Raw genomic sequence first — 226,664 nt, forward strand, 5'->3', positions numbered from 1 at the left:
CTGCTGGATACGATTTTCTCCGCCACCGACGAAGGCGTCTTGTCGCTTGCGGCGATCCGCGATGCGCGCGGCGAGCCATCCGACTTCCAGATCGTGCATCTCAACCAGGGTGCCGCGAGGCTCTTGATGCAGCCCGCGACCGATTTGCTGTGGCGTCGGCTCGACGCCGGCGGCAACCTGCTTGCCGCGCCCGAGGTGACCGGCCGGCTGCGCGAGTTCGTCAGACGAGGCGGCGGCGGGCAATTCGAAATCGACAGCGGTGATCGCTGGCTTCGGCTCGGCGTCACGGCCTTCGGCGACATGCTGTCGCTGACGGTCTCCGACGTCACGGCGATGAAGCGGCGCGAGGATTCATTCCGCCTGCTGTTCGAGAACAACCCGATGCCGATGTGGGTGTTCGATGCCGGCACGATGGAATTCCTGAGCGTCAACGACGCCGCGATTCAGCACTATGGGTATGCCCGCGAAGAATTCCTCGGCATGACGCTGCGCGAGATCTGGCCGCAGGACGAATGGGCCATGCACGGCGAGGCGTTGCGCGAGCTGGGCGACGTTTATCAATCCAGTCGCGACTGGCGGCACGTCAAGGCCGATGGCAGCGAGATCCATGTGCTGACATTCGGGCGCAAGGTGGCGTTCGATGGCCGTGACGGCTACCTGGTCGCCGTGGTCGACATCACGGAGCGCCGTGCCGCCGAAGCGCGGATCGCCCACATGGCGCACCATGACGGGCTCACCAACCTGCCGAACCGCGACTTCTACCAGCAGCGCCTGCGCGAGGCGCTGGAACGCAGCCGGTCCGGCAACAAGCGCGTCGCGGTGATGTGCGTCGACCTCGACCTGTTCAAGAACGTCAACGATTCCTTCGGTCATCCGATGGGCGACCGGCTGCTCAAGCTGGTGGCGGAGCGGCTGGGATCGGCTGCAGGCGGCGACAATCTGGCGGCTCGCCTCGGTGGCGACGAGTTCGCGATCGTGCTGGCCGCCGACGTTTCGCCGAACGAAGCGAGCGCCTTTGCCGAGCAGCTTATCGCTGTCCTGAGCGCGCCGTATGACATCGACGGGCTCGAAGTCGTGGTCGGCGCCAGCGTCGGCATCGCGCTGTCGCCGAGTGACGGCACGACGACGGAGGAATTGATGCGCAACGCCGACATGGCGCTGTACCGCGCCAAGTCCGAGGGCGGCGGCGTGCATCATTTCTTCGAACCCGAGATGGATCAGCAGGCGCAGAAGCGCCGCGACATGGAGCGCGACTTGCGTGCAGCGTTCGCCAATGGCGAGTTCGAACTGTACTACCAGCCGCTGGTCGATATCGCGGCGGATCGCATCAGCGGCTTCGAGTCGCTGCTGCGATGGCACCATCCGCAGAAGGGCATGGTCTCGCCCGCGGAGTTCATTCCGGTTGCCGAAGACATCGGCTTGATCGTCGCGCTCGGCGAATGGGTGTTGCGCGAAGCCTGTTCGGAAGCGGTGAAATGGCCCGCGAATGTCAAGGTCGCCGTCAATCTGTCGCCGGTGCAGTTCCGCAGCCGCAACCTGGTGCAGGCCGTGATCTTGGCGCTGGCGCATTCCGGCCTGTCGCCGCGACGGCTCGAACTCGAGATCACCGAGTCGGTGTTCCTGGCGGAGACCGAGGCCAACCTCGCGATCCTGCATCAGCTGCGCGAGCTTGGCGTCAGCATCTCGATGGACGATTTCGGCACCGGCTATTCCAGCCTGAGCTACCTGCGCAGCTTCCCATTCGACAAGATCAAGATCGACCGGTCCTTCGTCAAGGACCTGGCGCGGCGCTCCGATTGCCTTGCGATCGTGCGCGCGATCTCCGGCCTTGGCCGCAGCCTCAACATCACCACGACGGCGGAAGGGGTCGAAACCGTCGACCAGCTCGATTGGCTGCGCGCCGAAGGCTGCAACGAGGTGCAAGGCTTCCTGTTCAGCGCTGCCAGGCCCGCGCGCGAGATCGAAGCGCTGCTGGCGGGATTTGCCGATCGGGCGTCGAGGGCGGCGTAGCCGTCCCTGTGCTCGTCATGCCCGGGCTCGACCCGGGCATCCATCGCTCTTCGAGAAGCGCTTTGGTTGATGGATTGCCGAGTCAAGCCCGGCAACGACAAATCTCAGAACCGCGTCACGATATCCGACAGGGACGGGCGCGGACGATCCTCGCTCGGCTTGGTCGGCGTGCCGACATGGATCAGGCCGACGAGCTTTTCGTCCGCCTTCAGGCCGAGACCGTCGAGCACATCGCGGTCGGAGACGTACCAGCCGGTGAGCCAGCAGGCGCCGTAGCCGAGCGCGGTTGCCGCGGTCACGAGGTTCATCGCGCTTGCGCCTGCGGACAGCTCCTGCTCCCAGGGCGGCACTTTCGGATGCGGCTTGGTGAAGCTGACCAGGCCGATCACCAGCGGCGCATCGGTGAGACGCTTCTTCTCGACCTCGATGTCGGATGCCGACGCGCCAGGGTTCTTCCTGGCGAAGACCTTCGCGATCACGTCGCCGGCGCGGGCACGGGCATCGCCTTCGAACACGATGAAACGCCAGGGGGCGAGCTTGCCGTGGTCGGGCACACGCGCGCCGATGGTGAGGATGGTTTCGAGCTCGGTGGGCGAGGGGCCGGGCCCGGTCATCTCGCGCGGTTTCATCGAGCGGCGGGTCTTCAGAAGTTCAATCGCATCGGGCACGGAAATGTCCTTGGAGGTGATAGCCGTGCCCCCGAGATAGGGACACGGCCGGGCCTGCGAAAGCCTGTTTAGACCGATTGTGAAGATCAGGCCACCGCGCGTGCCCGCTTCACATCCGGCGGGGTCGCTTCATCGACCAGGGCTGCGATGGCCTCATCGGTCGGCATGACGGTCTGCCGTTCGCTGCCGAGGCGGCGGACCGACACGGAATGCGTCTCGGCCTCCTTCTTGCCGACGACGAGCAGCGCCGGAATCTTGGCCAGCGAATGCTCGCGGACCTTGTAGTTGATCTTCTCGTTGCGCAGGTCGATCTCGACGCGCAGGCCGGCGCGGCGTGCCGCTGCCGCCACCACCTTGGCGTATTCGTCGCCCTCGGAAGTGATGGTGGTGACCACGAGCTGCGTCGGCGCGAGCCAGAGCGGGAAGTTGCCGGCGTAATGCTCGATCAGGATGCCGATGAAGCGCTCCATCGAGCCGCAGATCGCGCGATGCACCATGACGGGCACCTTCTTGCCGCCGTCGTGATCGATATAGAACGCGCCGAATCGTTCGGGCAGGTTGAAGTCGACCTGGGTCGTGCCGCATTGCCAGTCGCGGCCGATGGCGTCGCGCAGCACATATTCGAACTTCGGCCCGTAGAACGCTCCTTCGCCCGGATTGATCTCGGTCTTGATGCGATTGCTGCCCTTGGCCTTGATCTCCGAGAGCACGGTCGCCATCACGCGCTCGGCGTGATCCCACATCTCGTCGGTGCCGACGCGTTTTTCAGGGCGGGTCGAGAGCTTGACCGTGAGCTCGCCATCGAAGCCGAAATCCGCGTAGGTCGACAGGATCAGGTCGTTGATCTTCAGGCACTCGTCGGCGAGTTGCGCTTCGGTGCAGAACACATGCGCGTCGTCCTGGGTAAAGCCGCGCACACGCATCAGCCCGTGCATCGCGCCCGACGGCTCGTAGCGGTGCACGACGCCGAATTCGGCGAGCCGCAACGGCAGGTCACGGTAGCTCTTCAGGCCGTGCTTGAAGATCTGCACGTGTCCCGGGCAGTTCATTGGCTTCAGCGCAAACCAGCGCTTGTCCTCGGCCTCGTCGCCGGCCGACTGCGCCGCGAACATGTTCTCGCGATACCAGTCCCAGTGCCCCGAGGTCTCCCACAACGACTTGTCGAGGATCTGCGGCGCGTTGACCTCGTTGTAGTCCTCGGCCAGCCGACGCCGCATATAGGCGATCAGCTGCTGGAAGATGGTCCAGCCCTTCGGGTGCCAGAACACCACGCCCGGGCCTTCCTCCTGGAAGTGGAACAGGTCGAGCTCGCGGCCGAGCTTGCGGTGGTCGCGCTTCTCGGCCTCCTCGATCTGTTTCAGATAAGCATCGAGGTCTTCCTGCTTGGCGAAGGCCGTGCCGTAAATGCGGGTCAGCATCGGATTGTTGGAATCGCCACGCCAGTAGGCGCCCGCGACCTTCATTAGTTTGAAGGCGTTGCCGATCTTGCCGGTCGAGGTCATGTGCGGGCCGCGGCACAGATCGAACCAGTCGCCCTGGAAATAGATCTTGATCGGCTCGTTGCCGGGAATGGCGTCGACCAGCTCGACCTTGAAGGCCTCGCCCTTGTCGCGGAACACCTGTTTGGTCTTTTCGCGATCCCAGACTTCCCTGGTGAACGGCTTGTCGCGCGCAATGATCTCGCGCATCCGCTTCTCGATCGCGGCGAAATCTTCCGGCGTGAACGGCTCGTTGCGGAAGAAGTCGTAATAGAAACCGTTCTCGATTACCGGGCCGATCGTGACCTGGGTGCCCGGCCACAGCGACTGCACGGCTTCGGCCAGCACATGTGCGGCATCGTGCCGGATCAGCTCCAGCGCGCGGGCATCGTCGCGCGCGACGAAGTCGATCCGCGCATCCGCTTCGATCGGGTCGTTGAGATCGCTGAGTGAGCCGTTGAGTGCCATCGCCACGGTGCGCTTGGCGAGCGAAGGCGAGATGCCCTTCGCGATATCGAGGCCGGTGGTGCCTTTGGGAAATTCTCGCTTCGCCCCATCGGGGAAGGTGATCGCGATCTTGTGCAGGGGTTCGGCCGGTCTGAGGTTTGAGAGGCTGTACTGGAATCCGGATTCGGATTTGGGCGTGTCCGTCATTGGTGTCTCCTATGGCTCACTCCTGCGAACGAGCGCAGGTAAGCGGAAGCAGCGGTATAGCAGGGGATTCGGGCAGAACAAGCTGGCAATATCAAGAAAACCGGCGCCGGGAGTTGCGGAACGACCGCTGCCCCGGTACGCCACCGAACGTTGCGACCCCGCGGGTCATCGTCTAACGTCGGAGGACATTTTCCGCATCTCGTGGTCCCGTCATTTCATGCTTGCCCGCATCTTGTTTCTCGTGGCTTCGCTGTCGATCCCGGGCGCATTGTGCGCCGAAGAAACGCCGGTCGAGAAAGCCGGATTTGCGCCGAGGCTGACGATCTATCTCGCCAAGGGAGCACCGGATTCCTGCGGGCCTGGTTGCGATCGCTGGATCGCCATCGAAGGCGAGATTGACCGGGATGCGGCGGCCCGCATCCGCCGCTTCCTCACCGGCGTCAAGGACACGCAGCGGCCGATCTACCTTCATTCGCCCGGCGGCAATGTGGAGCAGTCCTTCGCCATCGGGCGGTTGCTGCGCAGTCGCAAGGCGATTGCCCGGATCGGCCGGACGACCGCGACGGCGTGCGCCGCGGGCACGCAGGTCGACGCCGCGTGCCTGAAGGTCAAGAACGCAACCGGCGAGGTCGAGGCCGATCTCACCACCCGCAACGCGATGTGCAATTCGGCGTGCGGCTACCTGTTTCTCGGGGCGGCGTCACGCGAGGTGGCGCCCGACGCGGCGATGGCGGTGCATAACTCGAAGCTGACATTCGTGGTCCACGGACATCCGCCGCCGCAGGCGGTCGCAGACTACAGGCGGCGCGAAATGGTGACAGCGGATCGGGACCGCGTGGCCTTCGTTGCGGCGATGGGGATCAGCCGCGAGCTCAACGATCTGATCCGGACGGTGAAGTTCGAAAGCCATCACGTGCTGACGCGATCCGAGCTCTATCGTTTCGGGATCGATACGCGGCCGTTGCCCGAAACGGCGTGGACGCTGGAGAAGGAGGAGCGGCCCATTATCCGCAAGATCGCGCTGGAGAAGCGGGACAACGACGCTTCGTTCCGGACGTTGGAATGGCGTCTGTTCTGCGAGAACAAGGATCGCGCGCGGCTGATGTTCGTCCGGGAACTCGACGAGGGCAGCGCCGGCGAGAGGACGGTCGTGATGATGGCCGGCGCCGACAAGTCGGTGGCGTTCGGGAGATTTCCGGTGCGGATCGGGAAATACCAGGTCTGGAGCGATGTGGTGATGCCGGACACCTTCAAGGCGATGTTGGCGGCCCGGCATCTGCAGGTGGGCGAAACCGCGTCGACGTCCGACGACAAGGCCGGACCCACGACATTCGACATCGCTACGGCCGGCCTTGAGCCGGCGTGGACGCAACTTCTGGCGTCGTGCCCGGCGCCCACGCCCGTCGCGAAGCCCGTGGGCCCGTTGCCGGCTGCCGCGTTGCCAAGCGTAAGCGCCGCGCCCGCGCGCTGAGCGCAACCGCCGACGCGGCCGCGTCGAACTACGCGCGCTATCACAGCCGAGTGACTCAGTCAGTGATCCGCGTCAGGATTGCCTTGAAGTTCACGCCGGGCAGTTGCAGCGCCTCGCCCTCGAAGTCGACCATGTCGCCGTTCGCCGCGAAGCCTGCCATTGATCGCGTAGAGAACACCGGTACCGGTGCCATGGACCGTGTGATATTTGAGCTTGTACAGACCTTCCTGCAATTTCCCCACCCTGTGCGGCACAAATCTCGCGCCCATCAACACCACAATTCGATGGGAACCAAGATCCGGAATTTGACGGGGGCGCGCCCGGTCAGTGGCTCGTTTGAGCTGAAACGCTTGCCACACGCAGCGACGGCGTCGCCGCCATCTTGGTCAGCACTTCCTTGATCGGATATTCAGTCCAGGCCTGCGTCACATAGCTGCGATGGGTGATGCCGTCGCGCGTCTGCACGAACGCTACGCTACCGGGACGCAGCGGCCCGTCCATGCTCTCGCTCACGGAGATACCCTTGCCGCGAAGCATCGACATCAACTCGCGGTCGCGTGGCCGGGTGTAGTGGGTGTAGGAGCTGACGAAGAAACCGGTGCGGTTGTTCTCGATCCACGACGCGAACTTGTCGAGTTCGCCATAGACGGCGTCGAGCAGCAGCACGCCGCGGACGCGACCGGTGGCACCGCCGACGTCGAGGCTCCAGGCAGTCGGCAGGAAGCCGCCGCTGTAACCAACGATCACGACCGGCATGTTGGCAAACGTTTGCGCCGATTTCGGATCGCCATAGAGACGGGCGAGATGGCTCGCGGACTCATCGAGGAAGCGCTTGAAGCCGCCCGGTTGCCAGAACTTGCCGGCGCTGGAGTCGGCCGCATCGACGGCGAGTTGAGGGGCAAGGAGCACGGCGTTGGCGCCGGAATCGGTGATCTGCTGTGGGACCAACTGGCGGTCGCGCACGTCGCGTTCCAGCGTCGCGCCGTTGCCGTGGAAGAACACCACGATCACACCGGGCTTACTGGCATCGAAGGTCTCGGGCACGTGCACCAGCACGCGGCTGTCATTGTAGGTTTCGTTCTGCCAGAAGATCCGGCCGCCATAGCTGCGGTGGCCGCGGCGGTCGCCGCTGCCGACATTGAGGAAGGGGGCGTCGGTGCGCGGGTTGTTGCCGAAATACGGGAAGGCGGAGGATTTCATGCTGACCAGCGTGGTCAGGCCCTCGCGTTCGGTCGTCTGCGGCAGCGTCAAGGTCGGCGAGATCGAGGCGACGCGGACCGGTGAGGGTGCTGCTTTCGGCGGCGCCGGAGCTGGTGCTGCGGCCGCGGTCCGCTGGTACGGAGCAAGGCTCTCTTTCTCGGTCGGGAAGCGATCCTTGAATTGCGGTGCCGGAAAACGATCCTCGAACGTATCGCCGCCGGTCGCCTGGGAGTTGGCCGCCAGCATGCCGGCGTTCGGCGCCCTGCCGCATTGGGCGAGCGGCAGCGCCAGCGGGATCAGGATACAGGCGGCTACAATCCAGTGGCCGCGCCGGCGAGACGACCGCGCATGCCGCGTCGCGCAGGGTGGCATCACCCCGCCCACACGATCATCACTGTCGAAAATCGGCTGTGCCCCGACCATCCACCCTTTGCCCCACACCCACCGGCAAACGACGTATCTTGGCTTGTCGGTGTTTAGGTCACGTTAAGCTCCCGGAGCGTTTCCCCACATCCGGAAGGCATTATGAGACCACTCAATCGTGTCTTGATTGTGGGAGGGGCGCCCCCATTCTGGTAGGCCGGTCGCACCCCAGACAACCGCGACGCTGACAGAGGTATTATATAACCTTTTATCGTGCCAGTTTAAACCATTGTTAACGCTGCTTGAATTGCACGGCGCGAGCCTGCACCATGGTGGTGCTCCGGCGTGCGGCGGCTGAAGGTACGGTCGAAATGGCGGCATCACCTACGGGAAGCGCGGCGTTGCGCGGCCCGCTCCCCGGCACTGGCTCGACCGTTTCGGTCCTGACGGCGACCGCGATCGTTGTGGCCGACATGGTCGGCGTCGGCGTCTTCACCAGCCTCGGCTTCCAGGTCAAGGACATCCCTTCCGGCTTCTCCATCCTCCTGTTGTGGACCGTCGGCGGTATCGTCGCGCTGTGCGGGGTGTTCTCCTATGGCGAACTCGGCGCCATGTTCCCGCGCTCGAGCGGCGAGTACAATTTCCTCGGCCAGACCTATCATCCGGCCTTCGGGTTTCTGGCCGGCTGGGTGTCGGCGACCGTCGGCTTCGCCGCACCGGTTGCGCTCGCGGCAATGGCGTTCGGCGAGTACGGCCGAGCGATCCTGCCCGGCGCGCCGCCGCTCGCGCTTGCCATCGGCGTGGTGTGGCTGGTGTCGATCGTGCAACTCACCGGGGTCAGGCATTCCTCGACGTTCCAGCTGATCGCGACCATCCTGAAGGTGGTGTTGATCGTTGCCTTCCTGGTGATGGGCTTCGTGATCGCGACCCCGCAGCCGGTGTCGTTTGCGCCGTCGTCGTCCGATCTCGCCCAAGTGCTCAGCGCGCCGTTCGCCATCAGCCTGGTGTTCGTGATGTATTCGTTCTCGGGCTGGAACGCTGCGACCTATATCATCGGCGAGATGCGGCTGCCGGAGCGCAACCTGCCGCGCGCGATGCTGTCGGGCACGCTGATCGTGCTGGTGCTTTATGTCGCGCTCAATGCGGTGTTCCTGCACTCCGCGCCGATCGACAGGCTTGCCGGCCAACTCGACGTCGCCCGCGTTTCCGGTAGCTATATCTTCGGCGAGTTCGGCGGCCGCATCGTCGGCGCGATGATCTGCGTCGGGCTGATCTCCTCGATCAGCGCGATGATGTGGATCGGCCCGCGCGTGATGATGACAATGGGTGAGGACATTCCGGCGCTGAAGCTGTTCGCGCGGCGATGGACCAGCGGCGCGCCGGCCTATGCGATCCTGTTCCAGCTCGCGGTCGCAAGCCTCATGTTGTTCACCCGCAGCTTCGAGGCGGTGCTCGATTTCATCCAGTTCGCGCTGTTGTTCTGCTCGTTCTTCGCCGTGGCTGGTGTGATCAAGCTGCGCATCACCCATCCCGACTTGCCGCGGCCCTATCGTGCCTGGGGATACCCGATCACGCCGGTGGTTTTCCTGCTCGTGACCGGCTTCATGATGTACTATCTCTTGACGCAGCGTCCGCTGCAGTCTGCGTTTGGTATTTTGATCATGATCTCGGGCCTTGTGATCTACGCGATCTTCCGCAAGCGGCCCGATCATCCCGCGACCGAACGCCCGGGTTACGAATGAAGATGGTCTGGTCCGTGAGAGCGTTGGCGCTGACGGCGGCGATGCTGGTGGCGGCGGTCATGCCGGTGCGCGCCGCCGACGTGACGCCCAACGACACCGCGCGTTTCCTTGCCGGCATGCAGCCGTCGGCCGATTCGCCGCTGCTGCCGCTGACCAGGGATCCCGCCTGGCAACGGCATGCGAAATTCTTCGACGGAGCCTTCGCCCGGCTCGAAGCGCGCCAATTGTCGAAGATCCGCGCCTGGGCCGACACCAATCTTGCCGCGCCCAAGCCGACCATGTTCTACATGTTCTCAGGGCCGGATTTCCTCTACGCCAACGCGTTCTACGGCAAGGCGACGACCTATGTGCTGAGCGCGCTGGAGCCGCCCGGCGCTGTGCCCGATCTCACCAGGCTGCCGCGCGGCGGCGTCGGTGCCGCGCTCTACAACGTCGAACGCTCGCTCGGATCGGTCCTGAGCTTCTCCTTCTTCATCACCAAGCAGATGAAGGTCGACCTGCACGCCGGCGAGGTCAGCGGCACCTTGCCGATCCTCTATGTATTCCTCGCACGCTCGGGCAAGACGGTCCGCGACGTCAAGCCGGTTACACTCGACGCGAACGGGGCGCTCACCGTCGGCGCAGAGGAAGCAGCGCGCAACGCGGTGCACGGTGTGCGGATCACGTTTGCAGGCTCGGATGGCGTCGAGAAGACGCTGTATTACTTCTCGACCGATCTCTCCAACTCCGGTGTGAAGGCGAGCGGCTTCCTGAAGTTCTGCGCGACGCTTGCGCCCGGCAACAGCCTGATCAAGAGCGCGTCCTACCTCCTGTACGCCGGCAACTTCTCAACCGTGCGCAGCTTCATCCTCGCCAACAGCGCCACCGTCATCCAGGACGATTCCGGAATCCCGCTTGGCTACTACAGTGCGAAGAAGTGGCGCTTCTTCCCGTTCGGCCATTATCTCGGTCCGATCGACAAGTTTCCTAGTCGCTATCAGGAGGCCTATGCCGAATTGTTCCGTCGCGCCCAGCCGATCGATTTCGGCATCGGCTATCGCTGGCGCACCCACGAGTCCAATGTGCTGCTGTCGGTGCGGCTGCCCGATGACGGCACGGGCACGGCGGAGACAACGTCGTCAGCCGAAGAGCCGCCGTCACCGCCGCCGCCAAGGCCGCGACCACGCAGGCCGCGTCCACCGCCGCCACCACCGCCAGGCAGCTTCTGGTTCTGGCGCTAATCCGCGAGCAACGCTCGGCGCGTCACCAGTGCACGTTCTGGCTCGGTACGATGAACGCCGTGGTGCTTGGCGTCTCGGGACGGTGGGCGAAGTAGCCGTAGGCGGCAACGATCAGAATGAGCAAGGCAACCACGGCCAGCAGATCGATCTGCCGGGGATCGTGCTCATGGTGGCTGATTTTCCAGCGCATTGTTGTTTCCTCCCAACCGGGGCCAACAAACAATGCGGCAGATCAGCCACAGTTCCGCGCATCGGCAAATTCCTCAATTCGCGTTGACGCCGCGCCAGCGGCCGTATCGCCACGGCAAGTACCAGCGCGCGCCCGGCGGTTTAACCGGCGGCACGTTGTCGATGCCGGATGTTCCCCAGGGCTGGCAGCGCAGGAGCCGCGCCAGCGTCATCCATCCGCCGGCCCACAGCCCGAAGCGCTCGATCGCCTCATCGCCGTAGAGCGAACAGGTCGGCAGATGCCGGCAGTTGTAGCCGACGAGTGGTGACAGCGTGTGCCGGTAGATCCAGATCAGGCCACGGCCAAGATTACGCGGCAGGCGGCGCGTGATGCTGGCACACTCCATGCATCTGTGCGTGCATCTCTGTGACGATGAATGATCTGTCGGCGGCATATTGCAACTATGTACGTAGTCTTGCGGGGGTTCCAAGCCAAGGAACTGTGCTGCTGCAGATATTTACGCCACAGTTCGCAATTAACGCGCTGCGTGAGCGGCGCTGCAGCAGGCTCCTATGGACGGGTCGGGTCAGCACGGTTACCGTTTCGACGACGGCGCAATGACAGAATCACGGCGCGTAGACATGGGGCCGCCGCTCGCACTAGGGGCTGAGGGGAAGGAGCCAAATTGAGGCTTGTGAAGTCGCTTTCATTGCGCGGCTGGGCGTTTCTCGGCGCCGTCAGCCTTTGCATCGCAATTCCCGGCACCGTGACGACGCTGGGCACTTCGGCGCATGCAAGCTCGACCCTCGAAGAACGCAAGCTGCCGATGAGGTTCAGCTGGATCACGTGCCAGCCGAATTGCCGGGGCTGGGTGTCCGCGGTCGGCATCATCACCGCCGATAGCCCAAAGGATTTCGACGATTTCGCACGCGGCCGTCAGCTCAACGGCGCCACCATCGTGCTCGACTCCAGCGGTGGCTCGGTCAATGACGCGATCACGCTTGGCCGCCGCTTCCGCGGTCTTGGCGCGCTGACGACCGTCGGCACCAGCATCGTCAGCCAGATGCCGCAGGGCGAGCGCGCGAGCGTCGTACCGGATGCTTATTGCGAGTCGATGTGCGTGTTCCTGCTGCTGTCGGGCCAAACACGCTACGTCCCGCAAGCCGCCCATGTCCGCGTTCACCAGATCTGGATGGGCGACCGTGCCGATGATGCCAAGGCCGCAAGCTACAACGCGCAGGATCTGATGATCGTCGAGCGCGACATCGGCCGTCTCGCCAAATACACCTTCGAGATGGGCGGTGCCGGCGACTTGCTGTCGTTGGCGCTCAGTGTGCCGCCGTGGGAAGAGCTGCACGAATTGTCGCCCGCCGAATTGCGGCTGACCAATCTGGTCACCACCGACGCCGTCGCCGACGTGCTGCCGCGGCAGGACAATGCCATCCCGGTCGCGGAAGCGAAGTCCAGGGATCGCTTCGTCAGCAGCGCGATGGACGGCGAAGCCCAACGGCTGACCGCGAAGGCGACCAAGACTGCCGAAGCTCTGGCTCCGACCGGTGGCGCAGCGGTGTCGGCTCAGCCCGCGCAGTGAGGCTCAACTAAATTCTTAAGCGGGCTGTTTAGCCTTGGCTTCGATCTGGCCGATTGCATCGACCACGGCGTCGAAGGTCAGCATGGTCGAGGCATGGCGCGCCTTGTAATCGCGGACCGGCTCGAGCAGCGCGATATCGGCCCATTTGCCGCCCTTGGGGGGGGGCTGGCCGTTTTCCTTCAGCATCTTGCGGACGGTCTCGCGCAATTCGCGCAGCTCGTCGGTGGTCGAGCCCACGACGTGGCTCGCCATGATCGAGGAGGAGGCCTGGCCAAGCGCGCAGGCCTTCACGTCGTGGGCGAAGTCCGTCACCACGGGCCCGTCCATCTTGAGATCGATCTTGACGGTCGAGCCGCACAGTTTGGAGTGGGCGGTAGCGCTGGCATCGGGATCGGCAAGTCTGCCGAGGCGCGGAATATTGCCAGCCAACTCGATGATCCGCTTGTTGTAAATGTCGTTCAGCATGGGCGCAGATGCCTGGTTCCGGCGACGCCAGCCGCTATTGGCGGCTGGATTTCACCGTCCTATATATGGACGGCATGGGCGCAGAAATATAGTGCGGCCATGCAGCCGCTGCGGCCCACCTTTGCTGCTGCGGTGCTACGATGATGGGACTCAGGCGCCCGGCGGTTTGAAGTTCGCCCCGTCTGCCCGGTGACACCTCCGGCCCGTGGCCGGTCGAACGGAGAAGACATGGACGCCTTGATCAAGACGATTCGCCCCAACAAGCCATCCGATGCGAAGGCCGCCGAGCTCGACCCCGCCGAGTTCATGGGCGCAGCCGTGCGTGCTGACCAGCCGCGTCCCTCGCGGGCCGAGGCGGAGCAGGCGGTGACGACCCTGCTCAGCTATATCGGCGAGAATCCGGGCCGCGAAGGATTGCTCGATACGCCGCGCCGCGTCGTCGAGGCCTATGACGAGCTTTATCAGGGCTACCATCAGGCTCCGGCTGAGGTGCTGAACCGCACCTTCGGCGAAACCGCTGGCTATGACGATTTCGTGCTGATCCGCGACATCGAATTCACCTCGCAATGCGAGCATCACATGATGCCGTTCTACGGCAAGGCGCACATCGCCTATACGCCGGTGGAGCGGGTCGTCGGCCTGTCCAAGCTTGCGCGGCTCACCGACATCTTCGCTCGCCGCCTGCAGACGCAGGAGCATCTCACTGCCCAGATCGCCGCCGCGATCGACGAGATCCTGAAGCCGCGCGGCGTTGCGGTGCTGATCGAGGCGGAGCATACCTGCATGTCGGTGCGCGGCGTCGCCAAGCATGGTGCGACGACCTTCACCAGCCGCTTCACCGGCATGTTCCGCGACAATCCGGCGGAGCAGCAGCGTTTCCTGTCCCTGGTGCGAGGACCGAACCGGTAACCTCGCGTTTCCTGAGCGAGGTTTGCCGTGTCCACATCGACCCACGATCACGATCGCGAAGAAGGGCTGGCGTTCCAGCCCAAATTCGACGCGGCAGGTCTCGTGACCTGCGTCGCGACCGATGTCGCGACCGGCGATGTGCTGATGGTCGCGCACATGAACGACGAGGCGCTACGCAAGACCATCTCCACCGGCGAGGCCTGGTACTTCAGCCGCTCGCGCAACGCGCTCTGGCGCAAGGGTGAAAGCTCCGGCCAGACCCAGCGCGTGGTCGAGATGCGGATGGATTGCGACCAGGATGCGGTGTGGCTTCGCGTCGAGCAGACCGGTGCCGCCTGCCACACCGGGCGGCGCTCGTGCTTCTATCGCGCGGTCAAGGAGGAGGGCGGCGGCGTCGGTCTGTCTTTCGTCGATGCCGAGCGATTGTTCGATCCGGCACAGGTCTATCGCAAATAGAGACGTGCCGTTCGGCTTCCCACCGGCCGTGCAGCGTTAACGTCTTATTAACCGTAATTGCGGCAAGCTGACAGGACTTGGGTGCCGATTGCCGGCGCCCGGCAAGGCATCGGGCGGATGGCGGTCGACACAATCAATGCCTCGGCTGCGGCAGGTGTCGATCCCTCACGTCTGCAGATCGCGAATTCGATCAAGCAGGCGGCCTCGACCACCGGCACGAGCTTCGAGTACTTGCTCACGACCGCCAAGATGGAATCCGATTTCAATCCGAAGGCCGGCGCCTCGACGTCGTCGGCGCACGGACTTTATCAATTCATCGACCAGACCTGGCTCGGCACCGTCAAGGAAGCCGGAAGCCAGCTCGGCTACGGCAGATATGCCGACGCCATCACCAGGAATTCCGACGGCAGCTATTCGGTCAGCGATCCCACCGCGCGCAGCGCGATCATGAAGCTGCGCGACAATTCCGATGCCGCGTCGTCGATGGCGGCGGCGCTGACGCAATCCAACAGCTTCGAGCTCACCGGCCAGATCGGCCGCCGTCCGACCGATTCCGAGCTCTATATGGCCCACTTCATGGGCGTCGGCGGTGCCGCCCAGCTGATCTCGAGCGCCGAGGATAGTCCGAGCGCCAGTGCCGCCGCGATGTTTCCCAAAGCCGCTGCCGCCAACCACTCGATCTTCTATGACTCGTCGGGCAGCGCGCGCAGCGTTTCGCAAGTCTATTCGGTCCTGACCACGCGCTATGCGGCGGCCGCAAATTCGAAGGACACGCGGACTGCCTTCGCTGCGGCAGGCGGTGGCGAGACGACTACTCCCTATGCGGTCGCAGGCGCCACGCCGACGCCTGCGCTGACCATGGACACCGCGTCCTATCTCTCGACCTTCCCGGCGGTCACGCCGGTCAGTGCGACCTCGCAGGCAACCGCGTCCGCGCAGCAGGTGCCGGCCTTCCGCTCTTTGTATCAAGTCGGCGACCGTTCAGAGCCGATTTCGCCTGTGGTGCAGGAGCTGTGGGGCAGTCCGTCGTCAACGACCGCATCGGCGGCGACGACGGGCCGCACCACCGGGCGGCTCGATCTGTTCAGCGATCCCGCCGGCACCTACAGCAGCGGCTAGCGGCCTTGTGGTGCGCGCGCCCTTCGCGGCCCGGCCATCTTAACGAAACGTCAATAATCCCAAACGTTTATGGTGAACCCTTTGTTAAGCGTCATGGTTTATTTTTCCTTGCAGTGGCATTGCATCCGATGCCGTTTCGTTGCGTAAGCCGGCAGGACCATGATCGTTCGGCAGTTCATTAGTTGGATTAGGACCGCTACGGCGGGCGAGCGCGCAGAAGCAACGCGGGCCTTGGCGCGGGCCTGGCTCATTTCAGATCTCACCGACGACGATCGGATCGCAGCCGAAGGCGCGCTGCTGATGCTGCTCGACGATCCGTCGCCGCTGGTGCGCCAGGCGATGGCCGAGGTGTTCGCGCGCAGCGCCGATGCGCCCGCGGCGATCGTGCAGGCTCTGTCGGTCGACCAGCCCTCGATCGCGCTGCCGGTGCTGGAACATTCCCCACTTCTGATCGATGCCGACCTCGTCGATCTCGTCGCGACCGGCAATGATGAGACGCAATGCGCGATCGCGCGCCGGAACAGTTTGCCGGCCTCCGTCTCCGCCGCGATCGCCGAAGTCGGTTCGCCGGCGGCTGCGCTCGAGCTGATCGAAAATCCATATGCCGGCCTCCCGCCGTTCTCCTGGGACCGCATCGCCGAGCGCCACGGCCATCTCGCGGCGATCAGGGAATCGATGCTGCAGCTCGAGGACCTGCCGTCGGCGACGCGCATGGTGCTGGTCGCCAAGCTGTCCGACACGCTGGCGCAATTCGCGGTGGCACGGAACTGGCTCGGCGCCGACCGGGCGGAACGAATTGCGGGTGAGGCGCGCGAACGCTCGACGGTGAACATCGCGGCACAATCGTTCGGCGAGGACATGCGCGGCCTGATCACCCATCTGCGCGCGACGGGCCAGCTTACCGCCGGACTGATCCTGCGCGCGCTGTTGTCGGGCAATCTCGACCTGTTCGCCGCGGCGCTCGCAGAACTGTCGGGACTGCCGCATGCCCGCGTCTCCGCGCTGCTCAACGATCGCGGCGGCAACGGCCTGCGGGCGCTGCTGGTCCGCGCCGGCCTGCCGGAATCCACCTTCGCGGCATTTCGTGTTGCGCTCGAGGCCACCCATGAGATGGGCTATGTCGACACCGGTGACGGTGCGGCGCGGCTGCATCGCCGCATGGTGGAGCGCGTGCTGACCCATTGCGAGACCGACCATTCCGCCGCCGAACCCTTGCTGATCCTGCTGCGCCGCTTCGCGACGGAATCGGCGCGGGAGGATGCGCGGATGTTCTGCGAAGAGCTCGCCGCCGAAGATGCGATCGCGGCCCAGCCTTACGACGACTTGATTGCGGCCTAGGGCCGCTTCCCGGTAGCAGATAGCGATCGAGGCGACCGCCGCAACGGCGGCGCGCGGCTATTCGCCCGGCACGATGCTCGGCGCCAGGATGGCCTCGAGATGCTCGGGCCGGTCGCGGTTGGCGTAGGTGAGGAACTCGTCGGTGATGCCGCGAAGCTGCTTGCTCAGCACGCCGGACACGACGACGGTGTCGAGCCTGGTGCGCTCGCGCACGATTGCCTGCACGGCGTTGATGTGGTGCGTGATCAGCGCGGCCGGCACCGCGTTGAGATCCGGTGCGTGCTCGATGATGCGGCACAGGCTTTCCGCCGCCGCCGCCGCCGCCGGATAGCCGAACGTCGCAGCGTCGCCCTTGATATCATGGGCGGCGCGGAACAGCTCGTCGCGCGTTTCCTTGTTGAAACCTCTGCGCAGCACCTCGGCATGGGCGGCGGAGAGGCGGTCGGCCTCGACCGTCATCCAGTCCTTGAATTCGCCGGACAGCCCGGCCAGCGCCTTTTCCGCGCGCCCGACCGGATCGTCGAGATCGCTCTCCGGCACGCGCAGCAACATCTTGCGCAGCGGATTGGGCTGCGTGATCACGTGGTGCGTGTCGAAGCTCTTGACCTCGATCGTCCCGGGTTTGTCCTTGGCCATGACGGCTCCTAGATGCTCGTGCGGGCCTTATCGAGCAGCGACGGTTGCTGCAACACCTCGACCTCGCCGTTGCCACGGCGCTCGGGGCCGATATAGGCGTTGTTGGTGTTGCGGCGGCGGTCGGGGCCGAAATAGGTCTTGGTCTTGATGAACGGCCGCGGATTGGCGACCACGTTGAGGATGCGCTGGTAGAGCCCCTTGGCCGAGATCGGCTTGGCCAGGAATTCGGTGACGCCGGCGTCGCGCGCCACCGTTACGCGGCGCTTCTCGGAATGCCCGGTCAGCATGATGATCGGCGCGTAGGGGTTGCCTTTGGATTCCGGCTGCCGGATCATCTGCGCGAGCTCAAGCCCGTCGAAGATCGGCATCGACCAGTCGGTGATGACGATGTCGGGCACGTAATGGGTGTACATTTCGAGCGCGGTGGCGCCGTCCTCGGACTCATAGACCTCGCGCGCGCCGAACGAATGCAGCAGCGTCCGCAGGATGCGGCGCATGTGGGGATTGTCGTCGCAAATCAGAAATCGCAGCTTGTTGAAGTCGATGCGATACATGGTCCGGTCCTGAACGGGCATAGCGGGCCAACGCGGTATTACCCGAAATTAACCATATCCTCGCCGCGGTTAACGAATGGTTGCCGGGAGGGGCGTAGCCTTCAATGGCCGAACTGCTCGCGCAGAATGCGCTCCTCGAGCGAATGGCCGGGGTCGAACAGCATCCGCATCGCAATCGTCTTGTCGGACAGCACCTCGACGCGGCAGACGTCGCGAACCTCGTCATGGTCGGCGACCGCGGCGACCGGGCGCTTTTCGCCCTCGATCACCTCGATCACCACGAAAGCGGAATTCGGCAACAGCGCGCCGCGCCAGCGCCGCGGCCGGAACGCACTGATCGGGGTCAGCGCCAGCAGCGCCGCGTTCAGCGGCAGGATCGGCCCCTGGGCGGAGAGGTTGTAGGCGGTCGATCCGGCCGGCGTCGCCACCAGAATGCCGTCGGCCATCAGCTCCGCCATCTGCTCGTGCTCGTCGATCAGGATGCGCAGTTTTGCCACCTGATAGGTCTGGCGAAACAGCGCGACCTCGTTGATCGCGTGATGCAGGTGCACGGCCCCATGGATGTCGGTGGCGCGCATCAAGAGCGGATTGATCAGCGACTCCCGGGCTGCCTGCAGCCGCGTGCGCAAATCGTGCGTCGAGTACTCGTTCATCAGGAAGCCGACCGTGCCGCGATGCATGCCGTAGATCGGCTTGGTGCTGCGCATCTGGGTGTGCAGCGTCTGCAGCATCAATCCGTCGCCGCCGAGTGCGACCACGACATCGGCGTCGTCGACCGGGTGGTTGCCATATGTGGTCGAGAGTTGCTCGAGCGCCGCTTGCGCTTCCGCGCTCGGGCTGGCGACGAAGGCGATCTTGTCATAGCGCTTGGAGCCAGCCATCGCTCACGAACTCGTTTGCCACGGGATACGCCGCGCTCGTCTATACATCCCCGGCGGCCTTGTCGAGATGGTCCCGAGATCGTCTTGCCGATGTCGCCAAGGTATCGCAGTTTGCGGATGGAATCCGTAAATATGGGTCCAGGGAGTGCACGGCATGGCTAACAGTTTTGCGACACGGCTCGCGGCGGCACTGCTGGTCGCTTGCGTTGCGACCGCGGCGCGGGCCGACGACGAGACCCCGCAGCCGCAGCCGTCGCCGAGCGCGCAGGTCCCAAGCGGCCAGAAGGGGCGGCCGGGGCACGGCGATGCCGGTCCCAACGGCAACGCCAGCTCCACGGCCAACGCGTCCGCCGAACAGCATCGCCTGCCGCCGGATTCCACGACCAAACAGTCGCTGGCGCTGCCGGGCCGCACGCTCGCCTTCACCGCCACGGCCGGTTCGATCCGCGTGTTCGATGGCAAGGGCGAGCCGCTGGCCGACATCGCCTACACGTCCTACCAGCTCGACGGCGCCGACAAGGCCAGCCGTCCCGTGACATTCCTGTTCAACGGCGGTCCCGGTGCGTCGTCGGCCTGGCTGCAGTTCGGCAGTGTCGGGCCGTGGCGGCTCTCGTTCGACGGCGACGGCGCGATATCCTCCGCCTCGCCAGACCTGTCGCCGAACGCCGACACCTGGCTCGACTTCACCGATCTCGTCTTCATCGATCCGGTCGGCACCGGTTACAGCCGCTTCATCACGACGTCTGAAGACGCCCGCAAGCGCTTCTTCAGCGTCGATGGCGACGTCAATTCGGTCGCGCTGGTGATCCGCCGCTGGCTGGAGAAATACGACCGGCTGCTGTCGCCGAAATATGTCGCCGGCGAAAGCTATGGCGGCATTCGCGGGCCGAAGGTCGTGCACAATCTGCAGGTAGAGCAGGGCGTCGGCCCGCGCGGCCTGATCCTGATTTCGCCGGTGCTCGACTTCCGTGAATATTCCGGCTCCAGCATCCTGCAATTTGTCGCAAGCCTGCCGACCATGGCGGCGGTCGCGCGACAGGCCAAGGGGCCGGTTACCCGGCAGGATCTGGCCGACGTCGAACGCTATGCGCAGAGTGATTTTCTGCTCGATCTCGTCAAGGGCCAGGCCGACACGGATGCCACGACGCGCCTCTCCGACAAGGTCGCGAGCCTCACCGGCATCGATCAGGCGGTGAGCCGCAGGCTCGCCGGCCGCTTCGACATCGGCGAATTCCGCCGTGAGTTCGACCGCAAGAGCGGCAAGGTGACCGGCCGCTACGACGCCTCCGTCGAAGGCTTCGATCCCTATCCCGACTCCAGCTACTACCATTTCGGCGACCCCTCCGGCGATCCCCTGATGGCGCCGCTGACCAGCGCCGCCGTCGATCTCACCACGCGCAAGCTGAACTGGCGGCCGGACGGTTCCTATCAATTGCTCAGCGAGAGCGTGAACAAGGCCTGGGAGTTCGGCCACGGCACCACGCCGGCGGAGTCGGTGACGCAGCTTCGCCAGGCGCTCGCGCTCGATCCGAAACTGAAACTCCTGATCGGCCACGGCCTGTTCGATCTTGCCACGCCATACTTCGCCTCGAAGATCATCCTCGACCAGCTGCCGGCCTTCGCAGGGAGGGACCGCACCAAGCTCGTGGTCTATCCCGGCGGCCACATGTTCTATTCCCGCGACGGCTCGCGCCAGGCGTTCCGGAAAGAGGTTGAGACGCTGATGAAGTGAGGAATGCTTGTTCGGTGTCATCGCCCGCGCATGCGGGCGATCCAGTATTCCAGAGACAGTTGTGATTGAGCTGATAGGCCGCGGCGTACTGGGTCGCCCGGTCGAGCCGGGCGATGACGGCGGTGGGTGTGGCTGCGCGCTCTCGCGACATGATTTGTCCGAGCTTTGCATTTCGTTTGCCCTCTCATTGTGCAGAGGGCACAGGGAAAGCCGGGTGCCGATTGCACCCATGGGCCCGGTGCAACAAAAAGCACCGGGGTAGGACCACAGGTGTAACCGGAAACAACCCGGCTTTCCCTGCGCGATGGGTTACGGCTTATACGTGCTCTCCCCGGTGAGACTGGGCTCTTTTGTCACCGTCATCAGCGGGAGGACTTGCCTCTTGCTGATGAGACACCTGCCACTAGGGCGTCAGGCCTGCACGACTTCGCCGTCCGCCTCATGCGCACTCGTCTGTTGCGCAATCCGCGTCCACCGCATCCCACCGCGCGTTCGTGATGATCGCGAGCGCCCCTCAGTCGGGTGAGACGGGCAAATCTATAGCACTGAGTTGCGCTTCCGAAAATCAGAATATTTTTGTCACGAGGGCTTGCGCCGTCGGGCAAATCAGTGCTTGGCGCGATTGATCACGACCCGGTTACTTCTGGGGTGAGCGCAGGCGATTGCAGCGCAAGATGTATTGTGCTAAAGTGCAATAACAGGTTGCGCCAGTCTGCCGTTTAGAACTTCATCTATGCTTGAAGGTCGACAAACCAGTGGAGGCGAACATGTCTAAAGCGACAGTTAGTATTTCAGAAGAAACGCACGCGATTAATATCGTGGTGCCGCCCGGAACCAAATGGACCGAGGTCGGCAAGATCGTTGAACTTTGCACGAACACAATGTTGCGACCCCCGCGTCTGTGTAACACGTGCATTTCCGGCCGCGTGTTGCAGATCACAGAAGAACTTCCGCAAGTTACGCAGGTCGATATCGACTGAAAAATTTGCTTTCCTCCCACGAGGCGGCGTGGCCGCAAGGAGGCGAAGCTATGCGCGAGTCCGCGTCAGCGCTGGGCATCGGTATTCTGCATAATCCGGTCGTCCCGGACTTGCTCAAATCGGATCCGGGCATGGTGGATTACGTCTCCATCATGCCCGATCTGTTCTGGAGCGACGGCGGACCGGGCGCCAATCCGCGCTTCGCCGAGTCGGAGCCATGGATGGAGTTTATCGACTGGGCGTGCGGTCGATATCCGCTCATTGCGCACAGCGTCGGACTTTCGCTCGGCAGTGCGGTATTTTCCGACGATGCCTATGTCGAGCAACTTGCCGATTGGCATCGGCGCTATCGCTTCCTCTGGCACAGCGATCATTTGTCCTTCGCGCAGGTACGGTCGGCCTCCGGCGAGGAGCAGAATGCCGGCATGGCAGTGGCCTTGCCGCTCGATTTCGAAGTGCTGCAACTGCTGACTGCGAGAATTCAAGCGCTGCGCCCGCGCTTGCCCTCGCCATTTCTGGTTGAGAACGCCGTCGCTTATGTCACCTTCACCGATGAGGAGATGAGCGAACCGGCGTTCCTCAATTCGCTGGTCCGCGACAGCGGCTGTGGGTTGCTGCTTGACCTGCACAATCTCTACACCAGCGCGCGCAACCATAAGTTCGATGCCTCTGCCTTCCTGCGACAACTCGATCTGGACGCGGTGGTCGAAGTGCATGTCGCGGGGGGAACCGAAGAGGACGGCATCTACACCGATGCCCATTCGGGCCCCTGTCCCGAGGCGGTCTGGTCGCTGCTCGAAGAAATCATGCCGCATACGCCGAATCTGAAGGGAGTTACCTTCGAGTTTCATGACTCTTATTTTTCGATCTTCGGCGCCCAGGACGTCCGAGCCCAGCTGGACCGTGCGCGCGCCATTTGGCATCGGCATCGGCCGCGATGAGCGTGGCGTCTTTTCAGCAGGCGCTTTGCGATTTGATCGCATCCCCTGGTCTCTGTCGTGCACTCCGCGCCGGCCACGAAGAGGTACTGGCGAACTATGAGCTCTCCGCGCGAGAACGAGCGCGGTTGTGCGACGTGGTCTGGCAGCGCGGCATGTCGACGAATTGCTCGCTGTATCGCGCGAACCGCGTCACGCCGCTCTACATGATCCTCACTTACACGCTCCGCTCTCTGGGCGATCAGCTTCGGTCCCTGCTCGATGAGTTCTGGGACGCGAAGATTTATCGGGACGGTCAATTTTCGAGCGAGGTGGAGCGATTTGCCGCTTTCCTCTGCAAGCGCATTGCCGACGGTATCGTGTCTAGTCCATTTACGGCCGAACTGCTGGAGTTCGAGCTCAAGCTCAACGCCCTCAAATGCGCCCCGCGCAAGCAGTTGCTGCGCGAAGTCGAAGCCTTGCCCGCTCCCGGTCCGGATACACCGTGCCGGATTCATCCGCTGGCTCGCCTGGTTCGGTTCCACCACGATCCGGCCGCGCTCCTCGATGCCGCCGCGCGCGAGGTCATTGCTTCTGCGAAAATCCCGCGCCAGGAAACACTGCTGGTGCTGAGTCTGGCGGGCGGCGGCGTCAGCGTTATCCAGCTTCCTGACGACATCCGCAGCGCGCTCGACGACGACGGACAATTCCTCGAATCGTTGACGCCGCGGCTGGCGCCCGCGTTGGCCGATGCTGGACTTCTTGTAGACCGGCGAGCGCAGGATCACGCGCTCGGAAAAGCACCCGCACCCGCCGAGTAAGCGTGGTTCACCCCAGGGTAAGCGTCTGGGGATTACAAATCGTCAACAGTCGAATGGCTCTGGGGGAGAACCCTAATCAGTACCTGGCGACCCCGGCACAACAGCTTTCGTATTGCGGTCGGAGAAAACTGCCGGCACGTCGAACTTGCCAGTTTGCAGGTCATATCTGCAGCGCCAGTCGCGCACGACGCCGGTTTGCATGGGCTTGCGGCCCTTTACGTCGGCATCCCCCGACAGAGCGATCAGAAGATAACGGTTCGCCGGCCAATCGACGCCGAGCCAGCGATAGTTGTCGTCAAGCCCTTTCAGGAGGTTCGCCGTCTCGTGATACTCGGGCGCCTTCGCGATTTTTCGCCACTCGGGACGCGTCTTCAGGTAGGCCCACGCCAGGTCGCCGAGCGGCTTCTTGCTCGCGGGAACGTAGCCCTGCGGAGCGAGGCGGTACAGATAGAGCGTCGACTCGCCCGAGCCAGTTTTTTGAAAACGAACGATCCATTTCAGATCGTTCGCGAAGCGAAATCCCGCGGGATAGTCGGCCGGCTCCGGATCGAGCAGCGTCAATGCATCCTGCCGGCGCACCCAGAACTGCCATTTCCAGTCGTCCGTATCCTTGTTCAGGTATTGCTCGACCGCTATCGCACCGTCCGGCGATTTCTCGGTGTATTTCTCTTCGATCTTATAGCCTGCGGGTGGTTCCGCCGGCTGCGCGGCGGCTGTGCCGATGCCCGAGACGCCGATAGCGCAAACAACGAGCAGTCCGATCGAGGATATTCGAACCTTCATTATCCAGCTCCTCCGACCCAGTCACGGCATTAGTCGCGCATGTTCTGATCCTGTTCATTAAGGCGCTACCGGCCTGCGATTTTTGGGAAATTGACTGACGGCCGATCGCGGGCGACCCGCCAGTCGGGCCGGGGGCTGGTTTGCGTGCTCAGGGGCATCTTTCGTCAAGTTCAGGTCAATCCGCATCTCTTGCGTGCGGCTTCGTTCAGCCCTCGCGTCGGAACTGGCCGAGCTCATGCAACAATGCAGCGCCCGTCCGTACGCCGCTATGGAAGCAGTCCAGCGTCATGTTCTCGTTCGGCGCATGGTTGGCTTCGTCCGGATTGGCATAGGGCGTGACGAAGGCGGGGATGCCGAGGAGCTTGGTGAAGACGTAGTTGGGCAGGCTTCCGAAGCCGGCGGGTACCAGCAGCGGCTCCTCGCCATGGGCAGCAACGAAGGCGCGGCGCAGCGGCGCGGTGTAGGGCGAGGCGATCGGCGTCTTCGAGGGCTGCATTCCCATTTCTTCGGCGACGAACTCGACCTCGGGCGCATGTTTCGCCACATGGGCCCGGACCTTGCGCAGGATGTCCTCGGTGTCCTGGGCCTCGACGAGACGGATGTCGCATTTCACCAAGGCCTCGTTCGGCAGCACGGTCTTGGTGCCGGGGCCGCCATAGCCGCCGTGGAAACCGTTGATGGTCAGCGTCGGCTGGAAGCAGAGACGGTCGTAGAAGGGGCGGTCGGCAGGCGCGTCGAGGCGCTTCAGTGCAAGACTGTTCTTGACTGCCTCGATATCGAGCGGCAAGCGCTCGATCGCCGCCAGTTCCTCAGGCGATGGCGGCTCGACGGCGTCATGCAGCCCCTCGATGGTGATCTCCCCGGCCGCGTTCTTCATCGTGCCGAGCAAGTGGACCAGCGTCCAGACCGGGTTCGGCACGACGCCGCCGAAATTGCCGGAATGGACGTCGCGGCTGGCATGGCGGCAGCGCAGCTCGAAGGAGACGACGCCGCGCGAGCCGAACTTGATCGTCGGCGCGCCGCTGGCGTGGCGGGGGCCGTCGGCGGTGACGGCGAGATCGGCCTTCAAGAGATGCGCGTTGGCGCGCACGAAACCGGCGATATGCGGGCTACCGATCTCCTCCTCGCCCTCCAGCAGCAGGATCAAATTGCACGGCAGTTCGCCGTGAACCTTGAGATGGGATTCGATCGCCAGGATCTGGGCGAAATGCTGGCCCTTGTTGTCGCCGACGCCGCGTGCATAGAGCCTGCCGTCCCGAATGGTCGGCTCGAACGGCGGCGATATCCATTTCTCGAGCGGGTCGGCCGGCTGCACGTCGTAGTGTCCGTAGAGCAGTACGGTCGGCTTGCCAGGTGCTTTCTCCCAGCGCGCCATCACCATCGGATGGCCCTCTGTCGGGACAAGTCCGGCTTCGAGACCGATCCCTGTGAGCATCTCGACAAGGAGCGAGCCGACCTCGGCGATGCCGATGTTCTCGGCGCTGATGCTCGGATGGCGCAGATAGGCGATCAGGCGCTGCAGGAAGCTGTCGCGGTGGGATTCGATATGAGTGAAGACGGCAGCCAATGCGTCGGAAGAGGCCATGATGAGCACCGGACACTGGAGTGAGCGCCCACCGGGATAGGACGGCGCGACAGGCGTCGGATTGCGACCGCGCTTTACGTCCTTCCAGGGAGACAATCAACGGGTGCGACGTCGATCGCCATCGTTCAGGCCTGACCGGATGTGTCGCAGCACCTTCCGGCGGCCTGGACCGGAGGGCACGGCACCGACCCGTAGGAGCAGAACACGCAGCAATCGCCGGCCTTGGGCTTGAGACGGATGCCGCAGCCCTTGCAGTCGTAGAAGAACTGGCAGGCGTCGGTCGGCATGGTCTCGGTGGCGGCGAATCCGCAATCCGGGCAAATCAGCGTCGAGACGAGTTGCATGCGGGGTCCGTTGGGTCACCGCTGATATCGTGCGGTGATCGCGGACATCAAGTATCCATTTAGGTATCCTTGCATCTGGCGAGATCGTGATCTCAACCGGATTTGCAGGTCGTGCGCGAACATGCGACAAACGGGCATGCATGTGAGGCGCCTCGCCAATCTCTGGCTGATGCCGGGTGACGCAGCGATGCAGATGGCGTCCGGCGAGATTCAGGCCAAGATGGATGCGATGTCGGACGACATGCCGTGCTGTCCGGACCAGACCAAGAGCAAGACCTGCGACGGCTGCCCGTTCGCCGCGCTTTGCATGTTGAGCGTTCCGCTGCCGGCTCCGGCCGGGGCGATGTCGCTCGTCGAGCGTCATCCGTTGCGAAGCCAATTCGCTGCGCATGACGATCGCCTGGTCGACGGCCTCGGCACAAAGCCTCCCGATCATCCACCTCGAACCCACGTCTGACGGGCGCGCAAGCGCCTGATCGCTGACGCGTGCGCCCGATGGCGCGCGCCGTTGCATGCCGCTTGCGCGGCCAATCAGACCACTCGAGGACAACAACCATGACTACTTCCACCCTGGCGCGCGCCGCTGCGGCCGCGCTGATCGGCGCTGCCGTGGCGGGCACGACGCTGCCCGCCTATGCCGACACCAGGAACTTCGAATTCCAGCTCACGCAGCCATCCGTCGAGGTCGGCGCCGATCGCATCGTCACTGTGCGGCTGGTCGACAAGACGACTGGAAAGTCCGTCCCGGACGCCGTCATCTTCAGGGCGCAGCTCGACATGGCGCCCGAAGGCATGCAGGAGATGGTCACCAAGGTGACGCCGATGCCCGGGACCGAGCCCGGCACCTACCGGTTCAAGGCAACTTTCGGCATGGCCGGGCGCTGGCAGTTATCGCTCGGCGCGAAAGTGCAGGGCGAGACCGGTTCGGTCGAAAACAAGCTCGTCGTGACGGCCGGGAAATGATCCGCCTCGCTTTGGCCGGCGCTGCCGCTGCGATCGCCGCAGCGGCAGGCGCAGCACTGATCGGTCACGGCCTGCCACCGCGACCGGCGACAACAGCCATCGTACCGGCCGCGCATGCCGGGGAGGTGGGCGCACCGATCTATTTTCCGCGATCCGGACGGCAAGCCGCTTTACTCAGCGACGCCGAAGAAGACGCCTGACGGGCGCGATTATCTGGCCGTGCCTGCGGATGCCGATGTCAGTCCCGGAGAACCCGAGCGGGCTGCGGACATGAATGCCGCCGGCGCAAACAGCGCGCGCAAGGTCAAATATTATCGCAATCCGATGGGGCTTGCCGACACCTCGCCGGTGCCGAAGAAGGATTCCATGGGGATGGCCTACATCGCCGTCTACGAAGGCGACGACAGCGACGACGGCTCGGTCACGTTGTCATCGGGCAAGATCCAGCGCACCGGTGTCCAGTCCGAACCAGCCGGGATGCGCCGCATTCGGACGCTGGTCCGCGCACCCGGCACGATCCAGCTCGACGAACGGCGCGTGTCCGTGATCGCGATGCGGGCCGAAAGCTATGTACAGAAGGTTGCCGACATCACGACCGGAAGCCGCGTCGCGAAAGGCCAGCCGCTGATGGAGATCTACAGTCCTGCGGTTTCGTCCGCCGCGGCGGAATACCTCGCGACGATCACCTCAAAGGCCACGGCAGGCGTCACGTTCTACGGCCGCGGCTCGCGGCAGCGCCTGGTGAATCTCGATGTTCCCGAGGCCGCCATCGCCGAGATGGAAAAGAGCCAGACCGTCCCGATCACCCTCCAGTGGTCCGCGCCGCGTGATGGAATTGTGCTCCAGCGCAACGCCGTCGAGGGCATGCGCGCGCAGCCCGGCGACGTGCTGTTTCGCATCGCCGATGTTTCCGTCGTGTGGGCGTTGGTCGATGTCGCCGAACGCGATCTCGGGAGCGTCGCGGTCGGACAACCGGTCACGGTGCGCGCGCGCAGCTATCCCGGCCGCCGGTTCGACGGCCGGATCAGCGTGATCTACCCGCAGGTGAACAAGGAGACGCGCACCGCGCGGGTCAGAATCGAGCTGGAGAATGCCGATCTCGCACTGCTTCCCGACATGTATGTCGATGCCGAGATCGACACCGGCAGTCAGGCACCAATACAACGTCATCCTCGATCCGCAGCGGATGCGCGACCGCGGCATCACGATGCAGAAGATGCGTGACGCGATCCGTGCTGGCAACGCCGACGTCGGCGGCCGCACCGTCGAACTCTCCGAGTTCGAGTATGTGATCCGCGGCAAAGGCTATCTCAAGAGCATCAACGATCTCGGCAACATCGTGCTCAAGACCGACAACGGGACGCCGGTGCTGCTGCGCGACGTTGCGCGGGTAGAAATCGGGCCGGATGAGCGGCGCGGCATCGCGGAACTGAATGGCGAGGGCGAGGTGGCAAGCGGCATCGTGCTGCAACGCTTCGGCATGAATGCCCTCGACGTGATCGACAACGTCAAGAAGCGATTCAAGGAGATCGCGACCAGCCTGCCGAAGTCGGTCGAGATCGTTCCGGTCTACGACCGTTCGAACCTGATCCATGCGGCGATCGATACGCTGAAGCGCACCCTGATGGAGGAGAGCTTCGTCGTCGCGCTGGTGTGCGTCGTATTCCTGCTGCATGTCCGCAGCGCCCTGGTCGCGATCCTGATGCTGCCGGTCGGCGTGCTGATGGCCTTCGGCGCTATGAAGTTGCTCGGGATCGGCTCCAACATCATGAGCCTGGGAGGGATTGCGATAGCGATCGGCGCGATGATCGACGCGGCGATCGTGATGATCGAGAATGCGCACAAGCATCTGGAGCGCGCCGAGCCGGGCCGGCCGCGTATCGCGATCCTGATCGACGCCGCCGCGGAGGTCGGGCCGGCGCTGTTCTTCAGCCTGTTGATCATCACCGTGTCGTTCACGCCGATCTTCACGCTGGAGTCCCAGGAGGGGCGGCTGTTCAGTCCGCTCGCCTTCACCAAGACGTTTGCGATGGCGGCGGCGGCGCTGCTGTCGGTAACGCTGGTTCCGGCGCTGATGGTGATCTTCGTCCGCGGCAGGATCGTCCCCGAGCACAAAAATCCGATCAACCGATTCCTGATCTGGGCCTACCGTCCGGTGATCAAGGGCGTGTTACGCGCCAAGACACCGGTGATTGTGTTGGCGCTCGGCGTGCTCGCGGTCTCGATCTGGCCGGCGCGCCAGCTCGGCACCGAGTTCATGCCCAATCTCAACGAGGGCACGCTGCTCTTCATGCCGACGACGCTGCCGGGCATTTCAGTGACCAAAGCAGCCGAATTGATGCAGATGCAGGACCGGATCATCAAAAGCTTCCCGGAAGTCGCCTCGGTGTTCGGCAAAGCGGGCCGCGCATCGACGGCGACCGACCCCGCGCCGTCGGAAATGTTCGAAACGATCGTCAACCTCAAGCCGAAGGAGCAATGGCGGGCCGGTGTGACCATCGACGGCCTGATCGCCGAAATGGACAAGGCGCTGCAGTTTCCCGGCGTGTCCAACGCCTGGACGATGCCGATCAAGGCGCGCATCGACATGTTGTCGACCGGCATCCGCACTCCCGTTGGCGTCAAGGTCATCGGCCCCGACCTTGCCGGCATCGACAAGCTCGCCAGGCAGATCGAGCAGGTCCTGAAGGCCGTTCCCGGCACCTCGTCGGCCTATGCCGAACGCGGCCTCGGCGGCTACTACCTCGATATCACGCCGAACCGCGACGCGCTGGCGCGCTACGGCATCGCCGTGCAGGACGTGCAGGACACGATCGCAACCGCGCTCGGCGGCCAGACCGTGACCACGACGGTAGAAGGGCGGCAGCGCTTCACGGTCAACATGCGCTATCCGCGCGATCTACGCGACAATCCGACGGCGATCGCGAGCGACATCCTGGTGCCGATGCCGGCAGGCGGCGCGGTTCCGCTCGGCGAGGTCGCCGATGTCGCGCCGGCGCGCGGGCCGACCTCGATCCGGACCGAGAACGAGCAACTCGCCGCTTACATCTATGTCGACATCCGCGATCGCGATCTGGGCGGCTACGTCGCGGACGCACAGCGCGCGGTGCAGGCCAGCATCACGTTCCCGCCCGGCAGTTACGTGGTCTGGAGCGGGAGTTACGAATATCTCGAACGCGCCACCGCGCGGCTCAAGATCGTCGTGCCCGTGACGCTGTCGATCATCTTCCTGCTGCTCTATCTCAACTTCCGCTCGGTCACTGAAACCAGGTTGCGGTCGCGGTCGGCTTCATTGCGCTCGCCGGTGTCGCCGCCGAGACCGGCGTGGTGATGCTGATCTATCTCAATCAGGCGCTCGCGGAGATCGGAAGGCGCCGCGCCGCCGAAGGCGAAGCCGTGAGCCGGACCGACCTCCATAATGCGATCATGGAGGGGGCTGTCGAGCGCGTCCGGCCGAAGATGATGACCGTGGTCGCCATCATGGCGGGACTGCTGCCGATCATGTGGAGCACGGGCACGGGCTCCGAGATCATGCAGCGGATCGCGGTCCCGATGATCGGCGGCATGATCTCCTCGACCTTGCTGACGCTGATCGTGATCCCGGCGATCTTCGGGCTGGTCAAAGGCTTCGGTCTGCCTCCGGGCAAAGCGCGACCTCCGGCGAAGACGAAAGCGGCAACCAGATTGCGGGTCCCCGAACCTGCCGAATGAGGCGAGCTAACATGAACGAAAGGATGTCAGGAACGATTGAGGCTCGGTTGGGTGCGGGCTGATTTATCGCTCGACACCCCGGAACGCGGATGGCGTTGGTGCGTTGCAGTGCATTCCATGCGCAGAAAGACCTCTCCATGAAACTCAACGTGGCAATGCTGATGGCGGCGCTGGTGCTTTCAGGAACCGCGTTGGTGCAGAGTTCCGGCCCGTCGGCCGGTGGGCAGGCGAAAAACGGGCAGGGCGCAACTACGACAGGTCTGGCGCTGAACAACGACAGGTCCGGCAACAGCGGACCGCCGGTTGAGCAGGTGGCCAAGCCGGGCACCGGCGCGGTGGGCAACACGATCGACGTGAACCGCGCGCCGAAGGGCGACCGCCGCGGCGAGCATTTTCCGTAAGCTGCGCCACATCTCGGCAACGGCGCCGTCGCCGCGTGGCCGGAGTGCCCGCCACCGAAATCACCTCGTAGAAATCCACCCATCCTACATCGGCGAAAAAAAGCCGGCGCCGTCGTGGTGACGGCGCCGGCTCGATGCGTTGATGGTCGCCTGACTCAGTAGACGAGGCCGGTGCCCGGGGGCTTCTCGAGCGCTGCGGCAAGCGAGCGGTATTCCGCGCTGCCGGTGCCGGCGAACTGGGCGATCTTGTTCAGATGATACTCCGCCTGATCGCGGTTGCCCTGTTCGAGCTGCCAGAGGCCGTAATACTGCCAGGTGCGCACATGGTTGGGATCGGCCTTGAGCGCGCGCTCGTACCAGACCTGCGAGACCTTGTAGTCGCCGAGCTTGCGGTAGGAATAGCCGATCAGATTGGCGACGTCGGCGCGGTCGTCCTGGCCCAGCGCCTTCAACTGCTCGATCGCGCCGGCGTAGTCGTGGCGATCGTAGATCGTGGTGTAGGCCACATGATAGCCGGCCAGGAACTTCTGGTCGTCGATCGCGGAACTCTTATCCTTCTTGCCTTTCTTGGGCGCCTTGCCCTTGCCGCTGTCGGATGCAGGCGGGGACGGCTCATCGCTGCCCGAGGCATAGGCTGAGATGACGGGGCCGCCGGCAAGTGCCATCGAGAGCACCGCGAGGGTCAAAAACCGTGTCGTCTTGCTCATTCGTCGTCGCTCCTGATCGTTTCTGATCGTGCTCGGTAATTCTACACCGAAGCCTGACGACTTGAACCCCCGCGGTCTCAAAACATTCCCGGCCGGACCACGCTTTCCCGTGATCGGCGATGTTCCCGGGCCGGGCCGCCGACATGACAAAGATGTCATTCACATGAATGAACACCGTCAGTGCGCTTCAGAACCGGTTCAGCACGCCGCCCCTAAGGTCGCGTCATTGATCGGCGAGGCCGACCATCCGGCCGGAAACCTTAGCGATCTCGTGGAAGAGGAGACCACCATGTTGAAGACGATTTCCGCAGCGCTGATTGCCATGTCCGTCATCGCTGCTCCGGCGCTCGCCGCCGAACAGGGCAAGACCGTCGCTCCGGCGCCCGTGACCAAGACCGCCCCCGTCATCAAGAGCGAGCAGATCCCATCCAAGGTTCTGAACGCCAACGCGAAGATGGGCCGGCATACCCACAAGTCCTACCGTCATCACCGTCACCACAAGCACATGGGCCTCCTGAAGGTGAAGGCGCCGAAGCACGCGTCCAACCACGTCAAGCACATCAAGGCGAAGGTCGCCGTCAAGCACGTCGCGCCGGTCAAGCGCGGCTGAACCTGATCCGCAGGCGCGGTTCGATCCACATTGCCCCGGCTCGCGCCCACGGATATCAGACCCGGCCCGCCCGCCATTGCTTCCCCAATGGCGGCGGGCCGGAGCGCGTCTGCGTGGTGGAGCGTCATCAGCGACGATGCGATCAAGGCCCGGCGAGCCCCGCATTGCCGCGATAGCCGCGTTATCGCCGTCATAACCGAGTTGCGAATTCCCTTCCGGCGCCGGGCGGTCTATGAGACGCGGCCAGGGTATTAGGGGACGCTTGCTCTTGGGGATTCCAGTGAAACTGGCGGTGATGCTGCTGCTGTCGATCGGGCTGGCCGGCTGCGCCGGTGGTGACGACAATGGCAGACCGATCACCTTCACCAGCGATCGCGGCAACACCGAACAGCCGTTTCCGACCACCTACCGCGCCGAGATCCTGGCCTTCATGAAGACCTACCTGAACAATCCGGTCGGCGTCCACAACGCTGCGATCGCCGAGCCGGTGGAGCGCACGGTCGGCGGCCGGCTGCGCTACGTGGTCTGCCTGCGCTACAGCCCGAAGGACATGGACGGCACCTACCGGCCGGCCCGTGAGCGCAGCGTGCTGTTTGTCGATGGCCGGCTCGACCGCGTCATCGAGAACGCCGCCGAGCCCTGCGCCGGCGTGACCTATGCGCCGTTCCCCGATTTGGAAAAGATGTCGCCCTGAAGCGCGATCTGGACAAAACGTCGCAGCCAAGGCGGCGGCCCGGCTGCGAGCACAATCCGATCACTTTTCGCGGAGCGCTGAACCTTCCTTTAGGCATTTGCGACTTCCATTGAGCCGAAATGCGGCTGCTTAACGGGCGAAAAAACCTTCTGTGGCAAGGAACAAACGGGCGTTGTTGCGGTCCCGTCACAGTTCAGAAACTTCACAGGTGCGGCATTGCCCCAAAGCAACCCAATTGAGGTCACGTTGTTTGGTTTGGTAGCGCAACGTTAGTAACGGGGATCACTATGAAGAAGTTTTTGCTCGGCACCGTCGCCACTCAAGCGCTAGTCATTGCCGCTCTTGCGAGCCCGGCGCTTGCGGCTGACATGCCGGCCCGCACCTATACCAAGGCACCGCCCTATACCGCGCCGGCGCTCGTCTACAACTGGACCGGTTTCTATATCGGCGGCCATGTCGGCGGTGCGTTCACGGATGGCAACAACCTGACGGGCAGCGATGCGCGCTTCATGGGTGGCGTGCAGGGCGGTTTCGACTACCAGTTCGCCCCCAACTGGGTGGCGGGTATCGAGGCGCAGTACTCCTGGCTCCCCAGCTCGTCCAACACTGGCGTGCTGTTCCCGGCCGGTACGCTGGTGAGCGGCAATACCGACCAGATCGGTTCGGTCACCGGCCGCCTGGGCTACACGTGGGGTCCAACGCTGCTCTACGCCAAGGGCGGTTATGCCTGGCGCGACGGCAACAACCTCAACGCCTCGGTCGCCGGCGTGCCGGTGGGCTTCACCACCAACGGCAACCGTCAGGACGGCTACACGGTCGGCGCGGGTCTCGAATACATGTTCGCCCCGAACTGGTCGGCCAAGGCCGAATATCAGTACTACAATTTCGGCAAGACGACCTTCACGAGCGGTCCGGCCGACATCGTCGGCGCGAGCTTCCGGAACGACGAACACACCGTCAAGGTCGGTATCAACTACCGCTTCGGTTGGGGCGGCCCGGTTGCTTCCAAATACTGATCCAGACATCGTCAGTTTGTTTGATCGACGCGAAAAGGCCGGCTTCTGCCGGCCTTTTTCTTTGGGTTGATCCCCGCCAAGGCGCCCGCCGGCTGCACAAGTGCAATGCAAAAATTAATTCCTGCATTGCGCGGAACTTTCATCGTGATGCGTTATTATGCGTTCGCCGGGGCTGGTGGACAAACGAACATGCGTGGTTTTGCGTTAGGGCTGATCATATCTGCGGTCTCCATGCCGTGCCTTGCCCAGACGGTCCTGAAATCCGAACCCCTGATCCTTGCTCCCTATGAGGCTGTCCTCGTGCAGGATGCGTCCTGCCCGGAAGGCAAGGTGCTCAAGGTGACCGGCGCGATCCGGGGCCTGCATCGGCGGAAAGCCTGTATCTCGCTGGCATCCGAACAAGCTTCGCTGGTGACGGCGACGCCGTAAGGCCCAAGCCTCGCTGATGCGCGCCGGGGCCATCGACGTCACGACCTGACGCCACGCCTTCAAGGTCCGACTTCAACCTCACGAATTGAGTTTGGGCTCCAATCGCGCTTCGCGATCGGCATCGGCCTTGTTCTTGGCCGGGTCCTCGTTCGGATCGAGCTGGCAGGAGCGGATCTCGTAATCATTGTCGAGCACCGGGCGCGGCGAGGCTTGTTCCTCTTCCGAGACAGCGTCGATCACCAGGCCGGATTTCCTGGCCAGCTTCCAGACGTCGGCCTCGGTCGGGTAGGCCTTGCTCAGCTTGGCGTCCTGGTAGAACAGCGCGTACGGCATTCATCGTCTCCCCCCAACGACCGACAACGCCGGTACGGCTCAAGAGGTTTCAGCCTAATCGGGTGGCGTTCCTGTCACGGAACCGTGAGCAAATGACTAAAAATATGAATCATTTCGGTCCTTTCGAAGGAGTTCCTGAGTCCCTAACGAGAGGTAAATTCCAGGAAAAAGAATCCCCGGGACTCGTCAGGTAGAATCGCTGGATGCTCGGCGCCATGAGAGAGATTCAGACCCCTCATGAACGTATCCATGCCGCGCTAACGGTCGCGCTGCTGGCGGCCTGCGCGGCCAATCTGGCGCTGGTTTGGGCCTGGCTTTAGCCAAGCCTTCAGTGAGGCTTCGCCCGAAAACGCGGTGGCCGCCCGGCATCAGCGCCGATTGACGACCGGGGTATTCCCTCCATCATTGCCGACATAACAAGCGCCTGCCGCGACCAGTGGACAGGCCATCGCCGGGTGGAGCAAACATGATCGAAGCGCTGAAAGAGCGGGTCAACGCCGATGCCGGGCTGGTGCGGCGTGGACGGTATCTGTCGACCACGTTCCTGCTTGAGATCGGCAAGGTGGCCTGGCTGATCGCGATCCATGAGGGCCGGGTCACGGCGGTCACGAAGGGGTCGTTCGTGATGCCGTCGTGGTGTTTTGCGCTGCGCACAACGGATGAGGAATGGGACAGGTTCTGCGCGCGGCGGCCACCGCCCGGCTCGAACGATGTGATGGCGCTGATCAAGCGGCGCGCGCTGAAAGCCGAGGGCGATCTGCAGGTCTTGATGGCCAACCTGCGCTACTTCAAGGACGCACTCGCCAAGCTGCGCGCAGGCGAAGAGGTTGCGGCATGAGCGCGAGGTTCGAACCGATCGTCGGCCGTTACATGCATCTCGATCTGTTTGGCCGACCGCACCGCATCTATGTCGAGCAAGCCGGCGAGGGGACGCCGCTGCTCTGCCTGCACACGGCGGGCGCCGACGGCCGGCAATACCGCGGCCTGATGAACGATCCGCGCGTCACGCGCCATCATCGCGTCATCGCCTTCGATATGCCCTGGCACGGCAAGTCGTCGCCGCCGGCGGGCTGGCACGACGAGGAGTATCAACTGACCTCGGCGCACTACACCAGGATGATCCTCGACGTGATCGATGCGCTCGAACTCGACCGGCCGATCCTGATCGGCTGCTCGATCGGCGGCCGCATTGCGCTGCATCTGGCGCTCGAACATCCCGAACGCTTCCGCGCCATCATCGGCCTGCAGGCCGGCGCGCATGTCGATCCCTATTACGATTTGAATTTCCTGCACCGGCCCGACGTGCATGGCGGCGAAGTCGCAGCCGCCATCGTCTCGGGCCTCGTCGGCCCCGATGCGCCGGAGCGGGAGAAATGGGAGACGCTGTGGCACTACATGCAGAGCGGCCCCGGCGTGTTCAAAGGCGATTTGTATTTCTACAAGATCGACGGCGATATCCGCGCGCGCGTCGCCGAGATCGACACCAAACGCTGCCCGCTGTTCCTGTTGTCCGGCGAGTACGACTATTCCTGCACGCCAGAGGAGACGCTGGCCGTGGCGAAAAGCATTCCCGGCAGTGAGGCCACCATCATGACAGGCCTCGGCCATTTCCCGATGAGCGAGAATCCGGGGGAGTTCTTAAAGCACCTGCTGCCGGTGCTGGAGAAGATCGGCGGGCGGTGACAGCCTCATGCAACGCTGCGGTCCTCTCCTGCTTGCGGGGAGGTGAAGGCAAAATGACTACTTGCCTGAGCGCGGCAGCTCGCCATTGTCGCGGATCGCGGCGCGCACCTTGTCCATGGTGGAGCTGCAATACTCTTCGCGCTCGCGCAGGAAGCGTTGCTGGTTGGCACGGAAATTCGCAACCCGCGCCCGCACTTCCGAACTGAAGTCGCCACGGATGTCGAGCTTGGCGAAATGCGGCAATGGCGGGACCTCGACAACCATCACCGCGGCGGCTGGAGCCGGCGCTGCGGCGGGAGGGACCTCGATCACGGTGGGCACAGGCATCGGTGGCGCGGCGGTAGCCGGCGTCACCGCCTGCGAGACCACCGGTGGCGCAGCCATCAGCGCCTCGGCGTCGGGCCGTTTGCCCGTCACTGACTGCACGAAAGCCATTGTCTGCGCGATCAGGAGATCGCGTTCCTTCATCCACTTCATGGCACACCTTGAGCGGGCTGGAGTGCAGCAAAGCAGCTCTGCGGAATCAAGCGTTTATCATGATGATGGTTGACGAAGACGCTGGTTTTGCCGGTAGGGTGACAAAACGGTTACACCACCTGAGCGGGTGAGCCTGGCGGATGAGGGCTGGTGATGGAGCGGAGTACCGCTGCCGCTGCGCCACTTTGGATAGCCGGGGGCCCGGCCCTGATTCGACCTCGAACCGCGGCCTAGTGGGCCAGGGTTTCGACCTTCTCGGCCGTGCGGGCCTCGATCAGGTCGGCATAGCGGCCGTACTCCTCGGCCATTTCGAGCAGCTTCTCGCGCACCACCGTATCGGTGACCTGGCGGGCCAGCCGTTTGGCCTGATCGGATTGGAAGCGGTAATGTGCTGTGTCGGACATAGTGCACCTCACAAATAGGTAAGGGCCACTCCGCAAAGGTTCATTGACGGGCGCGTGAGCTGCGCGGCCCGCTGCCGAAAATCTCATCGGGCGGGTTGCGGCTGCTTCAATGCCTGGAGCGTCGTCTGCATGTCCTGCACCCCGTCGTAGATCTCCCTTATCCTCTTGTTGGCATCGGCGGATGAGAGCGTCTGTATCTCGACCCTGTTGAGCCTGGCCGTGATCTCAGCGAGTTGCGCCGAGGTCCTTTTCAGGAGGTCTTCCTGCTGCTCGCTCCATTGGCCTGCCTCGGTGCGGAAGTCGATTTGAGACGCCTGTGAACGTTCAATCAGCGCACGCCGTTGAATCTCCGACATGCCTATGGCGACCGCATTGAGGATGACCAGTGCGATCAGGATGATTCGAGTGTCGAGCCGCATGTCTGATATCCCCCGCGAGTTTGCCAGCATGCCGAATCCATCCTTCGGCGAAGGTCCAGCCGATTATACAACTCGGGGGATTAATACGCAGCCTTGGCGGCCGTTCGGCATCAGGGATGGCTGTGCGACGTCATTGTGCGCTGGCGGGAGCCCCGGCCGTTTTGGAGATGTGGTGCCAGTTCTGAGGGCTTTACTGCAGGCTTTGCGAGCCTGGCCCGGTCAAGGGGGAGCCGAGGCCCTGGTCCTCACGGACCTCGACATCGAACCAGCCCATCTCCTTCAGCTCGCGTGCCTTTTTCTCGGCAGCGTCCTCGCTGTCGCGCTTCAGAACGATCTGGCTGGTGCCGTCCCGCGCAAGGATGAAATAGGTCATGGCTTCAAGTCCACCCGCAGCCAGCGTACACGGCTTTTGGCGGCGAGAACAAGAAACATTGCGAAATTGCGGGATCTTACGGGGAGGCTCCCACGAATCCTGCCAACGCGTGGCGCGGATTGCTCCACGGCCTCAAGCCGCGCTCCCTTCGACGGAAGGCAGGTTGACATTCCGCTGCGATCATTGCCCGCTACAACTCGCTCCCAGCCGGGATGAAAACATGAGTGCAAGTGCACGAGAGTTCGTCGATTTCTGGATCGAGAACAGCGTCCACGCCGCCGAGCAATATCGCGCACCGGGCGCATCGCAGGACGTGGCCGAGCTGACGCGAAGGTGCATCGAAATGGCCAGAGGCCAGGGCATCACCGAGCAGGCGATCCGCGACGAGGTCGGCGACCTCGGCCAATATATCCGGAGCAGGTTGAACGCGGCGAACAAGGCCGAGTCCGGTCGCAGCAAGTAGCTGTTGACTCATTGTTCATGATTTGTTCTTATGTTGCTCGTCCAGCAAGGAGAGCACCATGGACAACCGCATCAACGAACTCGGCAAGCAAATCAGAGCACTAAGGGTGAGCATGATGGAGGCCGAGGCCATCATGCGCGAGCAGGTCAACCGGGACGAGGATTGCTCCTTCGTGGCCGGAGACATGCTCAAAATGCGCACGGTGATGAGCCGCCTTGTCGAGGAACGCGCCGTGCTCGGCGACCGTGAGCCGATCCTGGTCAACGGCGGCTTCGTTTCGCGGCGTCCGAAAGCGGACAGGTCCGTTGTCGTCCCGCCGTTCAAGCGCCGCCTGATGCCCGCTGTGCAACTTGCCCGCTGAAGAGCTGGAAATCCTGAAGCTTGCGGGCGCGACGGCGTGAATTTGGTTCGACCGCGAAGGCGCTCAGGCAATCGGGGCTCTGGGTCGTTGAGTGGTGCCGGCTGAGGGGATTGAACCCCCGACCTTCAGTTTACAAAACTGCTGCTCTACCGCTGAGCTAAGCCGGCGAATGGTTGGGATTTGCTGGCTCGCATAGCAGACTTGCCGGGCGAGGGCCAGAACCAGAAGTGAGGCCGGGGAGGTGGCGTGGCCCCCGGGCCGGGCAAGAAAAAAGGCGGCACTCGGGGCCGCCTTTCCGTTGCAACATTGTTGGTCGGGTTACTGGCAGGGATGCTGCAGGCCGTCGTCGCCGCGGAGCCAGGTGCCGGGGGTGCAGACGAAGCCGTTCAGCCGGGCGTAGTCGGCGCTGCCGCGTGCATAATAGCCGCCGGGCGCATAGTCCGGGCCGCCGAAGGGAGCGGTAGCGATCGCGGTGGCCGTTCCGACGGCGCCGCCGACCACACCGCCGACAACATCCGCCGCGACGTCGGCAGGACCGGGATCGTAGCGGTTATAGCTGTCTTGCCAGGTCTGATCTTGCCAGGTCTGATCTTGCCAGCTCTGATCCTGCCAGGTCTGATCTTGCCAGTTGGGATCCTGCCGATAGGCGCGGCGGTGATAGCGGGCGTCTGGGCCATAGCCGGGCCGCATCGTCTCGCAATTCCCGTAAGCATCGACGCTCGAACAGCGGGCCGGGCCGTTGATCACCTGTTGCGCCATCGCGGGGGTTGCGAGCGCCGAGGCAAGCAGGGCGGCGGCGCCAATAACCTTGAACTGCGTCACGTGAAATCTCCTCTGTCGTCATGTGCTGAGCTAATCTCGCGGTCCGACGCCCGTTCCTGTTCCGCCTTGTCTTGCGTTCAAACCGATGTGAAGTTCCACCCGTTCCGCTTGATGAGAATTTGCATGAGGACGCGCGACATCGACTACCACTGCGGCGACACCCACCTGCGCGGCTATCTCGCCTTCAAGGACGCAAGCGGAAAGCGCCCCGGCCTGCTGGTGTTCCACGAGGGGCTCGGGCTCGGAGATTTCGCGATGGAGCGCGCGCGCAGGCTGGCCGAACACGGCTATGTCGCGCTCGCCGCCGACATGTTCGGCGAGCGGCGGCAGGCGGCCAATCTGGAACAGGCGACAAGGCTGATCGGTGCGCTTCGCACCGAACCGGCGACGCTGCGCGCCCGTGGCCGCGCCGCGCTTGCAACGCTGGCGGCGCTGCCCGAGGTCGATGCCGGGAAATGCGCTGCGATCGGATTTTGCTTCGGCGGGACTGTCGTGCTCGAACTCGCGCGCGACGGCGCTGACCTCAGGGCCGTCGTCAGCTTCCACGGCGTGCTCGCGACCAAGCTGCCGGCGGCAGCGGGCGCGGTGAAGCCGAGCGTGCTGGTCTTGAGCGGCGCCGAAGATCCGCTGGCGCCGCCCGATCAGGTCGCGGCTTTCGAGGACGAGATGCGCGCGGCCAACGTCGCCGACTGGCAGGTGATCAGCTACGGCAACACGCTGCACGGCTTCGCCAACCCGGCCGCCGACGGCTCGATTATGCGCTCGGCACTCTACAACGCGCAGGCCGACCGCCGCTCCTGGGCGGCGATGCATGGCCTGCTTGACGAAGTGCTGGCCTGACAGGATCGACGGTCTGGTGAACGGTTCCTGATCCTGCTCCCCTGCAATTGACCGAACGTTGATGCTTACGCGTTAGGCTTACCGGCAGTTCGACGCGCGGCCTTAACCCTTGCGCCGACGCCTTGGACTAGGCTGTGACGTGAACAATCGGGACGTTGGGTGACATGCGCTTTGGCGTCGCACTGGCCGTACTGGCTGCCATGAGTTCGACGGCCATGACTTCTACAGGATGGGCCGGCGGCGGCTTCGACATCGTCGTGCCCAGTCGACCGGGTGTGCCCATCATCATCAACGGTGTCGATGCCTCCTACGCCGTGGTCGAAGGCGAAACCGGCCTTAGCCTCAGCGAGCCGATGCAGCCGACCGTCTATGGCGGCCGCGCCATCGATGCGGAGCCGAATGTCGGCCATTATTATCCGAGCATGGGCCACATGCCCGGCTACGGCCGCCTTGAGATCGAGCCGCCGGCGAACCGCCGCTTGCCGCAGCCGGCCGAGAGCTATCACCAGTCATGGTCGGCGCAGTCGGCGCCGCTGCCGGCGCAGTCCAACGTTCCCGTCGATCCGCCGCCGGTGATCTACGCACCGCAGTTCAACGGTCGGCAGCAGCAGCCGGGTTCTAATCCAGGCCAGCGGCCGCCGCGCCCCAGGATTCCCCAATAAACGTCGAGAAGCCCAAGAAGCCTGAAGCCAACGAAAACAACACCTACAGGAGAGAGTAATGCGTCGAATGATCACTGGACTGATTGCGGCCGTGGCCGTGATGGTCGCCGCGCCCGCGATGGCGTGCGGCTTCAATCCCTGCGGCGTGCCGGTCTATTCCGCGCCCGTCGTGAATTACGGCTACGGCTACGGTTACGGCTATTCCGGCTGCAACCCCTGCGGCGGTGGCGTGGCCGAGCGCCTGCCCGATCCGGACGCGGCTTACCCGGATCAGGGGCAGCAGTATTATTATATCAACCAGGGCCCGACCTACACCGGTCCGGGCAATTGGGCGCCGCGTCCGTACTATCGTGAGGGCTATGGCCGCCCGTATTCCGGCTATCGCCACTACGGCTATGGCTATCGCCACTACGGCTATCGCCACTACGGCTACGGCGCGTACCATCACTATCGTCCGCACTACGGCTACCGTTACGGCTATGCGCCGCATCACGCCTACGCGCCGTATCACTACGGCCATCCCGTGCTGCGCCGCTACTACTGAAGTCCGGCGATCGGCTGAGGAGATCAGCGCCCGTTCGCATCACGCGAGCGGGCGCTTTCTCGCAGGGGTGCACTGCAAAATACCGAAAACAACCCCATGCAAAGTAGCCGGCGAGCTGTCGGCGGCCGGCGTCGACATGATAATTTGACACGTCGGGCAAATCAGCGGCATTATTCCATTATTCCGAAATCGCGCAGGCGCCCTGCGCCAGCTGCGATTGTCCTGCGCAAGCGGGAGAGGTGGACCGAGTTCGCGACGCTGCTACGTCATCAGCCCCAGCCGGCTTGCGCCGATATAGAGCGCAAGCACCGCTGCGTTCGAGACGTTGAGGCTCTTGATCTCGCCGGGCATGTCGAGGCGGGCGACGACGCGGCAGGTCTCGCGGGTCAATTGCCGCAAGCCCTTGCCTTCGGCGCCGAGCACCAGCGCGAGCGGCTGCTGCAACTCCACCTTGCCGAGATCCTCCGTACCCTCGCTGTCGAGGCCGACGGTCATGAAGCCGCGGTCGTTCAGCTCGTTCAGCGCCCGCGCCAGATTCTGCACCGTGACAACAGGCACCAGCTCGAGCGCGCCGGAGGCGGACTTTGCCAGCACGCCGGTCGCCTCCGGGCTGTGCCGCGCGGTGGTGACGATCGCCTTCACCGCAAAGGCCGCGGCCGAGCGCAGGATGGCGCCGACATTGTGCGGGTCCGTGATCTGGTCGAGCACCAGCACGATGCCCTCCAGCGCCAGCGTGTCGATGTCGGGCGAGGGCAGCGGATCCGCCTCCGCCAGCAGGCCCTGATGCACGGCATCCGGGCCGAGCCGCTGGTCGATTGCGCTGGGCCGGACGATCTCCGGTTCGACCCTTGTATCGAGGTTCTCGTCCGCGAGCCGCCTGGCGGCGTTCTCGGTGAGGTAAAGCTTGCGGATCTGGCGTTCCGGGTTAGCGAGGGCTGCCGCCACCGTGTGCCAGCCATAGAGAATCACCGACCCGTCGGAACCGGATTCACGCTCCCGCTGGGACGGCGGGCGGGCGAATTTCCGCCCTTTTTCGAATGGTTTAGCCCCGCCGCGGCGGAAATTGGGCTTGCGGTCGCGATCGCTCATCTGAGGCTTGTCTCATGGCTCCCGGATATTGGCAATTTAACCGGCAAAATAGGCGGCCCGCTTGGTTGACTTTGGCCGGTCCCTTCGACCATAAACGGCCCCGACCGCGCACCCGTCACTGGGCCTGCGCGGTTATCAGCGTCATCTCGATGACCCGGTCCGCCGCCACTCGTGCGGCTGGGATCTGGCGCTGTTGGACGGGGGAGTGTCCCGAGTGGCAAAGGGAGCTGACTGTAAATCAGCCGTCTTATGACTTCGAAGGTTCGAGTCCTTCTTCCCCCACCAGCCTTCGCTCGCTTCGCGAGCTTCGGCTAGGCACGCCCGGAAAACTCTATCGTAGCGACATGCAGCGGGACGGTCTTCCTTGGCTGAATCGTCGTCGATGCGTTCGTCGTTGCAGAGATTACGCGGTGGACGTCTTCGAAGAACCTCTCCCGCTCGCCCACCTGTTCCGCACACTGCCTAATGTACCGGCGACACCGCACATCGGCTATGTCGCCGAGGACTTGTACGGCGACAGTGCCCGCGCGATCGCCGGGTGGCTCGGCCAGACCTGACGGCCATGGAAAGATGATCCCGCTATCGAACGCTCGTCGCGAGCAACCCCTCCGCCATCATGCGGAACGCGGCGATCGCCTTCGGTAATCTTGCCCGTGGCTCGGGTCCGGCGGCGACCCACAGCGCTGCATTGAAGGCAGCGCCGCTCAACAATCGCGTGGCGGCGTCGGCGTCGACGGTCCTGACGACCCCGTCCGCGATCAGCGCAGAAAGCCGTGCCCTTATGGAGGCGAGGCAGGCGCTGGTGCTTGGCCATTCCGATGGGTCGCCCAGATAGGCCGGGCCGTCGAGCAGGATGATCCGCTGGATCTCCGGCTCGAGCGCCATCTCGATATGCGCGCTGGCCTCCGCCAGCAGGCTCTCCCAAAGGTCGGGCGCCTTTGCGGCCGCCTGTCTGGCGCGTGCGGCCATCTCGCCGTCGACTTCGGCGACCACCGCGCCAAGCAACCCGAGCTTGTCGCCGAACGCATGGTAGAGCGCACCCCTGGTCAACCCAGCGGCCGCGGTCAGGTCGTCCATCGAAGCCGCGGCGTAGCCGCTGGCCGCGAACGCCGCGCGCGCGGCTCCCACCAGCTTGACGCGGTTCTCTTCCATCGTCTCGGCGCGACTTCGCCTCACCACAGCGTGTACTCCAACATTCGCATACGAGCCGTATTTGAGTTGACAAGATCGAGTGAGGCGCTCACATACGTAGCGTATTTAAATGTGGTCGGGCTGACACAATATCCAGCCCGCGAGCCGTTAAAGCGGCGCTTCCTCAACTCCGAGCTGAGGAAGCGACCACGGTGGAGAAGCAGATGTTATCGCAAAGGACCGTCCTCGTGACCGGCGCCAACGGTTACATCGGCAACGCGGTGGCCAAGGCGTTCGCCCGGGCCGGCTGGCGGACCTACGGGCTGGTGCGCAGGGAGGACGCGACCGGCGATCTCGCACGTAGTGAGATACAACCAGCCGTCGGCACCGCCGGTGTGGCCGCCCTCGACGGTATCGGCGACGTCACCTTTGACGTGGTGGTCTCCAACACCGAGGATCGGACCGATCCTTCCGGCCATCTGGCGGCCGTGCGGGTGATGTTGGACGAGGCCGTCGTCCGCAGCGAGGCGGCAGGGCGTCGCCCGCTGATCATGTTTTCGAGCGGCTGCAAGGACTATGGTGCGATGGCGCGCAAGCACGGTGATCCCGCACTTGCCCCGCATACCGAGGAGAGCCCGCTCGCTCCTCGCAACTTCCTGATCCCACGCTGCACTTTCGGTGCCCGGCTTCTCGACAAGGCTGAGTCGTCGTTCGATGCCATCGTGCTGCGGCCGACGATCGTCTACGGTCTTTCGTCGAGCTACTACGGCGCCTTGTTCCACCTCGCGGCTAAGAGCCGCGATGTGCTCACGATCGTCGGTGATCCCGATGCGGTGATGCACTCCTGCCACGTCGACGACTGTGCGGACGCTTATGTATTGCTCGCCGAGCATCCGGACCGGAATGCGATTGCGAACCAAGCCTACAACATTTCGAACCGCCATTATGAGACTGCGCGCGAGATCGGAGAGGCGCTGGCCCGCTCCTACGGATTGAATCTGACCTTCGAGGCGCCGGATCACGACGGGGCGGCCGGCGACGCCGCTCGGCTCTTCAACTTCTGGCAGTGGGTCGGGTCCGACAAAATCAGGTCGGCGACGGAATGGCATGAGAAGCGCGCGTCCTTCGCCGACGGCATCGATCAATATCGCGCCGCCTTTGAGGCCAACCTGCCGACAGCACGCCTCAAGACGAATGCACGTGATGCAAGGAGCAGACCATGAAAGCTGATCGTGAAGCCATATTCCCGGAAGGTGGACGGGCCCTCTACGACAAGCACCGCTATTCGGCTGCCATCCGCTCGGGCGACATGCTGTTCGTGTCCGGACAGGTCGGCGCTCGCGAGTACGGCTCTCCGGAGCCCGACTTTAAGAAGCAGGTCGAGTTGGCGCTTGAGCGGCTGCAAGCCGTGCTCGATGCGGCCGGCAGCAGCTTCGGTGACGTGCTGGACGTGACCATGTTCTTCACGAACCCGGAGGCGCAGGCGGAGACGGTCATTACCGCCTACCAGAAGGCGTTCGACCAGACGCCGTACCCCGCCGTGACTGCGGTCGGCGTGACCTACCTTTCGGGGTTCGACTTCGAGATCAAGGTCATCGCGCGCTCACCCCGCGGAACCGAGTGACCGGACATCGCAGCGGGCCGGGAGTCCGTCCAGGCGGCCGCGTGCCTCACGTCTGGACGCCTCGACCATGACCATCGCGAAGATGCTCCGATCGCTCCCACTGATACTCGTCGCGGGCGCAACGATCGCCGCCGACCCTAAACCGGAGAGAAAGATGTCATCCGAATCGCCGAAAGCCGCCGCCGCACAGGTAGCCCATCACAATCCCTCCTTCCTCTGGGACATGTCCGCGGGGGGGGTCGCACAGATCAGCGTGGCAGAATCCGGCCGGTTGGCCTTCCTGTCGGGCCAAGTCGCAGGAGCGCCCGATGGCGCACCAATGCTGCCGGACCTCACCGCCCAGGCCCATATCGTTGCCGCCAACCTCAAGAAGGCGCTGATCGAGTTGGGCGCTTCTCCAGACGATGTCGTCATGGTCCGGCTCTACGTAGTGAACGCGACGACCGACCGTTTCCAACAAGCCCTCACGGCTCTTCGGGATACGTTCAACGGCGGCAAGCCGAGCGTCACCACGATCGGCGTGCAGGCGCTGTACACGCCGGACTACCAGCTCGAAGTCGAGATGGTCGTCCGAGTGCCTTGATTATTAGCCCCGCGTTCACCGGTAGATCGAGCCTGACCGAAATCCCCGCCGGGGCCGCTTCTACTCAAGCAGGTATCGATATGGCTGAGACTCGCCTTGAACATGTGAGCCGCGTGGGTTTGCGGTTGGCTATGGTGGTGAAGCTATTTGGCAAGGGCGATTGAAACTAGAGCCGACCGGCGCGAACCGGCGGGCGGCTGGTCGACCGCGATCGCAGCTGGGCAGTGTCCTTGAACACGGCTCGGGCCAGCTCGATCGTGCGTCGATCCTCGTCGGCGAACTGACGCTCCACGTCATCGTCCTGCCACTCAGTAAGCAAGGCGGCCTTGGCCTGCAGCGCCGCGGCGGTCGTCGCGGGCGCCGCGACCATCTTAGCGAACGCCGCGTCGATGAGCTCTTGGTGCTGCTCCTGGGCCACCGCGATGCTGTCACAGCGCCGCTTGATGTCGTCGGGCGCGAAGTCGTTGCGGGTAAGGTGCGGGCACTGCTCTAAATTGCCCTTAAAGCTCAATGCAGGATTTAATCCCGCACCGGCGCGTAATCCATTGGGAGTTATGCGCAATACGACATCTTCTTCCCCCACCAGCCTTCGCTCGCTTCGCGAGCTTCGGCTAGGCACGCCCGGAAAACTCTATCGTAGCGAAGTGAGCGAAGGCTGCCGCGCCGAAGCCCAAAGGGCGCAGGCGGGCTGTATCGGCAAGCTTGGTCGTGCGTCAGCGAGCTTCGGCTAGGCACCTAAGACTACATGGCAGACGGGCGACAGGTCGCTATCGCTTGCCGCGCTTGGTCTTTTGCTGGGGTGGCGGGGCGGCCTGGGGCGCGGCGCTCTCCGCATTCGCCGAAGCGAGCGCGTCAACCCGCGCACTGAGTGCGCCCAGCTGGTCGGACTGCAACTTTTGGTCGCCTCGTTGAGCAGAGACATTTTGCTGCACGCCATTGATCTGGTCAGCAAGTTTCTGCTGGTCAGACTGAATTCCCTGCACGGCCTGCTGCAGCGATGCCAGGGTTTGCTTGATTTGCTCGATCGCCGGGTCCGGAGGAGGAGGCGACAACTCGGCTTTTTGTTGGGGGGTTGCCGACTTGGTTCCGGCATCATGGGAAACCCAAAGGAAGCCGCCGGCGACGAGGACGGCTACGAGTGCGACGACCAGCCATGGTGCTGACGATCGCCGTTGACGCGTGTCGGCGTGCGTTGAAGGGTCGGTCATGGTGATTGCTTCCCCGATTGCGGTGCAATCAAGCCTAACGAACCAATGTGGGGTTCGTTCCGCACGGCCGGTCCCACTCGCCAGCTAACTGTCCGTCGGGAGTGGCTTCGGAAAAGCCTAGGCTGCGCCCCGTGCAACGAGGCGCAGCCTCCGAAGGCGTTGGCGATGGGACGCGAGCGATCAGTGCGCGTTGTCGCCGCGGCCGTCGTCGTCATCGAAGAAATCGTGGTCGCCGCCCGGCTTGAACTGCGGATCGACGCAGGCAAAGTTGTTCGCGTCATTGGTCATGCCGCTGCCCTTGTAGGCCGGAATCTGCGGGTAAGGGCATAGCGGCCGGGTGCCTCCGGTCGGGAAGTAGATCGCGACCCGTGAGTCGAATGGCGGCCCGGCCGGGTAGGGCGAGGCCGTGTTGGTGTTCGCCGCCACGATGCGCTCCGGAGCGATGCCCTTCTCGACCCAGTTCGTGATCGCGTCGAGCTCGTTTCCAGCGAAGTCGGTGGTAGCAGCGCCGCCACCGCAATGGGCCATGTTCGGCACCATGAACAGCCGCGCAAACTCCGGGGCCCGGCCGCTCATCTGCTGGTTCATCCTGCGGTACCAGCGGGCGATCGACGCGCCGGAGAAGATGCCGTCATTGACCGACGAGGAGACGATCAGCTTGCCGCCGCGCTGCCTGAACGGCCGCAGGTCGGTCGCAACAGCCGCCATGAAGTCCATCGAGCTTTCAGGATAGGCCTCGGTCCTGCTGAAAATCTTCGGCGCGTCGGTATCGAAGCTGAAGTGGAACACGAAAGCCTCCTGGCCGGTCGGCCCGTTGACCGGCGTGACGACGGGAGGGGTCTGGAAGACCATCGGGAGCGCACCAGCGCCGAGCGTCAGGTTGATCGCGGTGTTGACGCTTGGCACCGGCGCGGTGACGACGTTCCAGAAGCCCCAGCCGGCGCCGGGCGCGGTCGGCGGCGTCCAGATGCCCGCATCCCAGAACCAGTTCGAATAGAGCCGCTGGCCTTTTGAGTTGACCGGCCCGGTGTAGATCTTCTTCAGCGTATCGACTTGCGTGCTGGTCAGGCAGGTGCCGCCATGCGGCGTGCTGCCGTGCGAGCCGCTGCCGCAGGTGTAGCTGGCGAGCGCCGGGTACACCTTCCTGGCCGTGCAGGCGTGATAGTTGTCGATGATGCCGTCGACCAGCCCGTCGAGCGCATCGCAGACGCTGAGGATTGCGGCCGAGGCCACCTCCAGGTCCTGGGAGGGAAAAGTACTCGGAATGAACGGCTGCCCGTTGATGTCCGTAGAGGTGGCGAGCTTGCCAAGCGCTTGCTCGTTCCAGGCCTCCGCAAGTCCGGCCTGCGGCAGGTTGAAGCCGGGATTTTGCGAAATCACGCCGTCGAACAGCGAGGGAAATCTCTGCGAGGCGACCATCGCGTCGCGGCCGCCGTTCGAGCATCCCATGATGTAGGAATAGACGGTGTCGAGACTGTAATAATAGGAGATGATCTGCTTTGCGACCGTCGCCGTCTTCTCGATGCCGTTGTAGCCGTAGTCGCGGCGCGCCTGGGCGTCGATGGCGAAATGCTGCGAGCCGCCGGCATTCGCATCATCGTCCTGATAACCCCCGACCGCGTTGCTGGTGCTGTCCTCATGGCCGCCGTCGTCGGCCGCGACCGCCCAGCCTTGTCCGAGCTCGACGCCGGCCGAGCCTTGCGGGTCGCTTTGCAGGCTGCCGTCGGTGCCGCCGCCGCCCATCATCTCGAAGCGGCCGTGCCAGGTGTTCGGCAGGTTGAGGGCGAAGCCGATGGCGTAGGTGAAATGATCCGGATCCTGCGTGCTGGTGCGCTTGTTGATGACGCCGATCACGTTGCAATAGCCCGACTTCTGCACAGCGCTCAGGATCTGGGTGTTGGCGATGTTGAGGCCGGTGAGGCCGGTGCAAGACGAACGCGGGGCGACACCGCCCGGCGGCAGTCCTTCCGATGCTTGTGCGACGACTGCCCAGCCTGCAACGATCGTCGACACCAACAATAGTCGTTTCATGTCAGTCCCTCCCTGGTGATGAAAATTGATTGCCGGACCAGCGGCTATCCGTGCTCGTGACGGTGCACGAGATCATCTTGCCGCAGCGCATCACGACGCGCTCATCGGCGTCCACCTTTGATGGAAACACGGATGTTACCTCCCTTGGAGTCTTCCTTGGACCGGCTCGTGATGCGGCAGGTTTTCGCAATCCTTGCGCGGCGATGTTGTCTTGTCAACATGGATTCGAAGCCGGTGGCGTCATGCAACCTCTCGTGGCATTTGCATCCAGCAAGGCTGGCGCCGCTCCGTGATGCGGGGGGCGGGATAGACTCACGCCCTCGAATCCCCGATCCTCGGATCGCGGGCTTGGGACACAGGCTTGGGAAAAATTGATGTCGATGGAGCCGGAGAAGACAGCCGTCAGGAAGCGGACCGCCAAGCGACCGCGCCGCGCTGCACGCGTGGCGAAGTCGTCACGTCCGCCGCCGCGCGCGACGCATGCGGAAAAGCCGGCGCGGACAAAACCGCCGGCCTTACCGCTGGCCTTGGGTGACCTGTCGCATTTGCTCGGCTATCGCCTCCGCCGGGCCCAGCTTTGGGTGTTCAAGGATTTCGGCCGGCAATTGTCGGCCTTTGAGATCAGCCCGGCCCAGTTCTCCGTGCTCTGCGTGATCGAAGCCAATCCCGGCGTCAACCAGCTTGCGATTGCGCAACTGCTGTCGATCGAGCGGGCCGGGCTGGGCAGGCTGGTGGATCATCTGGAGGCGCGCGACCTGGTGCGGCGCACCGCATCGACGATCAACCGGCGTTACTACGTGCTCTTTCTGACCGACCAAGGTGCGGCGCTGCTGGGCCGGATCAGGCCGGCGGTCGCCGAAAACGACAGAAGGCTCGCCGCCAAGATCGGACCGCGTGCCTACCGGGAATTGCTGCGGGCGTTGTCGATCTTCCTGCAGGAGGCCTGAGGGCCGGACCCTAAATGAGAAAGTTCATTCTACTCGTCGTCTACCTCCTCATGATCGCGGCAGGTTCCTGGGCGATGTACGATTGGCTCGTCCTGGGCGGCAGAGGCCGCCTCGTGAAGGGCATGAGCTTACTAGCAGGGCTTGGCCTCTATCTTGTGTGGATGGACTTTCTGTCTCCCAATCGGGAGCAGTTATGAAGGCAAAAGCGGAATTCGCTCGATCGGCGTGTGCCTGAGAATGCGAGTTCGCCACGCCCGTCAGGGCGAGACCCATGAAAGCGCCAGCAGCGAGAGCAGCAGCGTGGGCGGCATCACCACGATACCGAGCCGCAGGAAGCGGAGCGCGCCGACATGCTCGCCTTCACGGCGCAGTGCGATCAGCCACAGGATCGTCGCCAGCGAGCCGGTCACCGAAAGGTTCGGACCGAGGTCGACGCCGATCAGGATCGCGCCGGTGATCTGATGCGAGGTCTGTGCGGCCTGCGTGGTGGTCGCAGCGATCAGTCCCATCGGCAAATTGTTGATCAGGTTCGAGGCTGTTGCTGCGATGATGCCGGCGCTCCAGGATGTCGCCTGCGGCGAGCTGGCCGCCGCCTGCTTCAGCATATCCGCGAGCGCGGGCAGCACGCCGGTATGGTTGAGGCCTTCGACGAGAATGAAGAGGCCCGCGACCAGCGGCAGCACCGACCACGACACATCGCGCAACACCGACAGTGGCGACTTTCGCCTGAGCAGCAACACGATCGCGGTGACGATGGCGCCGCAGGCGAAGGTCGGCAGCCCGAGATCGCGACCGAGCGCAGACGCTGCGAGCAGAACGATCGCGGTGGCTGCAATGCCGACGGCGACGATCGCGGCACCCCGTGTCAGGGCAACCGGGGTCTCGTCGCTATCGACACGTCCCGCGAGGCTGTTGCGCTGGCTGAAACGGAGCAGAACGAAGGTGGCGACGATCGCAACCACTGAGGGTAGCGCGAAGTAATGCAGCCATTCCAGCAGCGTCGGCATCCGCGGGCCGAACACGACGAGGTTGGCCGGGTTGGAGATCGGCAGCACGAAACTCGCCGCGTTGGCAATGAACGCGCAGACGAACAGATAGGGCAGCGGCTCGACCTTCGCGGCGCGGGTCGCGGCATAAACGGCGGGCGTCAGCACAACAGCGGTGGCGTCATTCGACAGGAAGATCGTCACCAAGGTGCCGACGGCGTAGACGATCGCAAACAGCCGTGACGCCGAGTGGCGCGACCGCCGCACGGCCTGGACGGCGAGCCAGTCGAACAGCGCTTCCTTGCGGGCCACCTCGGCGAGCAGCATCATGCCGATCAGGAAGAAATAGACGTCGATGCCCTTGCCAGCGGCTGCGACCGCGTCTCGCCACGGCAGCAGGTCGAAAGCGACCAGCAGCACCGCGCCGGTCACCGCCCAGATGTACTCGGGCAAATTCCAGGGCCGGGCGACGACGCCGAGCGTGGCGAGGCCCGCAATGCCCCAGGTCGCAGTGGTCGATCCCAACATCAGGCTGCTCCGGCGCCGGCAACGGCGGCAGCGCGTTGTGGCCGTCCGGATGCGCCTGCGCAAGCCGGCTTGAGCAGTGGGCTGAACATGACCCACAGGGAGACCGACACGGCGGCGAAGGCGCCGAGAATGACGAACATCGGGCCGTAGCCGAGCTCCTGCGCGATCCAGCCGCCGATCGCCGGGCTGAGCGAGGCGCCGATGCCCTGAACCGTCATGACGGCGCCCTGGCCGGCGTTGACGCGGCCGGTGCCATTGAGGATTCGCGCCACGAGACCAGGCACCGCGACGCTCTGCAGGCCCGCGCCGACGCCATCAAGGATCTGCACCGGATAGACGCCCGATTTGTTCAGCAGCCACGCAGCGATCACGCCGCGGATCGGAAGTGCGGCGAACGATACCAGCAGTACGAGCCAATAGCCTTGCTTCTCGGCCATCCGCATCGCGACAAGTGAGGTCAGGATCATCGTGCCCTGGGCGATCACGATGGTCGTCGCGACGAAACTCGCGGGGTCGGCATGCTTGTCGGCGACCACGGCGAGGCCATACAGCGGCAGCATCGCCGCGTTGCCGAGATGGAAGAACAGCAGCGCGGCGGCGAGGATGAGCAGCGGCTTCGATTGCACCAGCACCTGAAGCCCGCTGACCTTGTCGTGCGCCTTGTCCTGCCGATCCAGTCCACGCGCCGCGTCGTCGTCGATGGCGTCACTTGGGATCAGCAGCACCGAGATGATGGAGAGCAGGCCGAAGGCGGCCGCGAGCCAGAACACGGCCGTAAAGCCGTACAACCAGCCAAGCAGGCCGGACAATCCGGCGCCGACCATGTTGCCGGCGTGATTGAACGCCTGATTTCTGCCGTTCTGGCGATTGAATCCGGCCTGACGGACGATGCCGAGGGTGATGCCGGCGACCGCCGGCCCGATCGCGGCACCCGCGATCGCGGTCGCGACCTGCGAGGCCGCAACCAGCCAGAATTGCTGCGACAGCAGCACGATGCCCGATGCAATGACGGTGCAAATGCCGGGGGCGATCACGAACAGCTTCTTGCTGCGTGTGGCATCGATCAGGGCGCCTGCCGGGGTCGTCATCAACATGCCGGCGACGCCGCCTGCGGTCATCACGGTGCCGATCCAGCCGCTCTGCCAGCCATGCGCGAGCAGGAACACGCCGAGGAAAGGGCCGATGCCCGCCTGCATGTCCGCCATGAAGAAGTTCAACGCCAGCAGCGGCGCGAGCGCTTTGTGCTGTCGCGACGCATCGGCCGTCATGCGGATGCTCCCCGCGCCAGGTTCAGGCACAGCGCAAGCCGATCGAGGATAGAGCGGGGAGAAAGCAGAGCGCGCGCCTGGCCTTGATGGAGGTGTGGCTAAAACGCCCCCGGTTCCCTATGGTTCCCGGCATCAAATGCTCGCCCTGCCGCGCAACAGGAAGTGTCGCGGGTGCGGCCGTTTGAAACGGGGGAACGGTCGGCCACCCTCGGATAGGATGGCGCGCCGTTCATGATCGGGTCATGTGCCGTCGGTCATCGTTGGTACCTTGCCGAGAGGCATGGGAGCAACAATGCGGAGGAGTTTTCGGATGACCAGGGGCAGGCAGCTTGCGGCGTTGGCTCTCGCGACAACCGTGCTCGTTGCGGCGCTGGGTGCACAGGCGAATGCCGCGCAGTGCGGCAACGGCCCGGGCGGCTTCGAGAACTGGAAGCGGGAGTTTTCCGAGGAGGCGAGGGCCAAGGGCATCGGCGCCACCGCGATCGGCGCGTTGATGGGGGCAAACTACGCCAGCGCAACCATTGCTGCGGACCGCAGCCAGCATAGTTTCAGCCTGTCGCTCGACGCCTTCATGGCCAAGCGCGGTGCTGCGACCATTGTGTCGCGCGGCCGCTCGCTCAAGCAGTCGCAGGCGGCGCTGTTCGCCTCGATCCAGCAGCGCTATGGCGTGCCGCCGGGACCGCTGATCGCGATCTGGGGCATGGAGACCGGATTCGGCAGCCAGCGCGGCAATCAGAACATGCTGTCGTCGATCGCAACCCTTGCCTATGACTGCCGCCGTCCGGAATTCTTCACCGACCAGCTCGATGCGGCGCTGAAATTGATCGATCGCGGCTCGCTCTCGGGAAGCACGCGAGGCTCCATGCATGGCGAGGTCGGCCAGACCCAGTTCATGCCGAAGAACATCCTGGCCTACGGCACCGGCAATCTCGACGTCGCCGCCAACGCGTTGAGCTCGACGGCGAATTTCCTGCGCGCCCATGGCTGGCGCGCCGGTGCAGGCTATCAGCCGGGGGAAGCCAACTTCGCCGCGATCGAGGCGTGGAACGCCGCGCAGGTCTACCAGAAGGCCATCGCCATCATGGGGCGCCAGATCGACGGCCAGTGAAGGTCGTGCGGTTGGGCGGTTTACCTCTTGTTAACCGAGCGGTGCGCAGATCACAGGGGCGAGACGCGTGGGAGCAGAGATGGACTCCATGCTGAAAGATGGCACCTACGCCGCCTGGTTCCGGACACCGCTTGGCGAGGGCACCGGCACCGTTCACGTTGCCGACGGCAAGTTGTGGGGTCATGACAGCATCATGCTCTATGACGGCACCTACACGATCGAGGGCAATCGCTTCTCCGCCGTCCTCTCCACGAGACGGCACACCGAGGGCCACGCCACGGTGTTTGGCATCGACGATCTCGTGGTGCGGCTTGAGGGCACCTCGAGCGGAGCGATCTTCACCTGCACGGGAAAGGCCGACGAGTTGCCCGGGCTCGCATTCGAGGCGACGCTGATTCCCAGTCTGCCTGCGGAGCCGGAAGCGAACCGGCCGGCGCCGAAGTTCGACGCCAGCAAGCTGCCGAAGCTGCCGAGACTGCCCGGCGACCGCTGATCGGCCCAACGCCGATCAGGCGTCGCTCGCGCCCGCGGTCTCCGGAAAGGGCGCGCCCGGCAAATAGAGCTTGATTGCGCGGATCTCGTAGACTGCCCCTGGATTGACGCGGCGCAGCTTGCGCGCGGCTTCGATGGCGGCGTCCTGATCGGCGCAGTCGATCACATACAATCCGAGCAACTGCTCCTTGGTCTCCGCAAACGGGCCATCGATTACCGTGCCATGGCCGGGACCGCGCAGGGTGCTGGCGTTGCGGGTCTCGCCGAGCCGTGCGGCCGGACCGAGCTGGCCCTTGAGCCGCTCATGGACCTCGCGCAGGCCGGCCATGACGGATGCATCTTCTTCTGATGACCACGACCTGACTTCGGCTTCGACGTGGTAGGCGAGAATGGCATAAAGCATCGATCGCTCTCCTTGTATTGCTCGTGACTGGCCAAAGGACGTTCCGGCAAAGCCCCAGCCGACAATTCCTTTTGTCGCGCCGGTCCTGATTTGCAACGCGGCCGGGTCCGCGAAACGGTCCCGGGACACGGATCGCCTGCTACCGCGCAGCAAAAAGCGCGGCGGGATCACTCCCGCCGCGCCCCGGTTCTGTTGTCTCGCTGGTCCAGGGCTGAGAGCGCCCCGATGCCAGGCTCATTGATCAAAGCCTAACGGGCGATCCCAGCGAGGTGACAGCGCTTGAGACAAGACACTGGATCACCTCCTTTCGTTGGGTTGATGGAGACCTCAATATAGACAGCGAATCTGCCGTTGTTAAGCCCACAGGCGGTGGACCGGGCGCGGGAACAGGGGCGGATTGCGCGGAAAAGAGGCCGGTTCGCCGGGGAATATCGACGCAGCCAGGGCAGTTGAGACCGCCGCCCGGCCGTGTTAGGTGATCGCCGACGCGGGTGTAGCTCAATGGTAGAGCAGCAGCCTTCCAAGCTGAATACGAGGGTTCGATTCCCTTCACCCGCTCCAATGATTTCAGGCACTTATTGGATTCGTTAACTTCCATTCCGACAAGTCCGGCTGAATCATTCCGACAAACGTTCACTTTTTTGGCCGCCGCTTGCGCCGCTTGATGCGCTTTATCTGCGCATCCTGTTTGGCCTCGTGGTCATGGTGCAGATGGCGCGCCATCGCTTTAATCGATGACCATTGGCCCTTCTTCATCAACTGCGTTTCGGTTTAGCCCGGACGTGCTCGCTCCGGTTGTCCCGCCATGCCGGCCGAGCGAAGTGAACGTCAGCTCAGGCCGCAGTCCCGCTGCAACGATGATCTTCTTCGAAAGGTGGCGGCGCTGCGGCAAGCCGAACATTGGTCGTGATAGACCGTCGTCAAGCGAGCTACCATGAGAGGACCGTTCTGCGGAAGCGCGATGGGATACGAGCGTGCGTTTCTCGCCAACAATTGTCGTTGGTTCCGCTGCATGTGAATCAGCCGCTGCAACTGCGTTGCAGCACGGCGTCTTTTTGATTGACGAGTTTCGCTTTCGGGAAGAATGTTGACAGACAGCGGGAAAAAATCCCGTGGAAAGTTCGTTGGGAGGAAGGCATGAAAGGGATAGCGCTGGCCGCTGGCCTGGCGGTTCTGGCGCCGTTTGGCGCGAGTGCTCAAACGGCCGATCAATTGGTCAAGGGTGCGGCCGACACGTCGAACGTTCTTAATTACGGCATGGGCTATAACCTGCAGCGGTTCAGCCCGCTGACCCAGATCAACCAGGAAACCGTCAAGAACCTTACTCCGGTCTGGAGCTACAGTCTTGCCGACGACCGCAGCGAGGAGTCGCAGCCGCTCGTCTACCAGGGCGTCATCTATGTCACCAGTAACAGCGCGACGATGGCGGTTGACGTCAAGACTGGCAAGCAGATCTGGAAGACGAAGGTCGAGTATCCGCCGGAGACCCCGCGTATCGTTTGCTGCGGTATCATCAATCGCGGCGTCGCGATCTTGGACGGCAGGCTGTTCCGTACCACGCTCGACGCCAATGTCATCGCGCTGGATGCCAAGACCGGAAAGGAATTGTGGCGCGAGAAGGCCGCCGACATCAAGGAAGGCTACTCGATGACGATGGCGCCGCTTGTCGCCGACGGTGTCGTTCTGACCGGCGTCTCCGGCGCCGAGTTCGGTACTCGCGATTTCATCGACGGATGGGATCCGGAATCGGGCAAACATCTGTGGCGCACCTACACAGTCCCGAGCCCGGATGAACCGAACGGCGACACCTGGAAGGGCGACACCTGGAAATTCGGCGGTGGATCGACTTGGATCACCGGTTCTTACGACCCCGAATTGCACACGGTCTATTGGGGCGTCGGCAACCCCGGGCCGTTCAACGCCGCGGGACGTCCAGGTGACAATCTCTACACCTGCTCGGTACTAGCGCTCGATGCGAAGACCGGCAAGATCAAGTGGCACTATCAATTCTCTCCGAACAATCCGTTCGACTATGATGCCGTCGCCGAGATGGTGCTCGCCGACATCAAGATCGACGGCAAGCCGACCAAGGTACTGATGGACGCCAATCGCAACGGCTTCTTCTATGTCCTCGATCGGACCAACGGCAAGCTGCTTGCCGCTAATCCGTATGTGAAGGTGAACTGGGCCAGCAGCATTGACATGAAGACGGGACGCCCGGTCGAAACCGATGTCACAAAGGACGCGCGCGAGGGCAAGAAGGTTGTCGTGTATCCTTCGATTCTCGGTGGCAAGAACTGGGAGCCTATGTCCTACGATCCGCAGACCGGCTTGGCTTACGCCAATACGCTTGCGTTCGGCGGCCACTACAAGACTGAACCGGCAACGTATAAGGCCGGGGAGTGGTACGTCGGCATGGATCTCACGGACCTCTGGGATTGGGGTACCGGGCCGCGCGGTCATCTCAAGGCGATCGATCCTTTGACCGGCAAAGCCAAGTGGGAAGTGCCAAGCGATATCCCGCGCTTCTCGGGCGTACTGTCGACCGCGGGTGGCGTCGTGTTCTCGGGTCAGCTAACCGGCGAGTTCGAGGCGTTCGACGCGAACGATGGAAAGAAGCTTTGGCAATTCCAGACTGGCTCCGGCATCGAAGGGCAGCCGGTGACGTGGGAACAGGATGGCATCCAATACGTTGCTGTGACCAGCGGCTATGGCGGCGTCTACTCACTGTTCTCGGGTGACGAGCGCCTCGCCCAGGTGCCGACTGGCGGATCGTTGTGGGTCTTCGCCGTGAAGAAACCGCAAAAGGTAGCGCGCGAGTGATCATGCGACCTTTCAGTTGGGCGGCGGCGTGTTTCGCCGCCGTCGCAACGATGGCGACGGCAAGTGCGCAGACTGCAACACAAATCACCGCGACTCGGCCGCAAAATGATGCGGGCGATCAGGCACAGATCGACCATGGAAAAATGACCTATGCCGGGAAGTGCTCGCATTGCCACGGCCCCGGTATGATGAACGCCGGTACGATCACGCCAGATCTGCGTAGATTTCCTGATGACAAGACGCGTTTCTTCACCACGGTGAAGAATGGCAAGAATGGCAGGATGCCGCCTTGGGGCGACCTCCTGAATGACGATCAGATCGGCGCGTTATGGGCCTACGTTTCGAGCCAAAGAAAGCCATGAGAATCTGGTTGTATGCAGCAGGTATCGCATTGATGGCGATCGCGGCGATGCCCGCGGTTGCCGCCGCCGACGTGCTGCGGGTCTGTCTGGACGAAGATCTGCCGCCACTGTCGGCGCATCATCGGGGCAAGCCAGCCAGCGGCTTCGACGTCGCATTGGCGCAGGCGGTAGCGCAGCGGCTTGGCCGGTCGCTGGAAATCCAATGGTTCGAAAGCAAGCTCGATGAGGATTCGTCGCCAGCGCTGGAAACCAACGCGTTGCTCTCGGACGGCCGCTGCTCTCTGGTCGGCGGTTATGCCCTGACCACCAACTCGTTGGTCGTGCCGGGCCTCAAGACCGCGAAGCTGCCTGATTTTGAAGGCGCCACCGGCCCAGACCATAGGCGGCGAGTGCCGCTCGGCGTCCTCACTCCGACCGATCCGTATATCTATTCGGCGCTGACTGTTGTGCTCGGACCCAAGGCGGCGAAGCAGCAGATCACCGGTATCGGTGATCTCGCGGGGCTACGGATCGGCGTTGAAAGCGGGACATTGGCTGACGCGCTCCTGATGACTTTCGATAACGGCAAGCTGATCGATGACATCACGCATCTGGTTCCAACCCGGGTCGATCTGTTGGGCTCGCTCGAACGAGGTGACCTCGACGCGACGCTGCTCGATCTGCGCAGGTTCGACGCCTATCGCGCTACCCACACGGATACCAAATTGACGGCTTCTCGATATTTTTATCCAATCGGCGTCAATCGCGGCTATGTCGGTCTGGCTGGCAACACGGCTCTGCTGGCCGACGTCAACAAGGCGTTGTCCGCGTTGCAGTCCGACGGAACGGTGGCCAAGCTTGCCGAAGCGGCTGGTGTCAGTTTCTTGCCGCCGCGTGAGCCGGTTGTCCTGGGCGACGCCATGATGAAGGCGTTGCATCAGAAGTAAGTCGAGGGAGGCGCGCCGTGAGCCTTTCGATGCGTGATTTGAGTTTCTGCGCTGTGCTCATGGTGACTGCGTGCTGGGTGCAGCCTTCCCGCGCGTTGGACCCGCGCTACCCAGACTGGCCATGCCAGCAGTTGAAAGTACCCGGAATTTCGATCGCAAGCGTGTGGAATGGCCCTTCGGTCGAGGGCATCGACGCCAAGCCGGCCGATGCCAAGGAAGCCGATCTGGTGACGAGGCTGGCTGCCCGCCGCACTCCGATCGAGGACGCCAAGAAGCTGATTGCGGATTATCTAGCCGGAACCGACGCTGAAAAACTGGAAAAGGCAAAGATGCTTTTCGCCGCCTTATATTCGACGCTCAATGCGCAGCGCGACGAGGTCATGAACGGCATCGAACGCTTTTCCCGTAAGCAGAAGTCCGCTGCCGACGACATCCGCGCAGAAGCACAGAAGTTGCGGGACATACAGGACAAGCCGGACGCCAGCCAGGCCGAGACCGAGGACCTCGCCAGCCGGCTGGCATGGCAGACGCGCATTTTCGAGGATCGGCGGAAATCGACATCCTATGTTTGCGACGTGCCGGTCCAGATCGAAAAGCGCTTGTTCGATTTGGGAGGCGCGATCCAGAACGTTTTGAATGCCGATCCGGCCAGGAAATAGGAATTCAGGCGCATCGCTTCAGCCGCCGCCAGTCTGGCCTATTGGTCCGGCCGCGGCTCCGGTATGGCTTCTTCCAGTGGAAGACCGGCGGCAAGCCAGCCGTCGGTCCCTTCGCGATACCACGCCACGTTCGAATAGCCGATCTCTCGCGCGCGCTTGGCGGCGTTCCACGACATCCAGCAATCGGCCAAGCAATAGAGCACAAGAAGCCTGGCGGGATCGCCATGGGTCGCTTTCTTCAGGCCCTTGACGAAATAGTCGGCCATGCTGGGCGCGAGCTCGCCATAGCCGGTGTCGGGCAGCCAGATACTGCCCGGAATATCCGAGCGCGGCTTGTCCCGCCACAGCGTACCTGCCGGCAAATTGCGCGGGCGAGGCGGTCTTGGCAGCACATCGACGAAGGATGCCATATGGTTGCGCCACACCTTTTCTGCTTCTTCCGTTCCGATTACCTTGGCGCCACGCAGCGTGGTGGGCGTCGGCGCGCGATAATCCTCAGAGCGATAGGTCTCCGGCTCGGTTACATCCGCTGCCCGAGTGTCTGCGGCGGCCAGGATCGTCGCTACCAGCGCGAAGCTGACGGCGGCCCTCGTCATGGCCTCTTGGATAGCGTGTCGGAGGTGATCGGTGCGTTGGAGTCGTCGAGGATCGGAATGTTGTAGCTGATCAAGAGCTTGTTGATCTCGGTCTGGTTCTCTGTAATCAGCTTATTGAGCGTCCGTTTCCATTCCTGGTCCGCCGCACGCACGGCCATGCCGATGCGATAGGTCATTTGCGGTCCCATCGTCTCTTTGACGAGCGGCACGACGACCAGAGGCGGGTTGGCCTTTGCCGCGAAATAGCCGGCCATCGGGCCCCACAATATGCCGCAATCGATCTTGTCCTGGTTGAGATCGTCGATCATGGCTTGTGCCGAGGAATCCGCACGGGTATCGATAAAGAGCGGATAGGATTTGGCTTTGGCCAACAAGCCATTGACAGCCATATTGGTGCTGGGCGGCGTCTTCGCGACAACGCCGATCCGTTTGTCTTTAAGCCGAGGATCATTGATTGCGGTGACATCCTCAAGACCGCTGCCGCGTTTGGTGATCAGCGCGTAGGTCGTCCGGTAATAGGGGATTGTGGCCTGCGCCTGGTCGTCGCCTTGCGGGAATCCCATGATGACGTCGCAGCGGTAGGAGCCCAGCGTCATTCGCACGAAGCCGGTAGCTTGCGGAAAATAAGTGTAGCTGAGTTTCTTGCCGAGCTTAGCCGCGAACAATTCGGCGAGCTTGTTCTCAAATCCCTCGCTCCTGTCGTTGGAGAACGGCAGATTGCGGGGATCGCCGCAGGCGCGAAATACGTTGGGATCGACAAGCTCCAGCGAGCCGGATTCGTTGCCTTGTGTTGGTATTTGAGCGGGCGCTTGCGCTAAGGCCTCGACCGGCCGCAAAGCTGCCAGCCCGCAGGTCAGCACTCCGAGGAGTGATGCAATTACTATCGTCGACCGCGTTGATGAACGACGCGAGGGCCGCGCCGGGTTTTCGATATGCTGTGCGCTCATTAGTCCCCGTACAACTTCTTCTGTCTGCTTCGTGGTTTCGGACCGGTAGCCTGCCATCCGCAATGGCACCGTTGGCGTCATTAACGTTGTGGCCGCCACTGGCGACGACCACTAGTGAGCCGGGCAAAAAGCAAAAAAAGACTAGGTAACTCTCCAGCCATAGGCAAGTTGTGATTTGGTACAGGTCGAATGCCTCTTGCGGTGCAGTGCGGACGGGAACCTGAAGGTCGGTGACGACGCACTGAACAGTAAATGCTGGCTGGCTTCGATCGTGGCGAAGATCGCGCGCCGCTCCTTGTGGCCCATTATGAGAGGACCTGACATGGACGGTGAACCAGCGACCAGCCGACATGATTTAGTTTGCGTTGCTGTTCGCGATTTCCGTTTTCATCGATGCAGCGCGAGAATTTTTCGGTTGGTGGGCAGTATTCTCACCGGGATTTGTGCTTTTGCTCTTGTTTCCCGCGATTGCAGTGCACAACAGAAAAGTCAGCCGACGCCGCTGCCGATCTCCGAGGTCGCACCCGGTGTCTACGTTCACGTTGGCAAGATCGATATGATGACCGAGGCCAACCAGGGCGATGCCGCCAATGTCGGCTTCATCGTCGGCGACGACGCGGTGGCCGTGATCGATACTGGCGGCAGCGCGCGCGAAGGTGCGCGCCTCCTTGCAGCCATCCGCGCAGTGACGCAGAAGCCGGTTCGCTATGTCGTCAACACCCATGTTCATCCAGATCACATTTTCGGCAATGCGGCGTTTGCCCGAGAGGGAAGCATCTTTGTCGGGCACAAGAACTTGCCGCGCGCGCTGACGGCCCGGGGTGAATATTATCTCAAGTCATTTCGCGGCGTGCTCGGCGATCCCCTGATTGACGACGTGAAGATTGTGCCGCCGACGCTGCTGGTCGACGGTGAAACGCAGATCGACCTCGGCAAGCGCGTCCTGACGCTGAAGGCATGGCCGCCCGCGCATACCGATAACGACCTGACGGTGTTCGACGATGCCACGTCCACGCTGTTTGCGGGCGATCTGCTATTCGTCGAGCATGTGCCGGTCATCGACGGCAGTATCCGTGGTTTTCTGACCGACCTGCCGGAGCTGTTGCGCGTTCCCGCCGAACGGGTCGTTCCCGGACATGGACCCGTCGTTTCCAATTGGCGCGGCGCCATTGCCGACGAGCAACGCTATTTAGAGAGTCTTGCCAAAGAAGTAAGAGTTCTGATCGCCAAAGGGATACCGCTTACTCAGGCGGCACAAACGGCCGGACGCGGCCAGCAATCGAAATGGAAACTGTTCGACGAGTACAATTCGCGTAATGTCATTGCAGCATTCGGCGAACTCGAGTGGGAATGACCGCGCCTTGCCGGATAGGGCGTTTTCGGATAGCTTCCCAGCTGCTTCATTTTGGAAATGGAGTTCGGCCATGTTGGTTTTCTCCAGGATGATCGTCCCGGCCTTGATGGCAGCGCTGTGTCTGGCGGGACCGCTGAATTTGGCTGGCTCGTTGCGGGCGAACGCTCAGACCGCCGCCAGCCAGGAGCAGCCTTCGGAAGAGACCTGGAACAGCATCAAGGGTGACATCTTCAAGGACCGTCCAGTTCTTGACGGGAGCGGCCTTGTGATTCTTGATGCGCCGCGCCGTGCGGAGGATGCTGCCGTCGTTCCGATCGGCATGCGCGTTGACTTCTCCCCGGACGATAAGCGTACGCTGCAATCGTTAACGCTCGTCATTGACGAAAATCCCGCACCGGTCGCCGGGACTTTCACAATCGCGCCTCGTTCCGGCGTGACGTCGATTTCGGCGCGTATCCGGGTCAACACCTACTCCTACGTTCGGCTCGTCGCCGAACTCAGCGACGGCAAGCTTTATGGTGTCAAAACGTTCGTGAAAGCATCGGGTGGCTGCTCGGCCCCGGCGGCGTCGAATGCCGACGCCACCAAATCGATGCTCGGGCAGATGAAATTCCGGACGTTCCGGTCTGAGGCCAGTACGATGCCGGAGGCCCAGATCATGCTGCGTCACCCGCAGAATTCCGGTTTGCAGATGGATCAGCTGACCCGCCTGTACATCCCGCCATTCTTTATCGAGAACCTCAAGATCTGGCAGGGCGACGAGCTCATGGTAACGATGGATGGCGGCATCGCGATCTCGGAAGACCCGAATATCCGCTTCAACTACAAGCCCAATGGTGCCGCGGATTTCCGTGTCGAAGCCGTCGATACGGATAAACATGTGTTCAGGGGCGAGTGGCCGATTATGAAGCCGATGCTGTAGCCGGCATTTCTTTACTTGGGGCAAGCTGCGGCGATCTTGTCCGGTTCAGAAGCAGCGAATTTCCGCTTCCGCCTGTGCCCGACGGAACTCCTGCAGTGCCAGCCTGGCTGGCTCGGTCGACCGGAATTCAGAACCGACGGGCCCGGTGACCTGCGACATCGAAAGAATTGTTTCGGCGCTCACGTAGCGATCATATGGAATGATCGAGGCGATCACGTCGATCGAGCAGGAACATTTCTGCAAAAGCTCCTGCGTTTCTCCGTTGGCCTTCATGCATCCGAAGACATAGTCCGCGCGCGCCGATGTCGGATAGTCGTTGAGGTCCTCAGCCTTTGCGCTTGCGACCGCAGCGGCGATCAGGATCCCCACCAGAACACACCATCGGAACGGGCCGTGCATGCGAGCCATCGTTAGCGCCTTTCGTCGCCCGGTACGCCGACGCAGTGAACTGTTGCGCTCGCCGGTCAGGGAGTTCCGATCACGACTTCTTGCCGTCAGCTCCGAATTGCTTGAGATAGGCGATGACATTGTTGATGTCGTCATCCTTCGTCAAGCCGGGGAAGATCATCTTTGTTCCGGGGACTTTGGCGCGAGGGTCTTTCAGATATTCCTTCAGGGTCGCCTCATCCCAGGTGATGCCCGAATTCTTGTTGGCTTCGCTGTAAGAGTAGTCCGGATAGGTGCCGGCCTTGCGGCCCACCACGCCATTCAACACCGGGCCGACCGCATTCTTTGCGCCCTCGCCAATTTGATGGCATATCTTGCATTTGAGAAAGACCTTCTCCCCAAGTGCGGCCTCCTGAGCGTTTGCGGCGCCCATCGAACCCGATAGTGCCAAGCCGGATATGGACCAAGCAGCGAAGAGGTAAACCCGAAGATTTGCCACCGATCCCTTCCTCGGTTTTGTGTTCGGACGAATTTTCACAACAGACGTCAAATAATTTGTCAGGATCAACAATGGGGGTCAAGGTCGGGCGCCACAAGTCATCGGTAGATTACGCTAGCTTTTCGTATAGTTGAAGGCACGACGTCCAAATGCTTACAGATCTTGCTGCCGGCAACGCACTGGGTTAAACGGCCAGCCGCGAACCCTCGGGAGTTCGAGCGTCAAAGATTGGCATGATGCGATGCAGCGACAATCGGCAACGAGGAAACGATATGTCGTGCCGCCGGTGTCGCTGATGGCGTCGCGGATTTGGGAATGGTCATGACACCATTCGATCTCAATCAGAATCTGGCGCTTGATGTCCATCGCGTCAGCCATCGTTATGGCGCGCGGGTCGCGCTGAACGATGTCACTCTAACGGTGCGGCCATCGTCGTTTACAGTCCTGTTAGGATTGAACGGCGCCGGAAAGTCGACGTTGTTTTCGTTGATTACACGGCTCTATGCAATTCGATCGGGGCAGATCCGAATTTTCGGTCATGATGTTGCGGGCGAACCGGGTGCGGCCCTGAGCAAGCTCGGCGTCGTCTTTCAGTCCCGGGCCCTCGATATCGATATTTCGGTCCGCCAGAACCTGATGTATCACGCCGCACTGCATGGAATCGCCAGCAAACGGGCTAACGAGCTTCTCGCCCAGGTGCTTGATCGCGTAGCTATGGCCGATCGCAGTGCCGACCGGGTCGGAAATCTTTCGATTGGTCAGATGCGGCGGATCGAGATTGCCCGCGCGTTGCTGCATCAGCCTCGGCTGCTTCTGCTCGACGAGCCAACAGTTGGTCTGGATATCAAGGCGCGCGCCGACATCCTCGATCATGTGCGCCGGCTATCGATGGACGACGGCATCGGCGTGCTCTGGGCAACGCATCTCATAGACGAAGCGCGGACAGGCGATGACGTGGTCATCCTTCACAAGGGTCGCGTGCTCGCGCACGGATTGGTCGGCGATGTCGTCGGCCGATCCGGCGGCGCCGATCTCCGCGAGGCATTCAACCGGCTGACCGGTGGCGCTGATCAGGGCGAACTGGAGATGGCCAAATGACGGCTATCGCTCAGACGACGGATAGGCGGGTCGCCGACAGACACAGTTTCTCGCTGGCGCAGTACTTCATCTGCCTCAAGGGCATCGTCCGGCGCGAAGCCTTGCGTTTCATCCACCAGCGCGAACGCTTTGTCTCGGCGCTGGTGCGCCCGCTGGTCTGGCTCTTCATTTTTGCCGCCGGGTTTCGTCAGGTGCTCGGCGTCTCGATCATTCCACCGTACGAGACCTACGTCCTTTACGAGGTGTATATCGCTCCCGGATTGATCGCGATGATCCAGCTTTTCAACGGTATGCAATCGTCGCTGACAATGGTCTATGACCGGGAAACCGGTGGAATGCGGACGCTGCTGGTCAGCCCATTCCCGCGCTGGTGGCTGCTAACGTCGAAACTTCTGGCAGGCACGCTGGTCTCGGTGCTGCAGGCCTATGCCTTCTTGCTGATTGCGTGGTTCTGGGAAATCGAACCGCCTCATCTGGGTTATCTCACTCTGTTGCCGGCATTGCTCCTCAGCGGCTTCATGCTGGGTGCGCTGGGAATGCTGATCTCGTCGCTGATCAAGCAGCTGGAGAATTTTGCGGGCGTCATGAATTTCGTGATTTTTCCGATGTTTTTTGCCTCGTCGGCGCTCTACCCGCTGTGGCGAGTTAAGGAATCCAGCCCGCTGCTGTATTATATCTGCGAGCTCAATCCCTTCACTCACGCCACCGAGCTCATTCGCTTCGCGCTTTACGAGCAGGTCGCCTGGATTTCGCTGGCGGTCGTCGTCGGTTGTACTGTCGTATTTCTGTTCGGTGCGATCCTGGCATACGATCCAGCCCGTGGCTTCCTGGCCCGCCGTGGCGGCCCCGCGGGTTGATGCCGGTATTCCAGAGGCTTCAGAACGTGATCTTTATGCCGGTATAGAAGGCGCGCGGCTGCGCCGGACTGAGCGAACGCGGGTCGGTGAACGGTGCGCCGCCATTGGCAAAGTTGGGAAGGGCGCCGGTATCGAAGAATGTTCCATAGCTTGCGTACAGATTGTTGAAGATGTTGTTTGCACGCGCATAGATCTGAACGTTCTTGGTGAGCTGATAGGAGGCATGGAGGTTGGCGACGGCGTAGGACGGCAACCGCATGAACTGGTTGGATTCATCACCAACGAAATATTGACTGCTGACGTAAAGCACATCGCCGCCGACCTTGAGCTCGTCGGTAACGGCATAGTCGATACCCGCTTTCAGCCGGTTGCGTGGGATAGCCGGAATCCGGTTGCCGGGCATGACTTGGATGTTGCCATTAGTATCGGCAAAGGGGCTGTTTGAGCCGAGTTGCAGCGCATCCAGAAAACGCGCGTCCACGAGAGTGTAGCTGGCGTTCACCTGCAGCTTGTTCGACTTCAAGGTGACCTCGGCCTCGATACCCTGACGGCGGGTCGAGCCAACATTTTGGAAATAGCCGAAGCCTTGCAGGACCGTACTGGGAATGTTGAGGATGTCATCGGAATTGTCCGCGCGAAACGCTCCCACTTTCCATCCGACCGTGCCGATGCTGATCTCGCTCGTGCCGCGGAAGCCGGCCTCTACGGTGCGCGATACGACCTGTTTCAATGGTGGGTCGGAAACCAGGAATGATGCGATGATGCAGGGATGCGCGGGATCGGCGCATCCGAGTTCGAGCGGGGTCGGCGCACGGTTCGCCTCGGAGTAGCCGGCATAGGCCGTCAATCCGGATGTTATCTTGTAAGTGCCTCCAATAATCGGATTGAAACGGGTGTATGTGCTATTGCCATTTAGCGCAGTGCCAATCTGGTCTTGCAGCTTGATGTTGGCAACATTGAAACGACCGCCGGCCGTGATCGAGAACCTGTTGGTGACGTCGAAGGTATCGAGCGCGTAGAGCCCGGTATATTGATTGGTCGTGCGAAGATCGACCGGGCCGTCTGAAACCGGGTTACCGGAATCGCCGAGGAAGATTCCGGAACCACTGAGGACGTAGTTGGGTCCGAACGTTCCTAACTCCGCGCTACCGAGAAAATGGGTGGAGCTGTAGTCGTAGCTGGCGCCGACCACAAAGTGGTTGTTGTGTCCAAACAATTGCTCGGTGTTGGTCGCCTGCAATGAAATTCCCGTTGTCGTCGTATAGGTTGACGTTCGATCGTTTTCCCCCAGCACGGCACTTGGGTCGAAGGGATTCGCGAGTTGCGCTCCATGCAAGCCGTTGGCCTGGGTGCTACCGTCGCCAAAGCACAGCAACGCCGCACTGGCGTCGCAGGGCTGGGTTCCCGTCGGATTGGCGTCCTGCGTTTTCCGGTCAAAGATCCGGACATGCGCGACGCCGTCGATGGTCCAGGTCGGCGAGACCTCGACCTTTCCCGTCAAATTGACGTAGGCGACCTTGTTGGTCGACGTTTGTGGCGTGGTGTAGGTCGCGCCCCAATATTGCTGGAGCAGTTCGGCCGGCACGGTCGCGGCGGCGCCGAAATCGTTATCGGCCACACCCATATTGATATGAATCTCGGCCTGGTCGTTTCTGGTGCCGATGTCGCCGTAGAAACGCCGGACGTTCGAGGCCGAGAAATTACGAAATCCGTCGTCGTGCAATCCTTCGAGCGCGCCGTATACAGCGAAATCACCGAACTGCCGGCCCCATTGCACCGAACTCTGCAGGCGTCCGAATGAGCCGCCCATAATGTCGATTTCGGTGCCATGATAGTTGAAGCCGTCCTTCATCTTCACGTCGATCGCCCCACCCAGGGCGTTCAAGCCGAACGCAGGATTGTTGGTTACCAGATTGACCGATTGAATGGCGGCGGTCGGGATCAGATCCCAGTTGACGGTGTCGCCGAAAGCCTCGTTGATGCGCACGCCGTTCTGATACACCGCCAATCCCTGCGGCGTGCCGGACACCGGAGAAGCGACAAAGCCGCGAAATTGCACGTTGTGCTGGAAGGGATTGCCAGCCACTTCATTGACAGTGATTCCGGGCACGTATTTTACCAACGAATCGGAGATGTTAAGCGATCCGGTCTGTTTGATTTGGTCGGCGTTGACGGCATTGACGCTGGCCGGAGTCTTGTCGGCTTCGATGTCGCCGCCGGCGAGCGGCGTGGACGGATAGGCGGGGACGGTGGGCCTCGCGCGAACCCTCCGCGCCGCAGTCTGCTCCCTTCCACGCTTAGCGCTGGGCCTTGTCCCGGTTACCGTGACTGGTGGCAAAGTCTGTACGGCGCCAGGTGCGTCTTGGGCGAATGCACCTTCGCTATTCCCCGGAAGCAGGCATACCGATATCGAGGCGATCAATGCGTAGCGGGCACTCATCTCTCACTCCCATGCCCACCGGCTGTTTCCGCCGGTTGGGTGCGGGATATTATCGCCATATGGATCGGGATCGGATAGCTACAAAACGTCCCAGCTTGATTGCTGATACTCCCGAAACGATTCGGGAAAATTTCCCGATATGGTTTGCCGGCCAGGCACGCGCCTTCAACTTTCTGACTATCGTAGGAGTCGCAACAGGGCCTTGCCCGCCGGGCTGTTCAATTCCTTGGCGTCCAGTGTCCCATCATGATCGGGATCGGCGGCATTGAAGCGCTGTTCAACGAGGGCCAGATACTCGTCCTTTGTGAGCGTGCCATCGTGGTCGGGATCGGCTGCGGCCAACTCTTTGACCGACAATCTCCTGGTCAATTCGTGCTTGTCCAGCGTGCTATCCTTGTCCCGCTCAAGCCTATCAAACAGTGCAGAAGCCGCAGCCTTCGCTTCCGCAAGATCGACGGTCCCGTCGTTGTCGGTGTCGAGCATCCGCATCAGGTTCGCATGCCCGGATTTCGCCATGACCGGCAATACGGTGACGAGCAACGTCCCGACCGCCAACGAACCAACGATTGTGCGTCGCGTTATCATGATGTGTGACCTCCTGAGTGCGATGACAGACATTCCCGCCAAGGCTGGCGACGAATTTATCCTGCCAAATCAGGCTAATATTCCTGTTTCTCCCGGTCAATGCGGAGCAGGCGTGCGTCAAAGGGGGGCGGGGAACTGCTGCGTTCCGGTCGGCACCAAGGCTTCGACGGTCACGCCCTGATTAGTCGATACCACGGTCATCGTGCCGCCCAGGGCCAGTACCCGCTCTCGCATCCCGATCAGGCCGAAACCCTGTTTATGATCGGGAGCCAGGCCAGAACCGTTGTCGCGAACGCTCACCATGATCGCCTCGCTGCCAAGCGGCGTTGTGCCCGGGTGGCCAGATGGCGTCGGCTCGACAATGATCTCGACCCGTGTTGCGCCGGCATGTCGGAAGACGTTGGTCAGGGCCTCCTGGATGATGCGATAAATAGTCAATTCCGCCGTCTCGCCGGTCTCGCCGAGTGATCGCGAAATCGCTGTTTCGATGTCCACTTCCGGATGAGACGTACTCCACAGGCGCAGCAAGGCGCCGATCGCTTCCGAAAGGCCGAGTTCCGCCAGTCCAACCGGCCGCAGCCTTTCAAGCACCCGCCGGTTAAACTGCTGCAAGGCGTTTATCTGCTCGAGGAGGACATTGCCTTGATCTCGCAACGCGTCCCTGTTCAGCTCGCGTGCGTCCGCGATCCGCATCAGCGAGCTGGCATGCGCGCGCAGTGCGAACAGATAGGGTCCAAATTCGTCGTGCAGCTCGCGGGCAATCTCCTTGCGCTCGGCGTCCTGCAGCGAGACCGCACGTTCAGCCAGCCGCCGTTTCTCATCGACAGCTTCTCCCAACGTTACTGTAAGATGATTCAGCTTGGAGCAGATCGCCGCAAGTTCGGGTGAGCCTCCGGGTCTGACGCGGGTGGTATAATACCCGGCCTCGATCTTCGTCATGGCCTCGGAAAGCGACTGAATTGGCGCAAGCGCGTGGCTGACCACCACCATCGTGACCAGGAAGAGGGCTATTGCGATCGCCGAACCAACGAGGAGCTGGGTGACGATCCCGTCCCAGATCTCGTTCATCTCATCGTCCGGATGCGATGTGATGACGAGCGATCCAGGCCTGCCATGAATCGAGATTGGAACATTTACGGCGGTCTTTTCCGGATGGACAAGCGCGACGAACCAGGCGGGAACCGGAGACGGTTCTTGATCATCGTCGAGAGCGTCTGCCGCGGAAGGCTTGACCTCCGCCGCTTCCCCCTGGCGCGTAATACTGACGTGGCGCAGCCGGTTGAGGTCCCGGATGACCTTGGTCAACCGGGCGTCAGGGTCCGGGGTGTCATTCAAACTCACGACCAACGTCTCAATAAATTCCCTTGCCAGTCGTATGACGCTTTGATCTTCAGCCTGAACACGAGGTCCGGCCTCGAGCGCAAGCCGGGTAATATTTATGGTCAGGCCCAGTAGAAGAATGAGCGCCAGCAGCGTATTGAGCCGGGCGCGTAAAGATAGCTTTTGCCACATTGTATTCGTCCAGGATCGTACCGCGCTGGCTCCTCGAAAGTAGGAGCGTTGACAGAGAAAAGGCGTGGCTATCTAATCGAACGGTACAACAATTGCGCCCGAGATGCGCAATGCGGTTAGGATGTCAGGCGGGATAGGAAGTATCTCTCGTTTCGTCTGATGCAATGCAACAAGGGCGAGAGGGGTTTGGACCAGCGCCAATGCGTGTTCTGATCGTCGACGATCATCCTATCGTGGCTTCGGGCTGCCGTGCGTTGTTCGCCGGCGACGATGATATCGTGATTCTGGAGGCCTTTGACGCGGAGAGCGGCGAGCGCGCGGTTACGGCTGAACGGCCCGATATCTGCGTGCTCGATATCAATCTGCCGACGGTCTCGGGATTTGAGCTGGCGCGGCGAATTCTCGCGCTCAAGAGGTCAGCGCGCATCATTATGTTCAGTATGAATGACGATCCGGTATTCGCCGCGCGCGCGATCGAAATCGGTGCCAAGGGCTATGTGTCGAAGTCCGGAGACCCCTGCGATCTCGTCGAGGCAATCAGAGAAGTGGGAAACGGCGGGGTCTATCTGCCTGCGGCGATCGCACGCCGGCTTGCGTTTGCGGGGCCCACGGTCGCTCAGAATCCGCTGTCGAAATTGACGCCCCGCGAGATCGAGATATTGCGACTGCTCAGCGTTGGCAAAAGCCTTTCCGAGATCGCTTGGCTAGTCCATTCGTCCTACAAGACGGTTGCTAATACCTCTTCGATCATTCGTCAGAAGCTTGGCCTACGCTCAGCTTCCGAACTGGTGCGTTTTGCGATCGAGAGCCAGCTGGTTTGAGTTTGAGCGCCAGCTTTGTCAGGTGCCTGTCGCGGCCTGGCGCCTAGGGATTTGATGCTGCGCGACGGGGGTAAACCGGGGGTTACCAGCGCCCACGCGTGTTCTGATCGTCGACGATTATCCTATTGTGGTTTCGGGCTGTCGAGCGTTGTTCGCGGCCGAATCTGATGTCGCGATCCTCGAAGCCTGTGACGCTGAAAGCGGTGAGCGGGCGTTTGTTGCCGAACGGCCGGACGTTTGCGTCCTCGACGTTGAGCTGCCGGCGATCTCGGGATTTGAACTGGCGCGGCGCTTGAAAGACAATACCTCGTCCATCATTCGCCGGAAGCTTTGGCCTGCGCTCGGTGCTGTTGTCTGCTTCGCAATCAGGAGCCCACGGGATTGACGTCAGCTTTGCCCGTTGCCGGTCGCTGCCTGCACGACCAATGCCCGCACTGCCTCGCTGATCTCCGTGACGACATCCTTGCTGCGCGTGCCCCGTGGCGGCGGTAACGTTTGCTCGAAAATAATGTGCGCCGGGCGATCCGACAAAAGAAACAGACGATCCGCCAGTTGCACGGCTTCTACCAGATCATGGGTCACTAACAGCGTCGTTACCCTCGTTCCACTTGTAAGCGCCACGAGTTCGTTGCGTAGCCGGACGGCGACCGCTTCATCGAGCGATACAAACGGCTCATCAAGCAGCAGGAAATCCGGCCGGATCGCAAAGGCGCGGGCGATTGCCGTGCGGCGCGCAAGTCCGAGCGACAATTCACCCGGGTATCGCGCCAGATGCGAAACGAGGCCGAGAGTCTCGAAGAGGTCGGTGAGATCGTCGTCTGTCTGATGCGGGGGAAGCGCCAGGCGGACGTTGTCCTCGACCGTGCGCCAAGGCAGCAGACGGGGTTCCTGAAAGACCATCCCGAGACGCCCGGTGCCGGGCGGACGGATGTATCCCCGAAAATCAGTATCCAGGCCGGCCGCGATTTTGAGGATTGTCGTCTTGCCGCAACCGGAAGGCCCGATCAACGCGCCGAACGATCCAGCCTCGAGCTTAAGCTCGAAATTGCGAACGACGTCGACCGGCGTGCCATCTGTCGACACATAGCGCTTCGCATCAATGCGAAGCTCAAGCGGGGCGGCGTCTCCAGCGGTTTGCACGTCGTTCAAGCGGCTGTACCAAAAAGCTTTCGATCACGAGCATAAGTACGATGAAGCAGAGCGCATAGCTCAGTATCCTGGCCATGTCGAACAGCGAGAATGCCGACCCTAGAACGAACCCTACGCCGTTCGGGCGCCCGATCAACTCGACCACCAGCACAATCTTCCAGACGATCGACAGGCCGGAACGCGAACTGGCCGCCAGATAGGGCGCGAGTTGCGGCATCACGACATGTCGAATTCTCTTGAATGCCGTGAATTGGAAAGCCTTCGCCATCTCGTCGATTTCCGGATCGAGCGCCCGGGCGCCTTCGCGCACAACGACGACTACGTTCGGCAGCTTGTTGACGGCGACAGCCAGAATCGCCGCGGTTTCGTTGAGGCCGATCCAGATATAGGCAAAAATGATGATGACCAGCGCCGGCATGTTGATCAGCGCGATCAGCCACGAATCGGCAAACCTGTCGACGGCATTCGACCGGCCCATCGCATAGCCCGTGATCGTGCCAAGCGCCATCGCGATCGCAAAAGAACCGATCACGCGTCCGAGTGTGCAGGCCATCTGGAACGGCAGTTCACCGGAACGGATCTCAGCGAGTGTCGCCCGACCGACCGTCAGCGGGCCGGGGAGCAGGCGCGACTGAGCCAGCGCGGCGACAATGGCCCAAACCGCAATCAGGGCGGCCAACGAGAATATTCTCGGCAACAACGCTCAATCTCCGCGCTGGTCCGGTTGATAGTAAAGGCCCGGATCGAGTTGTTGCGAGGGACCTACGAGTTCCGCCCCGCCGGTGCTCGCGAGTGCCTTGAACAGCGCGCGCGCGTCGGCTTCTTCCGCAGCGATCGACCGCTGCGGCATGCCCTCTCGGGTGCGGTGGCGATAGGCCTTAAATGTGCTGTCATCCTTGGCATTCATCAGCGGCCGTAGAGCGTCCCATTCTTGGTCGGATCCCCGCATGATGTCGTCAGCCTTGTGCGAAATCGCGATGAAGCGGTCGATCGTGTTTCGGTGCTCGGCTGCGAATTGCTCGGAAAACGCGTAGCCGATTAGTGCGACCGGTTCGGTCAACCCGAGTATGGCTTCGGCGTCGCGTACCTCGAAGATGCGGCGATAGCCCTGCGTTTCCAGGCTGGCGCAGAAATTCCAGAAATTGAGGCTGGCGTCAGCCTCGCCCTGCTGCAGCTTTTGAGACATCAGTGGTGGTGCGCCGTACGCAAGGGTCGCATCACGCTTGAGATTGATACCTTGACGCGTCGCGGCGGCCTGTACGATCAGCCAGCTTTTGTCGAGCGGGCCGCCCGCTACGGCAAGAACGTGGCCCCTGAGATCTTCAATTCCGCGCAACGGTGAGTCGCTCTTCACCATGATGGCGCCGACGGCGCTCGAATAGGGATAAAACAACAGCTTGGCGCCAAGGGCACGCGCCCGCGCAACCCAAAGCCAATCGACGATAGCGAGATCGACCGAGCCGCTATTGAGGGCAAGCTTGCCGGCATCTGGCGAGGCGAATTCACTGATTTTCAGATCCAGCCCGGCGCTCTCGGCAAGGCCGTGGCGACGGATCACGTCCAGTTGCCAGGCAAAGGTGCCGGTGCTTTGCAGACCTATCCGCAAGGTCTCGGCGGCCGGCGCTGGAGCAACTCCAACAACGAGCCACAGCGCCACGAGAATTCCGGATATTGTGCTTGCGACCGCAGTCATCGGGAGATTATCCACGCTGTCGGTCCGCCAACGCAACAGCCGATTGGTTATTAAGTCCCAAGGCCTTTCGGGACGAAATGGCAATGCCGTTGTAGAATGGTAAGATTATCCGGGATCGGTTGTTCCGATACTCACCTTGGAAAGTCGTGGAACCGGTTTAGAATGCAGTGCGGCAAAGGTTGCGGGATGTTTCGATGGAAGCTCCGAAGGCATCGGAACGGCTTGTTTCGGCAGTGCAGCGGTGCCGTACGGCGCGATCTTGGCTGTTAGTTACGCTCTCACTCATTCCGGGCGGTGCCTACGCCGAACCAATCGAGACCGAGCATCTGTTTGGCTTCACCATTGGAAGCGACGTGGGCGACGTTGGAGAAAGAGAATTGGAGGGGTCGGTAGCCGGACGATTTTCGAAGCGGACCGGGACATATGACGCAGGTTCCAGCACGGTGTCCGTGGAAATCGTGCCGATGCCGAACCTGCGAGCTGAGCTTACCGGCATGGTCAATTCCTATGACATTACAGGCGTAACCGGGTTCGCCGATCAGCGCTATACCGGGTTCGGCGGGTTATCCGCCGACATCCGCTATCGGTTCGTTGATCGCGCATCGGCGCCATTCGGCTTTGCGGTTGGCGCCGAGCCGCATTGGGGGCGCGCCAACGACGTCACCGGCGAGCCGGTCAGCCTATATGGAGTCGATTTCGTCGCCGCTGCCGACTGGGAGGTCGTTCCCGACCAGGTCGTCGCAGCCTTCAACATCCTGTATCAACCCGACATCATGCGCACAAAGCTGACAGGAACCTGGTCGCAGGAATCTACGGTAGGCATTGCAGTTGCTGTGATGGCGCAGGTTCACTCGGGAATTTTCGTCGGCAGCGAAGCCCGCTATTTGCGTCAGTATGACGGGGGCGGGCTCAATACCCTGGCTGGACAAGCCTTCTTTGTTGGTCCGACGGCCTACTTCAAATTGTCGGAGCGCGCGTGGTTGACCGTGGCCTGGAGTGCGCAGGTTGCCGGCCACGCAACCGCCGTCGCGGGTTCGCTCGATTTGAGCAATTTCGAACGCCAGCAGGCGCGCCTCCTATTCGGCATCAATTTTTGAACGCCGCGACCGCCGTTCAAAGTGCTGCGGAATTGATCGCGCCTATTTGGTGCAGCTCTTCAGCTGTTTCTCCTCGATCGAGAAGATCGCACCGGTCTTGACCTGAACGTTCGGAACGACGCAGGTTCGCCCGTTCTTGTCGATAAATCTGACGTCGTAAATTCCGGCCTCCGTGTCGGTAATTTTTAGGCGCTCGTCATGATCGACGGTGTGATCGCGATCATTATCGGCCTGGTTGTTACCCCACGCGTTCTTGCCGGGCGGCGAAAGCTGCAGTGACGTAATCGTATTGGCAGTCAGGTTCCAGAATTGGGTGTCTTTTGCCGAAGCACCCCCAGGAACAGATGCAAGAGTCAATGCAAGGACGAATGGCGTCAGAAGAACCGCCTTGGCCATGTTGCGTCGCTCCCTATAACGTTGTCATGTGAGGAATGCGGCCGATGCCACAGCTTAACGCCCGCGTTAATATCAATCGGCGACGCCAGCCGCAATTGCAAGAGGAAGAGAGACGATGATGCGCATCGAAGCTCCGTGGCGGATTTCCGCTATTGTTCTCTCAATCCTGGGTTGGACAGGCGGCGCTGTCGCGGCGCCAACCGCGGCCATTTTTCCGTTTGAGATCTACGACACCAGCGGTGAGCCCCCGCAACCTGATCTGACCGAACGGCTTGCGATGGCGACGCGAGTTCTATCGGAGGCCCTGGAAAAAACCGGACGTTATGCGCCTGTCGATCTCGGGTCATTCGGCGCCGACATAGCGGGGACATCGCCGCGCTATCGATGCGGGGATTGCTTTCTGCCGATCGCGCGCCAGGCCGACGCGGCCTACGCCGTTGTATCCGTGATTCACAAGGTCTCGTCGCTGATTTCGTCCATGGACATCTGGATCGTTGACAGTTCCAGCGGGGCGATCAAGGCTCATCTTGGCGGTCAAATCCGCGGCGACACTGCGGAAGCTTACGAGCACGGGGTGCGCTTCCTGGTGCGGAACCGTCTGCCGGAAGACGCGACGTCGGGCACCGGCGCGCAGGATAGGTAGTCACCGTCATCCATTCAATCGCCTGGCGTGCGAGCAGAGGGCCTGTGTCCGGCGGAATCGAACCACAGGCCGCCCCGAAGCACGAAATTCATTGTCGAAATTCGAGACGCGAAGGCGAGTTCAGCGTAACATTTTTGAGTTTCATCTCGGATAGAGGCACAGGGAATGATCGAAATCATCCTGACAGTCTGCGCCATCGCCAATCCGGCCAATTGCGAGGAGAAATATATTCAGTTCGCCTGGGATGGCTCGCTTCGTCAGTGCATGATGGCCGCGCAGCCCTACATCGCCAAGTGGATCGGCGATCATCCCCAGTGGACCGCAAGGAAATGGACTTGCGAGTATCCTGGACACGAGAGGCGAAAGATTTGATTCGGGCCTCTCCGGTACGCGGCGAAACATAGTCGCCGTTATTTTCAATTCGGTCCGAACGCGACACCCCAAGGCAATTCGCCAACCTGAATCGATTTGATGACCTTTTGGGCTGCGACGTCGATCACCGAGACGTCGTTCGAAACGCCGTTGGCTACCAGCAGGTATTTTTCGTCGGGCGTGAACGCGCCATGCCAAACGCGCTGTCCGACCAGCAGGTACTTCAACACAGCGTGGCTGACGCCATCAACCACGGCGACCCGATTGGCCGGCCCCAGATCGATGAAGCCGAGTTTACCGTCCTTGGTGATATTTATGCCGACTGGCTGGATCGCCTCGGATCGCAGACCCGGGATTTCAAATGTTACGGTTTGCTTGAGCTGTCGCGTCGCCGGATCGATGATAGCAAGACCGCCGCCGATTTCTGAGGTGACCCATAATTCCGATCCGTCGGACTTGAAAGCGGAGAAGCGTGGGCGGGAACCGACAAGCAGGTTACCGACGACTTCGCGGCTCGCGGTGTCGATGAAATGAGCCATGCTTGTCGTCTCAGACGTGCATATCAGCATTTTGGAATCTGGGCTGACCGCCATGCCCTCGGGCTCCGTGCCGACCGATACCTGACCAATGGCGGCGCGTTTTTCCATGTCGATAATGGTCACCATTGCGTCGTTTTCGTTCGCGACGTAGAGGAGCTTTCCGGCCGGATCGAGCGCAAACTGTTCGGGATCCGGACCTGACGGCAATTCGCCGGCATCCTCGCGGCTCTTGGTGTCGAACATCTCGATCTTGTCGTCGTCACCGAGAGCGACGAAGACAAATTTACCGTCGCGGGTGACTTCGATGCCGCGCGGCCGTTGCCCTGTCTTGATGGTGGCTACCGTCTCCATTTTGTCGGTGTCGACCACCGAGATAGAGTTGCCCTTCTCATTGGAGACGTAGGCGAGGAAGGCGAAGGCAGGATTGAACGAGAACAGAAGAACGAACAGGGAAAGCATTGTTGCCGCGGGCCGGTGCAAATCCAACATGTGGCTTCTCCAACCTGTCAGGTCCCGTTCGTGTCGATCGAACCCGAGCGCTTTTATTCTATGTTCTGTTTGACGCCATTGCGCGCAATAGACAACCGTAGCAGTAGTTCTAAATCCGTCGACCGATCCTCGCCTTCCTTGCGTCTAACGATAAATAGAGTAGCCTGAGAGCTCAAACATGACGAAATGACCGGCGATGCTGCAGCGCAATCGGGGCATTGTAAAACGTCCGAGGTTGGCATTGGAGGCTTGACTTGCTTCGGCTTCTGATTGGTGTCGTTGCACTAGCCGCTTTATGTGGAACCGGGCTGTGCGATCAACCACTGGAAATCAAGATCGGTTACCTTCATCAGGCGCCGTCACGGATCCGGATATCGCTAATCGACGTGCCGGCCGCAAATGATGGGCTTGCCGGCGCGCAGCTGGCGATTGAGGACGACGACACTACTGGCCGTTTCCTCAATCAGCGGTACACGCTAATCGAGAAATTGGTTGACGAGAAAGAGGACCCGATCGCGGCCATGAACGCGCTCGCCGACCAGGGAGCGTCCTTTATCGTCACGAGCCTCGATGCGGACCGCCTCCTGAAGACGGCGGATGCCGGCAAAGCGCGCGGCGAGACCTTGATCAACGCGTTCGCATTGGATGAGCGCCTGCGCGAACAGGATTGCCGCGCCAACATCATTCATGTCGCGCCCACGCGTTCCATGCTGGCCGACGCACTGGCACAATATCTGGTCTGGAAAAAGTGGCGCAAATGGATGCTGATGACGGGCTCGCACGAAAACGACAAATTGTTCGCCGACGCGTTGCGCCATGCGGCGATGCGTTTCGGTGCCAAAATCGTTGAGGAGCGGGTGTTCAAGGATAGCGGAGGCGCGCGCCGGACCGACAGTGGCGTCGCTGAGATCCAGCAGCAGATGCCGATGGTGACACAAGGCGCGCCCGACCATGATGTGCTGGTCGCAGCGGACGAAAGCGAGGTCTTTGCCGGCTATCTGCCGTACCGGACCTGGGATCCGCGTCCGGTCGCAGGTTCTGCCGGACTGGTTCCCACCACATGGGATGCGGCGTTCGATCAATGGGGTGCCGTGCAGTTGCAGAACCGCTTCACAAAGGCTTTCCAGCGTTCAATGACGGCGCACGACATGCAGGTGTGGACCGCGGTTCGCATGATCGGCGAGGCCGCGAGCCGGACTGGATCTGGCGATGCGGCCAAGATGCTCGCCTACATCAAAAGTCCCGAATTCTCGGTCGCGGCGTTCAAAGGGCAAAAACTTACGATTCGCGACTGGAACTTGCAGCTGCGGCAGCCGATCCTGTTGTTCGACGGCAGGAACACCGTATCGGTATCCCCTCAGGAAGGCTTCCTTCACCAAGTATCGACGCTCGATACCCTCGGTCTTGATCGTCCTGAAACCAAGTGTTCGCTCAAATAGTTTGCGCGTTCGAGTAACACTTTTGGCCGCCGTCTCCGAGTGACTGAGGGCTTTCTGCGCGGCTTTTGTCTCCAGGAGCCTGACGTCGAGGCCGTTTCCATGTTCGATCGCATCAAGACTTGGGCGGCAGATTGAAACGAGACGCTTACGCGGTCTATCTGGCTGCTCGTAGTCCCAGTACGCCCTGGTATGTGAAAGTTATTGCGGTCGTTGTCGCGGCATATGCCCTCTCACCTATCGATCTCATTCCGGATTTCATTCCGATACTCGGATATTTGGATGATTTGATTCTGGTGCCGCTCGGCATCTGGCTTGTCGTGTCGTTGATCCCGGAGCAGGCAATGGCCGAGTATCGTGCCAAAGCCAGCGAAGTCATGCACCGCCGGCAGGACAGCAAGATCGCAGCTACGGCGATCATTGCGATTTGGATGTCGAGCGCCGCTCTGCTGCTGTGGTTCGGGTTTTCGCGTTGGGGTCGATAAGAGGCTATTGGATTTTCGTCTGGATTCACCGGACCCATCACCTCCCAAACGCCTTATCCGGGAGGGAAGCGGCCTTGTCCACGAGCGAAATATTGCATGCAGGGCGCAGCCCCCAGGCGTTCGACCTTCGATCTTGAGCACTTGCGCGATGTCGGGCGTGCTCCTAGGCTCGGCTGCGGCGCGACGCTCGCGCCAAAACGACTTCGGAGGGCGGAATGACCTGGAAGACTCCTAAAATTGTCGAAGTGCCGGTGGGCATGGAAATCAACATGTACGCCTGCGCAGCGCGCAAATAAACGGCCTCGAAACGATCTGCCCGGCTCGATCGGCATTCTTTGCATCGAGCCGGGCAGTGGCCTCCCTGCCTGTGATCTCAATACATCGGACTTTAAGACATCAGGCCGACCTCAAACAGACTTAGAGGCCGGACAACAAGAGTTAACAAGCGCGCCAGGAAAAATACCTGCTCGTCGCGCCGAACCCGATGTTTTATTCGCAGGGACCGTCTGGGGATGGGCCACCGTGCTGCGCTTTGTGAATCGCAGATGGAACAACTCCAAAATACTCCCGGAACACGCGGCTGAAGTGCGATGAACTCGAAAAGCCCCACGAGAATGCGACGTCCGTGACGGATTTCCCGGCCTGGGTCTCCAGCTCCTGGCGGCAGTTCTGCAACCTGGCGTGCCGTATGTAGTCGCTGATGGTGGTGCCACGTTCGCTGAACAGCATGTGCAGATAGCGCTTGGTGCAGCCCAGTACCGCCGAGATCTGATCGATGGAAAGATTCGGGTCGCGCAGATGTTCGCGGACGAAAAACTGCGCCCGGACATACATCGCCTCGGGCCCGACACGATCGAACATCGCGTCGGCTTCGCGGAGCGGCAACAGCAGGAGGTCGATCAGCGAATCCGCCACCCCGATCGCGTTGTTCGGCGATAGCTTGGTCGCCTCGTCGAACGCCGCATGGACAAAATTGTAGGCGATCCGGCCGGTGCCGGTGCGCGCCGAGAGTTTGCATGCTGACATTTTCTCCGACCGGAAGCCGCGTTCTTGCAGCAGTTCCTTCGGGACGATGACAACCTCGTGTCGCGTCAGTGTCGGGCTGACGATCGTGTGCGGACAGGATACATCGTAGACGAGACAGTCGCCGGGCATCAGGTCAATGTGGCGACCACTCTGTTCGAAATGCGAAATGCCATAAGTCTGAAACAGTATCTTGACGAACGGATGGCCGCCCAGTTCTGCGCGCGAGGCGGTATGCGCCAGCCGATGCTGGCTCGCCTCGATCTGGCAAAGCTTTAGTTTCGAAACCATCGTGTAGTTGATCTGGCCTTCGAATGACGAAGCCTTGAGCGGATCGATGTCGAAATGCCCGCAGAGATCGGTCAGGGTATCTGACCAAACTTGAATCTGCTTCTTCGGCGTAAGTCCGGAAGTGTTATGTGAGCGGACCGTGTCGGACATCATCCAGCCACCGATTCGAGATCAAACATGACCGCTTGTCGCGCGAGGCATCGAGTCACCATGAAGTGGCTTTACCTCAATTTAAGGCGGTCATTGGGCTTTGACCAGCACGCCTGCTGACATCCCCTTGATAACCCTCCGACTTAGTTTCAGCGCCGTCAAGTGGAACCTCAACCTATGATGCTGCGCAGCATAAACGCTCGCGGCCAGCGAAAGTCGCGAGCGCCGGCTAGAAAGTTCGGTGTGTTTCGCTTGCGCGCAAACGCACTTCTCTCTTGGGCAAGTTTTCCAATTCAAAACCGGGTAAAAATCCGAACGAGCAATTCCGAAAAGTGGACCGTTTTTACGGAAACCCTTCGCTCGCAACTGGGAGGAACTACTATGCGCAAGGTGCTACTTGCTACCGGTCTTGGCGTCGTGTCGGCGCTCGCCGCAGGTGCTGCCTATGCCGACGAGGCGTTGGACAAGCTTGCCAAGGACCCCAAGCAATGGGTGATGCAACAGGGCGATGACGCGAACACGCGTTATTCCAAGCTCAGTCAGATCAACGCATCCAACGTCAAGAAGCTGCAGGTCGCCTGGACCTTCTCGACCGGGGTGCTGCGCGGTCACGAAGGTGGCCCGCTGGTGGTTGGTGACGTGATGTATGTGCATACGCCGTTCCCGAACACGGTCTATGCGCTCGATCTCAACCATGAGGGCAAGATCCTCTGGAAATACGAGCCGCGCCAGGATCCAAACGTGATCCCGATCATGTGCTGCGATACGGTCAATCGCGGTGTCGCCTACGCCGACGGCAAGATATTCCTGCATCAGGCCGATACGACTTTGGTCGCGCTCGATGCCAAGACCGGCGCAAAAGTCTGGTCGGTGATGGACGGAGAAGCCGGCAAGGGCCAATCCGGCACCGACGCGCCGTTCGTGTTCAAGGACAAGGTTCTCGTCGGTGTTTCCGGAGGTGAATTCGGCGTTCGCGGCTGGATCAGCGCCTACGACATCAAGGATGGCAAGCTGGCTTGGCGTGGTTATTCGGAAGGACCAGATGCCGACACGCTGATTGATCCGGACAAGACGACGTCGCTTGGCAAGCCGGTCGGACCTGACTCGTCGACCTCGACCTGGCAGGGCGATCAATGGAAGATCGGCGGTGGTGCGACATGGGGTTGGTATTCCTACGATCCCAAGCTGAATCTGGTCTATTACGGCTCGGGCAATCCCTCGACCTGGAATCCGGTGCAACGTCCCGGTGACAACAGGTGGTCGATGTCGATCTGGGCGCGCGATCTCGACACCGGCAAGGTCAAATGGATCTACCAGATGACGCCGCACGACGAATGGGATTTTGACGGTGTCAACGAGATGATCCTGACCGATCAGACCATGGATGGCAAAATGCGCAGCGTGCTGACGCATTTCGATCGTAACGGTTTCGGCTACACGCTCGATCGGGCCACCGGCGAATTGCTGGTCGCAGAAAAGTTCGATCCGGTGGTGAATTGGGCCACCAAGGTCGACATGGACAAATCGTCCAAAACCTATGGTCGTCCGCTGGTGGTCGACGCCTATTCGACCCAGCACAATGGTGAAGACACCAACTCGAAGGGCATCTGTCCGGCAGCGCTTGGCACCAAGGACGAGCAACCGGCGGCCTATAGCCCGGAGACGCAATTGTTCTACGTCCCGACCAACCACGTCTGCATGGACTATGAGCCTTACAAGGTGGCTTACACCGCTGGTCAGGCCTACGTCGGTGCGGCCGTCGCGATGTATCCACCCAAGGGTGACACCAACATGGGCAACTTCATCGCCTGGGACGGCAAGACCGGCAAGATCGTCTGGTCCAACAAGGAGCAGTTCTCAGCTTGGGGCGGCGCCTTGGCAACGGCCGGCAATGTGGTGTTCTACGGTACGCTCGAAGGCTATCTGAAGGCGGTCGATGCCAAGACCGGCAAGGAGCTGTACAAGTTCAAGACCCCGTCCGGCATCATCGGCAACGTCATGACCTATGAGCATGGCGGCAAGCAATATGTTGCCGTGCTCTCCGGTGTTGGCGGTTGGGCGGGCATCGGCCTTGCGGCCGGTCTGCTGCAGCCGGAAAACGCCGCGGCATGGCATGGCGCGGTCGATCAGGGCAAGCTGCCGACCAAGGAAAAGACCGTCGATACGGCGGGCCTTGGCGCCGTCGGTGGTTATGCGGGTCTGGCGTCCTACACCTCACTGGGCGGAACGTTGACCGTGTTCGCGTTGCCGTCCGAGTAACGGCACGGTGAAGTGACAATCGATCGGCGCGCCGCAGTTCCGCTGCGCGCCGATTCTGTCTCAATGTTCCACGAGGAAAGCTTACGTGAATATCAAGTGCTGGAAATTTGTACTCGTAGTTGCGGCGAGTGTGTTGGCTGGTGGTGTTGCTCATGCAGACGGATCGGGTGATCCTGCGGTGGCTTCATCCGACAATGGCAAGTACACGGACAAAGACGGCAATCCGACCTACAAGATCAGCTCGGATGGGATGGTCGACTGGTACACTTTCTCCGGCTTCCGCCGCTATCACTCGGATTGCCACGTATGCCATGGCCCCAATGGCGAGGGGTCGACCTACGCTCCGGCGTTGGCCAATTCGCTGAAGACGTTGAGCTACACCGACTTCGCCGATGTCGTTACCAATGGCCGCAAGAATGTTGACGCCGCCAACGACAAGGTGATGCCCTCGTTTGCGAGCAACGTAAATGTCATGTGCTACCTCGACGATATCTACGTGTATCTGCGCGCGCGCGCCAACGATGCCATTCCGGGTGGCCGGCCACCCACCCACGAAGACAAACCTGAAACTGCCAAGCAGGCCGAAGCCAGTTGCACAGGTATCAAATGAGCGCATTTGCGGTGCTAAAGTACGCAACGGGAGCAGGACATGAAGACACGCGCCGCTGTCGCGTTTGAGGCAAAGAAACCGCTGGAGATCGTCGAGCTTGATCTGGAAGGACCCAAGGCCGGCGAGGTCCTGGTCGAGATCAAGGCAACGGGCATTTGTCATACCGACGCCTACACGCTCGACGGCTTCGATAGCGAAGGCATCTTCCCGTCCATCCTCGGCCATGAGGGCGCGGGCATCGTGCGCGAAGTCGGTGCCGGCGTGACGTCGGTCAAGCCGGGCGATCACGTGATCCCGCTCTACACGCCCGAATGCCGCCAGTGCAAAAGCTGCCTGAGCCAGAAGACCAATCTCTGCACCGCGATCCGCGCCACGCAGGGCAAGGGCGTGATGCCCGACGGCACCTCGCGCTTCAAATACAAGGGCGAGACGGTCTTCCACTACATGGGCTGCTCGACATTCTCGAATTTCACCGTGCTGCCCGAGATCGCAGTGGCGAAGATCCGCGAGGACGCGCCGTTCGACAAGAGCTGCTACATCGGTTGCGGCGTCACCACCGGCGTCGGCGCGGTCGTCAACACTGCCAAGGTGACGCCGGGCTCCAACGTCGTCGTGTTCGGCCTCGGCGGCATCGGCCTCAACGTCATCCAGGGCGCCAGGATGGTGGGTGCCGACAAGATCATCGGCGTCGACGTCAATGATTCCAAGGACGCCTGGGGCCGCCAGTTCGGCATGACGCATTTCGTCAATCCGACCAAGATCGGCGGCGACATCGTCCAGCATCTGGTTGGCCTGACCGACGGCGGCGCCGATTTCACCTTCGATTGCACCGGCAACACCAACGTGATGCGGCAGGCGCTGGAAGCCTGCCACCGCGGCTGGGGCGTCTCGGTGGTGATCGGCGTCGCGGAAAGTGGCAAGGAGATCGCGACGCGACCGTTCCAGCTCGTCACCGGCCGGGTCTGGAAGGGCACTGCGTTCGGCGGCGCGCGCGGCCGCACCGATGTGCCGAAGATTGTCGACTGGTACATGACCGGAAAGATCCAGATCGATCCGATGATCACCCACGTGCTGAAGCTCGAGGAGATCAACAAGGGCTTCGACCTGATGCACGAGGGCAAGTCGATCCGTTCGGTCGTCGTATTCTGAAATCAAAACAGCAAGCAGCAGGAGGATAGCCAATGACTGTTCATATCCACCCATCGATCGACAACGGCGTCAAACCGGGCTCGGGCCACTTCGCCGGCGGAACCCTGGTCTGTAAATGCGCAGACAAGCAGGTGAAGGTCGGGGTCAAGGGCGATGTCGCCCACAATCACGCCTGTGGTTGCACCAAGTGCTGGAAGCCCGAAGGCGCGACCTTCGCGGTCATCGCGGTGGTCCCGCGCGAGAACGTCAGCGTGCTGGAGAACGGCGACAAGTTGCATGTCGTCGACGCTGCGGCGACGATCCAGCGCCACGCCTGCAAGGGATGCGGCACCCACATGTATGGCCGGATCGAGAACAAGGGCCACCCGTTCTATGGCCTCGACTTCATCCATCCCGAGCTGTTCCGGGAAACCGGCTCGGCGGCTGCCGGATTTGCTGCGTTCGTGTCGTCTGTGATCGAGTCCGGCGTCAAACCGGCCGAGATGACTGGGATCAGATCGCGGCTGAAGGAGCTCGGGCTCGAGCCCTATGATTGCTTGTCGCCGGCCTTGATGGATGTGCTGGCTACCCATGAGGCGAAATCCAAAGCAAGCTGACGGCGGCGCTCCGTGACATGCTGTCGGCGGAAACTACCGCCGACGGCTTCATAATTGTCGCTCGATCTTGTGCCAGCGCTCTGGAGAATGGTCGCGTGGCATTTGAACGGTCGGTGAAAAGGTGCTCCTGGCCCGTCGGTAATGTCCGACTTCGCCCTTCATGTCGCTCTTGGCGTCTTCATTGCGGAAGCGGCGCTCGTGGCGCAGCGGTACGATCGGTACACTGGCGTTGAGCGAAATGCCGCTGCCGATCCTCGAGCGCAGAAGTCCGCTCCCATGGGGAGCGGGCTTGCTCGGCGACCTTACTTGGCGTGCGCAACCTCGCGGACTTTTGCCAGCTGCTTCTTGCGGCTGATCTTGCGCACGACGGTGTAGAAGGCCGGAGTGAACAGCAGGCCGAACGCGGTCACGCCCAGCATGCCGGAGAACACCGCGGTGCCGAGCGATTGCCGCATCTCCGAGCCTGCGCCGGTGGCGACCACGAGCGGGAAGACGCCGAAGATGAAGGCGAGCGACGTCATCAGGATCGGCCGCAGCCGGGTGCGCGCCGCGGTGACGGCGGCTTCGGCGGGGCTGGCGCCGCTTTCCTCGGTCTGCCGCGCGAACTCCACGATCAGGATGGCGTTCTTGGCAGCTAACCCGACCAGCACGACGAAGCCGATCTGCGCCAGCACGTCGATCGGCATGCCGCGTATCAACAGGCCGGTCACCGAGGCGAGCAGGCACATCGGTACGATCATCACCACCGCGAGCGGCAGATTCCAGCTCTCATATTGCGCGGCCAGCACCAGGAACACGAACAGTGCGGCCGCACCGAACACGAGCAGCGATGAGGTGCCCGGCAGCTGCTGCTGGAAGGCGAGTTCGGTCCATTCGAAGCCGATGCCGGGCGGCAGCACCTCGTGGGCGAGTTCCTCCATCCGGTGCAGCGCACTACCGGTGGCGATGCCGGGGGCCGCGACGCCCATCACTTCGGCGGCGGGAAACAGATCGTAGCGCGGCACGCGATAGGGCGCGTTCTCAGGTCGCATCCGCGCCACGGTGCCGACCGGCACCATCTCGCCGAACGTGTTGCGTGCCTTCAGCCGCGCGATGTCCTGCGGGTCCTGGCGGAAATTGCCGTCAGCCTGCGCGATCACCTGGTAGGTGCGGCCGAGATAGTTGAAGTCGTTGACGTACTGCGAGCCGAGATAGACCTGCAGCGTGGCGAACACGTCGGTCGGCGTCAGCCCGACCTTCTCGGCTTTCTCGCGGTCGATGTCGGCATAGACCGACGGCGAGCGGGTGCCGAACAGCGTGAAGACGCCGGCAAAGCTCGGATCCTTGTTGGCTGCGGCGACCAGCGTCTGTGCCGCTTTCGAGAGCGCTTCCGATCCGAGACCGGCGCGGTCCTGCAGCATCATCTTGAAGCCGCCGGCATTGCCGATGCCCTGCACGGGCGGCGGCGGGATCGTCAGCACATAGGCTTCCTGGATCACCGACAGGCGCTTGCGCAGGTCGGCGAGCACGGTGGCCGAGGTCACGCCCTTGAGCTCGTGATTGTACAACGAGGGCAGGCCGGAGAAGATCGTGCCGGCGTTGGAAGCGATGGTGAAGGTGGTCGCATCCAGCCCCGCGAACGGCGCGACATGTTCGACGCCGGGCGTCGACATGATGATCTCGATTGCCTTCTTGACCACAGCTTCAGTGCGGTCGAGCGTCGCGCCGGGCGGCAACTGTACCACGGTGATGAGATAACCCTGGTCCTGCTCGGGAATGAACCCTGTCGGCGCGCGGGCAAACTGGAAGCCGGTGAGGCCGATCAACGCCGCATAGACCAGCAGCACGACGCCGGCGATCTGCACCAGCCGCCGCGTCAGTTTTCCATAGCTCGTCGACAGCCACTCGAATCCGACATTGAACCGGTCGAATCCCGCTTGCACCAGCCGCGCGATCCACGAACGGCGCCGCGCATGGCCTGGCTCATGGGCCTTGAACAGCACCGCGCAAAGCGCCGGGCTCAGGGTCAGCGAGACGAAGCAGGAAATGAGGGTCGAGGCAGCGATCGTGATGGCAAATTGCCGGAAGAATTGCCCGGTGATGCCGGAGAGGAACGCCGACGGCACGAACACCGCGCACAGTGTCAGCGCGATCGAGATCAGCGCGCCGCCGACCTCGTTCATGGTGACGTGGGCGGCCTCGGCCGGCTGCATGCCGCGCTCGAGGTTGCGCTCGACATTCTCCACCACGACGATGGCGTCGTCGACGACGATGCCGACTGCCAGCACAAGGCCGAACAGCGACAAGTTGTTTAGCGAAATGCCGAGCGCATAGAGGAAGGTGAAGGTGCCGACGAGCGAGACCGGGATCGCGATCACGGGAATGATCGCGGCGCGCCAGCTTTGCAGGAACAGGAACACGACGCCGACCACCAGCAGGATTGCGATGAAGATCGTCCTGATCACCTCGTCGACCGATTTGCCGACGAAGATGGTAGGATCGTAGATGACCTTGTATTCGAGGCCGGACGGGAAGTCCTTGCTCAGCTTTTCCATCGCCTCGAGCGTTTCGCGGTCGACGGCAAGGGAATTGGCGCCCGGCTGGGCGAAGATCAGCAGCGGCAGACCAGGCTGCCGGTCCATGAAGGCGGTCGAACCGTAATCGGACGCGCCGATCTCGACGCGGCCGACATCGCGCAAGCGCGTCACGCGGCCCTCGCCGTCCGATTTCAGCACGACGGAGCCGAATTGCTCGGGCGTGGAGAGCCGGCCGAGCGTCTGCACGTTGAGCTGATAGGCTTGCTTCGACGCGACCGGCGGCTGGTTCAGGACACCCGCCGAGACCTGGATGTTCTGGGCACGCAGCGCGGCGAGGACCTCGCCCGCGTTCAGATTATGCGCGGCAACCTTGTCGGGATCGAGCCAGATCCGCATGGCATATTCGCGGCCGCCCTGCATCGTCACATCACCGACGCCCGGCAGTCGCGCCAGCACGTCCTTCACATGCAACGTGGCGTAGTTCGAGATGTAGAGCAGGTCGCGAGAGCTGTCCGGCGAATAGAGATGGACGGCGAGCAGAATGTTGGGCGTCGCCTTTCGCACCTGGACGCCGAGCCGCTGCACGTCATCGGGCAGGCGGGGCAGGGCATCCTGCACGCGGTTCTGCGTCAGCATCTGCGCCACGTTGAGGTCGGTTCCGATCCGGAACGTCACCGTGATGGTGAGCTTGCCGTCGCCGGTCGACTGGCTGTTCATGTAGATCATGTTCTCGACGCCGTTGATCTCCTGCTCAAGCGGCGTGGCAACGGTCCGCGACACCACGTCGGCGGACGCACCTGGATAGCTCGTGGTGATCTGGACCGTGGGCGGCACGATCTCCGGATATTGCGCGATGGGCAGGATCGCGAGCGCGCCGAGCCCGATCAGCGTCACGAAGACGCTGAGCACGGTGGCGAAGATCGGCCTGTCGATGAAGCTGTGGGTCACGGAAGGCTCCTGCCTCGGTCCAGATGTATCGTTCGCTCAGCCTTGGCTTGTCAGCCCTGGCCGTCGGCGGTTGCGTCGTAATGGATGGTGCCGTCGTGCGGCGCGACCTTGGTGCCGGGAATGGCGCGCACCAGGCCATCGATGATGACGCGGTCAGTCGGCTCCAGGCCGGACTGGATCACCCGCAACCCGCCGCGAAGGTCGCCCGTCGTCACGATCTTGGGCTTCACGGTCGCGTCAGTGCCGACCGTCATCACCAGGCGTTGCGACTGGTCGAGCACGACCGCTGCGTCCGGCAGCAAATAGACCGGCGTGGGCGGAGCGATCGCGACGCGGAGACGCGCGAACTGACCCGGTGCCAGGAACAGATCCGGGTTCGGCACCGTGGCGCGCGCGTGGATGGTGCCGCTCGAGCGATCGAGCGCATTGTCGATGAAGTCGAGCGTTCCCTCGCGGGCAAATTTGGTCTCGTCGCTGAGGCCGATCATCACCTTGTTGGCAAGCGGACCGCCGAGGCGGGCGCGTTCGCGGGAGAAGGTCAGGAAATCGGATTCGCTCATGTCGAAGTCGAGATAGAGCGGATCGAGTGAAACCAGCGTGGTCAGCAGCGTGGTCGGGCTGGTGGCGGCGCGGCTGCCCGCCACCAGGCTTCCGATCGACACCTGGCGCGCGCCGATACGGCCGCTGAACGGCGCCAGCACGCGGCAATATTCGAGGTCGAGTTCGGCGTCGCGGATGCGCGCCTTGGCGTCCTCGACCGAAGCCTGCGATGAATCCTGGTCTGAAGTGCGCTGGTCGACCGTTTCCTGGGTCGCGAATTCGCTGCGGCGGAGCGATTGCGCGCGCGTCAGCTGGGCATTGGCGAACTCGACACGGGCTTTCGCGGTCTGCAGCGCCGCCTTCGCCTGTTCCAGCCTGATCTCGTAAGGGCGCGGATCGATCACGAAGAGCAGGTCACCCTTGTGAACGATCTGGCCGTCCTTGAAGTGGATTTCGGTGAGCGTTCCGCCGACCTGGGCCCGTAGTTCGACCCGGTCGATCGCCGAGAACTGGCCGAGGAAGCCGGCCCTGGTATCGACCTCACGCTGCAACGGCTGACTGACCGTCACCACCGGGGCAGGGGTTTGCAGCGCCACCGCCTGGCTTCCCTTGTGAGGCCCAAAGGCGAAATAGGCGGCGCCAAGCGCGACCACCGCCGCGGCGCCGACCACAGCCGTTCGCCACGTCCGCCGGCGCGGCCGTGCGGGCTCATCAAGCGGCTCTCTCTCGATTGTCGAGCGATCTGTGATCTGATCCATTGGGCTGCCCATCAGTCCTTGCATGCGGTTTGGAAGTCGACGCGCGCGTCGAATCGCAGGCGCTGGCCGCTGCAAGGTGTCGGAATCGGGATGCCAGGCGCTGTCATTCGGAAGCGGAAAAGTCTCAATTGGGGTTGATATTTGGAGCAGACACTCCAATATCGTGGTGGCGATATAAACCCGGGGAGGCGCTGTTCAAGGATTTTTGGAGCGATGACCTCAAAAATAATCGAGGGACGAGACATCAAGGAAAGCAAGCGCGGCCGCGGCCGGCCGGCGGTGTTCGATCGCCAGCATGCGCTGTGGGCGGCGATGACGCTGTTTTGGGAGCGGGGCTATGAAGGGACGTCGTTCGACGACCTGATCGCCGCGATGGGGATCAGTGCGTCCAGCTTCTACAATTCGTTCGGCAGTAAGGAAGCGCTCTATTGCGAGGCCACCAAGTCCTATCTGGACTGGTCGGGCCACTGGTTCTTCGCCATTCTCAACGATCCGGGGATCGACACCAGGACGGCCTTCGCACGGCTGTTCGAATCGACCGCGGAGGAGTTCACCCGCGGCGATCATCCGCTCGGCTGCATGATCTCGCTCGCGGGCACGCATTGTGCGCCGGGAATGACGAACATTCGTGACATGATGGCCGAGCACCGTGCCTTCTCGGAAGGCGCGATGGCGGAGCGTATTCGCAAGGGTATCGAAGCCGGCGACGTCGCCAACGACACCGACTGTGACATGCTGGCGGCTTATTACAGCGCCGTGGCGCGCGGACTGGCAGTGCAGGCCCGCGATGGCGCATCACGCGGGAAGCTGGCTGAGATCGGCCGGCTCGCGATGCGCGCCTGGCCGACGAGCGATGCGGGGAGATAGGTCAAGCCCGGCCGTAGTCGCGCTGACTGAGCAGCCATTTCGCTTCCGTCTCGCCCGTCAAATCACCATTCGTGCGACTCGACGAATTTCACGGATCCTCCAAGCAGGCAGCCGATCGGTCTGTCGCCGGCAAAGCCGAGCCGGATGCCGATTTCGGACAATGAATTCATGGCACGGCCTTGCATGATCGTGATGCGCTCACTGTCGGCCTTGACGAGGCCATTCTTGAGCAATCCGAACGACAGCGCCGCAGCGGCAATTCCGGTCGCTGCGTCCTCGGGATAGCCCGACGACTTCGGGAACTGTCTGGCTTCGAAACGACGATCGCTTTGATCGTTGATCGCATAGGGGTAGAGCCCGGTCGATCCAATGGTTTCGCAACACTGCTCGGTCGTTGCCATGGTCGAGGTCAGGTTGTTCAGGAGATCGACGCTTTTCATGGGAATCAGCGTCTTTACGCGCGACGTGATGGCGTTTTGAATCGGCAGGTCGAGCAGGTCGGCGCGCGCGATGCGAAGCGCGGCCAGCACCGTCTCTTCTTCTTCGCGCGACAGAGCGACCACCTTGCCGACCGGCTGCGTAATCTCGACATAGGGATCGTCGGGGCCTGTCATATCGACGAAGCCGGTCACCGGTCCGCTGCGGGTGTCGATGCGCACCTGCTCGCCTCGCAGATGCCCTGCCGTCGCCAGGGCCCAAAGCGCGCCGATCGTGGCGTGGCCGCACATCTCCATCTCATGGCGGGGAACCCAGAAGCGGAAGATGTAATCGGCGTCGTCGTTGGCGGCCGGCAGGACGAACCCGGACTCGTGCCCGAAATGCTTGGCGATATCCTGCATATCCTCGCTCGGAAGCGCCGAGGCGTTGGCAACGATCGGACAAGGATTTCCGCCGGCGCCCATATGCGTGAAGACATTGACGAGCTTGATCTCGGTCATCCCGTATCCAGGTTCGGCTCACCGAAGAGACGGCGGCAATCTTGGAAAAGTCCGCGATCGTAAGGTCACCGATATCAGCTCGGCCGGTTCACGGAATTGTAGTTCCTCAGCATGCCATTCTCGTCGGTCCCCGGATAGTCGCGATCTCTCCTTTCCTGATTGCGATGGACAGGCGTTCAAAACCTCGCGCAGCGCAGCGCAGCCGCCGCGCGACGACGGCCAGGGGACGACCTCGGACGGAGCGGGCCAAGCCGGAGTGACGCCTTGGCCCGATCGCACCTCTAGATTCTTGTTTTGACGCGTTTTCTTCACGCGAACCGGTATCCACTTCGCTCGAAAACGCTCTAGTGATCCCACCCCACGCGCCTGTCGTCGCCGTCAAGTCTGACGCAAGTGAAGCTCGATGCACTATTGGCGTTGCCTCCGGTGTACTTCGCCCATTGCGGGAACGGGCAGAGCGGCCGCGTGAAGGTCACGGCGCCTGCCGGGTTGACCTTCGAAGCGATCAGGTTCTTCGGCGGAATGCCACTTTCGACCCAATTGGAGATCGGCGTCAGCAGATCGATGCTGTCGGCGCCGGGGCCTCCGCCGCAATGGTTGACGCCAGGAAGGGTGTACAGGCGCACATTATCCCGGCTTCGGTCATCAACGACTTCCCGAAGGCGTTCGACGAATCGAACCGAGCCGGCGGTCGGAACGAGCGGATCCTCGCCGCCGCTCCAGACGATCAGCTTGCCGCCATTGATGACGTATTTGGCGACGCCGAACAACGAACCCGACATGTCGTCAACCCTGCCGAACTGGTTCGAGATGAAGGAGAAGTCTCTCGGTAGGTTGAAGCTCGAAATGGCGAAGGCCGGGTTGTTGTAAGCCATGGCCAGAAAGCCTTGGCCGAGCCCCTGGCCGCCTCCGAGCACCGCGCTTAACCCGCTCACGAGATTGCCGACGCCGTAAGGCGGGCCGATCACCTCATGATTGAGCAAGAGATCGCTCTGGAGGGTCTTGACCGCCGTGAGCTCCGTTGGTGTCAGGCATGCCGGCGTATCGACGTTCGCCGGGCATGCCAGCACCGCCGGGTCGAAGCTGCACTTGCCGGGATTGGAAATGATGCCGTCGGCAATCCCGTCGAGAGCATCGCACTTTGCGACCTCCGCGTTGTAGAGCGCCGTCAGCTTCGCCGGGAAGGTCGCGAGATTGAACGTGCCCGTGACGTTGACGACACGCGCCCAGACGGCAGTCAGGCCGGCCATGTCGCCGCCGCCCACACGCTCGTCGGCATGGCCCCAGACGCCGTCACCGCCGATCACGCCGTCGTAATCCTGTCGGAATTTCGAGGCGGCGACGGAAGCGTTCTTGCCGCCGTTCGAGCAACCGTCGAAATACCGATAACTCGCCGGCCTGCCGTAATAGGCCTGGATCAGGCCGCGGGCGACCGTATCCGTGTCGCCGATCGCAGTGTAGGCGTATCCGAGAACGAGTTGCTGGTTGCCGGCGAAGGTCGGGCCGGGATACTGCGCCCCCCGGTGTCCGCCGTTCGAGGCGCCGATCGCGTATCCGGCGGCAAGCAGATTCAAATCATACGACGCGGGCGCAGTGTGCGGGATCGTGCCGTCGAATCCGGCTCCGCCGAGATGCAGATAGCGGCCCTGCCATTTCGCCGGCAGCTGCAGCTGTATATCGGTCTCCGGGGCGACGGTGGCGAGCACATTGCAGTAGGCGGGCGTCGAGCCGGTCGCGGCCACCGCCGAGGCGCTGGTAATTGTCGTGTTTGGGATCTTTAGGGACGCGAGACTGGCACAAGGCGTCGTCGCGAAGGCCTGGCTGGCGCCCAGAACGGTCGTGGTCAGCAGCGTTCCCGCCAATGCCAATCTGGTCGGCGCAAAGTGAGCTGCGTGCGCGCGCAGTCCTTGTCTGCTCATTGGTACCTCCCTGTGTGAATTTGGCCCCCCAGCCGGAAGACCGCTTGTACCGCTAAGATTGACCGTCCGGTCGGTCAATGCAAGGAGTTTTTGCTCAATGCTGTGGAGAGGCCGCGAACCGTTGCGCGAAAAGATAAAACGCAACTGCCCATGGCATGCCTGCGACGAAGGTTCAAAAATATATTTGACACTTAAAAGTTTTATATCTAAAATAATTTCCATCGAGGGGGCGATGGCACGAGGAAGTGCCCGGTCCCACCCGATGGCGAAAACGGTGTGAAGACCACACTCAAATGGTTCATAGGAGGGATAAAATGTCAGTTGCAGCGAATGAGGCCAAGGGTACCGACAAGGCGATCGTTCTCGTCCATGGCGGATTCGTCGATGGGTCGGGCTGGGAAGGCGTCTACAGGATTCTCAGGGCGCGCGGATACGACGTCACCATCGTACAGAATCCGACGACCTCTCTGCGAGCGGATGTCGCGGCGACCAAGGCTGCGATCAGCGCCCAGGCAAAGCCGGTCATCCTCGTCGGTCACTCCTATGGTGGCGTTGTGATCACGGAATCCGGCACCGACCCGAAGGTCGCTGGCCTCGTGTACATCACGGCCTTTGCACCCGATAAGGGCGAGTCGGTGTCGTCGCTGATTGCCAATCCTCCTCCGGGCGCCCCGGTGCCGCCGATCCTTCCCCCGCAGGACGGCTTCCTGTTCCTCGACAGGGCGAAATTCGCCGAATCCTTTGCGGCCGACGTCAAGCCCGAGCTCGCGTCCTTCATGGCCGACTCCCAGGTTCCCTGGGACTCGACGCCCTTGGCGGTGCAGTCGCCGAGCCCGCCTGGAAGACCAAGCCGAGCTGGTACCTGGTGGCGACCAACGACAAGATGATCCCGGTCGGCGCGCAGCGCATGATGGCCGAGCGCGCCGGCGCCAAGAGCGTCGACCAGGCCGGCAGCCATGCCGTGTATGTTTCGCAGCCTGCGGCAGTCGCGAAGCTCATTGAAACAGCCGCAGCAGAGGCCTGATAGGGCGGCAAGCAGAGCTTGCGTTGGCGCCCGTATTGTCGAGGTCAATCATCCTCGGCATCGTGCGCCGACGCGAAGCGCTGATGGGCAGCGTGATCGGCCCTCCCGGCCGTCAATTTTCCGCCTGATATCGACCGAATAGTCGGTCAAAGGCTTATGTCCAACCGTTCGGGGTTTGCGGACCTACCCGCCTGTGATTTGTAAAACCGGCCTTATTGATCTAGATCAGAGAACAAGGCCGGTTTGGCAGAGAACGGAAAAGGATAGATGGCCCGCTCCCGCGCGAAGGATTACGACGACAAGCGTCGTCTTATCCTGCATCGTTCGGCCCAGTTGTTCGCGGAATCGGGCTACGTCGGAACGTCGATGAACACGATCGCGGATGCCTGCCGCGTTTCGAAGGCGCTCCTCTATCACTATTATCCGGACAAAGAGGCGATTCTTTTCAACGTCCTTGCCGCCCATCTCGAAAAGCTGGTCGCGGCCGTCGAGAAGGCCGACGAGCAGACGGCCAGTCCCCAAACGCGGTTGAAGACGATCATCGCGACGCTGCTCGAGCAGTATCGTCACGCCGACGCCGAGCATCAGGTCCAGATCGCCAGCCTTAAGCTGCTGCCGAAGGAAAAGCAGCTCCCCTTGTTGGCGAAGGAGAGGGTTCTCGTCGACATCCTGGCCGCCGCGCTAGCCGCCGCGCGACCAAGCGTGAGCCACAAGCGGGTTCTGAAGCCGCTGACGATGACGGTCTTCGGGATGCTGAACTGGCACTATCTTTGGTTCCGCGAAGGCGGTCCGATGACGCGGGCGGAATATGCCGATTTCGTCACGCGCCTCGTGCTGGCCGGCGCCGCCGACGCTGCTGCAGCGGTCTCGCGATCGAACGGCAAGCCCAAGTCGACGAGCAAAAGTCAGCAGAAAGAACTGCTTTAGCCGCTTTCTCGCACACAGCCCCGCTGCCGACCGTGCTAGGTCCGCATCGCATTCATCGTCAGGAGTTCGTAGGTAGCGGCGGTTTCGCCTGTCCCCGTCGTGATCTCGACGTCCCAGCGGACCTCGCCATATTGCTTGTTGCGCGGAGTCTTTTCCTTCGCGGTCAACCTGACCTTGATGGCCTCGCCGGGCTGCACCGGCTTGAGGAAGCGCAAGGAGTCCAGGCCATAATTGGCCAGCACCGGTCCGTATTCGGGATCGACGAACAGACCGGCTGCGAACGACAGCAACAGATATCCATGCGCGACGCGGCCCGGAAAGAAGGGATGTCCCTTGGTCGCTTCCTCGTCCATGTGCGCGTAGAAGGTATCGCCGGTGAAGTGGGCGAAGTGTTCGATGTCGTCCAGCGTGATCGTCCGTTCCTTCGAGATGAAGCTGCGGCCGATCTCGAGATCCTCGAAGTGATAGCGGAACGGATGCAGGTCGCCTTCGAGGACGGGGGCGCCCTTGGACCAGCGTCCGGTGATGCCGGCAAGCATGGTGGGAGACCCCTGCAACCCGGTGCGCTGCATGTAGTGCTGCAGGCTGCGGATGCCGCCGAGCTCCTCGCCGCCGCCGGCTCGGCCGGGGCCGCCGTGAACCATTTGGGGCAGTGGGGACCCATGGCCGGTCTGCTCCTGGGCACAGTCGCGATCGATAAAGACCATGCGGCCGTGGAAGCTGCCGATGCCGAATGTGAGTTCGGCGGCCGTCGCGGCGTCGTGTGTGTAGACCGAGGCGACCAGACTGCCGCCGCCGCGGTTGGCAAGGGCGACGGCGTCGTCCAGGCCGTCGTAGCCCATGACGGTGCAGATCGGGCCGAAGGCTTCGATCTCGTGAACGGCGGTCGCGCCTTGCGGATTGGAGCAATGAAGAAGGATCGGGGGCAGGAAGGCGCCTCGCGAGGCGTCGGCATCGATCGGACGGAGATGATCGATATCGCCGGCGACGAGCTCGGCTTCCGTGCGCAGCTTCGCCAGGTTTGCCAGCACGTCGTGTCGTTGTGTAAGGCCCACCAGCGGTCCCATTCGAACGGAGGCGAGTTCGGGATTGCCGACGGTCACCTTCGACAGGCGCTCGCGCAGCGCCAACACGACGGCATCGACGTATGTAGCGGGAGCGAGTACGCGTCGGATGGCCGTGCATTTCTGCCCGGTCTTCACGGTCATTTCCTTCGCCACTTCCTTGACGAACAGATCGAACTCGGGGGTTCCGGGCGCCGCATCCGGCGCGAGAATGGCGGCGTTGAGCGAATCTCGCTCCGCAATGAACCGGACGGCTTCGCGGGCGATGACGGGGTGCCGTTGCAGCTTCTCGGAGGTATCGGCCGAACCGGTGAAGGAAACCACGTCCTGGCAGGTGAGGTGATCGAACAGGTCTCCGGTCGAGCCGACGACGAACTGCAGCGCGCCCTCGGGGAGGATGCCGGATGCGATGATCGTCCGCATCAGTTCATGCGCGACATAGGACGTGACGGTCGCCGGCTTGGTGACGACCGGAACGCCGGCGAGCAGGGCAGGAGCGAGCTTTTCGAGCAGGCCCCAGCAGGGAAAGTTGAACGCGTTGATGTGGACGGCTATGCCGCGGAGCGGCATCACCACGTGCTCACCGGCGAAGTTGCCTCCCTTGGACAGCACCTCGATGTTGCCGTCGATCAGGAATTTCGAATTTGGGAGCTCGCGGCGGCCTTTGCCGGCATACGCGAACAATGTGCCGATACCGCCGTCGACATCGATCATGGCGTCGGTCCGGGTGGCGCCGGTCTGGAACGACAGCTTGTAGAGCGCTTCCTTGTGTCCGCTCAGATGCTCGGCAAGCGCCTTCAGCATGGCCGCGCGCTGATGGAAGGTCAGCTTTCGCAGATTGCGGCCGCCGGTCGTGCGCCCATAGGCCAGGATCTCGCGCATGTCGAAGCCGCCGCCGGTTGCGAGCGCGACCACGTCGCCGGTGACGGCGCTGAGCACCTCGGTGTGCTCCTGACCGGTCGACCATTTTCCGCGGACGAAGCTGTCGAGCTTCAACACCTCCCGCGTCGATTGGCCCACCTGCGCGCTGTTCGCTTGAGGCTGTGTCATCGCAGTCTATCCTTTGGTCTGTATGAGCGCGGAGACACTTATAGCCGTCCCGCGAACTTCGGAGAACGCTTCTCTAGGAACGCGCTGACGCCTTCCGCGTAGTCGGCGGTCCGGCCGGCCCGGCCCTGAAGATCGCGTTCGAGATCCAGTTGCTGATCGAGGCTGTTGGTCTCGGCGGCGTCGAATGCCTGTTTGATCAACGCCAGTCCGTCGGTAGGTTGACCAGCGAAATAGGTGCCCAGCCGATGGGCCTCCGTCATCAGCTCGGCGTCGTCGACCATCTTCCAGATCATGCCCCAGGCCTCGGCCTTTTCTGCTGGAATGGTCTCGGCGAGAAGCGCCAGCCCGCGCGCCCGCGCACCGCCGACGAGGCGCGGCAGAAACCAGGTGCCGCCCGAGTCGGGGACGAGGCCGAGCTTCGCGAAGGCCTGACTGAATTTGGCCGAGCGCGCGGCGATGACGATGTCGCACGCGAAGGCGACATTCGCGCCGGCGCCCGCGGCGATGCCGTTGACCGCGCAGACGACCGGCATCGGCAGATTGCGCAACTTGCGCACAAGCGGGTTGTAGTATTTCGCAATCGTAACCGAAAGGTCGGGCGTCTCGCCCGGCGTGAATACGCCGTCGGAAAGGTCCTGGCCGGCGCAGAAGCCGCGGCCGGCACCGGTCAGGATCAAGGCGCGGCAGGCCTTGTCATGCTCCGCGTCGGACAGTGCGACAAAAAGCGCGGTGTGTAATTCGGAGGTGAAGGAATTGAGTCGATCCGGCCGGTTGAGCGTAAGCACGCGGTATCTGTCCCGGATGTCGGTCAATACGAGGTCTTTTTGCACGTTCTGCACATTCGCCTCCCGCTGCGGCTTCTGACGGCCGCGATCGATGATCTACGACTGAATTACTATTGACCATCCGGTCGGTCAATTATAATCATCCCATCAACAAATATGTGAGGCGCGCGATCGGGCGGCCTTCGACAAGGGAGGGATTCGCAGGATGCGGTATCTGGATCAACTGAGCCGGCGTGCGGTCGGCTGCCTGCTGGGTGTCTCGGCCCTTGCGATCGCCATCGCTCCGGCGCGCGCGGCCGATACGGTCAAGGTCGGCGCGGTGCTTTCGATTTCGGGGCCGGCGTCCTTCCTCGGGGATCCCGAGGACAAGACCCTGAAAATGTACGTCGACAAGATCAACGCCGCGGGCGGTGTCGCCGGCAAGAAGATCGAATTGATCGTGTATGATGACGGCGGCGACGCCAACAAGGCACGCACATTCGCGACGCGCCTGGTCGAGGACGACAAGGTGTCGGCCATGGTTGGTGGGTCGACCACCGGCACGACGATGGCCATGATCCCCGTCTTCGAGGAGGCCAAGGTGCCCTTCATCTCGCTTGCGGGCGCCATTGAGGTCGTCGATCCGGTTCGGAAATACGTCTTCAAGACGCCCCATACCGACAAGATGGCCTGCGAGAAGATCTTCGAGAACCTCAAGCAGCGCAGTCTCCTGAAGATCGCGATGATCTCCGGCACTGATGGCTTTGGCGCATCGATGCGGGCGCAGTGCCTCAAGGTCGCGGGGAATTACGGTGTCCAGGTCGTGGCGGACGAGACCTACGGTCCGCGCGACACCGACATGACGGCGCAGTTGACGAAGATCAAGAACGCCGCCGGCGTTCAGGCCGTCGTCAATCCCGGCTTTGGGCAGGGCCCGGCGATCGTCACCCGCAACTATGCCCAGTTGGGGATGTCGGGAACGCCGCTCTACGAGAGCCACGGCGTCGCCTCGAAGAGCTTCATCGAACTCGCCGGCCCGGCGGCCGACGGTGTCCGGCTTCCGGCAGCGGCGCTTCTGGTCGGCGACAAGTTGCCCGACAGCGATCCGCAGAAGAAGATCGTTGTGGACTACAAGCAGACCTACGAGGCGTCGACCAAGCAGCCGGTGTCGACGTTTGGCGGCCATGCCTATGACGGGCTCTTCATCCTGGTCGACGCGATGAAGCGGGCGAACTCGACCGATTCAGACAAGGTGCGTGACGAGATCGAGAAGACGAAGGGCTTCGTCGGAACGGGAGGAATCGTGACGATGTCGCCGACCGACCATCTCGGTCTCGACCTTACGGCGTTCCGGATGCTCGAGATCAGGGGCGGGGACTGGACGTTGATCCAGCCCGGAAGCTGACCCGGCCCTGGTGCGGCGCCCGGAAGGCACGCAACGGGTTTTGCAACATCGGTGAATGCGTCGTTGGCGTCGCGAATTGTCGCGGCGCCGCGTCGGCAGAGAGGGTCATTATTCGAGCATGTCCGAATTTCTTCAGTTCTTCTTTTCGGGACTTACGGTTGGCGCCGTTTACGCGCTGGTCGCGCTCGGATTCACCCTGATCTACAACGCCTCCGACGTTGTCAACTTCGCGCAGGGCGAATTCGTGATGCTCGGCGGAATGGTGACGGTGTTCGCTTCGGCCGCGGGCGTCCCGTTGCCGATTGCGGCGCTGATCGCCGTAGGCGTTGCGGTCGGCGTTGGATTGTTGCTCTATTGGCTCGCGATAGCCCCGGCGCGAGGCGCCTCGGCGGTCTCTCTCATCATCATCACGATCGGCGCTTCGATCTTCCTGAAGGGTGTTGCCCAGGTCGCATTCGACAAGCAATTCCACAAGCTGCCGGCGTTCTCCGGTGACGCCCCGATCGATGTGCTCGGCGCTGCCGTCCTGCCGCAGAGCATTTGGGTACTGGGGGGCACGGCGGTGACCGTTCTCCTTCTCTATGTGTTCTTTGAACGGACGCTGATCGGCAAGGCGGTGTTGGCGACCTCCGCCAGCCGGCTCGCTGCGCGACTGGTGGGCATCAACACGGCGACGATCATGGCGCTGGCGTTCGGGGGCTCGGCCGCGATCGGCGCGATCGCGGGCATCCTGGTGACGCCGATCACGCTGACGAGCTACGACGTCGGAACGATGATGGCCCTGAAGGGGTTTGCCGCGGCGATGCTGGGCGGAATGGGCAATCCGCTCGGTGCCGTGGTCGGCGGCCTGCTGCTCGGTCTGCTCGAGACGCTGGGCGCCGGCTATGTCAGCTCGACCTACAAGGACGGGTTCGCATTCGTGATGATCCTGCTGGTCCTGTTTGCGATGCCGCAGGGACTGCTCGGGCGCCGCACCGTGGACCGGGTCTAGAGCATGATCCGGAAAAGTGTGAAGCGGTTTTTCGAAAAGATCATGCTCAAACAAGGAGCTAAAGCGCGATGACGATTCAACCCAATCTCATCGCGCTTTAAACGGTGATGGCTGTGCCGAACAATCGATATGCGATCGTGGTAGCGCTCGCGATCATCGTCGCGATCCTCCCGTTCACCTTTCCGTCGGGCTACTACCTTCGGGTCGCCTCGCTCGTATGGGTGTCCGCGTTCGCGGCGATCGGGTTGAACGTGCTGATGGGCAAGGCTGGCCAGGTTAGTCTCGGCCACGCCGCCTTCTTCGGCATCGGAGCCTATGCGTCGGCGATTGGACCCACCCATTTCGGTCTGCCGTCGTGGGCGGCGCTGGCGATCGGCGCCTGCATTTCGGCGGCACTTGCCTATCTGGTCGGAAGGCCGATCCTTCGCTTGAAAGGACACTATCTCGCGATTGGGACGCTGGGTTTCGGCGTGCTGGTCGCGCTCGTCATTACGACGGAAAGCCGCTGGACCGGTGGGCCGGACGGCATGCCGGTTGCCAAATTGACCGTGTTCGGGTGGCGCGTCGGGACGGCCTACGCTTGGTACTGGTTGTCTGCCGCGGTCCTCCTGGTGGGAACGTGGATCGCGCTCAATCTCGATGATACGCCGACGGGCAGGGCCTTTCTCGCGCTGCATGACAGCGAGGTCGCGGCGCGAGTCGTCGGCATCGATGTCTCCAGGCTGAAGCTGCGGGCATTCGTCATCGCCGCGGTCTACGCCTCGATCGCGGGCTCGCTGCTCGCCATGATGAACGGTTTCGTCAATCCCGATCTGGCCGGCTTCCAGCATTCGGTCGAACTGGTGACGATGGTGGTCCTCGGCGGGCTCGGTTCTGTCGTCGGCAGCATCGTCGGCGCGGCCGTCCTCGTCGTGTTGCCGCAGGCGCTCACCGTGTTTCAGGAGTACGAGAACCTGATGCTGGGCTTCATCATCATCGCCTCGATGGTCTTCATGCGGGACGGTATCGTTCCCATGGCGCGGAAGCTCGCCGCGAGGGCCCGGTAATGCTTGTCGTCAAGGACATCGGCATATCGTTCGGAGCGCTCAAGGCGATCGACGGCGTCAGCTTCTCAGCCAACGCCGGGCAGATACTGACGGTGATCGGCCCGAACGGAGCGGGCAAGACGACGCTCTTCAACGTGATATCGGGCGTCTATGTCGCCAGCCGCGGATCTATCGAATTGTGCGGAGAGGACGTCACGAGCCTGGCGCCGGAGGCGCTCGCCGCCCGCGGCATGTCGCGCACCTTCCAGAACCTGCAGCTGTTCCAGCGCATGACCGTGGCCCAAAACGTCATGGTCGGCCGTCACCTCAAGGAGCGCAGCAATCTGTTCGCCGACCTGCTGCGGCTGCCATCGGTCGGCCGGCAGAATCATCAGACGCGGGAGGCCGCGCTGCAATTATTGGAAGAGGTCGGTCTTCGCGACAAGGCGGATGTCCTCGCCGGTGACCTTTCCTACGGCGGATGCAAGCGGCTCGAGATCGCACGCGCGCTGGCCGCCGGCCCCCGCGTCCTGCTGCTGGACGAGCCGGCGGCCGGATGCAACGCGGTCGAGACCGAGGAGATCGACCGGCTGATCTGCCGCGTCGCCGAGAAGGGGATCGCGGTCGTGCTGGTCGAGCACGACATGAAGCTCGTCATGAAGATCTCGCATCGCATCCTTGTGCTGGACCGCGGGCGATTCCTTGCCGAAGGGACGCCGGCCGAAGTGCGCGAGAACCCGGTCGTCCATCAAGCCTATCTCGGCAACCGCGGCGCGCGGGAGGTGCAGGGTGCTTGAGATCGATGGCCTGCACAGCGCCTATGGGCGCATCGAAGTGCTCAAGGGCGTGAACCTCACGGTTGCGGCCGGGGAGGTCGTAGCCCTCATCGGATCCAGCGGCGCCGGCAAGACGACGCTGATGCGGGCTTTGTCCGGGGTGCAGCCGATCACCGCCGGCTCTATCACATTTCTTGGCGAACGCATCGAGCGATTGCCGGCGCACACTCGCGTCAAGCGCGGCGTGGTGCAATCGCCGGAAGGCCGCCACGTCTTCGGTCCATTGAGCGTCGAGGACAATCTCAGCCTCGGCGGCTATGTGCGGCGCGACAAGGAGATCGAAACGGATCGCGAACGGGTCTACGCGATGTTTCCGGTTCTTCACGAGAAGCGGCATCTGCTCGCCGGCGGGCTATCCGGTGGACAGCAGCAGATGCTGGCGATCGGGCGTGCGCTGATGGGCAAACCGAAGCTGCTCCTGCTGGACGAGCCGTCCCTCGGCCTTTCCCCCTTGCTGGTGGATCAGATCCTCGCCGCGATCGTGGCGCTGCGCGCCGATGGCGTCACGATCCTGCTGGTCGAACAGAACGCGGCGGCGGCCCTGGAGATCTCCGATCGTGGCTATGTGATCGAGACCGGCCGGATCGCTTTTTCCGACAAGGCTGCGGCGCTGCTGTCCGATGCCAAGGTCAAGAATGCCTATTTGGGATTCGAGTAGGCGGAAACTGGCGTCGACCGCCAGCTTCACGCCTGCCCGGATGCCGCGGGGTCCGTCCAGAACCGGCTCGGTGCCGGATGGCCAGGCAGAAGCTCCGCTTCTGCCGCATCGTAGGGCGTTTCCTCCCCCCAAAACTGGGTCGCAATTTTGCGATCGTACCCGCTGCCTTCGGGCAGCAGCGGGCTTCTTTGTCTTTTCCAATTGCCACCTCCGGTTTTGTGCCACGCGGCAGATCCGGGCTGCTGAGCAACACAAATACTTACGGGTGCCGGCGACCGATTTGCCGTTCAAACCTCTGGTTGCATTCCCGTGAGTGGCGTGCAATGATCCGGGCATTGATCGCATTTGAAGATTTTTAGTTATTTGGTTTTTGCCGACGCGTTTTTGACCGTTGATCCGCCATTCATTTCAGGAGCGGAGGCCGAGCATGGCAGGGCATTCCAACGTCGCCGACTACATTGCGGTGCCTGATCCTGCGCAGGACCAGGTTTTCGAACCCTATGACACCGCCGAGGTCACTTTCTGAACCGCCGGAGCGAGCCCGGCGCTTGACGGGCTCTGCCGCCGCGCGGGTGTAGGGAGATGTCGATGCGCTGTAGACAGATAATTCCTGTTGCTCTTGCGACTGCCGCTTGCCTCATTGCCAATCCGCCCACGTCGCCGGCGCAAACGACGGCACCGGCAAAGGCCGCCGGGCAATCGCAGACCCCGGCTGTACCAGCCACGGCGGGTGCCGGCGCGCTCGGCCGCGCGTGCGACACGCTGGGCGACCTGCTGCCCCCCGATCCCAATCATCCAGTGCCGCGGCGACGCCTGCCGATCGATGACAGCACCAAGTCACAAATTCTTCACTCGGGCCTGCCCTGTGCGGAGTCCGTCGACACCAACGGGCCTGACCCGACCGGTCTGCGGAATCTGCAGCATGGGTTCGACTTTGTCTCCTGGCGAACCTTCATCGCGCTGAATTCGCCCGCCGACGGGACAAACCTCGACATCGAGCATTCCCAGTCGGACACCCCGACGCAGTGGGAGGACATGAAGAACTTCAAGCAGCTGCTCGACGTGATGCTGCCGCCGGGACAGACGCCGAAGTGGCCGGATAACGAACAGGCGAGGGAAGACGAAAAGGTGAGGCTGATGCCCGCCGCCTGCGTGCCGCAATACAAGACCGGCATGATGGTCATCAAGATGATCGAGGAGACCTTCAATCAGCCGTTCAAGACCGGCCCGCTGATCGACCAGGACGGGCACTACGCGCTGTTCGACATCCTGATGAACAAGGCGATGTTCCATTACATCGAAAGGCATCAGCTCTTCAGCAAGGCCGGCCAGCGCGAGCAGATCAGGGCCGGGCTCGCGATTGATTTCCCATCGGGCCAGAATCCGAACCCCGCCAAGCAGGTCGTGGGCGACGCCGGCGCCATCATGATCAAGGTGTCGTGGAAGATCCTCAATCCAGACGAGATCCGGTCGCGCAAATTCCACATGGTGTATGCGCTGGTCCAGTTGCCGCAGCCATCTGATCCGAACGTGCAGCCGCCGTGCCTGCCGGAAACGCTCGGCCTCGTCGGATTTCATGTGGTTCACAAGACGCTCGGCCGGCCGCAATGGATCTGGACGTCGTTCGAGCATGTCGACAACGTGCCCGAGCAGCGGGAGGTCGATGCCGGCCCGCTTCCACGCCGCTATAGTTTCTTCGACCATTCCTGTAGTGCGGACAAGTGTTCCCCCAACCAGGTCCCGCCGTGGCCCTGGGAGCCGGATCCTGCCGGCGAGCTCAAGTTTCACGGTTCCTTCAACAGCCAGATCACCCGCGTGACGGCGCTGATGGATGCGACCGTCGAGATCAACACCGCATTCCAGAAGTTGCTGAACCATACGGTCTGGCAGAATTACATGCTGATCAACACGCAATGGCCGAGCAACTTTGGCTGCACGAATCTTCCCGCGAAGAATGTAGACCCGAAGATGCTGTTCCCCAACACCGACTTCCAGAAGCTGCCGGACATGACGTGCGCGCCGGCGCCGACATTCCTGGCCAACTCCACGCTCGAAACCTATAGCCAGGGCGATGTGCCGCAGGCGTCGTCGAGCTGTATGGCCTGTCACGGCAACGCGACCGATTTCCAGAATGCGCCCGCGGACCCCAATGCCGCTCACTTCAACCAGTCCGACTTCACATTCATGCTGGAGAAGGCGCAATGAGCGATCCACATACCGGGAGCGGCGCATTTCCGCTGAGCGCGCTGGATGACAGGGACGTTCGGCTGACGCGCCGGACCATGATCGCTGGCGCGATCGCTACCACTGCGGCTGTGGCTTCCGCTGCAATCGATACGCCGGCGAATGCCGGCAGCGTCAGTCCGGACCAGCCGCAGGATATGGTGGCCTTCCTGCTGCTCTCTGCGGCGCTCACCGGCGTGAGTCCTGCGACTCTGGAGCCGGACTTTGGGCCGGCCAAGCCCGGCGTCGACATGCTGACATCCGTTCCAGGTCCCGATCCCTTCGACGTCGAGCGCGATTATCTCAAACTGCTCTACAGCAAGGATGCAAAGACCTTCGAGGCCATGCTGCAGATCGCGAAGGATCACCGCGAATCCGCGCCGGACATCATCGCTGCCGTCAACACGGACGAAGCGACGATGTATTTGGGCCGTAGCCTCGTGCTGCTCTGGTACCTCGGCGCCTGGTACGATCCGGCGAACCTCAAGGACGCGCACGAGAAAGCGAACCCGAACGCAACAGACCAGCCGCATAAAAAGCCCGAGCAGTCGTTTGTTCAGTTCGCGGTCGCATCCGCGAAGGCCTATACGCGGGGGGTGCTCTGGAGAATCGCGGAGGCTCATCCGATGGGCTACAGCGAGCTGCAGTTCGGTTACTGGTCCCGTCCGCCGGCTGATCCGAATGATCCGCACGGCCCGATCGACTTCATAACCGCCGATTTCCGGAGCAAATGACGATGGCCGACAGCTGCATCGAATGCGACGTGGCGATCGTGGGCTCGGGCTTCGCGGGGGGGTTGGTCGCCAACGAACTCAGTAAAACACGACGGCTCAAGGTCGTCGTGCTCGAAGCCGGCCCCGGCGTGCCTCCCAACATCAACGACTACATGCGGAGATTCTACAAGGCTGCCGCCAAGGTGCCGGAAAGCCCATATCCGCCGGAGCTGTTCGGCACCGACGGAAAATTACGCGATCCGGCAAAGATGCCCGTGGGTCGGCCGACCGTGATTGCCCTCCAGGCATCGAACTGGCAGGATCCAGCGCAGAGCTATCTCATCCAGCAGGGGCCACGTCCCTTTGCCAGCACCTATGAGCGGATTGCCGGGGGGACCTCGCACTGGCTCGGCACCAGCCTCAGATTCGCCCCGGCTGATTTCCGGATGAAGTCGACTTACGGCAAGAACGCACCCGGATTTCCATGTCCGGACTGGCCGGACGACATCACCTACGACAAGATGGCCTCGTTCTACGAGCGAGCTGAGGCAGAACTCGGCGTCTCGGCCGATACGAAGGAACAGACCTTCGCCGGCATCACGTTCCGCGACGATCATCCATACCCGATGCCGAGAATTCCTGGTTCGGTACTCGACCAGAGGATCGGTACGGCACTCCGCCACCTCACCGACGATGAGACGCGATTTCTCGGCATGCCGACGCCAGTCAACGAGATCAAGGTGCGGAGCCTGCCGGCGGCGCGCAACTCCCAGCCCTATCGTAACAGGCGCGCCTGTGCGGGCAACACCAACTGCATCCCGATCTGCCCGATCCAGGCCAAATACGACCCGACGATCTCGCTGAACGATGCCACCAGCCGCAACGACGCCGGCAACAATTTCTACACGCACATCATGCCGCACACCGTTGCGAGCGAGATCATCGTCGAAAATCACCAGGTCGACCGGATCGACTTCATCCGCTACGAGGGCGATGCTGGAGCGCGGGTCAAGGGCTGCATCAAGGCCAAGGTCTATGTCATTGCCGGCAACGCGATCGAGACGCCGCGGCTGTTGTTGATGTCGAAGGGCGCCGGTGTCAACGGCGTCGCCAACAGCAGCGGCCAGGTCGGCCGCAACTTGATGGACCATCCCTATTACGTGGCTTGGGGTCTGCTGCCGCTAACCGCTGACCCGGTCTATCCCTATCGCGGCCCGCTGATCACGTCCGGCATCGGTGATCTCTGCGACGGCCCGTTCCGCACTGACCGTGCCGCATTCCGTGTCGACATCGGCAATGAGGGCTGGAATTTCGTCGTCGCCGGCGCAGAATTCGGTACCGATCCCAACGTCACGGCGCTCGATTTCGTCAACGGCACGAATGCCAGCGGACTCAATCAGGCCAACCACAGCGGGCTTCCCGGGGACAACCAGGTCCTGTGCGGAGTGGATCTCGCCAAGAAGCTCAACAGCCTGATCGTCAGGCAATTCCGCATCGGCTTCCTGGTCGAACAGAACCCCGATCCGGACAATCGCGTGACGCTGTCGCCCGAGCACAAGGACGGGCTCGGACTGCCGCGTCCGCAAATTTCCTACAACATCTCGGACTATACGCGCAGCGGCATCGTCGCGGCGTATCGGATGACGAAGCTCATTTTCGGGAAGCTGGGAGCGACTGATTTCACCGCGCCCGCGGCTGGTGACCCGGGCCGCTTCGACGAGATGATCGACGGCAAGCCGACCCATCTCACCTATACCGGTGCGGGCCACATCATGGGCACCTGCCGGATGGGGGACAATGCCAGGACATCCGTGGTTGACGCGAACCAATGCTCGCACGATCATCGCAATCTCTTCCTGGTTGGAAGCAGCACTTTCCCCACGGGCGCCACCGCCAATCCGACGCTCACGCTTGCGGCTCTGTCCATGAAGACAGCGGACGCGATCATCGGAAGATTCCCATGAGGAACTGGATAAAGGGCATTTTCCGCAACGCGGGCCGGACCCTGCTGCGGCGCTCGCGATGCGCCGTCACTGTGCTCTTCGCGGCGGGCGCGCTGGCACAATCTGCACTGCCGGGACACGCGGCCGCCGATTGCCCGGCTCTCCCGCAAAACCACGTTCCCAAGGTGCCGGACGAGGAACTCAACATCGACAAGATCAAGCAGCTGCTGCTCGACTATCATCAACGCTACTACGACATCGATGTCGCAGCGGTGTTCGACACGGCGCGTGCCTTCATCGAGCAGAACGCCACGCGATGGAACAAGCCCGCGCTGGTTCTTGACATCGATGAGACATCACTCACCAACTGGCCCAACCTGCTCGCGGATAATTTCGGCTTTATCGACGCTGGCGCCTGCGACGCGCTGCCGAACGGCCCGTGCGGATTCACCCAGTGGGTCATGAAGGGCTCCGCCCGGCCCATCGAGCCGGCGCTCAAGCTGTTCGAAGCCGCGAAGGCGAAGAATGTCGCCGTGATCTTCATTACCGGCCGCAAGGACAGCGTTCGCGACGCGACGATTCTCAATCTCGACCATGCCGGCTTCGAAGGCTGGAGCGAGCTCCGCACGCGGCCCAACCGCGACGATGTGGACACGGTGGAGGCCTACAAGTCCGCGGAGCGGACCAAGGTCGAGGCAAAGGGGTATACCATCATCGCCAATGTCGGCGATCAGCTCAGCGATGTCAGGGGCGAACCGACCGGCAAATGCGTGTTCAAGGTCCCCAATCCGTTCTACTTCATCAAATGATCACATCACACCCGGAGGGCGTTCCATGCGCTTCGCTGCATCGATCGTGCTGTCTGGCCTCCTTTCCATGTTGTCTCAGGCCCCGGCCTTTGCCTGGTGGGACGAAGGGCATATGCAGATCGCCTATCTCGCCTACAGGCGTCTCGACCCCGCCGTGAAGGACAGGGCCGACGCGCTGCTGCGGCTCAACCCGGATTATGCCAGCTGGACGTGCGGTGCGCCGGATCCGGAGAAGGCAAAGCTCTACGCCTTTGTCCATGCCGCAACATGGGCCGACGACATCAAGACGAAGACCGACTACACCGACAAGCACGACGACATCGACAAGCTGACCGCCAGTCAGAACATCGGCTATTCCGACAAGCTCCGGCACCAGTACTGGCATTTCAAGGACACACAGTATTCGCCTGATGGCGCCACGCTGCCGCCGCCCGATCCGGTCGATGCGGTGACGCAGCTCACACTGATGATCGCCGCTTTGCCGGCGTCCTCCGGCGCGTCCGACGACCTGCGCTCCTACGATCTCGTCTGGACGCTGCATCTCGTCGGCGACCTGCATCAGCCGCTGCATGCGATCGCGCGCTATACGTTGGCGCTGATGAACGACCGCGGCGGCAACGCCGAAACCGTGATCCCCGCGACCGGCGAGTCCCTTCCGCTGCATTTCTACTGGGACCGCATGTTCGGCGGCTTTGCCTCGGTGCCCGGGGCGATCTTCGATGCCGACGAGAAAGGCGGCCTTGCCGAGGTCACCCCGAACGAAAAGGCTGCGAAGGTCATCGATCCGGCAGTTTGGGCGAAGGAAAGCTACGAACTCGCCAAGACCTATAGCTACGCCGATCCCGTCGGCAACGGGCAGGCGGCTGCCGCGCTTACCCGAGCCTACGAAACCACCGCGCGCACGGTGGCCCGGAGCCAGGCGGCGCTCGCCGCCGCGCGGCTCGCGAACCTGCTTAATACGGTGCTGAAATAGCGCCCTGTGGCCAGTGACCGGCGTGAGCTTTCGCAGCGGCACGGATCATTCTTGGAGTGACGAAGGCAGCGGGATGCATTAAGCGTTCGGTCCAGCTTATCGTGCCTGAAAAATATCCAATGACCACGTCTCCAATCGCGATCCGGCGCCTGACTGCCGCCGACGCAGCGCTGTATCGCGAGATCCGTCTCGAGGCGCTGCGATCGAACCCTGAGGCATTCGGCAGTGCGTTTGAGACCGAAAGCATCCGGCCGGTCGGCTGGTTCGCCGAACGGCTCGAAGGCGGCGCGGTGATGCTCGGGGCGTTCCAGGCGCACGAGCTCGTCGGGACCATTGGATTTATGGTGGCCGACGGACCGAAGCGCCAGCACAAGGGCGCGTTCGTTGGAATGTATGTGCGCCAGGCGGCACGGCGCGCCGGCGTTGGCCGCCGGCTGCTCGACGCCGCGCTCGAGCTCGCGGCGCAGTCCGTCGAGCTGGTCCAACTCATCGTGGTGAAAGGGAATGAACCGGCGCTACGGCTCTACCAGAGCGCAGGCTTTCTGGAGTATGGCCTGGAGCGACACGCCCTGAAGATCGACGGCCGTTACTATGACGACATCCTGATGGCAAAGGATCTGGCCGGCCGTCACGGATCGGTGACGCCATGATGCGGCGGTGGCATGCACGCTGAAGCGGGCGTTGCGGATGTGTCGGCGAACCACCAATTGTCCGGTGTGCTAATTTTCGGACGTTTCTGATGGCGGAATGGTACTTCATCTGGGTCGAAGGCCTGCGCGGACCTGAACCGCAGAAATGGTCGTCAGACGCGCTGTGGGGGCAGCTCGCCCGGCAGGACGTCATTGTCCGATTTCCGCTCACGGACCGGGAAGCCGAGCTGTCGATCGACCAACTGGCAAGGCTGCACCCGGTCCCTTATTGATCGTTCATGCGCGAAGGCTGGCACGACCCTGTGTCAACCGAAATCGGGCGCGCAGCGCTCGCGCGAAGCCAAAGCTGTTCACCTGGACCGACGGCCTGATCCTGGAGTTCATCCTCGGCGTTTATCTCGGCCTGATCTATCGGAGCGGCTTTCGCGTCGGGTGGATCGCCGCGTCAGTCCCTGTGCTCGCCGGCCTGGCACTCGGCTATCCCGAGTTCAACTGGCCCGCGGTGTTCTCGGCCGGGCTGCCCGCGATGCTGATCGTCGGCGGTCTCGTGCTGTGTCCACCGTTGAAGGACTCCGGCGCAACGTTCGGGCTGACGATCCTGGGCGACGCGTCCTACGGCATCTATCTCAGCCACACGATCGTGCTGCGTCCGTTCCGCGACGTCTGGGCACGGCTGGTCGACGGCGCCTGGTCGCCGTTACTGTTCTTTATCGGTGGTACCGTCGTCGCCATCGTGGTGGGCTGCGCCATCCACTACGCCATCGAGCGGCCGACGCTGCGGCTCCTGAGCCGGCGGCTGCGCGCCTCGCTTGGCGTGCGGTCCTCGCGGGCGCCGCTGGTGGCCGCAGAGTTGAAGGCCTAACAGCCGCGGCAGATGCTTTTCAGCTTGCTGTTGAGCAGGCGGTCTTCCTCCTCGGAGGCCGCCTTGGTGTAGGGATCGTCGGCATGGCGCTTGTCGGCCGCAAATGCGCCGGCGCCGCCCGCGCCACCGCCGTGCATGTGAAAGCCGCCATGCCCGCCATGACCCCCGCGAGCGCCCGCTGCCGACATGGTGGCCGCCAGCATGGTCAGAATCAGCCCCATTGTCGTGATCGTCCGCATGTCCTGCCTCCTCGTTACGCGCGATACCGTCGGCATCGGGCAATTCGATGTCGGCAATTTCACAAATCATGTCGACGGCGGTCGCCCCGATTCGGGGCTGGGCCCGCTCGGCCGGTTCCGGCAAAAATGCCGATCATGTGCCGCACATAGGCCGCAGGCGGATGGCTTCATGCCGACAACGCAGTGCTCGCCCCGCCAAAATGGTGTATCGGCAAGCTCTGCCGCGCGCAGGCACCGTCCCGCGCCACACGATCAAGATATTGCAGGATATTGGAGGAAGCTTTCATGTCGGCTCTGCCACTCTCGGGCATCAAGATTCTCGACCTGACGCGGGTGCTCGCGGGCCCGTTGTCGGCCCAGATGCTGGCGGATCTCGGCGCCGAGGTGATCAAGATCGAGCGCCCGGGCGGCGGCGACGATGCCCGCGCCTTCGGGCCTCCCTACCTGACGGACCCGGACGGCAAGCAGAACAACAACAACTCGTTCTACCTGTGCGCCAACCGCAACAAGAAGTCGGTCACCGTCAACATCGCCAAGCCGGAAGGGCAGGCGATCATCCGCGAACTCGCCAAGTCCGTCGACGTGATGATGGAGAACTACAAGGTCGGCGATCTCAAGCACTACGGGCTCGATTATGAGACGATCAAGGCGCTCAACCCCGGCATCATCTATTGCTCGGTGACCGGCTTCGGGCAGACCGGCCCCTATGCGGCGCGCGCCGGCTATGACGCGATCCTGCAGGCAATGGGCGGCCTGATGAGCGTCACCGGCCATATCGACGGCGAGCCTGGCGAGGGCCCGATGAAGGTCGGCCCCTCGATCGTCGATTACATGACCGGCATGAACACCTCGATCGGGATTCTCTCGGCGCTCTATCATCGCGACGCCAATAATGGAGAAGGGCAGCAGGTCGACGTCTGCCTGTTCGATACGGTGATCGCCTCGCTGTCGCATTGGCTCCAGATCTACCTCGTCAACGGCAAGACCCCGCCGCGCCGCGGCACCTGGGGCAATGGCGGCATGCCCGCCGGCGTATTCCGCTGCACCGACGGCGAGCTGATGCTGGTGGTCGGCAATGACGGCCAGTTCCAGCGCACCTGCGCCGTGCTCGGCGAGCCGGAGCTCGCCAACGACAAGCGCTTCATCAAGAACAACGACCGCGTCGTGCACGGCAAGGAGATCATGGCGATCTTCGCCGGGCTGTTCCTCAAGCAACCCGTCGCCACCTGGCTGGACAAGCTGGAGGAGGCCGGCGTGCCGTCGGGTCCGATCAACAATTTCGAGCAGGTGTTCAACGACCCGCACGTCCAGTCGCGCGGCATGCGGGTCAAGGTTGAGCATCCGTTCGAGCCACAGCTCTCGCTGATCCGTAATGCGCTGACCTTCTCCGGCACGCCGATCACCGACTACCGCGCCCCGCCGCTGCTCGGCGCCGACACCAAGGAGGTGCTGGCGACGATTGGTTACGACGAGGCCAAGGTCGACGGGCTGAAGGCGCAGGGGATCGTTTAGCGCGATGTATTGAGGCCGCGCCACTCGCGTTTCCCGTCATCCTGAGGCGCTCGCGAAGCGAGCCTCGAAGGATGCACGGCCCGGCTGGTGGCCGTCGATCCTTCGAGAAACCGCTTCGCGGCTCCTCAGGATGACGGGCACAGGCTGTGGCTTGCGGCTATAATACTTCGACCCGCATCGAAGCATGATTGACCTGGCCGTGCTAGCCTGCCGCCATCGATCCTCTATCGAAGGTGGCACCCATGAAACGAGAAGTCGTCCGCGTTGAACCGATCTCGAGCTGGCTGGAGCGCTGGAAGGCGCCGGCCTCGGCGGTGACGCGGGCCGGGAACATGATCTTCGTCTCCGGCCTGCCGCCGTTCGATCCCGCAACCGGCGAGATCGCCGCCGGCGCGTCGATCGAGCGGCAGAGCGAATTGGTGATGGAGCAGCTCAAGCAATGCCTGGAGGCCGCCGGCGCCTCGTTCGACAATGTGATGAAGTGCAATATCTTCTGCACCTCGGCAAAGCACTTCGCGACCTTCAACGCTATCTACAGGACATACTTCCCGCATGATCTGCCGGCGCGGATCTTCGTCTGCATCCCGGAATGGACCGGGCCGTTCGACATCGAGATCGACTGCATCGCGATGGTGTGATCAGGACGATTTTGCGATCGCAGACCCCGCATGTCGCTTGCGCTCATGCGGGCTACGCATCTACAGATCCTGCCGCGTCAGCCGACCCTGCACGACCGCGGGCCGTACGGGCGGCTTGCTTTGGGCCTCGCCCATCGTCAGCGCCATGACCGACACCGCGACCACGCGGTTGATGATCCCGGCGACGTCGTCGAGGTCGCATTTGCCTTCCGAGAGCCGGATCAGCCGTTCCTTCTCGCGGATGGTGTGGTGCGCCATCGCGAGCGCGAAGTTGAGGCCCCAATAGAGCTCGGTGTCGTCGCGGCCAGGCATGGCGCGGCGCATCGCGGCGGCGAATTTGCGCAAATGATCGACTTCGCGGTTCTTGATGCGGCGGATCGGCGGCACCGATTCGATCGAGGCGCGGATCATGAAACGCGCGGCGGTGGAGCCCTCGCGGTCGGGGCCGAGGCAGCCGCGCAAGGTCGGACCGACGAGGGCGCGCATGATGTGCTCGATGGAGGCGCGACCGCCGCCTTTTTCCTCCGCCGCTTTCAATTCATTGAGACGCTCGCGGTTGGTCTGGATGCTGCGGGTGACGAACAGCTCTGCGATCAGCTCGTCCTTGGAGCCGAAATGGTAGTTGACGGCCGCAAGGTTGACGTTCGCTTCCGCGACGATGTCGCGCAGCGTGACGTCGCCGAAGCCGCGGTCGGCATAGAGACGTTCGGCGGCGCCCAAGATGGCGGATCGGGTCTGATCGCTCGGCATGGGTTACCCCCGATGCTGCGGTTGCATTTCAAACATATGTATGAAACTATCGTTTGAAGAGCCGGAAATGTCAATCCGCATCTCGCGGGGGGCGTTCCGGCAAGCCACATTCGCTGACGCCTGCGAACGGCCCTTGCGGCGCGCGGGCGCGAGGTGGACAGTGCGGCCCAAAGTCTAGGAAACGAGGAGCGTCCCATGGATTTCAATTTGTCGGCCCGGCAGAAAGAATGGCTCGAGCGCGTTCAGGCGTTCATGAAGACGCATGTCCGCCCGGCGGTGCCGATCTACGACAAGCAGGATGCCGAAGGCCCGCGCTGGAAGGTGATCCCGATCCTCGAGGACCTGAAGAAGAAGGCGAAGGCCGAAGGCCTCTGGAACATGTTCATGCCGCCGTCCTCGCATGAGGACGATGAATTCCACGGCGCGGGATTGAGCAACCTCGAATACGCGCTGCTGTCCGAAGAGATGGGCCACATCTCCTGGGCCTCCGAAGTCTTCAATTGCTCGGCACCCGATACCGGCAACATGGAAGTGTTTATCCGCTACGGCACCAAGGAGCAGAAGCGCAAATGGCTGCGCCCGCTGATGGACGGCGAGATTCGCTCGGCCTTCCTGATGACCGAGCCGGCGGTGGCCTCGTCCGATGCCACCAACATCGAGACCCGGATCGAGAAGGACGGCGATCACTACGTCATCAACGGCCGCAAATGGTGGTCGTCGGGCGTCGGCGATCCCCGCTGCAAGGTCGCGATCCTGATGGGCAAGACCGATTTCAACGCGGCCAAGCATCAGCAGCAGTCGCAGATCCTGGTGCCGCTCGATACGCCCGGCATCAAGGTCGAGAAGATGCTGCCGGTGTTCGGCTTCGACGACGCGCCGCACGGCCACGCCCAGGTGCTGCTCGAGAACGTGCGCGTGCCGAAGGAGAACATCCTGCTCGGCGAGGGCCGCGGCTTCGAGATCGCGCAGGGCCGGCTTGGTCCGGGCCGCATCCATCACTGCATGCGTACCATCGGCAAGGCCGAGGAGGCGCTGGAGAAGATGGTGAAGCGGCTGGCCTCGCGTACCGCGTTCGGCAAGAAGATCATCGAGCATTCGGTGTGGGAGCAGCGGATCGGCGAAGCCCGCACCGACATCGAGATGAACCGCCTGCTGTGCCTCAAGGCCGCCGACATGATGGACAAGGTCGGCAACAAGACCGCGCAGGCCGAGATCGCGATGATCAAGGTTGCGGCGCCCAACATGGCGCTCAAGATCATCGACAACGCGATCCAGGCCTATGGCGGCGGTGGCGTCTCCGACGAGGCCGGGCTCGCCAAGGACTATGCCCATATCCGCACGCTTCGCCTGGCCGACGGTCCGGACGAGGTGCACAATCGCGCCATTGCCAGACTTGAACTTCGGAAGTATGCAAACACGTCGCACTGAGCATGATCCGAAAAGCGTAGCGTTCGCGCGGACATCATGCTCAAAACGAGAAGAAAAATCAGGCCGGCGCGCCGGCCTGATTTAGGGAACGCCTGATGGCGCTCCCCAAGAACCAGTAGGGAGCGTCATCGTGGCGGACGGCGTCAGGAAAGACGAGGAATTTTCCGGGACAAGGGAAGTCGAGGAGCGCCATCGCATCAACGAGGCGCATCTCGATGCCTGGATGAAGGAACACGTTGAGGGCTATCAGGGCCCACTCAAGGTTCTGCAGTTCAAGGGCGGTCAGTCCAACCCGACCTACAAGATCGAGACATCCGGCCGCAATTACGTGATGCGCCGCCGTCCGTTCGGTAAATTGTTGCCGTCGGCGCACGCGGTCGATCGCGAGTTCCGCGTCATCGCAGCGCTCGGCAAGCAAGGCTTTCCGGTCGCGAAAGCCTACGCGCTATGCACCGACGACGCCGTCGTCGGTTCCGCCTTCTACATCATGTCGATGGAGGAGGGGCGGGTGTTCTGGGATCCGACGCTGCCGAGCCAGGAGCCGGAGGCGCGCCGGAAAATCTTCACCAGCAAGATCGAGACGCTGGCGCACCTGCACATCCTAGATCCCGAAAAGATCGGGCTTTCCGATTTCGGCAAGCCCGGCAATTATTTCGCGCGCCAGGTCGATCGCTGGACCAAGCAGTACCGCGCCTCCGAGACGCAGCACATTCCTGAATTCGAGAAACTCGCCGAATGGCTGCCGAAGACCGTGCCGCAGCAGGAACGCATCTCGGTCGTGCACGGCGATTACCGCCTCGACAACATGATCTTCCACTCAACCGAGCCGCGGGTGCAGGCGGTGCTGGATTGGGAATTGTCGACGCTCGGCGATCCCATGGCCGACTTCACCTATCTGTTGATGCAGTGGACCATGCCGGGCCTTGCGGGCGCCGACCTCAAGGCGCTGAACATTCCGAGCCAGGACGAAGCCGCGCAGATCTACTGCAACGTCACCGGCGTGGCTGTGCCTGACCTGAACTGGTACTTCTCCTACAATCTGTTCCGCCTCGCGGGCATCACCCAGGGTATTGCGGGGCGGGTCCGGGACGGTACCGCCGCGAACGCCAAGGCTATTGAATCGGCCAAGCGCACCGTGCCGCTGTCGCAGGCGTCATGGGCATACGCGCAGAAAGCCGGCGCGGTCTGACCTCGTTTCAATGACAAAGGACCCGGTGTGAACGCGGTAGTTCGCGTTCCGCCGGGGCCTTTGCTTTGTTCGCGTCAATGCGTGCCGGACGACGGTTTCGGGTCCTTGTCGAGACCGCCGTTCTTCGGTTTCAGCAGTGTCGTCGTGGCTGATACGGACGGCACAGGCTTGCGCGACGCCGTCTTGGCGTCGTCGCCGGCTCTCGCGGCAGCGTGATCCTTCTCCTCGTGATAGCGGCCGTCCAGGCTGCTGTTGATCACATCCCAGATCTGCCGCAGCCGCCGGACGTGGAGATCGTCTCTGACATAGCCGATGACTGCGCTTAGCACGTCCTTTGGATCGAGCTTGCGTTCGCTTCCCTTGGCGCCACTCTGCGAGACCGGAGCCGTCTCTGCGGCAAAGCCGGAGATGTCGAGGCCCAACAGGATGAAAGCGACGCGCTCCTTCAGCAACGGATTGTCCAGGCAGCGTTCGAGATCGAAGATCGTCCGGACGTGGATGTCGCGCAGCGCAATCGTCCGCGCAGGTCCGACGGCCAGGATGAGTTGCGCCTGCGCCACCCAGTCAATCACCTCATAGAGCCCATAGGGCGTCTCCACGAAGATCTGGATCGGATTCATCGTCGCGAGGTTCTGCACGTCCTCGATCTCGAACTCGCCGAGGCGAAGCTTCATGAACGGGTCGATCCCCAGGATCATGTCGAGCGGCAGTTCCTCCTGGAGTGCTTTGCTGGCGGGTGAGACGCGCCGCAGCCGGATCCAGGGAAACTTCGCGATCAGCGCGCTGATGAACAGGTCGGGGACGAAGCCGATGACGAACGCGGCTGCAATCTTCGGCTTGTCGCCCAGCATGTCGAAAATGCCGCTCTGAGCTACTGCTGCGCTGACGAATATCGCCAGCGTGATGTGCAGGAAGGACGTGAAGAACGAGATCGGCGACAGGTCGAAATTCGCGATCCGCCGCACCAGATATTGCAGCGTCCAGACGTAGCTGCTCAGGAATGTATAGGTGACCATCCCCTCCCAGCCTTTCGGCTGCGCATAGAAATTGTTGCCGGCGGCATCACGGGGCGTGAACGCGAACTCGAAGCAGAGGAACGCGAGCAGGACATAGATCGCGACCGGAAAGATGTAGTAGCGGATCGAATTGGCGTTGGACGATCCGGCGCGCTCGGGGTTGGACTCCGGATCGTACTTGTATTTGACCAGTTCGAAGGACGGCAGAATGATCGGACGGCCGTCGGATTGGGCGAACTGGAATAGCCGTTCGAGGTCGAGGACGATCTCACGGCGAGAGGCCCGCACGTTCATGCGGCCGACATAGACACCGAGCGGGACCAGCTTGCTGAAGGTGGCGATCGCCACCGCGCGAAGGACGCTGTCACTGAGAATTTGAACACTGAAAAAATGGGACATGAGTATCCGCCTTTGGCTTGCGGGACGTCGTCGACGTCCTCGGCCCTTGCGACGCTCAAGCAGGCGTTCGGCGGCGTGCGATCTGTTGACGCGCATCAATCATGCGTTGAGGATCGAACACGCGATTAATGCCCGCTCGCCGAAACGACACCTCTTTTGCGTCGAGGGCGCTCCAAAAATTCCCGGCAATGGACTTTTCGTTCAATTTCAAACGTTGAATATGCAGGTATTCAACCACGGATAGAATGCTCTCGCAAGCGTACGGTCACGCCTCACGCGAGGCCTCGATCCCGAAACCGGACACCAAGGGCGCCGCGCAGCGACAAAATGCGGCACGCGGCTTGAGTTTGCGGCGCTGCTTTGGCAAGGGAATTGGTCAGATAACCTGCCCTTTGTCCTGATCGGACGTCCCATCTTGAAACTATCTGCGAATATCCGCGGCAGCCTGTTCATGGCTGCGGCCATGGCCAGCTTCACGCTGAACGACGCCATCACCAAGGCGGTGTCGACGGAGCTGAATATCGGGGAGATCCTTCTCGTCCGTGGTCTGTTTGCGATCCCGCTGGTCGCGGTGCTCGCCCATCATCGCAAGGCGTTGCGGACGTTCCGCGCGCTGTTGATCGGTCCCGTGGCCCTGCGCATTGTTGGCGAGATCGGCGGCACGTTGACCTATATGGCCGCGCTCGCGCAGATTCCGTTGGCGAACGCGTCGGCGATCTTCCAGGCGCTGCCGCTGGTCATCACATCAGGCGCCGCCCTGGTGTTCGGCGAGCCGGTCGGCTGGCGGCGCTGGCTTGCGATCGTGGCCGGCTTCATCGGCGTGCTCGTCATCGTCCGGCCAGGCGCCGAAGGCTTTAGCCAGGCTGCGTTGCTGGCGCTGGCGTCGGTCGGCTTCTGCGCGGTGCGCGATCTCGCGACGCGCAGCATCCCGAAAGAATTGCCGACCTTGTTCATCACGCTGCTGACGACCGTGACGGTGACGACCTCAGGTGCCGTCACCCTGGTTCCGCTCGGCGGCTGGCAAGCGCCGTCCGGCCATGCGCTTGGCCTTCTCGCGCTCGCCGCGGTCCTGGTCCTGATCGGCTATCAGTGCATCATCGTGGCGCTGCGCACCGGCGATATCTCGGCGGTGGCGCCGTTCCGCTATTCCGCACTGCTGTGGGCGATGCTGCTCGGCTATCTCGTCTTCGGCCATAGCCCCGACGGTCCGATGCTCACCGGTGCCGGGATCATCGTAGCCTCCGGCCTCTACGCTTTCTACCGTGAGCGCAAGCGCGACAAGCTCCGCCCGGCCGCGACCGGTCCCGGCCTGCCGCCCGATGGGTTGTGACGGAGACCCTGATCATCATCGGATGATCGTGAACAGGCGGCTCCAGCGCAGCGACGACGGCCAGCGCCACACCTGCCAGGCCGACGCGTCATCGCCGATCGAGAAGAAGATGATCTTGGCTTGCCCGATGAGGTTCTCGAACGGCACGTAGCCGACCCCGCCGCGGGCGGGCGGGACCCGGCTGTCGAGCGAATTGTCGCGGTTATCGCCCATCGCGAAGAAGTGCCCGGGTGGCACCGTGTAGACCCCCGTGTTGTCGTATTCGGAGCCTTCGATGCGATCGAGCGTGTCATAGCTGACGCCATTCGGCAGGGTCTCGTGCCAGCGCTTGACGCGGATCGGGCGCGGACCCGCGTCGCGATCGATGTAGTCTTCGGCGCGCTCGCGCTTCACGGCTGCGCCGTCGATGTAGAGTTGCCCGTCGATCATCTGGATCCGGTCGCCGGGCAGGCCGATCACGCGCTTGATGTAGTCGATCGAATCGTCGCTGGGCAGCCGGAACACTACGACGTCGCCGGGCTTGGGTTCCGAGCCGAAAATGCGGCCCGAGAACAGCGGCGGCGAGAAGGGCAGCGAGTAGTGGGTGTAGCCGTAGCTGTATTTCGAGAGGAACAGATAGTCGCCGACCAGCAATGTCGCTTCCATCGACCCTGACGGGATGTTGAAGGACTGGAACAGGAAGGTGCGAATGACCAGCGCGATGATCAGCGCCTGCCCGGTCACGCGGAGCGTTTCCGCCCATCCGCCTTGCTGACGTTTTTGCTCGCTCGAGGCGCTCATGGGCTTCCGTTCCATCGGCCGCAAGCGCCAATCCCGATGCAGGATCCCAGCAGCCCTTGCTCGCTCAGGCGCATCAGCAGGGGATAAAGCGTGGATGTAGACTTTCTGTCAAGCGGCCGGGGGCGAGCGCCTCAGGGTTGTCGCCGGATGGATTGTCGTTCGTGGCCCAAGTGGGCGAAGCGATACCGCGGACGGATGTCCCGGCATTCGCTTCGCCCATCACAAGTTCATGGCCGGATGCCCGGGCATGACGAGGGCAGCCGTCCGTCAGTGAACCCCGCCGGTCACGTGCAATGTCTCACCAGTGATGTAGGAGGCATCGTTCGAGGCGAAGAAGGCCACCGCCGCGCCGATCTCCTCGACCTTGCCGATCCGCGCCAGCGGCGTGATGGATTCGATCCACTTGCGCATGTCGCCCTCGGCAAGGCCGGCGGACACCACGCCTTCGGTCGCGATCATGCCGGGGTTGACCGTATTGACGCGAATCTTGCGCGGCGCCAATTCCTTTGACAGCACTGAGGAGATCGCGTCCACCGAGGCCTTGGTCGCGGTATAGACGGCGGAGTTTGGCGGCGCCATCGTCGACACGCCGGAGCTGATATTGATGATGCTGCCACCCGCCGCATTGAAGTGCCGCGCCGCTTCCTGCGAAACCAGCAGCAGGCCGAGCACATTGAGATCGAAGTGCTTGTGGAAATGCTCGGCGGTAATGCCGTCCAGCGGCGCGAACTCGTAGAGGCCGGCGTTGTTGACCAGGATATCGATCGGGCCAAACGCCTTCACGGTCTGTGCCACCATCGACTTCACATGGCTGGCGTCGGTGAGATTGCCGTGGACAGCGATGGCTTTGCCGCCCTTGCCGGTGATCGCGGCCACCACGCGCTCAGCTGCCTGTTTGCTGGCGCTGTAGTTGACCGCAACCGCGGCGCCCTCCGCGGCGAGGCGGATCGCGATCTCGGCGCCGATACCCTTTGACGCGCCGGTTACCAGCGCCACTTTGCCTTCAAGTCTCTTGTTCATCTTGCTCTCCATTCCTGCGCGGACGCGCTTATGCTTCATTAGTTCAGTAATAACGAACTATTGCGCTTGTTCAAGGGCAGCGATATGTATTTCGGCATGGTGCAATTCGTTCACCCCTCGCGCGAGGACATCACATTGGCGGGAGTGCTGGCAGCGCTCGCGGACCCGATGCGGCTGCGGATCGTCAGAAGCCTGCTCGAGCAGAACGATTGCATGTCATGCACGGCGGCAGCGCCGTGCCCCGATATGGCCAAATCGACCCTGTCGAACCATTTCCGCGTCCTGCGCGAAGCCGGTTTGATTCACACCTCGAAAAAAGGCGTCGAGCATCGCAATGTGGTGCGCGAGGCCGATATCAATGCGCGCTTTCCCAAATTGCTGAAGACGATCCTGGGGTATCCGGAACAGAACAGCGCGTAGGGCGGATCAAGGAAGCGTAATCCGCCAGGTTACGCGGACGTTGGCACGGCAGGGCGTAGTCCGGGTGAACAACTTGTCCACCGTAGCTCGAAGAGCGAAGGCGGAAGCGATACCCGGGGAGGCGTTCCCGCATGTCGCTGAGCCTGTCATCGGGCGCGCATTCGCGCGACCCGTTGGCTCATGCGGACTACGGAGCCGCGCTAACCTTTCGCGCAATGCGCGATCAGCCGCGCGACGAAATCCCCGCAGCTCGTCAGTTGCGAAATCTCGACGAACTCATCCGGCGTATGCGCCTGCGCGATCGCGCCGGGGCCGACCACCACCGACGGGACATTGGCCATGCTGACGAACAGGCTGGCCTCGGTGCCGAAGGCGACCTTGGCGTGGTCGTTGCGGCCGGCGAGCTGCTTGGCGAGCGTGACGATGGCATCGCCCGCCGGCGTGTCGAGCGCGGGATAATCGAGGATCTCCTCGAAATCGATGCCGCACGCCGAGTGGCGTTTGCGCATGGCGGGCTCGATCTCGGCCTTGGCCCAGGCGATGATCGCATCCGTCACCTGCCGGGACTCGGTGATGCCGATACCGCGGCACTCGAATTCCACGGTGCAATGGTCAGGCACGATGTTCAGCGCCGCGCCGCCATGCACGATGCTGGTGAGCAGCGTGGAGTGCGGAACGTCGTAGAGGCTGTTCTGTTCGGCATCAGCGGCAAGCAGCACGGCGCGGCGCCGGATCTCCGTGATCAGATCGGCCGCATATTCGATCGCGTTGACGCCGTCGGGCGCGATCGAGGAGTGCCGCGCCAGCCCGCGGAACGTCGCGCGGACGCCGTGCTTGCCCTTGTGTCCGATGATCACCTGCATCTGCGTCGGCTCGCCGACGAAGCAGCCGAGCGGCTTGATCGGCTTGCGATCGACCTCGCGCAGCATCGGGCGCACGCCGACGCAGCCGATCTCCTCGTCATAGGAAATCGCAAGATTGATCGGGGCCTTCAAATCGGCCTCGCGCATCTCCGGCACCATGGCGAGGCAGACGGCGACAAAGCCCTTCATGTCGGTCGTGCCGCGGCCGTAATACCGTCCATCGCGCTCGACGAGTTCGAACGGGTTGTGGGTCCATTGCTGTCCGGCGACCGGCACGACGTCGGTATGCCCTGACAGCACCAGGCCGGGCTTGTCGTCGGGGCCGATCGTGACCCACAGCGAGGCCTTCTGCCCGGTGTCGTCCACGATCCGCTGCCCACTGACGCCGAGCGAGGCAAGGTAGCTCTCGATATAGGTGATCAAGGGAAGGTTCGAGCGATCGCTGATCGTGTCGAAGGCGACGAGGTCGGCGAGGATCTTGCGGATACGTTCGGGTCTTTGGCTTTGCATGGTCTGGTTCGGTTGTGGGAGAGAGCGTTCGGTCGGCGAAGCATAACACCTTATTTGCTCGATGAGACCGCCGTAAATCTGCAAGCGGTGTCCGGGGCAGTGAACTACCCGGGCAGGCCGATCGGATCCGGCGAAATGCTCAAATGATTTAGGCGGACTTCGGAATTGAGATGATGAGGGCGTGTCGCCACGCCTTCATCGTCAAATCGTCAATCACTGATTTGCCCACCATGGCAAGCCCCCGCGCGAAAAATATTTCGTTTTATCAGAAGTATAAATTGGTGTATGAATCTCTCGTCCCACCCGATTGAGGGGCGAGCGCACGTCACGAACGCGCGGTGGGATGCGGTGGACGCCGAGGTGCACGAGACGAACGCACCAACAGCGGACGGTGAAGTCGTGTGGGCCTGACGCCCCAGTGGCTGGCGTCGAGTTCTTGAGAAGCTAAGGCTCTCAGGGATGACGGTGACAAAAAAGCCCGGTCTCGCCGAGGTGAGCACGAAGTAAGCCGTAACCCATCGCGCAGGGAAAGCCGGGTTGTTTCCGGTTACACCTGTGGTCCTACCCCCGTGCTTTTTGTTGCACGGGGCCCATGGGTGCAATCGGCACCCGGCTTTCCCTGCGCCCTCTTTGAGGAGAGGGCGAAACGAGAAGCAAAGCTCGGGCAAATCATGTCGCGAGAATGCGCATCTGCGGCCACTCCTGTCATCGCCCGCGAAAGCGGGCGATCCAGTACGCCGCGGCCCATCGGCTCAAGCACAAATGTCTCTGGAATACTGGATCGCCCGGTCCCAGTGTGCAATTGCGCACAAGGCCGGGCGACGACACTGAATGTGCGGCTTCAGTCGACTTCCCAACGCCGTTGGAACGACATTGGAGAGCGCCTTGCTAAATCGGCTTGCCCGCATACGGCATCGATGCCGTCAGGCCGCCGTCGACCGGGATTGCCTGGCCGTTGACGTAGGACGCGTCGTCGCTCGCCAGGAACAATCCCATCGCGGCAAGCTCGTGCGGCTGGCCGGCGCGCTTCAACGGATTGAGCTGGCCGATCTTGTCGGCGGTGCCGCGCTCCTTGGCGCGGTCGAACACCGGTTTTGTCATTCCGGTTTCGATCAGGCCCGGGCAGACCGCGTTGATGCGCACGCCGGTGCCGGACAGCGAATAGGCGGTGGTCTGCACCAGGCTGATGACGCCGGCCTTGCTCGCGCCATACGGATGCCCGCTGGCGCCGGCCTTCAGGCCAGCGACCGAGGCGGTGCAGATGATCGAGCCATGTCCTTGCTTGGTCATGTGCGGAATCGAATGCTTGATCGCAAGGAACGGGCCGATCAGATTGATACGCAGCACCTCCTGCCAGTGCTCCACGGTCTGGTCGCCGAGCGGCACCAGGCCGCCGCTGACGCCGGCATTGGCCCAGATCGCATCGAGCTTGCCGTATGTGGTGACAGCTTTTTCGATGAAGGCCTTCACGTCGGCTTCCAATCCGGCATCCGCACTGACCGCTTCGACGGTGCCGCCGGCATCGCGCACCAGCTTGGCGGTCTCGTTCACACCATCGGTGCGGTCGACCGCGATCAGCTTGGCGCCTTCCCTGGTGAACAGCAGCGACGCCGCGCGGCCGATGCCGCTTCCTGCGCCGGTGATGATGACGGATTTGCCTTCGAGGCGGCCCAAATTCTTCGTCACGTGTTTCTCCCTGCTGGCGCGTTCCATCGCGCTTGCCGCACGATGGAATTCAAACAAGATTTCAAACGTCCGAAGCACTTGAGACGATGTGCGGCGTGACGTACAGCGACGGGGGACACTATTGAAGGGCTCATCCGATGTCCAATCCAGACAAGCCAAAGGTGACGGTGACGCGGTGGTGGTGGGTTCGCCACGCACCGGTGCGCAGCGACGGCGGCAACATCTACGGCCAGGCGGACCTCGACTGCGACACCGGCGACACCGAAGTGTTCGAAGCGGTCGCCAAGATCCTGCCGCGCGAAGCGGTGTGGTACTCGAGCAATCTGAAGCGCACGCATCAGACTGCCGACGCGATCTGGGCCGCCGGGTTCCCGAAGCCGTCTCATATGATCAAGGACGCAGCTTTCGCCGAACAGCATCTCGGGCAGTGGCAGGGCATGAACCGCGCCGCGTTTCTCGCCAGCCGTCCGCCGGGCAGTGCCTGGTTTGCCGACGTCAACGAGCCCGCACCCGATGGCGAGAGTTTCATGGATCTCTACACTCGTGTTTGCCGCGCGATCGTGCGGATCACTACGAAGGAGTCGGGCAAGGACATCATCGCCGTCGGCCATGGCGGCGTGATCAAGTCCGCTGTCGGCCTCGCGCTCGGCGGCCAGCCGGAGCGGGGCCTGTCGTTCGACATCGACAATGTCTCGGTGACGCGGCTCGATCATGTCGCCGCGCCCGGCGTGTCGATGTGGCGGTTGCCGATGGTGAACCAGCAGCCCTGGATCGCCGATCCCAGGCACGCCGCGATGCATCAGCCGGCCGGGCCGGAGGTCAAGCTCGCGTGACGTGGTTGTGGCGCGGGACGAACGCTGGTTAGCTCAACGCAGAATTCAACGCCTCATATCAGGGAGAGAAACATGAGCTTGTTCGACATGAAGGGAAAAGTCGCCGTCATCACCGGCTCGACGCGCGGCATTGGACGCGCCATTGCCGAGCGCATGGCCGAGCACGGCGCCAAGGTGGTGATTTCCTCGCGCAAGGCCGACGTCTGCGAAGAGGTCGCGAACGAGATCAACGACACCTACGGCAAGGGAACAGCCGTGGCGATCGCGGCGAACATCTCGTCGAAAGAAAATTTGCAAAACCTGGTCGACGAGAGCAATCGCGCCTTCGGCAGGATCGACGTGCTGGTCTGCAACGCGGCGTCGAACCCGTATTACGGTCCGCTCGCCGGCATCTCCGACGACCAGTTCAGGAAGATTCTGGACAACAACATCGTCGCCAACAACTGGCTGATCTCGATGGTGGTGCCGCAGATGATCGAGCGCAAGGACGGCTCCATCATCATCGTGTCATCGATCGGCGGGTTGAAGGGCTCGACCGTGCTCGGTGCCTACGCGATCTCGAAGGCCGCCGATATGCAGCTCGCGCGCAACCTCGCCTGCGAATATGGCAAGCACAACATCCGCGTGAATTGCATCGCGCCGGGCCTGATCAAGACTGACTTTGCCAAGGCGCTGTGGGACAATCCGGACACGCTGAAAGCCTCGACCGCCCGCTCGCCGCTGCTGCGCATCGGCGTCCCCGACGAAATCGCGGGCGCCGCGGTGCTGATGGGCTCGAAGGCCGGCGACTTCCTGACCGGCCAGACCATTGTCATCGATGGTGGCGCGACGATTAGTTGATGGTTGCGAGTCATTCCGGGGCGCGCGCAAGCGCGAACCTCAGATGTGCAATTGCACATCGGGGAATCTCGAGATTCCAGGTTCAGCCCTTTCGGGCTGCCCCGGAATGACAAGTCAATCCACCGCCGCGTACACTCCGTTCCGCACCAGCGAGCGGAAATATTCGCGCTGGCCGGGGCCCTGCATCATGAAGACCGCCATCAGGTCTTCGCTGGGGTCGATCCAGAAGAACGTGCCGGCCATGCCGCTCCAGAAGAACTGGCCGACCGAACCGGAGAACGGCGCGATGCCCTGCTGCGTGCGCACGGAGAAGCCGAGGCCAAAGCTGTGGCCGGGGGACACCAGCGTGCCCTGGATCTTCACGTCTGGCGCGAGATGATCGGAGGCCATGAACTCGAGCGTCTTGCGGCCGATGATCCTGGTGCCGTCGAGCGAGCCGCCGTTGAGCAGCATCTGCGCGAAGCGCGCATAGTCCATCGTGGTCGAGACCAGACCGCCGCCGCCGGACTCCATCGCGGGCTTCTCGAGCATGTTGAACAGCTGGACCTTCTCGCGGCTCCAGGGGTCCATCGCAAACGCCTCGGCGAGGCGGCCGGCATTTTCCTCAGCGGTGTGGAAGGCGGTCTCCGCCATCTGCAGCGGCTTGAGGATGCGCTCGGTCAGGAACGCGCCGAGCGTCTCGCCGCTGACGACCTCGATGATGCGGCCGAGGATGTCGGTGGAGCGGCTGTAGTTCCACTCCGCGCCGGGCTGGCAGACCAGCGGCATGCCGGCCAGTATGGTGGCGTGCTCGGCATTTGTGATCTTGCGGCTGCGCAGCCGCGACTGCTGGTAGAGCCGCTGCACCAGGCCGTTGCCGGTGTGGTCATAGGTCAAACCGGAGGTGTGACGGAGCAGGTCCTGAACCGTCATCTGGCGCTTGGGGGGGACCAGTTCGAGTTCGCCGTTGTGCTCGACGCCGACCTTGGTCTCTGCGAATTCCGGAATGAACTTTGCGACGGGGTCATTGAGCAGGAAGTGACCGTCCTCGAGCAGCATCATGATGCCGATGGAGACGATCGGCTTGGTCATCGAGAAGATGCGGAAGATCGTGTCGTGCGCCATCGGCGCGGCGGCGAGCGGGTTCTGGCGGCCGATCGCGTCGAACCAGCCGATCTGGCCGCGCCGCGCCACCAGCACCGTCACGCCAGGCGTGGTTCCCTTGTCGACCTCGCGCTTGAAGGTGTCGGAGAGCGCCTGCAGCCGCGCGCTCGACAGCCCAATGGCTTCGGGCTTGGCGAGGGGGAGGGACGGGGTCCTTTGGCTGATGGCGTCCTTGGTGGCGGTTTGAGCGTTCATGATCTCTCCCTTGCTCGTGATTCTTGCGGCGGCGCACCGCCGGTTGGTGATGGCGAAAGTCTGGCGCAGAAGTTCTGCATTGAACAGCACGTTAACCGCTTCGCTCTTGCAAATCGGCCATGCCCTGTGCTTGAAACGGCGCGAACCGGTGGCGACGCCGGTTCCCTGCAGGAGTGTAGCTCAATTGGTAGAGCACCGGTCTCCAAAACCGGGGGTCGCAGGTTCGAGCCCTGCCACTCCTGCCAGCTAAATCAAATACTTAGCTAGATTTTTCTGAGGCGGCGCTACCGGCAAACTGACATCAGGTAGCAGGCAGGTAGCAGCGACGTAACGTGCCAAAGGGCCGCCGCGGATTTCTCCGCCTTTCCCTAATGGAAACGACCCCGACGCGGTCGGCGCGCCGAGGTCGCCATTCCAATGCTCCCGACGGGGTTGGGGGGCGCAAGCCGGGAGCGGAGGATCGATTCCTAGCTAAACCGGTTGTTCCACGGCCCCGCCATGACTCTGGCGCTGGTGCGGTTTGGCCCGTGCGTGCTCTCGCCCGACCATCGCGGCGGCCTGCACATTGCTCTTGTGAAAGCTCGGGCAAGAACGGTACTGGCCTGTTTTAACCCCTAGTGGCCTAGTTTGATTTTGACCGTGGCCTGAATTGGTTAGGCCGCGCTCTCAGTAAGACTACCGAGGTGGATAGCTGACGCTACGTCCATATCAAGGAATTTTGTCCCCGCGAACGAACAGCGAAGACCCCGAGTTCTCAATGGCGTTCCGAGATCGCGCGGGGGAACGAGGCTTCCGTCCAAACGCTAACCCGAGAAGCAAAGCATCCAAGCGTTCAGTCAGGATGTTTCCTCGGGCGACCTAGTTTCAGCAAGGCCTGCGGCTTGGGGACTTTTCGTGGCCTGATGGTGATTTGGACTTCGAGTCCCTCAAGTAGTTTGAGGACGCGGCCAAAATCAGGATCGATCTCCCCTCCAAAGGTTTTATAGAGACGATCCCGACGTAGACCCATTCTTCGGGACAGTTCGGAGACGTTCTGCGCCCGCAGCGCTTCTTTCAAAGCGACCAATATTGTAGGCAAATCGTCCGTTTCAAAGGCCTCATTGAGATAAGCCGCTATTTTCAAGGGGTTAGATCGGAGAAGATCCTTAGGATCTGGGGCCGTCATGGATTCAACTCGGCTTGTTTTGCGTTGGCTGTGGCATTGTGGTGACAGCATTCCCGTCGAATCCCGTTATGTTGGCATTTAGTTTGATGCCAAACGATTGGGGATTGTGATGAAGAAGCTATTTATCGCGTTGGCCGCAAGCGCTGCACTCGCTGGCACCGCGTCCGCAGCCGATCTGGGGGCTCGCCCCTACACCAAGGCTCCGGCTCCGCTCCCGGTAGCGTCGAGCTGGACCGGCTTCTACATCTTCGGCGGTGGCGGCGGCGGTATCTGGGATGCGGACACATATTCCCGCGACAGTGCAACGGGCACTCCGCTCAGTATCTCTCAGACACAGGGCGGCGACGGCTGGTTCGGCACCGTTGGTATCGGCTACGACTGGCAGATTAACCCGACTTGGGTGTTCGGCGTGTTTGGCGACGGCCAATTTGGCAGCCTGAGGGGCAACGTCCAGGATCCGTTCAACGGTGTCACCGGCAGAATCAAGATGGAGGATGCATGGGCCGCAGGCGTGCGCCTCGGCTACCTGGTTGCCCCGAACGTTCTTTCGTACGTTAACGCCGGTTACAGCGGTTCCCACTGGTCGGGCTCCACCCTGCTGGGCACCTTTAGCGGCCTTCCCGTCGGTTTCCACACCGACTCGTTCAACCGTAACGGCGGGTTCGTCGGTGGCGGTGTTGAGAACAATCTGAACATCTTCGGAATTACGGCTCCCGGTTGGTTCATGAAGACCGAGTATCGCGCGGCCTACTACGACCGTAAGAACATCGACGCGTTGTCTGATGTCAGCAATCTGCCGGCACCTTCCAACCTCGCGTTCAAGCCCTTCGTGCAGACCATCAGTACCTCGCTGGTCTACCGCTTCAACTGGAGCGGCCCGGTCGTCGGAAGGTACTGATCTTCTCTTTTCGAACGACCCAGAAACCCCGGACGACGCCGGGGTTTCTTTTTGCGACTAGCTGGTCAGGCGCCGGCGGTGCGACATGAGCCGCGCGCGGGTGCGCTTCCGGCTACAGCCTAGCGGCCCAACAGTTGCCGCGGGTCGCTCCCGTCATTCAGGGCTACCTAGCAGACGTTCCAAATCCTCCTCCGCGAGCCGCCTTCTAACAATGACCAGGCGGTGGGCTACCGACACCTCGCTCCGCCCCAGTTCACGAGCGATCTCTCGCTTGGTTAAACCCGACCTCTGCGACAGCTCCAGCAGCTTTCGTTCGTCCTCTTCGGACCACTTTGCAAATTGCTTTCTCGGCAAAACGTGCACCTTGCGTCGCGATTGGCCATGTAACCCGCGCTCGCGTGTCATATCGCCTTCCTTGTCGTGATCCTGATCCCCGGCGGCGCCGAAACAAGACGCCAGCACCGCCGAGTTGTGGATAAGCTACCGCCTCAGCCGGCGGGCGTGTGCCGCTAGCCGTTGCCGATTGCGCGTCCGGTGCGATCGTCGACGGCGCTTCACTGTTCTAGCTCCGGCTTCGAAGATTGGCGCGATGCAGCGATTGACCGCCGCGTCGGGTGTGCCTGAAGGAACGCGACGTCGTCGGCGATCACCCGTTCGATGCGCTCAGCCTTGGTTGGTAGGTAGGCGAAGTCGCTACTGGCAAGCCGTGCGCGCTTCCATGCGACCGCGAGACCGTCCGGTGCGGGCGTAAGCAGTTGCTTCACGACCGCCTCGCGCCATTTGTCGACGAAATGAAATCGGCCCTCGTCGGGCACCGGGAGCGAGGTGCTATCGGCTATTTCATATTGCTGGGCGAGTTCGAGCGCGTTGCGCCAATCCATGCACGCCCGCCAATAAGACGTCACCCGGTTGGCCTGCCACCAGGCGTCACGGCGTGCCAACCGGATTCGGGAATTTTTGGCGGTTTCGGTTGCCGGCGGCGGGAGTTCCGGCTTCCCCTCGCACCGCTGCTCCCTTGGCGTAAGAACGCGTTGGCCGGCCGCAGAAGCGATTGCGGTCGACCTGTCGCCAACCTTGCCGGCCGGCCGCGCAGCGGCTGAAAACTGAATGATCTCGCAGCTCATGCCGCACCCCCGATCTGCTGGAGCGCGGATGCGAGAGAAGCGCACAGCGCCTGCGCGTTCTCCTTGCCATGATCGTCCTCGAGGCCGGGGGGCATCTGCCAGTCTTCGAGCTCGGCGATGTATTTCAGCAAGGCCACGACGCCTGGCAACGTCGAGGGTCGGAAGTTGAACAGGACTCCCATCTGGTCAAAGAACACCTCGCCTGCACGCGAGTTTTCGTCCTCGAAATCGAAATAGTCCGGATGGTCAGGCATCAAGTCTGCAGATTCCGATGATCTCGCCCGGGTGTACCGATTTGATCTCGCCCAGGATTCCGAGATGATCTCGCCCACTATTCCAATTTGATGTCGCCCGGGGCGCGAGGCGTTCTGGCTGTCTGGTTTCTGGCATCGGCGAAGCCGCGAGGTCAACCTTGAATCACGGCTTGAAGTCTTCGTTGTCTGTTGCTGCATCTGCTGTGGGCATGTGGGCAACGCACTTCGCGTTGTCCAAGCGCAGCGGCATGTCCACAGCGCCACGGGTTCAGGCCTTCCGGCCGGGTTTGCGGGTTCGCCGCATGCTCTCGCCGTTGAGGTCGATGCGGTGGGCGTTGTGGACCAGGCGGTCGAGGACGGCGTCGGCGTAAGTGGGGTCGCCGATCAGCGCGTGCCATTGATCCACCGGGAGCTGGCTGGTGACGATGGTGGAGCGGCGACCGTAGCGGTCCTCGAGGATCTCCAGGAGGTCGTGGCGGGCCGTGGCATCGAGCGGTTCGAGGCCCCAGTCGTCGAGGATGAGCAGATCGACGCGGCCAAGCGCCCGCAGCAGACGGGAGTGGCGGCCGTCGCCGCGCGCCAAAGCGAGATCGGTGAACAGCCGGGGTGCGCGCTGATAGAGCACAGAGCGATTGTCGCGGCAGGCCTTGTTGCCGAGCGCCGAGGCGAGCCAGCTCTTGCCGACGCCGGAGGGCCCGCAGATCAAAAGGTTGACGTGGTCGTCGATCCATCCGCCTTCGACCAGCATCGTCAAGAGACTGCGGTCGAGGCCGCGCGGGGTGCGATAGTCGATGTCCTCGATGCAGGCCTGCTGGCGCAGCTTGGCGTATTGCAGCCGCTTCGACAGTCGCTTGTCGCGCCGCAATGACGCTTCGCGTTCGAGCAGGAGGGCAAGCCATTCGGCGTGGCCGAGGCTTGCGGCCTCGCCGCCGGCTTCGATGTCGGCAAAGGCCTTGGCCATGCCGTGAAGGCCGAGCGTGTGGAGTTGATCGAGAGTCGGATGATTGAGCAAGACGTGATCTCCTAGTTGTAGTAGCGCGGCCCGCGGATGTTGGGATGAAGGATCGGCGCGTCGTCCGCGGAGCGCTTGGGTGAAGGACGCCGATCGAGATTGTTGGCGAGGATCGACTTGACCGAGCCGTAGGTGCGTGCGCCGATGTCGATCGCCCGCGCGGCGGCGGCATCGAGCCGCTCGTGCCCGTAGGATCGGGCAAGCCGGATGATGCCGAGACAGGCGCGGAAACCCTGTTCCGGATGCGCGCGCTCGTCGAGGATCAGGTCGCAGAGCGCGGCGGTGGCCGGCCCGATCGAGGCTGCGTCCTTGCGGATACGCTCGATGGTCCAGCCGGCGTAGCGCCGATGACTGGAGGCCATGTGCTCCGGCACGGTCGTATGCTTGTGGTTGCCGCTCATGCGCTGATGCGCGGCGATCCGCTCGCCCTTGTGGAAAATCTCGACGGTGCGGGCGGTGAAGCGAACCTCGACCTCGACGCGGACGAAGCGATGCGGAACGCTGTAGTAATGCGCCTCGACCTCGACGTGATAATCGATGCTGACCCGGCAGATCCGCCACTCGGCGAACACGTAAGGGCTCTGCGGCAAGGCCTTTAGCGCGGGCCGGTCGATCTCCTCCAACAGCTTGCGGCGGGTGATGCCGAGCCGTCGGATCGGCCGCTCCTCGTTGAGCCGTATGAGCAGTTCGGCGATCGCCGCGTTGACCTCGGCGAGGCTGTGGAAGATGCGGTGGCGCAGCCGCCCAAGCAGCCAGCGCTCGACCATGAGGACCGCCTGCTCGACCTTCGCCTTGTCCCTCGGCCGTCGCGGTCTGGCCGGCAGAATGGCGATGCCGTAATGCGCCGCCATGTCGGCGTAGCTGCGGTTGATCTGCGGATCGTAGAGGCAGGCCTTGATCACTGCGGTTTTGGTGTTGTCCGGCACCAGCAGCGCCGGCACGCCACCGATCGCCTCGAAGGCGCCGACGTGGCCGCCGATCCAGTCGGCGAGCCCCTGCGTCCAGGTCGCCTGCGCGTAGGTGAAGCTCGATGCGCCGAGCACCGCGACGAAAATTTGCGCGGTGCGCCGCTCGCCGGTCAGCCGGTCGATCACGACCGGCACGCCGTCGCCGGCATAGTCGACGAACAGCTTGTCGCCGGCTGCATGCGACTGGCGCATCGTGACCGACAGCCGGCCTTCCCAGGTGCGGTAGAGTTCGCAGAAACGCGAATAGCGATACCCGCCGGGTTCGCCCGCGATGTACTCCTCCCACAGGATCGACAGCGTCACGTGCTTGCGCCGCAGCTCGCGGTGCACCGCCGCCCAGTCCGGCTCGGATTGCCGGCGATGGCCCCGCCGGGTGCCAGAACCGGCGCCGCCCCCCGCGAACAGCCGGGCCTCCAGGACAGGATCCGTCAGGTCATCGCTCAACGGCCAGGTCAAGCCCGCCGCCTCGAACCGGCGGATCGTCAAACGCACCGTCGACGGCGCCGTTCCCAACCGCCGCGCAATCTCACGGGTCGGCATCCCGGCCGACTTCAATCTGATCACATCGCGCACATGGCGCATCGCAAACCTCTCCGTCGGCATCCAGGTCCCCTTCGCAAAGCCGAAAGGCGGGACCGTAGCGGAGCCAGAAGAGGCCTCGTCACCCCCGGGCGACATCATCCCGGAATGGTGGGCGAGATCATCTCGGAATGGCGGGCGAGATCAAATCGGAACGGTGGGCGACATCATTCCGGAATGGTGGGCGACATCGAGCGGAATCAGCAATCAAGTCGGCGCATTTGTCGACGGTGACAGTGTATTCGGCGGACAGGACCCTATACCGCTCGATTGCCGCAAACACGGGATCCGGCGCCGCCGCGGCCGACGGTCGAACCGCCGGCAGCGCGGCAAGCCCAATCTTCCGAACCTCTTCTTTTGGGCACGAAAGCCTTAGCCAGCCAAATCAGGGTGGCTAAGGAGCAGTACCGCGTTTCCCGGAATGTTAGCCTCGGTCTGAGGATACCATGCTGAGACCTCCTGCGCACTGAAGACCTCTATTATGTTGGGTGGAGTTGCTGCTTCAACGCGCTCCAGCGCAGGTACAGGCGTTTGGTCCGGTCTATCGTATTGATCACGCATATCCTCATTCGAGAGGAACGGCGCCCCCACATGAAGCGCTTTGCCTGCGCCGACGAGCGATTTCAGGCGGATGTCGTAAGGATGCATCCGAAGCCGTGTGGACGATGCGTGCCTAACGGCAGTCTCCGCTTGCGGGCCGTCGCCTGGTCGTACGACTAGGCCGCGCGGCTTCATCGGCCTTGCGTGCCTTCTCGAGGAGCAGGTCTCGTTCCGGGCCGGGAGGCAGCTTCTCTGCGGCTTCGTGATTCAGGCGCGCAAACGCGGCCAATCGATCTTGGAGCGATACCGGTCGCTTGCCACGTTCGACCAAATCACCCTCCAGAATAGACCAAATAGGGCAAAGCCGAGACCATACCATTTGTCTTACCCCGCGCTTTGGCGGGTGTGGATTATCGAAAAAAGGCGCTTCGTTCTGACGAAATGACTCCGCGCCACCATTCGATTCATCAAATGTACGACGAAAATTAGCGTTTTGAAATAATGGTCTCGAAATAACCCCCTTAATCATCTGTATCGCCTTATCTGGCGACCAGGATTTGTTCTTCGCGAAGGGATCCGTGCGCTGAAGCGGGAGAGAGACCTCAGCTCGATTCTCGGGCGAGTTTCGACGGCCATCGTCTGCTAGATTTACCCAAACAGACTATCTCCAGGTGGCCAGTCGGCGCCTTGCACGCGGGGCCGTTAACCATGGTCGCCAACCGAGATCCGCGGATTAATGTCAAAGAAACAGGCAGCGACTGCCAAAATTAGGTGCTTTGAACGCCCATCCCGCCCTATACGCGTGCGTCGACCAGTTGGAACTCCCAAACGAGATGGCTGCGAGACAGGTGGCCATCGCCGCGCACACAGCTCCGAACGGTCGATGCGTGTTGCGTGTCCCATTGGCCGCCGCTCCGCGAACCGACGAAGATAGTGGTACGCTCGTGGGAGACACATTGCTCTCGGATCATTGCCGTGTGTTCGGAATACACCTTGGCCTTTCGTCCGAGTTGAACCTGATCGCTGCATTTCTTCGCAGAAATGCAATTTTTAATTGCGGGTCTCGTTAAATTGACGCTAATATAATTGAATATTTCCGAGTTGTTAGCTTTTGCGGTGTCGTGCGCTGAGGTTTAGGCAAAAGCACTCCTTCTGAGGGCGGGGCTTCGAGTTGGCTTCGCAAGCCGAGGGAGCAGTTTTTTTGCGCTCCGACCGCCTCGAAAGCCGCCACTTATTCCGCTCGGGAGAGCGTTTGGCGCTGACTGGACGTGCCGGATTATTTGCTGACTGGACGTGCCGGATTATTTCAAGATTGGAAGCACGCCGTACTTGCGTGAACCGATTGCGTGCACGGGCGAGTGGCATGGTCAATGCGCTAGCTAGCTGCACCACCCCTTCGCACAAGATACGGCCCCCGCTTCGTCATTAATTTATGAGGAGGGCGCTTTGAATCATTTTGCGCATTTTTCCATCGGAGCATCGACTAGCCACTTTGAACTTGATTCTTCTAAGGAATACGGTCGCGGGGATACGTTCACAGTCCCAGACGCGCACCTCTTGTTCTCCGGAGACTATGAGAGACAAGGCGAAGATCTGATCGTCTCGGATCATTCCCATCGCGTGGTGGTGCCAAACTACTTCCACGGCGAAAAGCGTCCAACGCTGGTCTCGCCAGAGGGCGCGCTGCTCGACTCCCGGATCATAGACGCATTTACCGGCCATAGCGTCTACGCCCAGGCAGGCGCTGCACCCCCACCCGCTGCCAAGTTAGTTGGACACGTTGTCAAGATGACTGGCAGCGCGAGTTGCGTTCGTAACGGCGTTACTATTGAACTTAATAACGGCGATGCGGTCTATCAGGCCGACGTGGTGCAGACCGGAACTGCTTCGACGCTAGGTCTTGTGCTAGTCGACGGAACAACATTCAATCTCAGCGCGAACGCGCGGATGATGTTGAATGATCTCACCTACGATCCGACCAGCACATCGAATACTTCGCTCTACACGCTTGTCCAAGGCGGCCTTAGCTTTGTCGCTGGCCAGGTTGCTAAAACTGGCGACATGAAGGTCGAGACCGCGGTTTCGGTCATCGGTATTCGCGGCACCGCGGTAATTCTTGATATCAATTCAGCTGACGGGAAAGTCTCTATATCCGTTGTCGATCAGCAGGATGGTCAGGTCCATTCCGTTGAGGTCTTCCAGTGTATACCCGCGGGTGGAGGTGTTTGTTCATCGGGAGCTCGCATCGGAACAGTCACGAGTGACGGCTCATCCCTGTCGATTACGCCCAACGCCGGATTTCAGTTCACTGCGGAGCAGACCGCCAAGACGCCCGACCAGATTACGCAGGAGTTCAGTGCATTCCAGCAGGTACTGAGTACCTACGACGCCGGAAAAGCACTGTTTCCCAGCCTGCCACAACATACCGAAAATGTTGCTCCGAACAGCAACCCTAGTCCGACCTCGACAGCATCGGCGGCCGGGAGCAGCACGCCACCGAGTGATTTGACCGGTAACGCCCAAATCATCTCAACCTCCGCCGACAGCGCCGAACATCCGAGCGCCGACACGGCCGTTGCGGGCACAGCGTTGTCATCGGTCATCGTCAATGCGACGCCATTGCCGACTTCGCAGTCGACTGCCACCACGATTATTCCTGCGACTCTTACGATCGTTCCTACGACGGTTGCGATCACGACCCCGGTGGGTATCGGGAACATCATCAACCAGAGCGACGTGTCAACCGGCTTCATCATTACCGGAACTGCAACGGCAGACAACGCGCCAGTGAATGGTCAGCCGATTACGGTCGCGATTGTCGACACTACGGATGTGGTGAAAGATCTCTTCACGACGACGGTGACGAATGGATCGTGGTCGGTGAACGTGACGCCGGCGCAGGCGCGTGCCCTGGCCGATGGAGTTTACAGTATCCAGGCGACCATGTCCGGTGCTGGCTATACAGTAACCACAGGAACGCAGACGATCACCGTGGACACTCAACCACCGATGGTGACGATTGTTACCCAAAGTGCAACCACGAATGAGGCGACGCAAACGATCGCAGGCACCGTGGCCATGACCGAGGCCGAGGTCGGCTCGGAAGTGACACTGTTCGAAATTGCTAACGGAGTCACTACGAAGCTCGGCGTTGCGACCGTCGGCAGCGACGGAACCTGGAGCACGAGCGTGACGCTATCCGGCAGTGGTAGCCACAGCATCGTGGTCCAGGACACCGATGCGGCCGGCAACACCGGAACCAGCAACCCATTGGTCTTTGTGCTGGAGACCGGGCCGACGGTGACGATCGCCGCCATCGAGGGCAACAACGTCATCAACGCGGCCGAGGCCGCCGCCGGCGTGGCGCTGTCGGGCATGGTGAGCGGGGTGGCCGCCAACAGCAGCTTCCTCGTCACCGTCACCGACAATGGCGTGGTCACGACCTATACCGCAACCGTCGATGCGGCGGGCTCGACCTGGAGCGCCACGATCCCGGCCGCTGCGGCGACGGCTCTCGCCAACGGCACCGCCACGGTGAGCGCACAGATCACCGACGCCAACGGCAACATCGCCTCCGCCAGCCAGAGCGTGACGGTGGCCGAGACCGGGCCGACGGTGACGATCGCCGCCATCGAGGGCAACAACGTCATCAACGCGGCCGAGGCCGCCGCCGGCGTGGCGCTGTCGGGCATGGTGAGCGGGGTGGCCGCCAACAGCAGCTTCCTCGTCACCGTCACCGACAATGGCGTGGTCACGACCTATACCGCAACCGTCGATGCGGCGGGCTCGACCTGGAGCGCCACGATCCCGGCCGCTGCGGCGACGGCTCTCGCCAACGGCACCGCCACGGTGAGCGCACAGATCACCGACGCCAACGGCAACACCGCCTCCGCCAGCCAGAGCGTGACGGTGGCCGAGACCGGGCCGACGGTGACGATCGCCGCCATCGAGGGCAACAACGTCATCAACGCGGCCGAGGCCGCCGCCGGCGTGGCGCTGTCGGGCATGGTGAGCGGGGTGGCCGCCAACAGCAGCTTCCTCGTCACCGTCACCGACAATGGCGTGGTCACGACCTATACCGCAACCGTCGATGCGGCGGGCTCGACCTGGAGCGCCACGATCCCGGCCGCTGCGGCGACGGCTCTCGCCAACGGCACCGCCACGGTGAGCGCACAGATCACCGACGCCAACGGCAACACCGCCTCCGCCAGCCAGAGCGTGACGGTGGCCGAGACCGGGCCGACGGTGACGATCGCCGCCATCGAGGGCAACAACGTCATCAACGCGGCCGAGGCCGCCGCCGGCGTGGCGCTGTCGGGCATGGTGAGCGGGGTGGCCGCCAACAGCAGCTTCCTCGTCACCGTCACCGACAATGGCGTGGTCACGACCTATACCGCAACCGTCGATGCGGCGGGCTCGACCTGGAGCGCCACGATCCCGGCCGCTGCGGCGACGGCTCTCGCCAACGGCACCGCCACGGTGAGCGCACAGATCACCGACGCCAACGGCAACACCGCCTCCGCCAGCCAGAGCGTGACGGTGGCCGAGACCGGGCCGACGGTGACGATCGCCGCCATCGAGGGCAACAACGTCATCAACGCGGCCGAGGCCGCCGCCGGCGTGGCGCTGTCGGGCATGGTGAGCGGGGTGGCCGCCAACAGCAGCTTCCTCGTCACCGTCACCGACAATGGCGTGGTCACGACCTATACCGCAACCGTCGATGCGGCGGGCTCGACCTGGAGCGCCACGATCCCGGCCGCTGCGGCGACGGCTCTCGCCAACGGCACCGCCACGGTGAGCGCACAGGTCACCGACGCCAACGGCAACACCGCCTCCGCCAGCCAGAGCGTGACGGTGGCCGAGACCGGGCCGACGGTGACGATCGCCGCCATCGAGGGCAACAACGTCATCAACGCGGCCGAGGCCGCCGCCGGCGTGGCGCTGTCGGGCATGGTGAGCGGGGTGGCCGCCAACAGCAGCTTCCTCGTCACCGTCACCGACAATGGCGTGGTCACGACCTATACCGCAACCGTCGATGCGGCGGGCTCGACCTGGAGCGCCACGATCCCGGCCGCTGCGGCGACGGCTCTCGCCAACGGCACCGCCACGGTGAGCGCACAGATCACCGACGCCAACGGCAACACCGCCTCCGCCAGCCAGAGCGTGACGGTGGCCGAGACCGGGCCGACGGTGACGATCGCCGCCATCGAGGGCAACAACGTCATCAACGCGGCCGAGGCCGCCGCCGGCGTGGCGCTGTCGGGCATGGTGAGCGGGGTGGCCGCCAACAGCAGCTTCCTCGTCACCGTCACCGACAATGGCGTGGTCACGACCTATACCGCAACCGTCGATGCGGCGGGCTCGACCTGGAGCGCCACGATCCCGGCCGCTGCGGCGACGGCTCTCGCCAACGGCACCGCCACGGTGAGCGCACAGGTCACCGACGCCAACGGCAACACCGCCTCCGCCAGCCAGAGCGTGACGGTGGCCGAGACCGGGCCGACGGTGACGATCGCCGCCATCGAGGGCAACAACGTCATCAACGCGGCCGAGGCCGCCGCCGGCGTGGCGCTGTCGGGCATGGTGAGCGGGGTGGCCGCCAACAGCAGCTTCCTCGTCACCGTCACCGACAATGGCGTGGTCACGACCTATACCGCAACCGTCGATGCGGCGGGCTCGACCTGGAGCGCCACGATCCCGGCCGCTGCGGCGACGGCTCTCGCCAACGGCACCGCCACGGTGAGCGCACAGGTCACCGACGCCAACGGCAACACCGCCTCCGCCAGCCAGAGCGTGACGGTGGCCGAGACCGGGCCGACGGTGACGATCGCCGCCATCGAGGGCAACAACGTCATCAACGCGGCCGAGGCCGCCGCCGGCGTGGCGCTGTCGGGCATGGTGAGCGGGGTGGCCGCCAACAGCAGCTTCCTCGTCACCGTCACCGACAATGGCGTGGTCACGACCTATACCGCAACCGTCGATGCGGCGGGCTCGACCTGGAGCGCCACGATCCCGGCCGCTGCGGCGACGGCTCTCGCCAACGGCACCGCCACGGTGAGCGCACAGGTCACCGACGCCAACGGCAACACCGCCTCCGCCAGCCAGAGCGTGACGGTGGCCGAGACCGGGCCGACGGTGACGATCGCCGCCATCGAGGGCAACAACGTCATCAACGCGGCCGAGGCCGCCGCCGGCGTGGCGCTGTCGGGCATGGTGAGCGGGGTGGCCGCCAACAGCAGCTTCCTCGTCACCGTCACCGACAATGGCGTGGTCACGACCTATACCGCAACCGTCGATGCGGCGGGCTCGACCTGGAGCGCCACGATCCCGGCCGCTGCGGCGACGGCTCTCGCCAACGGCACCGCCACGGTGAGCGCACAGGTCACCGACGCCAACGGCAACATCGCCTCCGCCAGCCAGAGCGTGACGGTGGCCGAGACCGGGCCGACGGTGACGATCGCCGCCATCGAGGGCAACAACGTCATCAACGCGGCCGAGGCCGCCGCCGGCGTGGCGCTGTCGGGCATGGTGAGCGGGGTGGCCGCCAACAGCAGCTTCCTCGTCACCGTCACCGACAATGGCGTGGTCACGACCTATACCGCAACCGTCGATGCGGCGGGCTCGACCTGGAGCGCCACGATCCCGGCCGCTGCGGCGACGGCTCTCGCCAACGGCACCGCCACGGTGAGCGCACAGATCACCGACGCCAACGGCAACACCGCCTCCGCCAGCCAGAGCGTGACGGTGGCCGAGACCGGGCCGACGGTGACGATCGCCGCCATCGAGGGCAACAACGTCATCAACGCGGCCGAGGCCGCCGCCGGCGTGGCGCTGTCGGGCATGGTGAGCGGGGTGGCCGCCAACAGCAGCTTCCTCGTCACCGTCACCGACAATGGCGTGGTCACGACCTATACCGCAACCGTCGATGCGGCGGGCTCGACCTGGAGCGCCACGATCCCGGCCGCTGCGGCGACGGCTCTCGCCAACGGCACCGCCACGGTGAGCGCACAGATCACCGACGCCAACGGCAACACCGCCTCCGCCAGCCAGAGCGTGACGGTGGCCGAGACCGGGCCGACGGTGACGATCGCCGCCATCGAGGGCAACAACGTCATCAACGCGGCCGAGGCCGCCGCCGGCGTGGCGCTGTCGGGCATGGTGAGCGGGGTGGCCGCCAACAGCAGCTTCCTCGTCACCGTCACCGACAATGGCGTGGTCACGACCTATACCGCAACCGTCGATGCGGCGGGCTCGACCTGGAGCGCCACGATCCCGGCCGCTGCGGCGACGGCTCTCGCCAACGGCACCGCCACGGTGAGCGCACAGGTCACCGACGCCAACGGCAACACCGCCTCCGCCAGCCAGAGCGTGACGGTGGCCGAGACCGGGCCGACGGTGACGATCGCCGCCATCGAGGGCAACAACGTCATCAACGCGGCCGAGGCCGCCGCCGGCGTGGCGCTGTCGGGCATGGTGAGCGGGGTGGCCGCCAACAGCAGCTTCCTCGTCACCGTCACCGACAATGGCGTGGTCACGACCTATACCGCAACCGTCGATGCGGCGGGCTCGACCTGGAGCGCCACGATCCCGGCCGCTGCGGCGACGGCTCTCGCCAACGGCACCGCCACGGTGAGCGCACAGGTCACCGACGCCAACGGCAACACCGCCTCCGCCAGCCAGAGCGTGACGGTGGCCGAGACCGGGCCGACGGTGACGATCGCCGCCATCGAGGGCAACAACGTCATCAACGCGGCCGAGGCCGCCGCCGGCGTGGCGCTGTCGGGCATGGTGAGCGGGGTGGCCGCCAACAGCAGCTTCCTCGTCACCGTCACCGACAATGGCGTGGTCACGACCTATACCGCAACCGTCGATGCGGCGGGCTCGACCTGGAGCGCCACGATCCCGGCCGCTGCGGCGACGGCTCTCGCCAACGGCACCGCCACGGTGAGCGCACAGATCACCGACGCCAACGGCAACACCGCCTCCGCCAGCCAGAGCGTGACGGTGGCCGAGACCGGGCCGACGGTGACGATCGCCGCCATCGAGGGCAACAACGTCATCAACGCGGCCGAGGCCGCCGCCGGCGTGGCGCTGTCGGGCATGGTGAGCGGGGTGGCCGCCAACAGCAGCTTCCTCGTCACCGTCACCGACAATGGCGTGGTCACGACCTATACCGCAACCGTCGATGCGGCGGGCTCGACCTGGAGCGCCACGATCCCGGCCGCTGCGGCGACGGCTCTCGCCAACGGCACCGCCACGGTGAGCGCACAGATCACCGACGCCAACGGCAACACCGCCTCCGCCAGCCAGAGCGTGACGGTGGCCGAGACCGGGCCGACGGTGACGATCGCCGCCATCGAGGGCAACAACGTCATCAACGCGGCCGAGGCCGCCGCCGGCGTGGCGCTGTCGGGCATGGTGAGCGGGGTGGCCGCCAACAGCAGCTTCCTCGTCACCGTCACCGACAATGGCGTGGTCACGACCTATACCGCAACCGTCGATGCGGCGGGCTCGACCTGGAGCGCCACGATCCCGGCCGCTGCGGCGACGGCTCTCGCCAACGGCACCGCCACGGTGAGCGCACAGGTCACCGACGCCAACGGCAACACCGCCTCCGCCAGCCAGAGCGTGACGGTGGCCGAGACCGGGCCGACGGTGACGATCGCCGCCATCGAGGGCAACAACGTCATCAACGCGGCCGAGGCCGCCGCCGGCGTGGCGCTGTCGGGCATGGTGAGCGGGGTGGCCGCCAACAGCAGCTTCCTCGTCACCGTCACCGACAATGGCGTGGTCACGACCTATACCGCAACCGTCGATGCGGCGGGCTCGACCTGGAGCGCCACGATCCCGGCCGCTGCGGCGACGGCTCTCGCCAACGGCACCGCCACGGTGAGCGCACAGATCACCGACGCCAACGGCAACACCGCCTCCGCCAGCCAGAGCGTGACGGTGGCCGAGACCGGGCCGACGGTGACGATCGCCGCCATCGAGGGCAACAACGTCATCAACGCGGCCGAGGCCGCCGCCGGCGTGGCGCTGTCGGGCATGGTGAGCGGGGTGGCCGCCAACAGCAGCTTCCTCGTCACCGTCACCGACAATGGCGTGGTCACGACCTATACCGCAACCGTCGATGCGGCGGGCTCGACCTGGAGCGCCACGATCCCGGCCGCTGCGGCGACGGCTCTCGCCAACGGCACCGCCACGGTGAGCGCACAGATCACCGACGCCAACGGCAACACCGCCTCCGCCAGCCAGAGCGTGACGGTGGCCGAGACCGGGCCGACGGTGACGATCAGCACGCTGGGAGGAACTACCGATCAGGTCACCCAGATGATCTCGGGCACAGTGACGTCGCCCGATGCGACGCCGGGAACGACCGTGACGCTGTTCGATACTCTCAACGGAAACACAACGCAGATCGGGACGGCGATGGCCGGTAGTGGAGGGGCCTGGAGCACCGTCGTTACCTTGGCGGGCAATGGTGTCAACAGCATTGTGGCTGAGGACACCGACGTTGCAGGTAACACCGGTTCCAGCTCTCCTGTCGCGCTCAACGTCACGGTCACACCAGGCGGCTGGGGCAGTCCGACAGGTGGGGTCTGGGGTGACGCTGCCGATTGGAGCTCAGGTTCTGTTCCAGGCCCGACCTCGAACGTCCTCTTCAATAGCGTCGGGGCGACAAGCCCATACACGGTTGTGATCTCGCCCGCAACAACCGTGACGGTCAATTCGATCACCCTTGATGATCCGAACGTCACGCTGGTTGACTTAGGCACGCTTACGATCGCCGCCTCACTGATCGAGACATCAGGGCATCTCGAAATCGCAAATGGCGGATTGGCTTCGCTCGGCGGCGGCTCCTCGCTACTGATTGATTTCACCGGGACAGGTGGCAGTCTCATCCTTGGATCATCGCCCGGGTTCACTGGAACGGTTGATGGAATCTCGACCGCGACTGGTGCTGTAACGATCTCCGGCTCCGGAAATGTCACCACAACCAGCGGAGACGCCATCGATCTCCAGGGCACCGGTGGAACGCCGGCCAACCCGTCGACCTTGAGTGTGACTCCGAGCGGAACGATCAAGGGCGCCGCCAACGGCGTCATGGTCGTTCAGAACGCGGTGGGAGATATCACGGTCGATTCCTCAGGGCCCGTTATCGGCGACGCTGGGGACGGAATTCTGGCCGAGGTCAGTGCCACAGGTTCCGGCAATATCATCGTCACAGCAACGGATCCCGTGAGCGGAAGCGGCGTGGGCATGAACGGCGTGTTAGCCGAAAACCTCGACGCCTCCAACAACGACACCGTGTCGGTGACCGCAACCGGCGGGGCAAGTGGTACCGAGTACGGCATTGAAGCGGAGACCTACGGCAACGGCACCGTCTCGGTCGAGGCAGGCGGCGCTATCACATCGAGCGCGCTTTACGGGATTCGCGCCATAACCTATGGCGCCAGCGATGTCTCGATCTTGACCGACCCAGGCTCGACGACCAACGCCGCAGGAACCGGCATTAATGCAATCAATTACGATACGGTCATAGCAGCAAGCGCCAACGCTATCATCACGGTCACAGCAAACGGTACCGTCAACTTCGGTTCGACACTGAGCCTGAACGGAAGCCAACCAAAGGGCATAGCTGCGGGATTCTATGGGGCCAATGCAACCGCGAATACCTCAATCAACGGCACCGTGCTCGTCAACAACTACGCCAACATCACTCAGACTAGCGGCACGGTCGGCTACGGCATCAACGCCTACAACTATGGAAATGGCAATGTGACGGTCAACGACGAGGCCGGAACAACGATCTCGGCCGCGCAAGATGGCATCGTGGCATCTCCTGAGAGCGGAGGCACTGGCAATGCCGTGGTGAACGTCGCTGCCAATGACACGATAATCGGTGGATCGGGCTACGGGGTCGACGCCGCCAATAGCGACATCGGAGATATCTCGGTCACGACTTCGCCTGGAGACCTCATCATCTCCGGCTCTCACGGCATTAACGCTGTCGAAGAAGCAACAGCAATACCGCAATCCGCCAACTCGATAGTCACCGTAGTTGCCTACGGAACGATTCAATCGGGGACTTTCTTGAGCGGATCAGGATCACAGCCAAACGGAATCGCCGCAGGCTATTTCGGTTCAAATGGGACGGTGAACAACGCGATCAATGGAACGGTCCTGCTGGAGAATTTCGCGAATATCACGGCCGCGGCTGGGCGGGGCCTCGATGCCTACAGTTACGGTAACGGCGCCGTTACCTTGATGGACGAGTCCGGCACATCGGTTTCAGGCGCCCAATATGGCATCGGCGCTTATTCGAACGGCACCAGCGGTCCTGCAACTGCGACCACCCATGGCGCGACGTCGATCTCAAGTCCCGTCTTAAACTTCGCTTCGACGCCTTCATGGATCGTGGCCGGTATGACGGTTTACGATGTCACAACAGGCAAGAGCATCGGGACGGTGGCCTCAACCACAAGCACCACGGTCACGCTGACAGCGAACGCTGCCAATGCCGTAGCCAGCGGCAACCTTCTGTCTTTCCCAACGATCGCTATCACCAACGGCGCCACGTCGACATCGAGCACGACGCTCGACTTCGCGTCGACGCCATCGTGGATCACGGCCGGTATGACGGTCTATGATGCTACGACCGGAGAAAGCGTCGGTACGGTGGCCTCGACGACTGCTACCACTGTGACGCTGACAGGTAATGCATCCAACGCCGTTGGAAATGGCGACACGTTGTCGTTCGGAGATTTGTCTGTCGACGTTCTCAGCAACGCGACTGTCACGGGTGGATCGCTATATGGGCTTTACGGCATTCAAGCGAATACCAACAACGCCTCGAATGTCGTCGTTACCACGGCTACTGGCGACGTCATCAACTCTGGCGGAACAGGAATCAGTTCCAACAGTTCGGCAAAAAGCGCTCCCGCGTCTAGCCTGATTTCAATTACGGCCTACGGAACGATCAATTCCGGCTTCGATATGCAGACCGGAGGCGTCCAGCCCGCAGGAATTTTGGCCGGCTACAACGGCGGGACAAGTGCGTACAATCCTGCGATCGCCGGTAACGTTGCGATCGACGACTTTGCCGGCATCAATGCACCGGCCGGGTACGGCATCGGAGCTTATAATTTCGGTATCGGAAATATCAGCGCGACCATGGAATCAACGTCCGTGATCAACGCGGCCTATCAGGCTGTGTCGGTGTTTGCACAGGGCGGCGGCAATGTCACCATCGTCAACAACGGGACCATCGACTCCGCGACTGGTACCGCAATTGCTGTAGGAACAGGCAGCAGCCTGACCGCCGCGGGCGGCGGAATCCTATCGGTTAGGAATACGGGTAGCCTCCGGGCGCTTGGGGCTTCCTTTAACGCCGGTGGCATTTCGGCGGTGGTTCAGATCAACAACGCGAGCACACATGCGAGCACCTTCACGAACTCGGGGGCCGTCGTCTCAGCCCTCTACAGCGCCGGAAGCCCCCTGAATTGGGCCGTTTCATCCTATTATGGCGGCAACAGCGCAAACAATGGGGCGGTCAGCGTCACCAACTCCGGCGTGATTTCCGGGAATGCATTCTTGAACACGGCCCCGTCGGGGACCGCTTCCTTCCAGAACCAGACAGGTGGGATCTGGAACATTCTTGGACAGAATTGGGCCGATGGCGCATTTACGATCACCAACTCCGGCACCGTCAATATGGCAGGTCCGAGCCAGATTGAAGCTGGGGGTGCGCTTACAATTATCAATGACGACATCTTCAATATTGCTGCGATCGCTGTCGCTTTCATTGGCGGTAGCATTTCAGGTACGGGCACCTTTGACATCGGCGCGCAGGCGAGCCTGGAGTTCGGCGGCACCATCGCTTCCGGGCAGACGGTTTCCTTCGATGACGAGGACGGTCAGCTCATCCTGGATAACCCGTCAGGCTTTAGCGCGACGATCGCGGGCGCAGTGGCTGGAGATATCATCGAGGCGAACGGGGCCTACACGCCTCCCGCAGGTTTCGGCCAGTTCTCGGGCAACCTCTGGCTCATGTTGCCGTCGTCATCCCCGACCATGCTGACGGGCTCTCTGGGGCCGCAATCACTCAACCCAGCGACGGCACAATTCGTTCAGTTGTCCAGCGCGATTATTTCGTCGAGCACCGCGATCGGCCTCAACATCTTCACAGCCGATAGCAACCCGGCCGACACGCTGTTCACCGAGATCAACCAGTCTTCAAACATTTTCGTGAGTGGTGCGTTCAAAGGCGTGAGTCTGACCACGGCCGGAGCCAACATCGCCGTCTTCAATGCGGGCAGCATCTCATCTACGGGAGCCGTGGGTCTCTCGACCAGTTCCGGATCCGGGTCCACCACGATCCACGATTTCGGCAACATCAGCGGTGTGACCGGTATCAGCGCAGTCGCAGGAGGAACGGCTTACACCAGCGCCGCGACCTCGACCACAAGCAATACGCTCAACTTCACGACCACGCCAGGCTGGATCGGGTCAGGTCTCACCGTGTTTGACGAGACGACCGGAAAGAGCATCGGTACGGTCCAGTCGACCACGAGCACGACCGTGACACTGACTGGCAACGTGTCGAACCCGGTCGGAAGCGGCGATACGCTATCGTTCGGTGCTCCGACCGCGAGCACCAGCGCAGCGACGCCTATCACGAGCAACGTGTTGAGTTTTGCGTCGACACCGACATGGATCGTGCCGGGAACAGCCGTCTATGATCAAACAACCGGGATGGTCATAGGTACGGTTTCCTCGACCACGGCGAACGCGATAGCCTTGGTCGCTGACGCAGCCAATCCGGTCGGAAGCGGTGATGTGCTCGCTTTTGCTGGCCCGATATCGATCAACGTTAATCAATCCACGATCATTAGTGGAACGACCGCCGTCACCAATGCCGCGACCACCACCTCGAGCGGCACGTTGAGTTTTGCATCGACGTTGTCAGGGGTCGGGTCTGGCATGGTGGTCTACGACCTTACGACCGGCCAGCGGATTGGCACCGTGTCCTCGACATCAAGTACGACGGCGACGCTCACCGCAAATGCCGGCAGCCCGGTCAACAGCGGCGATCAGCTTTCATTCCTCAGCGCGGGATCGCAGGGGATTGTTGCCTTGACATCATCCGCAAGCGCCAGCGTCAACGCCGGGTCGTCCGTCAACATCATTGCGGGCAGCACCGGCATCGACGTTCAGAATCAAGGGAAGCTTGTTGCGCCCAGCTCGCTTACGGTCGATGCGGGCGGCAATATCTTCTCAGGATTGGTGACCAGCGGCGAGCCTTCGGCAATTCTGGCTGCCTATGTTGGAGGGACCAGTTTTCCTTCGAGCATTCCGAACCCGCCGTTGTCGGGTATCTTCGGCGACGTCACGGTCGACAGCAGTGCTAATATCATTGCTTATACCGGTGTGGGTATCCTCGCCCTGACTTATGGCACCGGCAACGTCAGCGTTTCCAATTCCGGCACAATCACGGCGACAGGGGCGGGCAATACAAACGGCACTGTCCTTTCGACTGGCCTGTACGATCCAACAACAGCCCAATTCGGAATCGCTGCAGGCAACTATGGTGAAGGCCACATCACCGTGGTGTCTTCGGGGTCGATTGCGTCCGGAACCGACGGCATTTCTGCGTCAAACGCGGCGATCGGTACGACAAGTACGCCTGTTGGATCACAAGCTACGCCAGTGATGGTCTCGGTCGTTGCGACGGGCTCGATCACTTCCGGTGCAAATCTGCAGAACGGCGGCAATGCTCCGGCGGGGATCGCTGCCAACATCGATCCGGGCAACATCTCCGGCTACAATGGCTTTGTCTATGGCGATGTTCTGGTAATCGCTTCCGGAAGCAGTATCGATGCCCAGGCGGGTGATGGCATCCGTGCGGTCAATCACGGCCAGGGCGATGTGACGGTCGAAATCGGCAACAACGAGTCGATCACGGCGCTGAACACTCCCACCGGCGCGTCGGGAAACCTTTCACCTTATGGCATCCAGGCCGTTACCTACGGCCCCGGTGACATAACGGAGAGCACGTCAAGCGGCGATGTGATTACGTCCGGAAGTACTGGCGTCAATGCCACCAACGAGGCGACAGCGATCACCATCGCGGCCGACGCCACTGTCGCGGTCAATACGGCCGGTACGATCAACTCCGGCGCCATCGAGACCGATAGCGGGTCGTCACCAAGCGGGATCAATGCAGGATTTTTCAACGGTGGAGCGGTCTTGCCTAACGTGAACGGCGCCGTGATCGTCAACAACTCAGCCGCAATTACCGCAGCTGACGGTCGGGGTATCGTTGCCTACAACTACGGAAATGGCGACGTAACCGTGAATGACAGCGGTAACGTCATCGTCAATGGCGATAGCGTGACCGCCAGTTCGACGTCGACCACGACGACCCAGGTCGCGGAATACGGTATCGAGGCCGGTACCCAAGGCGAGGGCAGGGGAAACGTCGCCATCAACGTCTATTCTGGCGCCATCAGTGCTACGGCGACACCGACTGGATCCGCCGCTGCGGCGACCTCGACCTTGAGCACCACGCTCAGCTTCAGTTCGACGCCGGCCGGCATCATAGCCGGCATGACTGCCTACGATGTGACGACGGGTCAGGCGGTCGGTTTCGTGTCTTCGACCACGGGGACAACGGTCACCCTGGCCGCAAACGCGGTTACGGCGGTCGCGAGCGGGGATATGCTCTCGTTCGCCGCGGCGATAACCGGATCCGCTGCCGCGGCGACCTCGACATCAAACGCGACACTCAGCTTCAGTGCGACGCCGGCGGGAGCCGTAGCCGACATGACCGTGTATGACGTCACGACCGGTCAAGAGGTTGGTACTGTATCCTCGACCACTGGCACAACGGTTTCCCTGGCGGCGAACGCCGCTTCCGCGGTGACGGGTGGCGATACGCTTGCCTTCTCGACGCCTATTACGAACCAAGTATACGCCGTCTTTGCAGAAAACAACGATGACGGAAATACTTCGGTCATTACCGGCTCGGGCACTAGCATCTATTCAAGCGGTGCCGGCATTGATGCGACCAACGAGACGTCCCCAGTATCCATTGCCACGCTGACGGCGACGACGAATAACGCGACGGCTACTACAAGCAATATCCTGCATTTCGTAACGACGCCGACTTGGATTACGACCGCCAACCCGGTCTATGACGTCACGACGGGCAAGATGATCGGCACGGTGTCGTCGACCTCGGCCACAACGGTGACGCTCACCGCGAACGCGGTCAATGCGGTTGGCATCGGCGATAAGTTGTCGTTCAGCGAGGTCGCGACGACCAACGCTGCAACGCCAACTTCGAGCAACATGCTAAATCTTGGTTCGACGCCGTCGTGGGTCGTTCCCGGCATGACCGTCTACGACGTCACGACGGGCCAGACTGTCGGAACAGTATCGGCGACGACCGGCACCACAATTGCGCTGGCGGCCGACGCAGCCAATCAGGTCGGCAGTGGCGACGCCCTCTCTTTTCCGGAAATAGCAACTGCAAGTTATCCGACCTCGACATCAAGCCAGACGCTGAACTTTGCCGTGACGCCATCGTGGATCGCGCCAGGCATGACCGTCTATGATGACACCACCGGCACCGCCATTGGCACGGTATCATCCAACACGAGTACGTCGGTCACGCTTGCTGCAGACGCTTCGAGCCCCGTTGCTGGCGGAGACGTTCTGTCGATTGTTTCGAGTTCTATTGTCGTGACGTCAAATTCGACGATCACTTCGGGTAACGTGTACACGGGTGCCGGCACGCCCCCTGCCGGAATCATCGCCTCTAATCTGGGTGGCGACGTGATTCCGGCGGTGACTCCGGTCGCCGGCGACGATGGCGACATCACCGTCAACAATTTCGGTAACATCACGGCGGCGGCTGGCGACGGCATTCGAGCTGTCACTTTTGGTATCGGCAATGTCACCGTTAACGAAGACGCTGGAACAATCATTGCTCTCGCGGGTCCCAGTCCTACTGATGGATTTGGCGATGGCATCAACGCGAGGAATTGGGGGCCCGGAAATATATCAGTCACGACGGCGAGCGGCATCACGATCGATTCGGGCAGTTCGGGCATCTCTGCGATCAACTATGCGCCGTCGACGGGCAGCAGCTTCGCGGTGGCGTCATCGAGCCAAATCACGGTCATTGCGTACGGCACGATCGGCTCGGGTGCGATACCGACTCTCAGCGGCGACGAGGCCGCAGGCATTCTCGCTGGATATAATCCAGGTGTCTCGCTGACGAATCCGGCCGATGCCGTTAATGCCAACGTGGCCGGGAATGTCCTCATTCAGGATTATGCGTCGATCATAGCCGCCGCGGGGACCGATGGCATCCGTGGCTTCAATTATGGCACCGGTTCGGTCACCGTCCTCGCGGAGACGGGCGCCACGATCACGGGCGGACGTTACGGCATCAGTGGCTTTGCCTACGATGGCGGCGACGTCAGTATTACCAATTATGCCACGGTGACGGGCTCGGTTGCTGCGGTCGATGCTCAAACCACCGGCGGTGATGGAACAGTCACGATCGACAATTATGGCATCCTGAATGGAGCCATTGTATCGGATGCAACCACGGCTTTTGAGAACGAGGTGGGGGCGACCTGGAACGCAACCAGCAGCAGTAGCTTCTCCGGCCCGAGCTTTAAGAATGCAGGAACGATCGACGTTACCAACGGCGCATTGACGATCAGTGCAAGCAGTTATGTCGATACCGGTTCTCTCATTGCCAACGGCGGAAACATACTTGTCACGGTCGCCGAGACGGGGGCTGGTAACGCGACAATCTACGGCTCGTCGCAAATCAGTTACGACGGCCCCTCGAACGGGAACGTCACTTTCGCGGCAGGCGCAACGGGTGAGTTGGTCTTGCGCGACTCGGTCGCATTCGCTGGGACAATCACGGGGTTCACCGGCTCCGGAGGGGGTCCTGCGACCTCGGACAAAATTGATCTGAGCGATATCAATATTTCATCGGCCCAGTTTTCTAAAAATTACGCGAACAACGAATTGACGGTCACCGATGGCACCCACACCGCGAATATTGTGTTCATTGGGAATTATACACTCGCGAATTTCTCCTTCGAAACAGATGGATCCAGCGGAACGTTGGTGACCGATCCACCGGTCGGATCGGGCCAGACCGATGCGACGTCTCCGGCTATCGAGGCCTCGACTACGACGACGATCAACTCCGGCGCAACGGTCGTATTGAACATACCCTCGACCGACAAGATCGCCTTTACCGGCGGCACTGGCACGCTGGTGTTCGATCAGCCCACAAGCTTCACCGGACAAATTGCAGGCTTCACCGGGACAGCGCCTGATGCCGCTCATTCGGATGTAATCGATGTCGCCGGAATCGATCGAGACTCGGCCGGTTTCACGGAGAGCTACAAGTCATCGAGCGGCGTGCTAACATTGTCAGATGGGATTCACAGCGCGAGCCTGACATTCGACAACTTCAACGGCACATTCAATTTCTCTTCCGATGGTCACGGCGGAACATTGATCATGGATCCGCCCGCCATCACCCCGCCAAGCGGCGCAATCGCGGTGACAATTGCGGATCAGTTTTTCTTGAAGGAAGTCTCCACCCGAACCAGCCAGGACACGCTGTATGATTTCGGACCGGGCCAAGCAAGGCTCGGTCTGAACTCGATGGACTTCGATCGAAACGACGCACGAAATAACAGCGCTTGGCTGGCACTGACGCCCGCAGAGCGGACTCTGATTGATGTCGATTCAAACAGTCAGCATCCTCACGAGGAGGGTGAACTCTTAAAGACTGTCGTGGCGAACTTACACGCGAACGACTTCTTGTTGTTGAGCCACTAGACCAGTTTGGCTATCGAGTTCGCCTTGGACGCTCGGCGCCCGACGGCCATGCATAGCTTATCTGCCCAAAAGGCCTGACCTGAGCCCCAAAGATCATCCAGCGACGGGCAATCCTCTGGTCATTTGAGCTTGTGTGGCTCGGTGATGCAACGGGACGGGGCGCGGAGCCCTCAACACAGCGCAGCGTCCCGTTGCATTTCGGACGCTGTTAGCCTGGCATAGGCTGATGGCGACAGGTTGCCGATCCCGCTGTGCGGACGAACGGTGTTGTAATCATCCTGCCATTCGGCAAGCAGTTCTCAAGCATGATCGAGTGACGAGAACAACGTCTCGTTCGACAGCTCGTCGCGTAATCTCGGATTTCCGGTCAGCACGCGCGTCAATTGACCTATGTGAATCACCTTTGATGACGGCGTTGGCGCGATCGATCGCGTGATCCCGATGCGTGCTACAGCCGATTTAGTCCGCCCGCAGCGGCCACGGGCGGGACCAAGATCGCGTCCAAGTCGCTCGATCAGCTAGAAGTAGGCGCGCTCGATCGGTTTGTTTTGCCCCTCGATTTGTGAATGTCTTTCATTTCGAGGGGTGTTGATCATCTCGCTGCCCATATAGCATTCGGAGAAAACGAGCCGCCGGTGTGATGTGGTTTACACACGCCAGCCACTGTTCCGGCGCAAGATGCCGATCTAGAGGAGGATCTAGGTCATGCCGAACGCACGCATTCCTGACTGGCTGTCGATCGACTTGATGATCATTGTTGTGTCGCTGGCAATTATGGGCACCGGGATCTGGATTGCCAACTAGCTTCCGGCCCGCCGCCTGCCGAGCGCGCCTGGTGCGACCAGGACGCCTTCCACCGCTCTGCCGAACGGGCGCTAGACCGCAGGCGTGACCGATCCGCATGGCTCGTTGGTCTTTTTGAGCGCATGTGCGTGCCAATGTCTGAGAATGTGCCCCTGCCAGCAACGATGGTGGTTTTGAGCGTAGCTAAGGGAGCCGAGCACAATCCAGGCGACGACAACAAGACCGGCAACGATGTTCTTCATCATGGCTGCCACTCCGGGACCACACCGTCCCGGGCGAGATGATGGACACCAGGCGTCACTGCCGTCAACGCTGACGTACTGGGGTGTCTGTAAATGGCCCCGGGGGCGGCCTTACAGCCTCGCCAGCACGCGAGAGACTTGCACTGCGGACCATGTGCCCCCCGCCGCGGGCGGTCGGGATGCCTTGAGCATCCAATCCATCCGCAATGGCCCTCAGGGTCATTGCGCCGACCGCCTATGGAGCCGTGATCGTCGGGCCGATATCTGACGCATCGGACCGCGCGCTCCTGACGGACGCCCTGTGCAGCGGCGCGGGCCTGGAGGAGGGAACAAAAAGCATTCGCTCGGAGTTGGCGACAGAATTCGAGGTATGACCATGAAATGGTTGTTGGTCGTTTTGGTCGGCGGTGTGGCACCCGTGCAGACCGACGTCGTTTTCGAGAAGCTTTCTGATTGCCTGGCCGCCGAACAGCAGCTCCGAACCGCTTATGCCGCAGCGTTTGAAGCCCAGGATAGGCAGGTCACGATGGATTTGGACCAACTCGACCGACATGAACGCCGCAACTACTATCGGGAGCGACGAGAGGATAAGCGGGTCGCCAATACCGGCACCTGTATTCCGCATTCAGGCACCGATCAGGTGATCACGTCGCTGAACAAAACTGATCAGCCACAACCGCAGGCCCCATCACCCGCGCCGCCTCCTTCTCCGCGACCCTGACAGTCATACTGTCGCGTAAGCACGAAGGGCCGCCTGTCAGCGGCCCCTTGGGCTGGCCGCGCTCCTCCAACGGCTTCGGTCAGTCCGGCGCCCCACGTCGCCGACGCCGCCTCTACGGCCGTCGGGTTCGGCTCCGGCGAGTACTCGGCGAAGCTGTTGAACGGCACCAGGCAGCGGTTCTCAGGCTTCAGCCAGCCGCGCCAGTGCGGCGAAGACGTGTTGCGGATATTCGTCACGGGTGACCTCGTCGACATCCATTATCCCGATGCCGAGACCATCCGGGTCGTGCAGGATAACTTATCGACCCACTCCGCCGGCGCCCTGTATCAGACCTTTCCGCCCGCCGAAGCCAGACGGATCTTGCGGCGGATCGAGTTCCACTTCACTCCCAAGCACGCAAGCTGGCTCAACATGGTTGAGATCGAGATCGGCGTCTTGCGGGGACAGTGCCTCGCTCGCAGGATCGACGACCCCAAGCGACTGCGCCGCGAAATCACCGCTTGGGAACGGCAGAGAAATGCTGCACGCTCCCGCATCAAATGGATGTTCACGACAGAAAAAGCCCGCGCAAAAATGGGCCGAGCCTACCCAGACACTTCCAAAGAGTCATAATCACTGTGCAGAGGTACTAGGCAGTACTAGACTGCCGGCAAGGCGGGGAAAACGTCAACGAAATGAAACACAACGACACTGAAGCCAACCGGCGATCATAGTGCTTTTCGATCTCCAAAACCGGGGGTCGCAGGTTCGAGCCCTGCCACTCCTGCCAGCTTTTAATCAATAATTTGAAGCGGTTGGGCGAGGTCCTGGACCCCGGGCATGATTGCTTTCACCTACTTGATCAACGGGCAGCCACCATCCTCGGCGGGTCGAAGCGCTGACACGGAGCGCGCACGCGCAGCAGCCCGGGAGCAGGGACAGCCGCCAGAGGCTCACGCTATAACAACGACAACAAGCACATTCGGGAGGGGACAATGAGCGGAGATATCGCAGCAACCATCCGGCGCGCACGCGAGCATGGCATCGGCGATCTGCTGCGCCGGTCCGCCAAGCGCTACCCTGACAAGACCGCGTTGATCTGCGGCGAGGTGGCGTGGACGTTTGCCGAAATGGACGCCATCTGCGATCGGCTTGCGCGCGGCTTGCTCGGGCTTGGCATCGAGAAGGGCGAGCGCGTTGCCGTGCTGTCGCGCAACTCGCACGCGTTCGCGGTGCTGCGCTTCGCGGTGGCACGGATCGGCGCGATCCTGGTGCCGATCAACTTCATGCTGAACCCGGACGAGATCAATTTCATCCTGACCAATTCGGGCGCAAAGCTGCTTGCGGCCGGACCCGATTTCGTGGAGACGGCGCGCGCGGCCGCGGCCAAGGGCTCGGCGGTCGAAACGTTGGTCTGGTTGCCGGGCGAGGATCCGGCCACGGCGCCTGACGGAATCAAGACGTTCGACGGCTTGCTGGATGGCGACGCCTCGGCGCCCGATATGTCGGTCGACAGCCGCGATCCGGCGCAGATCATCTACACCAGCGGCACGGAGTCGCTGCCGAAGGGCGCGATCCTCACCCATGAAGCTGTGATGTGGCAGTATGTCAGCTGCATCATCGACGGCGGCATGGCTGTCGACGACAACGTGCTGCACGCGCTGCCGCTCTATCATTGCGCCCAGCTCGACGTCTTCCTGGGGCCCGCGATCTATCTCGGCGCTACCAGTCTGATCACCGGCAAGCCGGCAGCCGACAACATCCTGTCGCTGATTGCCGCGCACAACATCAACGCATTCTTCGCGCCACCGACGATCTGGATCGCGATGCTGCGCTCGCCGGCCTTCGACCGCACCGATTTGTCGTCCCTGCGCAAGGGCTATTACGGCGCCTCGATCATGCCGGTCGAGGTGCTGCTCGAATTGCAGCGCCGGCTGCCCGACGTGAAATTCTGGAATTTCTACGGCCAGACCGAGATCGCGCCGCTTGCGACCGTGCTGGCGCCGGAGGATCAACTGCCGAAGGCCGGTTCGGCCGGCAAGCCCGCGATCAATGTCGAGACGCGGGTGGTCAATCCTGACATGACCGACGTTGGCGTTGGCGAAGTCGGCGAGATCGTGCACCGCTCGCCGCATCTGTTGTCCGGCTATTACAACGACCCGGCCAAGACCGCATCCGCGTTCGCTGGCGGCTGGTTCCACTCCGGCGATCTCGCGACCGTCGATACCGACGGCTACATCACCGTCGTCGACCGCGTAAAGGACATGATCAAGAGCGGCGGCGAGAACGTCGCGAGCCGCGAGGTCGAGGAGATGATCTACCGGCTGCCGGCGGTGTCGGAGGTGGCGGTGGTCGGGCTGCCCGATCCGCGCTGGATCGAGGCGGTCACCGCGATCGTCGTGGTCAAGGCGGGCGAGACGCTCGATGCAGACGCCGTCGTCAGGCATTGCGCGGCCGCCATGGCCCATTTCAAGGTGCCCAAGCGTGTCGTCTTCGTCGACAGCCTGCCGAAGAACCCGAGCGGCAAGCTATTGAAGCGCGAGCTGCGGCAGCGTTATGTCGGCGGCAGCACACTCGACCAGGCGGTCCAGAAGAGTTCTGCCGGGTAAGTCCTTGATTCGAGGGACCCAGTCTCGTCCGGAGGCGGATCCGGCGCGAACCGGCGGGGCCCCGTCGACCTTGACCTTTGGCCGGTCCCGCAGTAGATATCCGGACACCTGCTGCCGGCCCGCTTTGATGGCGGATATCCGGCGCGGCCTTAAATCCCCCGAACAAACGAGCTCGTTCATCGGCTCAACCTTCCAACGAGGGCTGGGTCTCAAACGTCGGCTGTCCGGATTCCTTGAAACTTTGCAATCGTCTTGTGACGGACGCGGACCCAACGATGGCTTTCAGCCCGTTCAAATTCCTGCAGGAAGTGCGCTCGGAGACCGCCAAGGTCACCTGGCCGACACGCCGCGAGACGACCATCACGACGATCATGGTGTTCGTGATGGTGGCGCTGGCCTCGATCTTCTTTTTCGCCGCGGATCAGATCATCCGCTATTTGATCACCCTGGTACTGGGCATCCACTGATGAGCACCGGAACCCTATTGATGGACAAGCGCTGGTACATCGTTCACGCCTACTCGAATTTCGAGAAGAAGGTCGCGGAATCGATCCGTGAACAGGCCAAGCAGCGCGGGCTGGAAGAACTGTTCGAGTTGGTGCTGGTGCCGACCGAGAAGGTCACCGAGGTGCGCCGCGGCCGCAAGATCGACGCCGAGCGCAAGTTCTTCCCGGGCTATGTGCTGGTGAAGATGAAGCTAACCGACGAGGCGTTTCATCTGATCAAGAACACCCCGAAAGTGACCGGCTTCCTCGGCGCGGAAAACAAGCCGATGCCGATCTCGGAAGCCGAGGCGATGCGCATCCTGCACCAGGTGCAGGAGGGCGTGGAGCGGCCGAAGGCGTCGGTGTCGTTCGAAATCGGCGAGAATGTGCGCGTGGCCGACGGCCCGTTCGCCTCGTTCTCGGGCGTAGTTGAAGAAATCGACGAGGCGCGCTCGCGCGTGAAGGTCGCGGTGTCGATCTTCGGCCGTGCCACGCCGGTGGAACTGGAATTCGGTCAGGTCGAAAAGGTGGTCTGACCGGACGGCGCGGGGTATACGCCTCGCGTCACATAAGGCCGTGGGAGGGAGGAGGCGGTCGCCAGCCCCTTCAACCGAACCACGGAACCTGAAACCGCCGGCATCGTCCGGCCCAACAGGAGTGCTAAATGGCAAAGAAAGTGACCGGATACCTGAAGCTTCAGGTCCCGGCCGGTGCGGCGAATCCTTCGCCCCCGATCGGTCCCGCGCTTGGTCAGCGCGGTCTCAACATTATGGAGTTCTGCAAGAACTTCAACGCGCAGACCCAGAAGGTAGAAAAGAACACCCCGATTCCGGTGGTGATCACGATCTACGCCGATCGTTCGTTCACCTTCGAGATGAAGACCCCTCCGATGTCCTTCTTCCTTAAGCAGGCCGCCAAGATCCAGTCCGGTTCGAAAGCTCCTGGCCGTGACAAGGCCGGCGTGGTGACCAAGGCGCAGGTGCGCGAGATCGCCGAGCAGAAGTTGAAGGACCTGAATTGCGATTCCATCGAATTGGCCATGAAGATGGTCGAGGGCTCTGCCCGTTCGATGGGTCTGGAAGTTGCGGGGTAACGGACCATGACAATCGGAAAGCGTCTGAAGAAGGCCCGCGAGGGCGTCGATCGCGAAAAGCTCTATCCGCTCACGGATGCCATCAAGATGGTCAAGGAGCGCGCCAAGTCGAAGTTCGACGAGACGATCGAGATCGCGATCAACCTCGGCGTCGATCCTCGTCACGCCGACCAGATGGTCCGCGGCGTGGTCAATTTGCCGAACGGAACCGGCCGTACGTTGCGCGTCGGCGTGTTCGCGCGCGGCGCCAAGGCTGACGAAGCCATCGCGGCTGGTGCCGACGTCGTCGGCGCCGAAGACCTGGTCGCGAAGGTGCAGGGCGGTCAGATCGACTTCGACCGCTGCATCGCCACTCCCGACATGATGCCGCTGGTCGGCCGCCTCGGTAAGGTGCTCGGTCCGCGCGGCATGATGCCGAACCCGAAGATCGGCACCGTGACCATGGACGTCACGTCGGCCGTGAAGGGCGCCAAGGGCGGCTCGGTCGAGTTCCGCGTCGAGAAGGCCGGCATCGTCCAGGCCGGCATCGGCAAGGCCTCGTTCACCGAGGACAAGCTGGTCGAGAACGTCAAGGCGCTCGCGGATGCGGTCGCCAAGGCGAAGCCGGCGGGTTCCAAGGGCACCTACATCCAGCGCGTGGCGGTCTCCTCCACCATGGGCCCGGGCGTGAAGGTCGAGCCGGGTACGCTCCTCGGCTAAGGTCGACAGCCGTGATGAGAAAAAGAGGGGCGGGATCGGTTGGCGATCCCGCCCCTTTGTTTTGGCATGAAGCCTCTCGCAGGAAACAACAAGAATGCCCGACAAGGTCCTGATCTATTCGCGCTTTCCCAAGGCCCAGCTCACGCGCTTCGGCGAGCGCTATGAGCTTTTGAACGGCGCCGGCAAGCGGGCGAACGAGGCCTTTGCGGCGGCCGAGCTTGCCGACATCCGCGCGATGATCACCGCCGGCGGCACGCCGCTCGGCGCTGATGCCATGGACCTGCTGCCGAAGCTGGGGGCGATCGTCTGTTACGGCACCGGCTATGACGGCATCGATCTGGCTGCCGCTGCCAGGCGGGCGATCGCGGTCGGTCACAGCCCGGGTGCCAACGCGGCCTCGGTAGCCGACATCGCCTTGACCCTGATGCTGGCGGCGGTCCGCCGTCTGCCGGTGGCCGACAATTATGTGCGAAGCGGCGACTGGGCGGGGGCAAAGCCGTCGCCGATGATGCGGCCGCAGGCCGGGATGCGCGGTCGCAAGGTCGGTGTCTACGGGATGGGCGAGATCGGCCGCAAGATCGCCGCCCGCGTCGCCGCGTTCGAAACCGAGGTCGGCTATTTCAGCCGTTCGAAGCATGACGTGCCCTATCAATATCTTTCGAGCCTGGAAGCGCTCGCCGACTGGTGCAGCGTGCTGATGGTCGCGGTCCGCGCCGGCACCGAGACCAACCATGTGGTCAATGCCGATATCCTGCGCCGGCTCGGCAGCGACGGCTTCGTCGTCAACATCTCGCGCGGTTCCGTCATCGACGAGCAGGCACTGGTCGCGGCGCTGGCAGATCAAACCATCGCGGGCGCCGGCCTCGACGTGTTTGCCAAGGAGCCGCATGCCCCCGACGCGTTGACTGCGCTTCCGAACGTGGTGCTCTCGCCGCATCTTGGCGGCCACACCCTGGAATCACACGTGGGGATGCAGGACTGCGTGCTCGCCAATCTCGACGCGTTCTTTGGCGGGAAGCCGCTCGCTTACCCCGTGACGTCAGGTTCCATTTGACCAGGCATTCAACCCCGACGTCGCGCGCGCTCGTCGGGGGTGCCCGCAACGTGGACTTTGAGGGGCAATGGGTCAGTTGCTGCGGGGCGAGCGCAACTGACTGGCGTTCGCGACCGCCGCCCTCAGCGTCTTTCGCAACCACATCAGTGCTGGTTCCGCATCGAAGCGCTCGTGCCAGAACTGTCTTATGACCAGCTTCGGAAGCTTGAGCGGATGCGGCAGAATCTCGATTGGGGCCGCATCTGCCATCAGCACACCCAAAGGTCTTGGTACTGTCGCGACCAGATCGGAGGATCCCACGATCATCGGCAGCGCGAGAAAATGTGGCACACGTACTGCGATGTGTGAATCAAGCCCGTGTTTGCGCAGTGTCCGCTCGACGATGGCGTGACCAGTTCCTTCGGCTGTTGCAAGCGCATGTCGCTCTCTCAGAAAAATCGCCTTGGACATTGCCGATTGTTTCACGCCGGGATGGCCACGCCGGGCTAGTGCGACGTAGTCGGCTTCGAACAGAAGCTGTTGCCTCACGCCGGAGCGAAGCTCCGGAATAAATCCAACGGCCAAATCAACTGCTCCCGTGCGCAATGCAGGCAGCGTTTGTTCCATGGGCAGTTGCATCGTGCTGAAGAAGATGCCGGGAGCACTGTCTCGGCACGCGTTGAGCAGATGAGGCAAAATCACAGCCTCCGCAATATCGCTCATCACGATCGTGAACGTGCGTTTGTCGGTGGCGATATCGAAGCCTGAGTGCCGGGCAAGCCCGCGTCGCACCGAACTCAAACCATTGCACCAGTCGGCCGCGAGCTGTTCGGCAAACGGCGTTGGCTCCATGGCGCCGCCGCTGCGAATGAAAAGTGCATCTCCCGTGAAATCTCTCAGCCGCCGCAGCGCGTTCGATACCGTGGGCTGACTGGTGTTGAGTTCAACCGCGGCGCGCGAAATACGCCGATGGCGCCAGACGGCATCGAAGACGAATAGCAGGTTGAGATCCATCTTAGTATTCATGCACGAAATATCTATCATTCTTGTATTCGCATTGTAAATGAGCGCGCGATCGATCACCTCATTGCTCATGAACAGCATTGAGTTTTTCGGCGCAGACCGCGAAAGCCTGCCTGCTCCCCTGAAGCGCTCAAGGCCGAACTCAAGCGTGCGGCGAAGCCATACGAGCTGTTTACCCACAACGGTGCGCCTCACGCCATCGATGAGGACTTTCGACCCGTTGCGAATTGCCCGGTCGCATCGAAGCTCGCCTGGGAGCGCACGATGACTTTCCTAGACTGGCATCTGAAGGGTGTGCCCGCTCAAATCTTCGTCAAACAAAAAAGGAGGACGCTGATGAACAAGCTGACAATGACGACCGCCGCTGACCCGGGCGCGAACATGAAAAACACGGATACAACCGAATGGTCGAAGTTCATGACCGACGATGAGTACTATCCGTTCCTCGTCAAAAAGAATATCCGCCCAGCAGTCTGGCGCTGGCGCGACCTCGAGCCGAGGCTCGATGACGTCGCGCAGGATCCGCTCCGCCGCGCGGATCGGCGGTTCATCGCCCTGGTCAATTCGGATACCGGGGAGGCGGGCGGTGTGCTGCCGTCCATCTTTCTCGGCATCCAAGTTATCAATCCGGGCGAGCATATCGTGCCGCACCGACACAATTCCTATGGGCTCTATCACATCATTCAGGGGAGCGGTTATTCGATCGTCGGCGATCACAAGTTTGAATGGTCCCGCGGTGATACGTTCGCATGTTCGCCTTGGGCCTCGCACGAGCACATCAACACTGGCACTGAGCGGGCGATTCAGTACGTTATTCAGGACATGCCGGCTCGCGCCATGGACCGAAATCTGATCTGGGAAGAGCCGGTTGGCCACATGTTCCACATGGTCGAAGGCAATCTTCCTCACTCGGACTGACTTGACGTCCTGCCGCGCCTCCGACTTCGCCGGTCGGGTCGGAGGCGTTGCGCCGTACGAGAAAGAGCACTTGATGATGAAGAGCTACGTATTTGCTCCGCTGGCTCCGCCGACGGTCGCTGTTGCAGGCGAACCCGGGAGGTTTCCGGTTCGCCGCATCTTCTGCGTTGGCCGCAATTATGCTGCACACGCCCGCGAGATGGGGAAGGATCCGGATCGCGAGCCGCCGTTCTTCTTTACGAAGCCGGCGGATGCAGTCGTTGATAGCGGTACAACGGTGCCTTACCCTCCGGAAACCAGCAATTTTCAGTACGAGATCGAGCTTGTCATAGCGATCGGCCGAGCAGGCCTCGACGTCAGCCGAGAGGCGGCGCTTGACCTCGTGTTCGGCTACGGCGTTGGCATCGATCTCACTCGTCGCGATCTGCAGTTGGAAGCGAGGGACAAGGGGCGGCCTTGGGATTGGGGTAAGGCGTTCGACCAGTCGGCGCCGATTGCGCCACTGCATCGTGTGACCGGCGGACAGCATCCGGCCGCGGGCCGCATCTGGCTCGCCGTCAACGGCGCGGTAAAGCAGAATGCGGACCTGGCCGAGTTGATCTGGCCGGTGCCGGACATGATCTCGATCATCTCGCGTTCCATGGAGCTCAAGCCTGGTGACATCATCATGACCGGAACGCCGGCCGGCGTCGGTGCGATTGTCGCGGGTGACAACGTCACCGGCGGCATTGATGGTCTTGGCGAGATCGGGATCACGGTCGGCCGGCCTCTCATGAGGGCCTCCGGCGCCCCAGGCGAGGTGGTATGACGTTGGCCGCGAGAGATTTTCGCGGGAACCTAGCTGATCAAGAACTGGTCTGAAATTTGCTCTTGGCAAATCGAACGGGACTCGCTAGACAGCGCTTTCCGGGCGTGCTGGCCGTTGCTGGCATGTCTGTGCTCGCATTCCGAAAACCCGATACGATAGGAGATCATTCCTTTCTGCATGTCCGCAAGGGTGCTCGAAAGGAAGGAAACCCGTCGCTTCAAACGGAATGAGAGCAGGGGCGTTCGGCTTAGCTGAAAGCCTCGATCCTGTCCGAGACTGCAGGCGCCCGCGAGAACATTACGTTTTCAACGGCTTAATCGCATGGCCTGCATAGACGGGTGAAGACCGGATTTTCGCATTCACGCAGCGAGTGTATCGCGGCTGGATGCTGGTTTGGTTCGAACCTCGACAGCCCAGAGCCGCAAGGTTTTGGGAGGGCAGGCTTCTAGATGTCGTCTTGCCCGGCATGTCCTGGGGACTTCGGTCCTTGAGATCAGGTTTTGGGCGGGACGATGGGTGCAACCCGGCGGTCCTGCCTTCGCGGAAAGGCCGCCAACCGGAAAGAGCTTGCTGTGGAACGAGCGGCAAAAAAAGAGGCGGTCGAACAGCTCAACCAGGCCTTCAAGGCCACGAGCGTTGCGGTCGTCGCTCACTATTCCGGCCTCACCGTGGCCCAGATGCAGAAGCTGCGCATGCAGATGAAGCAGGCGGGTGCGTCGGTGAAGGTCTCGAAGAACCGTCTCGCCAAAATTGCTCTTGAAGGCACTGACGTCGTTGCCATCGGCTCCCTGCTGAAGGGGCCGACCGTGATCGCAACTTCTGACGATCCGGTGGCGGCGCCAAAGGTTGCCGTCGAATTCGCCAAGGCGAACGAGAAGTTCGTCATCCTTGGCGGCTCGATGGGTAAAACCGTCCTGAATGTCGACAGCGTGAAGGCGCTCGCCTCACTGCCGTCGCTCGACGAATTGCGCAGCAAGATCGTGGGCCTCCTCGTGGCGCCCGCGACCAAGCTGGCTCAGTTGTCGAACGCGCCTGCTGCCAAGCTCGCACGCGTCATTCAGGCCTATGCCTCAAAGAGCGAAGCGGCCTGACCCTTCGCTAATCTCAAACCTGGTTCGAACCAAACGTTTAAGGAAACAGATCAATGGCTGACTTGCAGAAAATCGTCGACGACCTTTCGAGCCTCACGGTGCTCGAAGCCGCTGAGCTCGCAAAGCTCCTCGAAGAAAAGTGGGGCGTGTCCGCCGCTGCCGCCGTTGCGGTGGCCGGTCCGGCTGCTGCCGCCGCTGCTCCCGCTGAAGAGAAGACCGAGTTCACGGTCATGCTCGTCGCCGCCGGCGACAAGAAGATCGAAGTCATCAAGGAAGTCCGCGCCATCACCGGCCTGGGCCTGAAGGAAGCCAAGGACCTCGTCGAAGGCGCCCCCAAGGCTGTCAAGGAAGGCATCAACAAGGACGAGTCCGAGAAGATCAAGGCCCAGCTCGAGAAGGCTGGCGCCAAGGTCGAACTCAAGTAATGCACGATCCGGAGCGTCGCAGGGCGCTCCCGGACCATGCAAATGGCGTGCGACAGGTTGTCGCGGAATGCGCCGGACACAGAAAAGTGTGGGGATTCGTGGACTTAACCCTCGAATCTCCATTATTGCCTTCCCATATTGGGTCGGCAGCGAAAAAACACGGTCGGCGGCGGGGACGGCAGGGTCCCCGGCGTACGCCGTTGGGAGACAGTCAGATTTCGGGCTTTTTCAGTCCGTGAAGCGGAAGGTTTGGACGGGCGGGTGCAGGCATGCGCCCCGCGCGTCGTTTTGCGTTTTGAAGGCTGCGAGGCAGGTTGGGGATTTAATTCCTGAACCTAGGCTTGGTTCCCTTCGAGACGGTTCGAAAAATTCAACCCGGGGACGACGGCAGTCGCGTCCCGGAAGGTTCGCCCCACAAAGGCGACGAAAATGAGAGGCCACGATGGCGCAGCAGACATTCACCGGTCGCAAACGCGTACGCAAGTTTTTCGGTCACATCAAGGAAGTCGCCGAGATGCCGAACCTCATCGAGGTTCAGAAGGCGTCCTACGACCAGTTCCTGATGGTCGACGAGCCGGTTGGCGGCCGCCTCGACGAAGGCCTGCAGGCCGTGTTCCGCTCGGTGTTTCCGATCTCGGATTTCTCCGGCACCTCGATGCTCGAATTCGTCCGTTACGAATTCGAACCGCCGAAATATGACGTCGACGAGTGCCGCCAGCGCGGCATGACCTTCGCTGCGCCGCTCAAGGTGACGCTGCGCCTGATCGTGTTCGATATCGATGAGGAAACCGGCGCCAAGTCGGTGAAGGACATCAAGGAGCAGGACGTCTACATGGGCGACATCCCGCTCATGACGATGAACGGCACCTTCGTGGTCAACGGCACCGAGCGCGTCATCGTCTCGCAGATGCACCGTTCGCCCGGCGTGTTCTTCGATCACGACAAGGGCAAGACCCATTCGTCCGGCAAGCTGCTGTTTGCTGCGCGCGTGATTCCGTATCGCGGTTCCTGGCTCGACATCGAGTTCGACGCCAAGGACATCGTGTTCGCGCGCATCGATCGCCGCCGCAAGATCCCCGTGACCTCGCTGATGTACGCGCTCGGTCTCGACGGCGAGCAGATCCTGTCGACCTTCTACAAGAAGATCACCTACAAGCGGACCAAGGAAGGCTGGCGCGTGCCGTTCGACGCCAACCGCTTCCGCGGCTACAGCACGATCAACGATCTGATCGACGCCGACACCGGCAAGGTGGTGCTCGAGGCCGGCAAGAAGCTGACCGTGCGCAGTGCCCGCCAGATGCAGGAGAAGGGCCTCAAGGCGCTGCGTCTGTCGGACGAAGAGCTGGTCGGCAATTATCTCGCCGAAGACCTCGTCAATCCGAAGACCGGCGAGATCTACGCCGAAGCCGGCGAGGAGATCACCGAGAAGTCGCTTAAGGTGCTGAACGAGCAGGGCTACAAGGACCTGCCGCTGCTCGACATCGACCACGTCAATGTCGGCGCCTACATCCGCAACACGCTGCATGCCGACAAGAACATGACGCGTGAGGACGCGCTGTTCGACATCTACCGCGTGATGCGGCCGGGCGAGCCGCCGACGCTGGATTCGGCGCAGGCCATGTTCCAGTCGCTGTTCTTCGATTCCGAGCGCTACGACCTGTCCGCGGTCGGCCGCGTCAAGATGAACATGCGCCTCGAGCTCGATGCGCCCGACACCCATCGCACGCTGCGCAAGGAAGACATCCTGGCGGTCATCAAGACGCTGGTCGACCTGCGCGACGGCAAGGGCGAGATCGACGACATCGATCACCTCGGCAACCGCCGGGTGCGCTCGGTCGGCGAGCTGATGGAGAACCAGTACCGGATCGGCCTGCTCCGCATGGAGCGCGCGATCAAAGAGCGCATGTCGAGCGTCGATATCGACACCGTGATGCCACAGGACCTGATCAACGCCAAGCCGGCGGCTGCCGCCGTGCGCGAGTTCTTCGGCTCCTCGCAGCTCTCGCAGTTCATGGACCAGACCAACCCGCTGTCGGAGATCACCCACAAGCGCCGTCTTTCGGCGCTTGGCCCGGGTGGTCTGACCCGCGAGCGCGCCGGCTTCGAGGTGCGCGACGTGCATCCGACGCATTACGGCCGCATCTGCCCGATCGAGACGCCGGAAGGCCCGAACATCGGCCTGATCAACTCGCTGGCGACGTTCGCGCGCGTCAACAAATACGGCTTCGTCGAGACGCCCTATCGCAAGATCAAGGACGGCCGCGTCAGCGACGAGGTGGTCTATCTCTCGGCGATGGAAGAGGGCCGTTACCGCGTCGCGCAGGCCAACGTGCCGCTCGATGCCAAGGGCCGCTTCACGGACGACCTCGTGGTCTGCCGTCACGCCGGCGAAGTGCTGCCGGTGACGCCGGACAAGGTCGACTACATGGACGTGTCGCCGAAGCAGCTCGTTTCGGTGGCCGCGGCGCTGATCCCGTTCCTCGAGAACGACGACGCCAACCGCGCGCTGATGGGCTCGAACATGCAGCGCCAGGCGGTGCCGCTGGTTCGCGCCGAGGCGCCGTTCGTCGGTACCGGCATGGAAGGCGTGGTGGCCCGTGACTCGGGTGCTGCGATCGCCGCGCGCCGCTCCGGTGTGATCGACCAGATCGATGCCACCCGCGTCGTGATCCGCGCCACCGAAGATCTCGATCCGACCAAGTCGGGCGTCGATATCTACCGGCTGATGAAGTACCAGCGCTCCAACCAGTCGACCTGCATCAACCAGCGTCCGCTGGTGAAGGTCGGCGACATCGTCAAGAAGGGCGACATCATCGCTGACGGTCCGTCGACCGATCTCGGCGAGCTCGCGCTCGGCCGCAACGTGCTGGTCGCGTTCATGCCGTGGAACGGCTACAACTTCGAAGACTTCGATCCTGCTCTCCGAGCGGATCGTGAAGGACGACGTCTTCACCTCGATCCACATCGAGGAGTTCGAAGTGATGGCCCGCGACACCAAGCTCGGGCCTGAGGAAATCACCCGCGACATTCCGAACGTCTCGGAAGAAGCGCTGAAGAACCTCGACGAAGCCGGTATCGTCTACATCGGTGCGGAAGTCCGCGCCGGCGACATCCTGGTCGGCAAGATCACGCCGAAGGGCGAGAGCCCGATGACGCCGGAAGAGAAGCTGCTCCGCGCCATCTTCGGCGAGAAGGCCTCCGACGTCCGCGACACCTCGCTGCGCGTCCCTCCGGGCGTGCAGGGGACCATCGTCGAAGTCCGCGTGTTCAACCGCCACGGCGTCGACAAGGATGAGCGTGCGCTGGCGATCGAGCGGGAAGAGATCGAGCGTCTGGCCAAGGACCGCGACGACGAGCAGGCGATTCTGGACCGCAACGTCTACAACCGTCTGGCCGAGCTGCTGGAGAACCGCCAGGGCATTTCCGGTCCGAAGGGCTTCAAGAAGGATACCAGGATCACCCGTCCGGTGCTCGACGAGTATCCGAAGTCGCAGTGGTGGTTGTTCGCTACGTCGAACGACAAGCTGATGGCCGAGATCGAGGCCATGCGGAAGCAGTACGACGAGTCGAAGAAGGGCCTCGAGCAGCGCTTCCTCGACAAGGTCGAGAAGCTGCAACGCGGCGACGAATTGCCGCCCGGCGTGATGAAGATGGTCAAGGTCTTCGTCGCGGTGAAGCGCAAGATCCAGCCCGGCGACAAGATGGCCGGCCGTCACGGCAACAAGGGCGTGGTGTCGAAGATCGTTCCGATCGAGGACATGCCGTTCCTCGAAGACGGTACGCATGCCGACATCGTGCTCAATCCGCTCGGCGTGCCCTCGCGCATGAACGTCGGCCAGATTCTGGAGACGCATCTGGGCTGGGCCTGCGCAGGCCTCGGCAAGCGCATCGGCCAGACCATCGACGCCTACTATCAGAGGCAGGATCTCAAGCCGCTGCGCGAGACCCTGAAGAAGATCTATGGCGAGGATGAAACCATCAAGTCGCTGAACGACAACGAGCTGCTGGAACTCGGACGCAATCTGAGCCATGGCGTGCCGATCGCCACCCCGGTGTTCGACGGCGCCAAGGAGGCCGACATCGAGGAGATGCTGAAGCTCGCGGGCTTCGACGCCTCCGGCCAGTCGACCGTCTATGACGGCCGTACCGGCGATCAGTTCGATCGCAAGGTGACGATGGGCTACATCTACATGCTCAAGCTGCACCATCTCGTGGACGACAAGATCCACGCGCGTTCGATCGGCCCGTACTCGCTCGTTACCCAGCAGCCGCTGGGCGGCAAGGCGCAGTTCGGCGGCCAGCGTTTCGGCGAAATGGAGGTCTGGGCACTCGAAGCCTACGGTGCCGCCTACACGCTGCAGGAAATGCTGACCGTGAAGTCGGACGACGTCGCCGGCCGTACCAAGGTGTACGAGGCGATCGTGCGCGGCGATGACACGTTCGAGGCCGGTATTCCGGAATCGTTCAACGTGCTGGTCAAGGAAATGCGCTCGCTCGGCCTCAACGTGGACCTGCACAATTCCAAGGTGGGACCGGGGTCGACGTCGGAAGCGGCCGAGTAACGCTCAAGAATTTCGTGTCCGGCGCCTGACTGCGCCGGGCATTCGCCCTTTGCTCGGACGTTGAGCGCGGGCGGCCTGAATGAAGTTCGAATTTGCTGCCGGTGACGATCGGCACGCGAGGAGAAGACCATGAATCAAGAGATTATGAATCTTTTCAATCCGACGACGCCGGCTCAGGTCTTCGACCAGATCCGGATTTCGATCGCGTCTCCGGAGAAGATTCTGTCCTGGTCCTACGGCGAGATCAAGAAGCCGGAGACCATCAACTACCGTACCTTCAAGCCCGAGCGTGACGGCCTGTTCTGCGCCCGCATCTTCGGGCCGATCAAGGACTACGAGTGCTTGTGCGGCAAGTACAAGCGGATGAAGTACAAGGGCATCATCTGCGAAAAGTGCTCGGTCGAGGTGACGCTGTCGCGCGTCCGGCGCGAGCGCATGGGCCATATCGAACTGGCGGCACCCGTTGCCCACATCTGGTTCCTGAAGTCGCTGCCGTCGCGCATCGGCCTCCTGCTCGACATGACGCTGAAGGATCTCGAGCGGATCCTCTACTTTGAATATTACGTCGTGCTCGAGCCCGGCCTGACCGCGCTGAAGGACCGCCAGCTCTTGTCGGAAGACGAGTATCTGAAGGCGCAGGACGAGTATGGCCAGGATTCCTTCACCGCCATGATCGGCGCGGAAGCAATCCGTGAGCTGCTCAAGGGTCTCGAGCTCGAGAAGCTCGAGGCGCAGCTGCGCGCCGACATGGCCGAGACCGACTCGGACATCAAGCACAAGAAGCTCGCCAAGCGCCTGAAGATCGTCGAGGCCTTCCGCTTCTCTGGCAACAAGCCGGAGTGGATGATCATGACCGTCGTGCCGGTGATTCCGCCGGATCTGCGCCCGCTGGTGCCGCTCGACGGCGGCCGCTTCGCGACCTCCGACCTCAACGACCTCTACCGCCGCGTCATCAACCGCAACAACCGCCTGAAGCGGCTGATGGAACTGCGCGCGCCCGACATCATCATCCGCAACGAAAAGCGCATGCTGCAGGAGGCGGTCGACGCGCTATTCGACAACGGCCGCCGCGGCCGCGTCATCACCGGCGCCAACAAGCGTCCGTTGAAGTCGCTCGCCGACATGCTGAAGGGCAAGCAGGGCCGGTTCCGCCAGAACCTGCTCGGCAAGCGCGTCGACTATTCGGGCCGTTCGGTGATCGTGGTCGGTCCCGAGCTGCGCCTGCATCAGTGCGGTCTGCCGAAGAAGATGGCGCTCGAGCTGTTCAAGCCGTTCATCTATTCGCGGCTCGACGCCAAGGGCCTGTCCACCACGGTGAAGCAGGCCAAGAAACTGGTCGAGAAGGAGCGGCCGGAGGTCTGGGATATCCTCGATGAGGTGATCCGCGAGCATCCGGTGCTGCTGAACCGCGCGCCGACGCTGCATCGCCTCGGCATCCAGGCGTTCGAGCCGGTGCTGATCGAGGGCAAGGCGATCCAGCTGCATCCGCTGGTCTGCGCCGCCTTCAACGCCGACTTCGACGGCGACCAGATGGCCGTGCACGTTCCGCTGTCGCTCGAGGCGCAGCTGGAAGCGCGCGTCCTGATGATGTCGACCAACAACATCCTGCACCCCGCGAACGGCCAGCCGATCATCGTGCCGTCGCAGGACATCGTGCTCGGCCTCTACTACGTCTCGATCATGCGCGAAGGCCTGCCCGGCGAGGGCAAGATCTTCGGCGACATGGCCGAGCTCGAGCACGCGCTGCACTCGAAGGTCATCCACCTCCACACCAAGATCAAGTACCGGTGGGAAGGCATGGATGAGACCGGCAAGATCGGCAAGCGCTGGATCGAAACCACCGCGGGCCGCGTCATGCTCGGCAATCTGCTGCCGAAGAGCCCGAAGATCTCGTACGACATCATCAACAAGCTGATGACCAAGCGCGAGATCTCCGGCGTCATTGACCAGGTCTATCGTCACTGCGGCCAGAAGGAGACGGTGATCTTCTGCGACCGCATCATGGCGCTCGGCTTCTACAATGCGTTCAAGGCCGGCATCTCGTTCGGCAAGGACGACATGGTGGTGCCGCACAGCAAGTGGAAGATCGTCGACACCACCCGTACGCTGGCGAAGGATTTCGAGCAGCAGTACAATGACGGCCTGATCACCCATGGCGAGAAGTACAACAAGGTCGTCGACGCCTGGTCGAAGGCGACGGAAGAAATCGCCAAGGCGATGATGAAGGAAATCTCCGCGACCAAGAGGACGGCGAGCGGAGCAGAAGCCGAAGTCAACTCGATCTACATGATGGCGCATTCCGGTGCGCGTGGTTCGCCGGCGCAGATGCGCCAGCTCGCCGGCATGCGCGGCCTGATGGCCAAGCCGTCGGGCGAGATCATCGAGACGCCGATCATTTCCAACTTCAAGGAAGGTCTGTCGGTGCTCGAGTACTTCAACTCGACCCACGGCGCCCGCAAGGGCCTCGCGGACACCGCGCTGAAGACCGCGAACTCGGGTTACCTGACGCGGCGTCTGGTCGACGTGGCGCAGGACTGCATCATCACGCAGGACGACTGCGGCACCAAGCTCGGCATCAAGATGCGCGCCATCATCGATGCCGGCACCGTCGTCGCCTCGCTCGGCTCGCGCATCCTGGGCCGCACGGCCTGCGAAGACCTGCGCGATCCCGCCACCAACAACGTGGTCGTCAAGCGCGACACGCTGATGGAGGAGACCCACGTCGATGCGATCCAGCAGGCCGGCATCCAGGAGGTCAAGATCCGTTCGGCACTGACCTGCGAGCTCGTCAACGGCATCTGCGGCAAGTGCTACGGCCGCGATCTCGCGCGCGGCACGCCGGTCAACCACGGTGAGGCCGTTGGCGTCATCGCGGCGCAGTCGATCGGTGAGCCCGGCACGCAGCTGACGATGCGCACGTTCCACATCGGCGGCGCGGCGCAGCTCAACGAGCAGTCGTTCGTCGAATCGAACTTCGACGGCAAGATCGTGATCAGGAACAAGGCCATCGCCCGCAACAGCGAAGGCCAGCTGGTCGCGATGGTGCGCAACATGGTGGTTGCGATCGTCGACGCCGACGGCACCGAGCGCGCGACGCACCGTATCCAGTACGGTTCGCGCATGCACGTCGACGAGGGCGACACCGTCAAGCGTGGCCAGCGCATCGCGGAGTGGGATCCCTACAGCCGCCCGGTGCTGACCGAAGTCGAGGGCGCGATCGGGTTCGAGGATCTGGTCGAGGGCCAGTCGATCTCGGAAACGCTCGACGAGTCCACCGGTATCGCCAAGCGCGTGGTCATCGACTGGCGCACGACGCGCGGCGGTGCGGACCTGCGCCCGGCCATCGTGGTCAAGGGCAAGGACGGCAAGATCCTGAAGCTCGCGCGTGGCGGCGATGCCCGCTACATGCTGTCGGTCGACGGTATTTTGTCGGTTGACGTCGGTGCGAAGGTGAAGGCCGGCGACATCCTGGCGCGTATCTCCACGGAAAGCGCCAAGACCCGCGACATCACCGGCGGTCTGCCGCGGGTGGCCGAACTGTTCGAGGCCCGCAAGCCGAAGGACGCGGCGATCATCGCGGAAATCGCTGGCACGATCCGCTTCGGCCGCGACTACAAGAACAAGCGCCGTATCTCGATCGAGCCGATGGACAAGACCGAGGAGCCGCGCGAGTACCTGATCCCGAAGGGCAAGCACATCCACCTTCAGGACGGCGACATCGTCGAAAAGGGCGACTTCATCGTCGAAGGCAACCCGGCACCGCACGACATCCTGGCGATCAAGGGCATCGAGGAACTCGCTGCCTATCTGGTCAACGAAATCCAGGAGGTCTACCGGCTGCAGGGCGTGCTCATCAACGACAAGCACATCGAGGTGATTGTCCGTCAGATGCTGCAGAAGGTCGAGGTCACCGACCAGGGCGACACCGACCTGATCTCGGGCGAGCAGGTCGACAAGATCGAGTTCGACGCGCTCAACGTCAAGGCCAAGGAGGAGGGCAAGAAGCCCGCCACGGGGACGCCGGTTCTGCTCGGCATCACCAAGGCGAGCTTGCAGACCCGCTCCTTCTTCTCGGCGGCGTCGTTCCAGGAGACCACGCGCGTGCTCACCGAAGCGGCCGTCAACGGCAAGGTGGACCCGCTCGAAGGCCTCAAGGAGAACGTCATTGTCGGCCGCCTGATCCCGGCCGGCACCGGCGCCTCGATGGCGCGGATCCGCGAAGTCGCGGTCAAGCGCGACAAGCTGATCCTCGACGAGCGCGAGAAGCAGCAGACGACGATCGTGCCGACGGCACCGGAAGCGGAGCCGCTGGCGCTGCCGCCGGCGGAATAGGCGTCCGTGAGACTACGGTAATTGACGAAAAGGCCGGCTTTGCGCCGGCCTTTTTTGCTGCTTTCTTTGCTTGCTGCGGCGCAGCGACGCGCTTTGTTCATCTTTCCTTCAGGGTGAAAAGCGCTTTTGCTAAGGTGACTTAGACCGGCTGCTTGGCAGTTCCGGAGACGACGGAATCCAGATGCTTGATTTGGCTATTGTAGGTGGCGGCCCGGGGGGGCTGATGAGCGCTTGGTATTTGAAGCGCAAACTCGGCGACCTCTGCCGCATCACCATTTTCGAGGCGTCGAGCCGGCTCGGCGGCAAGGTTCTCACGCGCAAGTTCGAGACCGCGCCGGCGACGTACGAGGCCGGCGTCGCCGAGATCTATGATTACTCGATGACCGGGCCGGACCCGCTGCGCGAGTTGATTCAGCATTTCGGTCTGCAGACGATCCCGATGGACGCCGAGCAGGTGCAGCTTGACGGCGAACTGCTCGCCGATGTCGAGGGCATGCGCCGCAAATACGGATCGAAGACCGCGGCTGCGATCGAGGCGTTCCGCAAGCGCTGCGCCGATTTGGTATCGCCGATCGAATATTATGAGGGCGTCGGCGCCCACGACAACGAGCACCCCTGGGCTTACAAGACCGCCGAGGAGGTGCTCGACGAGGAGGTCGATGACCCGATCGCCAAGCGCTTCTTCAAGGTGATGGCGCGCTCCGATATCGCGACCGAAAGCCACAACACCAACGGCCTCAACGCGCTGAAGAACTACGTGATGGACGTCGACGGCTATATCGGCCTGTACTCGATCCAGAACGGCAACGAGCAGTTGATCGAGTGTCTGCGCTCGGAAGTGGACGCCGACATCCAGCTCAACCACCGCGTCCTCAAGGTTGGCAAGGCCGCCGACGGCCGCTATCAGCTCAACATGATGAACGGCAAGGGGCCGGAGACGCGCGACTTCGATCTCGTGCTGGTCTGCCTACCGCATTCCTGGCTCGCCACCATGCGCTGGGACGGCGAGGCGCTGCGCCGGTCGATGGTCAAGCATGTCGCCTATTTCGACAAGCCGGCGCACTATTTGCGCGTCTCGATCCTGTTCGACGAACCGTTCTGGGGCGAGAAGATCCCGGGCGCCTGGTTCATGTCGGAAGCGTTCGGTGGCTGCTGCGTCTACAACGAAGGCGCGCGCCACGATGTCGGCAAGCACGGCGTGCTGAACTGGCTGATCGCCGGCTCCGACGCGCTGGCCTTCGCCAATCTCAGCGACCAGGAGCTGATCGAAGCCGCACTGAAGTCGCTGCCGGCCTCGCTCGGCAAGGCACGCGAGCATTTCATGGAAGGCAAGATCCATCGGTGGTTGTCGTCGGTCAACGCGCTGCCGGGCGGCCTGCCGGCGCGCGACGTCATGGCCAATCATCACCCCGAGCCCAAGCAGCATCCGGGCATCGTGGTGGTCGGCGACTATCTGTTCGATTCGACGCTGAACGGGCTGCTCGACTCGTCCGATGCCGCGACCGACATCATCGTTACCGAGATGATGCGGCTGCGCCGCGCCCGCTCGCAGGAAACGGCGACGCTGTCCGACAAGATCGACCGCGCTTACTTCGAGAATTACCGCGGGCAGGGTCCGTACAGCGAAGCCTGGCGCAGCTTCGCCGACCCCGCCTATCTGATGGACCTGATCAAGACGGTCTGGGGCAAGGCGAAGGGCTACAAGCTTCTGGTCGCGGGCTCCGCGAGTGGCGAATTCGTCGGCGCGCTGCGCGAATGCGGCGTCGATGCCTGGGGCATCGAGAACAACCGCTACATCCACGGCAAGACGCCGAAGGCGCTCAGGAAGTTCAACAAGCTCGGCTCGATCGTCGACATGCCGTTCAAGGCGAACGAATTCGATTTCGTGTTCGAGACCTCACTGTGCCATCTCGGCGAAAAGCAGGTAGCGCGCGCGGTGCGCGAGCTCAACCGCGTGGTCAAGACCGGCGTCGTGTTCAGCTCGGTGACCTCGGACATGGCGCCGGCGCTGATCGATCGCTACGACCTGCTGCGCGGGGTGAAGAAGCTCGGCACCTGGTGGGAATGGTCGGAATTGTTCTTCGGCAACGGATTCGATCTGTCGATGCATCGCCGCGATTGCACCGATGCGCTGTGGGCTCTGACCCTTGCGGCCGACAAGGGGCCGGGAAAGTGGTACGCCGACTCCGACAGCCTGCGCTATTCCTTCTTCGACAAGGTCGAAGCCGGCGACGACTAGCTGGCATGAGCGCGAGGCGGGACGCCTTCCGTCAACAAATCCTCGAGCAGCGGCAACGATTCGGTCTGCTCCTAGCTAGCGTCTTCGTGCGGCGCATCCGCCGTTCCAAACGCTTTGCCGAATTGATCCTGATCGCATAGGATCGCCGCCGCAGCGCTTGTCGCTTTGCGATTTCGATTTGCGGTCATGCCGGCCGTGGAGCATCGGTTGGTTTCATGGCGCCAAAGCCTCCCGCATCTGACGATCCGAATCTGGCCGATGCCGATGATCCCGAGCTGAAGAAGAAGCTCGCCGTGGCGTCCGGTGCGCCTGCGTCAACCACTTCGGCGAAGGCGTCAGCGGCGGCGCCGCCGGACGACGATGATGACGACGACGAGCTTGAGCTCGACGATGATGATGATGATGACGAGGACCTCGTCGTCTTCACCGCCAAGGAAGCCGCCGGCGCGCTCTCCACGATCTTCGGCTTCATCAAGCCGTTTCTGGCCAGCTACCGGAAACTGTTTGTCTTCGTCGGCTTCGGCGTGGTGGTCGAGACGTTGTTCAACGTCATCATGCCGCTCAGCCTCAAATTCCTGATCGACGACGCGCTCGGCGAGGAAGACTTCCAGGCGCTCTACAAGATCCTCGGCGTGCTCGCGGTCGCCGGCATCGTCACCTCGATCATCGCGGTCTGGTACGAGCGCTGGGACGCCCGGCTCGCCGCCGGCATCATCTCCGACGTCCGGACACGGCTGTTCGACCACGTCCAGAACCTGCCGTCGTCCTATTTCGCGCGCACCAAGCGCGGCGAGATCCTGTCGCGCTTCTCGATCGATCTCGCTGCGTTCGAGGGCTCGGTCAAGAGCTTCGCCAACAGCGCGGCGCTGCCGGTCCTGGAGTTGATCGCCGGCATCATCCTGATGCTGTTCCTGAACTGGCAGCTCGCCGTGGTCGCGTTGCTGGTGTTTCCGATCACGCTGATCGGCCCGCGCATCCTGACCCCGAAAGCGGTGCAGGCGAACTACGAGCAGAAGCTCCAGGAGTCGGCGCTGCTGGGGATGGTGCAGGAGAACGTAGCCGCGCAGGCGGTGGTCAAGGCGTTCAACCTGCAGCGCCGCGCGCTCGGCTGGTTCACCATGCGCAATCGCGACGTGCGGGCGAGGGCGGCCTCCGCCATGTTCCTGTCGACCATGGTGGAACGCACCGTCACCATCTCGGTGCTGCTGCTTCACCTCGTGGTGCTGGCGATCGGCGCCTATCTCGCGACCAAGGGGCAGATCACCGTCGGCACCTTCGTCACCTTCGAGAGCGCGTTCTGGGAGGTGTCGTACAACATCGCCCACATCATGCATTTCATCCCGGTGTCGATCCAGTCGGCGGCGGCGGTGCGGCACATCGAGGAACTGCTCGACGAGCCGACCCGCGGTGCCGACCGTCCCGGCGCGCCTGATCTGCCGCGCATTACCAACGACATCACCTTCGACCACGTCACCTTCCAGTACGAGGGGGCGCAGACCCCGGTGCTCGACAATCTCAGCCTCAAGCTCAATGCCGGCAAGAGCATCGCCATTGTCGGCCCGAGCGGCTCCGGCAAAAGCACGCTGCTCAATCTGATCCTGCGCCTCTACGTGCCGGACGAAGGCCGCGTTACCATCGACGGCGTCGACATCCGCCGCGTGACGCGGGAATCGCTGCGGGCGAGCATGGCGGTGGTCTTCCAGGAGAACATGCTTTTCAACATGTCGATCCGCGAAAACATCCGGCTCGGCAAGGAAGGCGCGACCGATGCCGAGGTCGTGGATGCCGCCAAAAAGGCCGAGATCCACCGCTTCATCATGAGCCTGCCGCAGAAATACGACACGCCGGTCGGCGAGCGCGGCGACACGCTGTCAGGTGGCCAGCGTCAGCGCATCGCAATTGCACGCGCGATCATTCGCAATCCGTCGGTGCTGCTCCTTGACGAGGCAACGTCGGCGCTCGACCAGACTACCGAAGCGGCGATCAACCGCACGCTGCTCAAGGTCTCCAGGGACCGCACCATGATCTGGTCGACGCACCGCCTGACGTCGGTGGTCGAGATGGACGAGATCATCGTGATCTCCGGCGGCAGGGCCATCGAGCGCGGCTCGCATACCGAGCTGCTTGCCAGGAACGGCGTCTATCGCAAGCTCTGGGACGACCAGGGGCACGCGCTGCACAGCGCGGCCGAAGATGATGAGGATGACGAAGATGAGGATGAGGATGAGGATGAGGGCGACGACGAGGAATGATTCCTCGTATTCGCGTTGCTGTTGACCGCCTGCTCAGCTCAGGCGAGCCGGCCGCGCTGCGATTGTCCGCTGACTACGTGATGTTCGGGCCGCGCGGCCCGTGCGGGCAGCCGCTTGCGGATCGCATAACGGATCCCCTGCGCGGAGCGAACCGCGAAACGGCCCCAGCGCCCGGCACGCCATGCAAGTCCGCGATCGATCGAAAGCGATCGGAGATGATAGGCCTTGGCGAGCGATCGCGCCTCGCACGCGACCTTGGCGGGGTCCTCGTAGAATTGCCCGATCTTGTCGACATCCATGCCGTCGGTCGCAAGCCAGGCGGGGATGTGGACGTTGCAGAGGCGCTCGACATCGGTGAACACCTTTGTCGTGCCGGTGCCCGCGGCGGGGCAGGATGTCGAAAAGGCGTCGCCGGCAAGGACGACGCCTGGCTGAAGGTAATTTTCGGTCGCACAGAGATCCGCGGGCCTGATCCGGACCGGGCCGGCGACCCTGAAGTCGCCCATCATGCGCCGCAGGCCCGGCATCATCGCGATCAGGACCGCTTCCGGAGCCTGCCTGAAGTCGCGCAGCCACGGATCGGTCACGTCGCGGTAGACCATCAGGTTGGCGCGCATCCGGTCGCCGATCGGGAAGATCGAGAGATAAGCCATCCGCGCAGCCGGCCGTCCCGGCCAGTAGGTCAGCGCTGGAAATTCGAAGTAGCTGCGGCCGACCGGCGCGACGTCGAAGCCCAGCGTGATCGAATGACACGCGCTGACGACGCGACGTTCCATGCCGAGCATCTGGCGAAGGCCGACGTTCAGTCCGTTAGCGAGCACGACGAGGCGCGCCGAGAGCACGTCGTCGTTCGCGAGCGTGACCTGCTGGCGTTCGCCGCTGGTGGCGACGGCGTAAGTCTTCCCGTGGATGATCTCGACGCTGGAAGGGATCTGCGCCCGCACCGCGTTGACCAGCGTGTCATACATGATGCCGTGCTGGTCGCTCGGTTTCTTCGCGACCACAAGTCCGAAGCGCGCCTCCCAGACCTCACCGTCGAGCGTGGCGGAGCGCAGCGTTTGTTCGGCGAGGCCGGTCCTGCGCAACAGCTCGAGCTGATCGCCGCCCAGCTTCTCGCAACGCAGTTCGGGCGGATAGCTGACATGCGGATCAATCAGGCAGGCCGCCACGCCCGCGCGCCCGAGCATGGCAGCGGCAGTCGCCCCGGCAAGACCGCCGCCCACGATCGCAACATCGGTATATCGCATGGGTCCCGGGCCCCGACGTGAAGCGGCAATCATGGGCCCGGAATGGCAAAGAAACGCTGAAGCGCCGATCACGATTCGGTCAACGCGGTTGTGTTTAATTGAATGACAAGCTCAAGCGCGCACGATGTCGCATCGAAGCGGTCGTGCAGGCCAATTGCGATGATCTCGGTAACGATAGATTCACCAAGCCTGGGCCTTGGCGTGCAGTGGGACGATCTCGTCCTGCGCGCGTCACCGAACGTTTTCATGCATCCTGCGGCGCTGCAGGCGGCCAACGATACCAATTTCGCCCGAACCGCGATGCTGCTGGCGTGGCACGAAAGCGCCGGCCCGCGCCGGCTCGTCGGCGTCTGGGCGATGCAGCGGCGCAGGCTGGTTCCGTGCTGGCCAGAGGTGCTGGAGGCGCTGCCCTACAACTATGCCTTCCTGTCCAATCCGGTCGTCGATCCTGCCCATGTCGACGAGGTGATTCCGGCGCTGCTGGCCGCGGTCGAGATGAACCGGCGGCTGCCGAAAATGATCAATCTGATGTCGTTCGATACCGACACGCCGAGCCACACGGCAGTGCTCAACGCGCTGTCCGCGCGCGGCATCGCCCCGCTGGTGCTGTCGACGGGCGCGAGGCCGTTCGTGACCACGGAGTTCGGCATCAAACGGTCCGGCTCGACGCGCAAGAAGCTGCGCCAGGACTGGAACAGACTGTCGGCGCTCGGCGCCGTCGACATCATCAACGACAGATCTCCGGCTGCAGCGCGCGCGGCGTTCGAGACGTTCCTGGCGATGGAGCAGGCGAGCTGGAAAGGCACCCGAGGCACCGCCTTGCTGTCGCACGATCATGATGCCGTGTTTGCGCGGAAGCTCGTGCAAAACCTTGCAGCCCGTCAGTGCGCTTCGGTTGCACTGTTGTGCGTTGGCGGAGAGGCGATCGCGGCGCAGGTCCTGATGTACTGCGGAACGACGGCCTACACCTGGAAGACGGCGTTCGATGCCAGGTTCGGCAAGTATTCGCCCGGTGCGCTGCTGGTCGACAAGATCACCGATCTGCTGCTCGCGAACGGCGATATCTCGGCGATCAACTCCTGCGCCGCCGAAGACAGTTTCATGGGGCAGCTATGGGCCGGTCGCCGCCCCATGGTGGACATGATGATCGACGTTCGCGCTGGTCATTCGCTGCGCTACCGGATCGAAGCCGGCCGGCAGCTCGGCTACCAGTTGCTCCGGCGTCTCCGCCATCGCATGCGTCACGGCGGCCCGGCGCCGTCCGCCGCGCAGCCGGCGCAGGCGGCCTTCGCTGAAATAGGCCAGAAAGCGCGCCCAGCGCTGAGCCCGCCAGTAAAGCCCGGTGTCGATCGACACCGAGCGGAAGTTGAACGCCTTGGCGTTTGACCAGGCATCGCAGGCCTTCTTGAGCGGATCGTCATAGAACGCTGCGATCTTGTCGGCGCCCATGCCGTCGGTTGCAAGCCAGGCCGGGATGTGGACGTTGCAGAGTTGAGCCACGTCGGTGAACACCTTGTCGGTTCCGGTGCCGGTGACGGGGCAGCTTGTCGCGAAGGCGTCGCCGACCAGAACGATACCCGGCTGCCGATAGCCGGTGCTGACATAGAGATCGGCGGGCCTGATCTTGATGTCGCCGGCGATCTCGAACTCGCCGGTGATCCGGCGCAGCCGCGGCAGCGCGGCGTTCAGCGTCTCGACCGGATTGTGCCGCATCGCGCGCAGCCAGGGATTGTCGGCCTGGCGGTAGGTGAAGAGGTTGGCGCGCATCCGGCTTCCGACCGGAAACAGCGTGATGTAGGGGATCAGGTCGCTCGGCCGTTCGGAGAAATAGGTCATGGCCGGGAACGGGAAGGCAGGGCGCCCCACCGGCACGAAATCGAAGCCGATCGAGATCGAGTGACAGGAGCTGATGACTTGGCGCTCGATGCCGAGCATCCGGCGCAGCCCGATGTTCAATCCGTTGGCGAGCACCACCAGTCGCGCCGAGATCGTATCGCCATTGGCGAGCACCAGGGTCTGCCGTTCGGCGCTGGTCGTGACCTCGGCGACCTTGTCCCGGACGAATTCTGCCGATCCGGATATCTCGGCCCGGATCGCGGCGATCAACCCGTCATACATGATGCCGAATTGCTGGCTTGGCGTCTTGTCGAGCAACCGGCCGAATCGCGCGATCCAGTTCTCGCCGTCCAGGGTGGCCGATCGCAGCACGGATTCGGCCAGACCTGTCTTGGCGAATCGCTCGATCTGCACGTCACCGCCGAGCTTCTCGACCCGGAAGTCGAACGGATAGACTTGGTGCGGGTCGATCACGACGCTCGCGACCCCAGCGCGTCCGAGCATCGCGGCGGCGGTCGAGCCCGCAAGACCTCCGCCGATGATCGCGATGTCGGTGTACCGCATGCAAGGTTTCCGAGCCATAGAACCCTTTTTTGCGCTGCGAATGGCAAATAAAGCCTTAGTTTTGGGCCTGGCGTGAAGGCCAAGCTGTGGAGAGTTGTTTCTAGTCTTATTTTACCCGGGTGTAATATGCGCCCGAATCCGCTTGGCCGGAGGAGGGAGGCCGTTGTAATTTGCCGCCGAGCGCAGCTGGCGAAATGCAAAATCCGCTGGTGGCAGAGGCGTTTCTTTGCTTGTCGTTTCGCTTGACTTCACCATCTACCGCTTATACAACCCGGCCACTTAACGACAGGCGGTGAGCAACGCTAGCGTCGGAACGGAACACCCGGAAGGCCATTTTTGGGCCGGGTCGGGCACCAACCTCGACGAATGCCGCTCAAACGCTGTCGATGATAGCTAGGCAATGCCAGGACGATTTTGGTTCTCTAGAGCACGTCCTCTTGAGAGTGAATTCGGATGCATGACCTCGGTGGCGGACTGAACAGCGAAAGCTGATCGGCCCGGGATCGCGGTCCTCTGTGGCGTCGATGCGCTTTCCGCCCAGCGATGGGTGGTTGGCGCGATTTCGCTTTGCGTGGGTGTTTGATCTGCGTCGAGCGAGCCGTACGGGACGGTAGTTCCCGAGAAGAATTTGCGAGCCACTCAAGGTTTCGCGCGAATTAAAAGGGTGAAGGCTGCATGCCGACGATCAACCAGCTGATCGCAAGTCCACGTGAAGTGCAGAAGTCGCGCAAGAAGGTGCCGGCGCTGCAGCAGTCGCCGCAGAAGCGCGGCGTGTGCACGCGCGTCTACACCACGACCCCGAAGAAGCCGAACTCGGCGCTTCGTAAGGTCGCCAAGGTGCGCCTGACGAACGGCTTCGAGGTGATCGGCTACATCCCGGGTGAAGGCCATAACCTGCAAGAGCACTCGGTGGTCATGATCCGCGGCGGTCGCGTCAAGGACTTGCCCGGCGTGCGCTACCACATCCTCCGCGGCGTGCTGGATACCCAGGGCGTCAAGAACCGTAAGCAGCGTCGTTCGAAGTACGGCGCCAAGCGTCCGAAGTAAGCGGGAAGATCAGATGTCTCGTCGCCATTCTGCCGAAAAGCGTGAAGTGAACCCGGATCCGAAGTTCGGGAACATTGTCATCACCAAATTCATGAATTCGATCATGTACGACGGCAAGAAGTCTGCCGCCGAAAGCATCGTCTATGGCGCGCTCGCCATGATCGAGGGCAAGACCAAGCAGGGCCCGCTGCCGGTTTTCGAGCAGGCGCTGGAAAACGTGATGCCGACCATCGAAGTGCGGTCGCGCCGCGTCGGTGGTGCCACCTACCAGGTGCCGGTTGAAGTGCGCACGGTCCGCCGTCAGGCGCTGGGCATTCGCTGGATCATCACGGCGGCGCGCGAGCGCAACGAGAAGACCATGACGGAGCGGCTCTCGGCGGAGTTGCTCGATGCGTCGAATAACCGGGGGAACGCCGTCAAGAAGCGCGAAGACGTGCATCGGATGGCGGAAGCCAACCGCGCCTTCTCGCACTATCGCTGGTAACGGCGAAACACGGATTCTAAGGAACAGCCCATGCCCCGCGTTCATGCCATAGAGAACTACCGCAATTTCGGTATCATGGCGCATATCGATGCCGGCAAGACCACGACCACCGAGCGCATCCTTTATTACACCGGCAAGAGCCACAAGATCGGCGAAGTGCACGAAGGTGCCGCGACGATGGACTGGATGGAGCAGGAGCAGGAGCGTGGCATCACGATCACCTCGGCTGCGACGACCGCGTTCTGGGAAGGCAAGCGCCTCAACATCATCGACACCCCCGGCCACGTCGACTTCACGATCGAAGTCGAGCGTTCGCTGCGCGTGCTCGACGGCGCCGTATGCGTCCTCGATTCCAACCAGGGCGTTGAGCCGCAGACCGAAACTGTCTGGCGTCAGGGTGACAAGTACAAGGTTCCGCGCATCGTCTTCGCCAACAAGATGGATAAGACCGGCGCCGATTTCTACAAATGCATGCAGGACATTGTCGATCGCCTCGGCGCCAAGCCGATCGCGATCCAGCTTCCAATCGGCTCCGAGAACAACTTCAAGGGTCTGGTCGATCTCGTCCGCATGAAGGGCGTGGTCTGGGAAGAAGAGAAACTCGACGCCAAGTTCGTGGACATCGAAATTCCCGCGGATATGGTCGAGAAGGCCAAGGAATATCGCGAGAAGTTGCTGGAAGCCGCCGTCGAACTCGACGACGAGGTTCTCGCCGCTTATCTCGACGGCAAGGAGCCCGATGAAGCGACGTTGAAGCGCATGATCCGCAAGGCCGTGCTGACCGGCGCGTTCTTTCCTGTGCTGTGCGGCTCTGCGTTCAAGAACAAGGGCGTGCAGCCTTTGCTCGACGCGGTCGTGGATTATCTGCCGTCGCCGGTCGACGTGCCCGCCATCAAGGGCGTCGATGAAGACGGCAACGAAGTCGTTCGCCTTCCGAACGACAAGGAGCCGCTGGCCCTGTTGGCGTTCAAGATCATGGACGACCCGTTCGTCGGCACCATTACGTTCTGCCGCATCTATTCCGGAACTCTTCTGTCGGGCACCGGCGTCATCAATTCGACGCGTGACCGCAAGGAGAGGATCGGCCGCATGCTGTTGATGCATGCCAACAACCGCGAAGACATCAAGGAAGCCTTTGCCGGCGACATCGTGGCACTTGCGGGCCTGAAGGAAGCGCGCACCGGTGACACGCTGTGCGATCCCGACAAGCCGGTGATCCTGGAAAAGATGGAATTCCCGGAGCCGGTGATCGAAATCGCGATTGAGCCGAAGTCGAAGGCCGACCAGGAAAAGCTCGGCGTCGCGCTGGCAAAGCTCGCCGCGGAAGATCCGTCATTCCGCGTGTCGACCGACCAGGAGTCCGGCCAGACCATCCTCAAGGGCATGGGCGAACTCCATCTCGACATCAAGGTCGACATTCTCCGCCGCACCTACAAGGTCGACGCCAATATCGGCGCGCCGCAAGTGGCGTTCCGTGAGCGCGTCACCAAGCGCGCCGAAGTCAAGTACACGCACAAGAAGCAGACCGGCGGTACCGGCCAGTTCGCTGAAGTGTCGATCATCGTCGAGCCGAACGAGCCCGGCAAGGGTTACGAGTTCGAATCGAAGGTCGTGGGCGGCGCGGTCCCGAAGGAATACATCCCCGGCGTCGAAAAGGGCCTCAACAGCGTGATGGGCTCCGGCGTCGTCGCCGGCTTCCCGGTGGTGGACGTCAAGGTGCAGCTGGTCGACGGCAAGTATCACGACGTCGACTCGTCGGCACTGGCGTTCGAAATCGCATCGCGGGCCGCGTTCCGCGAGGCGCTGACGAAGGGCAAGTCCGTTCTGCTCGAGCCGATCATGAAGGTCGAGGTGGTGACTCCGGAAGACTACACCGGCTCGGTCATCGGCGACCTGAATTCGCGGCGCGGCCAGATCCAGGGTCAAGACATGCGCGGCAATGCCAACGTGATCAACGCGATGGTGCCGCTCATGAACATGTTCGGTTACGTGAATAACCTGCGCTCGATGAGCCAGGGTCGCGCGACCTTCACGATGCAGTTCGATCACTACGCCGAAGCTCCGGCGAACGTGTCGGCTGAAGTCCAGAAGAAGTTTGCCTGATTGTCGTTGATGGCAGTCAACGATTGAACGGAGAGTCAAATGGCCAAAGCTAAATTCGAGCGTAACAAGCCCCACTGCAACATCGGCACCATCGGTCACGTCGACCATGGCAAGACCTCGCTGACCGCAGCGATCACCAAGGTGCTTGCAGAATCCGGTGGTGCGACGTTCACCGCCTACGACCAGATCGACAAGGCGCCGGAAGAGAAGGCGCGTGGCATCACCATCTCGACCGCGCATGTCGAATACGAAACCAAGAACCGGCACTACGCCCACGTCGACTGCCCCGGCCACGCCGACTACGTGAAGAACATGATCACCGGCGCTGCCCAGATGGACGGCGCGATCCTGGTCGTGTCGGCCGCTGACGGCCCGATGCCGCAGACCCGCGAGCACATCCTGCTCGCCCGTCAGGTCGGCGTTCCCGCGCTCGTCGTGTTCCTCAACAAGTGCGACATGGTCGACGATCCGGAACTGCTCGAGCTCGTCGAGATGGAAGTTCGCGAACTGCTCTCCAAGTACGAGTTCCCGGGCGATGACATTCCGATCATCAAGGGTTCGGCGCTCGCCGCCCTTGAAGACAAGGACAAGACGCTCGGTCACGACGCCATTCTCGAGCTGATGGCGAAGGTCGACGAATACATCCCGCAGCCGGAGCGTCCGATCGACCAGCCGTTCCTGATGCCGGTGGAAGACGTGTTCTCGATCTCGGGCCGCGGTACGGTTGTTACCGGTCGTGTCGAGCGCGGCATCGTCAAGGTCGGCGAGGAAATCGAGATCGTCGGTATCCGCGCCACCCAGAAGACCATCGTCACGGGCGTCGAAATGTTCCGCAAGCTGCTCGATCAGGGCCAAGCCGGCGACAACATCGGTGCGCTGCTCCGCGGCACCAAGCGCGAGGAAGTCGAGCGTGGCCAGGTGCTGTGCAAGCCCGGTTCGGTCAAGCCGCACACCAAGTTCAAGGCTGAGGCCTATATCCTCACCAAGGAAGAGGGCGGTCGTCACACCCCGTTCTTCACGAACTACCGTCCGCAGTTCTACTTCCGTACCACCGACGTGACCGGCGTCGTGCATCTGCCCGAAGGCACCGAGATGGTGATGCCGGGCGACAACATCGCGATGGAAGTGCACCTGATCGTGCCGATCGCGATGGAAGAAAAGCTGCGCTTCGCGATCCGCGAAGGCGGCCGCACCGTCGGCGCCGGCGTCGTCGCCTCCATCATCGAGTAAGGGTGGACAGATCAAGGGAGTAGCGGGTGGGTTCACTCGCTCGCTGCTCACCACTCATTATTCGCCAATAGGGCGACGAAGAAAGAGATACGGCAATGAACGGCCAAAACATTCGCATCCGACTCAAGGCGTTCGACCATCGAATCCTCGATACGTCGACCCGTGAGATTGTGAATACGGCGAAGCGCACCGGTGCGCAGGTTCGCGGACCCATTCCGCTGCCGACCCGCATCGAGAAGTTCACCGTCAACCGTTCACCGCACGTTGACAAGAAGAGCCGCGAGCAATTCGAGATGCGCACCCACAAGCGCCTTCTCGACATTGTCGACCCGACCCCGCAGACCGTCGATGCGCTGATGAAGCTCGACCTGGCCGCCGGTGTCGACGTCGAGATCAAGCTCTAAGGTTTTTGGATTTTTACGTCCGCGTCTGCGGACAGAAAGACAGGAAGCACGCCGATGCGCTCCGGAGTGATCGCACAAAAGGTCGGGATGACGCGGGTCTTTACAGAGGCCGGTGAGCATATCCCTGTGACCGTGCTGAAGCTGGGCAATTGCCAGGTGTTGGGCCACCGCACGACCGAGAAGAACGGCTATGTCGCCCTTCAGGTTGGCGCGGGCACCCGCAAGACCGTCTATTTGCCCAAGGCCGAACGCGGCCAGTTCGCGACCGCCAAGGTCGAGCCCAAGCGCAAGGTCGCTGAATTCCGCGTGTCCGAGGATGCGCTGATCCCGGTCGGCGCGGAGATCCAGGCGGACCATTTCGTGGTCGGCCAGTTCGTCGACGTCACCGGCACCTCGATCGGTAAGGGTTTCGCCGGCGGCATGAAGCGCTGGAATTTCGGCGGTCTGCGCGCCACCCACGGCGTGTCGGTCTCGCACCGTTCGATCGGTTCGACCGGCGGTCGTCAGGATCCCGGCAAGACCTTCAAGAACAAGAAGATGCCCGGCCACATGGGCGTCGATCGCATCACCACGCTGAATCTGCGCGTGGTGCAGACCGACGTTGAACGCGGCCTGATCCTCGTCGAAGGCGCCGTTCCCGGCTCCAAGGGCGGCTGGATCTCGGTGCGCGACGCGGTGAAGAAGCCGCTGCCGAAGGAAGCCCCGAAGCCCGGCAAGTTCAAGGTTGCCGGCGGCGACGCAGCCGAAGCTGTGGCCGAGAAGGAGGGCGTGTGAGATGGAACTGAAAGTCACCACCCTTGAAGGCAAGGAAGCTGGCTCGGTCCAGCTGTCGGACGAGATTTTCGGTCTCGAGCCGCGCAAGGATATCATCCAGCGTTGCGTGCAGTGGCAGCTGAACAAGCGGCAGGCCGGCACCCACAAGGCAAAGGGTCGCGCCGAGATCTGGCGCACCGGCAAGAAGATGTACAAGCAGAAGGGCACCGGCGGTGCTCGTCACGGCTCGGCCCGCGTGCCGCAGTTCCGCGGCGGTGGCCGTGCGTTCGGTCCGGTGGTCCGCTCGCATGAGACCGGCCTGCCGAAGAAGGTTCGCGTGCTGGCGCTCAAGCATGCGCTGTCCGCCAAGGCCAAGGACGGCGGCCTGATCGTGATCGACAATGCGCAGCTCGAGGCCGCCAAGACCAAGGCGCTGATCGGGCACTTCTCGGGTCTCGGCCTGACCAATGCGCTGATCATCGACGGCGCCGAGCTGCACAACGGTTTCGCGATCGCTGCGCGCAACATCCCCAACATCGACGTGCTGCCGATCCAGGGCATCAACGTCTATGACATTCTCCGCCGCCACAAGCTGGTGCTGACCAAGGCTGCGGTTGATGCGCTGGAGGCGCGCTTCAAATGAAGAATATCGACCCGCGCCATTACGACGTGATCGTGGCCCCTGTCGTGACGGAAAAGGCGACGCTCGCCTCCGAGCACAACAAGGTGCTGTTCAAGGTCTCCAGCAAGGCCACCAAGCCGCAGATCAAGGAAGCGATCGAGAAGCTGTTCGACGTCAAGGTGAAGAGCGTCAACACGCTGGTTCGCAAGGGCAAGACCAAGGTGTTCCGCGGCAATCTCGGCTCGCAGTCGGACACCAAGCGCGCGATCGTGACCCTTGAAGAGGGCCACCGCATCGACGTGACTACCGGACTATAAGGCGCAACGACGATGGCATTGAAAACCTACAATCCCACGACGCCGGGCCAGCGCCAGCTGGTCATGGTCGATCGTTCGGCGCTCTACAAGGGCAAGCCGGTGAAGGCGCTGACCGAGGGCAAGCTCGGCAACGGCGGCCGCAACAACACCGGTCGCATCACCGTGCGTTTCCGCGGCGGCGGCCATAAGAAGGCCTACCGCACCGTCGACTTCCGCCGCGACAAGGTGGACGTGCCGGCGGTCGTGGAACGGCTGGAGTATGATCCGAACCGCACCGCGTTCATCGCCCTGATCAAGTATCAGGACGGCGAGCTGGCCTACATCCTGGCGCCGCAGCGGCTGGCCGCGGGCGACACCGTCGTCGCCGGCAACTATGTCGACGTGAAGCCGGGCAACGTCATGCCGCTCGGCAACATGCCGGTCGGCACGATTATCCACAATATCGAGCTGAAGATCGGCAAGGGCGGGCAGCTTGCGCGCTCGGCCGGCACCTACGCCCAGCTCGTCGGCCGCGACCATGACTACGTGATCGTCCGCCTGAACTCGGGCGAGCAGCGTCTCGTGCACGGCCGTTGCCGCGGCACGATCGGCGCGGTCTCGAACCCCGACCACATGAACATCTCGATCGGCAAGGCCGGTCGTACCCGCTGGCTTGGCTGGCGTCCGCACAACCGCGGCGTCGTCATGAACCCGATCGACCATCCGCACGGCGGTGGTGAAGGTCGTACCTCGGGCGGTCGCCACCCGGTTACTCCGTGGGGCAAGCCGACCAAGGGCAAGAAGACCCGCACCAACAAGTCGACCACCAAATTCATTCTCCTAAGCCGCCACAAGCGGAAGAAGTAAGGAACGCCGGACATGGTTCGTTCAGTCTGGAAAGGCCCGTTCGTCGAAGGCTCTCTGCTCAAGAAGGCAGATGCCGCGCGCGCGTCCGGCCGTCACGATGTCATCAAGATCTGGAGCCGCCGCTCGACCATCCTGCCGCAGTTCGTCGGCCTGACGTTCGGCGTCTACAACGGGCAGAAGCACGTGCCGGTGGCGATCAACGAGGAAATGGTGGGTCACAAGTTCGGCGAGTTCTCGCCGACCCGTACCTTCCACGGCCACTCGGGCGACAAGAAAGCCAAGAAGGCTTGAGGATTAAGCGATGAGCAAACCAAAGCGCGAACGTAGCCTCGCGGACAATGAGGCCAAGGCCGTCGCCCGCATGCTGCGCGTCAGCCCGCAGAAGCTCAACCTGGTGGCGCAGCTGATCCGCGGCCGCAAGGCTTCGGCTGCGCTGGCCGATCTGCAGTTCTCGCGCAAGCGGATCGCGGTCGACGTCAAGAAGTGCCTGGAATCGGCGATCGCGAATGCCGAGAACAACCATGACCTCGAAGTCGACGACCTCGTCGTCGCCGAGGCGCATGTCGGCAACGGCATCGTGATGAAGCGCTTTGCGCCGCGCGGCCGTGGCCGTTCGGGCCGTGTGTACAAACCGTTCTCGCACCTGACCATCGTGGTTCGTCAGGTCGAGGCCGAGGCAAGCGCTTAAGGGCGCAGGAGAAGACGATGGGTCAAAAGATCAATCCAATCGGGCTGCGTCTCGGCATCAACCGGACCTGGGACTCCCGTTGGTTCGCCGGCAAGCAGGAATACGGCAAGCTGCTGCATGAAGACGTCAAGATCCGCGAGATCCTGCACAAGGAGCTCAAGCAGGCGGCCGTGGCGCGCATCGTGATCGAGCGTCCGCACAAGAAGTGCCGCGTGACGATCCATTCGGCGCGACCGGGCGTGGTGATCGGCAAGAAGGGCGCCGATATCGACAAGCTACGCAAGAAGGTCGCCGACATTACCTCGTCGGACGTCGTGATCAACATCGTCGAAATCCGCAAGCCGGAGCTCGATGCGACCCTGGTCGCCGAATCGATCGCCCAGCAGCTCGAGCGCCGCGTCGCATTCCGCCGCGCCATGAAGCGTGCCGTGCAGTCGGCGATGCGCCTCGGTGCCGAAGGCATCCGCATCAACTGCTCGGGCCGTCTCGGCGGCGCCGAAATCGCGCGCATGGAATGGTACCGCGAGGGCCGGGTGCCGCTGCATACGCTGCGCGCCGACATCGATTACGGCGTTGCCACCGCGTTCACGACCTTCGGCACCTGCGGCGTCAAGGTCTGGATCTTCAAGGGCGAGATCCTCGAGCACGATCCGATGGCCCAGGACAAGAAGATGGCCGAAGGCGACAACACCCCGCGTTCGCGCCGCGACGCCGCTTGAGGCAAAGCAGGAATTTGAGGGCTTAAAGCCATGATGCAACCTAAGAAAACGAAGTTCCGGAAGGCGCATAAGGGCCGTATCCACGGCGTTGCGACCTCTGGCGCGACGTTGGCGTTTGGCCAGTTCGGCCTGAAGGCAATGGAGCCTGAGCGCGTCACCGCCCGTCAGATCGAAGCCGCCCGCCGCGCGCTGACCCGTCACATGAAGCGCGCCGGCCGTGTCTGGATCCGTGTGTTCCCCGATGTGCCGGTGTCGAAGAAGCCCGCTGAAGTCCGCATGGGCTCCGGCAAGGGTGCGCCGGAATTGTGGGTGGTCCGGGTCAAACCTGGCCGCGTGATGTTCGAAATCGACGGCGTTACCGTGCAGACCGCAAAGGAAGCGCTCTCACTCGCCGCCGCCAAGCTGCCGATCAAGACGCGCTTCGTTGCGCGCATTGCGGAGTAATCGCCATGGCCGACATGAAAGTTGAAGATATTCGCGCGATGAGCGAAGACCAGCGCGAGGACGCCGTCCTCAACCTGAAGAAGGAGCGCTTCAACCTGCGCTTCCAGCGCGCCACCGGGCAGCTGGAGAACACCTCGCGGATGCGTGAAGCGCGCCGCGATATCGCTCGTATCAAGACCGTCGCTGCCCAGCAGCGCGCCAAGAAGAAGTAAGGGGCCAGCTATGCCGAAACGTACTCTGCAGGGCGTGGTCGTCAGCGACAAGCAAGCCAAGACGGTGGTGGTGCGCGTTGATCGCCGCTTCACCCATCCGATCTACAAGAAGACGATCCGCCGTTCCAAGAACTACCACGCGCATGACGAGGACAACCAGTTCAAGCCGGGTGACATGGTCTGGATCGAGGAATCGAAGCCGATCTCGAAGCTGAAGCGCTGGACCGTGGTCCGGGGCGAACAGAAGAAAACGGCCTGATAACTTCGACTTAGCCGAAGTATTTCAGGGAAATTTTGAGCGCGCTGAAGCGCAGAAAGAGGACGAGGTGCATCAATGATTCAGATGCAGACCAACCTCGACGTGGCCGATAATTCTGGCGCACGCCGTGTCATGTGCATCAAGGTTCTTGGAGGTTCCAAGCGCCGCTATGCCACCGTGGGCGACGTTATCGTTGTGTCGATCAAGGAAGCCATTCCGCGGGGCAAGGTGAAGAAGGGCGACGTGATGAAGGCCGTCGTGGTGCGCGTCCGCAAGGACATCCGCCGCGCCGACGGTTCGGTCATCCGTTTCGACCGCAACGCCGCCGTGCTGATCAACAACCAGTCGGAGCCGGTCGGCACCCGTATCTTCGGGCCGGTGCCGCGCGAGCTTCGCGCCAAGAACCACATGAAGATCATCTCGCTTGCGCCGGAGGTGCTGTGATGGCTGCCAAGATCCGCAAGGGCGACAAGGTGATCGTGCTGACCGGCCGCGACAAGGGTCGTACCGGCGAGGTGTTCGAAGTGCGTCCGGACGAGCACAAGGCTCTCGTGCGCGGCGTCAACATGGTGAAGCGTCACCAGAAGCAGACCCAGTCCCAGGATGGCGGCATCATCTCCAAGGAGATGCCGATCCACCTGTCCAACATTGCGTATGTCGGCAAGGACGGAAAGCCGACCCGCGTTGGGTTCAAGATTCAGGCCGATGGCAAGAAGGTCCGTGTTGCCAAGAGCTCGGGAGCAGAGATCGATGGCTGATACAGCTTATGTGCCGCGCCTGCGCGCGGAGTATGACAAGAATATCCGCGGCTCGATGACCGAGAAGTTCGGTTACGCCAACGTCATGCAGGTTCCGCGCCTGGACAAGGTCGTGCTCAACATGGGCGTCGGCGAGTCCGTCAACGACCGCAAGAAGGCCGAGACCGCCGCTGCCGAGCTGGGCCTGATCGCCGGCCAGAAGGCGATCGTGACCTATTCGCGGGTCGCGATCGCAACCTTCAAGCTGCGCGAGAACCAGCCAATCGGCTGCAAGGTCACGCTGCGCAAGTCCCGCATGTACGAGTTCATCGACCGCCTGGTGAACGTGGCGCTGCCCCGCGTCCGCGACTTCCGCGGCCTGAACCCGAAGAGCTTCGACGGCCGTGGCAACTATTCGCTCGGCATCAAGGAGCACATCATTTTCCCCGAGATCGACTTCGACAAGGTCTCGGAAGCCCGCGGTATGGACATCACGGTCTGCACCACGGCGAAGTCCGACGACGAGGCGCGCGCCTTGTTGACCGCTTTCAATTTCCCGTTCCGGCAGTGAGTAGCTGAACAAAGCCACTCAAACGCGGATACCCAGGAGCCAAGCATGGCAAAGAAGAGTTCGATCGAGAAGAACAACCGGCGCAAGCGGATGGCGAAGAACGCCGCCCCGCGCCGCGAGAAGCTGAAGGCGATCATCGCCGACAAGACCAAGCCGATGGAAGAGCGCTTCGCGGCGACGCTGAAGCTCGCCGAGATGCCGCGCAACTCGTCGCCGACGCGCATCCGTCTGCGTTGCGAGCTCACCGGTCGTCCGCGCTCGAACTATCGCAAGAACAAGCTCTCGCGCATCGCGCTGCGTGAACTCGGCTCCAAGGGCCTGGTTCCCGGGCTCGTGAAGTCGAGCTGGTAAGGAGGGTCGGAACCATGTCTACGCACGATCCGATCTCCGATCTCATCACTCGCATCCGCAACGCGCAGATGCGCTCGAAGTCCAAGGTCTCGACCCCGGGCTCGCGGATGCGCGCCAGCGTGCTCGAGGTGCTGAAGTCCGAGGGTTATATCCGCGGCTACGCCAGCGTCGAGCATGCGTCCGGCCGCAGCGAGCTCGAGATCGAGCTGAAGTATTTCGACGGCGAACCCGTCATCCGCGAGATCGAGCGGGTGTCGAAGCCCGGCCGCCGCGTTTACGCCTCGGTGAAGAACCTGCCGCGGGTGAACAACGGTCTCGGCATTTTGGTGTTGTCGACGCCGAAGGGAATCATGGCTGACCACGAGGCGCGTGAAGCGAACGTGGGCGGCGAAGTTCTCTTCACGGTGTTCTAGTGCGCATTCCGCAAAAGTGGGTACCGGTTTTGCGAAAAGAATGCGCACAGGCTCTTAGTTTGACGCATTTTCTTCGGCGAACCGGCGGCCACTTCGCCGGAAAATGCTAAGGAGAAGGATTTTACGATGTCACGTATCGGCAAGAAGCCGGTGACGATCCCGTCCGGTGTGACGGCGACCGTCGAAGGCCAAACGGTGAAGGTGAAGGGGCCGAAGGGCCAGCTTCAGTTCGTCGTGCATAACGACGTCGAGGTGAAGTTCGAGAACGGCGAGGTCAAGGTTGCCCCGCGCGTCAAGACCAACCGTGCGCAGGCGATGTACGGCACCGCGCGCGCGCAGGTGGCGAGCCTCGTCGAGGGCGTCACCAAGGGCTTCGAGAAGAAGCTCGAGATCACCGGCGTCGGTTACCGCGCCGCGATGCAGGGCAAGAACCTGCAGCTCGCGCTCGGCTACAGCCACGACGTGGTCTACGCGATCCCGGACGGCATCACCATCGCGGTGCCGAAGCCGACCGAGATCACGATCACCGGCAACGATTCCCAGCGCGTCGGCCAGGTCGCCGCCGAGATCCGCGCCTACCGTCCGCCGGAGCCGTACAAGGGCAAGGGCGTGAAGTACGCCAACGAATTCATCTTCCGCAAGGAAGGCAAGAAGAAGTAACGGAGCCGGTCATGTCACTCAAAGTAACGAATGCCCGGCGCAAGCAGCGTGTGCGTATTTCGCTGCGCCGTTCCGCCAACGGCCGTCCGCGGCTGTCGGTGTTCCGCTCGTCCAAGCACATCTACGCCCAGGTCATCGACGACCTGAAGGGCGAGACGCTCGCGTCCGCCTCGTCGCTCGAGAAAGAGATGCGCGACGCCGGCAAGACCGGCGCCGACATCGATGCGGCGAAGGCGGTCGGCAAGCTGCTGGCCGAGCGCGCCGCGCAGAAGGGTGTCAAGGAAGTCGTGTTCGATCGCGGAGCCTACATCTATCACGGGCGCGTCAAGGCGCTCGCGGATGCGGCCCGCGAGGGCGGGCTCAGCTTCTAAACGAATTGAACGATTACAAGGATAGAGGCTCGGGCCTCCTATAGATTGGAAAACACCATGGCAGGTGAACGCGAACGCGGCGGACGCGAACGGAGCAGGGATCGCGAAGAGCGCGACAGCGAGTTCGTCGACAAGCTCGTCCACATCAATCGCGTGGCGAAGGTCGTCAAGGGCGGCAAGCGCTTCGGTTTCGCGGCGCTGGTCGTGATCGGCGATCAGAAGGGCCGGGTCGGTTTCGGCCACGGCAAGGCGCGCGAAGTGCCCGAGGCGATCCGCAAGGCGACCGAATCGGCGAAGCGCAATCTGACCCGGGTTGCCCTGCGTGAAGGCCGCACGCTGCATCACGACATCGCCGGCCGTCACGGCGCCGGCCGCGTCTATCTGCGTGCCGCTCCGGCCGGTACCGGCATCATCGCCGGCGGTCCGATGCGCGCGGTGTTCGAGACGCTCGGCATCCAGGACGTCGTGGCGAAGTCGATCGGCTCGTCGAATCCCTACAACATGGTTCGCGCCACCTTCGACGCGCTGAAGCACCAGGATTCGCCGCGCTCGGTGGCCGCCCGCCGCAACATCAAGGTCTCCACCCTGCAGTCGCGCCGCGTCGGCGGCGACGCCGAAGTGGTGGCGGAATAAGCAAACAGGCGCGTTCTCGGCGCTTTCTGGAGTTATTGTCATGGCCAAGGCCGCAAAGATGATCAAGGTCGAGCAGATCGGCAGCGCAATCCGCCGCCATCACTCGCAGCGCGAGACGCTGATCGGCCTCAAGCTCAACAAGATCGGCCGGGTAACCGAGCTGCAGGACACTCCTGCTGTTCGCGGCATGATCGCGAAAGTTCAACATCTCGTCCGCGTCGTCGACGAGAAATAAGGAGACAGGGCGATGAAGCTCAGCGATATCGCCGACAATGCCGGCTCGCGCAAAAAGCGTATGCGCGTCGGCCGTGGCATCGGTTCGGGCAAGGGCAAGCAGGCGGGCCGCGGCGGCAAGGGCCAGACCGCGCGTTCGGGTGTCCGCATCAAGGGTTTCGAAGGCGGCCAGATGCCGGTGCATCGTCGTCTACCGAAGCGCGGCTTCAACAACATCTTCCGGCTCGATTTTGCCGAGATCAATCTCGACCGTCTGCAGGATGCGATCGACAGCAAGCTGGTCGACGTGTCGGCGACCGTGAATGCCGAATCGCTGGTCAAGGCCGGCGTGCTACGCCGCGCCAAGGACGGCCTGCGGCTGCTCGGCCGTGGCGAGATCAAGGCCAAGCTGACGATCGAGGTGCACGGCGCCTCCAAGTCGGCCATTGAAGCGGTCGAAAAGGCCGGCGGCTCGGTCAAGGTCTTGGCCCCCGCCAAGAAGGAAGACGGCGAGGCTGCGTAACATCTGCGTCATTGCCCGCCGCGAGCGGGCAATCCGCGGATCGAACGATGGACTTATCGAGGCCTAGCACCAGATAATGTCCGGCATCTGCCGATTGCCCCGGTGAGGGGAATCGGCGAAGGGGCTCCGGGAGAAAGCCGAACATGGTCTCAGCAGCCGAACAACTTGCAGCAAATCTCAATTTCGGAGCGCTGGCGAAGGCCGACGAGCTGAAGAAGCGCATCTGGTTTACACTGGGTGCGCTGCTTGTTTATCGGCTGGGTACCTACATCCCGCTGCCCGGCATCGACCCCAACATCTGGGAGCAGGTGTTCCGCACCCAGGCGGGCGGCATCCTCGGCATGTTCAACATGTTTGCCGGTGGCGGCATCCACCGCATGGCGATCTTCGCGCTGAACATCATGCCGTACATCTCGGCATCGATCATCATACAGCTCCTGACGACGGTTTCGCCGCAGCTCGAAGCGCTGAAGAAGGAAGGCGAGGCGGGCCGCAAGACGCTGAACCAGTACACGCGTTATCTGACCGTGATCCTGGCCGCATTCCAGTCCTACGGCATCGCCGTCGGTCTCGAAGGCGCCGGCAACGTCGTCAGCGATCCCGGCCTGTTCTTCCGCGTCTCGACCGCGATCACGCTGACCGGCGGCACCATGTTCCTGATGTGGCTCGGCGAGCAGATCACCTCGCGCGGCATCGGCAACGGCATTTCGCTGATCATCCTGTCCGGCATCGTCGCCGAGCTGCCCTCGGCGCTCGCCAACATGCTGGAACTCGGCCGCCAGGGCGCGATGTCGACCGGCCTGATCCTGATCGTCATCCTGATGGCGGTCGCCGTGATCGCCTTCATCGTGTTCATGGAGCGGGCCCAGCGCCGGCTCCTGATCCAGTATCCAAAGCGCCAGGTCGGCAACAAGATGTTCGAGGGCCAGTCCTCGCATCTGCCGCTCAAGCTCAACACCTCGGGGGTGATTCCGCCGATCTTCGCGTCGTCGCTGCTGCTGCTGCCGACCACGGTCGCGAACTTCAACGCCGGCAAGGGCCCGGAGTGGTTCCAGTGGATCACCACCCAGCTCGCCCACGGCCGTCCGCTGTTCCTGATTCTCTATCTCGCCCTGATCGTGTTCTTCGCGTTCTTCTACACCGCGATCGTGTTCAACCCGACCGAGACTGCCGACAATCTGAAGAAGCATGGTGGCTTCATCCCGGGTATCCGTCCTGGCGAGCGCACCGCCGAATACATCGACTATGTGCTGTCGCGCATCACGGTGCTCGGCGCGATTTACCTGGCGATCGTCTGTCTGATTCCGGAAATTCTGATTTCCTACGCCTCGGTGCCGTTCTACTTTGGCGGCACTTCGCTCTTGATCGTCGTCAGCGTGACGATGGATACGGTGGCGCAGGTTCAGGGCTATCTGCTCGCTCACCAGTATGAGGGGCTGATCAGGAAGTCGAAGCTCAGGGGGCGCCGCCGCTAATCGCGGCGGCTCCAAATTCAAAAATACGGGTGTGCGGATCTCGCTCACCGAGCCGGGGGGCGACTAAAGTCATGAGATTGATCCTTTTGGGGCCGCCCGGCTCGGGCAAGGGCACCCAGGCACAGCGGCTGGTCCACAAGCACGGCATTGTTCAGCTCTCGACCGGCGAAATGCTGCGCGCTGCGGTCGCTGCCGGTACGCCGATCGGCTTGCAGGCCAAGGAGATCATGGCGAACGGTGGCCTGGTGCCCGACGAGGTCGTGGTGGGAATCATCGCCGACCGCATCGAACAGCCCGACGCCAAGAAGGGCTTTATCCTCGACGGCTTCCCGCGCACCGTTCCGCAGGCCGAGGCCCTCGACGAGCTCCTGAAGAAGAGGCACCTCAAGCTCGATGCCGTCATCGAATTGAGGGTCAACGAGAGCGCGTTGCTCGCGCGTGTCGAGAAGCGCGCCGAGGAGACCCGGGCGCGCGGTGAAGAGGTCCGGCTCGACGACACGCCGGAAGTGCTGACCAAACGCTTGGCCCAGTACCGTTCGATGACGGAGCCGCTGATTCACTACTATTCCGAGCGGCGCAAGCTTTTGACCGTCGATGGCATGATGACCATCGAGCACGTCACCCGCGAGATCAACCGAATCCTCGGCGCCATCGGCGCACTGGAACCAAAGGACGACGAGTCGGCCAAGAAGCCCGCCAAATCGGCCCAAAAGACCCCAAAAGTGGCAAAAAAAGCCACAAAACTGGCTCTCGGGGTCGCCAAAGTGGCTTCCAGGGCCAAGGCCGCCAGGAAATCGGTCAAGAAGGCCGCCAAGGCCCTTAAGGCCCCGACTGCCCGGAAAGCAGCAAAAGCCGCCAAAAAGCCTGCAAAAAAGCTCACGAAAAAGCGAGCTAAGCGTTAGCAGAGGTTGACGAAACCGACATGAATCCTTTAATAAGCCCCGCATCCAAGTCGGATAGTTACATGACGATGCCGGGCCCCGAAGGATATCAAGGGGAGGGCGTCGTGTTCGCGTTTGCGGACACTTGCCCGAGATAGCAAGAACTTGAGAAGCCCGAATCCTTAAGGGATCGGCGACAGGAGAGAAGTCCGTGGCCCGTATTGCCGGCGTGAACATTCCTACCAACAAGCGCGCGCTGATCGCGCTTCAGTACATCCATGGCATCGGCCAGAAGAACGCGGCCGACATCATGGAGAAGGTCAAGATTCCGCTGGACCGTCGCGTCAACCAGTTGACCGACCAGGAAGTCCTGCAGATCCGCGAAGTCATCGACCGCGACTATCTGGTCGAGGGCGACCTCCGTCGTGAGGTCGGCATCAACATCAAGCGGCTGATGGACCTCGGCTGCTATCGCGGTCTGCGTCATCGCCGCGGTCTGCCGGTGCGCGGCCAGCGTACCCACACCAATGCGCGTACGCGCAAGGGTCCGGCCAAGGCGATCGCCGGCAAGAAGAAGTAATTAAGCGAATAGCGAATAGGCGATGGCGAATAGTTTCTATTCGCCACTCGCCATTCGCTTCTCGCTTTTTAGGTGTAGCCGCTGGCACTACGGCGGCGTCGAGATCACAGGAAAGGTTTGAAATGGGCAAGGACGCCACCCGTATACGTCGTCGCGAACGCAAGAACATCGCCTCCGGCGTCGCGCACGTGAATTCGTCGTTCAACAACACGACCATCACCATCACCGACGCGCAGGGCAACACGATCGCCTGGTCGTCGGCCGGCACGATGGGCTTCAAGGGCTCGCGCAAGTCGACCCCCTATGCCGCGCAGGTCGCGGCCGAAGACGTCTCCAAGAAGGCGCAGGAACACGGTATGCGCACGCTGGAGGTTGAAGTGGCCGGCCCGGGTTCGGGCCGCGAATCGGCGCTTCGTGCGCTGCAGGCTGCGGGCTTCACCGTCACCTCGATCCGCGACGTGACCACGATCCCGCACAATGGCTGCCGTCCGCGCAAGCGCCGGCGCGTTTGATTGAAGTCGCGGGCGGCATGGCCGCTCGCGATTGTTTTTGGAATTGACCGCGCGGACTGTTCCGCGATCTCCAACGCCAGCTGCGGCCATTCGACCGGCCCAAAGGACTGGCAAAGGGTGAACCAGTGACGATCCAGAAAAATTGGCAAGAACTCATTCGACCGAACAAGCTGCAGGTAACGCCGGGCTCGGACGCGAGCCGGTTTGCCACCGTCGTCGCCGAGCCGCTCGAGCGCGGCTTCGGCCAGACCCTCGGCAATGCGCTGCGCCGCATCCTGCTGTCCTCGCTGCAGGGCGCAGCGGTGCAGTCGGTGCATATCGATGGCGTGCTGCACGAGTTCTCCTCGATCGCTGGCGTCCGTGAGGACGTCACCGACATCGTGCTCAACATCAAGGACATCGCGATCAAGATGCAGGGCGAAGGCCCGAAGCGCATGGTCGTGAAGAAGCAGGGTCCGGGCGCCGTCACCGCCGGTGACATTCAGACCGTCGGCGACGTCGTGGTGCTCAACCCCGACCTGCAGATCTGCACGCTGGACGACGGTGCCGAGATCCGCATGGAATTCACGGTCGCGACCGGCAAGGGCTATGTTGCCGCCGAGCGCAACCGTCCTGAGGATGCGCCGATCGGCCTGATCCCGGTCGACAGCCTGTTCTCGCCGGTCCGCAAGGTCTCCTACAAGGTCGAGAATACCCGTGAGGGCCAGATCCTCGATTACGACAAGCTGACCATGACGATCGAGACCAACGGCGCGATCACGCCGGATGATGCCGTCGCCTACGCCGCGCGCATCCTGCAGGATCAGCTCAACGTGTTCGTCAACTTCGAAGAGCCGCGCAAGGAAGTCGCGCAGGAGATCATCCCCGATCTCGCCTTCAACCCGGCGTTCCTCAAGAAGGTCGACGAGCTCGAGCTGTCGGTGCGTTCGGCAAACTGCCTGAAGAACGACAACATCGTTTACATCGGCGATCTCGTGCAGAAGTCGGAAGCGGAAATGCTCCGCACCCCGAACTTCGGCCGCAAGTCGCTGAACGAGATCAAGGAAGTGCTGGCCCAGATGGGTCTGCATCTCGGCATGGAAGTGCCGGGCTGGCCGCCGGAGAACATCGACGAGCTCGCCAAGCGCTTCGAGGATCACTACTGAGCGAATAGGGAGTGGCGAATAGCGAATAGACGACGACGCGCTATTCACCATTCGCTGCTCGCTACCTTGGGCGAACGCAGGCAGCCCACCTGAGCAACATGTCCGACGAACCGTCGCGGCAGATATACTTTAAGGAATAGACTATGCGTCACGGCAAGGTTCATCGAAAGCTCAACCGCACGGCCGAGCATCGCCGCGCGATGTTCGCCAATATGTGCGCCGCGCTGATCAAGCACGAGCAGATCGTCACCACGCTGCCGAAGGCCAAGGAGCTGCGGCCGATCGTCGAGAAGCTCGTCACCCTCGGCAAGAAGGGCGGTCTCGCCATGCGCCGCCAGGCCATCTCCGAGATGCGCGACAAGGATCAGGTCAAGAAGCTGTTCGACACCCTGGCGCCCCGCTACAAGGACCGCCAGGGCGGCTACACCCGCATCATCAAGGCCGGCTTCCGCTACGGCGACAACGCGGCGATGGCCGTGATCGAGTTCGTCGACCGCGACGTCGATGCCAAGGGCCAGGACTCCGGCCCGGTGCAGGAAAGGGAAGCCGAGGCGGCGTAAGCCGTTCTCGAGCCAGGTTTCGAAAACGGCGCCTTCGGGGCGCCGTTTTATTTTGTGCGTCACTGAGCGCATGGCTCCAGCCCGTCGTTGCGAGCCACCGGGCCGCGCGAATGCGCGTCCGATGACAGGCTCCGTGAAGCAATCCATAGTGCCGCTCGCCGTGACATGGATTGCTTCGTCGCTCGGGCTCCTCGAAATGACGGCTCACCCCGCCCGGATGGTGGCGATGAAATTGTCGAGCTCCTGCTTGAGACGGTTGTTGCCGTCCGACAGCAGTCTCGCCGACCTCAGGACCAGAGACGAGGCGCCGCCGGTCCGCGAGGCGCCGCTTGCCACTTCTCCGATGCTGACGGCCACCTGGGACGTTCGTTCCGACGCGATCTGAACGTTTTCGGCAATGCTGCGTGTCGCGCGGCCTTGTTCCTCAATGCCACGCGCAACGTGTGAGGCGATCTCGGAGATCCGGCGGATGATGCCGGCGATATCGCTGATCGCACCGGCGGACTCTTTTGTTGCGGCCTGCATGCCAGTGATCTGCTCGCGAATGTCCTCGGTGGCCTCCGCGGTCTGCCTGGCAAGCGTCTTGACCTCTTGGGCAACCACGGCGAAGCCCGCACCCGCCGTTCCGGCCCAGGCGGCCTCGATTGTTGCGTTGAGAGCGAGCAGGTTGGTCTGCCGCGCGATCGTCGCGATCAGCTGCACCACGTTGCCGATACGGTCGGCAGCGGAGGCCAGCTGCGCCATCCGGTCGTCGGTCTGCTTCGCTTGCCGAACGGCTTCGCTGGCGATGCCGGCCGATTCCTCCACCTGGCGTCCGATTTCAGACGCGGAGGCGATCATCTGCTCGGTAGCGGCCGCAACGCGCCTGACATTGTCGGAGGCTTCTTCGGAGGCCGCCGCGACAGTCGCTGACATGCCTTGTGTTTGATGGGCGGTGTCACTCAGGTCGCGGGCGGAGGCGGCGAGTTCGCCCGATGCCGCCGAAACCGTATCGATGACGCTGCCGGCGCTGGCCTCGAATGCTTCGGCCAGCCGCGCGAGCTCGGATTTGTGCCGATCGGCCGCGCGACGGTCTTCCTCCAGTCTGGCGTCGAGCTCGAGCCGCGCCTTTTCCATGGCCTTGATCTTGAAGCTTTCCACCGCCCGCGCCATGTTGCCGATCTCGTCGGTGCGCTCCAGGCCGGGCAGGACGATGTCAAATTGTCCTTCAGCCAATTGGCGCATTGCAGCGCTCATCCGGCTGATGAGGCCCGCGACGCGCCGGCCGAAGAACACAGCGAGCAGCGTGAGGGCGACTGCGACGAGGCCGATCAGCCAGGCGAAAGTCTGCCTGAACTCCTCGGCCTTGCGCTGTGCGCTCTCGGCACGGGCGTTGGCTGCCTCGGCGGCCTTGATCAGCGCCGGCCGGGTCCGGTCGAAGATCTGATAGAGGTCGTCCATCTGATCGTCGAGCGTCTGTCGCGAGACGAGGAAGCCGGCGAAGGCAAGCTTGTAGGATCGTGCAAGCGCAAGGAGTTCGGATTTCAGCTCCGCGCCCACCGCAGACTGGGCCAGCACCGTTTCGAAGTCCGATTCGCGCTCATTGAGCTGGTCGCCAAATCGCTCCTCGCCGCTCAGCATGAAGTCCTTCTCGTGACGGCGCATCGTCAGCAGGAGGACGGTCAGGCGTGGCTGGTCGATCTGTCCCAATCTGGCTTCGAACTGCTGAACCGCGCTGCGCAACTTTCCCTGCAGGCCATCGCTCTGGCTCAACCCCAGTACGCGTTGGGCGCCGACGATGTTCTGGAACCGGGTCGCATAGAGATTGATCCCACTGCGAAGCGATGCGACCTGCCGAATCGGATCGCCTTCCGGCGCTGTCATCGCGAAAGCGTCGAGCTTGTCGAGCAGCGCGACCTCGTCTGCAATGCGATTGGCGAGCTTCTTTGCCAGTGCTTCATCGCGCGACCTCAGGAATTTGGCGGCGATCTGCTGCGTCTCCAGGAAGCTGTCGGACAGCTCGGACAGCTGCGTCCTGAAGCGCATGCTGTCATCCGAATCGCGCTGGACGCGCGCCGCGTAATCAAGGCCGCCGAGACAGGTTGCGCTGACGATGGCAACCCCGCCAATGCCGAGCATCCCAATCTGGGTTCGGAGGCCCGGACGGAATCGCTTCAGAATGATGGCGCCGAGTTGTTTCACCCTGGAAATTGCGAACATCTGATGCATTCCTGTCGGCGAACCTCCGGGCGTCGTTATCACTGGAGAGGAGATCAGTGTCCGGTTGTCATTGGTGGCGACGGTTACAGCCGTTGCATTGACAATCTGTGAAAGCGGTCAGCACGATGTTTGATGTGACGAATAGATGAAGACCGGCGCTCGCTCATGGGCGTTGAAATGTTGGTTGGCGCCCCAAATATGACGGTGAAGCATAGACAGGAGACTTCCCATGAAAATCGACCTTTCCGGAAAGACCGCGCTCGTCACGGGCTCGACTGCGGGCATCGGCAACGCCATTGCAAAGGGACTGGCTGCGACCGGGGCGGAGGTCGTGATCAACGGCCGCAGTCAGGCCAAGGTCGATGCGGCTGTTGCGGTAATCGCAAAGGCGGTGCCTGGCAGCAAGGTGCGCGGCATTGCCGCTGACGTCTCCACCGCCGCCGGCTGCAAGGCACTCGTCGCGGCACTGCCGGAGGTCGACATCCTCGTCAACAATGCCGGCATCTTCGAGCCAAAGGATTTCTTCGAGATTCCCGACGAGGACTGGAGCCGGTTTTTCGAGGTCAACGTGATGTCGGGCGTGCGGCTGTCGCGCAGCTACATGCAGGGCATGCTGAAGCGCAATTGGGGCCGTATCGTCTTCATCTCCTCGGAGTCCGGCCTCAACATCCCGACCGAGATGATCCACTACGGCATGACCAAGACCGCGCAGCTTGCGATCGCACGCGGGCTCGCGCAATTGACCCGCGGCACCGCGGTGACCGTGAATTCGGTACTGCCGGGCCCAACGATGTCGGAGGGCGTGGAGACTTTCGTCAAGGATCTCGCCAGGCAGAACGGCCAGTCGGTGGAGGAGGCGGCGACCAACTTCGTCAAACAGCATCGGCCGAGTTCGCTGCTGCAGCGCTTCGCCAGCACCGAGGAGATTGCCAACCTCGTGGTCTATGTCTGCTCGAAGGAGGCCTCAGCGACCAACGGCGCCGCGCTGCGCGCCGAAGGTGGCATCGTCAACACGATTGCATGAGGTACCCCCATGTCGGCCTATGTGATTTCCGAAGTGGAGGTGCGGGACGCGGCGGGCTTCGAGGCCTACCGCACCCTGGCCGCCAGGACCATCGCGCAATATGGCGGGCATTATCTCGTGCGCGGCGGCGCCGCTGACGTGGCCGAAGGCGGACCGCCGCCGAAGAACATCATCATCGTCGAATTTCCGTCGATGGCACGCCTGCGCGAGTGGTACGCGTCGCCGGAATATGCCGAGGCGCTGAAGCATCGGCGAACCGCCTTGGACCGCCGGCTGATTTTCGTCGAGGGCGTGCCGCCCCACGCGTAAAGCCGTCGGGTGGGCAAAGCCAACGGGTCGCGCGAATGCGCGCCGACAGGCTCCGCGTGCCCAACGCGCCTTGCGCTGCTCTTGACGGTGGGTACGGCGCTTCGCGCCTTTGCCTACCCTACGCATCGAGGGCTACCAGCCCTCCAGCACGATCTTGCCGCGCGACTTGCCTGACTCCAGCAGCGCATGCGCGCGCTTGAGATTGGCGGCGTTGATGGTGCCGAAGGTCTGGTCGAGGGTGGTGCGCAGCACGCCCTTGTCGATGAGGTCGGCGACGTCGTTGAGCAGATGGTTCTGCGCGATCATGTCCGGCGTCTGGAACGACGAGCGCGTGAACATCGATTCCCAGTGCACCGAGACCGCCTTGCCCTTGAATACGGCGACGTTGAATTCCGGCGGATCATCGATCAGGCCGAACTTGCCCTGCGGTGCGATGAAGTCGGCGATCGCCTTGTAGTGCTGGTCGGTGTAGGTGAGGCTGGCGACGAGACCGACCGGCGGCAGCTTCAGTCTGTCGATCTGCTCCTTCATCGGCTTCGAATGATCGATCACGGCGTGGGCGCCGAGATCGAGGCACCATTTCTGTGAGTCCGGCCGCGTCGCGGTTGCAACCACGGTGAGGCCTGTGAGGCGGCGCGCGAGCTGGATCAGGATCGAGCCGACACCGCCGGCGCCGCCGGTGATCAGGAGCGTGCGCGGGTCGAGGCTCTTGCCGGGCACGGCGCCGAGCCGGTCGAACAGCAACTCCCAGGCGGTGATCGAGGTCAGCGGAAGTGCGGCGGCCTGGGCAAACGACAGCGATGCCGGTTTCTTCCCGACGATGCGCTCATCGACCAGATGAAACTCCGAATTGGTGCCCTGGCGCTGGATCGAGCCGGCATAGAACACCTCGTCGCCCGGCTTGAACAGGTTGACGTCGGGACCGACAGCGTCGACCACGCCGGCCGCATCGAAGCCGAGGATCTTGTATTCGCCCTCCGGCGGCGTGGCGCGCTTGCGGACCTTGTAGTCGACCGGGTTGGCCGAGATGGCCTTCACGGCAACCCTGACGTCGCGGCCCTTCGGCTCGGGTTTGGCGATCTCGAAATCAACAAGCGACTCCGCTGCCTCGATCGGCAGCGCTTTTTGGTATCCGACGGCCTTCATGCCTTGTCTCCATGGTGGCGGCGATTGCCTGCCATCTAACTTGCTCGCTGGCCTCAATTTGGCAAGTACTGTACGTTTGGGGAACTAGTCCCCATTTTGATACTATTGGGAAAATATCGATGAAGCGGCAGAATTTTGCGCGTCGTCCGGGGTGCGCGGTCGAGGCGGCGCTCGACCTGATCGACGGCAAATGGAAGGGCGTGATTTTGTTTCATCTGCAGGCTGGCACCCAGCGCTTCGGCGAGCTGCGGCGGCGGATGCCCGGCATCACCCAGCGCATGCTGACCAAGCAGCTGCGCGCGCTTGAGGACGACAAGCTTGTGATCCGCAAGGTCTATGCCGAGGTGCCGCCGCGGGTCGAATACACCCTGTCCGAGCTCGGCGAGAGCCTGCGCCCGGTGATCGACATCCTGAAAGCCTGGGGCGAGAACCACCAGGAAGGTCTATCCTGCGCGCCGGCGCCGGAGGTTGTGCGGAAGCCGAAGCGCGCGGCCTGAGCCGCGCGATGCAATCGTGAAGCGAGGCCGGGAGCGGATGCGGCTCCCGGCCTTGTCGTCACCAGGCCACCTGCGTGCGCATCGCGATCGCGTCGAATCTCGAGCCCGCATTGAGGGCCGAGACCGCCGAAGCCTGCTTGGAGATGTCGCCATGCAGGTAATCCAGCATGAAGCGGACGTTGTTGTTGACGTACCAGTTCAGGGCGAGGGTGTAGACATTCTGCCGTCCACCCGCGACGCCAGCCGCCGTCGCGAGCTGATCGTTGAGGTTCATCTGGCTGAAGCGTCCGGCGATTTCCCAGGCACCCCAGCCGCCGCCGGCGAGCGAGAACGGATTCGCCGGCTTGACCCCGCCATAGGCGGCGTTCCCCGCATTGTAGGCATGGGTCTCGCCGGTCAGCACGTAGCCGACTTGCGCGTAGCCGCCGTCGAACTTCAGGCTCGACGCGCCAATCGGTGGCAGCCCGGTATTCGCCGTGCGGTCGACGTTGAACCAGTAGTACTCGCCCTGCGCGATGAGCGGGCCGTAGGTCGCCGCCGCTTCGACGCCGTAGACCTGTGCCCCCGAGACGTTGGCGATCGCGCCGGTCGATATCAGTGTCGTCGGGTCGATGCGCAACTCGGGCCGGTCGCTGAGCGTCAGCGTTTGCGCCTGCGTCAGCTGATTGCGCGGCGGCTGGATCAGCCACTCCGCATCAGCGCCGATATGCACCGAGTAATCCCTGCCGCTGATCGGGTTGCCGGCGATACGGGCGACCGCGCCATATTGCTCGGACGTCCCGGCCGGCGCGGCACTGGACGCGGAGTGGATCGCACCCGAGGTCGGTCCGGTGACGTAGCCGCCGAGCCAAAGCTGATCGTTCCACCAGCGGGTGCCGGCCGCCGAACGGAAGTCACCGGCCGCGATGTTTTGTGCGACGATGCCAGCCGAAGCGCGCTCCATGAACAGGATGTCGTTGGAGCTGGTGGATTCGTCCATCGTCCAGGTCAGGTCCATGACGCCGCCTTCGATCGCCATCTTGCCGCCGAACGGCCTGAAGCCGGTGTAGCTCAGATAGGCGTTTTCGATGCCGGAGGTGCCGCCGCCCGGCAGTGATCCCGGCGCCGTGCCGCCGAAGCCGTCGGACGAGCCGCCGAAGTCGTAGATCAGCGCAAAATTCCAGTCGCCGAGGAATTTGCCGACGATGCCGATGCGCGCACGGCGCAGATTTTCGCCGCTGTCGAGCTTTTGCGGCGACGTCGCCGCCGTGTCGGGACGATAATTGTAACCACCGACATCGAAGTGAATCCGCCCCGTGATTGCGATGCAGTTCTGGTCGTCCGCCGTGCAGATCGTCGGCCGGTTGTTCGGCATCGACACCACGACACCGGAAGCCACGACCGGACCCTTGACCGGAAGGGCCGCGTGGTTTGCGACGCTCGACGCCTTGGCATCGGCGGCCCTTGCGTGCGCGTTTGCAGACGCCGCGGTCGCGGCATTCGTATCGCTCTGCTTCTGCAGCTTGTCGAGCTTTTGTTCGAGCATGTGAAGCTGCTGCTTCAACAGCGCGATCTCCGCATCACTGCCTTCCGAATGTGCCGGCGAGGCAGCGAGCGCACCTGCGATTCCGATGGCAATTGCACCCAGTTTTTTCGCACCCATTTGCGCACCCCTGTATTGCTTGAAGTCCCCACTCACTGCCACTCGAATCGTAGAAGTCTATCGTGACTGATGCACGACAGCGATAGCCCTCCGGAGGATCACCCTTCCCCTGTTGCAACCCGGCAACAAGCGGAGCGGCGAAGTGAGATGATAAGCATCATAAAAGTCCGGAGGCGGGCTTCAAAGCACCGGCGGCGGGTTTTGCACTGGCGTGATCGGGGCGTCCTTATTCGCGCGGATACCCTTCAATTGCCCCGCGAACGGTCCTATATTTCGGCGTTTCCTACGAGAGGTGAGAATGCCCCGATTGATCCGCTTTGCCGCAATTCCTGTGCTCTGCACGCTGGCAGTCGCAGGAAGCCTTTGCCAGGCCCAGGCGCAGGACCGCCGCGTGCCGGCCTCGCAGGCGGAGTTGCAACTGTCCTATGCGCCGATCGTGCAGCGGGTTCAGCCGGCGGTGGTCAATGTCTACGCCGCCAAGACCGTCCAGAACCGCAATCCGCTGCTGGACGACCCGATCTTCCGCCGCTTCTTCGGCGTCCCGGGCCAGCAGCCGGAGCAGATGCAGCGTTCGCTCGGCTCCGGCGTCATGGTCGATCCGTCCGGCCTGGTGGTGACCAACAATCACGTGATCGAGGGTGCCGACCAGGTCAAGGTCTCGCTCGCCGACAAGCGCGAATACGAGGCCGAGATCGTGCTGAAGGACAGCCGCACCGACCTTGCGGTGCTCCGGCTGAAGGACACCAACAAGGAGAAGTTCGCAACCCTCGACTTCGCCAATTCCGACGGGCTGCAGGTCGGCGACGTCGTGCTCGCGATCGGCAATCCGTTCGGTGTCGGCCAGACCGTCACCCACGGCATCATCTCGGCACTGGCGCGCACCCAGGTCGGCATCACCGATTATCAGTTCTTCATCCAGACCGACGCCGCGATCAATCCCGGCAATTCCGGCGGCGCGCTGGTCGACATGACCGGCCGGCTCGCCGGCATCAACACCGCGATCTTCTCGCGCTCCGGCGGCTCGCAGGGCATCGGCTTTGCGATCCCGGCCAACATGGTGCGTGTCGTGGTCGCCTCCGCCAAGAGCGGCGGCAAGGCGGTGAAGCGGCCATGGCTCGGCGCGCGCCTCCAGGCGGTGACGCCCGAGATCGCCGAGACGCTGGGGCTGAAGCTGCCGAGCGGCGCGCTGGTCGCCAATGTCGCGCCGCACAGCCCGGCGGCCAAGGCCGGACTGAAGCTCTCCGACCTGATTGTCGCGATCGATGGCACGCCAATCGACGATCCCAACGCGTTCGACTACCGCTTCGCGACCCGTCCGCTCGGTGGCACCGCCCAGATCGACGTGCAGCGCGGCGGCAAGGACGTGAAGCTCACGGTGGCGCTGGAGACCGCGCCCGATACTGATCGCGATGAGATCGTGCTGACCGCGCGATCGCCGTTCCAGGGCGCCAAGGTCGCCAACATCTCGCCGGCGCTTGCCGATGAGCTGCACCTCGACGCCGGCGCCGAGGGGGTCGTGGTGACTGATCTTGCCGATGACGGCTCGGCGGCCAGTGTCGGCTTCCAGAAGGGCGACATCATCCTTGCGGTCAACAACCAGAAGATCGAACGGACCAGCGATCTCGACAAGGTATCGAAGACCGGGACGCGGGTCTGGCGGATCACCCTGGTGCGCGGCGGCCAGCAGATCAACGTGACGCTCGGCGGATGAGCCCCAAGTGAGCCCCAAGAAACCGCGCGACGCCAACAACCTGTTTGCCGCGGCGGGAATGGACCAGGACGCGCCGCACCCGCTGCCGGACCGGCTGCGCCCGCGTTCGCTCGCCGATGTCGTCGGCCAGGATCACATCCTCGGCCCTGACGGCGCGCTGACCCGGATGCTGGAGACCCGCACGCTAGGCTCACTGGTGTTCTGGGGACCTCCGGGCACCGGCAAGACCACGGTGGCGCGGCTGCTGGCCGACGCGACCGAGCTGCATTTCGAACAGATTTCGGCGGTGTTCTCTGGCGTTGCCGACCTCAAGAAGGTGTTCGACGCCGCGCGCGCCCGCCGCGAGACCGGCAAGGGCACGCTGCTGTTTGTCGACGAGGTGCATCGCTTCAACCGCGCGCAGCAGGATTCTTTCCTGCCTGTGATGGAGGACGGCACGGTGGTGCTGGTCGGCGCCACCACCGAAAATCCGTCCTTCGAGCTCAACGCGGCGCTATTGTCGCGCGCCCGGGTGCTGGTGTTTCACTCGCTCGATTCAGCCGCGATCGAGAAGCTGTTCGCCAATGCCGAGAAGATCGAGGGCAGGGCGCTGCCGCTCGATGCGGAAGCACGCGCCGTGCTGGTGCGGATGGCCGATGGCGACGGCCGCGCGTCGCTGACCTTGGCCGAAGAGGTCTGGCGTGCCGCGCGCAAGGACGAAGTCTTCAACGCCGTGCAGTTGCAGGACATCCTGCAACGCCGCGCGCCGATCTACGACAAGTCGGCGGACGGTCATTACAACCTGATCTCGGCACTGCATAAGTCGGTGCGCGGTTCCGATCCCGACGCCGCGCTGTACTATCTCGCCCGCATGTTCGATGCCGGCGAGGATCCGCTGTTCCTGGCGCGGCGTGTGGTGCGCATGGCGGTGGAGGACATCGGGCTGGCCGATCCGCAGGCGCTGGCGATCTGCAACGCTGCCAAGGATGCCTATGACTTCCTCGGTTCGCCGGAGGGCGAACTGGCGATCGCGCAGGCCGTGATTTATCTCGCCACCGCGCCGAAATCGAACGCGGCCTACACCGCGTTTGGCGCTGCGATGCAGGCGGCAAAGCAGAACGGCTCGCTGCTGCCGCCGAAGCACATCCTGAATTCGCCGACCAAGCTGATGAAGTCGGAAGGCTACGGCTCGGGCTATCAATACGACCACGACATGCCTGACGCGTTCTCCGGCCAGGATTATTTCCCGGAAGCGCTGGGACGCCAGACCTTCTACGATCCGCCCGACCGCGGTTTTGAACGCGAGATCCGCAAGCGGCTGGACTACTGGGCCAAGCTGCGGGCGCAGCGCGGAGACGGCTGACATCTCCCTGAAATAGCGGTGTGATGTTCGCGCTTGTTCCGAGTGCTGCCATTCCGAGCCAGCCGGCTACTTTCCGGTCCTGATGAAATCCAGCACCTCGTCGGTCAACCGCGTGTCCGACGTGTTGATCGAATAGACCTCCGAGATGTGGCTGTGCTGCGGCAGCATGAAGCTGCGCACGCAGCCGCTCGGCCGCTTGCAGGTGGCCTGCTTCAACAGCTCGAATTGCTCGACGAAACGCGGCGGGTCGAGCTCGGCCGCGGTGACCAGCAGTGGGATCGGGCTTGCGACCAGGCCTTGCAGCGAGGAGCGTTCGGCATAGCGCGAAGGGTCGGAGCCATAATAGACGAGTTCGGCGGAGCCGACCGGAGACGCCGTCAGATCATAGATGCCGGAGACCATGATCGCGCCGGCAAGCCCGCCGCCCTTCACCTTGTGGAATTCGGGGTGGGAGACGTAGCTTGCAACATGGACAGCGCCGGCCGACTGGCCCATCAGGAAGATGCGCGCAGGATCGCCGCCGCGCGCGCCGATCGTCTCCGACACCCATTGCACGACCGCGCCCACGTCCTCTGCGCCGGCCGGCCACGGGAAGGCCGGCGCCAGCCGATAGGTGGCGTTGACGCCGACAAATCCGCTCTTCACCGCCCACAGCATGATGTTGTCGTAGAACGGGCTGCCGGGGTTGCGCTTGTTGCCCGCGACGAAACCGCCGCCATGGATGTAGATCAGCACCGGCCGCGCCGATGAAGCGGCCTCCGGCGTAAAGAGGTCAAGCAGGTGGCGATCGGCGGGGCCATATTTGACGTCGCGCTCGACCTTGACGCCTTGATAGGGCTCCTTCTGCTGCAACGGTGCGTAGAGCGCAGCCGTCTTCGGCATGTCGATGACGCGGCCGAGTTCCAGGAGCTTCCACGCCAGGTCCTCCGGCATCGGACTCTGCTGCGCGAAAGCGGAGCCCGTGATCATCAGTACCGCTGCCAGAGCCGATATCGCCAGTCTCATCAGATATCTCCGTCGCGTACCTGGTCCAACATGGCCGATGTCGCATGCGATTTGTACAGATTCTTCCGCGAGGTGCCGGTCAGTTACTCTTTACGTAAGCCGTAAATCTTGATAGATGTGGAAATCGTGATTGTCGGCTATCGGGACAAGGTCACCGAACGGTTTGCCTCCGGACGGCACGTCAAGGAGTTCTCGGGTTTCGCCCGGCAGGCCGAGATGCGCCTCGACCGTCTGGAAGCGGCAACCAGACTTGCTGATTTGGCGGCGTTGCCTGGAAATCGATTGGAAGCCCTCAAGGGCGGCCGAGTCGGACAATTTTCGATTCGCATTAACGATCAATGGCGGATCTGCTTCAGGTGGCCCGACGGATCGCCTGGACCCGTCGACGTTGAGATCGTTGATTATCACTGAGAGAAGATCGCCATGTCGCGTACACCGATCCACCCCGGAGAACACCTTGCGGAAGAATTGCGTGAGCTCGGCATGACGGCTGCCGAGCTGTCGCGCCAGATCGATGTTCCGGTGAACCGCATCACCGGGATTATTCATGGTCAGCGCGGCATCACGGCCGACACGGCACTCCGGCTCGGCCATTGGTTTGGCACAGCGCCGCAGTTCTGGATGAATCTGCAGCAGCTTTACGAACTGCGGCTCGCAGAAGAAGAGGTCGGTGCTCAAATATCAGCTTTGCCCCGTCGCGCCGGCCGGTCGTCACCTCGCAAACTGGGAAAAACGGCATGAGCCGCCGCGTCAAGAGACCTCTCCGCCCCGCGGGCGATCGCCCCAAGGGCGCGCGTCCCTATCGCGGTGCGACGGCCGAGCGGGCGTTGCCGCATCGCCCTGGCGGCAAGCCGCCGGCGCCGCGCTTTGCGGCCGCGCCGCCGCGCGCGGCCAAGCCATTCGTGCCGGAGCCCGAAAAGATCGTCGCCGAGCCGCCCCCGTTGCCGACCAAGGTGCAGACCGTGGTGGTGACGGCGGATGAGAACAACATGCGCGTCGATCGCTTTCTCGAGGCGCGTTTCCCCGGCCTGTCGTTTTCCCACATCCAGCGCATCGTCCGTAAGGGCGAATTGCGCGTCAACGGCAAGCGCGCGGACAGCAAGGACCGGCTGGAAGAAGGGCAGAGTGTCCGCATTCCACCGCTGAAGCTCGACGCGCCCAAGGCGGCCGGCAGCCTCTCCGAAGCGGCCAAGAAAACCCTTCAGGACCTCAAGGACATGATCCTGTTCGAGGACGCCGACGTGATGGTGCTAAACAAGCCCGCAGGTCTGGCGGTCCAGGGCGGAAGCGGCATCACGCGCAATGTCGACGACATGATGGAGGTGATGCGTGATGCGAAGGGACAGAAGCCGCGGCTGGTGCATCGCCTCGACAGGGAGACCTCCGGCTGCCTCCTGATCGCCAAGACGCGCTTTGCCGCCACCGCATTGACCGGCTCGTTTCGCCATCGCTCGGCACGAAAAACCTACTGGGCGCTGGTCGCCGGCGTGCCCAAGCCGAAGCAGGGCCGCATCTCGACCTATCTTGCCAAGGAGGAGAGCGAGGACGACACCATCATGCGGATCGCGGCGCATGGCGATGAGGGCGCGAGCCACGCCGTGACCTATTATGCCGTGGTCGAGACCTCGGCGACGAAACTCGCCTGGGTGTCGCTCAAACCGGTCACCGGCCGGACCCACCAGCTCCGCGCCCATATGGCGCATATCGATCATGCGATCGTCGGCGATCCCAAATATTTCAACAAGGAGAACTGGCAGCTGCCTGGCGGCCTGCAGAACCGGCTGCATCTGCTGGCGCGGCGCATCATGATCCCGCATCCGCGCGGCGGCGTGATCGATGCAACAGCACCGCTGCCGCCCCACATGCTGCAATCCTGGAATCTGCTCGGGCTCGAGGCCGACCGGTTCGATCCGATCGAGAACGCGCCCGAGGAGTGACCGGCTGCAAGCGCCGGCGCTGAATATACGGCGCACACAGCAACAACGATCAAACGGCGTCGAACGCCGCGGCTATCTTGCCGCGCGCTGGCCTCCGCCCGCGGGCAATTTTGATCGAAGGGACTGTCTATGACCGGGATTTGGCTCCGCACTGCGCTTTTGCTCGGGCTTCTCGGCTCGGCTGCCGTCTCGACAGCCGCTGATGCCGAAACCGTGGTGCTCCGGGGCGGCAGCGTCTACGCCTCGCCCGATGCGGCCCCGCTGCCGGATGCCGTCATCGTGATGACCGATGGCGTCATCAGTGCAGTCGGCAAGTCCGGCGACATTCAAGTGCCCGCCGACGCGCGCGTGATCGATTGCAGCGGCAAAACAATCGTTGCCGGCTTCTGGAACAGCCATGTTCATTTCACGGAGAGCGCGTGGCGGAATGCCGCCACTGCACCGGCTGCGCCGCTGACCGAGCACATGCAGGAGATGCTGACGCGGTGGGGGTTCACCACGGTGTGGGATCTCGGTTCGGACCCGGCGCAGATCATCCCGCTGCGCCGGCGCATCGCCGCGGGTGAGGTCGCCGGCCCCACCATCATGCTTGCCGGCAACATGTTCCCCAAGGGCGGGCATCCCGTTTACATTCCCAGCGACGTGAAGCTTCCTGAAGTCGCGACGGCTGAGGAGGCCGCGCAATGGGCGCGCGACTATCTCGGCATGGGCGAAGACGGCATCAAGCTGTTCACCGGGGCGTTCATGGGCGACAAGCCCGTCATCAACATGGACCCGGCCATCGCAAAAGCCGCCGTCGAGGTGGCGCATGCGCACGGCAAGCCGGTGTTTGCCCATCCGCAGAACAAGACCGGCGTGGAGACGGTGATCGCAGCCGACGTCGACATTCTCGCGCACACCGCCCCTTCGCAAGGCGACTATACCCCCGAACAGCTTGCACGCTTCAAGGCGCAGGGCACCGCATTGATCCCGACCCTGTCGCTGTTTACGACCGTCGTCCTCATCCCCGCGGTCACGGAGCGCCTCGTTGCGGCAGGCGTCAACCAGCTCAAGCAGTTTTCCGAGAACGGCGGCACGGTCCTGTTCGGCACCGACGTCGGATTTATCAAGCTCTACGACACCACGCGGGAATATGAATTGATGCACCGCGCATTGTCGGAGCGCCAGGTGCTGGCGTCGCTGACGACGAACCCCGCGCGGTATTTCAAGGCTGCAGCGAAGGGAAGGGTCGAGAAGGGTTTCGACGCCGACATCGTGGTGCTCGACGGCGATCCCATCAGCGACATCAGAAATCTCGCGAAGGTGAGCACTACGATCCGCGCCGGTCACGTGATCTATCAAAAACCGTGACAACCGGTCCAGGAGCCGGCCGGTCAGTGCGGCGTTGACGCGCGCAACGACGACTTGAATCGTTGCCTTGAGCGCGGGCAGTGTTGTTGCGCAAACCATCCGCCCGGTGGCTCGCTGTACAACCCGCCGCCGCTGGCACCTCTGCCGCCGCCCCGGATCGAGGTGCCCCCGATCCCGAAGATGGATGCTGTGACGCAGCCGAGCCTCCGTTCCCCCGGGCGCACATCGTTCGGCGACCGCATCAGCCGATGCCTGGACGAGGGCGCCGCTGCCGGGCTGAACCAGGCCGATCGCTCCACCTACTCGCGGTCCTGCGCCAACCTCCGGGACTAGACGCCGGTCTTTTGACTCGCGGCAGACCCACATCTGAAAATAGACCCGATCCGACACTTGTCAGTTGGGACGGCGCATCCGTCGGGGACCAGCGGCATGCGCCGCCGCTTGCGAGATTGCTTGATTGAAATCGAGCGCCTAAGATTTCATCGGCGCTGCATAGGACCGTCGAATTTCATAGTCGAGGCGCCGTCGCTTCCCGGCATCGCGGTTTGGTAATTGGCCGAATTTCGCCGTTCCGGAAATATCCGCGGGCAGTCCCGGCTTCGCCGGGTGGCCTGAATGTTGCTTTGCACTCTCGAAGCTCTCGAAGCCGGATGCGGTGCTTAAGTCAAATATACGAGCGAATAAATCGAATGTAGGCTCTGAGCGAGGCACTCTTACCCCGAAAGAGGAGACCCCCATGAAACCGTTCCAGCATACGCGCCGTGCTTTAAGCGTAGGGGCCATCGCGGTCGCCGCGATCGCCGCAATTGGTGGCACCGCAGCATTAGCCGAGCAAAAGGTGGTCAAGATCGGCATTACGCTGCCATTCACGGGTGCCGACGCCGAGGACGCCACCCTGATCAAGAACGGAGCCATGATCGCCTTCGACGAGGCCAACGCCGCGGGCGGGGTTGCCGGTTATACGATCATCCCGGTCATTTACGACAACGGCACGGCCACCGCCGGCCAGTATGATCCTGCCCAGGCCGCCACCAATACAAAGAAGCTGATCTCCGACCCGCAGGTCGTCGCCAATATCGGGCCGGAAATGAGCGGCAGCGGCAAGGCGATGTCGCCGATCCTCAGCGCAGCCGATATGGCGACGATCACGCCGTCCTCGACCAATCCGGATATCACCGATCCAAAGATGGCCGGCCAATTCCGGCCCAAGGGCAAGGCGGTCTATTTCCGAACCGTGACGACGGATGCCTTTCAGGGCCCGAACATGGCCAATTACTACAAGGCAAAACTGCACGTGAAGAAGGTATTCATCCTCGACGATTCCGGGGCGTATGGCGTCGGGCTCGCCAATGCATTCGAAAATCGGGCGAAGCAAATCGGCATCGAGGTTCTCGGTCACGACCAGCTCGATCCCAAGGAAGCCGACTACACGACCGCTCTGACCAAGATCAAGGCGCTCAATCCGGACGCCATCTATTTCGGCGGCGTCGCGCAAGCCGGCGTCAAGCTCGCCAAGCAGGCGGCGGAGACCGTCCCGAACATGATCAAGGGGGGCGGCGATGGCGTGGCCGGCGGCAGCTTCCTCAAGGGGGGCGGCTTCCCGGCGATTGAGGGCTGGTATGGGACGAATGCCGGCCCGCATTTGACGGAAAGCCCGGAGGCGGCCAATTTCGTGAAGGCCTTCCAGGAGAAGTATCACGCCACCCCGGACGATTATTCGATCACCGCCTACGATGGAGCGAAGGTCATTCTCGCGGCGGTCGCGGAGGTGGCGAAGAGCGGCAAGGAAATGAACCGCTCGAATATCCGCGACGCGATCCAGAACTCGCAAGTCAAAACGCTGCAGGGAACCGTTGCGTTTGATCAGAATGGCGACATTCTCGATCGCACGGTCAGCGTCTTCCAGTACAAGCACGATGACAAATACCCTGCGGACGACATCACGCACCAGCTGAAGTATCTCGAACCAGCGCCGCAGTCGTGAGCTTTCGGCCAGAGCGTTTTCAAGCGAAGTGGATCCGGTTCGCGTGAAGAAAACGCGTCAAAAAAGGAATCTAGAGTTCCGTTCCGATTTTCGTCGGAACGGAGCTCTAGCGACGCCGTATCGAGAGACCTCGCGATGAGTCATTGGGATGTACTGCTCCAGCAGGTGATCAACGGTGTAAGCTTGGGCGCGATGTATTCGCTGCTCGCGCTCGGCTTCACCATGGTCTACGGCATCATCGAGCTTATCAACTTCGCGCATTTCAATGTCTTCATGGTGGGCTCGTTCATCGCCATGTGGACGCTGGAGGCCTTGGGCTTTGCCGGTCAGTCGCATATTCTCCATGGACTGCCGTTGGCCGGCATCCTTCTCGCGGTGTTCATCGTGACGATGCTGGGATCCGGCATTCTCGGCGTCGCCATCGAACGGTTCGCGTTACGGCCGCTGCGCGGTGTTTCCGGCACGGCGCCGATGATCACCACGATCGGCGTGTCCTATATCCTGTACAACATCGTTCTATTGGGGGCCGGCGCCGACTCGAAGAATTACTCCAACCCGATGCCCAATACGGCGTGGGCGTTCGGTGGTGTCACGCTGCGCCTGCGCGAGGTGCTGCTGTGGGGCATCTCGCTGTTGCTCATGGTCGGGCTTAACTATTTTGTCCGGCGGACGAAAATGGGCAAGGCGATGCGGGCGATGGCGCAGGACCAGGAGGCGGCGCGCATGGTCGGCGTCGACGTCGACCGCGTGGTGGTCATCACCTTCTTCGTCGGCTCCGCGCTCGCCGGTGCGGCTGGGTTGATCTTCGGGCTCTACTACAATTATACGAGCTACCTGATCGGCTACACCTCCGGCCTGCGGGCCTTCACGGCGGCGGTCCTCGGCGGGATCGGCAACATACCCGGCGCGATGCTGGGAGGCGTGGTGATCGGGCTGATCGAATCACTGGGCGGCCAGTACATCGCCGTGCGCTGGACTGACGTCATCATCTTTTCGCTTCTGGTGCTCGTGCTCGTCCTGCGCCCCAGCGGGCTGCTCGGCCGCGCCGCGCCGACGAAATCCTAGGGCTGCGGCGTGTCAGACTCACCTCTCGAACGCGTTCAGGAAATAGCGGCTCCGGCGATGGCCCGTTCACAGGGCTGGATCGCGGCGATCCGGGAACGCGCCGGGAGTGAGCAGTTCCGTCCTTATCTGCTCGTGATCATCCTCATGGCCGCACTCGCTTTCCCGTATCTCGATCGCAACGAAGGCGATATCGATGCCGCGGCCAATGCGCTCGCCTATGCCATGCTGGCGATTGGCCTGAATGTCGTCGTCGGCTTTGCCGGTCTGCTCGATCTCGGCTATGCGGCGTTCTTCGCCATCGGCGCCTACACCTACGGCGCGCTGTCGTCCTACCAGATACAGCCGGAGTGGAGCAGCTTCTGGGAGCCGTTCCAGTGGCTGGGCCTTGTCGAGCATCTCAAACCGGACGGCGGCATCGGCACTGTTCATTTCGACGTGTCGTTCTGGTTGGCATTGCCGACTGCGGCCGCGGTCGCCGCCTTCTTCGGTGTGTTGTTCGGCGCGCCGACGCTCAGGCTCAAGGGTGATTACCTTGCCATCGTGACGCTCGGCTTCGGCGAGATCGTGCCGATCGTGGCGCGCAACACGCCCACCATCACCAATGGCGCGCAAGGGCTCAGCGGCGTCAGTACACCGAAGTTCTTCGGCTACGATTTCGGTGTGATGTCCACGCCCTACTATTATCTCGGGCTGGTCCTTGTCGTGCTTTTGATCTTCGTCAGCACACGGCTGAAACATTCGCGGGTCGGCCGGGCCTGGCTTGCGATACGCGAGGACGAAATCGCAGCCGAGGCGATGGGGGTCAACCGCACCAAACTCAAGCTGCTCGCCTTTGCCATCGGTGCGAGCTTCGCCGGTGTGACGGGAACCTTCTACGTGGCCAAGCTGCAGACGGCGACGCCGGAGATGTTCATGTTTCCGGTCTCGATCATGATTCTCGTCATGATCGTGCTGGGTGGCATCGGCAATGTCGCCGGCGTGGTGGTCGGCGCGCTTCTCCTGCAATTGCTGCAATCGTGGTTCCTGCAGGATCTGTCGCAGTGGATTCAGGCGTTCGGCCATTTGACCGGCATTGTCTTTCTGCAAACGGTGGATCTGACGCAGGCGATTGAACTGATCTTCGGCATCATTCTCGTGGTGATGATGCTCTATCGGCGCCAGGGACTGATTCCCGAACGCGCCGGGGTGACGGCGCTGAGTTACGAGCAGCAGAACGCGATGCCAACGCGAAGTTCTGTCGAGGCCGGACTTGTGCCACTGCATCGGCGGACGATTGATCCGGGCAAGCCGCTGCTCGAGATCAAGGGCCTGGCGAAGTCGTTCGGCGGCATCAAGGCCGTGAACGGCATCGATCTCACGGTCATGCCGGGTTCAATCGTCGCCATCATCGGGCCGAACGGTTCCGGCAAGACCACGTTCTTCAATCTCATCACCGGACTGATCCAGCCGAATGGCGGCCAGGTGCTGCTCGCCGGCGAGGACGTCACCGGATTGAAGCCGCACCGGATTGTCGAGAAGGGGATTGCGCGCACCTTCCAGAACCTGCGCCTTTTTGCCAACATGACGCTGCTGGAGAACGCGCTTGTCGGCGCGCATGCGCGCACCTCGACAGGGGCGATCGGAGCCATCCTGCGCCTGCCGCGCGTGAAGCGCGAGGAGGCGGCCTCGCGCATACGCGCGCTCGACATATTGGGTATTTTCGGCAACCGGCTTATGCCGCGTCTCCAGCACCTCGCGTTCTCCTTGTCCTACGCCAACCGGCGGCGGCTGGAGATCGCGCGCGCGCTGGTGTCGGAGCCGGCGCTGCTTTTGCTCGACGAGCCGACGGCCGGCATGAATCCGACCGAGACGCTCGAACTGACCGACCAGATCCGGCAATTGCGCCAACGTGGCGTGACGATCCTCCTGATCGAGCACAAGCTCGACGTGGTCAACGAAATCGCCGACAAGGTGATCGTGCTCGATCACGGCGAGAAGATCGCCGAGGGCACGCCCAAGCAGGTTCATTCAAACAAGGAAGTGCTGCGTGCCTATCTTGGACGAACCACAGACGCCGTCGCGGCGGCCGCCGCCGCTTCTTGAGTTCAAGGACGTCAACACCTACTACGGCGAGCTTCACGTCCTGAAGGACGTCGACTATCGCGTTGGCGAAGGCGAGATCGTCTGCCTGCTCGGCGGCAATGCCTGCGGAAAATCCACCACCATGAAGACGATCCTCGGCATCGTGACGCCGAAGAGCGGCGCCATCACCTATGCGGGTGCGCGCATCAATGAGCTGCCGACCGCCCAGCGGGTGAAGCGGGGCATCGCGCCGGTGCCGGAGGCGCGCCGGCTGTTTCCGCGCATGACGGTGCTCGAAAATCTGGAAATGGGCGCCTTCACGCGCGACGACCAGGTCGAGATCGAGGCTGACAAGGAACGCGTCTTCGGCCTGTTCCCGCGCATCAAGGAACGCCTCAAGCAGCAGGCGGGCACGTTGTCGGGCGGCGAGCAGCAGATGGTTGCCATCGGTCGCGCGCTGATGGCGCGTCCGAAGCTGTTGTGCATGGACGAGCCGTCGATGGGCCTGTCGCCCGCCTTCGTCGAGCAGGTGTTCGACATCATTCAGGTAATCAATCGCCAGGGCACCAGCATCTTCATGGTCGAGCAGAACGCCAACATGGCGCTGTCGATCGCCAACTACGGCTACGTCCTGCAGACCGGCCAGGTGGTGCTGCACGGCTCGGCCCAGAGCCTGCGCGACAACGAAATGGTGCAGCAGGCCTATCTCGGCGAGATGAAGGCGCGACCGGCGGCTGTTGGCGCTGGCGGGGAATAGGCGGGTGGAGTACTTGGCTGCGACCAACCTTTTATTCTGCGAGCGGAGATTGCAATTCCCGATTCAGGGCGAATTGCCTGAATGCCTCGGCGGCCTTCGATCGGCATAGATGCGCGCTAGCTAGCGAATTCTTTGTCGGTTGATGATCCATTGGTGCTAGTCCTGCGCGAGGAACAGCCGCGGGGAATCGCCGGATGTGAACGGGTTGCCGCGCGGCGCCAGCCGCAGGCCGTTCTCTTGTGGTACTGTGAACGCTACCCCCGGGCAGTACCCACGCAGGGAATACGACGTGGCCAACGAACCTGATAGTCCCAACGATGGGCCGCTGGACCGCGCTATTGCCATCCTGGTCTTCGTGGCCGAGCAGAAGAAGGCGCTCTCGGCTGCCGAAATTGCCGTCGCGCTCGCCCTTCCACTCCCGACCGCGCATCGCCTTATCGGCAATCTTGAAAGCCGCGGCCTCATCCAGAAAGCCCTTGGGACGAAACGCTACGTCGTCGGAAGCAAGCTGGTCACGCTCTCGGCCAAGACCATCGGCGCGGCGTTTCGTACGGTGCGCCGGCACGCGGTGCTAAGCGCCGTAGCCGACCGCATCGGAGAGCAATGCGAGATCGGTGTCGTGCGCGACAATGTTGTGGTCTACGTCGATAGTGTCCGGTCCAGGCAGCAGCAAGGATTGCAGTTCAATCCCGGAGATGCAGCTCCACTGCACTGTACCTCGACGGGCAAAATCTACATGAGCCGTCTGCCCGCGAAGGTCCGACAACGGTTGGTCCATTCACTTCCGCTCGCCCGGTATACCCCGACGACGATCGCCGATCCCGAAGTGTTGTTGGCGCTGCTGGAGGAAACGCGGCGCAGAGGCTGGGCGAAGACGAACGAGGAATTCGTTCAGGGGGTGGTGGGGTGCGCTGTGCCGATCGTCTCTCCGGAGGGTGACCTGATCGCCTGCCTGGGAGTTTCTGTGCCCGCGGCGCGCGTTGGCTTCGCGGGCCTTGATGCCTTCATTGCTCCTTTGCAGGACGCTGCGTCCTTGTTGTCCCAGACGATCCTGCAGGACCATGAAGACGAAGTCTATTTTTCTCAATTTTCGGAATAAATACTCTCGTTTTTCGATGTTGAAACTCGACCTCGGGCAAGCTTCGTATATCCTTGAGGCAGTTGATCGAGCTGACCGGAGTTTAGGCAGCTCTCCGCAGTCCACGTCGCCAAACCTGAATTGAACGTACGCACCCGCCGGTCCCGTCCGGCGAGATGCTCCGTCATGTCGAGCAACCGGGGTGATCATGATCCAGCACTATGACGTCGCCACGGTCCGCAAGGCTTTCCCGGCCGTCGATCAAATTGTCTATCTCGACAGCGGCTTTCAGACGCCACTCTCTCGTCCGGTCAAGGAGGCCTATGAGCGCTTTCTGCGGGAAGCCTTCGAAACCGCCGGCCCAAAGCAAATCTGGCTCAACCGTCTCGAGGAAACGCGCGCCAAGGTCGCGACCTTCCTTGGCGTCGAGCCGCATGAAATTGCCTTCACGAAGAACACTTCCGAGAGCATGAACATCGCCGCCAACGCGCTACCGCTGCGCGCCGGCGACAAGGTTCTGATGATCCATGGCGATCATCCCAACAACGCTTACGCCTTCCTCAATTTGCAGAAGAAGGGCGTGGAAATCGTCTTCATTCCCATGACGGAAGTGGTGGACGCAGAGAGTTTCCGTTCGCACATCGATGAAAGGACGCGTGCGATCTCGATGTCGCACGTCACCTTCCACGCCGGGCATCGGTTCGACGTGGAGAGTGTGGGCGAACTTTGCGCGCAGCATTCGCTCTATTTCGTCGTGGATGTGATGCAGGGTATCGGCGTGGTGCCGATCGACGCAAAGGCCATGAAGGCCACTTTCATCGGCTCCGGCACGCACAAGGGCCTGCTGGTGCCGCAAGGGCTGGGTTTGCTCTACTGGGACGCAACGCGCATTGAACTGGAGCCGGTCTACCTCGCGGCTGCCAGCCTTGCCGAACCGCCGCTGGACTTCGTCGCCCGGGCGGACAACATGGCCTTGCCGGCGACCGCAAGCCGGTTCGAGCTCGGCAACTTCAACCTCCCGGCCGTGCAAGGCCTCGGCGCGGCGATCGATTTCATCAATGCGGTCGGGATCGACAACGTCCAGCGCCACTGCTTCGACCTCGGCGATTATCTGATCGAGCGTCTTGATCAGCTCAACGTTGGACTGGTTGGCCCCCGTGACCGCCAGCACCGCGCGCCGCACATCTACGTCATCGCGCTGCCGGCGGCAGACTGGCTGGACTACTTCACACAGAACGGCATCCGCATCTCGCCGGAGCGCGACGGCATTCGTGTGTCGCTCGGCATGTTCAACACGACGGCCGACATCGACAGGCTGATCGAGGCCATCCGCGCCCGCAACGTGCCGTCAATTCAGACCCGCACGGCCGTCCTTTCCAAGCTCGGATAGTCGCATCCGGCTCTCCCGTTTCGCAGCGGCACGCCGAGACGCTGAAAAGCGCCACAGCTCGGATGCCATGAACCCTTGGTGGCGCGAAGGACCACGTCATGCAGGCAGGCAGCAAAGCTCCAAATTCGAACCGGCTGACCACTTACATCATGGTCAGTCTGTTCCTTGGCATCGCCGTGGGTTACGTGTGCAATACGCTCGCGAGCCCTGAGCAGGCGAAGGTCATCGCCGGCTATTTTGCCATCGTGTCAGATGTCTTTCTGCGAATGATCAAG

General features: G+C 62.6%; 209 protein-coding genes, 4 tRNA genes and 9 pseudogenes (2 of these 222 cut by a window edge). 148 read left to right on the plus strand and 74 right to left on the minus strand.

The annotated features are described in order from the left end of the window. Positions 1-2,010: the 3' portion of a putative bifunctional diguanylate cyclase/phosphodiesterase gene (locus ACP2YO_RS18360; protein WP_426443236.1), read on the plus strand. The gene continues 420 nt to the left of window position 1, outside the view; the window shows 2,010 of its 2,430 coding nt (coding positions 421-2,430); the start codon falls outside the window, past its left edge; the stop codon is at positions 2,008-2,010. 104 nt (positions 2,011-2,114) lie between these two features. On the opposite strand, the gene ACP2YO_RS18365 is transcribed toward ACP2YO_RS18360, so the two are convergent. Together ACP2YO_RS18365 and thrS are read right to left on the minus strand one after the other, a co-directional pair. Further along, a complete protein-coding gene (locus ACP2YO_RS18365; RefSeq protein WP_426442103.1) occupies positions 2,115-2,678 on the minus strand; it encodes a nitroreductase family protein in 564 nt (187 codons plus the stop codon). A gap of 86 nt (positions 2,679-2,764) precedes the next feature. Continuing rightward, positions 2,765-4,810 carry a threonine--tRNA ligase gene (gene thrS, locus ACP2YO_RS18370; protein ID WP_426442104.1) on the minus strand — a complete coding sequence of 682 codons (2,046 nt, stop codon included), beginning with the start codon at positions 4,808-4,810 and terminating at the stop codon, positions 2,765-2,767. 217 nt (positions 4,811-5,027) lie between these two features. Between thrS and ACP2YO_RS18375 the strand changes: the two genes are divergently transcribed. Next, positions 5,028-6,281: a hypothetical protein gene (locus ACP2YO_RS18375; protein ID WP_426442105.1), complete on the plus strand. Its 1,254-nt coding sequence runs from the start codon at positions 5,028-5,030 to the stop codon at positions 6,279-6,281. 324 nt (positions 6,282-6,605) lie between these two features. Here ACP2YO_RS18375 and ACP2YO_RS18380 read toward each other — a convergent pair whose 3' ends face one another. Beyond that, a complete protein-coding gene (locus tag ACP2YO_RS18380; RefSeq protein ID WP_426442106.1) occupies positions 6,606-7,853 on the minus strand; it encodes an alpha/beta hydrolase in 1,248 nt (415 codons plus the stop codon). Positions 7,854-8,215: 362 nt separating this feature from the next. Between ACP2YO_RS18380 and ACP2YO_RS18385 the strand changes: the two genes are divergently transcribed. After that, positions 8,216-9,586 carry an APC family permease gene (locus tag ACP2YO_RS18385; protein ID WP_426443237.1) on the plus strand — a complete coding sequence of 457 codons (1,371 nt, stop codon included), beginning with the start codon at positions 8,216-8,218 and terminating at the stop codon, positions 9,584-9,586. Positions 9,587-9,588: 2 nt separating this feature from the next. Continuing rightward, complete coding sequence (locus ACP2YO_RS18390; protein WP_426443238.1) at positions 9,589-10,806, plus strand: hypothetical protein; 1,218 nt, start codon at positions 9,589-9,591, stop codon at positions 10,804-10,806. Between the two features lie 22 nt (positions 10,807-10,828). Here ACP2YO_RS18390 and ACP2YO_RS18395 read toward each other — a convergent pair whose 3' ends face one another. Next, positions 10,829-10,996 (minus strand): hypothetical protein, encoded by a 168-nt coding sequence (locus tag ACP2YO_RS18395; protein ID WP_426442107.1) that lies wholly within the window; start codon positions 10,994-10,996, stop codon positions 10,829-10,831. Between the two features lie 73 nt (positions 10,997-11,069). Next, positions 11,070-11,381: a membrane protein insertion efficiency factor YidD gene (gene yidD, locus ACP2YO_RS18400; protein ID WP_426442108.1), complete on the minus strand. Its 312-nt coding sequence runs from the start codon at positions 11,379-11,381 to the stop codon at positions 11,070-11,072. 279 nt (positions 11,382-11,660) lie between these two features. On the opposite strand from yidD, the gene ACP2YO_RS18405 reads away from it, so the two are divergent. Next, positions 11,661-12,566, plus strand: a complete 906-nt coding sequence (locus tag ACP2YO_RS18405) for a hypothetical protein (protein ID WP_426442109.1) — start codon at positions 11,661-11,663, stop codon at positions 12,564-12,566. A 15-nt stretch (positions 12,567-12,581) separates the two neighbouring features. Here ACP2YO_RS18405 and ACP2YO_RS18410 read toward each other — a convergent pair whose 3' ends face one another. Continuing rightward, entirely contained in the window at positions 12,582-13,031 is a 450-nt protein-coding gene (locus ACP2YO_RS18410) for an iron-sulfur cluster assembly scaffold protein (protein WP_426442110.1), read from the minus strand. A gap of 228 nt (positions 13,032-13,259) precedes the next feature. Between ACP2YO_RS18410 and folE the strand changes: the two genes are divergently transcribed. From folE to ACP2YO_RS18430, 4 genes are all read left to right on the plus strand, one after another. Next, a complete protein-coding gene (gene folE, locus ACP2YO_RS18415) occupies positions 13,260-13,940 on the plus strand; it encodes a GTP cyclohydrolase I FolE (protein ID WP_426442111.1) in 681 nt (226 codons plus the stop codon). A gap of 27 nt (positions 13,941-13,967) precedes the next feature. After that, entirely contained in the window at positions 13,968-14,396 is a 429-nt protein-coding gene (hisI, locus tag ACP2YO_RS18420; RefSeq protein ID WP_426442112.1) for a phosphoribosyl-AMP cyclohydrolase, read from the plus strand. Between the two features lie 117 nt (positions 14,397-14,513). After that, positions 14,514-15,515: a transglycosylase SLT domain-containing protein gene (locus ACP2YO_RS18425; RefSeq protein ID WP_426442113.1), complete on the plus strand. Its 1,002-nt coding sequence runs from the start codon at positions 14,514-14,516 to the stop codon at positions 15,513-15,515. A 159-nt stretch (positions 15,516-15,674) separates the two neighbouring features. Beyond that, on the plus strand, positions 15,675-16,853 hold the full coding sequence (locus ACP2YO_RS18430) for a DUF2336 domain-containing protein (protein WP_426442114.1): 1,179 nt from the start codon (positions 15,675-15,677) through the stop codon (positions 16,851-16,853). A 57-nt stretch (positions 16,854-16,910) separates the two neighbouring features. Here the strand turns inward: ACP2YO_RS18430 and ACP2YO_RS18435 are convergent, their stop codons facing one another. The 3 genes from ACP2YO_RS18435 to ACP2YO_RS18445 form a co-directional block, all read right to left on the minus strand. Further along, entirely contained in the window at positions 16,911-17,489 is a 579-nt protein-coding gene (locus ACP2YO_RS18435) for an Hpt domain-containing protein (RefSeq protein ID WP_426442115.1), read from the minus strand. An 8-nt stretch (positions 17,490-17,497) separates the two neighbouring features. After that, positions 17,498-18,043 (minus strand): response regulator, encoded by a 546-nt coding sequence (locus ACP2YO_RS18440; protein ID WP_426442116.1) that lies wholly within the window; start codon positions 18,041-18,043, stop codon positions 17,498-17,500. Positions 18,044-18,144: 101 nt separating this feature from the next. Further along, positions 18,145-18,924, minus strand: coding sequence for an NAD kinase (locus ACP2YO_RS18445; protein ID WP_426442117.1), 780 nt, complete (start codon positions 18,922-18,924; stop codon positions 18,145-18,147). Positions 18,925-19,078: 154 nt separating this feature from the next. On the opposite strand from ACP2YO_RS18445, the gene ACP2YO_RS18450 reads away from it, so the two are divergent. The 3 genes from ACP2YO_RS18450 to ACP2YO_RS18460 all read left to right on the plus strand — a co-directional run bounded on the left by ACP2YO_RS18450 (position 19,079) and on the right by ACP2YO_RS18460 (position 23,374). Beyond that, a complete protein-coding gene (locus ACP2YO_RS18450) occupies positions 19,079-20,656 on the plus strand; it encodes a S10 family peptidase (protein WP_426442118.1) in 1,578 nt (525 codons plus the stop codon). 910 nt (positions 20,657-21,566) lie between these two features. Next, a complete protein-coding gene (locus ACP2YO_RS18455) occupies positions 21,567-22,577 on the plus strand; it encodes a DUF692 domain-containing protein (protein WP_426442119.1) in 1,011 nt (336 codons plus the stop codon). Continuing rightward, entirely contained in the window at positions 22,553-23,374 is an 822-nt protein-coding gene (locus tag ACP2YO_RS18460; RefSeq protein WP_426442120.1) for a hypothetical protein, read from the plus strand. The genes ACP2YO_RS18455 and ACP2YO_RS18460 overlap by 25 nt, the downstream gene beginning before the upstream one ends. 72 nt (positions 23,375-23,446) lie before the next feature. Here the strand turns inward: ACP2YO_RS18460 and ACP2YO_RS18465 are convergent, their stop codons facing one another. From ACP2YO_RS18465 to ACP2YO_RS18475, 3 genes are all read right to left on the minus strand, one after another. Beyond that, a complete protein-coding gene (locus ACP2YO_RS18465; protein ID WP_426442121.1) occupies positions 23,447-24,157 on the minus strand; it encodes a hypothetical protein in 711 nt (236 codons plus the stop codon). Between the two features lie 205 nt (positions 24,158-24,362). Continuing rightward, entirely contained in the window at positions 24,363-25,742 is a 1,380-nt protein-coding gene (locus ACP2YO_RS18470) for a M20/M25/M40 family metallo-hydrolase (RefSeq protein ID WP_426442122.1), read from the minus strand. A 125-nt stretch (positions 25,743-25,867) separates the two neighbouring features. After that, the gene (locus ACP2YO_RS18475; RefSeq protein WP_426442123.1) at positions 25,868-26,086 is read right to left on the minus strand and encodes a GDCCVxC domain-containing (seleno)protein; all 219 of its coding nucleotides are present in this window, start codon (positions 26,084-26,086) and stop codon (positions 25,868-25,870) included. Between the two features lie 136 nt (positions 26,087-26,222). Here ACP2YO_RS18475 and ACP2YO_RS18480 point away from each other — a divergent pair, with 136 nt between their 5' ends. The 5 genes and pseudogenes from ACP2YO_RS18480 to ACP2YO_RS18500 all read left to right on the plus strand — a co-directional run bounded on the left by ACP2YO_RS18480 (position 26,223) and on the right by ACP2YO_RS18500 (position 31,161). After that, positions 26,223-26,543, plus strand: a complete 321-nt coding sequence (locus tag ACP2YO_RS18480) for a hypothetical protein (RefSeq protein WP_426442124.1) — start codon at positions 26,223-26,225, stop codon at positions 26,541-26,543. Positions 26,544-26,641: 98 nt separating this feature from the next. Then, positions 26,642-27,049 carry a FixH family protein gene (locus ACP2YO_RS18485; RefSeq protein ID WP_426442125.1) on the plus strand — a complete coding sequence of 136 codons (408 nt, stop codon included), beginning with the start codon at positions 26,642-26,644 and terminating at the stop codon, positions 27,047-27,049. Then, positions 27,046-28,231, plus strand: a pseudogene (locus ACP2YO_RS18490) (efflux RND transporter periplasmic adaptor subunit); the annotation flags it as partial. The gene ACP2YO_RS18485 and the pseudogene ACP2YO_RS18490, both read left to right, overlap by 4 nt. Beyond that, positions 28,206-30,760, plus strand: a pseudogene (locus tag ACP2YO_RS18495) (efflux RND transporter permease subunit); the annotation flags it as partial. The pseudogenes ACP2YO_RS18490 and ACP2YO_RS18495, both read left to right, overlap by 26 nt. A gap of 89 nt (positions 30,761-30,849) precedes the next feature. Then, positions 30,850-31,161, plus strand: coding sequence for a hypothetical protein (locus tag ACP2YO_RS18500; protein ID WP_426442126.1), 312 nt, complete (start codon positions 30,850-30,852; stop codon positions 31,159-31,161). Between the two features lie 155 nt (positions 31,162-31,316). Here the strand turns inward: ACP2YO_RS18500 and ACP2YO_RS18505 are convergent, their stop codons facing one another. Beyond that, a complete protein-coding gene (locus ACP2YO_RS18505) occupies positions 31,317-31,868 on the minus strand; it encodes a tetratricopeptide repeat protein (RefSeq protein WP_426442127.1) in 552 nt (183 codons plus the stop codon). Between the two features lie 109 nt (positions 31,869-31,977). Between ACP2YO_RS18505 and ACP2YO_RS18510 the strand changes: the two genes are divergently transcribed. The 4 genes from ACP2YO_RS18510 (at position 31,978) to ACP2YO_RS18525 (ending at position 34,617) form a co-directional block, all read left to right on the plus strand. Beyond that, on the plus strand, positions 31,978-32,478 hold the full coding sequence (locus ACP2YO_RS18510) for a His-rich protein BRANT (protein WP_426442128.1): 501 nt from the start codon (positions 31,978-31,980) through the stop codon (positions 32,476-32,478). A 295-nt stretch (positions 32,479-32,773) separates the two neighbouring features. After that, complete coding sequence (locus tag ACP2YO_RS18515; RefSeq protein ID WP_426443239.1) at positions 32,774-33,172, plus strand: hypothetical protein; 399 nt, start codon at positions 32,774-32,776, stop codon at positions 33,170-33,172. A 287-nt stretch (positions 33,173-33,459) separates the two neighbouring features. Beyond that, complete coding sequence (locus ACP2YO_RS18520) at positions 33,460-34,188, plus strand: outer membrane protein (RefSeq protein WP_426442129.1); 729 nt, start codon at positions 33,460-33,462, stop codon at positions 34,186-34,188. Between the two features lie 105 nt (positions 34,189-34,293). After that, entirely contained in the window at positions 34,294-34,617 is a 324-nt protein-coding gene (locus ACP2YO_RS18525; RefSeq protein WP_426442130.1) for a hypothetical protein, read from the plus strand. A 78-nt stretch (positions 34,618-34,695) separates the two neighbouring features. Here the strand turns inward: ACP2YO_RS18525 and ACP2YO_RS18530 are convergent, their stop codons facing one another. Continuing rightward, entirely contained in the window at positions 34,696-34,950 is a 255-nt protein-coding gene (locus tag ACP2YO_RS18530; RefSeq protein WP_426442131.1) for a hypothetical protein, read from the minus strand. 466 nt (positions 34,951-35,416) lie between these two features. Between ACP2YO_RS18530 and ACP2YO_RS18535 the strand changes: the two genes are divergently transcribed. Further along, positions 35,417-35,788 (plus strand): hypothetical protein, encoded by a 372-nt coding sequence (locus ACP2YO_RS18535; RefSeq protein WP_426442132.1) that lies wholly within the window; start codon positions 35,417-35,419, stop codon positions 35,786-35,788. After that, positions 35,785-36,633, plus strand: a complete 849-nt coding sequence (locus ACP2YO_RS18540) for an alpha/beta fold hydrolase (protein WP_426442133.1) — start codon at positions 35,785-35,787, stop codon at positions 36,631-36,633. Before ACP2YO_RS18535 ends, ACP2YO_RS18540 begins: the two co-directional genes overlap by 4 nt. Before the next feature lie 57 nt (positions 36,634-36,690). On the opposite strand, the gene ACP2YO_RS18545 is transcribed toward ACP2YO_RS18540, so the two are convergent. The 4 genes from ACP2YO_RS18545 to ACP2YO_RS18560 all read right to left on the minus strand — a co-directional run bounded on the left by ACP2YO_RS18545 (position 36,691) and on the right by ACP2YO_RS18560 (position 38,306). Beyond that, positions 36,691-37,110 carry a hypothetical protein gene (locus tag ACP2YO_RS18545; protein ID WP_426442134.1) on the minus strand — a complete coding sequence of 140 codons (420 nt, stop codon included), beginning with the start codon at positions 37,108-37,110 and terminating at the stop codon, positions 36,691-36,693. 230 nt (positions 37,111-37,340) lie between these two features. After that, positions 37,341-37,514, minus strand: coding sequence for a hypothetical protein (locus tag ACP2YO_RS18550; protein ID WP_426442135.1), 174 nt, complete (start codon positions 37,512-37,514; stop codon positions 37,341-37,343). 83 nt (positions 37,515-37,597) lie between these two features. Continuing rightward, on the minus strand, positions 37,598-37,933 hold the full coding sequence (locus tag ACP2YO_RS18555; RefSeq protein ID WP_426442136.1) for a hypothetical protein: 336 nt from the start codon (positions 37,931-37,933) through the stop codon (positions 37,598-37,600). Positions 37,934-38,123: 190 nt separating this feature from the next. Continuing rightward, on the minus strand, positions 38,124-38,306 hold the full coding sequence (locus tag ACP2YO_RS18560) for a hypothetical protein (RefSeq protein WP_426442137.1): 183 nt from the start codon (positions 38,304-38,306) through the stop codon (positions 38,124-38,126). A 220-nt stretch (positions 38,307-38,526) separates the two neighbouring features. Here ACP2YO_RS18560 and ACP2YO_RS18565 point away from each other — a divergent pair, with 220 nt between their 5' ends. Further along, positions 38,527-38,769 carry a hypothetical protein gene (locus ACP2YO_RS18565; protein WP_426442138.1) on the plus strand — a complete coding sequence of 81 codons (243 nt, stop codon included), beginning with the start codon at positions 38,527-38,529 and terminating at the stop codon, positions 38,767-38,769. 58 nt (positions 38,770-38,827) lie between these two features. Next, the gene (locus tag ACP2YO_RS18570) at positions 38,828-39,130 is read left to right on the plus strand and encodes a hypothetical protein (protein WP_426442139.1); all 303 of its coding nucleotides are present in this window, start codon (positions 38,828-38,830) and stop codon (positions 39,128-39,130) included. A 92-nt stretch (positions 39,131-39,222) separates the two neighbouring features. On the opposite strand, the gene ACP2YO_RS18575 is transcribed toward ACP2YO_RS18570, so the two are convergent. Together ACP2YO_RS18575 and ACP2YO_RS18580 are read right to left on the minus strand one after the other, a co-directional pair. Continuing rightward, positions 39,223-39,297, minus strand: a tRNA-Thr gene (locus tag ACP2YO_RS18575). A 151-nt stretch (positions 39,298-39,448) separates the two neighbouring features. Next, the gene (locus ACP2YO_RS18580; RefSeq protein WP_426442140.1) at positions 39,449-39,952 is read right to left on the minus strand and encodes a hypothetical protein; all 504 of its coding nucleotides are present in this window, start codon (positions 39,950-39,952) and stop codon (positions 39,449-39,451) included. A gap of 123 nt (positions 39,953-40,075) precedes the next feature. On the opposite strand from ACP2YO_RS18580, the gene ACP2YO_RS18585 reads away from it, so the two are divergent. From ACP2YO_RS18585 to ACP2YO_RS18595, 3 genes are all read left to right on the plus strand, one after another. After that, positions 40,076-40,792, plus strand: a complete 717-nt coding sequence (locus tag ACP2YO_RS18585) for a dienelactone hydrolase family protein (protein WP_426442141.1) — start codon at positions 40,076-40,078, stop codon at positions 40,790-40,792. Between the two features lie 164 nt (positions 40,793-40,956). Beyond that, complete coding sequence (locus ACP2YO_RS18590; RefSeq protein WP_426442142.1) at positions 40,957-41,454, plus strand: hypothetical protein; 498 nt, start codon at positions 40,957-40,959, stop codon at positions 41,452-41,454. A gap of 58 nt (positions 41,455-41,512) precedes the next feature. Continuing rightward, positions 41,513-41,998: a hypothetical protein gene (locus ACP2YO_RS18595; RefSeq protein ID WP_426442143.1), complete on the plus strand. Its 486-nt coding sequence runs from the start codon at positions 41,513-41,515 to the stop codon at positions 41,996-41,998. 261 nt (positions 41,999-42,259) lie between these two features. Here the strand turns inward: ACP2YO_RS18595 and rlmB are convergent, their stop codons facing one another. Next, positions 42,260-43,087 carry a 23S rRNA (guanosine(2251)-2'-O)-methyltransferase RlmB gene (rlmB, locus tag ACP2YO_RS18600; RefSeq protein ID WP_426442144.1) on the minus strand — a complete coding sequence of 276 codons (828 nt, stop codon included), beginning with the start codon at positions 43,085-43,087 and terminating at the stop codon, positions 42,260-42,262. Between the two features lie 199 nt (positions 43,088-43,286). Between rlmB and ACP2YO_RS18605 the strand changes: the two genes are divergently transcribed. Further along, positions 43,287-43,372 (plus strand) — tRNA-Tyr (locus ACP2YO_RS18605). A 125-nt stretch (positions 43,373-43,497) separates the two neighbouring features. Further along, the gene (locus ACP2YO_RS18610) at positions 43,498-43,644 is read left to right on the plus strand and encodes a hypothetical protein (RefSeq protein ID WP_426442145.1); all 147 of its coding nucleotides are present in this window, start codon (positions 43,498-43,500) and stop codon (positions 43,642-43,644) included. 22 nt (positions 43,645-43,666) lie between these two features. Here the strand turns inward: ACP2YO_RS18610 and ACP2YO_RS18615 are convergent, their stop codons facing one another. Then, positions 43,667-44,263 (minus strand): TetR/AcrR family transcriptional regulator, encoded by a 597-nt coding sequence (locus tag ACP2YO_RS18615; protein ID WP_426442146.1) that lies wholly within the window; start codon positions 44,261-44,263, stop codon positions 43,667-43,669. Positions 44,264-44,466: 203 nt separating this feature from the next. Here ACP2YO_RS18615 and ACP2YO_RS18620 point away from each other — a divergent pair, with 203 nt between their 5' ends. From ACP2YO_RS18620 to ACP2YO_RS18630, 3 genes are all read left to right on the plus strand, one after another. Beyond that, entirely contained in the window at positions 44,467-45,441 is a 975-nt protein-coding gene (locus ACP2YO_RS18620; protein WP_426442147.1) for an NAD-dependent epimerase/dehydratase family protein, read from the plus strand. Continuing rightward, complete coding sequence (locus ACP2YO_RS18625) at positions 45,438-45,842, plus strand: Rid family hydrolase (RefSeq protein WP_426442148.1); 405 nt, start codon at positions 45,438-45,440, stop codon at positions 45,840-45,842. Before ACP2YO_RS18620 ends, ACP2YO_RS18625 begins: the two co-directional genes overlap by 4 nt. Before the next feature lie 67 nt (positions 45,843-45,909). Continuing rightward, positions 45,910-46,425, plus strand: a complete 516-nt coding sequence (locus tag ACP2YO_RS18630; protein ID WP_426442149.1) for a RidA family protein — start codon at positions 45,910-45,912, stop codon at positions 46,423-46,425. 166 nt (positions 46,426-46,591) lie between these two features. Here the strand turns inward: ACP2YO_RS18630 and ACP2YO_RS18635 are convergent, their stop codons facing one another. From ACP2YO_RS18635 to ACP2YO_RS18645, 3 genes are all read right to left on the minus strand, one after another. Further along, positions 46,592-47,008 (minus strand): hypothetical protein, encoded by a 417-nt coding sequence (locus ACP2YO_RS18635; protein ID WP_426442150.1) that lies wholly within the window; start codon positions 47,006-47,008, stop codon positions 46,592-46,594. A 184-nt stretch (positions 47,009-47,192) separates the two neighbouring features. After that, positions 47,193-47,633 carry a hypothetical protein gene (locus ACP2YO_RS18640; protein WP_426442151.1) on the minus strand — a complete coding sequence of 147 codons (441 nt, stop codon included), beginning with the start codon at positions 47,631-47,633 and terminating at the stop codon, positions 47,193-47,195. Between the two features lie 180 nt (positions 47,634-47,813). Next, positions 47,814-49,664: a tannase/feruloyl esterase family alpha/beta hydrolase gene (locus ACP2YO_RS18645; RefSeq protein WP_426442152.1), complete on the minus strand. Its 1,851-nt coding sequence runs from the start codon at positions 49,662-49,664 to the stop codon at positions 47,814-47,816. A gap of 374 nt (positions 49,665-50,038) precedes the next feature. On the opposite strand from ACP2YO_RS18645, the gene ACP2YO_RS18650 reads away from it, so the two are divergent. After that, complete coding sequence (locus tag ACP2YO_RS18650; RefSeq protein WP_426442153.1) at positions 50,039-50,611, plus strand: MarR family winged helix-turn-helix transcriptional regulator; 573 nt, start codon at positions 50,039-50,041, stop codon at positions 50,609-50,611. Between the two features lie 257 nt (positions 50,612-50,868). On the opposite strand, the gene ACP2YO_RS18655 is transcribed toward ACP2YO_RS18650, so the two are convergent. Further along, positions 50,869-52,125, minus strand: a complete 1,257-nt coding sequence (locus ACP2YO_RS18655) for an arsenic transporter (RefSeq protein WP_426442154.1) — start codon at positions 52,123-52,125, stop codon at positions 50,869-50,871. Further along, positions 52,125-53,393 carry an MFS transporter gene (locus ACP2YO_RS18660; protein ID WP_426442155.1) on the minus strand — a complete coding sequence of 423 codons (1,269 nt, stop codon included), beginning with the start codon at positions 53,391-53,393 and terminating at the stop codon, positions 52,125-52,127. Before ACP2YO_RS18660 ends, ACP2YO_RS18655 begins: the two co-directional genes overlap by 1 nt. A gap of 310 nt (positions 53,394-53,703) precedes the next feature. Between ACP2YO_RS18660 and ACP2YO_RS18665 the strand changes: the two genes are divergently transcribed. Together ACP2YO_RS18665 and ACP2YO_RS18670 are read left to right on the plus strand one after the other, a co-directional pair. After that, positions 53,704-54,501: a lytic murein transglycosylase gene (locus ACP2YO_RS18665; RefSeq protein WP_426442156.1), complete on the plus strand. Its 798-nt coding sequence runs from the start codon at positions 53,704-53,706 to the stop codon at positions 54,499-54,501. Between the two features lie 88 nt (positions 54,502-54,589). Further along, positions 54,590-54,994 (plus strand): hypothetical protein, encoded by a 405-nt coding sequence (locus ACP2YO_RS18670; protein ID WP_426443240.1) that lies wholly within the window; start codon positions 54,590-54,592, stop codon positions 54,992-54,994. Positions 54,995-55,009: 15 nt separating this feature from the next. Here ACP2YO_RS18670 and ACP2YO_RS18675 read toward each other — a convergent pair whose 3' ends face one another. Then, positions 55,010-55,396 (minus strand): YciI family protein, encoded by a 387-nt coding sequence (locus ACP2YO_RS18675; RefSeq protein WP_426442157.1) that lies wholly within the window; start codon positions 55,394-55,396, stop codon positions 55,010-55,012. A gap of 487 nt (positions 55,397-55,883) precedes the next feature. Here ACP2YO_RS18675 and ACP2YO_RS18680 point away from each other — a divergent pair. Continuing rightward, positions 55,884-55,957: transfer RNA gene (locus ACP2YO_RS18680), tRNA-Gly, on the plus strand. Between the two features lie 72 nt (positions 55,958-56,029). On the opposite strand, the gene ACP2YO_RS18685 is transcribed toward ACP2YO_RS18680, so the two are convergent. Continuing rightward, entirely contained in the window at positions 56,030-56,152 is a 123-nt protein-coding gene (locus ACP2YO_RS18685) for a hypothetical protein (protein ID WP_426442158.1), read from the minus strand. A gap of 381 nt (positions 56,153-56,533) precedes the next feature. Here ACP2YO_RS18685 and ACP2YO_RS18690 point away from each other — a divergent pair, with 381 nt between their 5' ends. The 4 genes from ACP2YO_RS18690 to ACP2YO_RS18705 are packed head-to-tail and all read left to right on the plus strand — an operon-like array spanning position 56,534 to position 60,166. Continuing rightward, a complete protein-coding gene (locus ACP2YO_RS18690; RefSeq protein WP_426442159.1) occupies positions 56,534-58,219 on the plus strand; it encodes a methanol/ethanol family PQQ-dependent dehydrogenase in 1,686 nt (561 codons plus the stop codon). A 2-nt stretch (positions 58,220-58,221) separates the two neighbouring features. Continuing rightward, positions 58,222-58,581 carry a c-type cytochrome gene (locus ACP2YO_RS18695; RefSeq protein ID WP_426442160.1) on the plus strand — a complete coding sequence of 120 codons (360 nt, stop codon included), beginning with the start codon at positions 58,222-58,224 and terminating at the stop codon, positions 58,579-58,581. Further along, positions 58,578-59,507 (plus strand): substrate-binding periplasmic protein, encoded by a 930-nt coding sequence (locus tag ACP2YO_RS18700; RefSeq protein ID WP_426442161.1) that lies wholly within the window; start codon positions 58,578-58,580, stop codon positions 59,505-59,507. The genes ACP2YO_RS18695 and ACP2YO_RS18700 overlap by 4 nt, the downstream gene beginning before the upstream one ends. Positions 59,508-59,524: 17 nt before the next feature. Then, the gene (locus tag ACP2YO_RS18705) at positions 59,525-60,166 is read left to right on the plus strand and encodes a hypothetical protein (RefSeq protein ID WP_426442162.1); all 642 of its coding nucleotides are present in this window, start codon (positions 59,525-59,527) and stop codon (positions 60,164-60,166) included. Between the two features lie 38 nt (positions 60,167-60,204). Here the strand turns inward: ACP2YO_RS18705 and ACP2YO_RS18710 are convergent, their stop codons facing one another. After that, a complete protein-coding gene (locus tag ACP2YO_RS18710; RefSeq protein ID WP_426442163.1) occupies positions 60,205-60,762 on the minus strand; it encodes a PQQ-dependent catabolism-associated CXXCW motif protein in 558 nt (185 codons plus the stop codon). Continuing rightward, on the minus strand, positions 60,759-61,808 hold the full coding sequence (locus ACP2YO_RS18715) for a substrate-binding domain-containing protein (protein ID WP_426442164.1): 1,050 nt from the start codon (positions 61,806-61,808) through the stop codon (positions 60,759-60,761). The genes ACP2YO_RS18710 and ACP2YO_RS18715 overlap by 4 nt, the downstream gene beginning before the upstream one ends. Before the next feature lie 319 nt (positions 61,809-62,127). Here ACP2YO_RS18715 and ACP2YO_RS18720 point away from each other — a divergent pair, with 319 nt between their 5' ends. Both ACP2YO_RS18720 and ACP2YO_RS18725 read left to right on the plus strand, forming a co-directional pair. Then, complete coding sequence (locus ACP2YO_RS18720; protein WP_426443241.1) at positions 62,128-63,063, plus strand: quinoprotein relay system zinc metallohydrolase 2; 936 nt, start codon at positions 62,128-62,130, stop codon at positions 63,061-63,063. A 106-nt stretch (positions 63,064-63,169) separates the two neighbouring features. Then, positions 63,170-63,985 (plus strand): quinoprotein dehydrogenase-associated SoxYZ-like carrier, encoded by an 816-nt coding sequence (locus ACP2YO_RS18725; RefSeq protein WP_426443242.1) that lies wholly within the window; start codon positions 63,170-63,172, stop codon positions 63,983-63,985. 45 nt (positions 63,986-64,030) lie between these two features. On the opposite strand, the gene ACP2YO_RS18730 is transcribed toward ACP2YO_RS18725, so the two are convergent. From ACP2YO_RS18730 to ACP2YO_RS18740, 3 genes are all read right to left on the minus strand, one after another. Further along, complete coding sequence (locus ACP2YO_RS18730) at positions 64,031-64,384, minus strand: hypothetical protein (RefSeq protein WP_426443243.1); 354 nt, start codon at positions 64,382-64,384, stop codon at positions 64,031-64,033. Between the two features lie 79 nt (positions 64,385-64,463). Continuing rightward, positions 64,464-64,805, minus strand: a complete 342-nt coding sequence (locus tag ACP2YO_RS18735) for a c-type cytochrome (protein WP_426443244.1) — start codon at positions 64,803-64,805, stop codon at positions 64,464-64,466. Positions 64,806-65,024: 219 nt separating this feature from the next. Next, complete coding sequence (locus ACP2YO_RS18740; RefSeq protein ID WP_426443559.1) at positions 65,025-65,237, minus strand: hypothetical protein; 213 nt, start codon at positions 65,235-65,237, stop codon at positions 65,025-65,027. Here ACP2YO_RS18740 and ACP2YO_RS18745 point away from each other — a divergent pair. Beyond that, entirely contained in the window at positions 65,187-65,969 is a 783-nt protein-coding gene (locus tag ACP2YO_RS18745; protein ID WP_426442165.1) for an ATP-binding cassette domain-containing protein, read from the plus strand. The two genes, ACP2YO_RS18740 and ACP2YO_RS18745, sit on opposite strands and share 51 nt — an antisense overlap. Next, positions 65,966-66,826 (plus strand): ABC transporter permease, encoded by an 861-nt coding sequence (locus ACP2YO_RS18750; protein ID WP_426442166.1) that lies wholly within the window; start codon positions 65,966-65,968, stop codon positions 66,824-66,826. Before ACP2YO_RS18745 ends, ACP2YO_RS18750 begins: the two co-directional genes overlap by 4 nt. Positions 66,827-66,845: 19 nt before the next feature. Here the strand turns inward: ACP2YO_RS18750 and ACP2YO_RS18755 are convergent, their stop codons facing one another. From ACP2YO_RS18755 to ACP2YO_RS18765, 3 genes are all read right to left on the minus strand, one after another. Continuing rightward, positions 66,846-69,266, minus strand: coding sequence for a TonB-dependent receptor (locus tag ACP2YO_RS18755; RefSeq protein WP_426442167.1), 2,421 nt, complete (start codon positions 69,264-69,266; stop codon positions 66,846-66,848). A 177-nt stretch (positions 69,267-69,443) separates the two neighbouring features. Further along, positions 69,444-69,851, minus strand: a complete 408-nt coding sequence (locus ACP2YO_RS18760; RefSeq protein ID WP_426443245.1) for a calcium-binding protein — start codon at positions 69,849-69,851, stop codon at positions 69,444-69,446. A 117-nt stretch (positions 69,852-69,968) separates the two neighbouring features. Further along, on the minus strand, positions 69,969-71,363 hold the full coding sequence (locus ACP2YO_RS18765) for a histidine kinase (RefSeq protein WP_426442168.1): 1,395 nt from the start codon (positions 71,361-71,363) through the stop codon (positions 69,969-69,971). A gap of 200 nt (positions 71,364-71,563) precedes the next feature. Here ACP2YO_RS18765 and ACP2YO_RS18770 point away from each other — a divergent pair, with 200 nt between their 5' ends. Both ACP2YO_RS18770 and ACP2YO_RS18775 read left to right on the plus strand, forming a co-directional pair. Beyond that, positions 71,564-72,184, plus strand: a complete 621-nt coding sequence (locus tag ACP2YO_RS18770; protein ID WP_426442169.1) for a response regulator — start codon at positions 71,564-71,566, stop codon at positions 72,182-72,184. Between the two features lie 103 nt (positions 72,185-72,287). Next, a pseudogene (locus tag ACP2YO_RS18775) lies at positions 72,288-72,479 on the plus strand (response regulator); the annotation flags it as partial. Positions 72,480-72,571: 92 nt separating this feature from the next. On the opposite strand, the gene ACP2YO_RS18780 reads toward ACP2YO_RS18775, so the two are convergent. The 3 genes from ACP2YO_RS18780 to ACP2YO_RS18790 are packed head-to-tail and all read right to left on the minus strand — an operon-like array spanning position 72,572 to position 75,110. After that, positions 72,572-73,324 (minus strand): ABC transporter ATP-binding protein, encoded by a 753-nt coding sequence (locus tag ACP2YO_RS18780; protein ID WP_426443246.1) that lies wholly within the window; start codon positions 73,322-73,324, stop codon positions 72,572-72,574. Then, the gene (locus ACP2YO_RS18785; RefSeq protein ID WP_426442170.1) at positions 73,293-74,030 is read right to left on the minus strand and encodes an ABC transporter permease; all 738 of its coding nucleotides are present in this window, start codon (positions 74,028-74,030) and stop codon (positions 73,293-73,295) included. Before ACP2YO_RS18785 ends, ACP2YO_RS18780 begins: the two co-directional genes overlap by 32 nt. A 6-nt stretch (positions 74,031-74,036) precedes the next feature. After that, entirely contained in the window at positions 74,037-75,110 is a 1,074-nt protein-coding gene (locus ACP2YO_RS18790; RefSeq protein ID WP_426442171.1) for an ABC transporter substrate-binding protein, read from the minus strand. Between the two features lie 110 nt (positions 75,111-75,220). Here ACP2YO_RS18790 and ACP2YO_RS18795 point away from each other — a divergent pair, with 110 nt between their 5' ends. After that, positions 75,221-76,123: a hypothetical protein gene (locus ACP2YO_RS18795; RefSeq protein ID WP_426442172.1), complete on the plus strand. Its 903-nt coding sequence runs from the start codon at positions 75,221-75,223 to the stop codon at positions 76,121-76,123. Positions 76,124-76,165: 42 nt separating this feature from the next. Here ACP2YO_RS18795 and ACP2YO_RS18800 read toward each other — a convergent pair whose 3' ends face one another. Beyond that, on the minus strand, positions 76,166-76,519 hold the full coding sequence (locus ACP2YO_RS18800) for a hypothetical protein (RefSeq protein WP_426442173.1): 354 nt from the start codon (positions 76,517-76,519) through the stop codon (positions 76,166-76,168). Positions 76,520-76,634: 115 nt separating this feature from the next. Between ACP2YO_RS18800 and ACP2YO_RS18805 the strand changes: the two genes are divergently transcribed. Together ACP2YO_RS18805 and ACP2YO_RS18810 are read left to right on the plus strand one after the other, a co-directional pair. Beyond that, the gene (locus ACP2YO_RS18805; RefSeq protein WP_426442174.1) at positions 76,635-77,162 is read left to right on the plus strand and encodes a DUF3280 domain-containing protein; all 528 of its coding nucleotides are present in this window, start codon (positions 76,635-76,637) and stop codon (positions 77,160-77,162) included. Positions 77,163-77,327: 165 nt separating this feature from the next. Further along, positions 77,328-77,534 (plus strand): hypothetical protein, encoded by a 207-nt coding sequence (locus ACP2YO_RS18810; RefSeq protein WP_426442175.1) that lies wholly within the window; start codon positions 77,328-77,330, stop codon positions 77,532-77,534. A 44-nt stretch (positions 77,535-77,578) separates the two neighbouring features. Here ACP2YO_RS18810 and ACP2YO_RS18815 read toward each other — a convergent pair whose 3' ends face one another. Continuing rightward, positions 77,579-78,562: a PQQ-dependent catabolism-associated beta-propeller protein gene (locus ACP2YO_RS18815; protein WP_426442176.1), complete on the minus strand. Its 984-nt coding sequence runs from the start codon at positions 78,560-78,562 to the stop codon at positions 77,579-77,581. Positions 78,563-78,816: 254 nt separating this feature from the next. On the opposite strand from ACP2YO_RS18815, the gene ACP2YO_RS18820 reads away from it, so the two are divergent. From ACP2YO_RS18820 to pqqA, 3 genes and pseudogenes are all read left to right on the plus strand, one after another. Next, on the plus strand, positions 78,817-80,001 hold the full coding sequence (locus ACP2YO_RS18820; RefSeq protein ID WP_426442177.1) for an ABC transporter substrate-binding protein: 1,185 nt from the start codon (positions 78,817-78,819) through the stop codon (positions 79,999-80,001). A 131-nt stretch (positions 80,002-80,132) separates the two neighbouring features. Continuing rightward, positions 80,133-80,483 (plus strand): annotated as a pseudogene (locus ACP2YO_RS18825) (YkvA family protein); the annotation flags it as partial. 215 nt (positions 80,484-80,698) lie between these two features. Then, positions 80,699-80,779: a pyrroloquinoline quinone precursor peptide PqqA gene (gene pqqA, locus ACP2YO_RS18830; RefSeq protein ID WP_035721241.1), complete on the plus strand. Its 81-nt coding sequence runs from the start codon at positions 80,699-80,701 to the stop codon at positions 80,777-80,779. A gap of 193 nt (positions 80,780-80,972) precedes the next feature. Here the strand turns inward: pqqA and ACP2YO_RS18835 are convergent, their stop codons facing one another. Further along, entirely contained in the window at positions 80,973-81,947 is a 975-nt protein-coding gene (locus tag ACP2YO_RS18835) for a helix-turn-helix domain-containing protein (protein WP_426442178.1), read from the minus strand. Positions 81,948-82,328: 381 nt separating this feature from the next. Between ACP2YO_RS18835 and ACP2YO_RS18840 the strand changes: the two genes are divergently transcribed. From ACP2YO_RS18840 to gfa, 4 genes are all read left to right on the plus strand, one after another. Further along, a complete protein-coding gene (locus ACP2YO_RS18840) occupies positions 82,329-84,206 on the plus strand; it encodes a methanol/ethanol family PQQ-dependent dehydrogenase (protein WP_426442179.1) in 1,878 nt (625 codons plus the stop codon). Positions 84,207-84,297: 91 nt separating this feature from the next. Then, positions 84,298-84,816 carry a c-type cytochrome, methanol metabolism-related gene (locus tag ACP2YO_RS18845; protein ID WP_426443247.1) on the plus strand — a complete coding sequence of 173 codons (519 nt, stop codon included), beginning with the start codon at positions 84,298-84,300 and terminating at the stop codon, positions 84,814-84,816. Positions 84,817-84,855: 39 nt separating this feature from the next. Further along, entirely contained in the window at positions 84,856-85,965 is a 1,110-nt protein-coding gene (locus ACP2YO_RS18850) for an S-(hydroxymethyl)glutathione dehydrogenase/class III alcohol dehydrogenase (protein WP_426442180.1), read from the plus strand. Positions 85,966-85,997: 32 nt separating this feature from the next. Continuing rightward, complete coding sequence (gene gfa, locus ACP2YO_RS18855) at positions 85,998-86,561, plus strand: S-(hydroxymethyl)glutathione synthase (protein ID WP_426442181.1); 564 nt, start codon at positions 85,998-86,000, stop codon at positions 86,559-86,561. A gap of 302 nt (positions 86,562-86,863) precedes the next feature. Here the strand turns inward: gfa and ACP2YO_RS18860 are convergent, their stop codons facing one another. Then, entirely contained in the window at positions 86,864-90,025 is a 3,162-nt protein-coding gene (locus ACP2YO_RS18860; protein WP_426442182.1) for an efflux RND transporter permease subunit, read from the minus strand. Positions 90,026-90,075: 50 nt separating this feature from the next. Then, positions 90,076-91,323: an efflux RND transporter periplasmic adaptor subunit gene (locus ACP2YO_RS18865; protein ID WP_426442183.1), complete on the minus strand. Its 1,248-nt coding sequence runs from the start codon at positions 91,321-91,323 to the stop codon at positions 90,076-90,078. Positions 91,324-91,536: 213 nt separating this feature from the next. Here ACP2YO_RS18865 and ACP2YO_RS18870 point away from each other — a divergent pair, with 213 nt between their 5' ends. Continuing rightward, positions 91,537-92,190, plus strand: coding sequence for a TetR/AcrR family transcriptional regulator (locus tag ACP2YO_RS18870; protein WP_426442184.1), 654 nt, complete (start codon positions 91,537-91,539; stop codon positions 92,188-92,190). A gap of 62 nt (positions 92,191-92,252) precedes the next feature. On the opposite strand, the gene ACP2YO_RS18875 is transcribed toward ACP2YO_RS18870, so the two are convergent. Continuing rightward, the gene (locus ACP2YO_RS18875; RefSeq protein WP_426442185.1) at positions 92,253-93,128 is read right to left on the minus strand and encodes a PhzF family phenazine biosynthesis protein; all 876 of its coding nucleotides are present in this window, start codon (positions 93,126-93,128) and stop codon (positions 92,253-92,255) included. A gap of 344 nt (positions 93,129-93,472) precedes the next feature. Next, positions 93,473-95,047 (minus strand): tannase/feruloyl esterase family alpha/beta hydrolase, encoded by a 1,575-nt coding sequence (locus tag ACP2YO_RS18880; protein ID WP_426442186.1) that lies wholly within the window; start codon positions 95,045-95,047, stop codon positions 93,473-93,475. 314 nt (positions 95,048-95,361) lie between these two features. Between ACP2YO_RS18880 and ACP2YO_RS18885 the strand changes: the two are divergent. Both ACP2YO_RS18885 and ACP2YO_RS18890 read left to right on the plus strand, forming a co-directional pair. Beyond that, positions 95,362-96,071: pseudogene (locus ACP2YO_RS18885) on the plus strand (alpha/beta hydrolase). Positions 96,072-96,338: 267 nt separating this feature from the next. Beyond that, positions 96,339-96,998 (plus strand): TetR family transcriptional regulator, encoded by a 660-nt coding sequence (locus ACP2YO_RS18890; protein ID WP_426442187.1) that lies wholly within the window; start codon positions 96,339-96,341, stop codon positions 96,996-96,998. A gap of 35 nt (positions 96,999-97,033) precedes the next feature. On the opposite strand, the gene paaZ is transcribed toward ACP2YO_RS18890, so the two are convergent. Both paaZ and paaG read right to left on the minus strand, forming a co-directional pair. After that, complete coding sequence (gene paaZ, locus ACP2YO_RS18895; protein WP_426443248.1) at positions 97,034-99,058, minus strand: phenylacetic acid degradation bifunctional protein PaaZ; 2,025 nt, start codon at positions 99,056-99,058, stop codon at positions 97,034-97,036. 92 nt (positions 99,059-99,150) lie between these two features. After that, positions 99,151-99,942, minus strand: a complete 792-nt coding sequence (paaG, locus tag ACP2YO_RS18900) for a 2-(1,2-epoxy-1,2-dihydrophenyl)acetyl-CoA isomerase PaaG (protein ID WP_426443249.1) — start codon at positions 99,940-99,942, stop codon at positions 99,151-99,153. Between the two features lie 160 nt (positions 99,943-100,102). On the opposite strand from paaG, the gene ACP2YO_RS18905 reads away from it, so the two are divergent. The 13 genes from ACP2YO_RS18905 to ACP2YO_RS18965 all read left to right on the plus strand — a co-directional run bounded on the left by ACP2YO_RS18905 (position 100,103) and on the right by ACP2YO_RS18965 (position 112,964). Continuing rightward, complete coding sequence (locus ACP2YO_RS18905; RefSeq protein ID WP_426442188.1) at positions 100,103-101,281, plus strand: ABC transporter substrate-binding protein; 1,179 nt, start codon at positions 100,103-100,105, stop codon at positions 101,279-101,281. A gap of 118 nt (positions 101,282-101,399) precedes the next feature. Then, on the plus strand, positions 101,400-102,272 hold the full coding sequence (locus ACP2YO_RS18910) for a branched-chain amino acid ABC transporter permease (RefSeq protein ID WP_426442189.1): 873 nt from the start codon (positions 101,400-101,402) through the stop codon (positions 102,270-102,272). A gap of 107 nt (positions 102,273-102,379) precedes the next feature. Beyond that, on the plus strand, positions 102,380-103,318 hold the full coding sequence (locus tag ACP2YO_RS18915) for a branched-chain amino acid ABC transporter permease (protein WP_426442190.1): 939 nt from the start codon (positions 102,380-102,382) through the stop codon (positions 103,316-103,318). Beyond that, positions 103,318-104,094, plus strand: coding sequence for an ABC transporter ATP-binding protein (locus ACP2YO_RS18920; protein ID WP_426442191.1), 777 nt, complete (start codon positions 103,318-103,320; stop codon positions 104,092-104,094). Before ACP2YO_RS18915 ends, ACP2YO_RS18920 begins: the two co-directional genes overlap by 1 nt. Then, entirely contained in the window at positions 104,087-104,791 is a 705-nt protein-coding gene (locus ACP2YO_RS18925; protein ID WP_426442192.1) for an ABC transporter ATP-binding protein, read from the plus strand. Before ACP2YO_RS18920 ends, ACP2YO_RS18925 begins: the two co-directional genes overlap by 8 nt. Positions 104,792-105,379: 588 nt before the next feature. Further along, positions 105,380-106,996, plus strand: a complete 1,617-nt coding sequence (locus ACP2YO_RS18930) for a hypothetical protein (protein ID WP_426442193.1) — start codon at positions 105,380-105,382, stop codon at positions 106,994-106,996. After that, positions 106,993-107,748 (plus strand): hypothetical protein, encoded by a 756-nt coding sequence (locus tag ACP2YO_RS18935; protein ID WP_426442194.1) that lies wholly within the window; start codon positions 106,993-106,995, stop codon positions 107,746-107,748. Before ACP2YO_RS18930 ends, ACP2YO_RS18935 begins: the two co-directional genes overlap by 4 nt. A gap of 2 nt (positions 107,749-107,750) precedes the next feature. Then, positions 107,751-109,691, plus strand: a complete 1,941-nt coding sequence (locus ACP2YO_RS18940; protein ID WP_426442195.1) for a GMC family oxidoreductase — start codon at positions 107,751-107,753, stop codon at positions 109,689-109,691. Then, positions 109,688-110,479, plus strand: a complete 792-nt coding sequence (locus ACP2YO_RS18945) for an HAD family acid phosphatase (RefSeq protein ID WP_426442196.1) — start codon at positions 109,688-109,690, stop codon at positions 110,477-110,479. The genes ACP2YO_RS18940 and ACP2YO_RS18945 overlap by 4 nt, the downstream gene beginning before the upstream one ends. 25 nt (positions 110,480-110,504) lie before the next feature. After that, entirely contained in the window at positions 110,505-111,452 is a 948-nt protein-coding gene (locus ACP2YO_RS18950) for a S1/P1 nuclease (protein WP_426442197.1), read from the plus strand. 119 nt (positions 111,453-111,571) lie between these two features. Then, complete coding sequence (locus ACP2YO_RS18955; RefSeq protein ID WP_426442198.1) at positions 111,572-112,102, plus strand: N-acetyltransferase family protein; 531 nt, start codon at positions 111,572-111,574, stop codon at positions 112,100-112,102. Between the two features lie 89 nt (positions 112,103-112,191). After that, entirely contained in the window at positions 112,192-112,374 is a 183-nt protein-coding gene (locus ACP2YO_RS18960; RefSeq protein ID WP_426442199.1) for a hypothetical protein, read from the plus strand. Further along, a complete protein-coding gene (locus ACP2YO_RS18965; protein ID WP_426442200.1) occupies positions 112,371-112,964 on the plus strand; it encodes an acyltransferase family protein in 594 nt (197 codons plus the stop codon). Before ACP2YO_RS18960 ends, ACP2YO_RS18965 begins: the two co-directional genes overlap by 4 nt. Here the strand turns inward: ACP2YO_RS18965 and ACP2YO_RS18970 are convergent. After that, positions 112,961-113,203: a hypothetical protein gene (locus ACP2YO_RS18970; RefSeq protein ID WP_426442201.1), complete on the minus strand. Its 243-nt coding sequence runs from the start codon at positions 113,201-113,203 to the stop codon at positions 112,961-112,963. The genes ACP2YO_RS18965 and ACP2YO_RS18970 overlap by 4 nt on opposite strands. Positions 113,204-113,488: 285 nt before the next feature. On the opposite strand from ACP2YO_RS18970, the gene ACP2YO_RS18975 reads away from it, so the two are divergent. After that, positions 113,489-114,715, plus strand: a complete 1,227-nt coding sequence (locus tag ACP2YO_RS18975; protein WP_426442202.1) for a CaiB/BaiF CoA transferase family protein — start codon at positions 113,489-113,491, stop codon at positions 114,713-114,715. A 242-nt stretch (positions 114,716-114,957) separates the two neighbouring features. Further along, complete coding sequence (locus ACP2YO_RS18980; protein ID WP_426442203.1) at positions 114,958-115,353, plus strand: RidA family protein; 396 nt, start codon at positions 114,958-114,960, stop codon at positions 115,351-115,353. Positions 115,354-115,413: 60 nt separating this feature from the next. Here the strand turns inward: ACP2YO_RS18980 and ACP2YO_RS18985 are convergent, their stop codons facing one another. Beyond that, positions 115,414-116,103: a TetR/AcrR family transcriptional regulator gene (locus ACP2YO_RS18985; protein ID WP_426442204.1), complete on the minus strand. Its 690-nt coding sequence runs from the start codon at positions 116,101-116,103 to the stop codon at positions 115,414-115,416. Positions 116,104-116,298: 195 nt separating this feature from the next. Here ACP2YO_RS18985 and ACP2YO_RS18990 point away from each other — a divergent pair, with 195 nt between their 5' ends. Then, positions 116,299-117,531: an acyl-CoA dehydrogenase family protein gene (locus tag ACP2YO_RS18990; RefSeq protein WP_426442205.1), complete on the plus strand. Its 1,233-nt coding sequence runs from the start codon at positions 116,299-116,301 to the stop codon at positions 117,529-117,531. A 130-nt stretch (positions 117,532-117,661) separates the two neighbouring features. After that, positions 117,662-118,720: a phosphotransferase family protein gene (locus tag ACP2YO_RS18995; RefSeq protein WP_426442206.1), complete on the plus strand. Its 1,059-nt coding sequence runs from the start codon at positions 117,662-117,664 to the stop codon at positions 118,718-118,720. A gap of 74 nt (positions 118,721-118,794) precedes the next feature. Here the strand turns inward: ACP2YO_RS18995 and ACP2YO_RS19000 are convergent, their stop codons facing one another. Together ACP2YO_RS19000 and ACP2YO_RS19005 are read right to left on the minus strand one after the other, a co-directional pair. Then, complete coding sequence (locus tag ACP2YO_RS19000) at positions 118,795-120,135, minus strand: hypothetical protein (RefSeq protein ID WP_426442207.1); 1,341 nt, start codon at positions 120,133-120,135, stop codon at positions 118,795-118,797. A gap of 55 nt (positions 120,136-120,190) precedes the next feature. Further along, positions 120,191-120,373, minus strand: a complete 183-nt coding sequence (locus ACP2YO_RS19005) for a hypothetical protein (protein ID WP_426442208.1) — start codon at positions 120,371-120,373, stop codon at positions 120,191-120,193. Between the two features lie 177 nt (positions 120,374-120,550). Between ACP2YO_RS19005 and ACP2YO_RS19010 the strand changes: the two genes are divergently transcribed. Next, positions 120,551-121,465: a DMT family transporter gene (locus ACP2YO_RS19010; protein ID WP_426442209.1), complete on the plus strand. Its 915-nt coding sequence runs from the start codon at positions 120,551-120,553 to the stop codon at positions 121,463-121,465. Between the two features lie 15 nt (positions 121,466-121,480). On the opposite strand, the gene lepB is transcribed toward ACP2YO_RS19010, so the two are convergent. Continuing rightward, entirely contained in the window at positions 121,481-122,245 is a 765-nt protein-coding gene (lepB, locus tag ACP2YO_RS19015) for a signal peptidase I (RefSeq protein WP_426442210.1), read from the minus strand. Between the two features lie 267 nt (positions 122,246-122,512). Continuing rightward, positions 122,513-123,265, minus strand: a complete 753-nt coding sequence (locus ACP2YO_RS19020) for an SDR family NAD(P)-dependent oxidoreductase (RefSeq protein ID WP_426442211.1) — start codon at positions 123,263-123,265, stop codon at positions 122,513-122,515. Between the two features lie 96 nt (positions 123,266-123,361). On the opposite strand from ACP2YO_RS19020, the gene ACP2YO_RS19025 reads away from it, so the two are divergent. Then, on the plus strand, positions 123,362-123,685 hold the full coding sequence (locus tag ACP2YO_RS19025; protein ID WP_426443250.1) for an ArsR/SmtB family transcription factor: 324 nt from the start codon (positions 123,362-123,364) through the stop codon (positions 123,683-123,685). 200 nt (positions 123,686-123,885) lie between these two features. Here ACP2YO_RS19025 and argE read toward each other — a convergent pair whose 3' ends face one another. Then, positions 123,886-125,058 (minus strand): acetylornithine deacetylase, encoded by a 1,173-nt coding sequence (gene argE, locus ACP2YO_RS19030; RefSeq protein ID WP_426442212.1) that lies wholly within the window; start codon positions 125,056-125,058, stop codon positions 123,886-123,888. Between the two features lie 888 nt (positions 125,059-125,946). Continuing rightward, complete coding sequence (locus tag ACP2YO_RS19035; protein WP_426443251.1) at positions 125,947-126,732, minus strand: SDR family NAD(P)-dependent oxidoreductase; 786 nt, start codon at positions 126,730-126,732, stop codon at positions 125,947-125,949. Between the two features lie 149 nt (positions 126,733-126,881). Between ACP2YO_RS19035 and ACP2YO_RS19040 the strand changes: the two genes are divergently transcribed. Next, positions 126,882-127,577 carry a histidine phosphatase family protein gene (locus ACP2YO_RS19040; protein ID WP_426442213.1) on the plus strand — a complete coding sequence of 232 codons (696 nt, stop codon included), beginning with the start codon at positions 126,882-126,884 and terminating at the stop codon, positions 127,575-127,577. Between the two features lie 72 nt (positions 127,578-127,649). Continuing rightward, positions 127,650-128,417 carry an SDR family NAD(P)-dependent oxidoreductase gene (locus ACP2YO_RS19045; protein WP_426442214.1) on the plus strand — a complete coding sequence of 256 codons (768 nt, stop codon included), beginning with the start codon at positions 127,650-127,652 and terminating at the stop codon, positions 128,415-128,417. 114 nt (positions 128,418-128,531) lie between these two features. On the opposite strand, the gene ACP2YO_RS19050 is transcribed toward ACP2YO_RS19045, so the two are convergent. Then, a complete protein-coding gene (locus ACP2YO_RS19050; RefSeq protein ID WP_426442215.1) occupies positions 128,532-129,755 on the minus strand; it encodes a serine hydrolase domain-containing protein in 1,224 nt (407 codons plus the stop codon). 169 nt (positions 129,756-129,924) lie between these two features. On the opposite strand from ACP2YO_RS19050, the gene ACP2YO_RS19055 reads away from it, so the two are divergent. Further along, a tRNA-Trp gene (locus ACP2YO_RS19055) sits at positions 129,925-130,000 on the plus strand. Positions 130,001-130,587: 587 nt separating this feature from the next. Here ACP2YO_RS19055 and ACP2YO_RS19060 read toward each other — a convergent pair. Further along, on the minus strand, positions 130,588-130,920 hold the full coding sequence (locus ACP2YO_RS19060; RefSeq protein WP_426442216.1) for a DNA-binding protein: 333 nt from the start codon (positions 130,918-130,920) through the stop codon (positions 130,588-130,590). A gap of 109 nt (positions 130,921-131,029) precedes the next feature. Here ACP2YO_RS19060 and ACP2YO_RS19065 point away from each other — a divergent pair, with 109 nt between their 5' ends. Next, entirely contained in the window at positions 131,030-131,818 is a 789-nt protein-coding gene (locus tag ACP2YO_RS19065; protein ID WP_426442217.1) for an outer membrane protein, read from the plus strand. 153 nt (positions 131,819-131,971) lie between these two features. Here the strand turns inward: ACP2YO_RS19065 and ACP2YO_RS19070 are convergent, their stop codons facing one another. The 5 genes from ACP2YO_RS19070 to istA form a co-directional block, all read right to left on the minus strand. After that, complete coding sequence (locus ACP2YO_RS19070; protein ID WP_426442218.1) at positions 131,972-132,223, minus strand: sigma factor-like helix-turn-helix DNA-binding protein; 252 nt, start codon at positions 132,221-132,223, stop codon at positions 131,972-131,974. Positions 132,224-132,372: 149 nt separating this feature from the next. Then, positions 132,373-132,699 carry a hypothetical protein gene (locus ACP2YO_RS19075; RefSeq protein WP_426442219.1) on the minus strand — a complete coding sequence of 109 codons (327 nt, stop codon included), beginning with the start codon at positions 132,697-132,699 and terminating at the stop codon, positions 132,373-132,375. A 239-nt stretch (positions 132,700-132,938) separates the two neighbouring features. Beyond that, the gene (locus ACP2YO_RS19080) at positions 132,939-133,196 is read right to left on the minus strand and encodes a hypothetical protein (RefSeq protein WP_426442220.1); all 258 of its coding nucleotides are present in this window, start codon (positions 133,194-133,196) and stop codon (positions 132,939-132,941) included. A 268-nt stretch (positions 133,197-133,464) separates the two neighbouring features. After that, a complete protein-coding gene (istB, locus tag ACP2YO_RS19085) occupies positions 133,465-134,208 on the minus strand; it encodes an IS21-like element helper ATPase IstB (RefSeq protein WP_426433809.1) in 744 nt (247 codons plus the stop codon). Between the two features lie 11 nt (positions 134,209-134,219). Further along, the gene (gene istA / locus ACP2YO_RS19090) at positions 134,220-135,758 is read right to left on the minus strand and encodes an IS21 family transposase (RefSeq protein ID WP_426443134.1); all 1,539 of its coding nucleotides are present in this window, start codon (positions 135,756-135,758) and stop codon (positions 134,220-134,222) included. 2,325 nt (positions 135,759-138,083) lie between these two features. Between istA and ACP2YO_RS19095 the strand changes: the two genes are divergently transcribed. After that, on the plus strand, positions 138,084-155,177 hold the full coding sequence (locus ACP2YO_RS19095) for a hypothetical protein (protein WP_426442221.1): 17,094 nt from the start codon (positions 138,084-138,086) through the stop codon (positions 155,175-155,177). Between the two features lie 170 nt (positions 155,178-155,347). Here the strand turns inward: ACP2YO_RS19095 and ACP2YO_RS19100 are convergent, their stop codons facing one another. Both ACP2YO_RS19100 and ACP2YO_RS19105 read right to left on the minus strand, forming a co-directional pair. After that, positions 155,348-155,473 carry an integrase core domain-containing protein gene (locus ACP2YO_RS19100; RefSeq protein WP_426443252.1) on the minus strand — a complete coding sequence of 42 codons (126 nt, stop codon included), beginning with the start codon at positions 155,471-155,473 and terminating at the stop codon, positions 155,348-155,350. Positions 155,474-156,052: 579 nt separating this feature from the next. Continuing rightward, on the minus strand, positions 156,053-156,226 hold the full coding sequence (locus tag ACP2YO_RS19105; RefSeq protein ID WP_426442222.1) for a hypothetical protein: 174 nt from the start codon (positions 156,224-156,226) through the stop codon (positions 156,053-156,055). Positions 156,227-156,599: 373 nt separating this feature from the next. Here ACP2YO_RS19105 and ACP2YO_RS19110 point away from each other — a divergent pair, with 373 nt between their 5' ends. Continuing rightward, the gene (locus ACP2YO_RS19110) at positions 156,600-156,944 is read left to right on the plus strand and encodes a hypothetical protein (protein ID WP_426442223.1); all 345 of its coding nucleotides are present in this window, start codon (positions 156,600-156,602) and stop codon (positions 156,942-156,944) included. Between the two features lie 122 nt (positions 156,945-157,066). Here ACP2YO_RS19110 and ACP2YO_RS19115 read toward each other — a convergent pair. Continuing rightward, positions 157,067-157,183 (minus strand): annotated as a pseudogene (locus ACP2YO_RS19115) (SOS response-associated peptidase); the annotation flags it as partial. 1 nt (position 157,184) lies between these two features. On the opposite strand from ACP2YO_RS19115, the pseudogene ACP2YO_RS19120 reads away from it, so the two are divergent. From ACP2YO_RS19120 to ACP2YO_RS19150, 7 genes and pseudogenes are all read left to right on the plus strand, one after another. After that, positions 157,185-157,556 (plus strand): annotated as a pseudogene (locus ACP2YO_RS19120) (transposase); the annotation flags it as partial. 362 nt (positions 157,557-157,918) lie between these two features. Next, complete coding sequence (locus ACP2YO_RS19125) at positions 157,919-159,532, plus strand: acyl-CoA synthetase (RefSeq protein WP_426442224.1); 1,614 nt, start codon at positions 157,919-157,921, stop codon at positions 159,530-159,532. 275 nt (positions 159,533-159,807) lie between these two features. After that, a complete protein-coding gene (secE, locus tag ACP2YO_RS19130; RefSeq protein WP_106318920.1) occupies positions 159,808-159,999 on the plus strand; it encodes a preprotein translocase subunit SecE in 192 nt (63 codons plus the stop codon). Between the two features lie 20 nt (positions 160,000-160,019). Beyond that, positions 160,020-160,553 (plus strand): transcription termination/antitermination protein NusG, encoded by a 534-nt coding sequence (gene nusG / locus ACP2YO_RS19135; RefSeq protein WP_376964140.1) that lies wholly within the window; start codon positions 160,020-160,022, stop codon positions 160,551-160,553. Positions 160,554-160,681: 128 nt separating this feature from the next. Then, a complete protein-coding gene (gene rplK / locus ACP2YO_RS19140; protein ID WP_426442225.1) occupies positions 160,682-161,110 on the plus strand; it encodes a 50S ribosomal protein L11 in 429 nt (142 codons plus the stop codon). 6 nt (positions 161,111-161,116) lie between these two features. After that, complete coding sequence (rplA, locus tag ACP2YO_RS19145) at positions 161,117-161,809, plus strand: 50S ribosomal protein L1 (protein WP_426442226.1); 693 nt, start codon at positions 161,117-161,119, stop codon at positions 161,807-161,809. A 94-nt stretch (positions 161,810-161,903) separates the two neighbouring features. Further along, positions 161,904-162,863, plus strand: a complete 960-nt coding sequence (locus tag ACP2YO_RS19150; RefSeq protein WP_426442227.1) for a 2-hydroxyacid dehydrogenase — start codon at positions 161,904-161,906, stop codon at positions 162,861-162,863. 72 nt (positions 162,864-162,935) lie between these two features. On the opposite strand, the gene ACP2YO_RS19155 is transcribed toward ACP2YO_RS19150, so the two are convergent. Continuing rightward, the gene (locus tag ACP2YO_RS19155) at positions 162,936-163,946 is read right to left on the minus strand and encodes a LysR family transcriptional regulator (protein ID WP_426442228.1); all 1,011 of its coding nucleotides are present in this window, start codon (positions 163,944-163,946) and stop codon (positions 162,936-162,938) included. 255 nt (positions 163,947-164,201) lie between these two features. On the opposite strand from ACP2YO_RS19155, the gene ACP2YO_RS19160 reads away from it, so the two are divergent. The 8 genes and pseudogenes from ACP2YO_RS19160 to ACP2YO_RS19195 all read left to right on the plus strand — a co-directional run bounded on the left by ACP2YO_RS19160 (position 164,202) and on the right by ACP2YO_RS19195 (position 180,492). Further along, entirely contained in the window at positions 164,202-164,783 is a 582-nt protein-coding gene (locus tag ACP2YO_RS19160) for a cupin domain-containing protein (RefSeq protein ID WP_426442229.1), read from the plus strand. A gap of 76 nt (positions 164,784-164,859) precedes the next feature. Continuing rightward, positions 164,860-165,591 carry a fumarylacetoacetate hydrolase family protein gene (locus ACP2YO_RS19165; RefSeq protein WP_426443253.1) on the plus strand — a complete coding sequence of 244 codons (732 nt, stop codon included), beginning with the start codon at positions 164,860-164,862 and terminating at the stop codon, positions 165,589-165,591. Positions 165,592-166,163: 572 nt separating this feature from the next. Then, complete coding sequence (gene rplJ, locus ACP2YO_RS19170) at positions 166,164-166,682, plus strand: 50S ribosomal protein L10 (RefSeq protein WP_426442230.1); 519 nt, start codon at positions 166,164-166,166, stop codon at positions 166,680-166,682. Positions 166,683-166,735: 53 nt separating this feature from the next. Further along, complete coding sequence (gene rplL / locus ACP2YO_RS19175) at positions 166,736-167,107, plus strand: 50S ribosomal protein L7/L12 (protein WP_426442231.1); 372 nt, start codon at positions 166,736-166,738, stop codon at positions 167,105-167,107. Positions 167,108-167,549: 442 nt separating this feature from the next. After that, positions 167,550-171,669 (plus strand): annotated as a pseudogene (gene rpoB / locus ACP2YO_RS19180) (DNA-directed RNA polymerase subunit beta). Positions 171,670-171,798: 129 nt separating this feature from the next. Further along, positions 171,799-176,001 carry a DNA-directed RNA polymerase subunit beta' gene (gene rpoC / locus ACP2YO_RS19185; protein ID WP_426442232.1) on the plus strand — a complete coding sequence of 1,401 codons (4,203 nt, stop codon included), beginning with the start codon at positions 171,799-171,801 and terminating at the stop codon, positions 175,999-176,001. A gap of 181 nt (positions 176,002-176,182) precedes the next feature. Beyond that, positions 176,183-178,240 (plus strand): FAD-dependent oxidoreductase, encoded by a 2,058-nt coding sequence (locus ACP2YO_RS19190; RefSeq protein WP_426442233.1) that lies wholly within the window; start codon positions 176,183-176,185, stop codon positions 178,238-178,240. Positions 178,241-178,455: 215 nt separating this feature from the next. Continuing rightward, on the plus strand, positions 178,456-180,492 hold the full coding sequence (locus tag ACP2YO_RS19195; protein WP_426442234.1) for an ABC transporter ATP-binding protein: 2,037 nt from the start codon (positions 178,456-178,458) through the stop codon (positions 180,490-180,492). A 38-nt stretch (positions 180,493-180,530) separates the two neighbouring features. Here ACP2YO_RS19195 and ACP2YO_RS19200 read toward each other — a convergent pair whose 3' ends face one another. Continuing rightward, complete coding sequence (locus ACP2YO_RS19200) at positions 180,531-181,739, minus strand: FAD-dependent oxidoreductase (RefSeq protein WP_426442235.1); 1,209 nt, start codon at positions 181,737-181,739, stop codon at positions 180,531-180,533. A gap of 528 nt (positions 181,740-182,267) precedes the next feature. Between ACP2YO_RS19200 and ACP2YO_RS19205 the strand changes: the two are divergent. Then, positions 182,268-182,744: pseudogene (locus tag ACP2YO_RS19205) on the plus strand (GNAT family N-acetyltransferase); the annotation flags it as partial. A 105-nt stretch (positions 182,745-182,849) separates the two neighbouring features. On the opposite strand, the gene ACP2YO_RS19210 reads toward ACP2YO_RS19205, so the two are convergent. Continuing rightward, positions 182,850-184,139, minus strand: a complete 1,290-nt coding sequence (locus ACP2YO_RS19210) for an FAD-dependent oxidoreductase (protein WP_426442236.1) — start codon at positions 184,137-184,139, stop codon at positions 182,850-182,852. Positions 184,140-184,814: 675 nt separating this feature from the next. Between ACP2YO_RS19210 and rpsL the strand changes: the two genes are divergently transcribed. From rpsL to rplQ, 31 genes are all read left to right on the plus strand, one after another. Continuing rightward, entirely contained in the window at positions 184,815-185,186 is a 372-nt protein-coding gene (gene rpsL / locus ACP2YO_RS19215) for a 30S ribosomal protein S12 (RefSeq protein WP_044538537.1), read from the plus strand. Positions 185,187-185,199: 13 nt separating this feature from the next. Next, positions 185,200-185,670 carry a 30S ribosomal protein S7 gene (gene rpsG, locus ACP2YO_RS19220; RefSeq protein WP_426442237.1) on the plus strand — a complete coding sequence of 157 codons (471 nt, stop codon included), beginning with the start codon at positions 185,200-185,202 and terminating at the stop codon, positions 185,668-185,670. Between the two features lie 30 nt (positions 185,671-185,700). Further along, the gene (gene fusA / locus ACP2YO_RS19225) at positions 185,701-187,773 is read left to right on the plus strand and encodes an elongation factor G (RefSeq protein WP_426442238.1); all 2,073 of its coding nucleotides are present in this window, start codon (positions 185,701-185,703) and stop codon (positions 187,771-187,773) included. A 39-nt stretch (positions 187,774-187,812) separates the two neighbouring features. Then, positions 187,813-189,003 (plus strand): elongation factor Tu, encoded by a 1,191-nt coding sequence (tuf, locus tag ACP2YO_RS19230; protein ID WP_426442239.1) that lies wholly within the window; start codon positions 187,813-187,815, stop codon positions 189,001-189,003. A 95-nt stretch (positions 189,004-189,098) separates the two neighbouring features. Further along, positions 189,099-189,407 (plus strand): 30S ribosomal protein S10, encoded by a 309-nt coding sequence (gene rpsJ / locus ACP2YO_RS19235; RefSeq protein WP_002712302.1) that lies wholly within the window; start codon positions 189,099-189,101, stop codon positions 189,405-189,407. Positions 189,408-189,461: 54 nt separating this feature from the next. Next, positions 189,462-190,181 (plus strand): 50S ribosomal protein L3, encoded by a 720-nt coding sequence (gene rplC / locus ACP2YO_RS19240; RefSeq protein WP_426442240.1) that lies wholly within the window; start codon positions 189,462-189,464, stop codon positions 190,179-190,181. A gap of 1 nt (position 190,182) precedes the next feature. Then, entirely contained in the window at positions 190,183-190,803 is a 621-nt protein-coding gene (gene rplD, locus ACP2YO_RS19245; protein ID WP_044538542.1) for a 50S ribosomal protein L4, read from the plus strand. Continuing rightward, positions 190,800-191,099, plus strand: coding sequence for a 50S ribosomal protein L23 (locus tag ACP2YO_RS19250; RefSeq protein WP_426442241.1), 300 nt, complete (start codon positions 190,800-190,802; stop codon positions 191,097-191,099). Before rplD ends, ACP2YO_RS19250 begins: the two co-directional genes overlap by 4 nt. 12 nt (positions 191,100-191,111) lie before the next feature. Beyond that, positions 191,112-191,945, plus strand: a complete 834-nt coding sequence (rplB, locus tag ACP2YO_RS19255) for a 50S ribosomal protein L2 (protein WP_426442242.1) — start codon at positions 191,112-191,114, stop codon at positions 191,943-191,945. A 12-nt stretch (positions 191,946-191,957) separates the two neighbouring features. Then, the gene (gene rpsS, locus ACP2YO_RS19260; RefSeq protein ID WP_018272137.1) at positions 191,958-192,236 is read left to right on the plus strand and encodes a 30S ribosomal protein S19; all 279 of its coding nucleotides are present in this window, start codon (positions 191,958-191,960) and stop codon (positions 192,234-192,236) included. Positions 192,237-192,246: 10 nt separating this feature from the next. Further along, a complete protein-coding gene (gene rplV, locus ACP2YO_RS19265) occupies positions 192,247-192,633 on the plus strand; it encodes a 50S ribosomal protein L22 (RefSeq protein WP_066499414.1) in 387 nt (128 codons plus the stop codon). A gap of 17 nt (positions 192,634-192,650) precedes the next feature. Further along, positions 192,651-193,352 carry a 30S ribosomal protein S3 gene (gene rpsC / locus ACP2YO_RS19270; RefSeq protein WP_426442243.1) on the plus strand — a complete coding sequence of 234 codons (702 nt, stop codon included), beginning with the start codon at positions 192,651-192,653 and terminating at the stop codon, positions 193,350-193,352. A 30-nt stretch (positions 193,353-193,382) separates the two neighbouring features. Then, positions 193,383-193,796, plus strand: coding sequence for a 50S ribosomal protein L16 (gene rplP / locus ACP2YO_RS19275; protein WP_426442244.1), 414 nt, complete (start codon positions 193,383-193,385; stop codon positions 193,794-193,796). A gap of 5 nt (positions 193,797-193,801) precedes the next feature. Continuing rightward, positions 193,802-194,008 carry a 50S ribosomal protein L29 gene (gene rpmC, locus ACP2YO_RS19280; protein WP_426442245.1) on the plus strand — a complete coding sequence of 69 codons (207 nt, stop codon included), beginning with the start codon at positions 193,802-193,804 and terminating at the stop codon, positions 194,006-194,008. Positions 194,009-194,018: 10 nt separating this feature from the next. Then, positions 194,019-194,267: a 30S ribosomal protein S17 gene (rpsQ, locus tag ACP2YO_RS19285; protein WP_296516268.1), complete on the plus strand. Its 249-nt coding sequence runs from the start codon at positions 194,019-194,021 to the stop codon at positions 194,265-194,267. A 75-nt stretch (positions 194,268-194,342) separates the two neighbouring features. Next, positions 194,343-194,711, plus strand: coding sequence for a 50S ribosomal protein L14 (gene rplN, locus ACP2YO_RS19290; RefSeq protein WP_011473865.1), 369 nt, complete (start codon positions 194,343-194,345; stop codon positions 194,709-194,711). Continuing rightward, entirely contained in the window at positions 194,711-195,025 is a 315-nt protein-coding gene (rplX, locus tag ACP2YO_RS19295) for a 50S ribosomal protein L24 (RefSeq protein ID WP_426442246.1), read from the plus strand. Before rplN ends, rplX begins: the two co-directional genes overlap by 1 nt. Next, entirely contained in the window at positions 195,018-195,575 is a 558-nt protein-coding gene (gene rplE, locus ACP2YO_RS19300) for a 50S ribosomal protein L5 (RefSeq protein ID WP_426442247.1), read from the plus strand. Before rplX ends, rplE begins: the two co-directional genes overlap by 8 nt. 45 nt (positions 195,576-195,620) lie before the next feature. Further along, positions 195,621-195,926: a 30S ribosomal protein S14 gene (rpsN, locus tag ACP2YO_RS19305; RefSeq protein WP_195784313.1), complete on the plus strand. Its 306-nt coding sequence runs from the start codon at positions 195,621-195,623 to the stop codon at positions 195,924-195,926. Between the two features lie 14 nt (positions 195,927-195,940). Continuing rightward, positions 195,941-196,339 (plus strand): 30S ribosomal protein S8, encoded by a 399-nt coding sequence (gene rpsH / locus ACP2YO_RS19310; RefSeq protein WP_426442248.1) that lies wholly within the window; start codon positions 195,941-195,943, stop codon positions 196,337-196,339. A gap of 126 nt (positions 196,340-196,465) precedes the next feature. After that, entirely contained in the window at positions 196,466-196,999 is a 534-nt protein-coding gene (gene rplF / locus ACP2YO_RS19315) for a 50S ribosomal protein L6 (protein WP_426442249.1), read from the plus strand. A gap of 11 nt (positions 197,000-197,010) precedes the next feature. Further along, on the plus strand, positions 197,011-197,370 hold the full coding sequence (gene rplR, locus ACP2YO_RS19320; protein WP_426442250.1) for a 50S ribosomal protein L18: 360 nt from the start codon (positions 197,011-197,013) through the stop codon (positions 197,368-197,370). A 57-nt stretch (positions 197,371-197,427) separates the two neighbouring features. Beyond that, a complete protein-coding gene (rpsE, locus tag ACP2YO_RS19325; protein WP_028349043.1) occupies positions 197,428-198,003 on the plus strand; it encodes a 30S ribosomal protein S5 in 576 nt (191 codons plus the stop codon). A gap of 40 nt (positions 198,004-198,043) precedes the next feature. Next, complete coding sequence (gene rpmD, locus ACP2YO_RS19330) at positions 198,044-198,238, plus strand: 50S ribosomal protein L30 (protein WP_426442251.1); 195 nt, start codon at positions 198,044-198,046, stop codon at positions 198,236-198,238. A gap of 12 nt (positions 198,239-198,250) precedes the next feature. Then, positions 198,251-198,739: a 50S ribosomal protein L15 gene (gene rplO, locus ACP2YO_RS19335; protein ID WP_426442252.1), complete on the plus strand. Its 489-nt coding sequence runs from the start codon at positions 198,251-198,253 to the stop codon at positions 198,737-198,739. Positions 198,740-198,882: 143 nt separating this feature from the next. Beyond that, positions 198,883-200,214, plus strand: a complete 1,332-nt coding sequence (secY, locus tag ACP2YO_RS19340) for a preprotein translocase subunit SecY (protein WP_426442253.1) — start codon at positions 198,883-198,885, stop codon at positions 200,212-200,214. A gap of 71 nt (positions 200,215-200,285) precedes the next feature. Next, the gene (locus ACP2YO_RS19345; protein WP_426442254.1) at positions 200,286-201,116 is read left to right on the plus strand and encodes an adenylate kinase; all 831 of its coding nucleotides are present in this window, start codon (positions 200,286-200,288) and stop codon (positions 201,114-201,116) included. A gap of 190 nt (positions 201,117-201,306) precedes the next feature. Further along, positions 201,307-201,675, plus strand: coding sequence for a 30S ribosomal protein S13 (rpsM, locus tag ACP2YO_RS19350; protein WP_426442255.1), 369 nt, complete (start codon positions 201,307-201,309; stop codon positions 201,673-201,675). Between the two features lie 122 nt (positions 201,676-201,797). Then, on the plus strand, positions 201,798-202,187 hold the full coding sequence (gene rpsK / locus ACP2YO_RS19355; protein WP_426442256.1) for a 30S ribosomal protein S11: 390 nt from the start codon (positions 201,798-201,800) through the stop codon (positions 202,185-202,187). Between the two features lie 107 nt (positions 202,188-202,294). After that, the gene (locus tag ACP2YO_RS19360) at positions 202,295-203,332 is read left to right on the plus strand and encodes a DNA-directed RNA polymerase subunit alpha (RefSeq protein ID WP_426443254.1); all 1,038 of its coding nucleotides are present in this window, start codon (positions 202,295-202,297) and stop codon (positions 203,330-203,332) included. 143 nt (positions 203,333-203,475) lie between these two features. Then, positions 203,476-203,892 carry a 50S ribosomal protein L17 gene (gene rplQ / locus ACP2YO_RS19365; protein WP_426442257.1) on the plus strand — a complete coding sequence of 139 codons (417 nt, stop codon included), beginning with the start codon at positions 203,476-203,478 and terminating at the stop codon, positions 203,890-203,892. Positions 203,893-204,096: 204 nt separating this feature from the next. On the opposite strand, the gene ACP2YO_RS19370 is transcribed toward rplQ, so the two are convergent. Continuing rightward, on the minus strand, positions 204,097-206,091 hold the full coding sequence (locus tag ACP2YO_RS19370; protein ID WP_426442258.1) for a methyl-accepting chemotaxis protein: 1,995 nt from the start codon (positions 206,089-206,091) through the stop codon (positions 204,097-204,099). Between the two features lie 229 nt (positions 206,092-206,320). On the opposite strand from ACP2YO_RS19370, the gene ACP2YO_RS19375 reads away from it, so the two are divergent. Both ACP2YO_RS19375 and ACP2YO_RS19380 read left to right on the plus strand, forming a co-directional pair. Next, the gene (locus tag ACP2YO_RS19375) at positions 206,321-207,115 is read left to right on the plus strand and encodes an SDR family NAD(P)-dependent oxidoreductase (protein WP_426442259.1); all 795 of its coding nucleotides are present in this window, start codon (positions 206,321-206,323) and stop codon (positions 207,113-207,115) included. Between the two features lie 9 nt (positions 207,116-207,124). Then, a complete protein-coding gene (locus ACP2YO_RS19380; RefSeq protein ID WP_426442260.1) occupies positions 207,125-207,424 on the plus strand; it encodes a DUF1330 domain-containing protein in 300 nt (99 codons plus the stop codon). A gap of 132 nt (positions 207,425-207,556) precedes the next feature. On the opposite strand, the gene ACP2YO_RS19385 is transcribed toward ACP2YO_RS19380, so the two are convergent. Continuing rightward, entirely contained in the window at positions 207,557-208,570 is a 1,014-nt protein-coding gene (locus ACP2YO_RS19385; RefSeq protein WP_426442261.1) for a zinc-binding alcohol dehydrogenase family protein, read from the minus strand. 119 nt (positions 208,571-208,689) lie between these two features. Here ACP2YO_RS19385 and ACP2YO_RS19390 point away from each other — a divergent pair, with 119 nt between their 5' ends. Further along, positions 208,690-209,067 carry a winged helix-turn-helix transcriptional regulator gene (locus tag ACP2YO_RS19390; RefSeq protein ID WP_426442262.1) on the plus strand — a complete coding sequence of 126 codons (378 nt, stop codon included), beginning with the start codon at positions 208,690-208,692 and terminating at the stop codon, positions 209,065-209,067. A gap of 58 nt (positions 209,068-209,125) precedes the next feature. On the opposite strand, the gene ACP2YO_RS19395 is transcribed toward ACP2YO_RS19390, so the two are convergent. Further along, on the minus strand, positions 209,126-210,709 hold the full coding sequence (locus ACP2YO_RS19395; RefSeq protein WP_426442263.1) for an OprO/OprP family phosphate-selective porin: 1,584 nt from the start codon (positions 210,707-210,709) through the stop codon (positions 209,126-209,128). 298 nt (positions 210,710-211,007) lie between these two features. Between ACP2YO_RS19395 and ACP2YO_RS19400 the strand changes: the two genes are divergently transcribed. Both ACP2YO_RS19400 and ACP2YO_RS19405 read left to right on the plus strand, forming a co-directional pair. Further along, on the plus strand, positions 211,008-212,420 hold the full coding sequence (locus ACP2YO_RS19400; protein ID WP_426442264.1) for a DegQ family serine endoprotease: 1,413 nt from the start codon (positions 211,008-211,010) through the stop codon (positions 212,418-212,420). 58 nt (positions 212,421-212,478) lie between these two features. Beyond that, the gene (locus ACP2YO_RS19405; RefSeq protein ID WP_426443255.1) at positions 212,479-213,762 is read left to right on the plus strand and encodes a replication-associated recombination protein A; all 1,284 of its coding nucleotides are present in this window, start codon (positions 212,479-212,481) and stop codon (positions 213,760-213,762) included. A gap of 66 nt (positions 213,763-213,828) precedes the next feature. On the opposite strand, the gene ACP2YO_RS19410 is transcribed toward ACP2YO_RS19405, so the two are convergent. Beyond that, the gene (locus tag ACP2YO_RS19410; protein ID WP_426442265.1) at positions 213,829-214,767 is read right to left on the minus strand and encodes an alpha/beta hydrolase fold domain-containing protein; all 939 of its coding nucleotides are present in this window, start codon (positions 214,765-214,767) and stop codon (positions 213,829-213,831) included. Between the two features lie 117 nt (positions 214,768-214,884). Here ACP2YO_RS19410 and ACP2YO_RS19415 point away from each other — a divergent pair, with 117 nt between their 5' ends. From ACP2YO_RS19415 to ACP2YO_RS19465, 11 genes are all read left to right on the plus strand, one after another. Further along, positions 214,885-215,178, plus strand: a complete 294-nt coding sequence (locus ACP2YO_RS19415) for a type II toxin-antitoxin system RelE/ParE family toxin (RefSeq protein WP_426442266.1) — start codon at positions 214,885-214,887, stop codon at positions 215,176-215,178. Positions 215,179-215,190: 12 nt separating this feature from the next. Next, a complete protein-coding gene (locus ACP2YO_RS19420) occupies positions 215,191-215,508 on the plus strand; it encodes a HigA family addiction module antitoxin (RefSeq protein WP_426442267.1) in 318 nt (105 codons plus the stop codon). After that, the gene (locus ACP2YO_RS19425; protein ID WP_426442268.1) at positions 215,505-216,704 is read left to right on the plus strand and encodes an RluA family pseudouridine synthase; all 1,200 of its coding nucleotides are present in this window, start codon (positions 215,505-215,507) and stop codon (positions 216,702-216,704) included. The genes ACP2YO_RS19420 and ACP2YO_RS19425 overlap by 4 nt, the downstream gene beginning before the upstream one ends. Positions 216,705-216,833: 129 nt before the next feature. Further along, on the plus strand, positions 216,834-218,054 hold the full coding sequence (locus tag ACP2YO_RS19430) for an amidohydrolase family protein (protein WP_426442269.1): 1,221 nt from the start codon (positions 216,834-216,836) through the stop codon (positions 218,052-218,054). A 736-nt stretch (positions 218,055-218,790) separates the two neighbouring features. Further along, a complete protein-coding gene (locus ACP2YO_RS19435) occupies positions 218,791-220,038 on the plus strand; it encodes a branched-chain amino acid ABC transporter substrate-binding protein (RefSeq protein WP_426442270.1) in 1,248 nt (415 codons plus the stop codon). Positions 220,039-220,260: 222 nt separating this feature from the next. Then, positions 220,261-221,103 (plus strand): branched-chain amino acid ABC transporter permease, encoded by an 843-nt coding sequence (locus ACP2YO_RS19440; protein ID WP_426442271.1) that lies wholly within the window; start codon positions 220,261-220,263, stop codon positions 221,101-221,103. A 57-nt stretch (positions 221,104-221,160) separates the two neighbouring features. Further along, positions 221,161-223,185, plus strand: a complete 2,025-nt coding sequence (locus ACP2YO_RS19445; RefSeq protein WP_426442272.1) for an ABC transporter permease subunit — start codon at positions 221,161-221,163, stop codon at positions 223,183-223,185. Continuing rightward, positions 223,130-223,921 carry an ABC transporter ATP-binding protein gene (locus ACP2YO_RS19450; RefSeq protein ID WP_426442273.1) on the plus strand — a complete coding sequence of 264 codons (792 nt, stop codon included), beginning with the start codon at positions 223,130-223,132 and terminating at the stop codon, positions 223,919-223,921. The genes ACP2YO_RS19445 and ACP2YO_RS19450 overlap by 56 nt, the downstream gene beginning before the upstream one ends. A 289-nt stretch (positions 223,922-224,210) precedes the next feature. Continuing rightward, the gene (locus ACP2YO_RS19455) at positions 224,211-225,020 is read left to right on the plus strand and encodes an IclR family transcriptional regulator (protein ID WP_426442274.1); all 810 of its coding nucleotides are present in this window, start codon (positions 224,211-224,213) and stop codon (positions 225,018-225,020) included. 187 nt (positions 225,021-225,207) lie between these two features. Then, a complete protein-coding gene (locus ACP2YO_RS19460) occupies positions 225,208-226,389 on the plus strand; it encodes an aminotransferase class V-fold PLP-dependent enzyme (protein WP_426442275.1) in 1,182 nt (393 codons plus the stop codon). Positions 226,390-226,487: 98 nt separating this feature from the next. Beyond that, a protein-coding gene (locus ACP2YO_RS19465; RefSeq protein WP_426442276.1) for a dicarboxylate/amino acid:cation symporter crosses the window boundary here: on the plus strand, positions 226,488-226,664 show its start. 1,122 nt of this gene lie beyond the right edge of the window; only the first 177 of its 1,299 coding nucleotides appear in the window; its start codon is at positions 226,488-226,490; the stop codon falls past the right edge of the window.

The sequence above is a fragment of the Bradyrhizobium genosp. P genome (assembly GCF_049949265.1).
Lineage (GTDB): Bacteria > Pseudomonadota > Alphaproteobacteria > Rhizobiales > Xanthobacteraceae > Bradyrhizobium.

Coding starts and splice junctions, on each gene's coding strand:
- thrS (WP_426442104.1), bottom strand. CDS start 4,810: ATGACGGACACGCCCAAATCCGAATCCGGATTCCAGTACAGCCTCTCA.
- ACP2YO_RS18375 (WP_426442105.1), top strand. CDS start 5,028: ATGCTTGCCCGCATCTTGTTTCTCGTGGCTTCGCTGTCGATCCCGGGC.
- ACP2YO_RS18380 (WP_426442106.1), bottom strand. CDS start 7,853: ATGCCACCCTGCGCGACGCGGCATGCGCGGTCGTCTCGCCGGCGCGGC.
- ACP2YO_RS18385 (WP_426443237.1), top strand. CDS start 8,216: ATGGCGGCATCACCTACGGGAAGCGCGGCGTTGCGCGGCCCGCTCCCC.
- ACP2YO_RS18390 (WP_426443238.1), top strand. CDS start 9,589: ATGGTCTGGTCCGTGAGAGCGTTGGCGCTGACGGCGGCGATGCTGGTG.
- ACP2YO_RS18395 (WP_426442107.1), bottom strand. CDS start 10,996: ATGCGCTGGAAAATCAGCCACCATGAGCACGATCCCCGGCAGATCGAT.
- yidD (WP_426442108.1), bottom strand. CDS start 11,381: ATGGAGTGTGCCAGCATCACGCGCCGCCTGCCGCGTAATCTTGGCCGT.
- ACP2YO_RS18410 (WP_426442110.1), bottom strand. CDS start 13,031: ATGCTGAACGACATTTACAACAAGCGGATCATCGAGTTGGCTGGCAAT.
- folE (WP_426442111.1), top strand. CDS start 13,260: ATGGACGCCTTGATCAAGACGATTCGCCCCAACAAGCCATCCGATGCG.
- ACP2YO_RS18425 (WP_426442113.1), top strand. CDS start 14,514: ATGGCGGTCGACACAATCAATGCCTCGGCTGCGGCAGGTGTCGATCCC.
- ACP2YO_RS18430 (WP_426442114.1), top strand. CDS start 15,675: ATGATCGTTCGGCAGTTCATTAGTTGGATTAGGACCGCTACGGCGGGC.
- ACP2YO_RS18435 (WP_426442115.1), bottom strand. CDS start 17,489: ATGGCCAAGGACAAACCCGGGACGATCGAGGTCAAGAGCTTCGACACG.
- ACP2YO_RS18440 (WP_426442116.1), bottom strand. CDS start 18,043: ATGTATCGCATCGACTTCAACAAGCTGCGATTTCTGATTTGCGACGAC.
- ACP2YO_RS18445 (WP_426442117.1), bottom strand. CDS start 18,924: ATGGCTGGCTCCAAGCGCTATGACAAGATCGCCTTCGTCGCCAGCCCG.
- ACP2YO_RS18450 (WP_426442118.1), top strand. CDS start 19,079: ATGGCTAACAGTTTTGCGACACGGCTCGCGGCGGCACTGCTGGTCGCT.
- ACP2YO_RS18465 (WP_426442121.1), bottom strand. CDS start 24,157: ATGAAGGTTCGAATATCCTCGATCGGACTGCTCGTTGTTTGCGCTATC.
- ACP2YO_RS18470 (WP_426442122.1), bottom strand. CDS start 25,742: ATGGCCTCTTCCGACGCATTGGCTGCCGTCTTCACTCATATCGAATCC.
- ACP2YO_RS18475 (WP_426442123.1), bottom strand. CDS start 26,086: ATGCAACTCGTCTCGACGCTGATTTGCCCGGATTGCGGATTCGCCGCC.
- ACP2YO_RS18480 (WP_426442124.1), top strand. CDS start 26,223: ATGCATGTGAGGCGCCTCGCCAATCTCTGGCTGATGCCGGGTGACGCA.
- ACP2YO_RS18485 (WP_426442125.1), top strand. CDS start 26,642: ATGACTACTTCCACCCTGGCGCGCGCCGCTGCGGCCGCGCTGATCGGC.
- ACP2YO_RS18500 (WP_426442126.1), top strand. CDS start 30,850: ATGGCGTTGGTGCGTTGCAGTGCATTCCATGCGCAGAAAGACCTCTCC.
- ACP2YO_RS18505 (WP_426442127.1), bottom strand. CDS start 31,868: ATGAGCAAGACGACACGGTTTTTGACCCTCGCGGTGCTCTCGATGGCA.
- ACP2YO_RS18515 (WP_426443239.1), top strand. CDS start 32,774: ATGCTGCTGCTGTCGATCGGGCTGGCCGGCTGCGCCGGTGGTGACGAC.
- ACP2YO_RS18520 (WP_426442129.1), top strand. CDS start 33,460: ATGAAGAAGTTTTTGCTCGGCACCGTCGCCACTCAAGCGCTAGTCATT.
- ACP2YO_RS18525 (WP_426442130.1), top strand. CDS start 34,294: ATGCAAAAATTAATTCCTGCATTGCGCGGAACTTTCATCGTGATGCGT.
- ACP2YO_RS18530 (WP_426442131.1), bottom strand. CDS start 34,950: ATGCCGTACGCGCTGTTCTACCAGGACGCCAAGCTGAGCAAGGCCTAC.
- ACP2YO_RS18535 (WP_426442132.1), top strand. CDS start 35,417: ATGATCGAAGCGCTGAAAGAGCGGGTCAACGCCGATGCCGGGCTGGTG.
- ACP2YO_RS18540 (WP_426442133.1), top strand. CDS start 35,785: ATGAGCGCGAGGTTCGAACCGATCGTCGGCCGTTACATGCATCTCGAT.
- ACP2YO_RS18545 (WP_426442134.1), bottom strand. CDS start 37,110: ATGAAGTGGATGAAGGAACGCGATCTCCTGATCGCGCAGACAATGGCT.
- ACP2YO_RS18550 (WP_426442135.1), bottom strand. CDS start 37,514: ATGTCCGACACAGCACATTACCGCTTCCAATCCGATCAGGCCAAACGG.
- ACP2YO_RS18555 (WP_426442136.1), bottom strand. CDS start 37,933: ATGCGGCTCGACACTCGAATCATCCTGATCGCACTGGTCATCCTCAAT.
- ACP2YO_RS18560 (WP_426442137.1), bottom strand. CDS start 38,306: ATGACCTATTTCATCCTTGCGCGGGACGGCACCAGCCAGATCGTTCTG.
- ACP2YO_RS18565 (WP_426442138.1), top strand. CDS start 38,527: ATGAGTGCAAGTGCACGAGAGTTCGTCGATTTCTGGATCGAGAACAGC.
- ACP2YO_RS18570 (WP_426442139.1), top strand. CDS start 38,828: ATGGACAACCGCATCAACGAACTCGGCAAGCAAATCAGAGCACTAAGG.
- ACP2YO_RS18585 (WP_426442141.1), top strand. CDS start 40,076: ATGAGGACGCGCGACATCGACTACCACTGCGGCGACACCCACCTGCGC.
- ACP2YO_RS18590 (WP_426442142.1), top strand. CDS start 40,957: ATGCGCTTTGGCGTCGCACTGGCCGTACTGGCTGCCATGAGTTCGACG.
- ACP2YO_RS18595 (WP_426442143.1), top strand. CDS start 41,513: ATGCGTCGAATGATCACTGGACTGATTGCGGCCGTGGCCGTGATGGTC.
- rlmB (WP_426442144.1), bottom strand. CDS start 43,087: ATGAGCGATCGCGACCGCAAGCCCAATTTCCGCCGCGGCGGGGCTAAA.
- ACP2YO_RS18625 (WP_426442148.1), top strand. CDS start 45,438: ATGAAAGCTGATCGTGAAGCCATATTCCCGGAAGGTGGACGGGCCCTC.
- ACP2YO_RS18630 (WP_426442149.1), top strand. CDS start 45,910: ATGACCATCGCGAAGATGCTCCGATCGCTCCCACTGATACTCGTCGCG.
- ACP2YO_RS18640 (WP_426442151.1), bottom strand. CDS start 47,633: ATGACCGACCCTTCAACGCACGCCGACACGCGTCAACGGCGATCGTCA.
- ACP2YO_RS18645 (WP_426442152.1), bottom strand. CDS start 49,664: ATGAAACGACTATTGTTGGTGTCGACGATCGTTGCAGGCTGGGCAGTC.
- ACP2YO_RS18650 (WP_426442153.1), top strand. CDS start 50,039: ATGTCGATGGAGCCGGAGAAGACAGCCGTCAGGAAGCGGACCGCCAAG.
- ACP2YO_RS18655 (WP_426442154.1), bottom strand. CDS start 52,125: ATGTTGGGATCGACCACTGCGACCTGGGGCATTGCGGGCCTCGCCACG.
- ACP2YO_RS18660 (WP_426442155.1), bottom strand. CDS start 53,393: ATGACGGCCGATGCGTCGCGACAGCACAAAGCGCTCGCGCCGCTGCTG.
- ACP2YO_RS18665 (WP_426442156.1), top strand. CDS start 53,704: ATGACCAGGGGCAGGCAGCTTGCGGCGTTGGCTCTCGCGACAACCGTG.
- ACP2YO_RS18670 (WP_426443240.1), top strand. CDS start 54,590: ATGCTGAAAGATGGCACCTACGCCGCCTGGTTCCGGACACCGCTTGGC.
- ACP2YO_RS18675 (WP_426442157.1), bottom strand. CDS start 55,396: ATGCTTTATGCCATTCTCGCCTACCACGTCGAAGCCGAAGTCAGGTCG.
- ACP2YO_RS18685 (WP_426442158.1), bottom strand. CDS start 56,152: ATGAAGAAGGGCCAATGGTCATCGATTAAAGCGATGGCGCGCCATCTG.
- ACP2YO_RS18690 (WP_426442159.1), top strand. CDS start 56,534: ATGAAAGGGATAGCGCTGGCCGCTGGCCTGGCGGTTCTGGCGCCGTTT.
- ACP2YO_RS18695 (WP_426442160.1), top strand. CDS start 58,222: ATGCGACCTTTCAGTTGGGCGGCGGCGTGTTTCGCCGCCGTCGCAACG.
- ACP2YO_RS18700 (WP_426442161.1), top strand. CDS start 58,578: ATGAGAATCTGGTTGTATGCAGCAGGTATCGCATTGATGGCGATCGCG.
- ACP2YO_RS18710 (WP_426442163.1), bottom strand. CDS start 60,762: ATGACGAGGGCCGCCGTCAGCTTCGCGCTGGTAGCGACGATCCTGGCC.
- ACP2YO_RS18725 (WP_426443242.1), top strand. CDS start 63,170: ATGGCAGCGCTGTGTCTGGCGGGACCGCTGAATTTGGCTGGCTCGTTG.
- ACP2YO_RS18730 (WP_426443243.1), bottom strand. CDS start 64,384: ATGCACGGCCCGTTCCGATGGTGTGTTCTGGTGGGGATCCTGATCGCC.
- ACP2YO_RS18735 (WP_426443244.1), bottom strand. CDS start 64,805: ATGGGCGCCGCAAACGCTCAGGAGGCCGCACTTGGGGAGAAGGTCTTT.
- ACP2YO_RS18745 (WP_426442165.1), top strand. CDS start 65,187: ATGGTCATGACACCATTCGATCTCAATCAGAATCTGGCGCTTGATGTC.
- ACP2YO_RS18740 (WP_426443559.1), bottom strand. CDS start 65,237: ATGGACATCAAGCGCCAGATTCTGATTGAGATCGAATGGTGTCATGAC.
- ACP2YO_RS18750 (WP_426442166.1), top strand. CDS start 65,966: ATGACGGCTATCGCTCAGACGACGGATAGGCGGGTCGCCGACAGACAC.
- ACP2YO_RS18755 (WP_426442167.1), bottom strand. CDS start 69,266: ATGAGTGCCCGCTACGCATTGATCGCCTCGATATCGGTATGCCTGCTT.
- ACP2YO_RS18760 (WP_426443245.1), bottom strand. CDS start 69,851: ATGATAACGCGACGCACAATCGTTGGTTCGTTGGCGGTCGGGACGTTG.
- ACP2YO_RS18765 (WP_426442168.1), bottom strand. CDS start 71,363: ATGTGGCAAAAGCTATCTTTACGCGCCCGGCTCAATACGCTGCTGGCG.
- ACP2YO_RS18770 (WP_426442169.1), top strand. CDS start 71,564: ATGCGTGTTCTGATCGTCGACGATCATCCTATCGTGGCTTCGGGCTGC.
- ACP2YO_RS18795 (WP_426442172.1), top strand. CDS start 75,221: ATGGAAGCTCCGAAGGCATCGGAACGGCTTGTTTCGGCAGTGCAGCGG.
- ACP2YO_RS18800 (WP_426442173.1), bottom strand. CDS start 76,519: ATGGCCAAGGCGGTTCTTCTGACGCCATTCGTCCTTGCATTGACTCTT.
- ACP2YO_RS18805 (WP_426442174.1), top strand. CDS start 76,635: ATGATGCGCATCGAAGCTCCGTGGCGGATTTCCGCTATTGTTCTCTCA.
- ACP2YO_RS18810 (WP_426442175.1), top strand. CDS start 77,328: ATGATCGAAATCATCCTGACAGTCTGCGCCATCGCCAATCCGGCCAAT.
- ACP2YO_RS18815 (WP_426442176.1), bottom strand. CDS start 78,562: ATGTTGGATTTGCACCGGCCCGCGGCAACAATGCTTTCCCTGTTCGTT.
- pqqA (WP_035721241.1), top strand. CDS start 80,699: ATGACCTGGAAGACTCCTAAAATTGTCGAAGTGCCGGTGGGCATGGAA.
- ACP2YO_RS18835 (WP_426442178.1), bottom strand. CDS start 81,947: ATGTCCGACACGGTCCGCTCACATAACACTTCCGGACTTACGCCGAAG.
- ACP2YO_RS18840 (WP_426442179.1), top strand. CDS start 82,329: ATGCGCAAGGTGCTACTTGCTACCGGTCTTGGCGTCGTGTCGGCGCTC.
- ACP2YO_RS18850 (WP_426442180.1), top strand. CDS start 84,856: ATGAAGACACGCGCCGCTGTCGCGTTTGAGGCAAAGAAACCGCTGGAG.
- gfa (WP_426442181.1), top strand. CDS start 85,998: ATGACTGTTCATATCCACCCATCGATCGACAACGGCGTCAAACCGGGC.
- ACP2YO_RS18865 (WP_426442183.1), bottom strand. CDS start 91,323: ATGGATCAGATCACAGATCGCTCGACAATCGAGAGAGAGCCGCTTGAT.
- ACP2YO_RS18870 (WP_426442184.1), top strand. CDS start 91,537: ATGACCTCAAAAATAATCGAGGGACGAGACATCAAGGAAAGCAAGCGC.
- ACP2YO_RS18875 (WP_426442185.1), bottom strand. CDS start 93,128: ATGACCGAGATCAAGCTCGTCAATGTCTTCACGCATATGGGCGCCGGC.
- ACP2YO_RS18880 (WP_426442186.1), bottom strand. CDS start 95,047: ATGAGCAGACAAGGACTGCGCGCGCACGCAGCTCACTTTGCGCCGACC.
- ACP2YO_RS18890 (WP_426442187.1), top strand. CDS start 96,339: ATGGCCCGCTCCCGCGCGAAGGATTACGACGACAAGCGTCGTCTTATC.
- ACP2YO_RS18905 (WP_426442188.1), top strand. CDS start 100,103: ATGCGGTATCTGGATCAACTGAGCCGGCGTGCGGTCGGCTGCCTGCTG.
- ACP2YO_RS18910 (WP_426442189.1), top strand. CDS start 101,400: ATGTCCGAATTTCTTCAGTTCTTCTTTTCGGGACTTACGGTTGGCGCC.
- ACP2YO_RS18915 (WP_426442190.1), top strand. CDS start 102,380: ATGGCTGTGCCGAACAATCGATATGCGATCGTGGTAGCGCTCGCGATC.
- ACP2YO_RS18920 (WP_426442191.1), top strand. CDS start 103,318: ATGCTTGTCGTCAAGGACATCGGCATATCGTTCGGAGCGCTCAAGGCG.
- ACP2YO_RS18930 (WP_426442193.1), top strand. CDS start 105,380: ATGCGCTGTAGACAGATAATTCCTGTTGCTCTTGCGACTGCCGCTTGC.
- ACP2YO_RS18935 (WP_426442194.1), top strand. CDS start 106,993: ATGAGCGATCCACATACCGGGAGCGGCGCATTTCCGCTGAGCGCGCTG.
- ACP2YO_RS18940 (WP_426442195.1), top strand. CDS start 107,751: ATGGCCGACAGCTGCATCGAATGCGACGTGGCGATCGTGGGCTCGGGC.
- ACP2YO_RS18945 (WP_426442196.1), top strand. CDS start 109,688: ATGAGGAACTGGATAAAGGGCATTTTCCGCAACGCGGGCCGGACCCTG.
- ACP2YO_RS18950 (WP_426442197.1), top strand. CDS start 110,505: ATGCGCTTCGCTGCATCGATCGTGCTGTCTGGCCTCCTTTCCATGTTG.
- ACP2YO_RS18955 (WP_426442198.1), top strand. CDS start 111,572: ATGACCACGTCTCCAATCGCGATCCGGCGCCTGACTGCCGCCGACGCA.
- ACP2YO_RS18960 (WP_426442199.1), top strand. CDS start 112,192: ATGGCGGAATGGTACTTCATCTGGGTCGAAGGCCTGCGCGGACCTGAA.
- ACP2YO_RS18970 (WP_426442201.1), bottom strand. CDS start 113,203: ATGCGGACGATCACGACAATGGGGCTGATTCTGACCATGCTGGCGGCC.
- ACP2YO_RS18975 (WP_426442202.1), top strand. CDS start 113,489: ATGTCGGCTCTGCCACTCTCGGGCATCAAGATTCTCGACCTGACGCGG.
- ACP2YO_RS18980 (WP_426442203.1), top strand. CDS start 114,958: ATGAAACGAGAAGTCGTCCGCGTTGAACCGATCTCGAGCTGGCTGGAG.
- ACP2YO_RS18985 (WP_426442204.1), bottom strand. CDS start 116,103: ATGCCGAGCGATCAGACCCGATCCGCCATCTTGGGCGCCGCCGAACGT.
- ACP2YO_RS18990 (WP_426442205.1), top strand. CDS start 116,299: ATGGATTTCAATTTGTCGGCCCGGCAGAAAGAATGGCTCGAGCGCGTT.
- ACP2YO_RS19000 (WP_426442207.1), bottom strand. CDS start 120,135: ATGTCCCATTTTTTCAGTGTTCAAATTCTCAGTGACAGCGTCCTTCGC.
- lepB (WP_426442210.1), bottom strand. CDS start 122,245: ATGAGCGCCTCGAGCGAGCAAAAACGTCAGCAAGGCGGATGGGCGGAA.
- ACP2YO_RS19020 (WP_426442211.1), bottom strand. CDS start 123,265: ATGAACAAGAGACTTGAAGGCAAAGTGGCGCTGGTAACCGGCGCGTCA.
- ACP2YO_RS19025 (WP_426443250.1), top strand. CDS start 123,362: ATGGTGCAATTCGTTCACCCCTCGCGCGAGGACATCACATTGGCGGGA.
- argE (WP_426442212.1), bottom strand. CDS start 125,058: ATGCAAAGCCAAAGACCCGAACGTATCCGCAAGATCCTCGCCGACCTC.
- ACP2YO_RS19040 (WP_426442213.1), top strand. CDS start 126,882: ATGTCCAATCCAGACAAGCCAAAGGTGACGGTGACGCGGTGGTGGTGG.
- ACP2YO_RS19045 (WP_426442214.1), top strand. CDS start 127,650: ATGAGCTTGTTCGACATGAAGGGAAAAGTCGCCGTCATCACCGGCTCG.
- ACP2YO_RS19050 (WP_426442215.1), bottom strand. CDS start 129,755: ATGAACGCTCAAACCGCCACCAAGGACGCCATCAGCCAAAGGACCCCG.
- ACP2YO_RS19060 (WP_426442216.1), bottom strand. CDS start 130,920: ATGACGGCCCCAGATCCTAAGGATCTTCTCCGATCTAACCCCTTGAAA.
- ACP2YO_RS19065 (WP_426442217.1), top strand. CDS start 131,030: ATGAAGAAGCTATTTATCGCGTTGGCCGCAAGCGCTGCACTCGCTGGC.
- ACP2YO_RS19070 (WP_426442218.1), bottom strand. CDS start 132,223: ATGACACGCGAGCGCGGGTTACATGGCCAATCGCGACGCAAGGTGCAC.
- ACP2YO_RS19075 (WP_426442219.1), bottom strand. CDS start 132,699: ATGGATTGGCGCAACGCGCTCGAACTCGCCCAGCAATATGAAATAGCC.
- ACP2YO_RS19080 (WP_426442220.1), bottom strand. CDS start 133,196: ATGCCTGACCATCCGGACTATTTCGATTTCGAGGACGAAAACTCGCGT.
- istA (WP_426443134.1), bottom strand. CDS start 135,758: ATGCGCCATGTGCGCGATGTGATCAGATTGAAGTCGGCCGGGATGCCG.
- ACP2YO_RS19095 (WP_426442221.1), top strand. CDS start 138,084: ATGACTGGCAGCGCGAGTTGCGTTCGTAACGGCGTTACTATTGAACTT.
- ACP2YO_RS19105 (WP_426442222.1), bottom strand. CDS start 156,226: ATGATGAAGAACATCGTTGCCGGTCTTGTTGTCGTCGCCTGGATTGTG.
- ACP2YO_RS19110 (WP_426442223.1), top strand. CDS start 156,600: ATGAAATGGTTGTTGGTCGTTTTGGTCGGCGGTGTGGCACCCGTGCAG.
- ACP2YO_RS19125 (WP_426442224.1), top strand. CDS start 157,919: ATGAGCGGAGATATCGCAGCAACCATCCGGCGCGCACGCGAGCATGGC.
- secE (WP_106318920.1), top strand. CDS start 159,808: ATGGCTTTCAGCCCGTTCAAATTCCTGCAGGAAGTGCGCTCGGAGACC.
- nusG (WP_376964140.1), top strand. CDS start 160,020: ATGGACAAGCGCTGGTACATCGTTCACGCCTACTCGAATTTCGAGAAG.
- rplK (WP_426442225.1), top strand. CDS start 160,682: ATGGCAAAGAAAGTGACCGGATACCTGAAGCTTCAGGTCCCGGCCGGT.
- rplA (WP_426442226.1), top strand. CDS start 161,117: ATGACAATCGGAAAGCGTCTGAAGAAGGCCCGCGAGGGCGTCGATCGC.
- ACP2YO_RS19150 (WP_426442227.1), top strand. CDS start 161,904: ATGCCCGACAAGGTCCTGATCTATTCGCGCTTTCCCAAGGCCCAGCTC.
- ACP2YO_RS19155 (WP_426442228.1), bottom strand. CDS start 163,946: ATGCTGTTCATGAGCAATGAGGTGATCGATCGCGCGCTCATTTACAAT.
- ACP2YO_RS19160 (WP_426442229.1), top strand. CDS start 164,202: ATGAACAAGCTGACAATGACGACCGCCGCTGACCCGGGCGCGAACATG.
- ACP2YO_RS19165 (WP_426443253.1), top strand. CDS start 164,860: ATGAAGAGCTACGTATTTGCTCCGCTGGCTCCGCCGACGGTCGCTGTT.
- rplL (WP_426442231.1), top strand. CDS start 166,736: ATGGCTGACTTGCAGAAAATCGTCGACGACCTTTCGAGCCTCACGGTG.
- rpoC (WP_426442232.1), top strand. CDS start 171,799: ATGAATCAAGAGATTATGAATCTTTTCAATCCGACGACGCCGGCTCAG.
- ACP2YO_RS19190 (WP_426442233.1), top strand. CDS start 176,183: ATGCTTGATTTGGCTATTGTAGGTGGCGGCCCGGGGGGGCTGATGAGC.
- ACP2YO_RS19195 (WP_426442234.1), top strand. CDS start 178,456: ATGGCGCCAAAGCCTCCCGCATCTGACGATCCGAATCTGGCCGATGCC.
- ACP2YO_RS19200 (WP_426442235.1), bottom strand. CDS start 181,739: ATGCGATATACCGATGTTGCGATCGTGGGCGGCGGTCTTGCCGGGGCG.
- ACP2YO_RS19210 (WP_426442236.1), bottom strand. CDS start 184,139: ATGCGGTACACCGACATCGCGATCATCGGCGGAGGTCTTGCGGGCTCG.
- rpsL (WP_044538537.1), top strand. CDS start 184,815: ATGCCGACGATCAACCAGCTGATCGCAAGTCCACGTGAAGTGCAGAAG.
- rpsG (WP_426442237.1), top strand. CDS start 185,200: ATGTCTCGTCGCCATTCTGCCGAAAAGCGTGAAGTGAACCCGGATCCG.
- fusA (WP_426442238.1), top strand. CDS start 185,701: ATGCCCCGCGTTCATGCCATAGAGAACTACCGCAATTTCGGTATCATG.
- tuf (WP_426442239.1), top strand. CDS start 187,813: ATGGCCAAAGCTAAATTCGAGCGTAACAAGCCCCACTGCAACATCGGC.
- rpsJ (WP_002712302.1), top strand. CDS start 189,099: ATGAACGGCCAAAACATTCGCATCCGACTCAAGGCGTTCGACCATCGA.
- rplC (WP_426442240.1), top strand. CDS start 189,462: ATGCGCTCCGGAGTGATCGCACAAAAGGTCGGGATGACGCGGGTCTTT.
- rplD (WP_044538542.1), top strand. CDS start 190,183: ATGGAACTGAAAGTCACCACCCTTGAAGGCAAGGAAGCTGGCTCGGTC.
- ACP2YO_RS19250 (WP_426442241.1), top strand. CDS start 190,800: ATGAAGAATATCGACCCGCGCCATTACGACGTGATCGTGGCCCCTGTC.
- rplB (WP_426442242.1), top strand. CDS start 191,112: ATGGCATTGAAAACCTACAATCCCACGACGCCGGGCCAGCGCCAGCTG.
- rpsS (WP_018272137.1), top strand. CDS start 191,958: ATGGTTCGTTCAGTCTGGAAAGGCCCGTTCGTCGAAGGCTCTCTGCTC.
- rplV (WP_066499414.1), top strand. CDS start 192,247: ATGAGCAAACCAAAGCGCGAACGTAGCCTCGCGGACAATGAGGCCAAG.
- rpsC (WP_426442243.1), top strand. CDS start 192,651: ATGGGTCAAAAGATCAATCCAATCGGGCTGCGTCTCGGCATCAACCGG.
- rplP (WP_426442244.1), top strand. CDS start 193,383: ATGATGCAACCTAAGAAAACGAAGTTCCGGAAGGCGCATAAGGGCCGT.
- rpmC (WP_426442245.1), top strand. CDS start 193,802: ATGGCCGACATGAAAGTTGAAGATATTCGCGCGATGAGCGAAGACCAG.
- rpsQ (WP_296516268.1), top strand. CDS start 194,019: ATGCCGAAACGTACTCTGCAGGGCGTGGTCGTCAGCGACAAGCAAGCC.
- rplN (WP_011473865.1), top strand. CDS start 194,343: ATGATTCAGATGCAGACCAACCTCGACGTGGCCGATAATTCTGGCGCA.
- rplX (WP_426442246.1), top strand. CDS start 194,711: ATGGCTGCCAAGATCCGCAAGGGCGACAAGGTGATCGTGCTGACCGGC.
- rplE (WP_426442247.1), top strand. CDS start 195,018: ATGGCTGATACAGCTTATGTGCCGCGCCTGCGCGCGGAGTATGACAAG.
- rpsN (WP_195784313.1), top strand. CDS start 195,621: ATGGCAAAGAAGAGTTCGATCGAGAAGAACAACCGGCGCAAGCGGATG.
- rpsH (WP_426442248.1), top strand. CDS start 195,941: ATGTCTACGCACGATCCGATCTCCGATCTCATCACTCGCATCCGCAAC.
- rplF (WP_426442249.1), top strand. CDS start 196,466: ATGTCACGTATCGGCAAGAAGCCGGTGACGATCCCGTCCGGTGTGACG.
- rplR (WP_426442250.1), top strand. CDS start 197,011: ATGTCACTCAAAGTAACGAATGCCCGGCGCAAGCAGCGTGTGCGTATT.
- rpsE (WP_028349043.1), top strand. CDS start 197,428: ATGGCAGGTGAACGCGAACGCGGCGGACGCGAACGGAGCAGGGATCGC.
- rpmD (WP_426442251.1), top strand. CDS start 198,044: ATGGCCAAGGCCGCAAAGATGATCAAGGTCGAGCAGATCGGCAGCGCA.
- rplO (WP_426442252.1), top strand. CDS start 198,251: ATGAAGCTCAGCGATATCGCCGACAATGCCGGCTCGCGCAAAAAGCGT.
- secY (WP_426442253.1), top strand. CDS start 198,883: ATGGTCTCAGCAGCCGAACAACTTGCAGCAAATCTCAATTTCGGAGCG.
- ACP2YO_RS19345 (WP_426442254.1), top strand. CDS start 200,286: ATGAGATTGATCCTTTTGGGGCCGCCCGGCTCGGGCAAGGGCACCCAG.
- rpsK (WP_426442256.1), top strand. CDS start 201,798: ATGGGCAAGGACGCCACCCGTATACGTCGTCGCGAACGCAAGAACATC.
- rplQ (WP_426442257.1), top strand. CDS start 203,476: ATGCGTCACGGCAAGGTTCATCGAAAGCTCAACCGCACGGCCGAGCAT.
- ACP2YO_RS19370 (WP_426442258.1), bottom strand. CDS start 206,091: ATGTTCGCAATTTCCAGGGTGAAACAACTCGGCGCCATCATTCTGAAG.
- ACP2YO_RS19375 (WP_426442259.1), top strand. CDS start 206,321: ATGAAAATCGACCTTTCCGGAAAGACCGCGCTCGTCACGGGCTCGACT.
- ACP2YO_RS19380 (WP_426442260.1), top strand. CDS start 207,125: ATGTCGGCCTATGTGATTTCCGAAGTGGAGGTGCGGGACGCGGCGGGC.
- ACP2YO_RS19385 (WP_426442261.1), bottom strand. CDS start 208,570: ATGAAGGCCGTCGGATACCAAAAAGCGCTGCCGATCGAGGCAGCGGAG.
- ACP2YO_RS19390 (WP_426442262.1), top strand. CDS start 208,690: ATGAAGCGGCAGAATTTTGCGCGTCGTCCGGGGTGCGCGGTCGAGGCG.
- ACP2YO_RS19395 (WP_426442263.1), bottom strand. CDS start 210,709: ATGGGTGCGAAAAAACTGGGTGCAATTGCCATCGGAATCGCAGGTGCG.
- ACP2YO_RS19400 (WP_426442264.1), top strand. CDS start 211,008: ATGCCCCGATTGATCCGCTTTGCCGCAATTCCTGTGCTCTGCACGCTG.
- ACP2YO_RS19405 (WP_426443255.1), top strand. CDS start 212,479: ATGGACCAGGACGCGCCGCACCCGCTGCCGGACCGGCTGCGCCCGCGT.
- ACP2YO_RS19410 (WP_426442265.1), bottom strand. CDS start 214,767: ATGAGACTGGCGATATCGGCTCTGGCAGCGGTACTGATGATCACGGGC.
- ACP2YO_RS19420 (WP_426442267.1), top strand. CDS start 215,191: ATGTCGCGTACACCGATCCACCCCGGAGAACACCTTGCGGAAGAATTG.
- ACP2YO_RS19425 (WP_426442268.1), top strand. CDS start 215,505: ATGAGCCGCCGCGTCAAGAGACCTCTCCGCCCCGCGGGCGATCGCCCC.
- ACP2YO_RS19430 (WP_426442269.1), top strand. CDS start 216,834: ATGACCGGGATTTGGCTCCGCACTGCGCTTTTGCTCGGGCTTCTCGGC.
- ACP2YO_RS19435 (WP_426442270.1), top strand. CDS start 218,791: ATGAAACCGTTCCAGCATACGCGCCGTGCTTTAAGCGTAGGGGCCATC.
- ACP2YO_RS19440 (WP_426442271.1), top strand. CDS start 220,261: ATGGTCTACGGCATCATCGAGCTTATCAACTTCGCGCATTTCAATGTC.
- ACP2YO_RS19445 (WP_426442272.1), top strand. CDS start 221,161: ATGGCCCGTTCACAGGGCTGGATCGCGGCGATCCGGGAACGCGCCGGG.
- ACP2YO_RS19460 (WP_426442275.1), top strand. CDS start 225,208: ATGATCCAGCACTATGACGTCGCCACGGTCCGCAAGGCTTTCCCGGCC.